Source organism: Escherichia albertii (assembly GCF_028622335.1).
GTDB classification, from domain to species: Bacteria; Pseudomonadota; Gammaproteobacteria; order Enterobacterales; family Enterobacteriaceae; genus Escherichia; species Escherichia albertii.
Map to the genome: position 1 here is coordinate 2,534,070 of NZ_CP117568.1, position 230,686 is coordinate 2,764,755.

A 230,686-nucleotide genomic window follows, 5' to 3' on the forward strand; every position below is an offset into this window, starting at 1 on the left:
AGCGGCGTGCGCAGGTCATGGCTGACCCCCGCCATCAGTAACGTACGGTCATCCGCCAGTTGCTTTACCCCAGCCGCCATATGGTTAAAGGCGCGGGTAACCGAACGCACCTCCGATGCACCATATTCACGTAGCGGCGGCGGAATAATCCCTTTACCTACCTGCAAAGCGGCATGTTCGAGATCGACCAGGGGGCGGTTTTGAATACGTATAAATAACCACGCTCCGCCTATCGCCATCAACATAATCGCCAATGTATAGCGAAATAGCGGGGAGAAATCTCCCTGATGAATTTCGGTCAGCGGCACACGCACCCAGATATTGGGCGACAGCCAAGTTTTCAACCAGACGACGGGCGAGCTCTTGTTGACCTCGACACGAACTTCCGTCGGGCCTCCCAGTTGCTGCGCCATCTGATGGCTTAAGAATTCATAATGTTGCGCCCAACGCAGGCCTGCCTCTTCGGCGGCCTCGTTGGAGTAAAGAGAGATCCCCAGCTCACGGTAGATCTCCCGACGGAAAGCGGGAGGCACAACCAACTGCGTGCCGTCCTCCAGTTGCAGTTTATCGGTCATCAACATACGCACTTCGTACGCGAGGACTTTATTAAACTGCTGAAGGCTCGGCAAAATCGCGAAGTTCAGCACCACCAGATAAGTCGTCACCAGGCTGACGAACAGCAAGGTGACGATGAGCAATAACGTGCGAGCAAATGAACTTCGTGGCGAGAAGCGCAATCGCCTCATGCTTTAGAACCGTCCGGTACGAAGACGTAGCCCAGACCCCAGACGGTCTGAATGTAACGCGGATGCGCCGGATCTTCTTCTACCATACGACGCAAACGCGAGATCTGCACATCAATGGAACGTTCCATTGCAGAATATTCACGACCGCGGGCAAGGTTCATTAACTTATCGCGGGAGAGCGGCTCACGCGGATGGCTGACCAGCGCCTTCAGTACCGCAAACTCACCGCTGGTAAGCGGCATCGGCTCATCGTCGCGGAACATCTCGCGCGTACCGAGGTTAAGTTTGAACTTACCGAAGGCAATCACCGCTTCTTCCTGTGACGGCGCGCCTGGCAGCTCGTTCGCCTGACGACGCAGTACCGCACGGATACGGGCCAACAGCTCACGGGGGTTAAACGGCTTGGGAATGTAATCGTCAGCACCAATTTCCAGGCCAACAATACGGTCAACCTCTTCCCCTTTCGCCGTCACCATGATGATCGGCATCGGGTTGCTCTGGCTACGAAGACGTCGGCAAATCGACAATCCATCTTCACCAGGTAACATTAAATCCAGTACCATAAGATGGAAAGATTCACGAGTCAGCAGGCGATCCATCTGTTCTGCATTAGCGACGCTTCGAACCTGGAAGCCTTGTTCGGTGAGATAACGTTCCAGCAGCGCACGCAGGCGCATGTCGTCATCGACCACCAGAATCTTGTAGTTCTCTTGCATTGTTTGTACTCCCAAAGGTTCGCAACAATTTGTAAGCGTGTATTCTTAAAAAAGCTTACGTTCGTCACCAGCTAAATCTGGTATGAATTTCAGCCTAAATTGTTACAAAGCATATTAAACAGCAGCTTAAGTATACAATTTATTCGGCGAAACATTATTGATTCTGTTGATATGATCACGTTATACCCAATGTGCGCATTATCAAACAGACAAAGGGAATCAACGAGATGAAAACGCCCCTGGTTACCCGGGAAGGGTATGAAAAACTCAAACAAGAGCTAAATTATCTCTGGCGTGAAGAACGCCCGGAGGTCACAAAGAAGGTGACCTGGGCCGCAAGTCTGGGCGACCGAAGCGAAAATGCTGACTATCAGTATAATAAAAAGCGCCTGCGTGAAATCGACCGCCGTGTGCGCTATCTCACTAAATGCATGGAAAATCTCAAAATCGTCGATTACTCCCCACAGCAGGAAGGCAAAGTCTTTTTTGGCGCGTGGGTAGAGATTGAAAATGACGATGGCGTAACTCACCGTTTCCGTATTGTTGGCTACGATGAAATCTTTGGCCGTAAGGACTACATCTCTATTGATTCCCCGATGGCCCGCGCGTTGCTGAAAAAAGAGGTGGGCGATCTGGCAATAGTGAATACCCCAGCCGGAGAGGCGAGTTGGTACGTTAATGCCATCGAATACGTGAAACCGTAAAGAAGAATCTTAACCTCCTGCCTTTGGCTGGCATTTTTGCCAGCCAATCCGTATAACTATCCCCTGATTTTTGATCCGAATAGATGAACTCAAACCATGATGAATGATTCGTTCTGCCGCATTATTGCGGGTGAAATTCAGGCTCGCCCGGAACAAGTTGACGCTGCCGTTCGCCTGCTTGACGAAGGAAATACCGTGCCGTTTATCGCACGCTATCGTAAGGAAATCACTGGCGGTCTGGATGACACGCAATTGCGTAATCTGGAAACACGTCTGAGCTACCTGCGCGAACTGGAAGAGAGACGTCAGGCGATCCTCAAATCCATTTCCGAACAAGGTAAACTCACCAACGAACTGGCGAATGCCATCAACGCCACCTTGAGCAAAACCGAACTCGAAGACCTCTATCTGCCCTACAAACCCAAACGCCGTACCCGTGGACAAATCGCCATTGAAGCAGGCCTTGAACCACTGGCTGACCTGTTGTGGAACGATCCATCACATACGCCGGAAGTCGCCGCCGCACAATTTATTGATGCCGATAAAGGCGTGGCAGATACCAAAGCCGCGCTGGACGGCGCGCGCTATATCCTGATGGAACGCTTCGCGGAAGATGCCGCTCTGCTGGCGAAAGTGCGTGATTATCTATGGAAAAACGCGCATCTCGTCTCGACTGTAGTGAGTGGTAAAGAAGAGGAAGGCGCGAAATTCCGCGATTATTTCGATCATCACGAACCGCTGTCAACGGTGCCTTCTCACCGCGCGCTGGCGATGTTCCGTGGTCGTAACGAAGGCGTACTCCAGCTTTCGCTAAATGCCGATCCGCAGTTCGACGAGCCGCCGAAAGAGAGCTATTGCGAACAAATCATCATCGATCACCTCGGCCTGCGCCTGAACAATGCTCCGGCAGATAGCTGGCGCAAAGGCGTGGTGAGCTGGACCTGGCGCATCAAGGTGCTGATGCATCTGGAAACCGAGTTGATGGGCACCGTGCGCGAACGTGCGGAAGATGAAGCGATTAACGTTTTTGCCCGTAACCTGCACGATCTGCTGATGGCCGCTCCTGCCGGGCTGCGTGCGACAATGGGCCTCGATCCGGGTCTGCGTACCGGCGTCAAAGTGGCGGTAGTCGATGCGACCGGCAAACTGGTGGCGACCGATACCATTTATCCACACACCGGGCAGGCCGCAAAAGCGGCGATGACCGTTGCCGCACTGTGTGAAAAGCATAATGTCGAACTGGTGGCGATCGGCAACGGTACGGCTTCCCGCGAGACAGAACGTTTCTATCTCGACGTACAGAAACAGTTCCCGAAAGTCACTGCGCAGAAAGTGATCGTCAGCGAAGCAGGCGCATCAGTTTACTCCGCTTCCGAACTGGCGGCGCAGGAATTCCCGGATCTCGATGTTTCTCTGCGTGGCGCAGTATCTATCGCCCGCCGTTTGCAGGATCCACTGGCAGAGCTGGTAAAAATCGATCCGAAATCTATCGGCGTGGGTCAGTACCAGCATGACGTCAGCCAGACGCAACTGGCCCGCAAGCTGGATGCGGTAGTGGAAGATTGTGTAAACGCCGTTGGCGTCGATCTCAACACGGCATCCGTTCCGCTGTTAACTCGCGTGGCTGGCCTGACGCGTATGATGGCGCAAAACATCGTGGCCTGGCGCGATGAGAACGGGCTATTCAAAAACCGTCAACAACTGTTAAAAGTGAGCCGTCTGGGGCCAAAAGCCTTCGAACAGTGTGCGGGCTTCCTGCGTATTAACCACGGCGATAACCCACTGGACGCCTCCACCGTTCACCCGGAAGCCTATCCGGTGGTGGAACGCATTCTGGCGGCAACGCAACAGGCGCTGAAAGATCTGATGGGCAACAGCAGCGAACTGCGTAACCTGAAAGCCTCGGATTTCACCGATGAGAAGTTCGGTGTACCGACGGTGACTGACATCATCAAAGAACTGGAAAAGCCAGGTCGCGATCCGCGTCCAGAATTTAAAACAGCCCAGTTTGCTGATGGCGTCGAGACGATGAACGACTTACAACCGGGCATGATTCTGGAAGGCGCAGTCACCAACGTCACTAACTTTGGCGCATTTGTCGATATCGGCGTGCATCAGGACGGCCTGGTTCACATCTCTTCCTTGTCGAATAAGTTTGTGGAAGATCCGCACACCGTGGTGAAAGCGGGCGATATTGTGAAGGTGAAAGTACTGGAGGTAGATCTTCAGCGTAAACGTATCGCGCTGACCATGCGTCTGGACGAGCAACCAGGTGAAACCAACGTCCGTCGCGGCGGTGGTAACGATCGCCCGCAAAACAACCGCCCGGCAACCAAACCGCGCGGTCGTGATGCACAACCTGCCGGTAATAGCGCAATGATGGATGCGCTGGCAGCGGCAATGGGGAAAAAACGTTAATCGCTCTGATGGGCAAACGTAAATTTGCCCGATGCGCAAGCTTATCGGGCCTACGGTTCAATCATTGTTATTTAAATTTGTGCGAAATCGTAGGCTCGATAAGGCGTTCATGCCGCATCTGGCAGGACAAAACGCACTTTGTCAGCAATCTGATATCTCCGGCATTTTTATTCCACAGCCAAACTCACACAACATTTCGTCAATATTTATCACAACATTAACAATTAAAACATTAACAAAACATTGAACAGCCATAATAATTCGCTATCCGAATTATATCTCTACCCAGATATAACCTTGAGCCACATCAACATTGAGTCAGATTATTATCTAAACCAACATTCGCACACATTTTAAGTATTGCTGATAGAAACCATTCTCATTATCATTGTGCTGTTGATTATTTAATCTCTCCCCTTCGTTGGCAAATCATCTGGTCTCATGTCGCTGTCAAACGCCCCATGAGGTAGTTATCCAGTTAATGAGAAACAAGTAGGCACCTATGCAATACACTCCAGATACTGCGTGGAAAATCACTGGCTTTTCCCGTGAAATCAGCCCGGCATATCGTCAGAAGCTGCTTTCTCTTGGCATGTTACCCGGCTCTTCTTTTAATGTGGTGCGTGTCGCGCCACTCGGCGACCCCATTCATATCGAAACTCGTCGTGTGAGCCTGGTATTACGGAAAAAAGATCTGGCCTTATTAGAAGTGGAAGCTGTTTCCTGTTAATACGGTGATAACAACAATGAAAAAATTAACCATTGGCTTAATTGGTAATCCAAACTCTGGCAAGACCACCTTATTTAACCAGCTCACTGGCGCACGTCAGCGCGTGGGAAACTGGGCTGGCGTGACCGTCGAACGTAAAGAGGGGCTGTTCTCCACCACCGATCATCAGGTCACACTGGTGGACCTACCAGGCACCTACTCTCTAACCACTATCTCATCGCAGACCTCACTGGATGAGCAAATCGCCTGTCACTACATTTTGAGCGGCGACGCCGATCTGCTGATTAACGTGGTAGACGCTTCAAACCTTGAGCGTAACCTTTACCTGACGCTGCAACTGCTGGAACTCGGCATTCCGTGCATTGTGGCGCTAAACATGCTCGATATTGCCGAAAAGCAAAATATTCGCATTGACATTGATGCGCTGGCAGCACGTCTTGGTTGCCCGGTGATCCCACTGGTCTCCACTCGTGGTCGAGGAATTGAAGCACTGAAACTGGCGGTCGATCGCTATAAAGCCAACGAGGATGTGGAGCTGGTGCATTATGCTCAGCCGCTCATCAATGAAGCTGACGCGCTGGCAAAAGTGATGCCGTCTGACATCCCGCTTAAACACCGTCACTGGCTGGGCCTACAAATGCTGGAAGGCGATATTTACAGCCGTGCCTATGCCGGTGAAGCGTCGCAGCATCTGGATGCCGCCCTCGCCCGTCTGCGTAATGAAATGGACGATCCGGCATTGCACATTGCTGATGCTCGCTACCAGTGCATTGCAGCTATCTGTGATGTGGTAAGCAACACTCTGACGGCAGAACCCAGCCGTTTTACTACCGCGGTGGATAAAATCGTGCTTAACCGTTTCCTCGGTCTGCCGATTTTCCTGTTCGTCATGTACCTGATGTTCCTGCTTGCCATCAACATCGGCGGCGCATTACAGCCACTGTTTGATGTCGGTTCTGTGGCGCTGTTTGTACATGGTATTCAGTGGATTGGCTACACACTCCACTTCCCGGACTGGCTGACTATCTTCCTCGCCCAGGGGCTTGGCGGCGGTATTAACACCGTGCTGCCGTTGGTGCCGCAGATTGGCATGATGTACCTGTTCCTCTCCTTCCTTGAGGACTCCGGGTATATGGCGCGTGCGGCGTTTGTAATGGACCGTCTGATGCAGGCGCTGGGCTTGCCGGGAAAATCCTTTGTACCGTTGATCGTCGGTTTTGGCTGTAACGTACCGTCGGTGATGGGGGCACGAACTCTTGATGCCCCGCGTGAACGCCTGATGACCATCATGATGGCGCCGTTTATGTCCTGCGGCGCGCGTCTGGCCATCTTCGCGGTATTTGCGGCCGCCTTCTTCGGGCAGAATGGCGCACTGGCGGTATTCTCACTGTACGTTATCGGTATTGTGATGGCAGTGCTGACGGGGCTGATGCTCAAATACACCATCATGCGCGGCGAAGCGACGCCGTTTGTGATGGAACTGCCTGTCTACCACGTACCGCACGTTAAAAGTCTGATTATCCAGACCTGGCAGCGCCTGAAAGGCTTTGTTCTGCGTGCAGGTAAAGTGATCATCGTCGTCAGCGTTTTCCTTAGCGCCTTCAACAGCTTCTCACTGAGCGGGAAAATCGTCGACAACATTAACGACTCGGCGCTGGCCTCTGTCAGCCGTGTGATTACCCCGGTCTTCAAGCCAATTGGCGTACATGAAGATAACTGGCAGGCAACGGTTGGCCTGTTTACGGGCGCCATGGCGAAAGAAGTGGTGGTGGGTACGCTCAATACCCTCTACACCGCGGAAAATATTCAGGATGAAGAATTCAATCCAGCAGAATTTAACCTCGGAGAAGAGCTGTCAGGCGCAGTAGATGAAACCTGGCAAAGCCTGAAAGATACCTTCAGCCTTAGCGTACTGGCGAACCCGATTGAAGCCAGCAAAGGCGACGGCGAAATGGGCACCGGGGCAATGGGCGTGATGGATGAGAAATTCGGCAGCGCGGCAGCAGCATACAGTTATCTGATTTTTGTCCTGCTGTATGTTCCGTGCATCTCGGTGATGGGGGCTATCGCTCGTGAATCCAGCCGTGGCTGGATGGGCTTCTCCATTCTGTGGGGGCTGAATATCGCTTACTCACTCGCCACCCTGTTCTATCAGGTCGCCAGCTACAGCCAGCACCCAACCTACAGTCTGGTGTGCATTCTGGCGGTTGTTCTGTTTAACATCGCGGTCATCGGCCTGCTGCGCCGCGCGCGTAGCCGGGTAGATATCGAACTGCTGGCAACGCGCAAATCAGTAAGCAGTTGCTGCGCTGCCAGCACCACTGGCGATTGCCACTAAGGACACAGCAATGGCTTCGCTCATTCAGGTGCGTGATTTGCTGGCGTTACGGGGCCGTATGGACGCGGCCCAGATTAGCCAGACGCTGAACACCCCGCAGCCGATGATTAACGCCATGCTGCAACAACTGGAAAGTATGGGCAAAGCCGTGCGAATTCAGGAAGAACCTGATGGCTGTCTCTCCGGCAGTTGCAAAAGCTGCCCGGAAGGCAAAGCCTGTCTGCGCGAGTGGTGGGCATTGCGTTAACCTTGTTCCATCGCCTGTTTTGAAAAGCCCGGTATGCGTTTGCTACCGGGCTTTTTTGCGTGTCGCTTTCCATAAAAATGCAACTCTTGCAGCAGAGCATAAGTTCCTCTGAAGGCGTCTCGCAGGGATGAAAACACTCAAACTGGAGTCGAGCAGTTTTATTGATGACGATCTGCGTGAAAGCTATTCCGACGTGTTGTGGTCGATGAAATACCTTATTGGTTACCTGATTAGTTATTTATTGGACCGACGCATGGAAACCCTGGATATCGCCAAAAGAATGCTGCAATCCAGAGTCCCTCTTGCGGGCATCATACACTTTACCGGGCGGTCAGAAGACGAGTTGGTTGCGACGAGTCAGTAGATTTTTGCCTCGCTATTTCAAATACTGCCTACACCCTCTGCTTCAACGCCACCAACTGTTGACAAAACTCGTCTGGATGCGAAATAAACGGTGCATGGGCCGCTTTGGCGAAGATGTATGACTCGCTGTGAGGCCAGAGTTCATCCAGCATCGGCACCACTTTGCGCGGTACCAGACCATCAAGATACCCATACAATCGCAAAAACGGCATTTGTACATTTTTCAGCGGTTGACGGAGATCGACCATTTTCAGAATTTCCAGTCCGCCATTGAGTACTTCAACCTCCGGCATCGGTAATGCCAGCACGGTTTTCTTCAGCGCTCGTGCATCCTGGCGTGCCGTTTCTGTACCCATGGTTTGTAGTGCAAGGAACCGTTCCACCGTCCGTTGAAAATCTTCACTGAGCTGCTGCTGGAAGCCCGCCAGCACATCCGGTTTTATCCCCGGCCACTCTTCGCGAGCGCTGAAGCACGGCGACGACGCCACGGTGACCAGTGCCTGGACACGCTCAGGATGGGTCAACGCAATTTGGCTTGCCACCAGCCCGCCCAGACTCCAGCCCAGCCAGATGGCGTTATCTGGTGCCTGCTGCAGCACGACTTCCGCCATGTCGGCAAGCGACATGGCGCCGAATCCCTGGCTGCGCCCGAAACCGGGGAGATCAACAAGATGCAACGTAAAATGCGAGCTAAGTTCCTCGTCTATGCAACGCCACACTTCGGCATTCAATCCCCATCCGTGCAACAGCACAAGATGAACATTCCCCTGACCTTTGGTCTGCCACCAGATGTTATTCATCCGCTATTGTTCTCTTTTGACTAACAAGGATGAACATATGCTAACAGTACCTGGATTATGCTGGCTATGCCGAATGCCGCTGGCGCTAGGCCATTGGGGAATTTGTTCGGTCTGCTCACATGCCGCACATAAACATGAAATGCTGTGCCCGCAGTGCGGGTTACCAACGGCACACATCGCTCTCCCCTGTGGCCGCTGCCTGAAAAAACCGCCGCCGTGGCAGCGTCTGATCACCGTATCCAGCTATACGCCGCCCTTAAGCCCACTCATCCATCAGCTTAAATTTTCGCAGCGCAGTGAAATCGCCAGCGCGCTTTCGCGTCTGTTACTACTGGCGGTCTTACACGCCCGCCGGACCAGCGGGCTGCAACTACCGGATCGCCTCGTCAGCGTACCGTTGTGGCGACATCGGCACTGGCGACGGGGGTTTAATCAGAGCGATTTGCTTTGCCAACCGTTATCGCACTGGCTGCACTGTCAATGGGATAGCGAAGCCGTCACGCGTACAAGAGCCACAGCAACTCAGCATTTTCTCAACGCCCGCCTGCGCAAGCGCAACCTGAAAAATGCCTTTCGCCTTGAATTGCCCGTGCAAGGTCTCCATATGGTGATTGTGGATGATGTCGTCACCACCGGAAGTACCGTCGCAGAGATTGCGCAGTTGCTTTTACGCAATGGTGCGGCAACTGTCCAGGTCTGGTGCCTTTGTCGAACCTTGTAGAGCCTCGATGATGGGCGTATTATAACCAACTAAAATAGTCAACTATTAGGCCATTACTATGATCCGTATTTCCGATGCTGCACAAGCGCACTTTGCCAAACTGCTGGCAAACCAGGAAGAAGGGACACAAATCCGCGTATTTGTGATCAATCCCGGCACGCCTAACGCTGAATGCGGTGTTTCTTATTGTCCGCCGGACGCCGTAGAAGCGACCGACACCGCCCTGAAATTTGACCTGCTGACCGCGTATGTTGATGAGTTAAGCGCACCATACCTGGAAGATGCAGAGATCGACTTCGTTACCGACCAGTTAGGTTCTCAATTAACACTGAAAGCCCCAAATGCCAAAATGCGTAAAGTAGCAGACGACGCACCGCTAATGGAGCGCGTGGAGTATATGCTGCAATCGCAGATTAACCCGCAGCTTGCAGGCCACGGCGGTCGCGTTTCGCTGATGGAAATCACCGAAGACGGTTATGCCATTCTACAATTTGGCGGCGGCTGTAACGGTTGTTCAATGGTAGACGTCACCCTGAAAGAAGGCATCGAAAAGCAATTGCTGAACGAATTCCCTGAGCTGAAAGGTGTACGCGATCTCACCGAGCACCAGCGCGGCGAGCACTCTTACTACTAAATTTTCTCCTCTTTTGTCGCCTGCCCGATACGACGCTAAAACGTCCTGTCGGGCCTGAATGAAACCTGTGTCATTGTTTTACTCCAACAATCCAATTCCTTCATTTCCCCACGATAATTTGACCTGCGTCTCATAATTTAAATTTACCCCACTCTGGCGATTCTCAAGCATGTAATGTTACCCGTATCATTCGCGTGGGCACCAAACACACTCATAACATCTGACGGCACTAATTCGTTTTAGGAGTCATCAGCCGTGGTGCCGTGATATCTCTGTTCTCAGTTGGGACAACCAGGATTTGTCGTCAGAAACCTGACGTTACCCATAACAAATTAAAGGCCAGGTAAATCATGCCATTAGTCATTGTTGCTATCGGTGTAATCTTGTTATTACTCCTGATGATCCGCTTCAAAATGAACGGTTTCATCGCCCTCGTCCTGGTGGCGCTTGCTGTCGGATTAATGCAAGGTATGCCGCTGGATAAAGTAATTGGCTCAATCAAAGCCGGTGTCGGTGGTACGCTCGGTAGTCTTGCCCTGATCATGGGTTTTGGCGCAATGCTGGGCAAAATGCTGGCAGACTGTGGTGGCGCACAACGTATCGCTACGACACTGATTGCCAAATTTGGTAAGAAGCATATTCAGTGGGCGGTAGTATTGACCGGTTTTACCGTCGGTTTTGCTCTGTTCTATGAAGTGGGCTTTGTGCTGATGCTGCCGCTGGTGTTTACCATCGCTGCCGCCGCCAATATCCCGCTGTTGTACGTTGGTGTGCCGATGGCGGCTGCGCTGTCTGTTACTCACGGTTTCCTGCCGCCACACCCAGGCCCGACCGCAATTGCCACCATTTTCAATGCCGATATGGGTAAAACCCTGTTGTACGGCACTATTCTGGCAATCCCAACCGTTATTCTTGCAGGTCCGGTTTATGCCCGCGTGCTGAAAGGTATTGATAAGCCGATCCCGGAAGGTCTGTACAGCGCGAAAACGTTTAGTGAAGAAGAGATGCCGAGCTTTGGCGTCAGCGTCTGGACTTCTCTGGTACCCGTTGTGCTGATGGCGATGCGCGCCATTGCTGAAATGATCCTGCCGAAAGGCCACGCTTTCCTGCCGGTAGCAGAGTTCTTAGGTGACCCGGTAATGGCAACGCTGATTGCGGTGCTGATTGCGATGTTCACCTTTGGTCTGAACCGCGGTCGTTCGATGGATCAGATTAACGATACGCTGGTTTCTTCCATCAAAATCATCGCGATGATGCTGTTGATCATCGGTGGCGGCGGTGCATTCAAGCAGGTGCTGGTAGACAGCGGTGTGGACAAATACATCGCCTCCATGATGCATGAAACCAACATTTCTCCGCTGCTGATGGCCTGGTCGATTGCCGCAGTACTGCGTATCGCGTTGGGTTCTGCAACCGTTGCGGCAATCACTGCGGGGGGTATCGCGGCACCGCTGATTGCAACGACGGGTGTTAGCCCAGAACTAATGGTTATCGCCGTCGGCTCCGGTAGTGTAATTTTCTCTCACGTGAACGATCCGGGCTTCTGGCTGTTCAAAGAGTACTTTAACCTGACTATCGGCGAGACTATCAAGTCCTGGTCGATGCTGGAAACCATTATCTCAGTGTGCGGTCTGGTAGGCTGTCTGCTGCTGAATATGGTGATTTGATAACACTGACTGCCGGATGCGCCGCATCCGGCATCAACCGCACTCTACTTCTTCTTCGCTGCCGCCCTGCGCCGTCTGTCCAAATCCTTCAGCAACTTGTTCACGCCATCATCGGCAAACATCTTTTCAAGCGTTACGGAAAGTTTGCGTCGCCAGTTTTTGTACTGGTAACTGGTGCCGGGAATATTGACCGGTTCGGCCATATCCAGCCAGTCTTCTGGCTGTAGCCCTAACAGGGCGCTGTTACTGTCGGCGATGTAACGCTGCAAGCCACGGCTAAGCATCGGCGTCATCGACATCAAGGATGCCTTATGCCCGGCACGTTTGGGCAGGCAGCCATATTTATGCAGCGCATCCAGCAACCCTTGCTTCGCCAGTTCACGATCCTGATACAAACCACGCAGCACCACGTCATCCGGGTACAGACCCAGCGTTTTGCCCAGCGTTAAATCTCCGCTTTCCCAATAACCGCGCAGTGTTGGCAAGTCATGCGTCGCCGCAACTGCCATCGACTGCTCTGGATACGCTTTCGGCGCGCGGAACGTCTTCTCGTGATCGTTTTCGAAATAGAGCACTTTGTAGGAGTAAACACCGCTACTTCGCAGCTTACCGACTATCTCTACTGGCACTGTGCCGAGATCTTCGCCAATCACCATGCAGCGATGACGCTTACTTTCAAGCGCCAGAATTGAGAGCAGATCATCCACCGGATAGTGAACATACGCCCCCTGATCCGCCGTCTCGCCATACGGTATCCACCACAAACGCAGCATCGACATCACATGGTCAATTCGCAACGCGCCGCAGTTTTGCATATTGGCGCGCAGCAGCTCGATAAACGGCGCATAGGCGCGCGCGGTGATGATATGTGGGTCCATCGGCGGCAATCCCCAGTTCTGCCCCAACGGGCCGAGGATATCCGGCGGCGCGCCAACCGATGCTTTCAGGCAATACAGTTCACGGTCACACCAGGTTTCCGCCCCGCCTTCCGCTACACCAACCGCCAGGTCGCGGTACAAACCAATCGGCATTTCATAGCCCTGGCTTATCTCCCAGCAGGCGGCAAACTGGCTGTAAGCCAGCCACTGCAACCAGAGATAAAAATCGACATCATCACGATGTTCTTCGCAGAACTGACGCACCTCTGGCGAGTCTACGTTCTGATATGCCTGCGGCCACGCCGGCCAGCCCCAGCGCATTTCGTCTTCTTTCACTTGCTGGGCGTGTAACGCATCAAATGCGGCCTGCCAGAACAGGCTGTCTCCCTGTTCTGCGACAAACTGACGAAATGCCGCCATTTGCTCATCATCTCGTAGCGAGAATCCTTTCCATGCCATTCGCAACGCCGTCATTTTCAAGGCGGTGACGGTAGAATAATCGACCCAGTCAGCATCCCGCGCTTGTTGCAGCGTCCGTTGAGTGGTTGGCATTTGCCACCAGGCTTGTGCCTCTTCGCTAAGTTGAAAATCCTCAACGCCGTTAACGTCGATATAAATCACGTTCAACCAGCGGCGAGAAGACGGGCTATAGGGACTGGCACTTTCTGGATTTGCCGGGTAAAGCGCATGAATCGGGTTCAGGCCGATAAACGATCCGCCGCGTTTCGCCACATCCACCAACATGGATTTGAGATCGCCAAAGTCACCTATTCCCCAATTTGTTTCAGATCGCAGTGTATAAAGCTGAACGCAAGCGCCCCACAGCTTTTGTTTATTCAGCAACGCCTGCGGTTCGTAGCAACGTTTAGGCGCGACAATCACCCGGCAGTGAGAACGCTGTTCGTCCTGAGTGAGCGTCAGGCTGTGATACCCTTCTGGCAGCCTCGCGGGGAGGTTGAATGTTTTACCTCCACTCACGTGGCCCTTGTACTGCGTTCCTTCTTCGGTGGTCAACAGCCAGCTATATTCACCGTTGCCCTCCACCGCCATCGGCATTTTTTTACCGACGGTATAAACCATGACATTGGGGACAGGCGTTACCGCCACTTTCGTGGCGGTACGTTGATGCATCGCGTCAAGCAAACGCCGTTTGGTTTCGGCGCTAATCGACTGCGGTTTACCGTGGGCATTGATGTAATTGGGGCTGATCCCCGCCGCCAGCGCGGCATTATCCAGACGTTTGCTTTCCATCGAGCTTCCTTAGCGTTTTGCCTGCCAGATACGAGCCTGGTAATCGCGAATAGAGCGATCCGAGCTAAACATACCGCAGCGGGCGGTATTGAGGATCGCCGCGCGAGTCCAGGCCTCCTGGTCGCGGTACAGTACATCCACTTGCTTTTGTGCCTCTACATAGGCTGCAAAATCCGCCATGACCAGATACGGATCGCCCCCCTGTTTGCCGATACTGTGCAGCATCGACTCGAAGGCATGCTTATCGCCGTCGCTGTATTTACCGCTTTCCAGCTCTTTCAACACGGCGTCCAGCACCTTATCTTTCTTCCGCCATTTCACCGGGTCGTAGCCTTTAGCCAGAATGGCCTTCACTTGTTCCACGGTATGACCAAAGATAAAGATATTTTCTTCACCGACTTTCTCGGCGATTTCAACGTTAGCGCCATCCAGCGTACCGACGGTAAGCGCGCCATTGAGCGCCAGCTTCATATTGCCAGTACCGGAAGCTTCTTTACCTGCGGTGGAGATTTGCTCGGAAATATCTGCCGCCGGGATCAGCTTTTCCGCCGCCGAGACACAATAATCTGGCAGGAATACCACCTTCAGTTTGTCACCCACGAGTGGATCGTTGTTGATCACATCAGCCACTTTATTGATCGCAAAGATAATGTTTTTCGCCAGGTAATAGCCTGGTGCTGCTTTCGCACCGAACAGAAACACACGCGGCACGCGGTCAGTCTGCGGGTTTTCGCGAATTTCTTTGTACAACGCCAGAATATGCAGCAGATTCAGGTGCTGACGTTTGTACTCGTGCAAACGTTTGATCTGGACGTCGAACAGAGCCTGAGTGTTAATCGCAATGCCAGTGCGATTTTTTACAAACTCTGCCAGGCGGGCTTTATTCGCCTGCTTGATCTCGCGATATTGCTGGCGGAATTTCGCATCATCAGCGAATTTTTCCAGATTGATCAGTTGATCAAGATCGTTAGCCCACTCTTTTTTCAGTGATTTATCCAACAATGCCGCCAGTGCCGGGTTGCACTGTTTGATCCAGCGACGCGGAGTAATACCGTTGGTGACGTTATGGAATTTATTCGGCCACAACTGGTGATATTCCGGGAACAGATCTTTCACCACCAGATCCGAATGCAACGCCGCTACACCGTTCACCGCAAAACCGCCAACTACGCACAGATTTGCCATATGCACTTGCTTATCGTGCACAACCGCCAGTTTGGCCCACACTTTTTCATCGCCCGGCCAGGTTTTCTCCACCAGCGTTTTAAAGCGAGTATTAATTTCGTTGATTATCTGCATATGACGCGGCAACAACGCTTTCACCAGTTTCACATCCCAGCGCTCCAGCGCTTCCGGCATCAGGGTATGGTTGGTGTAGGCGAAAGTTTTGCTGGTGATCGCCCAGGCTTCATCCCAGCTCATCTGGTGCTCATCAATCAATACACGCAACAGTTCAGGAATAGCAATGGTTGGATGTGTGTCGTTCAGTTGAATAACTTCATAATCTGCCAGTTCGTGCAGCTTACGGCCCGCCTGATGATGGCGACGCAAAATATCCGCCACCGAGCAGGCACACTGGAAGTACTGCTGCATCAGCCGCAGTTTTTTACCTGCGGTGTGGTTATCGTTCGGATAGAGCACTTTGGTCAGTTTTTCAGCGTTGATGCCCTGCTGTTCGGCACGCAGGAAATCACCATCGTTAAATTTAGTCAGATCGAACGGATGCGCATGCGTTGCCTGCCACAGACGCAACGGTTGCGCTATACCATTACGGTAGCCGAGAACGGGGAGATCCCACGCCTGACCAGTAATAGTAAATTCGGGTTCCCAGCGTCCATCTTTTGTCACTTTACCGCCAATACCGACTTGCACATCCAGTGCTTCGTTATGACGGAACCACGGATAATTGCCGCGATGCCAGTCATCCGGCGCTTCAACCTGTTTGCCATCGACAAAAGACTGGCGAAACAAACCATATTGATAGTTCAGGCCGTAGCCTGTAGCAGCCTGGCCAACGGTTGCCATTGAATCGAGGAAGCACGCAGCCAGTCGCCCCAGGCCGCCATTGCCCAGCGCCGGATCGATCTCCTCTTCCAGCAGATCGGTCAGATTGATGTCATAAGCCTTCAACGACGCCTGTACATCCTGATACCAGCCGAGGTTCAACAAATTATTGCCCGTCAGACGGCCAATTAAAAACTCCATTGAGATGTAGTTAACGTGGCGCTGATTCGCCGCCGGTTTGGCGAAAGGCTGAGCGCGTAACATTTCAGCCAGAGCTTCGCTCACTGCCAGCCACCACTGGCGAGGGGTCATTTCGGCCGCAGATGTTAAGCCATAACGCTGCCACTGGCGCGACAGAGCTTCCTGAAATTGCTTTTCGTTAAAAATAGGTTGTGACATAGGAGTTCCACTTTTCTTAGATTTTAAACACAACGTTATCGCTAGTTTGCCAGGCTCCATGTTGACCTTCCTCATCCTACGGGGGATTAGGCAGGGAGGAGTAACGGGGATGAGCAAGGAAATGTGATCTCGACCACTTAAAGGTAGTGCAATCCACTGCAAAGCATCTGTTCGGTGCCATACAGAGCAAAAACCTGCCTTTTAAGCGTAAGAAATGACCGTTGCGTATTATCAAAAAGCGGAAGGTAACGCTATAAATTAAGTAAAGAAGTGAAACCGTTTCGGCGATGAAATATCAATGGCGCTTCATCTTATTCTTAATGGATTTATTAATATCATCTTTTCAGATAGCAATTTCATCAGGAATAGAGAGAACATCATGGCTTAAATAGGGACAATGAACATAAGGAATATACCGTAAAACCCAGCATCTACGCTGCATCAGCGTTGTTTTAAGGTGAACCATTAATAAACGTTTGGAATTGTGACAGAGTGCAAATTCAGACACATAAAAAATCACCATCGCTTGCATTACAAAGGTTTCTGTCCGACCTTATGACCATTAATTACGAAGCGCAAAAAAAATAATATTTCCTCATTTTCCACAGTGAAGTGATTAACTATGCTGATTCCGTCAAAATTAAGTCGTCCGGTTCGACTCGACCATACTGTGGTTCGTGAGCGCCTGCTGGCTAAACTTTCCGGCGCGAACAACTTCAGGCTGGTGCTGATCACAAGTCCTGCGGGTTATGGAAAGACAACGCTCATCTCCCAATGGGCGGCTGGAAAAAACGATTTGGGCTGGTACTCGCTTGATGAAGGCGATAACCAGCAAGAGCGTTTCGCCAGCTATTTTATTGCCGCCGTGCAACAGGCGACCCGCGGACACTGCGCCATTAGTGAGACGATGACGCAAAAACGGCAATATGCCAGCCTGACGTCACTGTTTGCCCAGCTTTTCATCGAACTGGCGGAATGGCATAGCCCACTTTATCTGGTTATCGACGATTATCACCTGATCACCAATCCGGTGATCCACGAATCGATGCGCTTCTTCATCCGTCATCAGCCGGAAAATCTCACTCTGGTGGTGTTATCACGTAACCTTCCACAGTTGGGTATCGCCAATTTACGTGTACGCGATCAACTGCTGGAAATCGGCAGTCAGCAACTGGCGTTTACTCACCAGGAAGCTAAGCAATTTTTTGATTGCCGTCTGTCATCGCCGATTGAAGCAGCAGAAAGCAGCCGGATTTGCGATGATGTTTCCGGTTGGGCGACCGCGTTGCAACTCATCGCGCTCTCGGCAAGGCAAAATACCCATTCTGCTCATAAATCCGCACGCCGCCTGGCTGGAATCAATGCCAGCCATCTTTCCGATTATCTGGTCGATGAGGTTTTAGATAACGTTGATCTGGCAACGCGCCATTTTCTGTTGAAAAGCGCCATTTTGCGTTCCATGAATGACGCGCTGATTTCCCGTGTTACTGGCGAAGATAACGGTCAAATGCGCCTTGAAGAAATCGAGCGTCAGGGTCTGTTTCTGCAACGGATGGATGATACTGGCGAATGGTTCTGCTATCACCCGCTGTTTGGTAACTTCCTGCGCCAACGCTGCCAGTGGGAGCTGGCGGCTGAACTGCCGGAAATCCACCGTGCTGCGGCTGAAAGTTGGATGGCACAAGGTTTTCCCAGCGAGGCTATTCACCATGCTCTGGCAGCAGGCGATGCGCTGATGCTGCGCGATATCCTGCTTAATCACGCCTGGAGTCTGTTCAACCATAGCGAACTTTCTCTACTGGAAGAGTCGCTGAAAGCCCTGCCGTGGGACAGTCTGCTGGAAAATCCACAACTGGTGTTGTTACAGGCCTGGCTAATGCAAAGCCAGCATCGTTATGGCGAAGTGAACACCCTGCTGGCACGTGCCGAACATGAAATCAAGGACATCAGAGAAGGCACCATGCACGCAGAATTTAACGCTCTGCGCGCCCAGGTGGCGATTAACGACGGTAATCCGAATGAAGCCGAACGACTGGCAAAACTGGCACTGGAAGAACTGCCTCCGGGCTGGTTCTACAGCCGTATTGTCGCAACCTCTGTGCTGGGGGAAGTGTTGCACTGTAAAGGCAAACTGACCCGTTCACTGACATTAATGCAGCAAACTGAACAGATGGCACGCCAGCACGATGTCTGGCACTACGCCTTGTGGAGTTTAATCCAGCAAAGCGAAATTTTGTTTGCGCAAGGGTTTCTACAAACCGCGTGGGAAACTCAAGAAAAAGCGTTCCAGTTGATTAACGAGCAGCATCTGGAACAGCTGCCAATGCATGAGTTTCTGGTACGTATTCGTGCGCAACTGTTATGGGCATGGGCGCGGCTGGATGAAGCCGAAGCCTCGGCGCGTAGCGGGATTGAGGTCTTATCTTCTTATCAACCGCAACAGCAGCTTCAGTGCCTGGCAATGTTAATTCAATGCTCACTGGCCCGTGGCGATCTGGATAACGCCCGCAGTCAACTTAACCGTCTGGAAAACCTGCTGGGGAATGGTAAATATCACAGCGACTGGATCTCCAACGCCAATAAAGTCCGTGTTATTTACTGGCAGATGACCGGAGATAAAGCCGCTGCCGCCAACTGGCTGCGCCACACCGCGAAGCCAGAGTTTGCCAATAACCACTTCCTGCAAGGTCAATGGCGCAACATTGCCCGTGCGCAAATCTTGCTGGGTGAATTTGAACCTGCAGAAATTGTCCTCGAAGAACTCAACGAGAACGCCCGCAATTTACGATTAATGAGCGATCTCAACCGTAACTTGCTGCTGCTCAACCAACTGTACTGGCAATCCGGGCGGAAAAGCGACGCCCAACGCGCGTTGCTGGACGCATTAAAACTGGCGAATCGCACCGGCTTTATCAGCCATTTTGTCATCGAAGGCGAAGCGATGGCGCAGCAATTACGTCAGTTAATTCAACTTAACACACTGCCAGAACTGGAACAGCACCGCGCCCAGCGTATTCTGCGGGAAATCAATCAACATCATCGGCATAAATTCGCCCATTTCGATGAGAATTTCGTTGAACGTCTGCTAAATCATCCTGAAGTACCAGAACTGATCCGCACCAGCCCGTTGACCCAGCGCGAATGGCAAGTGCTAGGGTTAATTTATTCTGGTTACAGCAACGAACAAATTGCCGGTGAACTGGAAGTGGCGGCAACCACCATCAAAACGCATATCCGTAATTTGTACCAGAAGCTCGGCGTGGCCCATCGCCAGGATGCGGTACAACACGCCCAGCAATTGTTGAAGATGATGGGATACGGAGTGTAAGTTTAGCCGGATAACGCGCCAGATCCGGCTTACATCTCTGTATCATTCAATGCTCACCCGCGTTACGCCATCTGTTTCTATCAAACAAAACCGCACCGGCAAGAAACGCTCCAGCACCGCGATATTGGTCAGCAGATGGCATGAGGGATGGGCGACCGTAAATTCCCCCGCGCCCGCCAGCGCCATCGGTAGCACAATCTGGTCAGCGAGATACTCCCCCACCGCCGCCGGGCTTGCCAGGTAGCGTTTCACCTCTTTCACCAACTGCGCGGCGACCACTTCGGCGCTGACGCGCTTTTCACCGATGACAAAAAAACGTTCGGTGATATTTTCACTTTCGACTTCAAGCGAGACGGTATTGCCCGGCCCCTGGTCACGCGGCAGGTTATGAACAGCCTGTTCATGCAGTGAAAAACTTGCCGCCAGCGTAGCGATTTCACGCTCAGCGACATGGCGCGGCACACCAGCTAATAGCACCTCTCCACGCATCCGCACAATATTCCCGCGCTCACCAAGTTGCAAGGCGTTAAACGATGCCACAGGCGAGACTTCCGTCGCCACCACGCCGCCTCCGGCAGGGTAAAAACCGTGGCGTAATAATGTGGTTTGCTGATGAATTCCCATTTTCGCCAGCAGCGGCTCCAGCACCCGGCGGATAAAGTCCGCAGGCGGTGCCGACGGGTTATCGGTGCCGCCGCTCACTTCAACACGCGAAGGCCCATCGGCAAACCACAGCGCGGGCAACACCGTTTGCAGCACCAACGTACAACTTCCGGCGCTACCGATAGCAAAGCGGTAATCGCCGCCGCGCACGGTGCCGGGCCGAAAGACCAGACGCTGCGACCCCAGCTCCGCGCCTTCCACCGTTGCTCCGCAAATTTCTGTCGCCGCCTTTACAGCGGTCAGATGCTGGCGCAACAGCCCCGGTTTCGCCCGCCCGGCACGAATGCCGGTGATGGTAAATGGCTGGCCGGTTATCATCGACAGACTCAGCGCCGAGCGCAGGATCTGCCCGCCGCCTTCGCCCTGTGCGCCATCCAGCGTAATCATCCTTTTCATCATTTATCCTTTTACGCACACCACCTGACGCAGAGTGTAGAGAACTTCCACCAGATCGCTTTGTGCTGCCATCACCGCATCGATATCTTTATACGCCATCGGAATTTCGTCGATCACTTCGGCATCTTTACGGCATTCCACATGCGCGGTGGCACGAATTTGATCTTCCACGCTGAACAGTTTTTTCGCTTTAGTACGGCTCATTACCCGCCCGGCACCGTGGCTGCACGAACAGAACGACTCTTCATTTCCCAGCCCACGGACGATAAAGCTTTTCGCCCCCATCGAACCGGGAATAATTCCATATTGACCAGCACGCGCAGACACCGCGCCTTTACGCGTCACATAGATCTCTTCGCCAAAGTGCCGTTCTTTTTGCACATAGTTGTGGTGACAGTTGATCTCTTCCATCGCCAGCGTTTGTGACTGTCTCACCGTTTTCTGCGTAACGCTCTGCAACGCCGACACCACGTTTTCCATCATCGCATCGCGGTTCAGGCTGGCAAAAAGCTGCGCCCAGGCCACGGCTTTCAGATAATCATCAAAGTATTCCGAACCTTCCGTGAAATACGCCAGGTCACGTGACGGCAACGTTTCAAGCTGGTCCTGCATCTCTTTTTGCGCCAGATCGATAAAATAAGTTCCGATGGCGTTACCGATTCCGCGTGAACCGGAGTGCAACATAATCCACACCTGGTCCGACTCATCAAGGCAGATTTCAATAAAGTGGTTACCCGTTCCCAGCGTTCCCAGGTGTTTATAGTTATTGGTATTAAGGAAACGCGGATATTTTTGCGTTAGCCACTGATAACCCGCTTCCAGCTCAGCCCATTTCGCATTGACGTTAACAGGCGGATTTTCCCAGGCACCTTTATCACGTTTACAGCGCCCGGTAGTGCGCCCGTGCGGTACGGCAGTTTCTATCGCCTGACGCAGCTCCGCCAGGTTTTCGGGCAAGTCCGCCGCCGTTAACGCGGTGCGCAATGCGTTCATTCCACAGCCGATATCTACACCCACCGCCGCCGGAATAATCGCCCCTTTGGTCGGGATCACGCTACCAATGGTGGAACCTTTACCCAGGTGTACATCCGGCATTACCGCAATATGTTTGAAAATAAACGGCATCTTCGCGGTATTAATAAGTTGCTGACGCGCATCGGCTTCTACCGGCACGCCTTTGGTCCACATTTTTACCGGGGCATTTTCAGTGGTCAGTAATTCGTAATTCATTATGTTTTTCTCTTTTCGTTGGTATGTCCTTGATAATTGCAACCGTCGTGCCAGAAAATAAAATAAGCTGCTTATTTTTTTAATTCATTGTTTTTAAATATATAAAATCTTCCAGTCCGTAAACGGAGATTTCCCGCAAAGCCAATTTACCGATAATGAAATATCGTCTTTTATAAGGATATCTAAGATGCGTAAAACGGTGGCTTTTGGCTTTGTCGGAACGGTGCTGGATTATGCCGGGCGCGGCAGTCAGCGATGGTCGAAATGGCGTCCGTCACTCTGTCTATGCCAGCAAGAATCGTTAGTCATCGATCGACTGGAATTGTTGCACGACGCCCGCTCACGCTCGCTGTTTGAAACGCTTAAACGCGATATCGCCAATGTTTCGCCAGAAACAGAAGTGGTGGGCGTTGAGATTGAACTGCATAACCCATGGGATTTCGAGGAGGTTTACGCCTGCCTGCATGATTTTGCCCGTGGTTACGCATTCCAACCTGATAAAGAAGACTATTTAATTCACATCACCACCGGTACCCACGTCGCGCAAATTTGCTGGTTTCTACTGGCAGAAGCGCGTTACCTGCCCGCCAGGTTAATACAATCTTCGCCACCGCGTAAAAAAGAACAGCCCAATAGCCCTGGTGCGGTGACCATTATCGATCTCGATTTAAGCCGTTATAACGCCATCGCCAGCCGCTTTGCCGAAGAACGTCAGCAAACGCTCGATTTTCTTAAGTCCGGCATTGCCACGCGTAACCCCCACTTCAACCGCATGATTGAGCAGATCGAAAAAGTGGCGATTAAATCTCGCGCACCGATCCTGCTTAACGGCCCAACCGGTGCGGGCAAGTCGTTTCTGGCGCGACGCATCTTCGAGTTAAAACAGGCGCGACATCAGTTTAGCGGCGCGTTTGTTGAGGTGAACTGCGCTACTCTGCGCGGCGATACCGCTATGTCCACGCTGTTTGGTCATGTAAAAGGTGCGTTTACCGGGGCGCGAGAATCGCGGGAGGGGCTGCTACGTAGCGCCAACGGCGGAATGTTGTTTCTCGATGAGATTGGCGAACTGGGCACAGACGAACAGGCAATGCTGCTGAAAGCCATTGAAGAGAAAAACTTTTACCCGTTTGGCAGCGATCGCCAGGTGAGCAGTGATTTTCAGCTTATCGCCGGTACGGTGCGCGATTTACGCCAGTTGGTTGCCGAAGGCAAGTTCCGCGAAGACCTGTACGCGCGCATTAATCTCTGGACCTTCACTCTGCCTGGGCTACGCCAGCGCCAGGAAGATATTGAGCCTAACCTGGATTATGAAGTGGAGCGCCACGCCTCACTCACTGGCGATAGCGTGCGTTTTAACACCGAAGCACGTCGCGCCTGGCTGGCCTTTGCGACATCTCCCCAGGCGACATGGCGTGGTAACTTTCGCGAGCTTTCAGCCAGCGTCACGCGGATGGCGACATTTGCCGATAACGGACGCATTACTCTGAAAACGGTAGACGATGAGATTGATCGTCTGCGTTATAACTGGCAGGAGAGTCGCCCCGCGGTGCTGACTGCATTGCTGGGCGAGGAAGCGGAAAACATCGATCTCTTTGACCGTATGCAACTGGAAAACGTTATTGCCGTTTGTCGTCAGGCAAAATCGCTTTCTGCTGCCGGACGCCAGCTTTTTGACGTTTCGCGCCAGGGCAAAGCCAGCGTCAACGACGCAGATCGACTACGCAAATACCTGGCGCGTTTTGGTCTGACGTGGGAAGCCGTGCAGGATCAGCACAGCTCCAGTTGAATATGGTGGTCCGTTAGCACCTGCATCACGCCTGCTGGCGGCATCGTGTCGGTGTAAACCGCATCGACCATGCTGATGCTGCCCATATTCACCATCGCGTTACGGCCAAATTTTGAGTGGTCAACGACCAGCATGACGTGGCGCGAGTTATCGATAATGGCGCGTTTAGTGCGCACTTCGTGGTAATCAAACTCCAGCAGCGAGCCGTCGCTGTCGATGCCGCTTATCCCCAGAATGCCGAAATCGAGGCGGAACTGAGAGATAAAATCGAGCGTCGCTTCACCGATTATCCCGCCATCGCGGCTACGCAATTCGCCACCGGCGAGGATAATGCGAAAATCTTCTTTTACCATCAACGTGTTAGCAACATTGAGGTTGTTGGTAACAATGCGCAGATTACTGTGATTGAGCAACGCGTGCGCCACCGCTTCCGGCGTAGTGCCGATATCAATAAATAGCGTGGAGCCATTGGGGATTTGCTCCGCCACTTTGCGGGCAATACGCTCTTTTTCTGCGGTCTGGGTAGCCTTGCGATCGTGCCACGGCGTGTTAACGGAACTGGAAGGTAGCGCCGCGCCGCCATGATGACGCAGGATCAGGTTTTGCTCCGCCAGCTCATTGAGGTCGCGGCGAATAGTCTGCGGGCTAACGGAAAAATGCTCCACCAACTCCTCGGTGCTGACATAACCCTGCTGTTTAACCAGTTCGATAATACCGTTGTGACGTTGTGTTTGTTTCATTTATAAATCCCTGGAATTATTTTCGTTTTCGCGCATTAAGCGAATCAACAAAAGCCATTGCTAAACCCACGGCTAACCCGGCGATGTGTGCTCCGTTCGCCATCGACATCCCAAACAAATCAAACCATCCGGCGACAATCCAGATCAGCGCGAAGATGATTAACCCACGTTGCAGGTAAATGCCACTTTGTGGATCGCGCTCGCCGCGCAGCCAGACGTAACCCATCAGCGCATATACCACGCCAGAAAGCCCGCCAAACCACGGCCCGCTGAATTTTTGCTGCACATAGCCGCTTAACAAGGCGCTAATGAGGGTAATGACAATTAGCTTACCGCTGCCGAGTCGTTTTTCCACCGCGCCGCCGAGATACCACCACCACAGGAGGTTAAAGAGGATATGCATCAGCGAGAAGTGCATTAACGCATGAGTAAAGTAACGCCAGAACTCAAATTTCAGCGCTGGCTCAAAAGGCCAGGCCAGCCATAACATCACTTCCTGATCGCCGAGGATTTGCATGGCGATAAACACCAGCACACAAGCAATCATCACGGCCCAGGTTACCGGTCCGGCACGTTCACGCAAGGTGGCAAAGAAAGGAAAACGGCGATAATGCAGCCCGCTGCCAGTATGACCGGATTGCCAACTGGCCGCCAGGTAACGCGGGTCTACCGGGTTTTCGAGAAAACGCGCCAACTCCGCCCGCACGCGTTCGGTCTGGGATTCATCCGCCAGCCAGACATCGCTTTGGTTATGTTGTTGAATCGTGAGGATAACGCCCTGCGTCGCCATGTAATCAACAAATGCCTGCGCCACGCGGGGGTTAGCAAAAGAGGTAATCATCAACATCGTTGCTGTCGCTTATTCCACACAAAAGAGGACAGTATAAAGCGTTACGCGCCGTAAGCCACCTCTGCGGGAAACTGTCGCTGCCACGCGTCAAAACCGCCATCAATACTGTAAACCACGTCGTAGCCTTGTTGCAGCAGATACTGTGCCGCGCCTTTGCTGCTATTGCCGTGGTAACACATCACTATTACGGGAGTATCGAAGTCATTTTCACGCATAAATGCGCCCAGCGTGTCGTTGGTTAAATGGAAAGCCTGCGCCGCATGCCCCATAGCGAAACTTTGTGGATCGCGAATATCGACCAGCACCGCCTCTTTTTCCTGCAACTTCTGGTGCGCATCAGCAACATTAATACATTCGAACTGATCCATGCGTCTCTCTTTCTTTACATACAAGTGGGCAAATTTACCGCACAGTTTACGTCGAAGCGGCAGATAAACGCCATAATGTTATACATATCACTCTAAAATGTTTTTTCAATGTTACCTAAAGCGCGTTTTTTTGCTAATATGCTCGATAACGAACATTTATGAGCTTTAACGAAAGTGAATGAGGGCAGCATGGAAACCAAAGATCTGATTGTGATAGGTGGCGGCATCAATGGTGCTGGTATCGCGGCAGACGCCGCTGGACGCGGTTTATCCGTGCTGATGCTGGAGGCAGAGGATCTCGCTTGTGCGACCTCTTCTGCCAGTTCCAAACTTATTCACGGCGGCCTGCGCTACCTTGAACACTATGAATTCCGCCTTGTCAGCGAGGCGCTGGCAGAACGTGAAGTGCTGTTGAAAATGGCCCCACATATCGCCTTCCCAATGCGTTTTCGTCTGCCGCATCGCCCGCATCTACGCCCGGCATGGATGATTCGTATCGGTCTTTTTATGTACGATCATTTGGGTAAACGTACCAGTTTACCGGGTTCAACAGGTTTGCGTTTTGGCGCAAATTCGGTGTTAAAACCAGAAATCACACGCGGATTCGAATATTCTGACTGTTGGGTAGATGATGCCCGTCTGGTATTAGCCAATGCCCAGATGGTGGTGCGCAAAGGGGGTGAGGTGCTAACCCGTACCCGCGCGACTTCCGCTCGCCGCGAAAACGGTCTGTGGATTGTGGAAGCAGAAGATATCGATACTGGCAAAAAATACACATGGCAGGCACGCGGCCTGGTTAACGCCACGGGACCGTGGGTGAAACAGTTCTTCGACGACGGGATGCATTTGCCTTCGCCTTATGGCATCCGCCTGATCAAAGGCAGCCATATTGTGGTGCCGCGCGTGCATACCCAAAAGCAGGCCTACATTCTGCAAAATGAAGATAAACGTATTGTCTTTGTGATCCCGTGGATGGACGAGTTTTCCATCATCGGCACCACCGATGTGGAGTACAAAGGCGATCCGAAAGCGGTGAAGATTGAAGAGAGTGAAATCAATTACCTGCTGAATGTGTATAACGCGCACTTTAAAAAGCAGTTAAGCCGTGACGATATTGTCTGGACCTATTCCGGCGTGCGTCCACTGTGTGATGATGAATCCGATTCACCGCAGGCCATTACCCGTGATTACACGCTCGATATTCATGATGAAAACGGCAAAGCGCCGCTGCTGTCGGTATTCGGCGGCAAGCTGACCACCTACCGCAAACTGGCGGAACACGCGCTGGAAAAACTCACGCCGTATTATCAGGGCATTGGCCCGGCGTGGACGAAAGAGAGCGTGCTACCGGGTGGCGCTATCGAAGGCGACCGCGACGATTACGCCGCCCGCCTGCGCCGCCGTTACCCATTCCTGACCGAATCGCTGGCACGTCATTACGCACGGACCTATGGTAGCAACACTGAGCTATTACTCGGCAACGCAGGGGCGATAAGTGACCTCGGTGAAGATTTTGGTCATGAGTTCTACGAAGCGGAGCTGAAATATCTGGTCGACCACGAATGGGTCCGCCGCGCCGACGATGCCCTGTGGCGCCGTACAAAACAAGGTATGTGGCTGAATGCGGAACAACAATCTCGTGTGAGCCAGTGGTTGATGGAGTATACGCAGCAGAGGTTATCGCTGGCGTCGTAAGGATGATACCCGGTTGTGAGGTACGACCGGGTAGGTAAGGCTTTGCGGGCAGCGTGCTCAATGTTTATTGTCGGATGCGGCGTGAACGCCTTATCCGACCTACAAATATCGCAAATTCAATGAATTACATTCAACATGTAGGCCCGATAAGCTTGCGCATCGGGCATAAGTATCCAGTGTTTAAGTCACCGCTTATATTTTACTGTCTCCAACTTGATGGGCTGTAAATTCGCGGTTACCCAGATAACGCTTAATTCAACCAGACGGTGCGACTCGCCTTTCTTTTTCTTGAGTAGTGCAATAAGCAAGCGAGTTTCTTCCAACAACTGTTCCGGGAGCGCATTTCCCTGGCTGACATATTCCAGAAAGGCATCTGCCATTTTTTTATAATCGGCATCCCAGTTAATACCGCCATTACCGTCAAGTTCATAAATTATTTTTCCAGCAATACGAATAACTTCTCCCTGCAATGAATTGGCTGCGCCAATACCCGGCACGAGTTGCTGCCATAATGCGGCAAAAATATTCTCTTCTTGTGCATTAATCACAATAAGTGAAACACCGTCATGAACATATCGACGCGGTACAGGTTCAACATCAAAAATCTGGTACAGTCGATCCAGCGCCGCGCTTACCTCATTTACCCTTTCTGGATTGTAATCTGCACGTAGAAATTCAAATTTCTCACCAATGCGGGTAACAAACTCGCGCATACGTGGCGTTCTTTCCGCCCCAGCGTCCAGCAAAATTTCTGCCAGTTGCACCATTTCTTCAATATTAATAGTCCGACAGACACATAGCGCTGCCTCCAAAGGCGTATACTGTTCAGCATTCAAGACATCGATCTGTGCCCCCCACTGAATAAGTTTCCTGGCGTTTTCCGCTTTATGTGATTTTGCCGCGCTATGCAAGGAAGTTCCTCTATAACCAGAAACGGCGTTCACATCAGCACCTAACTTAAGCAAAACGTCGACATTCTGCGTCCAACAGCGCGCCCAATTATGCAGCGGTGTTACACCGTATTCATCTGTTGCAGTGAGATCTGCCCCCTGTTCTACCAGCCACTGCGCCCAACTCTCCGGGCATTGCCAGCATTTTGCCAGCGCGGTTTCTTTGCTGTAACCGCCATACGCATTAACGTCGCAACTCTCAAAGACCGCTTTAAATGCTTCGAAATCCCCTGACTGGAGAATTTCATCAAAATCTCTGGGTAATTTTTTCTTTTTTGTCTTCGCCATAGTGTGCTGATTCCTTAAAGTATTCCCTGTAACAATATGAATAACGGCCCCTGAGCTAAAATCGCCAAACTTAAGCACGTTCCCAATTCGCTCCACTTCAGCCTCTGGCTTCTATTTTTGCCACGCCACTGGCAGTAATATCCCGACGCAAACCCAAGCTGAGCGCTTATCGGACCGATAAAGTCAGTCCACAGCTGAGGCCAAAATGGCGAAAAATTCAGGGGTAACCAGACAATGGTCAGAAAGAAATTGCGCATATTTTCCAGCAAAGCAATTTGCGCTGGCGCGACATAGAAAATGATATTCCACAGGAGCAACCAGAAATAAACTGGTGCAAATATCAGCCAACAATGGAGTCTGCTTTTCAGTTCAGATTGAGTTCTGCAAGAAAATTGCCAACCAACGCAACACATGACACAGAAAAAAAGCGCGTATTCAGCCGATAACCAAAGCTGTAATTCCAGAAGGGAAATACGCCCGACTATGAGCGGGATTGAAAACAGTATTTCTCCCAGAAAACTCAGCGTGATAACACAAACAGCCAGCGCAACCACCGTCGGCCATACCAACAACGGCACAATAACAAAGCCGATAAATACTGGAGAAATATAAAATTCGACTTTATTCATCTTTATTGTCCTGGCGAGGTTAGCGTGGCGTCGTACATCGCACATAAACACTCATCAACCATCCAGTCGTCCTCCCAGACCTGATATTTCGTCATTGGTTCGGGCTGTTTTAGCGGGTTCTCAATCGCCTGCCGTGCTCGTTCTTTCAGGATGGATTGATTGTTGATGGTCCAGGCATTAATTTGGGCGGTAATGGCTTTATCGATATCGTCCTGGTTATCTCTAATATAATCTCCGCGATACCTGTTCAATAAACAGGCAAGAGAAGTCGTCGTCCAAAAACCGGGGACTGAAATAACAGCATCAAGTAATGGTGTAAGTGCAATATCGGTACGGAAAAACATTTCCAGCATGTACTGTAATTCAACAACCTCATCGCCGGATACCCAATCAACCATAAACTGGCAGGCAAATTGCTGTAATATTGCCCGTTCATCCGCACGCCAATTTTCTTTACTGGCAAGGTTGATACGGCGTAGAGTAAATACTTCGTGAATATTGTCAAAATACCCCTGCGCAACAAATTCCAGTAAACGCGGTAGAAAATAACGGACCTCATCGCTGTTTTGCGGATCAGGTCCTGGACTGCTATTCCAGGCATTGATTAAGGAATAAGGGATCACTCGTAACGATGTATTCCGTAATGCCTTTTGTTCCTGCTGACTCAGGCAATATTCACAACAAACCACAAATTGCTGCGGCACTGGATAACGACGAAAGGTGAGATAAATCTGCTCAATTAATGCCTGCATGGCGGGGCTGAGTTGCATTGTGAATCTCCTTATTCATTACGGTCCATCGTCCACAGCAATTGATAATCGACAAGCGCACAAAGACTTTCGTTAATCAGATAGCTCAGGTTAACACTGTACTCCGTGCGTTCACCTCCGGGAAGCGATGGCGAGCATTCAATCGCCGCCGCGGCACGTTCTGCCAGCGAGTGGCATGATTGCGCAATCCAGGCGTTAATTTGTTGCGTTATCACTTCACCATCCGGCTTGCGTGAGATAAAAGCGTTACGTAATTCGCCATTTGGACGCTTGATATATAAAAAATAGGCCAGCGAAGCGATAGCCCAATAGCCAGGCGTGTTCAGTGCCTCATCTAATAAGACCGTTATAGATAGTCCGGCAAAATGAAACATCACGAGAGCAGATTCAAAGTTGATCAATGTCGGCGTAAGGAGCAGATCGTGAATATACTGGCGGGAAAAATCGGTAAGCACACCACGCTCCTCCGGCCACCAGCTTCCCAGTGAAATAGCGCCAATACGTTTCAGGCATAACTCTTCATTTATGGCTGGACAATGACCGTGAGCCAGTAATTCCAGCAGTCTCGGAAGTAGGTAACGGATCTCATCATTTTGTTGTTCAAAAGGCCTCGCGCTACTGTTCCATTCATATATCATTTCAACGGTTAATTGACGTAACGGTGTTTGCCGTAACGCCTGCGCCGTCTCTTCGCTGACACAGCAAGGAACGCAAATATTGAACTGCTGCGGTGCAGGATAAAAATGAAATATCTCCCAGGCATGGGCAATAATATTCTGCATAGCAGAACTGGGTTGCATAATTACCCCCTCTTCCGCTGGTCACACGTAAACGGCTGATAGACAAAGCGGGCATTCGACGCGTTCAGGCGAATAATAGCGCTACGCGAAAGAGAAAAGCTGGGGCGAATACAATAATTGCAATCCCGACAGCTTTCCTCAGTGCAATTTTCCACGGTGTAATGCCGAGCGTAGAGTTTCAGTTCAGCCTGCTTATCCCGGAAACCGCGTAAGTTGTTATCGCTATGAAATTTCCAGGCTTCTTTAAAGAGCTGAAAAATATAGATATCCTCAATCCAGGAGTCACATTTTTTAAGCGGACGCTTTGCTATGACCACCCGCTCATCCGGGTTTAGCATCGCCGTAAAATGAACGGTGAAATCATCCGTCGTGTTCAGGTCGCATGTAACATCTGGAACATCACTAATATAAGGATCAAATCCAAAATCAGCACCACAGGCACAAAGACGGCTAATGGTGGCGGTATCAAGAGTAAACCCCGGCCATACATTACTGGAAATTAACCCAATATTTAATGTGAGATTATATCGCTGCAATCCCTCAAGGCCAGCAGCACCAGCAAATTTTTCACTTTCGTCAAGAGACTGGTTTATAAGTTGTGGAACAATACCAACATCCCAATATGTTGATTTACAGTTAGCTATAGTGATATCAACGCCAGTAAAAGGGTCAATGCCTGCCAGACTGGCAAAGAGCGAATCAACTAATTCCATTTTGTTATCCTTTATTATTAACTGGCAGTTAAAGCTGTCAGAATAAATTCATATTACAAGTGATACTTATTCAGAATCCGTGCGATAGGTAGCAAACCATATGAAACATTGCGCCAATCTGTCGGGAATATCAGGAGTTTGTTGATGAATCCATTGATTCATATCATCTTCAATACTCACTCCTCCGCTAAACAATGTTACATAATCAGCATTAATAATATTATCTTTATATATTAATGTTGCCTCATCCGAAACACCCGTGAATACATAAACAAGTGACCATTTATCCAATTCGAAATAATTCAGTATTTGTAACTTATTGATATCCACTACCGTACTCATTTCAGAGCTTAACTGTCTTGCAATATTTCTCTTAAATGGAATGACTTGCGCTGCAGGCAATACGCCTTTTAGTTCTGCACATGGATTTTTAGAAAATGAGGAAGTACTTATTAATAACATAAACAACAGAGCAACCTTTCTAACTATATTTAGATTACTATTCCGTGATTTTAATACTTCATCCTCTTTTATTGTGCATTTATTTATCAAGTCTGACTCTGGTTTATTGATGCCATTATCTTCCCCCTTATTTGTAATATCATCAGCCCGTAATTTAGCTTGCCAGGCTGCTATTAATATAAGTACAAGGATTACAGCAGTTATGATATTACGCCCTCGCTGGGCATTATCAGGGAAGATATTTCTATGTTGTGTTATATAATATCCCAGAGTGAATAATATTTGTGAACAGATAGGGATTATTAACATTCCCCATGCCCATCCTGAAATCAAAAAATACAGATTTACTCCCCACCAGGGAAAAGCCAGAAATAGAAAATCTGCATACGTATTATAAGAATAATTTTGATGGGCAGACGATATAATCATTATCCATATAATTAGCAACAATAATGCTGGTAGCAACATTAAACAATAACGCAAGGGGGTATTTAACGCAGAATTCGAACATCTTTTTCCCCATACAGCCCCCTCTACAAACATCATCAAGCCCCCCAATAATAAGACTCCCCATAACAAGAAGGATTTTTCTGGTGAATTAAATTCATCGTTCATTCCGTTACATATAGAGTTAATCAGATCAAACAGAGTTAACAATACTAATGCAACTATATGAGTCATAATCGGAATACCGATAAATGCCAACATCAATGTTTTTAATTGCGTGTTCATTTATCCTCCCTTTTATTTCAACACCGGGTATATCGGTACATATCCCACATCTTCTACCAAACTTTGCCCTTGTGGCGTTAAAAACCAATCCACCAATTTTTGCGTTTCCGATGTGGGATTTTCACGCGTTACCATAAATACATCGACTATGTACGGATAAACGCCATTACGAATATTATTCTCGGTTGGAGCGATGCCATTAATTGCTAATAATTTGATCTGCTTGCGCATCTTGAGCATATTACTATTCATACGCGTGATATAGTAATGGAAAGTATAACCGATTGAAGATGGTGTATTTTGGTAGTCGGCTACTTCGGTGATTAATCCGCCCATAAGATCAATAACAGTGGATTTTTTGGCTGACAGCATTGGAGTGTCTTGCATAACCAGCCCCTTCATAACCGTTTGGCTTCCAGAATCTTCAGGGCGTTGCCAGACTTTTATACGTTCGTCACTACCACCTACTTTATTCCAGCGGCTAGTTTTTCCGCTAAAAATATCTTTAACCTGGTACTCAGAGAGAGAATTTACCGGGTTATTAATATCAACGATAAAGACAAAGGCTTCGCGGGCGAAAGCGGTATATTTCAGTTTAACGCCCGCTTCTTCTGCACGTTTTTTCTGTCCTTCCGACGGTTGTGCAACAAAAATAACAGTCGCGGTACCTTTAATCAGACTATCGTAGGCTTCAGCTGTTCGGGTTTGTTGCAAACTATACGCCTGCCAGGCCAACGAGGTTCGATCCTTATCTTTTGGCTCGGGTACTAATGCATAATACGCGGATGCATACAGCAGATATAAGGCTGTAGCACCGTACACTCTCGGCCATCTTGACCAATCATCGCTGTAACGTAATTCAGGTTGCCCCCGCAGAGACGTCAGCCCATGGCTCTCTTCTTCCCTGACGCTGTTATAGTACCCTTCCCGGTCGACACATCCCGCCAGCAATGCCAAGATTAATAGCAAAATACCGATAAATTTATTCATCGCGCTGATTCCTTTCTCCAGAGGATTATTTCATTGTTGGATACAGCGGCACATAACCCACATCTTCCACCAAACTCTGCCCCTGCGGCGTTAAAAACCAATCCACCAATTTTTGCGTTTCCGGCGTAGGGTTTTCACGCGTCACCATAAATGCATCAACAATATAAGGATATTTGCCGTTACGAATATTTTCCGCAGTCGGCGCAATACCGTTAATCGCTAGCAATTTTATATTTTTATCAGCGTTCATCTGCGTGGCGTAATAACGGAATGTGTAACCTATTGAGTTGTTTGTATTACGATATTCGGCAACGACGTTAATCATTCCTCCCATCATGCTTGCCACTTCGGTTTCCTGCGGCGAGATCATACGGACATTTTTCATGACCTGCGATTGCATCACCGTCTGGCTGCCAGAGTCTTCCGGGCGTTGCCAGGTCTGGATTTCCTGATCGTTACCGCCAACAGTACGCCAATTGGTAATTGCGCCACTAAAAATGTCACGCACTTGTTGTTCAGTCAGGGAATTAACTGGATTATCAGCATTGACGATAAAAACAAATGCTTCACGGGCAAAGGGGGTGTACAGCAAAGTGACACCAGATTCCTTTGCACGTTTTTTCTGCCCACCGGAAGGTTGCGCCACGAAAATAATATCGGCGTCACCTTTAATAATCCTGTTATACGCCTCTGGTGTACGAGAGTTCGTCAGGTATTCCCAGGAATGAAAATCTTCCGGTATAACGCTTAGTGCATAAAATGCAGAGGCATAAAGCGGATACGCTGCCGTAGCACCATCGATTCGCGGCCAGTTTTGCCTAAACTGAATTTGCGGTTTGTCACGTAGCGGCGTCAGTTGATTATTAAATTTATCGGGTCGCATGGCCCAGGTATCAATATCTTCGCGCACACCGACGCCGGGATTAAGCTGTTTATATAAATAAGCCTGATAACCGGCGACAATACCCAGTAAGAGAAGCATAAAGAGGAGTAAGTTACGACAACGTAGCCCGGACGTGCCGGTTAAAGGATATCTGGCTGGCCAGGCATATCCCAGCGAAAAACTGATATGCGCCCCAACGGGAATAATGACTATCCACCAGTAGTCGCCACTGATTAATGAGAGTAACAAAACACCCTGCCAGGGGAGCATAAGGTTTGCCAACCAGCCCGATCCCATCTGGCGAAATTGATAGTCTGCCAGATGTAGTGTGATTATCCAGCCAGCCAGTATTAATAGTGCCGGTAATAAAAATAGACTCTGTCGCCAGATTGCAACTTCCCTCTTTTCTGGCGCACTATCGCCCGCCCACACGCGTCCAGAGAAAAATATTATTATTGCCCCCAGCGTTAGCATAAAGACGTTGAGTTGAAGATAGATTGTTGGCGTTAAGAGTAAATTGCAAATCTCAATAATTACTGAAAGCCCGGCTCCCAGGATAGTAATCACTACTGCTAAAAATTGCGTCAGTATGGGAATACCAAAAAAAGTCATTACCAGCGAGGTCAAAATCCATTTTCTGTTTTTCATCATTCTGTCCATTCTTCCTGAATGGTGAAATTATACTCCCCGAGAACTCTCGCTCCCTCTGGACACTTTTCCGAAATAAAGGCAAAAAAAACGGGACCAATTTGGCCCCGTTCTGTTTTTTTAGTGAACTTACAATCTCACCGGATCAATATGCCAGATATGTTCCGCGTACTCTTTGATCGTGCGGTCAGAAGAGAAGTAGCCCATATTAGCGATATTCAGCATCGCTTTAGCGGTCCACTCTTCAGGACGCTCATAGAGCTCGTCGACTTTATCCTGGCAATCGACATAGCTGCGATAATCCGCCAGTACCTGGTAGTGATCGCCAAAGTTGATCAATGAATCCACCAGATCACGGTAGCGGCCCGGATCTTCCGGGCTGAACACACCGCTGCCGATTTGCGTCAGTACCTGATGTAATTCTTCATCTTTTTCATAGTATTCACGCGGTTTGTAGCCCTGACGACGCAGCTCTTCCACTTCTTCCGCAGTGTTACCAAAGATAAAGATATTGTCAGCACCGACGTGATCCAACATTTCGACGTTTGCGCCGTCCAGCGTACCAATGGTCAGCGCGCCGTTAAGGGCAAATTTCATATTACTGGTGCCGGAGGCTTCCGTCCCCGCCAGCGAAATCTGTTCGGAAAGATCGGCTGCTGGAATGATCAACTGCGCCAGACTGACGCTGTAGTTCGGGATAAACACCACTTTCAGCTTATCGCCAATTTCTGGATCGTTGTTGATCACTTTAGCGACATCGTTGATCAAGTGGATGATATGCTTCGCCATGTAGTACGCCGAAGCCGCCTTACCGCCAAAAATATTCACACGCGGTACCCAATTCGCATCTGGATCGGCCTTGATGCGGTTATAACGGGTGATAACGTGCAATACATTCATCAATTGACGTTTGTATTCGTGAATACGTTTGATCTGCACATCGAATAGCGCTTTCGGATTCACCACCACATTCAATTGTTGAGCAATGTACTCCGCCAGACGCTTTTTGTTATCCAGTTTTGCCTGATGTACTGCGTTATTCACCATCGGGAAATCACAATGCTGTTGCAGATCATTTAGCAAGCTAAGGTCAGTGCGCCAGTTGCGGCCAAGGTGTTCATCCAGCACGGCTGAAAGTGACGGGTTTGCTACCGCCAGCCAGCGACGTGGCGTCACGCCGTTGGTGACATTGGTGAAACGTCCCGGGAAGATTTTCGCAAAGTCAGCGAACAGCGATTGCACCATCAGATTAGAGTGCAGCTCCGAGACACCGTTAACTTTGTGGCTCACCACAACCGCCAGCCAGGCCATCCGCACACGACGTCCGTTCGATTCATCAATGATCGATGCTCGCCCCAGCAGATCGGTATCGTTCGGATACTGCTCCTGCAACGTTTTCAGGAAATAGTCGTTGATTTCAAAAATTATCTGCAAGTGACGCGGCAAAATTTTGCCCAGCATATCGACCGGCCAGGTTTCCAGCGCCTCGCTCATCAGCGTGTGGTTGGTGTAAGAGAAAACCTTGCAGCACACTTCAAACGCATCGTCCCAGCTAAATTTGTGTTCATCGATCAGCAAACGCATCAGCTCGGGAATCGACAGCACCGGATGGGTATCGTTGAGATGAATCGCGATTTTATCCGCCAGATTATCGTATGTTCTATGCAACTGATAATGGCGACTTAAAATATCCTGAACGGTTGATGAAACCAGGAAGTACTCCTGACGCAGGCGCAGCTCACGACCGGAATAAGTGGAATCGTCCGGGTAAAGCACGCGAGAAACGTTCTCGGAGTGGTTTTTATCTTCCACTGCCGCGAAGTAATCGCCCTGATTGAATTTACCGAGGTTAATTTCACTACTGGCTTGCGCGCTCCACAGACGCAGAGTGTTAGTCGCATCAGTATCATAACCGGGGATGATTTGATCATAAGCAACAGCCAGAATCTCTTCGGTCTCAATCCAGCGTGTTTTCTTACCTTCTTGCTGAATACGCCCGCCAAAACGCACCTTGTAGCGCGTATTGTGGCGTTTGAATTCCCACGGGTTACCGTATTCCAGCCAGTAGTCAGGCGACTCTTTCTGACTGCCGTTAACGATATTCTGTTTGAACATGCCATAGTCGTAACGAATACCGTAACCACGGCCTGGCAGACCTAAAGTTGCCAGCGAATCGAGAAAACAGGCAGCCAGACGGCCCAGACCACCGTTACCAAGCCCAGGGTCGTTTTCTTCATCAATCAGCTCTTCGAGATCCAGCCCCATACCTTCCAGAGCTTTTTGTACATCCTCATAAATTCCTAACGACAACATGGCGTTAGAGAGAGTACGACCAATCAGAAATTCCATCGACAGGTAGTAAACCTGACGAGTTTCTTGCGACAACTGGGCACGGTTTGATCGCAGCCAGCGCTCCACGAGACGATCGCGCACGGCAAATAGCGTTGCGTTCAGCCATTCATGTTTATTGGCGACAACCGGGTCCTTTCCAATCGTAAACATCAGCTTATAAGCGATAGAATGCTTAAGAGCTTCTACGCTAAGCGTGGGCGATGAATATGTAAACGGAGCATTCATATAGGCGTTTCCTGAAAACTATTTCAAGCGATAGTAAAGCTCACGGTACGACTTCGCCGCGACCTGCCAGCTAAAATCCATTGCCATAGCCTGACGTTGCACAAACCGCCACAGCGAAGGACGGGACCACAGTACGAAAGCACGTCGAATAGCCCGTAACAGCGACCAGGCGTTACTATCTTCAAAGACAAACCCACTGGCGACGCCATCTGCCAGATTCTCAAGAGAACTGTCAGAAACCGTATCAGCAAGCCCACCAGTACGCCGCACCAACGGCAGCGTACCGTACTTCAATCCATAAAGTTGCGTTAAGCCGCACGGTTCAAAACGACTTGGCACCAGAATGACGTCCGCGCCACCCATAATGCGATGCGAAAATGCTTCGTGATAGCCAATCTGAACACCAACCTGGCCGGGATATTCCGCCGCCGCCGCAAGGAAACCTTCCTGCAATACGGGATCACCCGCGCCGAGCAGCGCCAGTTGCCCGCCCTGCTCCAGAAGCCCCGGCAGGGCTTCCAGTACCAGGTCGAGACCTTTCTGACTGGTCAGACGGCTCACCACCGCAAAAAGCGGCACTTTATCGTCAACCTTAAGTCCCATCGCAATCTGTAACTGACGCTTATTCTCCGCTTTCTCCTCCAACGAATCGCGGGAGTAACGAGAAGCTAACAGTAAGTCTGTTTCTGGATTCCAGATTTTCTCGTCGACGCCGTTGAGCACGCCGGAAAGGCGCCCTTCCCGGTGGCGCTGTTGCAGCAAACCTTCCATACCGTAGGCAAACTGCGGTTCGGTGATTTCGCGAGCGTAAGTCGGACTCACCGCCGTAATGTGGTCAGCGTAGTACAAACCGGCTTTCAGGAATGAGATTTGTCCGTTGAACTCCAGTCCGTGAATATTAAAGAATGACCATGGCAATTGAATGTCATTCATATGTTGTGCATAAAACATGCCTTGATAGGCCAGGTTGTGCACAGTAAACACGGACTTCGCCGGATGCCCGTGTGCAGCCAGATACGCAGGCGCAAGGCCCGCGTGCCAGTCATGCGCATGCACCACATCAGGGCGCCAGAATGGGTCAAGTCCGCTGGCCATTTCTGCCCCAACCCATCCCAACAACGCAAAACGCAATACGTTGTCGGTATAGGCGAATAAGTTGGTATCGTGATACGGACTTCCCGGACGATCGTAGAGATGCGGAGCGTCAATCAGGTAAATGCCAACCCCGTTGTAATGACCGAACAACAGCGTGAAATGCCCTGCAAAGGTATCACGACGGGATACGACCTGTGCATCTGTCACACCACGGCGAATATCGGGAAATGCAGGCAACAGTACGCGAGCGTCAACACCGTCTGCGATTTGTGCTGCGGGTAACGCCCCAATAACATCAGCCAGACCGCCGGTTTTAAGCAGCGGGAACATCTCTGAACATACATGTAAAACCTGCATTATCGCTCCTGTTTATGCCCTAACTTCCGTAGCATTTCGCGCGTAACCAGCACAATGCCTTCTTCTGAACGATAGAAACGACGCGCATCTTCTTCTGCGTTCTCACCAATCACCATGCCTTCTGGAATGACGCAAGCACGGTCAATGACGCAGCGGCGCAAGCGGCACGAGCGACCTACCCAAACTTCTGGTAACAATACGGCGGAATCAATATTACAGAATGAATTCACACGAACGCGCGAGAACAGAACGGACTGCACTACGACCGAACCGGAAATCACACAGCCGCCAGAGACCAGTGAGTTAAGGGTCATCCCGTGGCTACCGGAGCGATCCTGAACGAATTTTGCGGGTGGCAATGATTCATTGTAGGTACGAATTGGCCAGTTGCGATCGTACATATCCAGTTCCGGCACGACAGAAGCCAAATCAAGGTTTGCTTTCCAGTAAGCTTCCAGCGTACCCACATCACGCCAGTACGGTTCGGCGTCTGGATCGGATTGCACACAAGAGAGCGGGAACGGGTGCGCATAGGCCAGCCCTTCTTCGGTGATTTTGGGAATCAAATCTTTACCAAAGTCGTGGCTGGAGTTTTCATTACGATCATCGTCTTCCAGCAGTTCATACAGGTAATCTGCGTCAAAAACGTAGATTCCCATACTTGCCAGAGCTTTACTCGAATCGTTCGGCATTGATGGCGGATTCGCTGGCTTTTCAACAAATTCGATAATCTTATCGTTTTCATCAACCGCCATAACGCCAAATGCAGAGGCTTCTTCAATCGGTACTGGCATACAAGCAACAGTGCAACGCGCGCCTTTTTCGACGTGGTCGATAAGCATTCGCGAGTAATCTTGTTTGTAAATATGGTCGCCCGCCAGGATCACCACATATTCCGCTTTATAGCGGCGGATGATATCGAGGTTTTGGGTGACTGCGTCAGCCGTACCGCGATACCAGTTTTCCCCTTTCATTCTCTGTTGTGCGGGCAGCAAATCAACAAACTCGTTCATTTCTTCATTGAAGAACGACCAGCCGCGCTGAATGTGCTGCACCAGAGTATGTGACTGGTACTGGGTGATCACGCCCATACGGCGGATCCCGGAGTTGATGCAGTTGGACAACGCAAAGTCGATAATGCGGAACTTACCACCAAAGTGCACGGCGGGTTTTGCTCGCTTATTGGTTAAATCCTTCAGGCGAGTACCGCGTCCCCCCGCCAAAATAAGGGCAACAGATTTCAATGGCAGCTGGCGCGCCAACATTAAGCGATCGTTCTTCTCTAAACTAACCATGACTAACTCCTTTTTTATCATCTCTGGAACACACACACTCCGTGTGCAGGTCCCTGCCAGACAGCCGTAATCACTGGGTTATCCTCTCCAGCGAATGGGGGAATGGCGTGCCACTCCCCAGCAGGTAAAACAATCTCTGTTACCTCAAGCGTGGCGTTTATTGCGATCAAAAAACGATCCGAGAGCAGTATTTGCAGTTGCTTCGGGCCGTTTTGCCACTCATCCGTGCTTAAAGGTTGAGCATATCTATTCAGCCAACGGACATTACCGTCGCCTTCTTCCCACCAGCGATTCTCGACCAAAGCAGGAATACGCTTGCGCAAATGGATTAACGCGGCGGTAAACGCGGTTAAGCCACTGCTTGCCTGCGACCAGTCTAACCACGTTAGTTGGTTATCCTGGCAATAGGCATTGTTATTGCCATGCTGACTGTGACCGTGTTCGTCACCCGCCAGTAACATCGGCGTTCCCTGAGAAAGCAACAATGTCGTCAACAGGGCATGAATGCTGTCTCGCCGCCGTTCAATCAGGTTCAGAGTTCCACCTAATCCTTCTTTACCATGATTGTTACTGTAATTATTGTTAGTCCCGTCGCGATTTTCCTCTCCATTTGCTTCATTGTGTTTATGGTTGAAACAAACGCAGTCACGGAGCGTAAAACCATCATGCGCGGTGACCAGATTAATCGCAGCACTCGGCAAACGGTCATTACGTTTAAAAACATCGCTGGAAGCGGCAAAACGCCCGGCAAACTCACCCAGCGACAGGTTATAGTGCAGCCAAAAACGGCGAGAGGCGTCGCGAAAATGATCGTTCCACTCGGCAAACAGCGGTGGAAAATTTCCCACCTGATAACCGCCTGGGGCGATATCCCACGGTTCAGCAATTAACTTAACCTGCGATAACACCGGGCAGTTCTGGATAGCGGTAAACAACGGCGCATCCTGACGAAACTCCGGTGTACGGCCCATGACGGCAGCCAAATCAAAGCGGAAACCATCTATATGAAAGGTTTCTACCCAGTAGCGCAGGCAGGCGCAGGCATATTCCACCACCGCCGGATGGCTCAAATTGAGCGTATTGCCGCATCCGGTCCAGTTGTGATAATCGCCATCTTCTCTAATCCAATAATAGCTACGGTTGTCGATCCCGCGCAGTGAGAAAAGTGGACCGTCGAGGTCCAGTTCCGCACTATGGTTAAGAACGATGTCGAGAATGACTTCAATACCCGCTTTATGCAGAGCTTTGACTGCATCGCGGAACTCATCCAGCGCCGTTTCAGGCGAACTGGCATATGCCGGATGCAGCGCAAACAACGCCACCGGATTGTAGCCCCAGTAATTGCTTAGCCCCATGCGCTGCAATCGCGGTTCGCTGGCGAATTGCGCAACCGGCAGAAGTTCCAGCGCGGTAATGCCCAACTGTTTTAAATAGTTGACCATCACCGGATGTCCCAGTGCTTTATAAGTACCGCGGATCTCAACTGGAATTTCCGGGTGTAAATACGTTAATCCTTTGACATGGGCTTCATAAATGATAGTGCTGCCCCACGGCGTACGCGGCGGGGCATCATCTTCCCAGTCATAGTGATCAGCCACTACCACACATTTCGCCGCAATGGCGGCATTGTCGCGATAGTCAGGCTCATTGTGGCCTGCGTGCAGCAATGGGTTATCTTTAAAATCCCCTTCAATCTGCCGCGCACAGGGATCAATTAACAACTTCGCCGGGTTAAAGCGATGTCCCATGGTAGGTTGCCAGGGACCATGTACGCGATAACCATAACGTAAACCCGGGCGCGCATCCGGCAGATAGCCATGCCAGATATCGCCGCTGCGTCCTGGCAAGTCATACCGATGTTCTATGCCCTGAGCGTCAAACACACACAGTTCTACCCGCCCGGCATGAGCGGAGAAGAGCGTGAAGTTGACGCCCTGTCCGTCGTAATGCGCGCCGAGAGGAGAGGGTTTGCCAATGGCGAGTTGTGTCATTCTCCCTCCCGCACCAGCCAAATAGTGGCCAGTGGCGGTAGCGTAAGACTCAATGAGTGCTGACGACCATGGCTGGCAATCTCATCGCTGTGTACCGCGCCGCCGTTACCCACATTGCTGCCGTGATAGTGCATGGAGTCAGTGTTGAGGATTTCACGCCATTTACCCGGCTGATTAATGCCAAAGCGATAGTCATAGCGCGGTACTGGCGTAAAGTTGCTGGCGACGATAATTTCGTTTCCGTTTTTATCGCGACGAACAAAAATCAGCACCGAACGTTCATGATCGTCCACCACCAGCCATTCAAAGCCATACGCGTCAAAATCCAGTTCGTGCAATGCCTTGTGGTAACGATAAGTGTGGTTCAGATCGCGCACCAGACGCTGTACGCCGTGATGCCAGTTGTCTCCGCCTTCCAGCAGGTGCCAGTCAAGGCTGGCGTCGTGATTCCACTCGCGCCCCTGAGCGAATTCATTCCCCATGAACAGCATTTTCTTACCCGGGAATGCCCACATCCAGGCATAGTAGGCGCGCAGGTTAGCGAATTTCTGCCATGCGTCGCCCGGCATTCTGTCGAGAATCGATTTTTTGCCGTGCACGACTTCATCGTGCGACAACGGCAAGACGAAGTTTTCAGTGTAGTTGTAAAGCATGCCGAAGGTGAGTTTATCGTGATGATACTGACGATAAACCGGGTCCAGCTTCATGTAGTCCAGGGTATCGTGCATCCAGCCCAGGTTCCACTTGTACCAGAAACCCAGCCCGCCAATATCCTGCGGACGAGAAACATTAGGGAAGTCGGTGGATTCCTCTGCCATCGTCACAGCGCCAGGAACTTGCTCACCAATAATGCGGTTGGTATTACGTAAAAATTCTATTGCTTCCAGATTCTCGCGACCGCCAAACTCATTGGGGATCCACTCCCCCTCTTTGCGGCTGTAATCGCGATAAATCATCGAAGCCACAGCATCGACGCGCAACGCATCAATACCGAAACGTTCGATCCAGTACAGCGCATTACCCACAAGGAAGTTACTGACTTCACGACGACCATAGTTATAAATCAGTGTGTTCCAGTCCTGATGATAGCCTTCACGCGGATCGCTGTGCTCATACAGATTTGTGCCATCAAACTCGGCAAGCGCAAAATCATCGGTCGGGAAATGCCCTGGCACCCAGTCAAGAATGACATTCAGGCCGGCGGCATGGGCAGCATCAATGAAATAACGAAAATCATCACGAGTTCCAAAACGACGAGTCGGCGCATACAGGCCAGTTGGCTGATAACCCCAACTACCATCGAAAGGATGCTCATTAATTGGCAGCAGTTCGAGGTGGGTAAAGCCCATCCATTTGGCATAAGGCACCAGCTGATCTGCCAGTTCGCGATAGCTTAACCAGAAATTGTTGTCAGCGTGACGGCGCCAGGAACCCAGATGAACTTCATAGATAGAGATTGGCGCATCCAACTGATTCGCTTTTTTGCGCTCTTCAGTCTGCTCAACCTTTTCCGGCAGCCCGCAAATAAGGGAAGCGGTCTCCGGGCGCATCTGTGCTTCAAAGGCATAGGGATCGGACTTCAGACGCAGATTGCCATTGGCATCAATCATCTCGTATTTATAGAGCTGACCATTATGCGCCCCAGGGATGAACAGTTCCCAGATGCCGCTCTCTTTGCGCAAACGCATCGGGTGACGTCGACCATCCCAGTAGTTAAATTGTCCAACCACCGAGACTCGGCGGGCGTTTGGCGCCCAGACGGAAAAACGCGTACCGGTAATGCCATCCATGGTATCTGCGTGTGCGCCTAAGGTTTCATAGGGACGCAGGTGAGTACCTTCAGATAACAGCCAGGCATCCATATCCTGGATTAGAGGACCAAAACGGTAAGGATCATCTATCAGGTTCTGTTGGCCATGCCAGACAACAGCTAATTGATAACGGAAAAAGTTTTTACGTCGCGGAATGACGCCGCTAAAGAATCCGCGTGAGTCGATACACTCCAGTTTAGCGAGTTTGCGTCCGGTTTTCGGTTCAATCACCCAAACATCGGTGGCATCGGGTAAAAGGGCACGGACTTCCAGTCCCGCTGTGGTTTTATGCATTCCCAGTACGGAAAAAGGATCCGCAAAATGGCCTGCAATTAGCGCGTTAATCACGTCTCTATCGATACGATCGGACATGCTTGTCTTCCTGTTTTATTGTGTCACCCCATCCAACTGATTTTCTGACATCTGGTTGTGACATTTTTTTGACCTGAACGACGCAGCACTCTGTGCATCCTCTCTGCGTCGCCCTCACTTCAGGTAAGGCTGTGAATACGCATGTATTCCGCCACCCTTAAAGAATAGCCAATGCTCTATTTAACTCCCGGTAAATCATGAAACATCTGCGCTTACTCCTGTATTACGCACGAAACGGGGCGGCATCGCACCCCAGATTTAATGAATAAACATTACGCCAGCTGACGAAGCATCCGGCGCAGCGGCTCTGCAGCGCCCCACAGCAGTTGGTCGCCGACAGTAAAGGCTGACAGGAACTCTGGTCCCATATTCAGCTTACGCAGGCGACCTACCGGCGTGGTCAGCGTACCAGTAACGGCGGCTGGGGTTAGCTCACGCATCGTCATTTCGCGATCGTTTGGCACCACTTTTGCCCACGGATTATGGGCCGCCAGTAGTTCTTCCACGGTTGGAATCGACACATCTTTTTTCAATTTGATGGTGAATGCCTGACTGTGGCAGCGAAGCGCACCGACACGCACACATAAACCATCTACCGGAATCACAGAAGATGTGTTGAGGATCTTGTTAGTCTCCGCCTGCCCCTTCCACTCTTCGCGGCTCTGACCGTTATCGAGTTGTTTGTCGATCCACGGAATCAGGCTGCCTGCCAGCGGTACGCCAAAGTTATCAACCGGCAGTTCGCCGCTACGGGTTAAGGTCGTGACTTTGCGTTCGATCTCGAGAATAGCAGAGGACGGAGTCGCCAGTTCATCGGCCACATGACCATACAGATGGCCCATCTGGGTTAACAACTCACGCATATGTCGCGCACCGCCACCAGAAGCCGCCTGGTAAGTCGCAACGGAGACCCAATCAACAAGATCATTAGCGAATAAACCGCCCAACGACATCAACATCAGGCTTACGGTACAGTTACCGCCGACAAAAGTCCTGATGCCATTATTTAATCCGTTGGTAATAACGTCCTGATTGACGGGGTCAAGTATGATGATGGCGTCATCTTTCATGCGCAGAGACGATGCTGCGTCAATCCAGTAACCTTGCCATCCGCTTTCGCGAAGCTTTGGATAGATTTCGTTGGTATAATCGCCGCCCTGACAGGTTACGATGATGTCGAGGGCCTTCAGCGCCTCCAGATCAAAGGCATCCTGAAGCGTGCCGCTGCCAGTATCGCCAAATGACGGCGCGGCCTGACCAAACTGAGAAGTCGAAAAGAAGACAGGGCGAATGGCGTCGAAGTCGCGCTCTTCAACCATGCGTTGCATGAGAACAGAGCCGACCATACCGCGCCAGCCGATAAAACCAACATTTTTCATAAGCGTTTTTTCCTGCAAAGATGTGTGCTGTATAAATGTGCCGGTGTCCTCGTGGCACATCTTTCACCATACAAAAAGCAGCCAAAGTCGCAAGTGAAATTAATCAATGATAGCGAAGCCATCAATAATGCGACTTATCCTGCTTTGTCAGCACGCAGAAAGTCCGCGGCAATTATCAGGGAATTTGAGTTATGAATGAAATCATTTCTGCAGCAGTTTTATTGATCCTGATTATGGATCCGCTCGGAAACCTACCTATTTTCATGTCCGTACTGAAACATACAGAGCCAAAACGACGCAGGGCAATCATGGTGCGTGAGTTGCTTATTGCTCTCCTGGTGATGCTGGTGTTCCTGTTTGCGGGTGAGAAAATTCTGGCATTTCTTAGCTTGCGGGCAGAAACCGTCTCTATTTCTGGCGGCATCATTCTGTTTCTGATTTCCATTAAGATGATTTTCCCCAGCGCCTCAGGAAATAGTAGTGGGCTTCCGGCAGGCGAAGAACCGTTTATCGTGCCGTTAGCAATTCCGCTGGTCGCCGGGCCGACTATTCTCGCCACGCTGATGTTGCTGTCTCACCAGTACCCTAACCAGATGGGCCATCTGGTGATTGCTCTGCTGCTGGCCTGGGGCGGGACATTTATCATCCTGTTACAGTCCTCGCTGTTTTTACGTCTGCTGGGTGAGAAAGGGGTAAATGCATTGGAACGTCTGATGGGATTGATTCTGGTAATGATGGCAACCCAGATGTTCCTCGACGGCATTCGGATGTGGATGAAGGGGTGACGGGAAAAGTTTCCCGGAAGACGCCCGGTAGCGTCAGAACTACCGGGCAAACAGACTTAACTCAGCAACTGAAATGCAATCATCCCGACAATGGCGCCGACAGTGCCGAGGATGGTTTCCATCATGGTCCAGGTTTTCAGCGTTTCGGCTTCGGTCGCGCCGGTAAATTTACCGAACAACCAGAAACCAGCATCGTTAACGTGACTGACAACAATCGAACCCCCAGCGATACAAATCGACAGCGCAGCCATTTGCGCACCAGAGAAGTTCAGTTGTTCAATCACAGGCATCACCAGACCCACCGCCGTTAAGCAAGCAACGGTTGCCGACCCCTGAATGATACGTACCGCCGCAGCCAGCACGAAGCAGGTAATCGCAATCGGCAGGCCCATTCCGGTTAACGCTTCGCCCAGTGCCGGACCGACGCCAGAGTCAACCAGCACCTGTTTGAAGACGCCGCCCGCACCAATCACCAGCAGAATGATCCCCGCCGGTTGCAGCGCGTGACCGCAAATCTCCATCACTTTGTCTTTTGGCATGCCCTGACGCATTGCCAGACCGTAAATTGCCACCAGACAGGCAACCAGAATCGCAGTGAACGGGTGACCGATAAACTCGAACCATTCGTAAGCGGTGGAGCCCTCCGGCACAAAACGCGCGGCAATCGTCTTCAACCCTACCAGCACCAGCGGCAGCAGGATCAGCGACAGACTGAATCCAAAAGACGGCATTTTACCCTCGCCAAGATGCGGCTCTGTAATATCGTCAGGAATATGCAGCTCAACGTAACGGCTGATGAAGTTACCCCATAGCGGGCCCGCAATAATCATCCCCGGGATCGCCGCACACAGGCCAATCAGGATCATCCAGCCAAAGTCGGCGTTCATCTGCGATGCCAACAGCATTGGCGCGGGTCCCGGCAGTAAGAATGCCGCCGCGGCTGCAACGCCCGCAAACAGTGGGATCACCAGCTTCACCAGGTTCGTTCCGGTATGGCGAGCCATTGAGAACGCAACGCTAATCAACAGGACAATGGCCACTTCGAAGAACAGCGGCAGCGCGCAGACCAGGCCCGCAAGGCCAATGGCATAATGCGCGCGATTGTGACCAAAGGATTTGAGCATTTTGACGGCAATCTGATCGACTGCGCCGGTTTCATGTAAGATCTTGCCAAACATGGCCCCCAGCGCGACAACGACCGCCAGGAAGCCGAGGGTGCCTCCCATCCCCTTTTCCATTGTCGCTGCGATTTTATCGAGCGGCATACCGGAAAAAAGACCAGCCCCCATAGACACCACCATCAAAGCCAGGAAAGCGTGCATACGCGCTTTCATGACTAAAAACAGCAGCAGTAAAACAGACCCTACTGCTGTTAAAACAAGCGTTAATGTACTCACTACTTATTGCCTTTTTTAATAACCTCAATGGTGCTTGCCACAACACCTTCCAGCGGTTGATCGATATCTACCACCAGTACATCGGTTTCGTCCGCACCCGGTTCTTGCAGCGTTTCAAACTGCGTCACCAGCATTTGGGTTTTAAAGAAATGGCCTTTGCGCGCTTTCAGACGGTTTTCAATCACATCAAAATCGCCCTTCAGATAGATGAAAGAGAGATTTGGATTGCCTTCACGCAGCAGGTCGCGATAGTGCTTTTTCAGCGCGGAACAGACGATCAGTGACACTTTATTGGTTCGCTGCATGGCAAACGCGGCATCGTTCAGCGCCTGTAGCCACGGCTTACGATCGTCATCATTCAGCGGTTGGCCGGACGCCATTTTTTCGATATTGCAGCGCGGATGGAGGAAATCGCCATCCAGAAACGCGGCATGAAGTTGATGCGCCACTTCACTGGCGACTGCAGATTTGCCGCTGCCCGATACGCCCATCAGAACGTAAATGTGGTGATCATGGTTAGTCGTGCTCAAAGTGGTGCCCCTACAGTACAAGAAAGAAATGTTACGGGTAACTGTTATCGGTAACATTGTCCAGCCGGACAAAATCAGAAGCAATATCCATCCGTGCCTTAAGTGTATAAGTGTGAGCTACTTCAAATTTGTGGACTTAAATAGATCCGCCCGGTGACAAGGTGAAACCTAAATCTAACATTTTCGGCGTCACTGTTTCGCCACGAATACGCGCCAGCAGGCGTTCAGCGCCAATGCTGCCCATTCGCTCACGCGGCGTCAGTACGCTTGCAAGACGGGGCTCCATCACCTGACCAATATCGTGGCCGTGGAAACCAGCAATCGCGATATCATCCGGGATTTTTAAGCCCAGACGCTGGCATTCAAACGCCGCGCCGACGGCAAGGTCATCGTTGGTACAGAACACGCCATCCAGTTGCGGATATTCCCGCCGCGCCTGGCGAATCAGCTCGATACCGGATGAGTATGAAGAAGATTGCTCGACCATCACGCTATACGGCACCAGGCCGGCATCCAGCATCGCCTGTTCGTATCCCTTCTGTTTGATGATGGTACGTTCGTCGAGGCGCGCCCCCAGATAAGCCACATGTCGATGTCCGCGGGCAATGATGGCTGTGGTCATCTGGCGTGCCGCTTCAAAGTTATTAAAACCGACGGCAATATCGAGACACGGCGACTGGCTGTCCATCAACTCCACCACCGGGATCCCCGCCACCTCAATCATTTTTAAGGTACGCGGCGTATGGGTACGTTCAGTCAGGATCAGCCCGTCGATATTCCACGAGAGCATCGATTCGAGGCGTTCCTGCTCCATTTCCGGCTTATAACCGTAGTGGGCCAACATGGTTTGATAACCGTGGGCGTCGGTAACACTTTCGATGCCGCGTAATACTTCGGCGAAAACCTGGTTAGTCAGGGAAGGTAACAGGACGCCAATCGCCCGGCTGGTAGCGTTAGAGAGGATATCGGGCGCGCGATTGGGAATATAGCCCAGTTCATCAAGAGCGGCGGCAATCTTGCCACGTAGAGCGACGGAAACCTGCTCCGGGTTACGCAAAAAGCGGCTGACCGTCATTTTGGTCACGCCTACACGGTCAGCCACATCCTGAAGTACGGGTCTTTTCTTTTTCATCGTCCTGAAAGGTACAAAAGGGATAGATTCCTACAGTTTACCACGGACGCATAAGAACCTTCCCGATTCCTCGGGAAGGTTTGTGAGATTAATTTAGACTGGCGGTAAATCGAACAGCAGGATTTCACTGTCGCTATCAGCATGAACGGAGATCGCCTGCTCATCCCAGATTGCCAGACCATCGCTGGTCGAAGCTTTCACGCCGTTAATGGTGACATTGCCTTTCACCACCTGAATCCAGACGCGGCGTTCAGCGGCAATCTGATGCACCGACTGCTCATCTTTCACCAGCGCCCAGCGGTACAGTTCCATATCCTGATGCACTTTCAGCGAACCATCACGCGCATCCGGCGAGAGCACCAGTTGTTTGCCTTGCACGGCATCGAAGCGACGCTGTTCATAACGCGGCGTAATGCCGTTTTCTTCTGGCATGATCCAGATCTGATACAGATGCAGACGCTCGGTGCTGCTTGGGTTGTACTCTGAGTGACGAATCCCCGTACCCGCACTCATAATCTGGAACTCGCCCGCTGGAACCTGCTCTTTATTGCCCATGCTGTCCTGGTGCTCAACAGTACCTTCCAGCACGTAGGTCAAAATTTCCATATCTTTATGCGGGTGAGTACCGAAGCCCTGCCCTGCTTCAATCACGTCGTCGTTAATCACGCGCAGTGCGGAAAACCCCATAAAGTTCGGATCGTAATAATTGGCAAAAGAGAAAGTATGCCAGGAGTCCAGCCAGCCATGATTAGCATGACCGCGTTCATTTGCTTTGCGTAAGTAGATCATTTGTATTCGCCCCCTGAATGATTTCGATGGGCTTAGTGTGGACCCGATCTACCTGGGATGATAGAGGGTGAAAATTGACCCCTCTGTTCAAAAAAATTGAACTAAATAAGGGGCCATCAAACTTACTTAGCGAGAGTTACCGTGGATGGAGACGCTTGCTCAAAACCGCGTTCAAGGATTTCCAGATTAGTAAGAACTTCAGATTCCTTGACGTAATTTGGTGCACCGTTGGTGATGGTTTGATACAACGCATCGTAGACGCGCCCGTAATCGCCCATCTCCGGCGTCATCTCTTCTCTGACCGTCACGCCCTCGTCATTGACATACTCCAGCACACCGACCGAATCATCCGCTGCGAATCCCGGTTCGCCCGGCATAATATTAGCTTTCAGGCTGGTTTCCTGCTGGTCGATGCCGTATTTAATAAACGAACCTTTCTTACCGTGAACGATAAATTTCGGATAATCGATTTTCACCAGATGACTGGTTTTGACGATCGCTTTCAGGTCACCATAAAACAGCTGCGCTTCGAAGGTATCGTCCGGGTTGGCTTTATTACGCAGGCTGCGGATGTCATAAGCGACATGATCCGGGCGACCGAACAACGAAATAATCTGGTCCATCGTATGCACACCAAGGCCATAGAACGCGCCATCCGGCGGTAGCCCAGGTTTGGTTTCTGCCACCGGGCGGTAATAGTCAAAATGGCTTTCCACTTCGACAATTTCTCCCAGTTTGCCGCTTTCAATCGCTTTTTTCGCCGTCAGGAAACAGGAGTCAAAACGACGATTCTGATATGGCGTGACGGTCAGCCCTTTGCTTTTCGCCAGCGCAAAAAGTTCTTTCGCCTGGGCAAGCGTCGGAGTGAACGGTTTTTCGACCAGCACATTTTTCCCGGCCTCCAGTGCGCGCTTCGCGTACTCGAAGTGGCTGTCCGCATGAGTGCAGACGACAACCAGCTTAACGTCGGGATCATTTAATACTTCGTCGAGATCGCTGGTGAAATGGATATGGGAATAGATGGGGGCTTGTTCTTCCGGCTTTGCATGGCGGCGAAAAATATGCGCGACATGCCAGCTATCCTTGCGGTGAAGTACATACGGCAGATGGTAACGGGTGGTGCTTTTGCCGAAGCCAATAAAGGCGCAGTTGATGACCATGATTTCGTCCTTTTTAAGGGGGTTAGTTACACCTTAGCGCAAAGCGGACGTGGTTCCTATGCTCATGCTTCAGTACGTCAGATTGTTGGCATAGTGCGCGTTGTTCATGCCGGATGCGGCGTGAACGCCTTATCCGACCTACGGTTCAGGACGATGTGTAGGCCTGATAAGCGTAGCGCATCAGGCGATTTCGCATTTGTCTCAACACGAGGAGCACTCCCCGTGGACAAAATGACACGCAAAAAAAAGCCAGCACCCGGCTGGCTAAGTAATACTGGAAGCAATGTGAGCAATGTCGTGCTTTCAGGTTCTCCGCGAGGGTCTTCCTGATCGCGAGACAATAATAATCATTCTCATTCGCACTTGTCCAACACTTTTTGCAAAAAAATGCCGTTGACTCCTATTTGAAAGTCAATGATGTTGAAAGGGACATTAACCCCAAAGAGGACAGAGGAATGAGTGAGATTGTGATACGCCACGCTGAAACGCGCGATTACGAGGCCATTCGGCAAATCCACGCCCAGCCGGAGGTGTATTACAACACACTACAGGTGCCTCATCCTTCCGATCATATGTGGCAGGAGCGACTCGCCGATCGTCCCGGCATCAAGCAACTCGTCGCCTGCATTGATGGAGACGTCGTGGGTCATCTCACTATTGACGTGCAACAGCGCCCACGTCGTAGCCATGTTGCTGATTTTGGTATCTGCGTTGACTCGCGCTGGAAGAATCGCGGCGTCGCCAGCGCTCTGATGCGAGAAATGATTGAAATGTGCGACAACTGGTTGCGGGTAGAGCGCATTGAGCTAACGGTGTTTGTCGATAACGCGCCAGCAATTAAGGTCTATAAAAAATTCGGCTTTGAGATTGAAGGGACTGGCAAGAAGTACGCATTGCGTAATGGCGAATATGTTGATGCGTATTATATGGCGCGGATGAAATAGAGAATTTGCAATCTAAGGTTGTTATTTAAGCCCTCTCCCGGTAGGCGAGAGGGCTTAAGAGATTAATACCCCGCCGTTAAATCATCCACCGAGCGCGGGTCGGATGCGCCGTATAACTCACCGTCCGGCCCAACCATAATGCTTTGCGTACTGCCCATCGCCTCTTTCAGCGCCACTTTCTGACCTTTTGCTTCCAGCAGCTTGATCGTATCCGGGCTAAACCCCTTCTCGACACGCAGCTCGTCCGGCAGCCACTGATGGTGGAAACGCGGCGCATTGGTCGCTTCGGCGACATTCATACCATAATCGATGCTGTTCACTACCATTTGCAGCACAGTAGTGATGATCCGGCTACCGCCAGGGCTACCGGTCACCAGCCAGGTTTTACCGTCTTTCACTACAATGGTTGGTGACATCGATGACAGCGGACGTTTATTCGGCCCGACGGCGTTGGCATCACCGCCCACCAGCCCGTAAACGTTCGGTACGCCTGGTTTGGCGGAGAAATCATCCATCTGATTATTAAGCAAAATACCGCTCTCGCCCGCGACAATGCCCGTACCAAAGGTGGTGTTCAGCGTATAGGTCACCGCCACGGCGTTACCGTCTTTATCCACCACTGAGTAATGGGTAGTTTGGTTACTCTCATAAGGCGCAAGCTTGCCAGGACGAATTTCGCTGGATGGCTTCGCTTTATTGATATCGATTTGATCGGCAATAGATTTGGCATAGGCTTTATTGGTCAGCGCCTGCCACGGTACTTTGACAAAATCCGGGTCGCCAAGATATTCCGAGCGGTCGGCGTAGGCATGTTTCTCGGCTTCAGCCATGATTTGCATCGCATCGGCACTGCCAAAGCCGTATTTCTTCATATCGAAGTTTTCCAGAATATTGAGGATTTGTACGATATGAATCCCGCCGGAAGATGGCGGTGGCATGGAGTAAACCTGATACCCGCGATAATCGCCGCTTATTGGTGTGCGTTCGACCGCTTTATACGCGGCTAAATCTTCCTTAGTGATCAAGCCACCGTTTTTCTGCATCTCCTGGGCGATCTGCTCTGCTATCGTGCCTTTGTAGAATTCGTCCGGGCCATTTTCGGCAATCATCTCCAGGCTCTTTGCCAGATTTGCCTGCACCAGTTTGTCACCCTTTTTCAGCGGCTCGCCCTCTTTCCAGAAGATAGCCTTGCTGTTTTCGTGATTTGGCAGCACTTCGCTACCGTAGGTTTTGAGATCGTCAGCCAGCGCGTCATTAACAATAAAACCATCGCGTGCCAGTTTAAACGCCGGCTGCACGACTTTGTTCAGCGGCATGGTGCCATATTTATCCAGCGCCAGCGAGAAGCCCGCGACCGTGCCCGGCGTGCCGGAGGCCAGATGCGAAGTGAGTGATTTTTTGTTGTCCGGGTTGCCCTGATCATCAAGGAACATATCGCGGGTCGCTTTGGCGGGTGCCATCTCACGGAAATCGATAGCGGTGGTATTGCCATCTTTAGTGCGGATCAGCATAAAACCGCCACCGCCCAGATTCCCCGCCTGCGGATGCGTTACCGCCAGCGCGTAGCCCACCGCCACGGCGGCATCAACGGCATTCCCGCCCTGCTTAAGAATATCCACCCCCACCTGAGTGGCAGTGGCATCCACAGACGCCACCATCCCCTGTTTCGCACGTACAGGATGGAAAACATCTTCTTCCACACCATATGAAACGGGAGACGGCGCAGGCGGTGCAGCGATAACACTAAAACAACATCCTGAGAGCAGAGCAGCGATAGCCACCCGGCGTAAAAACGTCGGTCTTATCATCGTTATTCTCCAGAGATTAAGGGGCAACCCCAGCTAAGCCTGGTATATAACTCTGAATTGATCCTGATGATTACAGGAAAGGAGTAAACTTAAGAGATATCTTCAGAGGAGGATACGCGATGAAACGACTTCTGATTCTTACGGCACTGTTACCGTTTGTCTGCTTTGCACAGCCCATTAATACTCTGAATAACCCGAACCTGCCGGGATATCAGATCCCCAGCCAGCAGCGGATGCAAACCCAAATGCAAACGCAACAAATCCAGCAAAAAGGGATGCTAAACCAGCAATTGAAAACACAGACTCAGTTACAGCAACAGCATTTAGAAAACCAGATTAATAGCAACTCCCAGCGGGTATTGCAGTCACAGCCGGGGGAGCTAAATCCCGCCCGGCAGCATATGCTGCAAGAGAGGAGAAACGGCGACATGCTGAATCCGCCCAGCACGTCGCAACCTGACATACCGCTGAAAACTATTGGGCCGTAAAGTTCGGACCAATCGCGTCAATCGCATCAGTACAGATGCAATCCACGCCCCAGCGCAGCAACTCTGCCGCGCGCTGGGGTTTGTTGACGGTATACACCAGAATCCGTAATCCCGCGTCTTTCAACTGCATCACTCGCGCTTTACCGAGTAACTTATAATTGAGATGAATGGAGACGCAGCCCAGCCGCATAGTCAGTTCGCGCCAGTCGTCGCGCCACTCATCAAGCAACAAACCGCGCGGCAGTTCTGGTACTGCCTGTTGTGCAGCTTCTAAAGCATCAATCTCAAACGATGACAGCAGCGGCGGCGTCATACCAGCCCACAGATCGCGTGCCGCCAGTGCCACCCTTTTGCCCGTCAACGGCCCGGTGCCGGTGGTGGGTTTGATTTCAATATTCGCCATCATCCCGTATTCACGGCAGCGTTCCGCTACTTGCGAAAGCAACGGCAGCGGCTCGCCTTTAAACGCTTTGCTGTACCAACTGCCTGCATCCACGCGCAGTAAATCCTGCCAGTTCAGTTCGCCCGCCACGCCCCAGCCATTGCTGGTACGTTCGAGATTGTCGTCATGGAGCAAGAAGATCTCACCATCTTTCGATAACTTCGCGTCAAATTCGATCATCTTATGACCGTATTTTGCCCCCACGTCGATTGCCGCCAGGGTGTTTTCTGGGGCCAGTTTACCGCCGCCACGATGGGCGACGATGCGGGGATAAGGCCAGTTACTCATACTCGTTGTCCTGTTTCACCATCAAAAAGATGTAGCTGATTTTCCGGCAGATGCAGCCACAGCGTACTGCCTGCCGTCGGGCGTTCCTGATGCGCCAACCGCACCACCAGCTTCTGTTCGCCCCAGCGCCCGTGCGCCAGGTTATCTGCGCCGAGGATCTCCAGCGTGTCCATCACCAGTGGTATGCCGCCTTCTGCCTGCGAGCTTAACGCAATATGTTCCGGGCGAATGCCGAGGGTCATTTTACGTCCGGCATACTGACGGTAGCCACCGTTTAGCGGCAGCGCGATGCCGCCGTCCAGTTCGAAATGCGTGCCTGCGTTATTCACGCGGCCTGCCAGCAGGTTCATCGCCGGACTGCCGATAAAACTCGCCACAAACAGACTGGCGGGCTTTTCGTAAACTTCAACCGGCGTGCCAATCTGTTCGGCAACGCCGCCATTCATCACCATTACCCGTTGGGCAAGCGTCATCGCCTCAACCTGATCGTGGGTGACGTAGAGCGATGTCGTTTTCAGGCGGCGGTGTAATTGTTGTAATTCAAGGCGCATCTGCACGCGCAGCTTAGCGTCGAGGTTAGAGAGTGGCTCATCAAACAGGAACACTGCCGGCTCGCGCACAATCGCACGCCCCATCGCCACACGTTGGCGCTGACCGCCAGAAAGCTCGCGCGGGCGGCGCTTGAGCAGGCCGTCCAGCTCCAGAATTCGCGCCGCTTCTTTGACGCGCTCGGCTATTTGTTGCTTGCCCATGCCGCGAATTTTCAGCCCCCACGCCATGTTTTCTTCGACGCTCATATGCGGATAGAGCGCGTAGTTCTGGAACACCATCGCAATCCCGCGATCTTTCGGCTCCATTTCAGTGACACACTTGCGGTCAATCCAGATATCACCCGTCGTTACCCGCTCCAGCCCGGCGACCATGCGCAGCAGCGTGGATTTCCCGCAGCCAGACGGCCCGACCATCACGATAAATTCACCATCTGCCACATCGAGGGTCAGCGGTTTAATGACCTGGGTTTTGCCATCCCAGCTTTTGGTTACTGCCTGTAATTTCAGTCCTGCCATCTTATTTCTCACTATCGACCAGGCCGCGCACAAAGGCACGCTGCATCACTAAAACAATCACTACTGGTGGGATCAGGGTTAACAACATTGCCGCCATCACCGAATTCCATTCCGTGGTGCCTTCGCCTGTAGCGATCATCCCTTTGATCCCTGCCACGGTGGTACCGAGATCCACGTCGGTAATAATCAACAACGGCCACAAATACTGGTTCCAGCCGTAGATAAAGGTGATCACAAATAGCGCCGCCAGATTGGTTTTCGACAGCGGAAAAACGATGTCGCAAAAGAAACGCATTGGCGACGCGCCGTCGATCCGCGCGGCTTCCACCAGTTCATCCGGTAGGGTCATAAAGAACTGGCGAAACAGAAACGTGGCGGTCGCCGAGGCCATCAGCGGCAGCGTTAAACCTGCGTAGCTGTCGAGCATTTTCAGGTTGGCGATGACTTCCACCGTCGGGAAGATACGCACTTCAACCGGCAGCATCAGGGTGATAAAAATCATCCAGAAGAAGAGGTTACGTAGCGGAAAACGAAACCAGACAATGGCAAATGCTGAGAGCATCGAAACGGTAATTTTGCCGAGCGTAATGCTGAACGCCATCACGAAGCTGTTAAGCAACATCCGCCAGAACGGCGCGCTATTCGTGCCGACTCCGTTTACCCAAATGTTGTGGATGTTTTCCAGCAGATGCGTGCCGGGGATGAGCGTCATCGGCGCGGCGTAGACTTCTTGTTTATCCAGCGTCGCCGCGACAAACGCCACGTACAGCGGGAAGAGGATCACCGCGATCCCAAGGATCAGCATGGTATGGCTGAATATTGTCAGCCACGGACGGTTCTCAATCATTGGTAACGCACCTTGCTTTCAACATAGCGGAACTGCACCACCGTCAGCACGATGACGAGGAACATCAACACTACCGACTGCGCGGCAGACGAAGCCAGATCCAGTCCAGTAAAGCCTTCACGGTAGATCTTATAAATCAGCGTCGTGGTGGCCTGAACCGGCCCGCCGGACGTAGCGGCATCGATCACCGGGAAGGTATCGAAGAAGGCGTATACCAGGTTCACCACCAACAGGAAGAAACTCACCGGGGCGATAAGCGGCAGCGCAATCTTAAAGAAGCGGCGAATTGGGCCTGCACCATCGATGGCTGCGGCTTCGATCAACGAACGGGGAATGGATTGCAGCGCGGCATAGAAGAACAGAAAGTTGTAGCTGATTTGTTTCCACACCGAAGCAAACACCACCAGGAACATCGCCTGACCACTGTTTTGTGCGTGGTTCCAGTCATAGCCGAACTCAGCGAGAAAATGGGTAATCAGCCCGCGGCCGGGATTAAACAAAAATATCCACAATACGGCGGCAACGGCGGGGGCCACGGCATATGGCAGCAGCATTAAGGTTTGATAGAAACGGCTGCCGCGCACGATGTACTCCACCAGCGCCGCAAAGAACAGCGACACCAGCAAACCGCTGACGGTGACAAAGGTGCTAAATTTTATCGTCGTCCAGAAGGCGTCGAGATAGTAACTGTCATGGAACAGCGCGACGAAATTATCCAGGCCGACAAACTGGCTGGAGAAACCAAACGGATCGACGCTTTGCAGCGAGTACCACAACGCTTCGCCCGCAGGCCAGATAAAAAAGATAACGGTGATGATGAGCTGCGGCGCGACCAGCAAATAAGGCAGCCAGCGCGAGCGAAACACCGGGCGGGATGATGACATTACGGTTAATTCCTGAACTGTGCCGGATGCGCTTCGCTTATCCGGCCTACACGCGATGACAGGTCAGATAAGCAAAACACATCCGGCATTTCACTGGTTAAGACTTCGTCGATTTCTCAAAGCGGCGCAGCAACTGATCCCCACGCTCAACGGCGGTATCCAGCGCCTGCTGTGGCGTCTTCTTACCGGTCCACACGCTCTCCAGCTCTTCATCCACAATCACGCGGATTTGCGGCATGTTGCCCAGACGCAGCCCTTTGGTGAACGGCAACGGCGGCTTGTTCAGCATCTGACGCGTGGCGATATCCGCCCCTGGGTTTTTCTCGTAAAAGCCTTGTTCACGGGTCAGGTCATAAGCCGCTTTGGTGATTGGCAGATAACCGGTTTTCTGATGCCACTCGGCAGCGTTTTCCGGCTTCGCGAGGAAGTCGAGAAACTTCGCCACGCCGATGTAAGTTTCTTTATCTTTGCCCTGCATCACCCACAGACTGGCTCCGCCGATAATGGCGTTTTGCGGCGCATCTTTCGCGTCCGCGTCGTAAGGCATCATGCCGACACCGTAGTTAAATTTGGCGTACTCACGAATGTTGGCAAGAGAACCTGAAGAGGCGGTCGTCATCGCACAATCACCGTTATAGAACTTCTCGGTGGATTCATCCTTACGCCCGACGTAGCTGAAATCACCCTTCTTGTTCATCTCTTCGAGCATGGCGATGTGTTTCACCTGCTCCGGCTTGTTGAACTCCAGCACGGCATCTGTGCCATCAAAGCCGTTGTTTTTGCTGGCAAACGGCAAACCGTTCCAGGCGCTAAAGTTTTCCAGTTGGATCCAGCCCTGCCAGCCGCTGGCGTAGCCGCACTTCATACCAGAGGCTTTCAGTTTCGCGGCATAGTCCGCCAGATCCTGCCAGGTTTTCGGCGGCTGTTCCGGGTCTAACCCCGCTTTCTTGAAGGCGTCTTTGTTGTAATAGAGAACAGGAGTCGAGCTGTTGAACGGCTGGGAGAGTAAGTGTCCGGTTTTGCTGTCGGAGTAGTAACCGGAAATCGTTGGCACAAACTGCGACTCATCGAAGTTAATCCCCGCCTCTTTAAACACGTCATACACCGGTTTAATGGCTTTCGACGCCATCATGGTGGCGGTGCCAACTTCATAAACTTGCAAAATAGCCGGAGCGTTGCCGGTGCGGAATGCGGCAATCCCCGCACTTAAATTCTGTTCGTAGTTGCCTTTATAGGTCGGTACGATTTTGTAATCCGGGTTTTCGGCGTTAAAACGCTGGGCCAGAGAGTCCACCTCTTTACCCAGTTCCCCTTCCATAGAATGCCAGAACGGAATAGTCGTCACTGCCTGCGCATTTGCCATTAAAGCCACTCCGAGCGCCAGTGCTGAAGCTGTATAACGTAACGGTTTCATTGATTATCTCTCTTGTTGTACCGAATGCGTGAATTCACGCGTTTTATGCTCGCGGGGTAACATGACATGCTCGAATTACAGAAAAATAACTATTTTGTTACATTTTTAAGATAGTAAGGTGTCAGAGAGATGACAAGGCAGTGACGACGCGGGGAAAGGAAAATGGGAGATGGGGCACGGATAAGCAGGAAAAAGAGAAGATCTGTGTCAAACGCTACAGATTGTAGATAACGTGTTTATCGTTTCATGCCGGATGCGGCGTAAATGCCTTATCCGGCCTACAGGAGCGATATTTTCCAATTTTAACAAAAGGTTACCCACAGACAGGTCTAACAGCAAAGACAATTTTTATCGCACCACACTCTGCTTCAGCCGTTCATTGGCGGTCTTAATCCATTCCCGGTGGTGTTTTCTATAATGAGGTCTTGAACGTTTAGCCGTATCAACCACAGCAACATACTGCTCATTGGCTTCACGGAGTCGGTTCATTTTTGCCAGCATCTCCGCATAATAAATACGCGCCTGCGGGCCTGAGTAATAAGAAATTAATACCTCAAACTCACTTTCCGCATCAGTATATTTTTCCTGTGCCGCTAACGCTCTGGCGAATAACAGATGCCCTTCTGCCGACTGAAAATCAGGGTTATAGCGCATCACATCTTCCAGCGTCTGCTGACAGGCGGCGAACTCCTGAATGGCAAATTGCGCCTGCGCCAGACTTAACATCATTACCGCTTCATGGGCGAATATCCCGCCTAACGCCTGCTGATAATGGGGAACAGCTTCGTGGTAGCGTTCGAGGCGCGCCAGTTCGTTGGCAAGTTGATAGTGGTTTTGATTCGTCTCGGCAATCGCCAGCTCTTCGGTTAATTTGCGCAGGTGGCGTTCCGGGTTGATTTTGTCCTGCAAACGCATCAGCAAGGAACGCCCATGACGGTCAGCTCCGGTTTCTGGCAACATCACCAGGACAAAATATGCCACGCAGCCAATCACCGGAAAAAAGAAGATGATAAAAATCCAGTATCTCTCTTGTCCGGTACGATAAGCGTGAATACAGCACAGCAGTTCAAGCATAACGATAACAGCGTAATGCATGGGAGGGACCTTTCCGTGGCAAAAATATGAGGTCTGGTTTTAATCCTCCCGACCCGTTGAAACAAGTCTGTATACGGACGAAGTTCATTGATTGCCCACGACCGGATTTAACAGCTATCCCCCGGTGTATGACTGAATAAAGACAATGGCATAGCCCACGAGCAGTACGCTTGCACCAAGTAGTAAGTTTATTTTTTTATCCGCTAGCCATAAGGCAATGACTGGGAAAATAAGTACTCCCAGCCCTCGCAAAGGTTCAAATGTTATTCCAACCCAACCTGCGTACAGCCAGGCGCTAAAATAGACGATCAGCGTGCTGCACGATTTATCGTTTTCGTCTGAAGAACTCCATCGCAAAACAACCGCGCAGCAAAATAGCTTTAAAAAGACCGTTAAGAAATCCATTCTCTTACATCCAGCCAAATCTTCTGACATCGATACTGGGCGCATTTAACCCCTACAGCCAGCAGCAAATCAGTCCGAATCAAGATTCGCTTTTTGCAGTGCCGTCCAGAACACCATCAGGCAGTAAACAGTTATCCCCCCAAATACGCGCTTCTGACCGCCTCGTTCGCCAGCAGCGCATCGCCGGTGTCTTCGAGCACGACGTGGCCGTTTTCCAGCACGTAGCCGCGATCCGCCAGCTTCAGCGCCTGGTTGGCGTTCTGCTCGACGAGGAAAATGGTCATCCCCTGCTCGCGCAATTGCTCGATGGTGTCGAAAATTTGCTGGATGATAATCGGCGCCAGTCCGAGCGAGGGTTCATCAAGCAGTAGCAAACGCGGATTGCTCATCAACGCACGACCAATCGCCAGCATCTGCTGTTCACCACCGGACATAGTGCCCGCTCGCTGAATACGACGCTCATGCAAACGTGGAAATAGTTCATAGACCCACTTTATGCGCTCCTGGAACTGGTCACGTTCGGCAAAGAAGCCGCCCATCGCCAGGTTCTCTTCCACCGTCATGCGTGAGAAGACGCGACGTCCTTCCGGGACAATCGCCACCGCTTCGCGCATGATTTTCGCCGTCTGCCAGTCGGTAATGTCTTTATCATCAAACACAATTCGCCCACTGGTGGCGCGCGGGTCGCCGCATAACGTGCCCAGCAGTGTCGTTTTCCCCGCACCGTTTGCACCAATCAGGGTGACAATCTCGCCCTGATTGATATGCAGACTCACCTCATGCAGCGCCTGGATTTTGCCGTAGTGGGCGCTGACTTTGTCAAAGGACAACATGACTTTTTCCATCTTATGCCTCACCTAAATAGGCACGGATCACGTCCGGGTTATTACGGATCTGCTCCGGCGTACCGTTTGCCAGTGGCGTCCCCTGATTGACCACGTAAATTCTGTCTGAAATACCCATCACCAGCTTCATATCGTGTTCAATCAACAAGATAGTGGTGTTGTGATGATTGCGCAGTTCGGCAATCAGCTCATCCAGCTCTTTCGTCTCTTTCGGGTTAAGACCTGCTGCCGGTTCGTCGAGCATTAAAATCTCCGGCTGCGTCACCATACAGCGGGCAATCTCAAGACGGCGCTGGTCGCCATAGGCCAGGTTGCTCGCCTGGCGGTTGGCGTGTTCCAGCAAACCAATGCGCTCAAGCCAGGTGGCGGCGCGGTCGAGGGCTTCGCTCTGGGCGCGACGGAAAGAAGGCGTTTTCAACAGGCCAGAGAACAGCCCGGTTTTCAGTTGCTGATGCTGCGCCACCAGCAAGTTTTCAATCACCGTCATTTCACGGAACAGACGCACATGCTGGAAGGTGCGCACCACGCCCATGCGGGCGATTTGCTGGCCGGGCAAACCTTCCAGATGCTGATCGCGCAGTAAAATAGTGCCGCCGGTGGGTTTGTAGAATCCGGTCAGGCAGTTGAAGACCGTGGTTTTTCCGGCACCGTTAGGGCCGATTAACGAGACGATCTCCTGCGGGTACAGTTCAAGATTGACGTTGTTCACCGCCAGCAGGCCGCCGAAGCGCATCATCAGGCCGTTAACAGATAATAATGGCTGACTCATGCCTGCTCTCCTTTCGCTGCGCCGTTTTTCAGCTTGAGTTGCGGGCGCGTCATGGGCAGCAAGCCCTGCGGACGCCAGATCATCATCAGCACCATCAAACCACCGAGCATTAACATGCTGTATTCGTTGAAATCACGCATCAACTCGCGCGACACCACCAGCAAAATTGCCGCCAGAATCACCGCGAACTGCGATCCCATACCACCGAGCACCACTATCGCCAGCACAAACGCCGATTCGGCAAAGGTGAAGGATTCCGGGCTGACAAAACCCTGGCGCGCCGCGAACAACGTTCCGGCAAAACCCGCAAACGCGGCGCTGATGGTAAAGGCGGTCAGCTTGATACGACGCGGACTTAAGCCCAGCGAACGGCAGGCGATCTCGTCTTCTCGCAACGCTTCCCACGCACGGCCCAGCGGCATTCGCAGCAAACGGTTAATAACGAACAAAGAAAACACCACCAGCAGCAACGCCACCAGGTAGAGGAAGATGACGCGATCGGACGGATCGTATTTCAGGCCAAAGAAATTGCTGAAAGTATCCCAGCCGCCTTCACGGGCAGTACGACTAAATTCGAGGCCAAAAAAGGTCGGTTTCGGGATCTGACTAATGCCATTCGGGCCGCCGGTAATTTCAGTGTTATTAAGCAGCAATATGCGCACAATTTCACCGAAACCGAGGGTAACGATCGCCAGATAGTCACCGCGCAAACGCAGTACCGGAAAGCCGAGCAAAAAGCCTGCCGCCGCCGCCATTAACCCGGCAATCGGCAGACAGGTCCAGAAGCCCAGACCGTAATAGTGATTGAGCAGCGCAAAAGTGTAAGCGCCGATGGCGTAAAAGCCGCCGTACCCCAGCACCAGCAGACCAGAAAGCCCCACCACCACGTTCAGCCCGAGACCGAGAATAATGTAGATCATGGTCAGAGTGGCGATATCCACCGTCCCACGCGACACCATAAACGGCCACGCCACCGCAAGAACCAGCAGCGCTACAAGGAACAGTTTCTGTTTCACCGTGGAGCCATCAATCGCAGGCAGAATAAACTTCGGCCCGGAAACGCTTTTCAACCCTTTCTGGAAAGCAGGTCGCACAAGCTGGAAGAAAAAGACCACCGCCGTGCCAATAAACACCCATTCCCAACGAACATCCGAAGCGCTGCCGACCACCAGTTTGGTGCCGTCCAGCTCCAGTTGCACGCCCATAAAGACGCCCGCGAGGACAAAGAACATGGCAGCAGAGAGCAGCGCCATTGCAATATGCATCAGTTTCATACTTTCTCTACCTCCGGGCGACCCAGAATACCGGTCGGCATCACCAGCAGCACCAGAATCAGCAGGGCGAATGAGACCACATCTTTATATTCCGTACTCAGATAGGCAGAAGAGAGCGCCTCCGCAATCCCCAGAATCAGGCCGCCAATCATCGCCCCTGGAATACTGCCAATTCCGCCGAGCACCGCTGCGGTAAAGGCTTTCATTCCGGCCATAAAGCCGATGTAGGGGTTAATTACGCCGTAGAACTGACCGAGCAGAACGCCCGCCACCGCTGCCATCGCCGCGCCAATCACAAAAGTCAGCGCAATCACCCGGTCGGTGTTGATACCGAGCAGGCTCGCCATTTTCAGATCTTCTGCGCAGGCACGACAGGCGCGCCCCATGCGGGAGTAGCGAATGAAAATCGTCAGCGCCAGCATGGCAAGGAAGGTGACAATCCAGATCACCGCCTGCATGGTAGTAATAGAGGCGGAGAAGTTTTCGCTATGACCCACCACCCACTGACCGTTAAACAGGCTGGGCAGCGCCACGTCGCGCGAACCTTCGGTCAGACTGACGTAGTTTTGCAGGAAGATAGACATGCCGATTGCGGAAATCAGGGCAATCAAACGCTTAGAGTTTCGCACCGGGCGATAGGCCACCCGTTCAATACTCCAGCCGTAGGCGCTGGCAATGACGATTGCGCCGACAAATCCCGCCGCCACCAACAGCCACCCGGTATCAATACCCATCATCATCAGCGCGGCGATGATCATAAAAGAGACGTAGCTGCCAATCATATAAACCTCGCCGTGGGCGAAGTTGATCATGCCGATAATGCCGTAAACCATGGTGTAGCCGATGGCTATCAGCGCGTAGGTACTGCCCAGCGTGACGCCGTTAAACATCTGCTGCAAGAAATACAAAAACTGCTCAGACATAAGGTAACCTTTCTAAACCCGCCCGTTTTTCACGGGCGGCGGGATGATCACTTGGCTGCCGTGGATGAACCGTCGGCGTGCCACTGGAAGACACCAAAATCAAATCCCTTAAGATCGCCTTTTTCATCCCAGTTCAGCGGCCCAATCACGGTATTTGCACCGTTAGCTTTTAAATCTTTCACCAGCGCCAGCGGCTCATCGCTGCCGGTACGCTCAAGAGCAGTCGCCAGAGATTGCACCGCCGCGTAGGTGATCCAGACATATGGCCCGGACGGATCTTTCTTGTCAGCTTTCAGCGCATCAACAATGCCCTGGTTTGCCGGATCCATGTCATAGCGTTTTGGCATGGTGACCAACATGCCTTCGGCAGCATCGCCAGCAATATTCGACAGCGACGCATTACCCACGCCTTCTGGTCCCATAAACTGGGTTTTCAGGCCGACGGAACGGGCCTGGCGCAGCATCTGCCCCATTTCAGGGTAGTAACCGCCGTAATAAACAAAATCGATATTCTCTTTTTTCAGGCGAGCAATTAGTGCGGAGAAATCTTTTTCCCCGGCGGTAATGCCGTCGAAGAAGACGATGTTGGCGTTAGCTGCTTTCAGCTCGTCCTGCACCGAACGCGCCAGCCCTTCGCCATACTGTTGTTTATCGTGAATGATGGCGATGCGCTGAGGTTTCACTTTTTCAAGAATATACTTTGCGGCAGTCGGCCCCTGGTAAGAATCCAGCCCGGCAGTACGCATGATGTGTTGATAACCGCGCTGGGTCAGTTCCGGGTTGGTTGCCCCCGGCGAGATCATCAGAATACCTTCGTCTTCGTAGATATCTGATGCAGGTTGGGTAGAGGAGGAACACAGATGGCCAATAACGTATTTAATGCCGTCGTTAACGATTTTATTGGCGACCGCAACGGCTTGTTTCGGGTCGCAGGCGTCATCATATTCCACGCCAACCAGTTTATCGCCCTTAATTCCCCCTTTGGCATTAATGTCTTTAATGGCCTGGCGCGCGCCGTTAAATTCCATATCGCCCCACTGGGCAACCGGGCCAGACATTGCGCCGACAACGGCAACTTTAATATCGTCAGCCAACGCGGTGTGTGATATTGCCAGTGCAATCATCCCTGCGATGATCGTTTTCGCATTCCGTTTCATTATTCAAAATCCCCATTCGTGATGTAGTGCTGCTTTGTTTTTATGTGTCAAAAAATCAAACTGTTCTACTTTTATGTCGCGCAGCTTTTATCTGCCTGATTAAGAGCTTAGCGCAAGATTTCGTATTAAAAACGACTAAAATCCCTATTTTTCAGTAAATTAAGAACAGATAATATTCTGGGTTTATTGATAGATAAACAGAAAAAAGCACCGTTGTCAGCATAAAATAACGGCATAGAGGGTGGAATAATTCACTACCATTCAGGGGATTATGCTGGACAATTTTCATTCCCTGCTGTTTTTAATTTGTAATTATTGCTGAAAAAAAATTAATCACCTGCCAAAAGAAAGAAAAAAGAGAAAGCCTCCGATTAAATTATTTCGCTACACTGGTTCCACTTTTGTGATTTACACGGGTTACCCATGAAGCTGACCATCATTCGATTAGAAAACTTTAGCGACCAGGACCGAATTGACCTGCAAAAGATCTGGCCGGAGTATTCCCCTTCCTCTTTGCTGGTTGACGATAATCATCGCATCTATGCCGCGCGTTTTAACGATCGCCTGCTCGCGGCCGTGCGGGTGACCTTAAGCGGCACCGAGGGGGCACTGGATTCTCTGCGCGTGCGGGAAGTCACCCGACGTCGTGGTGTAGGGCAATATCTGCTGGAAGAGGTGCTGCGTAATAATCCTGGTATTTCATGCTGGTGGATGGCGGATGCAGGCGTGGAAGATCGCGGCGTAATGGCGGCGTTTATGCAGGCACTGGGGTTTACGGCGCAACAGGGCGGCTGGGAGAAGCGTTAATCGCTCTGTGTAAAAAGCAGTTCAATGGATTTGGTTGGGAAAAATAACGCATTTTCGTTTTCTCCAACCAACGGGATAAAGCCCAGCGACTGATAAAACGTATGGGCTTTTTCATTCAGAGCCTCGACAAAAAGACCGTGAATACCTACCGCTAATGAGGCTGACCAGACGACTTTCATGGCATGAGCAACCAGTGTTGCTCCCCATCCCTGCCCCTGTAATGAACGATCAATTGCCAGACGCCCAAGAGTGACGCTGGGAATATTTTTGTAGGGAATTTTTTTCTGTTTCGATTTCGAGGGCAGTGCGGCTCGTTCAAAACAACTGCCGGATAATGTGTAATATCCCAGGACCTGACGTTCTGGAGTGTTGCGGCAAAGGATATACGCTCGCAAAATTTTATTGCGATGTTGACGAACCAGATGTGTCGTCAGAAAGAGATTTAACGCTTCCTCGCCGCAGTCGAATCGCTGTAGATCATAATCTGCATCATCGGTCAGAATCTCTATCGTCAGATCATCCATAAATTATTACATTCCCTGAAGACGTTTTGCCGCACGTTTTAACTTTTCACCTGGTGACGGTGGATTACTCAGCGCATCCATCACCCGCGTCCAGGATTCCTCATTGAGAATCATCCGCCGATGCTGTTCAATCACTTCCGCAGCTCGCTGCGAAGCGCTGTTCAACATAAATTGGCTGACGGATTGATTAGATATCGCTGCCGCTTCCTCAATCATACTTTTGTCATCGTCAGTTAAACGCAGATCGATACGCTGCTTTTTAACAGCAGACATGTGAACTCTCCTGCTCCATATAATATGTACGGCATATCACCGTACAATAAGCATATCCTGGATTGTTTAATCTTTCTACAACCATTTCGACAAACACAAAAAAACCCGATGGCAGTTCAGCGCATCGGGCATTCTCATTTATCTATCCGTTACTTCGCATCGGTCGCCGTGCCATTGGCGTGCCAGTCAAATACGCCGAACTCAAAGCCTTTCAGGTCGCCTTTCTCATCCCAGGTCAGCGGTCCCATCACGGTATCAACTGAGTTCGCTTTCAGGTATTTGGCGATTTCAGCCGGATCGTCAGACTGATTCAACCCTGCCTGCAAAGATTGCAGCGCCGCGTAGGTGGTCCAGACAAACGCGCCGCTTGGGTCCTGCTTTTTCGCTTTGATCGCGTCAACAATCGGTTTGTTCGCCGGAACCTGATCGTAGTTCTTCGGCTTAGTTACCAGCAACCCTTCCGCTGACTCGCCCGCGATATTAGACAGCGAGACGTTCGCTACGCCTTCTGGCCCCATAAACTGAGTTTTAAGTCCTGCCGCGCGTGCCTGACGCAGGATCTGCCCCATTTCCGGGTGGTAACCGCCGTAGTAAACGAAATCGATATTTTCTTTCTTCAAACGCGCCACCAGCGTCGAGAAATCTTTTTCTCCGGCGGTGATACCATCAAAGAACACCACGTTAGCATTGCCTTTCTTCAGGCCGTCCTGCACCGCTCGTGCCAGACCTTCGCCGTACTGTTGTTTGTCGTGAACGATAGCAATGCGCTGCGGTTTCACTTTCTCAAGAATATATTTCGCCGCCGTCGGTCCCTGGTCTGAGTCCAGGCCGGTGGTGCGCAAAATCAACTTATAGCCACGAGCAGTCAGCTCTGGCGCAGTTGCCGCTGGGGTAATCATTAAAATGCCTTCGTCTTCATAGATATCAGACGCAGGTTGTGTTGATGAAGAGCAGAGGTGACCAATGACATATTTAATGCCGTCGTTAACGACTTTGTTCGCCACTGCGACGGCCTGTTTCGGGTCACAAGCATCGTCATATTTTACGATTTGCAGTTTGTTACCTTTAATACCACCTTTGGCGTTGATATCAGCAACTGCCTGCTCTGCGCCAGTAAACTCCTGATCACCGTACTGGGCCACCGGGCCAGACATCGCGCCCACAACCGCGACTTTAATATCTTCCGCCAGAGCCATATTGCTGAACGCCAGCGCGATACATCCTGCCAGTAACGCTTTACCCTTCATATTCATCCTGTGGTTCCCCATTCTTCTGGTTATTACGTGTGTTGTGATGTTGTTGTTCAGCACTTTATTTCGTTTTATGCATGACTACCCGTGCTTTGGCAGCATACTCTGCTAAAACATACCTCATTTTTCAGAATTTGAAACAAAAATTCAATAAAAACACAACAATAAAGACGCCACTGTAATTTTTAGAGTTTTGCTTATTTATATCTGTAATAAATAAATACCCCCATTTTATTTTCTGTATTTATGTTCCAACGTATAGAAATATATTTATCTAAAGAATATAAAAACCTACAAACCATTATCGGCGATAATGATTAACAGATTACTTTCCATATTTTTTATTGCAAAAAGTTTATTAGCAATTTTAGCTAATACCATCAACTGTGATCTTGCTAACATCTTCGTCAATTTGAATTAATATAAAATCACAGACCAAGGATTTATAAATGCAATGATACGGATTTAATCATTCACAACATGAATAGATATATTCTATCATGTCATATAAAAGGAACTTATCATTTGAACCAGTTTAATATTATTATTCTGACACATGGCGAAGCTGGAAATGCTCTATTATCCAGTAGTGAGATGATTGTTGGTAAAACACCAAATTCTACGGCAATTTCGTTGCAACCCGGAATGTCGCCAGAAACGCTTATGCAACAAGTGAAAGCCATACTCAGGACCGACACCGAAACAGTTATATTTACCGATATTTATGGCGGGACGCCCTCAAATATTGCCTTCCTTCTTTCCAAAGATTTTCCTATCCGCTGTATCAGTGGTGTCAATCTGGCAATGTTAATTGAAGCTAACATGTTACAGGATTCTGGTGAAGAACTTAGTCTGGAAGAATTCGTTCAGCATGTACATGATGCCGGTAAAGAGATGATTCAAAGTTATCGTTTTAATAAAGGATGATAAATCATGAGTATAGTTCATGCCCGCATTGATTACCGTTTGATTCACGGACAAGTCATCACAAAATGGTTAAAAAGGAGTGATGCTAATAAAATAATTGTCATTGATGATCCCCTGTCACGCGATTCTTTCCTGGCTGAAGTCTATAAGATGGCAGCACCAAGTGGTGTTGAAGTAATAATGACGTCCATTGAAGATACGTTACAACGCTGGAATAACAATAACTTTTATGAAGGTAAGTTATTAATTCTTTTTAAATCGATCGATTCTGCATTAAAAACTATACAAGGTGGTTTAATGTTAGATGAATTACAGGTCGGCGGCGTTGAAAATACGCCAGGGAGAAAAATAGTTTTCAACCAAATATCACTCAATCACGAAGATGCCGATAAGCTTCAAATCATTGAAGATAAGAACATAAAAGTTTATTTCCAAACTATTCCTGAAGAAGATCCTGCTAGCCTACAAAAAATCAAAAGTAAGTTATCTTAATTAAGGAAAGAAACTTATGACTATTTTTACAGCAGCAATCATTGCCCTGGTATATTGGATATCCCAGGCAAAAGTATGGTACGGTTTTTCTATTATGCGTATGCCATTATCGATAGCACCTATCATGGGACTGATCTTTAATGATATGCCAACCGCTTTATCTGTTGGGGCCACTCTGCAGATGATCTATATCGGGAGTATTGCCCCTGGCGGAAACCCTCCTGCCGATGAAGGTTTAGCCTCATGTATAGCAATCCCAATCGCACTTACTGCAGGTATTAAGCCAGAAATTGCTATCTCTTTAGCTATTCCTCTGGGATTGCTAGGCGTGGTTCTGGAAAACGTACGTAAAACACTGAATACTACATTTGTCCACATGGCTGACCGCTACGCAGAAAAAGGGGATATCAAAGGTATCCAACGCGCAGCTACAATATATCCTCTCTTGTTGGCTTTTCCGATGCGTTTTGTGCCGGTATTCATCGCCTGCCTGTATGGCCCGGATGCCATTGCCGCCTTTGTAAACCTGCTCCCCGCCTGGTCAACGAATGGCCTGGCAATTGCCGGTAATATTCTACCCGCTTTAGGCTTCGCAATAACCATCATTGTTATCGGCAAAAAACAGTATATCCCTCTGTTCATTATTGGCTTTTTCCTCGTGACCTATTCAGGTTTGAATACCATTGGCGTCTCTATTTTTGGACTTTGTGCCGTCCTCTTATATATGCAGTCACAAAATGCAAAAGGAACTAAAAATGGATAATACAATTGAGTCAGGATGCTCAGAATCCTCACCTATTACAAAAAGAGATGTTCAGATTGTCTGGCTAAAATGGCATGCGTTCTCTGAAACATCGTTGAACTTCGAACGTTTACAAGCGCTGGCATTTTGCAATGCCATGACTGGCGTATTAGCGAAGCTATATCCAGATGAAAACGATCTCGCCAAAGCCCTACAGCGCCATTTAACAATGTTCAACACTCAGGCTAACTGGGGATCGGTTATCGCTGGTATTAGTATTGCGCTGGAGGAAAAAGCAGCTCAGGAATCAGAAGAACAACGTGACTCAACAACACAACTTGTTACTGGATTAAAAACAGGTCTTATGGGGCCGGTATCGGGGATTGGTGACACGTTAGACTTTGGTACATTGCGTCCCATTGTTATTGGCGTCTGTATTCCTTTTGTTATTCAGGGGTACGTTATTGCCGCACTTCTGCCATTAATTTATCAGGTTGTTTATATGTTCTTCGCCAGCCGATTTTCACTTAATATTGGTTATAAAAAGGGAAAAGAATCGATCCTGGAAATTCTACATTCCGGTAGCATTCATCGAATCATTGAAGGCGCAGGCATGTTCGGTCTACTCATGATGGGAGCGCTCTCCGCAACATATGTAAAAATTAAAACACCATTGCACATTACGACGGGCGGCGGAAACACTATCATCTTGCAGGATATGCTGGATAAAATTGTTCCTAATTTGCTGCCGCTTGTCGCCGTACTGGGCATCTATTTTTATATACAAAAATGTGGACCACATTTCTTACGTATCCTGGTGACCATTTTGGTCTTAAGTCTGGCGTTCTCTTTCTTTGGTTTTTTATAAAATGAAAAAAATAATTATCACGCCACGACCTTTCGTGGGTAAAGGAAAGGTTTATATTGAAAACCTGCAATCTGCGGGTTATGACGTTGAATGTAATACTAGTGGAAACCGTTATAGTAAAGAAGAGCTTATCGAAAAAATTAAAGATGCCGATGCCATTATCACCGGCAACGATCCTTTAGACAGAGACGTTCTAGAACAAGCAACAAAACTGAAAGTTATTTCAAAATATGGTGTCGGTCTAGATAATATTGATGTCGATTACGCGAATAGAAAAGATATTGTTGTGCATAAAGCCCTCTGTGCTAATGCTATTTCCGTTGCAGAGATGACTATTCTGATGATGCTTTCCAGTGCCAGGAAGTATGTTGAAATAGAAAATCAGGCCAGAAATGGAAATGACGTCAGACTTGTCGGTCACGAGTTATATCAAAAAACGTTGGGGTTAATTGGCCTCGGTGCAATAGGGCAACACGTCGCCCGCATCGCTCATACACTAGGAATGTGCATTATTGCCTACGACCCCTATATTAATAAAAGCCAGATTCCTGACTATATAATACTTAAATCACTGGATGAAATATATCAGTGTAGCGATATCCTCTCTCTTCATTTACCTTTACTGGACAATACCCGTAACCTGATTGATGGCTCTGTATTTGAGAAGATGAAACCTTCGGCTATTTTGATTAACACCGCCAGAGGAGGATTAATTGATGAAGAAAGTTTATATATAGCTCTCACTAATCATAAAATCGCTTTTATCAGCGAAGATATTGAACTGAAAGAACGTTCAGAAAAAATTAAAAATTTAAAAAACTATTCCATTACCCCACATGCCGCTTCATTTACCGATGAGGCCGATCACAATACGATGAAAATTTCTATTAAAAACGTTCTACAAGAACTGGAGAAGGAATAATGAAAGAGCTTAAAGGGATTATTACCGCGATGGTGACGCCTTTCGATGAAACGGAAAAAATGGATATTCCGGCAGCGAAAAATATGGCGCGTTGGTTAGTTGATAAGGGAGTTCATGGCTTGTTTATTTGCGGAACTAATGGTGAATTCCATTTGCTATCCGATGATGAAAAAGTTGAGCTGACCAAAGCCGTTGTCGAAGAGGTTGGCGGCGAAGTGACCATTTGTGCAGGTGCAGGTTGTTGTAGCACAAAACAAACTATCGAATTAACAAAAAGACTTGTCAATGCCGGCGCCGATTACATTTCCGTTGTCACGCCATACTATCTGGTACCAAATCAGGAAGATTTATATCGGCACTATCGTGATATTGCAAACAGCACAACAGCCCCCATCATTCTTTATAACTTACCAGGCCAAACTGGATTAAGCATCGAATACGAAACGGCAAACCGCTTAGCTGATATCGAAAACATCGTGGCAATCAAAGATAGCAGTGGCAAATTCGAAGTCCAGAAACAGTATCTGGAAATCGCTAAACACAAAAACTTTAAGGTATTAAACGGTTCAGATTCGTTAATGCTGGATGCTTTTAAAGAAGGTTCTGTGGCGGCTGTTGCTGCAACGTCAAACGTCCTGCCGACTATTGAAGTCGACTTATATAACTACTTTATGGCTGGCGAACTGGATAAGGCACAGGAAGAGCGTAACAAGATGGATGCACTGCGCATGACCATTAAAAAAATGACCGCACCTGCGGTAATGAAAAAAGCGTTAAATCTGATGGGCGTACAGGCAGGTATTACCCGCAGACCAATTCATATGCCAAACGAGGCGATCATTGAAGACATCAAGGAAATGTTGAAAAGCTATAACTTCCTGTAACGGATAAATGCCGAATACATCTTAGTCGGTAAAACCGCAAAAAACAAAAACCCCCGGACTCACATCCAGGGGTTATCAGATACAACTCAACGCGTTGTGGGATTACGCTTCAATAGCAGCGCGAAGTTTTTTCATCGCGTTCTTTTCCAACTGGCGCACACGCTCAGCGGAAACACCGTAACGGTCAGCCAATTCCTGCAACGTAGATTTGTTGTCTTCGTCCAGCCAGCGCGCGCGGATGATGTCCTGGCTACGTTCGTCCAGACCTTGCATCGCATCAGTCAGACGGTTTGCCGCCTGCTCTTCCCAGTTATCATCTTCAATGCCATCGGCAAAGTTAGATGATTTATCCTGCAGATAGAGCACCGGAGCCATCGGCTGGCTGTCGGAATCGTCGTCGGAAGACAGGTCAAAGGTCATGTCCTGTGCCGCCATACGCGATTCCATCTCACGTACGTCTTTGCTGGTTACGCCCAGTTCACGGGCCACCATTTCAACCTCATCCTGATTAAACCAGCCCAAACGCTGCTTGGTTTTACGCAGGTTGAAGAACAGTTTGCGCTGCGCTTTGGTGGTCGCAACTTTAACGATACGCCAGTTACGCAGAACGTATTCGTGGATCTCTGCTTTGATCCAGTGGACGGCGAAGGAGACCAGGCGCACCCCCACTTCGGGGTTGAAACGGCGCACGGCTTTCATCAGGCCGATATTACCTTCCTGAATTAAATCCGCCTGTGGCAGGCCATAGCCCGCATAATTACGAGCAATATGAACAACAAACCGCAGGTGAGACAGGATCAGCGTTTTAGCTGCTTCCAGATCGCCATGGTAATGCAGCTTTTCAGCCAGCGCCCGCTCCTCGTCAGCCGATAACATCGGCCACGCATTAGCCGCCCGGATGTAAGAATCCAGGTTGCCAACAGGGGCTAAAGCTAAACTTTGCATTTTGTCAGTCATTCAAATCCTCTCAATCGATATCTTCTGGCGCTTCAGTGGTAGCAACAACTGTGCCAGAGCTTAAGAGCAACGAGATTATCATTCACAGTTTTATCAGACCGTGATTTTATCCACAAGTTCAATGCTGGTTTGTGAATAAATTACGCACAAAATGTGACATATAGAGATGAAATACCGGGAAGAGACAACGGGGTCTCTTTCCCTGCTACGGAACCCATTGCAGGGAAAGAGTATAGCACGCTTTTATTATTCCGGCGTAAAGTGGCGTAAATGTTGCACCGTGGCAAGCCACGCTGCCACCCAGCCAATCATTGAACACACCAGCAGCAACAGCAGACATTCATCGAACGATAAGCCATTGATATCAAACTTCGTTCCGAAAACCTGTGCCACTTCCGCAACCGCCGATGACAAACGCAGTACCAAAATTTCCGACAAAATTAATGACAGCAATGCGCCGGAAAATCCCAGCAATGCGCCACCATAAAGGAACGGGCGGAGGATGAAACCATCCGTCGCACCAATCAGTTTCTGCACGTTAATAGAATCGCGGCGGGCAAAAATGCTCAGACGCACACTGTTGCCGATGACCAGGAACACTGCCGCAACCATCAGCACGCCGATCATTGCCGAAACACGTCCGACCAACCCGGTTAGCGCCGTCAGGCGGGCAAACCAGCTATCGTCCATTCGTACTTCATCAATTCCGTTAATCTGCATGATGCGATCGCGCAGCGTATTCAGTGACTCCGTACCCTGAAAATCCAGTTTCGGGATCACCACAGCCACCGCCGGAAGTGGGTTTTCCTCCAGCATATCGAGAGCGCCGCCAAAGCCAGACCAGTTACGGAACTCGCCTAACGCATCCTCGCGCGACAGGTAATTGACCTTCTCAACGCCCTGCTCGGCCTGTAACTGCGCTACCACACCCGCTGCGGCGTCATCGTCCAGCGTTTTTTGCAGATAGACGGTAATTTGCGGTGATGGGTAGTACTGCGTCGCCGCCTGGTTAACGTTTTTGTACACCATATAACAAACGCTTGGCAGCGTCAGAGAGATGGCGATCACCATCACCGTCAAAAATGTGGCAAACGGCTTGCTTTTCAGATCCTGCAAGGCGCCGTGAAACGCATAACGTACTTGTTCGTTGAAAACGTTGGTTTTGCGATTTACCGGTTTTGGCGAGGATTTCGCTCGTTTCGGCGCGTTACGACCACCGTCGCCAGAGCCACCGACTGATTTACGGAAGCGATCCAGACGCCCGCCAAACTGCCGAATATGATTGATTGCATCGCGTTTATTCATGGGGCACGCCTCCATGCAAGTGACCATCGCTCAAGGTCAGCATGCGATAGGAACGCCGTGCAATCAGGTTGATGTCGTGCGTTGCCATCAATACCGTTACTCCAACGCGGTTAAACTCTTCAAATAGCCGTAAAATCCCTTCAGACAACGCGTCATCCAGGTTACCAGTCGGTTCGTCCGCCAGCAGTACCGCGGGCTTGTTCACCACCGCGCGGGCAATGCCAACACGCTGTTGTTCACCGCCGGAAAGCTGAATCGGAAAGTTCTTCGCTTTGTCCAGTAGACCGACTTTATCCAGCGCAGCCGACACGCGGCGACGGATGTCGTCACCGCTGGCACCGGCAATAATGAGCGGGATCGCCACGTTATCGTAGACGGTACGGTCCATCAGCAGATGGTGATCCTGAAAAATCATACCGATCTGACGACGCAGAAATGGCACCTCGCGATTTTTCAGTCGCGTGATGTCATGGCCGCTAAACCAGATTTTCCCAGCACTGGGCCGCTCAATCCCACAAATCAGCTTCAGGAGGGTACTTTTCCCTGCGCCGGAATGACCGGTCAGAAACGCCATCTCACCCGGCTGCATATGGAACGTCACGCCCTGCAGCGCTTGCCTCCCACCGAGATAAGCCTTGCTGACATGTTCAAAGCGAATCATTGTTAATCCTCTCGGGCAAAAAGTGCCTCAATAAAGTCGTCCGCTTTAAACGGACGCAAATCCTCAATACGTTCGCCGACACCAATGTAGCGGATAGGAATACCAAACTGGTCAGCCACCGAGAAAATTACCCCACCTTTCGCTGTACCGTCCAGTTTCGTCAACGTAATGCCGGTTAAACCAACCGCTTCGTGGAACAGTTTGGCCTGGCTTACCGCATTCTGCCCGGTGCTGGCGTCAATTGTCAGCATAACTTCATGCGGGGCTTCAACGTCGAGCTTCTTCATCACGCGGACGATTTTCTTCAGCTCTTCCATCAGGTGCGATTTGTTCTGCAAACGTCCGGCGGTATCGGCAATTAATACGTCGATGTTACGTGCCTTCGCAGCCTGAATGGCATCGAAGATAACAGAGGCAGAATCGGCACCAGTATGCTGAGCAATCACCGGAATATTGTTGCGCTGGCCCCAGACCTGAAGCTGTTCAACCGCTGCCGCACGGAAGGTATCGCCCGCCGCCAGCATCACCGATTTACCCTGCTGCTCAAACTGACGCGCCAGCTTACCGATAGTGGTGGTTTTACCCACGCCGTTAACGCCTACCATCAGGATCACAAACGGCGCTTTGCCTTCGACGTTAAGCGGTTCATCGACTTTTGCCAGAATCTCGCCCATCTCTTCTTTCAACAGGCCGTAGAGCGCCTCAGCATCGCGAAGTTGCTTGCGGGTCGCGCCTTCGGTCAGATTAGTGATGATTTTGCGCGTAGTTTCCACACCCACGTCGGCAATGAGCAGTTGTTCTTCCAGCTCTTCAAACAGATCATCGTCGATTTTTTTGCCACGGAACAGGCTGATAAATCCTGAACCGAGGTTTTCTTTAGTCTTCAGAAGGCTGCGTTTCAGGCGTGCGAAGAAACCTTCTTTGGTTGGTTTTTCCTGCTCCTGGGCAATTTCTTCAACCAGCGGCTCTTCTTCTACCGCAGGAACAAGCTCCACCGCCTCTTCTGCGGCTTCATCAGCCAACGCCTGCGCTTCCAGCTCTTCGTCGGCAATCTCTTCTTTTGCCGCTTCTTCTTCCGCCGCGTCGACAATCTCCACCGTTTCTGCTTCTGCCTGCCATTCTTCTGGCGAAATCTCTTCGGCTTTGACTTCTTCCGGCAGCGGTTGCTCTTCACGCTCACTAGCTACAGGCACAGGTGTGGCTTCAGATTCAACTACCGGTTCCGGCTCTGCAATAACTTCCGGTTCGCTAACCGCTTCCGGCTGCGCTTTTTCGTTTTCGGCAACCTGTTCAGTGACTTGAACGACGTCGGCAGCGAAAGTTTCCGCCTCTGCTTCAGTATGTGTCTGAGGCAGCTCTTCTGTAGGCTGTTCAGCGACCTTCGCAGGCTCTTGCGCCTGAACGGTCTCTTCTACAACCGGTTGATCGTTCTGGACTTCTGTCTCTTTTTCCGGGGTCTGCTCTTTTTGACCAAAGCCCAGCCAGGAAAAAAAGCCACGTTTTTTTTCTTTCGCCATCTGCGACTACACTCCTCGCTGTTGCTTCATGGCACAGCGTTAACGACGCTATGTACATAGCAGCTATAAAAATGATGAAATAGTCTATCACTTAACTTAATTCACATCACCGCCTGCAAGTATGTGTTAACAGGCGGATTGAGCAAATTGTCATGAAAAAACCGAATCATTCCGGCAGCGGCCAAATCCGCATTATTGGCGGTCAGTGGCGAGGCCGTAAACTCCCGGTTCCGAATAGCCCTGGTCTGCGCCCCACCACCGATCGCGTACGTGAAACGCTGTTTAACTGGCTGGCGCCAGTCATTGTTGATGCGCAATGTCTGGATTGTTTCGCCGGCAGCGGCGCACTGGGGCTGGAAGCCTTGTCGCGCTACGCTGCGGGGGCTACGCTGATTGAGATGGAGCGCACAGTTTCTCAGCAGTTAATCAAAAATCTGGCGACGCTGAAAGCAGGCAATGCACGCGTGGTGAACAGTAATGCGATGTCATTCCTGGCGCAAAAAGGTACGCCGCATAATATCGTATTTGTCGATCCGCCATTCCGTCGTGGCTTGTTAGAAGAGACGATTAATTTACTGGAAGATAACGGCTGGCTGGCTGACGAAGCCTGGATTTATGTCGAAAGCGAAGTCGAAAACGGTCTGCCCACCGTTCCGGCAAACTGGTCGTTATATCGCGAAAAAGTGGCGGGTCAGGTTGCTTATCGCCTGTATCAACGTGAAACACAAGGAGAAAGTGATGCTGATTAATATTGGACGCTTGTTAATGCTCTGCGTATGGGGATTTTTAATCCTTAATATTTTTCAGCCCTTCCCACGCCCGCTGAATATTTTCGTTAATGTGGCGCTGATTTTTACCGTGCTGATGCATGGTATGCAACTGGCGTTGTTGCAATCGACCTTACCGAAAGATGGCCCGCAGATGACGACCGCCGAAAAGGTGCGTATTTTCCTTTTCGGCGTGTTTGAACTGTTGATCTGGCAGAAGAAATTTAAAGTTAAAAAATAGCGTTATTGCTCACCAACAAAGCTGACAAAGCGCGTTCCTTTATAGCTCAGCGTACCTTTCTCCCCCACCGTCAGGGCGTGGTACTGCTGAGCATCAAGGCGGAAGGTCTGCTCCAGTCCGCCGCTTTGCGGTTTGAAACTTGCCTCATAGCGCATGCTGGTTCCAGCCGGAGTGACCTCCTGCTGACGCGAACGGCGATCGTTAATCGGTTTTTCCCGCTTGTTGCTCACCACCACCAGCTTTTGCTGGAGCGGAGCCATATCATTATCAGCTTTTTCCCGTCGCTGCTGCATAAAGCGAAACGATGCAGCGACAATAATTAAGCCAATGATAACAATAAAGAAAAGAGGTGATTTACTCATCGTTATCCCTCATCGGAAAATGAGGAAATAAGCATACCCTGCCAGTTATGGTGTTGTCATCCGTCCACCCTCGCCACTAAACTGGAAGCAAGACCGTAAGCATTCCGCTTACGAAAAAATAACGAATTCAAGGAACTAAGATGCTTTGGTCGTTTATCGCTGTCTGTCTTTCCGCATGGCTATCTGTGGATGCATCGTATCGTGGGCCGGCCTGGCAACGCTGGGTATTTAAGCCATTAACTCTTCTTCTCCTGTTGTTGCTGGCCTGGCAAGCGCCAATGTTTGACGCTATCGGCTATCTGGTGCTGGCGGGGCTGTGCGCGTCATTGTTGGGCGATGCCTTAACCCTGTTACCACGCCAGCGCCTGATGTACGCCATCGGCGCGTTTTTCCTCTCCCACCTGCTGTACACCATCTATTTCGCCAGCCAGATGACATTCTCTTTTTTCTGGCCGCTACCGTTGGTGCTGCTAATACTGGGAGCGCTGTTGCTGGCGATTATCTGGACGCGTCTGGAAGAGTTCCGTTGGCCTATCTGTACTTTTGTCGGCATGACGCTGGTGATGGTGTGGCTGGCAGGCGAGCTATGGTTCTTCCGCCCGACCGCTCCGGCACTCTCTGCCTTCATGGGTACGGCGCTACTGTTTATCAGTAACGTTGTCTGGCTGGGTAGCCATTATCGCCGCCGCTTCCGTGCGGATAATGCGATTACCGCAGCGTGCTACTTTGCTGGTCATTTCCTCATCGTCCGCTCACTGTATCTCTGATAAAACTTGACTCTGGAGTCGGCTCCAGAGTGTATTCTTCGGTTAATGAGAAAATACTTAACCGGAGGATGCCATGTCGACTCCCGACCATCACGGCAAAAAAGCCCCTCAATTTGCCACGTTCAAACCGCTAACCACGGCACAGAACGCCAATGAATGTTGCTGCGACGGCGCATGTTCCAGCACGCCAACGCTCGCTGAAAACATCTCCGGCACCCGCTATAGCTGGAAAGTCAGCGGTATGGACTGTGCCGCCTGTGCGCGCAAAGTAGAAAATGCCGTGCGCCAGCTTTCTGGCGTGAACCAGGTACAGGTGTTGTTCGCCACCGAAAAACTGGTGGTGGATGCCGACAATGACATTCGCGCCCAGGTTGAATCTGCAGTGCAAAAAGCGGGCTATTCCCTGCGCGATGAACAGACCGCCGAAGAACCGCAAGCATCACGCCTGAAAGAGAATCTGCCGCTGATTACGCTTATTGTGATGATGGTGCTTAGTTGGGGGCTGGAGCAATTTAACCATCCGTTCGGACAACTGGCATTTATCGCCACCACACTGGTTGGTTTGTATCCGATTGCTCGCCAGGCACTGCGGTTAATTAAATCCGGCAGCTACTTTGCCATCGAAACATTGATGAGCGTAGCCGCTATCGGCGCGCTGTTTATTGGAGCAACGGCGGAAGCCGCGATGGTGTTATTGCTGTTTTTGATTGGCGAACGACTGGAAGGTTGGGCCGCCAACCGAGCACGTCAGGGCGTCAGCGCGTTAATGGCGCTGAAACCGGAAACCGCCACACGCCTGCGTAACGGTGAGCGCGAAGAAGTCGCGATTAACAGCCTGCGCCCAGGCGATGTTATCGAAGTTGCGGCGGGCGGGCGTTTGCCTGCCGACGGTAAACTACTCTCGCCATTTGCCAGTTTTGATGAAAGCGCCCTGACCGGCGAGTCCATTCCGGTGGAGCGTGCAACTGGCGATAAGGTTCCTGCGGGCGCCACCAGCGTGGACCGTCTGGTTACCCTGGAAGTGCTGTCAGAACCAGGCGCCAGCGCCATTGACCGCATTCTGAAACTGATTGAAGAAGCCGAAGAACGCCGCGCACCTATTGAACGTTTTATCGACCGTTTCAGCCGCATTTACACGCCAGCGATTATGGCGATCGCCTTGCTGGTAACACTGGTGCCGCCGCTGCTGTTTGCCGCAAGCTGGCAGGAGTGGATTTATAAAGGGCTGACGTTACTGCTGATTGGCTGCCCATGCGCGCTGGTTATCTCCACGCCAGCAGCGATTACCTCCGGGCTGGCGGCTGCGGCGCGTCGTGGCGCGTTGATTAAAGGTGGTGCGGCGCTGGAGCAGTTAGGTCGTGTCACTCAGGTCGCATTTGATAAAACCGGGACGCTGACGGTCGGGAAACCGCGCGTAACCGCGATTCATCCGGCAACGGGCGTTAGCGAATCTGAACTGCTGGCGCTGGCTGCGGCCGTAGAGCAAGGCGCAACGCATCCTCTGGCGCAAGCCATCGTGCGCGAGGCGCAGGTTGCCGGGTTAACCATTCCCGCCGCCGAATCACAACGGGCGCTGGTTGGGTCTGGAATTGAAGCGCAAGTCAACGGCGAGCGCGTACTGATTTGCGCTGCCGGGAAACATCCTGCCGACGCATTCGCCGCATTGATTAACGAACTGGAAAGCGCCGGGCAAACGGTGGTGCTGGTCGTACGCAATTCTCAGGTACTCGGCGTGATTGCCTTGCAGGATACCCTGCGTGCCGATGCCGCGACGGCCATCAGTGAACTGAATGCGCTGGGCGTCAAAGGAGTAATCCTCACTGGCGATAATCCACGCGCAGCGGCAGCGATTGCCGGGGAACTGGGACTGGAATTTAAAGCCGGATTATTGCCGGAAGATAAAGTCAAAGCGGTAACGGCGTCGAATCAGCGCGCACCGTTGGCGATGGTGGGTGACGGCATTAACGACGCACCAGCCATGAAAGCCGCTGCCATTGGGATTGCAATGGGTAGTGGTACAGACGTGGCGCTGGAAACTGCTGACGCGGCATTGACGCATAACCACCTGCGCGGCCTGGTGCAAATGATTGAACTGGCGCGTGCCACTCACGCCAACATCCGCCAGAACATCACCATTGCGCTGGGGTTGAAAGGCATTTTCCTCGTCACGACGCTTTTAGGGATGACCGGCCTGTGGCTGGCAGTGCTGGCAGACACGGGGGCGACAGTGCTGGTAACGGCGAATGCGTTAAGATTGTTGCGTAAAAAGAGCTAATCTTTTCGGATTGCTGCCATCCTGACCATGATATACGGTGAGTCCTGCGAAGTTATCGAATACGGACTTCGCGGGATCTCACTAAATAACATATAAATGGAATCAATGGATGATGATTACGTTACATTCAAAGTACTGTGGAAGGCTCGATGTTGATGAGTCAGAAGGATTCGCGGAATACGTAACCGTTGCGCTTAACAATGAGAAACGCACTGTCTGGCTAAATATTTTTGGCGATGTTCTACCAAATACCCCGGTCGATAAAGTTATTGCCCTGCTGGATAGTCTCCCTGCATGTACTGAAGTTATCCGCAATGTACTTACCCAAAAGAAAGGAACAAATGTGTTTGTTGATGAGTTTATTGAATTTCATTTAGATGAACTCGATACTGAAACACTGCAATCGCTTAATATAACCCCACCTACACACGAGGCTTGTGCTAACCAACTTACTTTACGTGGCGTCCATATGTGGATAGCAGCCCCTGCCCCCGGTACGTTAAAAATGACGCTGGATTATGGAGTACCAGAGGATGTCTCGGATGAGTTATTAGTATTTAACTTCGACGAGCATGGTGAATTACTGGATATTACCTGGGAAAGTTAAGCCTTTTGCCGCCGGGATTCCCTCGGCGGCACTTCTGGAATCATTTCCGTATACCAGGCTTAGTGCTGGGCCGGGAAAGGCGGCATGGTAAGGAAAGCATAATATAGCGCTAACATCAGAATGACAGAGATAACACTGAATGCAGCAACCAGGCGGGATGCTAATAATGGTCTTTTGAACATCAACCATAGTGCATAAGCCAACCCGACGCCGTTAAGTAAAGGTAAAAAAATCATTAGCCAGGGTTCCCCCCAGGCAAGTAACCCCAACCATCCCGCCACGACGATAAAAACAGGGAGCAGCCAATTGGGGGTGAACATCGCGATTAATCCCAGCAATGCCAGACAAACTGGAATTAAATAATCCATTTCTGTATTCCATTACACTTATTTGCCGGATGCGGCGTAAACGCCTTATCCGTCCTACACAGAGCATCGAACTCGTAGGCCTGATAAGACGCGGCAGCGTCGCATCAGGCATTGCGCACCGTATCGCCGGATGCGGCGTGAACGCCTTATCCGTCCTACAAACCGATTGCAAGCCGCAATATTGAGCGCGATCGGTCCCCCTCGCCCCCTGAGAAGAGGAACTTGCGGTGATCCACCTTAACCCGATTTGCGAATCAAATAACGATAAGGCAGTCCGTCCGTCTCTTTAGCAACCAGTTCGTGTTCCATAAAGGTACAAAACCCAGGAATATCGCGGGTCGTCGCCGGATCGTCAGCAATAATCAGCAATGTTTCGCCAGGCTGCATATTGCGCACGGTTTTGCGCACCATCATCACCGGTTCCGGGCAACGCAGGCCAAGCGCATCAAGAGTATGGTCGGGACTGGAAAAGAGATCGGTCATTTTCTTCTCATCATATAAAAAAACGGCGCTAGTTTACGCCCTGTGAGTCTGTAAGCAAACCAGGTTAACGATTGCGTGAAAATTAACCATTGCATTGTCAACGTAAAGCAGTATCATGCGGCGGCTCGAAAAAGGGTAAGCACGTTATTCTATTAAGATAATAGACGTGTCGTACGTATTGGGTTCCCTCACCCCAATGGTTAATCAAAAAGGTACAATATGAACGCTTTCTCACAAACTCAGCGCTATAAGGCGTTGTTCTGGTTATCGTTATTTCACCTGCTGGTGATTACCTCCAGTAACTATCTGGTTCAGCTTCCCGTCTCCATTTTTGGTTTTCACACTACCTGGGGCGCATTTAGCTTTCCGTTTATTTTTCTTGCTACCGACCTGACCGTGCGTATTTTTGGCGCACCGCTGGCTCGTCGCATCATCTTTGCGGTAATGATCCCCGCACTGCTGATCTCCTACGTTATCTCATCGCTGTTTTATATGGGTTCATGGCAGGGATTCGGCGCGCTCGCCCACTTCAACCTGTTTGTTGCCCGTATCGCTACCGCCAGCTTCATGGCCTACGCGCTGGGACAGATCCTCGACGTGCACGTCTTTAACCGCCTGCGCCAGAGTCGCCACTGGTGGCTGGCGCCGACGGCTTCCACACTGTTTGGTAACGTCAGCGACACGCTGGCCTTCTTCTTCATTGCGTTCTGGCGCAGCCCGGATGCCTTTATGGCTGAACACTGGATGGAAATCGCGCTGGTCGATTACTGTTTCAAAGTGTTAATCAGCATTGTTTTCTTCCTGCCAATGTATGGCGTATTACTCAATATGCTATTGAAAAGACTGGCAGATAAATCCGAAATCAACGCTTTGCAGGCGAGTTAAAGGTTCGTTATCAGAGTTGTGATAAGATGGATGAATGAGCCGTTATGGCCGTTTATCGATAAGGAAGAAGTCAATGCGCAATCTGGTTAAATATGTCGGAATTGGCCTGCTGGTTATGGGGCTTGCGGCCTGTGATGATAAAGACACTAACGCTACTGCGGAGGGTACTGTCGCGGAAAGTAACGCTGTCGGGAATCCCGTCAACCTGCTTGATGGCAAGTTGAGTTTCTCGCTGCCAGCGGATATGACCGACCAGAGCGGTAAGCTGGGAACGCAGGCCAATAACATGCACGTCTGGTCAGACGCCACTGGGCAGAAAGCAGTGATTGTCATTATGGGCGATGATCCGAAAGAAGATCTGGCGGTGCTGGCGAAACGTCTGGAAGACCAGCAACGTAGCCGCGATCCACAACTGCAAGTAGTGACCAACAAAGCCATTGAGCTGAAAGGTCATAAAATGCAGCAATTAGACAGCATTATCTCTGCGAAAGGCCAGACGGCGTACTCTTCCGTCATTCTGGGTAACGTGGGCAATCAACTGCTGACCATGCAAATCACGCTGCCTGCTGACAATCAGCAAAAAGCGCAGACTACCGCAGAAAACATCATTAATACGCTGGTTATTCAGTAATTTTTAGGATGATGAGACGGCCTCAGGAACTTCCACCGGAGGCCGTTTTTTTAATCGCCACGCCAGCAATAGCGCGATTGCCACCAGCCCCGCCGCCGACAGATAAATCACCGACACGCCTGCCCAACTCATCACCAGCCCAGCCAACGGCCCAGTGACGCCCAACGATAAATCCATAAACACGGTATAGGTTGCCAGCGCCGCCCCCTGATTCTGTTGCGGAACGGCTTTTACCGCCACTACGCCCAATGCCGGGAATACCAGCGAAAAACCCGCCCCCGCCAGTAAGACACCGATTTTCGCCATCCACGGCAAGGTCGCCACACCGACCAGCAGCAGGCCGATAATCTCAACGCTAAAGCAGAGCATCGCCACGTTTAAGCCGCCGATGCGATTAATACCGTTAGGGAATAACAGCCGCGTACCGACAAACGCACAGCTAAACAGCGTCAGCGCGAAGGCCGCACCGTCCCAACCTTTCGCGTCATAAAACAGCGTGATAAAGGTGGCGATGACGCCAAACCCGGCGGAAGCCAGTGCCAGCGCCATGCCGTATAACCAGACGCGCCCAAGCACTGCACGAAACGGCAGTGGTTTGCCTTTGCTGGCTTTTACCGTTGGACGCGGGATCGCCAACAGAATGGCAACCAGCGCCACGCCCATAATGATTAACGCCAGCGCCTGCAAACCGCCCCAGTGATAAAACAGCACGCCCAACGGTGCGCCCATCGCCATCGCCCCATAAGTGACAATACCGTTCCACGAAATCACCCGCCCGATATGCAACGAACCAACCACGCCAACGCCCCACAGCGTTGATCCCGTTCCGGCAAAACTTTGACCAATCCCCAGAATCACGCGACCCAGACAAAGGAGTAACAGACTGATAATCGGTAGACTGGCGGTTAACCCAGCCAGAAGATATCCCAGGCCACTTAAAAAACAGCCGCACAAGCCAAAGACAACAATCTTTTTTGGCCCCAGCAAATCGGCATAACGCCCGGCATGAGGACGGCTCAGTAAGGTAGCGAAATATTGCAGACTGATAACCAGCCCCGCCCAGAAAGCGCTAAAGCCCATCACATCATGGACATAGCCCGGCAATACGGCGAGCGGCAACCCGATAGTCAGATAGCTGGCGAAGTTAAACATGACGATGGAGACAATGCGTAGGTTAAGGCGCAATCCGTTTAGCGCAGGTTCGGCAACGGGTTCAGGCATGAGGATCACCACATTTTTGCAACAGTGTTTCATTTTTACCACGGGTTAGCGTGAAAATCAGCAGTAAGAATCAGAATATCGCTGGCGTGACTCCCGCTACACTTAATAGCAAAAGCCACAAGGAAGCCCCGATGGATACTCCTCAACCCGATAAAACGGGTATGCATATTCTGCTGAAACTGGCCTCTCTGGTGGTGATCCTCGCGGGTATTCACGCTGCGGCAGATATCATTGTGCAATTGTTACTGGCGCTCTTTTTCGCCATCATTCTCAACCCTCTGGTCAACTGGTTTATTCGTCGAGGAGTCCGACGCCCCATCGCCATTACCATCGTGGTAGTGGTGATGCTAATCGCACTCACCGCGCTGGTTGGCGTGCTGGCGGCATCGTTTAACGAATTTATCTCTATGCTGCCGAAATTTAATCAGGAGCTGACACGTAAACTCTTTAAATTACAGGAGATATTGCCTTTCCTTAACCTACATATGTCACCGGAAAAGCTGCTTCAGCGAATGGACTCAGAAAAGCTGGTAACGTTCACCACGGCATTAATGACCGGGCTTTCTGGCGCCATGGCGAGTGTGCTCCTGCTGGTGATGACCGTAGTATTTATGCTGTTTGAAGTACGCCACGTTCCTTACAAAATGCGCTTTGCGTTGAATAATCCGCAGATCCACATCGCTGGACTGCATCGCGCATTAAAAGGCGTTTCGCATTATCTGGCTTTAAAGACGCTACTCAGTTTATGGACAGGCGTGATCGTCTGGCTGGGGCTGGCGCTGATGGGCGTACAGTTCGCGTTGATGTGGGCGGTGCTGGCATTTTTACTCAACTATGTTCCCAATATCGGCGCGGTACTCTCCGCCGTACCGCCAATGATTCAGGTACTGCTGTTTAATGGCGTTTATGAATGCATTCTGGTCGGTGCGCTATTTTTAGTTGTCCATATGGTTATCGGCAATATTTTAGAACCACGGATGATGGGCCATCGGCTGGGGATGTCCACTCTGGTGGTATTTCTTTCATTGTTGATTTGGGGATGGCTGCTCGGTCCGGTCGGAATGCTGCTCTCGGTGCCATTAACCAGCGTCTGTAAAATCTGGATGGAAACCACGAAAGGCGGCAGCAAACTGGCGATTTTACTGGGGCCAGGCAGACCGAAAAGTCGGTTACCGGGATGAGGCGACAAGTGTTACGATACGCACTTTCATTTTCCATTAAACGTTGGCCCTGATATGTATCGGATAGTTCTGGGGAAAGTTTCGACCCTAAGCGCAGCTCCACTGTCACCAGCTTTACGTGAGCAAGTACCGCAAGGTCCACGACGCGAACGCTGGCTGGCGGGACGCGCGTTACTTTCTCGCGCACTTTCGCCACTGCCGGACATTATCTACGGTGAACAAGGCAAACCTGCATTCACGCCGGACACCCCACTCTGGTTCAACTTAAGCCATAGCGGTGACGATATCGCCCTGCTGTTGAGTGATGAAGGGGAAGTCGGCTGCGATATCGAAGTGATTCGCCCACGCGCAAACTGGCGCTGGCTGGCAAACGCGGTATTCAGTCTCGGGGAACACGCTGAAATGGATGCCGCACATCCAGACCAACAACTGGAAGTATTCTGGCGCATCTGGACTCGCAAAGAAGCCATCGTTAAACAGCGCGGCGGCAGCGCCTGGCAAATCGTCAGCGTAGACAGCACCTATCAATCCTCGCTGTCGGTCAGCCATTGTCAGATTGAAAATTTAAGTCTGGCGATCTGCACACCTACTCCCTTTACGCTCACCGCCGATAGTGTGCAATGGATCGATTCAGTTAACTGATCCGCCCATCCGACTGCCCATCTATTGATCCAGAACAGGTTATCAGTATGACGAATAATTAAAATCGTCATACTCATTTCCGCCATCTATTTTAATCCATTGGGGTTACCATGTTCTCCACACTCCGCCGCACTTTATTTGCGCTGCTGGCTTGTGCGTCTTTTATCGTCCATGCCGCTGCACCAGATGAAATCACCACCGCCTGGCCGGTAAACGTCGGGCCATTAAACCCGCACCTTTACACGCCTAACCAGATGTTCGCTCAGAGCATGGTTTATGAACCACTGGTGAAATACCAGGCAGACGGTTCGGTGATCCCGTGGCTGGCAAAAAGCTGGACCCATTCGCAAGATGGTAAAACCTGGACCTTCACCCTGCGTGATGGCGTGAAATTCTCCAACGGCGAGCCGTTCGATGCCGAGGCCACAGCAGAAAACTTCCGCGCGGTGCTCGATAATCGTCAGCGTCACGCCTGGCTGGAACTGGCAAATCAGATTATTGATGCCAAAGCACTCAGTAAAAACGAGCTGCAAATCACGCTGAAAAGTGCTTACTACCCATTCTTGCAAGAACTTGCCCTACCGCGTCCTTTCCGCTTTATCGCCCCGTCACAATTTAAAAATCACGAAACCATGAACGGGATAAAAGCGCCGATTGGCACCGGACCGTGGGTTTTGCAGGAATCGAAACTGAATCAATACGATGTCTTTATCCGTAACGAAAACTACTGGGGTGAAAAACCTGCGATTAAAAAGATCACTTTCAAAGTGATCCCAGACCCGACTACCCGCGCGGTGGCGTTTGAAACTGGCGATATCGACCTGCTGTACGGAAACGAAGGGTTATTACCGCTCGATACCTTCGCCCGCTTTAGCCAGAACCCGGCTTACCACACTCAACTGTCACAGCCGATCGAAACCGTTATGCTGGCGCTCAATACCGCCAAAGCCCCCACCAACGAGCTGGCAGTACGTGAAGCTCTTAATTACGCGGTGAACAAAAAATCGCTTATTGATAACGCGTTGTATGGCACCCAGCAGGTCGCCGACACTCTGTTTGCCCCTTCAGTGCCTTACGCTAATCTCGGCCTGAAACCGCGCCAGTACGATCCGCAGAAAGCGAAAGCGTTGCTGGAAAAAGCAGGCTGGACATTGCCAGCAGGCAAAGATATCCGCGAGAAAAATGGTCAGCCGCTGCGCATTGAATTGTCGTTTATCGGCACCGATGCGTTAAGCAAATCAATGGCGGAAATCATTCAGGCTGATATGCGCCAGATTGGCGCGGATGTCACGCTAATCGGCGAAGAAGAGAGCAGTATCTACGCGCGTCAGCGCGACGGGCGTTTTGGCATGATTTTCCACCGTACCTGGGGCGCGCCGTACGATCCCCACGCCTTCCTGAGTTCGATGCGCGTACCGTCGCACGCCGACTTCCAGGCACAGCAAGGATTAGCCGACAAGCCGCTGATTGATAAAGAGATCGGCGAAGTGCTGGCGACCCATGACGAAACGCAACGTCAGGCGCTGTATCGCGACATTCTGACCCGTCTGCATGACGAGGCGGTTTATCTGCCTATCAGCTACATCTCAATGATGGTGGTATCAAAACCGGAACTGGGCAACATCCCCTATGCGCCGATCGCCACCGAAATCCCGTTCGAACAGATTAAACCGGTGAAACCTTAATGTTGCGTTACGTATTACGCCGCTTTCTGCTGCTGATCCCGATGGTGCTCGCCGCCTCGGTGATCATCTTTTTGATGCTGCGCCTCGGCACCGGTGACCCGGCGCTCGATTATCTGCGTCTGTCTAACCTGCCGCCGACGCCGGAAATGCTGGCTTCTACCCGCACCATGCTGGGGCTGGATCAGCCGCTATACGTACAGTACGGCACTTGGCTGTGGAAGGCGTTGCATCTTGATTTTGGTATCTCATTCGCCAGCCAACGCCCGGTGCTGGACGATATGCTGAACTTCCTGCCCGCAACGCTGGAGCTGGCGGGTGCGGCGCTGGTGTTAATTCTCCTCACCTCCGTGCCGCTCGGCATCTGGGCGGCGCGCCATCGCGATCGCCTGCCCGATTTCGCCGTCCGTTTCATCGCGTTTCTCGGCGTATCGATGCCTAACTTCTGGCTGGCGTTTTTGCTGGTGATGGCGTTTTCAGTGTATCTGCAATGGCTGCCCGCGATGGGTTACGGCGGCTGGCAGCACATCATTTTACCTGCGGTTTCCATCGCCTTTATGTCGCTGGCGATAAACGCTCGCCTGTTGCGCGCCAGTATGCTGGACGTCGCCGGTCAGCGTCATGTCACCTGGGCGCGGCTACGCGGTCTGAGCGACAAACAGACCGAACGCCGCCATATTCTGCGCAATGCCTCGCTGCCGATGATCACCGCCGTGGGGATGCACATTGGCGAACTGATCGGCGGGACAATGATTATCGAAAACATCTTTGCCTGGCCGGGCGTCGGGCGCTATGCGGTGTCGGCGATTTTTAACCGTGACTATCCGGTGATCCAGTGCTTTACGCTGATGATGGTGGTGGTTTTTGTGGTCTGTAATTTGATTGTTGATTTGCTCAACGCCGCGCTGGACCCGCGCATTCGTCGTCATGAAGGAGCGCACGCGTGAACTTTTTCCTCTCTTCCCGCTGGTCGGTACGCCTGGCGCTGATCATTATCGCTCTGCTGGCGCTGATTGCGCTCACCAGCCAGTGGTGGCTGCCGTATGACCCTCAGGCTATTGATTTGCCGTCGCGCCTGCTCTCGCCGGATGCGCAGCACTGGCTGGGCACCGATCATTTAGGGCGCGATATTTTCTCGCGGCTGATGGCAGCGACCCGCGTGTCGCTCGGCTCGGTAATGGCCTGCCTGCTGTTGGTGCTGACATTAGGGCTGATTATTGGCGGCAGCGCCGGGCTGATTGGCGGGCGCGTTGATCAGGCCACCATGCGCGTCGCGGATATGTTTATGACCTTCCCAACCTCGATTTTGTCGTTCTTTATGGTCGGCGTGCTCGGCACCGGGCTGACTAACGTGATTATCGCCATCGCCCTGTCGCACTGGGCGTGGTATGCGCGTATGGTGCGAAGCCTGGTGATTTCACTGCGTCAGCGCGAGTTTGTGCTGGCATCGCGGCTGTCCGGCGCGGGCCATGTGCGGGTATTTGTTGACCATCTGGCAGGCGCAGTGATCCCCTCGTTGCTGGTACTGGCAACGCTGGATATCGGTCATATGATGCTACACGTCGCGGGGATGTCCTTCCTCGGCCTCGGCGTGACCGCGCCGACCGCCGAATGGGGCGTGATGATTAACGACGCGCGTCAGTATATCTGGACCCAGCCGCTGCAAATGTTCTGGCCGGGGCTGGCGCTGTTTATCAGCGTAATGGCTTTTAACCTGGTGGGTGACGCCCTGCGCGATCATCTGGACCCTCATCTGGCGACGGAGCACGCACACTAATGCCGCAACAGATTGAACTCCGTAATATCGCGCTACAGGCCGCGCAACCGCTAGTGCACGGCGTATCATTAACGCTGAAACGTGGGCGCGTGTTGGCATTAGTCGGCGGCAGCGGCAGCGGGAAATCATTAACCTGCGCCGCGACGCTGGGCATTCTGCCCGCAGGCGTTCGCCAGACGGCAGGGGAAATTTTAGCCGATGGCAAACCGGTTTCCCCCTGCACCCTGCGCGGCATCAAAATTGCCACCATCATGCAGAACCCGCGCAGCGCCTTTAATCCGCTGCATACCATGCTCACCCACGCGCGGGAAACCTGCCTGGCGTTAGGGAAACCCGCCGATGACGCTACGCTTACCGCCGCCATAGAAGCCGTGGGGCTGGAAAACGCCGCGCGCGTGCTGAAGCTGTACCCGTTCGAGATGAGCGGCGGCATGTTGCAGCGGATGATGATTGCGATGGCGGTGCTGTGTGAATCACCGTTTATCATCGCCGACGAACCGACCACAGACCTTGACGTAGTAGCGCAGGCGCGCATCCTCGATCTGCTGGAAAGCATTATGCAAAAACAAGCGCCGGGGATGTTGCTGGTCACTCATGATATGGGCGTGGTAGCCCGTCTGGCGGACGACGTGGCGGTAATGTCGCACGGTAAGATTGTCGAACAGGGCGATGTCGAAACGCTGTTTAACGCACCGCAACATCCGGTGACGCGCAGCCTGGTTTCCGCTCACCTCGCCCTCTATGGTATGGAGCTGGCATCATGACTTTACTTAACGTCTCCGACCTTTCGCACCACTACGCACACGGCGGATTCAGTGGTAAACATCAGCACCAGGCGGTGCTGAAAAATGTCTCCCTGACTCTGAAAAGCGGTGAAACCGTCGCCCTGCTGGGGCGCAGCGGCTGCGGAAAAAGCACCCTCGCGCGGCTATTGGTCGGCTTAGAATCGCCCTCACAGGGCAATATTAGCTGGCGCGGCGAACCACTGGCGAAACTCAATCGCGCGCAACGTAAAGCGTTCCGCCGTGATATTCAGATGGTATTTCAGGACTCTATCAGCGCCGTTAACCCGCGTAAAACTGTGCGCGAGATCCTGCGTGAACCGATGCGCCACCTGTTATCGCTGAAAAAATCCGAACAACTGGCGCGCGCCAGCGAAATGCTGAAGGCGGTCGATCTCGACGATAGCGTGCTCGACAAACGCCCACCGCAGTTAAGCGGCGGTCAGCTCCAGCGCGTCTGCCTGGCGCGCGCGCTGGCGGTCGAACCGAAACTACTGATTCTGGATGAAGCCGTTTCTAACCTTGACCTCGTATTACAGGCGGGCGTCATTCGTCTGCTGAAAAAGCTGCAACAGCAATTTGGCACCGCCTGCCTGTTCATCACCCACGACTTACGTCTGGTGGAACGTTTTTGCCAGCGAGTGATGGTCATGGACAACGGGCAAATTGTCGAAACGCAAGCGGTGGGAGACAAATTAACCTTTTCCTCTGACGCCGGACGTGTGCTACAAAACGCGGTATTACCCGCATTCCCCGTGCGCCGTCGCGCCACAAAAAAGGTTTAACGCAAATGCAACGAGTCACCATCACGCTTGATGACGATTTACTGGAGACACTGGACAGCCTGAGCCAGCGTCGTGGTTATAACAACCGTTCCGAAGCGATCCGCGATATTCTGCGTAGCGCCCTGGCCCAGGAGGCCACCCAGCAACACGGCACGCAAGGCTTCGCGGTGCTTTCTTATGTGTATGAACACGAAAAACGCGACTTAGCCAGCCGTATCGTCTCCACACAGCACCATCACCACGATCTCTCGGTCGCCACGCTACATGTGCATATTAATCACGACGACTGTCTGGAAATCGCCGTGCTGAAGGGCGACATGGGCGACGTGCAGCATTTTGCCGATGACGTTATCGCCCAGCGCGGCGTGCGGCACGGGCATTTGCAGTGCTTACCGAAGGAAGATTAACTCCTCCCTACGCGCCGTAATTTTCTGGCGGCGCGGTAAAATCCTGCCGAATATCGACTTCCATCACATTTTTTTGATCACGATTAGGTCCCCCAAAATGTGAGACGCTTCGATCCTCTTTTTCGCCTGTTCACCTACTATACGCTTGAAGTTGTCCATGATTGTCCATGGACAACTGTAAATGTTCAGGTGCGCGCCATGAAATCATTAAGTAAATCGTCCCAAATACCGCTCTATCAACAAGTGGTGGAATGGATAAGAGAAAGTATTTATACCGGGGATCTGGTGGAAGACGATCGCATTCCCTCGGAATACCAGATTATGGATATGCTGGAAGTGAGCCGGGGAACGGTTAAAAAAGCGGTCGATCAACTGGTAAAAGAAGGCATATTAATACAAGTCCAGGGGAAAGGAACATTTGTTAAAAAAGAGAACGTGGCGTATCCGCTGGGCGAAGGATTATTGTCATTCGCAGAGTCACTGGAAAGCCAAAAAATAAATTTTACAACTGAGGTCATTACGTCACGTATTGAACCAGCAAACCGTTATGTGGCAGAGAAATTAAGAATAGCGCCAGGACAAGATATTCTTTATCTCGAACGTTTACGTTCTATTGGTGATGAAAAAGCAATGCTAATTGAAAACCGAATAAATATTGAGTTATGCCCCGGCATCGTAGAAGTCGATTTTAATCAACATAATTTATTTCCCACAATTGAAAATTTGTCACAAAGAAAAATTCGTTACTCAGAAAGCCGCTATGCCGCGCGATTAATTGGTAATGAACGCGGTCATTTTTTAGATATCAGTGAAGATGCGCCCGTTTTGCATCTGGAGCAATTGGTCTTTTTCTCCCGAGGGTTGCCTGTTGAATTTGGTAACGTGTGGCTAAAAGGTAATAAATATTACCTTGGCACCGTACTGCAACGCCGGGAAGTCAGCTAACCACCTTTTTAATGAGAAATGAAATGCAAGGAATACAGTTTCAGGAAAATTTTATTCAACGATTTCCGGCAGGGTTAAGCGTTGAACAGATCATTCGTCAGTTAGCGCAACCGTTGGTTGCCGCCGAACTGGTGGTCCCTGATTTTGCCGATCATGTACTGGAACGTGAGGCGACATATCCTACAGGGCTGCCCACTGAACCGCCCTGCGTCGCCATTCCACACACGGATCATAAACATGTCAGACACAATGCAATTGCCGTCGGTATCCTGCCGGAACCGATAGAGTTTGCCGATATGGGCGGCGATCCTGACCCCGTACCTGTCAGGGTGATTTTTTTGCTCGCCTTAAGCGAAAGTAATAAACAATTAAATGCCCTGGGCTGGATTATGGAGATGATTCAGGATACGCCCTTTATGTGCGCCCTGCTTACGATGGAAACAACAGAAATACACACAGTAATCTTAAACAAAATGAAAGAACGAGGTGAAATATGAGTCAAACCATTTTATTTGTCTGCGCCACGGGTATTGCCACATCGACGGCGGTAACAGAAAAAGTTATGGAATATTGCAAAGAGCACGGTCTTAACGTCAATTATTCCCAAACCAACGTTGCCTCTTTACCCGGAAATACCGACGGCGTAGCACTGGTTGTTTCAACGACTAAAGTGCCTTATGAACTCGACGTGCCGGTGGTTAATGGCTTGCCAATTATTACAGGGATTGGCGAAGAGAAAGTGCTGGCGCAAATTATTTCTATCCTTAAAAAGTAATTAATAATAATTAATTTCAACACACTCCATCAGGCGCTAACGCGAGGTGCGCTCTCGCCTGAAAAAGAGGTTTATTATGAACGATATCGCGCATACCCTCTATAATATTGTGCAATATATATTGGGATTTGGCCCGACGGTAATGTTACCGCTGGTATTATTTATTCTTGCTCTCTGTTTTAAAGTAAAACCCGCTAAAGCCTTACGCTCATCATTAACTGTTGGCATTGGCTTTGTCGGCATTTATGCCATTTTTGATATCCTTACCAGTAACGTCGGGCCGGCGGCTCAGGCGATGGTGGAACGTACCGGGATTAATTTACCGGTGGTAGATTTAGGCTGGCCGCCGCTTTCTGCTATTACCTGGGGGTCACCCATTGCCCCGTTTGTTATTCCTCTGACCATTCTGATTAACGTCGCAATGCTGGCGTTAAATAAAACTCGCACCGTCGATGTAGATATGTGGAACTACTGGCATTTTGCCCTTGCCGGTACGCTGGTTTATTACAGCACCGGCAGCCTGTTCTTTGGTTTGCTGGCAGCGGCAATTGCTGCGGTGGTGGTGCTGAAGCTCGCCGACTGGTCTGCGCCACTGGTACAAAAATACTTTGGCCTGGAAGGGATCTCATTGCCGACGCTCTCTTCGGTGGTGTTCTTCCCGGTCGGTCTGCTGGTCGACAAAATCATCGACCATATCCCTGGCCTCAACCGCATTCATATCGACCCGGAAACCGTGCAGAAAAAGTTTGGCATTTTCGGCGAACCGATGATGGTCGGTACCATTCTGGGCATTCTGCTCGGCGTAATTGCCGGATACGATTTCAAAAAAGTCTTGCTTCTTGGCATCAGTATTGGCGGTGTGATGTTCATCCTGCCACGCATGGTTCGCATCCTGATGGAAGGTTTATTACCGCTGTCTGAAGCCATTAAAAAGTATCTCAACGCCAAATACCCTGACCGTGACGATCTTTATATTGGTCTGGATATCGCCGTTGCCGTAGGTAACCCGGCAATTATCTCCACCGCCCTGCTGCTGACGCCAATCTCGGTCTTTATCGCTTTTGTTCTTCCGGGTAATAAAGTCCTGCCGCTTGGCGACCTTGCCAACCTGGCGGTAATGGCGTCGATGATCGCTTTAGCCAGCCGTGGCAATATTTTCCGCACCGTTCTTGCCGCGATCCCGGTGATTATTGCCGACCTGTGGATTGCCACCAAAATCGCGCCGTTTATTACCGGAATGGCGAAAGACGTTAATTTCAAATTTGCCGAAGGTTCCAGCGGCCAGGTTTCCAGTTTCCTTGATGGCGGTAACCCGTTCCGCTTCTGGCTGCTGGAAATCTTCAACGGCAATATCATCGCCATTGGTCTGGTACCGATTATCGCCCTGGTACTGTATGGCATTTTCCGAATGACGCGGAGCACGGTTTATGCCAGATAACAGCACAACTATCGTTATCGATATTGGCACCACCAATTGCAAAGTCACCTGTTTTTCCTGCCGGGACGCAACGACGTTAGGTGCGTTCAAATTCGCAACGGCAAAACAGATCTCCCCACAGGGGGATGTCGATTTCGATATCGACGCCCTCTGGCAAGAGGTCCGTCAGGCGATAACGCAACTGAACGCCGCTTCGCCGCTGCCGGTCAGGCGGATCAGCATTGCCAGTTTTGGCGAATCAGGCGTGTTCCTTGACGAACACGGCGAGATCCTGACGCCAATGCTGGCATGGTATGACCGTCGCGGTGAAGAGTATCTGGCAACACTTAGCGAGGCAGACAGTGCGGCACTTTATGACATCTGCGGGCTACCGCTACACAGCAATTACTCTGCCTTCAAAATGCGTTGGTTACTGGAGCATTACCCGCTGCGTAATCGCCGCGGCCTGCGCTGGCTACATGCCCCTGAAGTGCTGCTCTGGCGACTAACTGGCGAACAACGTACGGATATCACCTTAGCCAGCCGTACACTGTGTCTGGACGTGCGCAAAGGTGAATGGTCAGCGAAAGCAGCGGCATTGTTACATATCCCCTGTTCGGCATTTGCGCCATTAGTGCAACCAGGTGAACACGCCGGATGGGTCAGCAAGTCACTCTGCAAAACGCTGGGATTCACACAATCGGTCAGCGTGACGCTGGCCGGGCATGACCATATGGTGGGCGCGCGGGCGTTGCAGATGATGCCGGGCGATATCCTTAACTCGACGGGGACCACAGAAGGCATTCTGCAACTGGATACACAACCGACGCTGGATGAACAGGCCAAACGTGACAAGCTGGCAAACGGCTGTTATTCGCTTGCAAACCAGTTCACCCTGTTTGCGTCGCTGCCCGTGGGCGGTTTCGCTCTGGAGTGGCTGCGTAACACGTTCCGGCTAACCGATGAGGAGATCGCCGCATCACTTACTCGCGGACATGCGGATTACCTGGCGGGGAACTGGTCGCTCGATGACATTCCCCTCTTTATTCCACATCTTCGCGGTTCGGGTTCGCCCTATAAAAATCGCCATACCCGTGGATTATTTTATGGGCTTAGCGATACGTTAAATATTGACATGTTAATTGCCAGCGTCTCACTGGGATTAACCATGGAATTTGCCAACTGCTTCGCCTGTTTTAATGTGCCTGGCACCAGCGCGTTAAAAGTAATCGGCCCGGCAACCCATAATCCCCTTTGGCTGCAATTAAAGGCGGATATTTTACAGCGTCCGGTTGAGGCAATTGCATTTAACGAGGCGGTTTCTGTCGGAGCATTATTAACTGCCGCACCGGATATTCCACCGCCGCAAGTTACCATAGCCCAACGTTTGTTACCGAATCGGGCGAGATACCATCAATTACAGCGTTATCAGCACAAATGGAAAAGCTGGTATCAGTTGAAATTACAGCAAGAAGGCGTGATGCCATTACACCATCGGGAGGAGCACTATGTTGAGTAAAACCGTGGAGGTCAGAAACAGTACTGGCCTGCATGCACGTCCGGCAGCTTGTCTGGTGAAAGCCGCCAAAAAGTTTAGCTGTAAAGTGACGCTGCATTATGAGGGTAATGATATTAATGCCACCAGCATGATGAATATTATGCGCGCCGGAATAAAAGGCGGCAAAACGGTGGAAATACGCTGCGAAGGCGATGATGAAAATGAGGCAATACAAACTCTCACCGCCTTATTTCGTGACCGCTTCGGTGAAGCTGAATAATTAACTGATATTAAAAGATGAGGTTTTCAAATGCCATTAGTTAATGGACGGATACTGCTCGACCGCATTCAGGAAAAACGGGTATTAGCGGGCGCGTTTAATACCACCAATCTGGAGACGACGATTTCAATTTTAAACGCCATTGAGCGTTCAGGATTACCCAACTTCATTCAGATTGCGCCCACCAATGCACAACTCTCGGGATACGATTACATTTATGAAATCGTGAAACGTCACGCCGATAAAATGGATGTTCCGGTCAGTCTTCATCTGGATCACGGGAAAACTCAGGAGGATGTTAAACAGGCGGTGCGCGCGGGCTTTACCTCGGTCATGATTGACGGTGCCGCATTCTCTTTTGAAGAGAATATCGCTTTCACCCAGGAAGCTGTCGATTTCTGTAAATCCTATGGCGTACCGGTTGAAGCGGAGCTGGGGGCGATTCTCGGCAAAGAAGATGATCACGTCAGCGAAGCCGATTGCAAAACGGAACCGGAAAAGGTGAAGACCTTTGTCGAGCGCACCGGTTGCGACATGCTGGCAGTTTCTATTGGCAACGTTCATGGCCTGGACGATATACCGCGTATCGATATCCCCCTGCTGAAGCGCATTGCCGAAGTCTGCCCGGTGCCGCTGGTTATTCACGGCGGCTCCGGTATCGCCCCGGAGATATTGCGCAGCTTTGTTAATTATCGCGTCGCTAAAGTAAATATCGCCAGCGATCTGCGCAAAGCGTTTATCACCGCCGTCGGCAAAGCGTATGTGAATAATCACAACGAGGCGAATCTGGCACGAGTGATGGCATCAGCAAAAAACGCCGTCGAGGAAGATGTGTATAGCAAAATCCTGATGATGAATGAGGGTCATCGGTTGGTTAAGTAAATCCTCGCCGGATGCGGCGTAAAACAACTACAATTCAATAAATTGTACCGATGCGTAGACCCTATAAGCTTACGCATCGGGCAACTGTATTTACGCCATTGTCCCAATCGTCTTCCTGAATCGCAGCAGTGCGATGGTGAAAAACGCGCCGCCAATTGCCATCAACGTCAGGAACTGCGGCCAGACGATTTCGAATCCGGCACCCCGGTAGAGGATGGCCTGCGCAAGGCTAACAAAGTGTGTCGTCGGCATGGTCAGCATAATGTCCTGCACCATCTGCGGCATACTTTCGCGCGGCGTGGAGCCACCGGAAAGCATTTGCAGCGGCAGCAGCACCAGAATCACCAACAGCCCAAGCTGTGGCATCGAACGCGCTATCGTCCCCATAAAAATGCCGATTGACGTAGTGGCAAACAGACTGAGCGCCACGCCCAGCATAAACAGCGGGATAGAGCCTTCTATCGGTACGCCCAGCACGCCTTTTACCATCAGCACCAGCGATAATCCCGATACCACCAGCACCACCAGCCCCATAGACCAGACCTTTGCCATCATGATCTCAAACGGCGTTATCGGCATCACCAGTAAGTGTTCCACCGTGCCGTGTTCACGCTCGCGGATCAGCGCTGATCCGGTCAGCACAATCGCCAGCATGGTAATGTTGTTGATGATCGCCATCACCCCGCCAAACCACGCGGGATCGAGGTTCGGATTAAAGCGCATGCGGGTTTCCAGCGATACCAACGGTTCGCTGTTATCACGGTAGCGCGCGACAAAGCTGTTCACTTCACCGTTGATAATATTCTGGATATAACCGTTGCCAGTGAATGCCTGGCTCATGCGCGTGGCATCGACGTTCACCTGAATATCCGGCTGACGTCCTGCGAGGACATCACGCTGAAAATCAGGCGGAATATTTATCGCGAAGGTATAGCGCCCGGCGTCCAGCCCGGCATCCATCTCATCGGCGGTGATCATCTCCGGGGGCAAAAACCACGGGCGGTAGAAGCTGTTAACGATCCGGTTCGATAACTGCGATTGATCCATATCAGCAATGGCGATCGGCGCGAGGTTCAACGATCCTGGCGTAACGGTCGCTGACGAATACACCGACACCGTAAACGAGAAGACAATCAGCGTCAGCATCGCTTTATCACCGAGCAGACTGCGCAACTCTTTGATACCCAGATTAAAAATATTGCGTAAATGGCGCATCATCCCTCCTGTTTTTTCAGCAGCAGGATGCTTAAGCCCATCACCAGCGGTATGGCTATCAGCAACGGGATAAAAAGTTGCCACAAATCAGTCAGATCCAGCGCTTTCGAGAACGTTCCGCGGGCGATAGTCAGAAAATGACTGGTCGGGTAAACCTCGCCGATCCAACGTCCTGGACCTTCCAGCGAAGCTACCGGATCGATCATCCCGGAAAACTGCGTCGCCGGAATCAGCGTGATAATCGCCGTACCGAAAATGGCGGCAATCTGGCTTTTCATAAAGGTGGAGATCAGTAGCCCCATTCCGGTGGCGATGATGATATACAGCAGCGCCGCCAGAGTAAGCGTCAGGAAACTGCCTTTATGCGGCACGCCAAACACAAACACCGACAAAGCGCAGAGCAGGAAAAAGTTCAGCATCCCCAGCGCAATGTACGGTAGCTGTTTGCCGAGTAAAAATTCGCTGCGGGTAGTGGGGGTCACGTAAAGGTTGATAATCGACCCCAGCTCTTTTTCCCGTACCACGCTAAGGGCGCTTAACATCGACGGAATCATCATCAGCAGAAGCGGAATCACCGCCGGAACAATCGCTGGCAGGCTTTTGACATCCGGGTTGTAGCGATAGCGCGTCTCAATATTCATCAGCCCGCTTTGGCTGGCGGACGTCGATTGTCGGCTCGCCACATCCTGTAACCAGCTCTGGTGCATAGCCTGCACGTAGCCTTTTACCGTTTCGGCGCGGCTCGGCATCGCACCGTCGATCCAGACACCGAGTTCCACGGGCGTACCACGCGCGATATCGCGGCCGAAATTGGGTGGGATCTCAATCGCCACGGTGATATCGCCCGCACGCATCCGGCGATCAAGCTCGTCATAACTGGTGAGCGGCGATTGTTCGATAAAGTAACGGGAACCGGAGAGATTGAGCGTCCACGCCTGACTGCTGACGGTCTGGTCGCGGTCGAGCACCGCAAAGCGCAGGTTTTCCACATCCATACTGATGCCGTAACCCATTATCAGCATCAGGATCACCGTTCCCATCAGCGCCAGCGTCGAACGTACCGGATCGCGGCGCAGTTCCAGTGCTTCGCGGCGACTATAGCTAAACAGACGGCGCAGGCTAAATCCCTGCCGCGGCGCGTGGGTGGTGTCATGTACCACTGGCGGTGCTTCGGCTTCGTTGCTCTGCCCTGCCGCCTCCTGCAAACAGGCGATAAATGCCTCTTCCAGACTGGCAGCTCCGCGTTTCTCAACCAGCTCCTGCGGTGTACCGCTGGCGAGCACTTTTCCGGCGTGCATCAGTGAGATACGGTCGCAGCGTTCCGCTTCGTTCATAAAGTGGGTGGAGATGAAAATGGTCACTTTGTCCTGACGCGACAAATCCACCATCAACTGCCAGAACATATCCCTCGCCACCGGATCGACACCAGAAGTAGGTTCATCGAGGATTAACATTTCCGGGCGATGAATCACCGCCACCGCCAACGAAAGCCGCTGGCGAATGCCGAGCGGCAGCGATTCAGGCAATACATCTTCAACGTCATTGAGCTTAAAACGCTCGCTCATTTCAGCCACTCGCGCGGGAATTTCCGCTTCCGGGATGTGAAACAAACGGGCATGTAACTCCAGGTTTTGCCGCACGGTGAGCTCGTTATACAGCGAAAATGCCTGCGACATATAGCCCACCCGGCGACGCGTATCGATATCTTTTGGATCAACCGGTTGCCCAAACAGCCACGCCTCACCTTCGCTGGCAGGCAACAGTCCGGTGAGCATTTTCATGGTGGTGGATTTACCGCAGCCGTTCGAACCGAGGAAACCAAAAATCTCCCCGCGTGGAATGCGAAAATTGACGTGGTCAACGGCGACAAAGGAACCAAAACGCATGGTCAGATCACGCGCTTCGATGGCAATCTCTGCGTTTTCCGGTTGATACGGTGGGATCACTACCGCCTGATGCGCCTGACGTTGCGCTTGCGGCAACAGATTAATAAACGCTTCTTCCAGCGTGGCACTTTGCGTTTGCTGCCGCAGTTCTTCGGCGCTACCGGTCGCCAGCACTTCTCCGGCATTCATCGCTACCAGCCAGTCGAAGCGTTCCGCTTCTTCCATATAGGCGGTGGCGACCAGCACACTCATGTTGCTTTGTCGCTGGCGAATGCTGTCGATCAGCTCCCAGAACTGGGCGCGGGAGAGCGGGTCGACCCCCGTTGTTGGCTCATCAAGAATCAACAGTTCCGGGTCGTGGATTAACGCACAGCACAACCCAAGTTTTTGCTTCATCCCGCCGGAGAGTTTCCCGGCCGGGCGATCGCGAAACGGTGCTAACCCAGTGCTGGTCAGCAGCTCATTAATTCGAACTTCCCGCTCCGCTTTGTCGTGACCGAACAGGCGGGCGAAAAAATCGACGTTTTCATACACCGACAAGGTGTGGTAGAGATTTTTGCCTAGCCCTTGCGGCATCCAGGCAATACGCGGACAGACATCGCGGCGATGCTTTGGGTCACGCATATCGCCCCCCAGCACCATCACATTACCTTGCTCAATGACGCGGGCGCCAGAAATCAACGCCAACAAACTCGACTTCCCGACGCCGTCCGGGCCAATCAGCCCGACCATGCGGCGGGCCGGAATATCAAGGGTAATATTGTCCAGCGCAACGTTTTTTCCATAATGCAGGCTCACCCCCGCCAGTTGCGCGACTGGCGGAGCGGAAGCCCGTTCCAGATACGTCATTGCGGCAACCTCACTGCCAGGCCTTCAGGCCACGGAAGTTGTTCGTTCACCCGTACCCACGCCACGCCCGGCAAGCCCGTTTTGACATATTCCAGGTGTTGCTGAAGTAATTCCGGTGGAATACGCGCTTTAACGCGAAACATCAGTTTCAGCCGTTCATCGCTGGTTTCAACGGTTTTTGGCGTGAACTGGGCAACGCTGGCGACAAAACTGATGGTCGCAGGAATACGCAGATCTGGCGCGGCATCGAGGATCAGCCGGGCTTCGCCGCCCAGTTTCAGCGTGCCCGCCTGTTCGGTTGGCAGGAAGAAGGTCATATAGACGTCGCTGAGATCGACCATATTCAGCACCCGACCGCCTGCCGCCAGCACTTCGCCTGGCTCGGCAACCCGATACTGCACGCGTCCGTCACGCGGGGCTTTCAGTTCGCTGTCATCGATATCTGCGACAATGCGCCGTTCAGTGGCTTGCGCGGCTTCGACGCGCGTTTGCGCCTGAATGATATTGGTACGTGCCGCTTCTATCGCCGCTTTAGAGGCCGAAACCTGAGCTTTTGCCGATTCCAGCGCAGCACGAGCACTTTCGGCAGCGGCGCGATCGTCATCCAGTTGTTGCGCAGAAATCGCCCCTCGTTGGGCCAGCGAGCGAGAACGCGTATGACGTTTGGCTACGGAGTCCAGTTCGGCCTGGCGTTGATTCACCAGCGACTGTGCGGCGCGAGTTTCGCTTTGCCGCTGTTCCAGCAAAGCCTGCGCGGCAGCAACGGCGCTTTGGGCTTCTTTAATTTGCGCGATAGCTTCCAGTCGCTGCTCCTGCAACACGCGAGTATCCATCTTCGCCAGCACTTCACCTTCACGAACAAACTGACCTTCTTTCACCAGAATCGTGTCGATACGCCCGGCAATTTTGCTGGCGATATCCACTTCCGTTGCTTCAATGCGTCCATTACTGACAGCAAAGCCTTCCGGCACACCTGCCGGACGCAACAGCCACCACGCCACAACGGCAGCCACCGCCAGTAACCCGACAACCCACCACGCCAGATGGCGCTTACTCTTATCCATAATTGACCCGCCATAATCCCTGTAAGCAAACGACGCGTGTCACAGCAGCCGCCGAACAACGTTCAGCGAATTCTTCCATCCGGGATAAGTAGGAAACGGCAGATACGACCAGGGCGCAGAAAAATGAACGCCAATGAGGAAGGCTTAGTGAAAACGGGTAGTAATGTTGTCATCATCAGCATTCCTGGCCGTAAATGAAACACGCATACTCATAAATGAAACAAATTAAATACTAACAGTTATATTCATGCTGTCTATTTGATTACTATCAGTTTGTGATACATCGCGATATTCTTCTGTTCGATAGCGTTTTTTACCAAAAATCTTCTGCACAGGTTCTCAGGTGCCGCTGCGTAGGTTTCCGTAACAGAAAATCCGATGACTATCACATAGCGTTATTATCGCCCGAAGTGCAAATAGTTACCGAAAGTGAAATAATTTTTGTGAAAAGATGAACGATGATAAAGGCTTATGTATTAAATAAATACAATCCCGAACAACGTCGTTTAACACAACAATATAAAAATAAGATATTAATTCAGAATTCATCTTAGGATAAATATTTATTTGTCAGCATTAACTCACCTCTAAAATTTGACGCTCAGGACAATAAATCCGGCTATAGTAAAGTTACTTTTTATATCTAGTGGCATCTTATTGTTATATTTAACTGACTAAAAATACCACTTATATGTTTTTCAAGGCGTAGCAGAAAATACATATGGAGTTTGAAATGAATATATATATCGGATGGTTATTTAAATTAATCCCTTTGCTGATGGGTATAATATGCATCGCATTAGGTGGGTTTGTATTAGCAGGTTCTGGGCAAAGTGAATATTTCGTTGCAGGGCATGTTCTGATATCTCTTTCCGCAATATGTCTGGCATTGTTTACTACCGCATTTATTATTATTTCGCAGTTAACGCATGGTGTGAATAAGCCCTATAACACACTTTTCCCTGTTATTGGTTACGCTGGGTCTATTGCAACTATGATTTGGGGATGGTCACTGCTGGCAAGTGATAATGTCATGGCCGATGAATTTGTTGCCGGACATGTTATTTTTGGTGTTGGGATGATTGCCGCCTGCGTATCAACCGTGGCGGCGTCTTCCGGGCATTTTCTGCTAATTCCCAAAAACGCCTCGGGGAGTAAGAGTGATGGTACGCCGTTGCAGGCTTATTCTTCAACAATTGGTAATTGCTTAATTGCCGTTCCCCTTCTGCTTACTCTCTTTGGTTTCATTTGGTCAGTCGCGCTGTTACGTAGTGCAAATATCACACCACATTATGTTGCTGGTCACGTACTGCTGGGGTTAACGGCAATTTGCGCTTGTCTTATTGGCCTTGTCGCCACTATTGTCCATCAAACGAGAAATACGTTCTCAGTGAAAGAGCATTGGCTGTGGTGCTATTGGGTTATTTTGCTCGGCTCACTTACCGTTATTCAGGGCATCTACGTATTAGTCAGTTCAGATGCAAGCACCCGTCTGGCTCCCGGCATTATTCTCATTTGTCTGGGAATGATCTGCTACAGTATTTTCTCCAAAGTGTGGTTGCTGGCGCTGGTATGGCGACGCACCTGTTCGTTAGCCAACAGAATCCCCATGATTCCGGTATTTACCTGCCTGTTTTGCCTGTTCCTTGCCGCATTCCTTGCGGAAATTGCGCAAATCAATATGGCGTATTTTATTCCCTCACGAGTGCTGGTCGGTTTAGGAGCGGTGTGTTTTACCCTGTTCTCCATTGTTTCGATATTAGAAGCAGGTTCAGCAAAGAAATAATAAAAAAGACTTCAGATAAGGCGATGAGCGTCTTATCTGAGCTTTATTCAGGTTAACTTCCCTGACACCACTGCGAAAACGAAGGCGCATTTTACGTATTACTCTGCCGCCAAATCCTGCGCACAAGCCCAGGCACTCGACCACGCCCACTGGAAGTTATAGCCCCCCAGCCAGCCGGTGACATCCATGACTTCACCGATGAAGTACAGGCCAGGCACTTTGCGCGCTTCCATCGTTCGTGAAGAAAGCTCGTTGGTGTCCACGCCGCCGAGCGTCACTTCAGCAGTGCGATAACCTTCAGTGCCGTTGGGTTGTACGCGCCATTCGGTCAGCGTGGCAATGAGTGTCTGTTGGTCCCGCACGTTGAGCTGTTTCAGCGTCACATCCGGGATTTGCCCGAGTTGTTGCAGCCGTTCAACCAACCGTTTCGGCAGATGAATCGCCAGTGTGTTCTTCAGGCTTTGATTCGGATGTGCGTTACGCTGTTCATTAAGGAAGGTATCCAGATCGACATCCGGTAGCAGGTTAATGCTGACAAACTCACCGGGTTGCCAGTAACTGGAAATCTGCAACACCGCAGGACCAGACAAGCCACGATGAGTGAAGAGTAGGTTCTCACGAAATACAGTGCCGTTTTCGGCGGTTATTACTGAAGGCACCGCCACGCCCGCCAGCGCCTGTAACTCTTCCAGCAACGGTTTATGCAAGGTAAATGGCACCAGACCAGCGCGCGTCGGCAATACGTTGAGGCCAAATTGTTCGGCAATCTTATAGCCAAACGGAGACGCTCCGAGCCCTGGCATTGAGAGTCCACCGGTCGCAATAACCAGCTTTTCACAACCGACAGCCATGCCGTTCAGCTCAAGCGAGAAGCCCGTTTCATCTTTCGCCACACTCAGCACTTCGCTACGCAATCTGAAGGTCACATTGCCCTTCTCGCACTCCGTCACCAGCATGTCGACAATCTGCTGAGCAGAGTCATCACAGAAGAGTTGCCCTAACGTTTTCTCGTGCCAGGCGATGCCGTGCTTATTGACCAGATCAATGAAATCCCACTGGGTAAACCGGGCGAGGGCAGACTTACAAAAATGCGGGTTCTGGCTCAGATAAGCCCCCGGTTCAACATAAAGGTTGGTAAAGTTGCAACGTCCACCGCCAGACATGAGGATTTTGCGCCCTGGTTTTTTACCATTATCGATCAGCAGAATCCGGCGTCCCGCCTGACCTGCCAGCGCAGAACAGAACATGCCTGCCGCACCAGCGCCTATAATAATGGCATCAAACCTTTCCACGTTGCGCTCCTCTTAGAAAAAACGGGCGTGAATTGTAAAGATTCCTCAGTGGTCGCACCAGCGTCAATATTACTAAAAGGAAGTATTTGCCTGAATTATATAAGATAATTATTTTTTGAGTGAAATCCATACAGGAGGCAAATCAAAAAAAGTCTATATTTCACTTTGCCCGCGCCGCGAAAGTCACTGATAATGCGCCGCGTTCATGTCCTCAAAATGGCGTAACGTCCTATGCTACATTTGTTTGCTGGCCTGGATTTGCATACCGGGCTGTTATTATTGCTTGCACTGGCTTTTGTGCTGTTCTACGAAGCCATCAATGGTTTCCATGACACAGCCAACGCCGTGGCAACTGTCATCTATACCCGCGCGATGCGTTCCCAGCTCGCTGTGGTTATGGCGGCAGTGTTCAATTTTCTGGGTGTTTTGCTGGGTGGTCTGAGTGTTGCCTATGCCATTGTGCATATGCTGCCGACAGATCTGCTGCTTAATATGGGATCGTCCCATGGCCTTGCTATGGTGTTCTCTATGTTGCTGGCGGCGATTATCTGGAACCTGGGTACCTGGTACTTTGGTTTGCCTGCATCCAGCTCCCATACGCTGATTGGCGCAATCATCGGTATTGGTTTAACCAATGCATTGATGAACGGAACATCAGTGGTGGATGCACTCAATATCCCGAAAGTATTAAGTATTTTCGCCTCTCTGATCGTTTCCCCTATTGTCGGCCTGGTGTTTGCTGGCGGTCTGATTTTCTTGCTGCGTCGCTACTGGAGCGGCACCAAGAAACGCGCTCGTATCCACCTGACCCCAGCGGAACGTGAAAAGAAAGACGGCAAGAAAAAGCCGCCGTTCTGGACGCGTATCGCGCTGATCCTTTCCGCCATCGGCGTGGCGTTTTCCCACGGCGCGAACGATGGTCAGAAAGGCATTGGTCTGGTTATGTTGGTACTGATTGGTGTGGCGCCTGCGGGATTTGTGGTTAACATGAATGCCTCAGGCTACGAAATCACCCGTACCCGCGATGCAATCAACAACGTGGAAGCTTACTTTGAGCAACACCCTGCACTGTTGAAACAGGCAACCGGTGCTGATCAGTTAGCGCCAACGCCGAAGGTGGACGCAACGCAACCCGTTGAGTTCCACTGCCATCCAGCGAATACCATTAACGCACTTAATCGCCTGAAGGGCATGTTGACCGCCGATGTGGAAAGCTACGACAAGCTGTCGCTTGATCAGCGTAGCCAGATGCGCCGCATTATGCTGTGCGTTTCTGACACCATCGACAAAGTGGTGAAAATGCCTGGCGTTACTGCGGATGATCAGCGTCTGTTGAAGAAACTGAAGTCCGATATGCTCAGCACTATTGAGTACGCGCCGATTTGGATAATCATGGCGGTCGCACTGGCGTTGGGTATCGGTACAATGATCGGCTGGCGTCGCGTGGCAACGACTATCGGTGAGAAAATCGGTAAGAAAGGCATGACCTATGCTCAGGGTATGTCTGCCCAGATGACGGCGGCAGTTTCTATCGGCCTGGCGAGTTATACCGGGATGCCGGTTTCTACCACCCACGTGCTCTCCTCTTCTGTTGCGGGGACGATGGTCGTTGATGGCGGCGGCTTACAGCGCAAAACGGTGACCAGCATTCTGATGGCCTGGGTATTCACCCTGCCAGCTGCGGTACTGCTCTCCGGCGCGCTCTACTGGATCTCCTTGCAGTTCCTGTAATTACACGCACCAAAACGAGCGGGTCAGTAAACTGGCCCGCTTTTTTATGTGTTATCTCTATGGCGTTTAATGCCAAATCATCAACGCAATCAGACTAACCACCACCAGACCACACAATGCGCTGGTCAGGATAAACTGCCGACGTACGCGCTCACAGCGACGGATAAACTCATCATCGTGATGATCGCGATACCGTTGCGCATAGATATACCAAACGAGACGCACCTGTTTGTTAGGTTGACCATGTGAGGTAAAAAAGCCCCCTCCATCTACATATTGATAGAGCAATGGATCGCAATTACGCAGTACCACTAACAACGCGCGTAGTGATGAGAAATAGCGCGCCATGTTAACAATGCAAACGACACATAAAGCCCAAAATAATGCGACGGTGCTTATCATACCTCCTCCCCGGCGACCTGCCCGCGGAGTTCCACTCCGGGGCTACCGCTCCCGATACGCTGCCAATCAGTTAACACCAGGTCCTGGAGAAACCGCTTTTGTCGTGACGAACATCAGAGCGGCTCTATAGATAGTGTAGGAGATCAGGTTGTTTTTTTTCCATAAGGTTAACCACTATCAATACATTCATGTCGAAAATTTGTTTATCTACCTGGTAAGCGAGGCGGATTGACGGATCATCCGGGTCGCTATAAGGTAAGGATGGTCTTAAACTGAATCTTTACGGCTGGGTTAGCCCCGCGCATGGAGTTCGCAGGACGCGGGTGACGTAACGGCACAAGAAACGCTAGCTGGCCAGTCATCGACAACTTTATGGAAGGAGTAACACTATGGCTTATAAACACATTCTCATCGCGGTTGATCTCTCCCCGGAAAGCAAAGTACTGGTAGAGAAAGCGGTTTCTATGGCCCGCCCCTACAATGCGAAAGTTTCTCTGATCCACGTAGATGTGAACTACTCTGACCTATACACCGGGCTTATTGATGTGAATCTGGGCGACATGCAGAAACGCATCTCTGAAGAGACTCATCACGCTCTGAGCGAACTCTCCACCAACGCAGGTTATCCCATCACTGAAACTCTTAGCGGCAGCGGCGATCTGGGCCAGGTTCTGGTTGATGCAATCAAGAAATACGATATGGATCTGGTGGTTTGTGGTCACCACCAGGACTTCTGGAGCAAGCTGATGTCTTCCGCACGCCAGCTTATCAACACCGTTCACGTGGATATGCTGATTGTTCCACTGCGTGACGAAGAAGAATAATCCCCCCTCTTCGAATCGCTCCTGAACGCCCGCTTTTGCGGGCGTTTTGCTTTTTGGCGCGTCTTGTTGCCAGATGCGGCGTAAACGCCTTATCTGGCCTACGGTCAACGTACGCAATCAAAATCTCTGCCAAATTCAAAATTTAACACCATCATAATCTTCATCATTAGTGTGATCATCTGGTTATTTTCTGTTGTAATAGTGTATTAATCTATTCATTGCATCAATATTAAGGATCCCTGACAGAGGTAAACTTTTTCGCGCGTTACCCCTTACGCGTTCATACTTTTCAGGATGGTATTGGAAGGTTAATAAATATGAATACAACAACACCCACGGGGATGCTGCGGCAACCTCGCCCATTTTTCATGATCTTTTTTGTCGAGTTATGGGAGCGATTCGGCTACTACGGCGTGCAGGGCGTACTGGCGGTTTTCTTCGTTAAACAGCTCGGATTCTCACAAGAGCAGGCCTTTGTCACCTTCGGCGCTTTTGCTGCGCTGGTCTATGGGCTTATCTCGATCGGTGGCTATGTTGGCGATCATCTGTTGGGGACCAAACGCACTATTGTCCTCGGGGCAATTGTGCTGGCAATTGGTTACTTCATGACGGGAATGTCCCTACTCAAGCCGGATCTCATCTTTATCGCACTGGGAACAATTGCCGTCGGTAACGGCTTGTTTAAAGCAAACCCGGCAAGCCTGCTTTCGAAGTGCTATCCCCCGAAAGATCCGCGTCTCGATGGCGCTTTCACCCTGTTTTACATGTCGATCAATATCGGTTCGTTAGTGGCGTTGTCATTGGCGCCGGTTATTGCCGACAAATTCGGCTATTCCGTCACCTATAACTTGTGCGGCGCCGGATTAATTGTCGCACTCCTGGTCTACATCGCCTGTCGCGGAATGGTGGAATACATTGGTTCTGAACCCGATTTCCGGCCAATGAGCTTCAGCAAACTACTGTACGTGTTGTTCGGCAGCGTGGTGATGATCTTCGTTTGTGCATGGCTGATGCACAACGTAGAAATCGCCAACCTGGTACTGATTATTCTCTCCATTGTGGTGACGATTATCTTCTTCCGTCAGGCATTCAAGTTGGATAAAACCGGGCGCAATAAAATGTTTGTCGCCTTTATCCTGATGCTTGAAGCGGTGGTGTTTTATATCCTTTACGCTCAGATGCCGACGTCACTGAACTTCTTTGCTATCAACAACGTGCATCATGAAATTCTTGGTTTTTCCATCAACCCGGTCAGCTTCCAGGCGCTGAACCCGTTCTGGGTCGTACTCGCCAGCCCGGTTCTGGCCGGTATTTACACGCATCTTGGAAACAAAGGTAAAGATCTCTCCATGCCGATGAAATTTACCCTCGGCATGTTTATGTGCTCACTGGGCTTTCTGACGGCTGCCGCGGCAGGAATGTGGTTTGCTGATGCACAAGGGCTGACGTCGCCGTGGTTTATCGTGTTGGTTTACTTGTTCCAGAGTTTAGGTGAACTGCTGATTAGCGCCCTGGGCCTGGCGATGATTGCCGCGCTGGTGCCGCAACATTTAATGGGCTTTATTCTCGGGATGTGGTTCCTGACGCAGGCTGCCGCATTCTTGCTGGGTGGCTATGTGGCAACATTCACGGCGGTACCGGACAACATTACCGATCCGCTTGAGACGCTGCCTGTTTATACCAACGTGTTTGGTAAGATCGGTCTGGTCACGCTGGGCGTTGCAGTAGTGATGCTGTTGATGGTGCCATGGCTGAAACGGATGATTGAGACGCCGGAAAGCCATTAATCTTTGTCGCAGAAAACTGGATAGCAATTACACTACCCAGTTTGATAATGATGATAAATGTAAGATTGCCTGATGTGCTATGCTTATCAGGCCTACAAGAGAATATCAACACATTGAATTTTCGCGACTTTGTAGGCCGAATAAGGCGTTCGCGCCGCATCCGGTACGAACACAGTAAAAGCGGGTAGCAATAATGCTACCCGCTTTTACTTTTACACTGGCGTACCAGCATAAATATCAAAACGATGCCCTTTGGTGACAACCGCGTTTGGCGTGGCGACATTCGCCAGCGGCGGCGCGTAGTCCGGGCGCTTCACCACCACGCGTTTGGTCGCCAGCAACCGCGCAGGCTCCAGCAATCCATCGGCATCAAGATCCGGCCCCACCAACGATTGAAAGACACGCATTTCTTTTTTCACCAGCGCGCTTTTCTGCTTATGCGGGAACATCGGATCGAGATAGACCACCTGCGGGCGCGGGGTAATATCAGTCAGCGCCGTCAGGCTGGAGGCGTGAATTAACTGCAAACGCTCCTGCAGCCAGCCGCCGATTTCCGCATCCGCATAACCACGCGCCAGGCCGTCGTCGAGCAATGCGGCAACCACCGGATTACGTTCCAGCATCCGCACGCGGCAGCCGACCGAAGCCAGTACAAAAGCATCGCGCCCTAAACCTGCGGTCGCATCTACCACATCCGGCAGATAATCGCCTTTAATGCCCACCGCTTTTGCTACCGCCTCACCGCGTCCGCCGCCAAATTTGCGACGGTGCGCCATCGCCCCACCAACAAAATCAACGTAAATGCCGCCCAGCTTCGGTTCATCGCGCTTGCGCAGTTCCAGATGATCCGGCGTTAACACCAGCGCCATCAGGTTGTCTTCATCGTGTTCCAGCCCCCAACGGGTCGCCAGAACAGATAAGGCGCCGTCTCCGGCGCCTGTTTCATCAATTAAGCAGATTTTCACCGAATGATCAGCCCTTAATGCCGTAATGCTCCAGCATCGCATCCAGTTGCGGTTCACGACCACGGAAGCGTTTGAACAGATCCATCGGTTCTTCCGAACCGCCACGACTCAGAATGTTGTCGAGGAACGACTGCCCGGTTTCACGGTTAAAAATACCCTCTTCCTCAAAGCGCGAGAAGGCATCTGCCGCCAGCACATCGGCCCACAGGTAGCTGTAGTAACCTGCGGCATAACCACCGGCGAAAATATGGCTGAAAGCGTGCGGGAAGCGCCCCCAGGACGGGGACGGTACCACGGCGACCAGTTTCTTGATTTCTGCCAGGGTTTCGAGGATTTTCGCTCCCTGATCCGGGCGGAACTCGGCATGGAGGCGGAAATCGAACAGGCCGAACTCCAGCTGACGCAGGATAAACAGCGCCGCCTGATAGTTCTTCGCCGCCAGCATTTTATCCAGCAGCTCCTTCGGCAACGGTTCGCCAGTTTCATAGTGACCGGAGATAAACGCCAGCGCCTCCGGCTCCCAGCACCAGTTTTCCATAAACTGACTCGGCAGTTCGACCGCATCCCACGGCACACCATTAATACCAGAAACACCCGCTGTTTCGATGCGGGTCAGCATATGATGCAGTCCGTGACCGAACTCGTGGAACAACGTGATCACTTCGTCATGGGTAAACAGCGCCGGTTTACCATTCACCGGGCGGTTGAAGTTACAGGTCAGATACGCGACCGGTTTTTGCAGCGAACCGTCGGCTTTACGCATCTGGCCTACGCAGTCATCCATCCACGCCCCGCCGCGTTTGTTCTCACGGGCATACAGATCGAGGTAGAAGCTGCCACGCAGTTCGTTGTTCTCGTCATACAGTTCGAAGAAACGGACATCTGGATGCCAGACATCAACATCTTTACGCTCTTTAGCGGTGATGCCGTAAATACGTTTCACCACTTCAAACAGGCCGTTAACCGCTTTGTTTTCCGGGAAGTACGGACGCAGTTGCTCGTCACTGATGCTGTAGAGATGCTGTTTTTGTTTTTCGCTGTAGTACGCGATATCCCACGGCTGCAACTCATCCACGCCAAATTCGGCTTTGGCGAAGGCGCGCAGTTGCGCCAGCTCTTTTTCGCCCTGCGGACGCGCACGTTTTGCCAGATCGGTTAAGAAATCAAGCACCTGCTGCGGGCTCTCTGCCATTTTTGTTGCCAGCGATTTAAATGCGTAGTTTTCAAAGCCCAGCAGTTGCGCCAGTTCGTGACGCAGAACGAGGATCTCTTCCATCACCTTGCTGTTGTCCCACTTACCGGCGTTCGGGCCTTGATCAGAAGCGCGAGTGCTGTAAGCGCGATACATCTCTTCACGCAGGGCCTGGTTGTCGCAGTAGGTCATAACCGGCAGATAGCTTGGGATATCCAGCGTCAGCAAGTAGCCTTCCAGTTCTTTCGCTTCGGCCTGGGCTTTTGCCGCAGCCAGTGCGCTCTCTGGCATCCCCGCCAGTTCCTCTTCGTCGGTAACGAGTTTGGTCCAGCCCATCGTCGCATCAAGGACATTGTTGCTGTACTGGTTGCCCAGTTCAGAAAGACGGGTGGCAATCTCTCCGTAACGCTGCTGTTTCTCTTTCGGCAGGCCGATACCAGACAGTTCAAAATCACGCAGTGCGTTATCAACCGCTTTCTTCTGCGCCGTGTTCAGCGTGGCGTAGTTATCGCCATCGCGCAGGTCACGGTACGCTTTATACAGCCCTTCATGTTGCCCGACCCAGGTGCTGTATTCCGACAGCAGCGGCAGAGTTTGTTCGTAGGCTTCACGCAGTTCCGGGCTATTTTTCACCGAGTTCAGGTGGCTGACCGGGGAGAAAATACGCCCCAGCACATCGTCCACTTCCGCAAGCGGCTGGCAGAGATTTTCCCAGGTGTACGGCGCACCCTGCGCTACCACGCGCTCCACATTTTCGCGGCAATCGCTCAACGCTTTGGTTACAGCGGGAACAACATGCTCTGGCAGGATTTTAGAAAATGGTGGTAGTTCAAAGGGAGTCAGTAACGGATTCGTCATAGGTACAGTCCTGGTTAAATAGGGGGAACGAAACGCTCACAGGCGCTTTACATAATGTCTGTAGCATGGGGTTAAGTGTAGTGAATTTCAATGAGAAACGTTACGCTTTCGCGGCGGCGGCCTCTTTTCGGTATACTGTCCAGATACGCTTTTGTGCGCCCCGAATACGGGCCGATTTTTACTTACCGGAACACCTTTATCCATGCTCAGTTATCGCCACAGCTTCCACGCTGGCAACCACGCCGACGTCCTTAAACATACCGTTCAGAGCCTGATCATCGAGTCGCTGAAAGAGAAAGATAAACCGTTTCTCTATCTCGACACCCACGCAGGTGCCGGGCGATATCAGTTAGGCAGCGAACATGCCGAACGTACTGGCGAATATCTCGAAGGCATCGCCCGTATCTGGCAGCAGGACGACCTGCCAGCAGAACTGGAGCCGTACATCAGCGTGGTGGAACACTTCAACCGTAGCGGTCAGTTGCGTTACTACCCCGGTTCGCCATTGATTGCTCGTCAGTTACTGCGTGAACAGGACAGCCTGCAACTGACTGAACTGCACCCGAGCGATTACCCGTTGCTACGTTCTGAATTTCAGAAAGACAGCCGTGCGCGCGTCGAAAAAGCCGACGGTTTCCAGCAGCTTAAGGCCAAACTGCCGCCGGTTTCTCGCCGTGGTTTAATCCTTATCGATCCGCCATATGAAATGAAAACCGACTATCAGGCGGTGGTCAGCGGCATTAATGAGGGGTATAAACGTTTTGCTACGGGCGTCTATGCGCTGTGGTATCCGGTGGTATTGCGCCAACAAATCAAGCGCATGATCCACGAGCTGGAAGCGACCGGTATCCGTAAGATCATGCAGATTGAACTGGCGGTACTGCCAGACAGCGATCGCCGTGGCATGACCGCTTCCGGCATGATTGTGATTAACCCGCCATGGAAGCTGGAACAGCAGATGAATAACGTGCTGCCGTGGCTGCACAGCAAGCTGGTTCCGGCAGGCACCGGGCACGCCACTGTAAGCTGGATCGTGCCGGAGTAATTGCAGCCATTGCTGGCACCTTTTACGTCTCGCGCTACAATCGCGGTAATCAACGATAAGGACACTCTGTCATGACTAAACACTATGATTACATCGCCATCGGCGGCGGCAGCGGCGGTATCGCCTCCATCAACCGCGCAGCTATGTACGGCCAGAAATGCGCGCTGATTGAGGCCAAAGAGCTGGGCGGCACCTGTGTGAACGTTGGCTGCGTGCCGAAAAAAGTAATGTGGCACGCGGCGCAAATCCGCGAAGCGATCCACATGTACGGCCCGGATTACGGCTTTGATACCACCATCAACAAATTCAATTGGGAAACGTTGATCGCCAGCCGTACCGCTTATATCGACCGTATTCATACCTCCTATGAAAACGTGCTCGGTAAAAATAACGTTGATGTAATCAAGGGCTTTGCCCGCTTCGTTGATGCCAAAACGCTGGAGGTTAACGGCGAAACGATTACTGCCGATCATATTCTGATCGCCACCGGCGGTCGTCCGAGCCACCCGAATATTCCAGGCGTGGAATACGGTATTGATTCCGATGGTTTCTTTGCCCTTCCCGCATTGCCTGAGCGTGTGGCAGTGGTTGGCGCGGGTTACATCGCCGTTGAACTGGCTGGCGTGATTAACGGCCTCGGCGCGAAGACGCATCTGTTTGTGCGTAAACACGCACCACTGCGCAGCTTTGACCCGATGATCACTGAAACTCTGGTCGAAGTGATGAATACCGAAGGCCCCACATTGCATACTCACGCCATCCCGAAAGCGGTGGTGAAAAATGCCGATGGTAGCCTGACGCTGGAGCTGGAAGATGGGCGCAGTGAAACGGTGGATTGCCTGATTTGGGCAATTGGTCGTGAGCCTGCCAATGACAACATCAACCTCGAAGCCGCGGGCGTTAAAACCAACGAAAAAGGCTATATCGTCGTCGATAAATATCAAAATACCAACGTTGAAGGTATTTACGCGGTGGGCGATAACACGGGTGCAGTGGAGCTGACCCCAGTGGCTGTGGCGGCAGGCCGCCGTCTCTCTGAACGCCTGTTTAATAACAAGCCGGATGAACATCTGGATTACAGCAACATTCCGACCGTGGTCTTCAGCCATCCGCCGATTGGTACTGTTGGTCTAACGGAACCTCAGGCACGCGAGCAGTATGGCGACGATCAGGTGAAAGTGTATAAATCCTCTTTCACTGCGATGTATACCGCCGTCACCACTCACCGCCAGCCGTGCCGCATGAAACTGGTATGCGTTGGGCCAGAAGAGAAGATTGTCGGTATTCATGGCATTGGTTTTGGTATGGACGAAATGTTGCAGGGCTTCGCGGTGGCGTTGAAGATGGGCGCAACCAAGAAAGACTTTGACAACACGGTTGCCATTCACCCGACGGCGGCAGAAGAGTTCGTGACCATGCGTTAAATGTTAAAGGGCAAAGAGTGGTGTGCTCTTTGCCCTTAATTACGTTTCCGCTATCAGTTCAGAAGCTGAAGCAGAAAGCGGATCAGTTCCAGTAGCGCAATTAACGCCCCAAGAACGATGATTGCTTTATCAATCACCCGTTTTCTCCATGCGATGGAGTGAGAATGCATCCGCTTACTCATCCACTGCCTGTCACGGTGCGTGTCTCATTGTTAGATGACGACTATCTCACTCCGGCCAGAGCATCAGTTAACGGCACCACCCGTACCACTGATCAGGACTTTGAAAGCGTTTATGCGCATTGCCAGAGTGAAAATGCCTCAGAGCTAACTGGATAATCATACAGTATGTGCAGGTCATAAAACCAGCACGTCCTTGCAATAGTTTCAGTATGGTATTAGCATTGATGCGTTAGATGATGACTATCTCACTCCAGCCAGAGCCACCAACTCAGGGCTGAAAAGTAAAAAAACCGACGTAAAGTCGGTTTTTTTACGTCCTGATTCGGACAAAATTTAGTACGGCGGCAATCAGGTACAATGCTCAGGAGTTCGAGGCGAAAGAATTCATGACCATGCGTTAATGCTTTGTGCCCGTTATATCGGGTTTTAAGCTGCTGGTTTGGTTCTCTGTTAGCGAGCGATGCCGGTAGGGCTGCGATGTCAGGTTCAATCACTTCCGTAACAGAGTCACCAGTATTATCAGGCCAATTATCATGGCTATCAGCTTCGGTGGCGGCGTGTTCTTCCAGAATACTGAATGGCCCTGTACTGACCTTCCCATTTTCCGTTGTACTTCCTTCATTCGCTTCAACCGTCGTTGTCTCTTCTCTCTGCGTGCTGTCATGTTCTGTTCCCTTTCTCATCAGGCTTGCATCATCAGCAAACCATTCGTCAAAACGGCCCATAAGCGTCCTCAAAGGTCGATTTATCAGGTATCGAAAGGAAGATTTTCGGGAGACTGTGATTTTGGATGGAGGCGGGGAATTGTTGTGATATGCACTTGCGCACAGTGCAGTGGTGCACTATCATTGTGACATTCATTAATCATCATGGAGGATAAAATGACCAATGACCAAAAAAAATTAACATAAAGGATTTCAGGGATGCGTGGCTTGATGATTTTTTTGAATTTTCAACACCACACAAAAAGATACCTTCTGATATTCATATTACATTGTTGCGGAAGCTGGATATTATCAATGCCGCAACGACCTGGAAGGACTTGAGATCACCACCAGGTAATCGGTATGAGGAATTGTCAGGGAAGCTAAACTGCTATTCATCAATAAGGGTGAATAATCAATATAGGTTAATTTTTAAGTGGGTTAACGGAAAGGCCGAGGACTTGTATCTCGACCCTCACAAATACTAAAACAAATACCCGGCGGATGGACCGGGTACTGACCAGAGTCCACTTAATACGCACGCTAGTAAGGGCAAAAAATGAAACAGGCAACCAGAAAACCGACGACTGTAGGTGATATCCTGCTGTACGAATACCTGGAGCCGTTAGAGCTTAAGATCAACGAGTTAGCAGAAATACTTCATGTTCATCGCAACACCGTAAGTGCTCTTGTTAATAATAATCGTAAGCTAACGATGGATATGGCATATCGCCTGGCAAAAGCATTCGATACTTCTGTAGATTTTTGGATTAATCTTCAGACCGCAGTAGACCTGTGGGAAGTTGAAAATGATATGCGCGTTCAGGAAGAGTTAAGCCGTATCACTACTGCTGAAGAATTTATTTCTCAGCGGAATCTGAATAAAAAAGCAGCCTGATATTGTAAAACACAGACAAAAAGCCCACTCAAAAAGTGGGCTTTTTTTTGGAATTAATGAACATTAAACCTATCCGTACAGAACAGGATTATGAGGACGCACGCACTGCGTGCGGTCGAACCGATGTTCGATAACGAACCAGAAATGAACACCCCGGAAAATGCAGAAAATGTACCTACCCTGCGCATCAACGAGGTGAATGTCACCGAATTGCCTGTGCAGGCTAATGTTGAGTCGTGAAGATGGGAATAATTTGCTTCCACCGCGCCCACGACATGAACAAAATACAAATAACAATACAACTACATTACATTTTATAAATGGTGAAAAAATTAATCTACATAATATTTTTGCACAGATATTACCGTGAGTATAAAAATAACACTGTCTATTTTGAAATAGACGGTGTTATGAGACATAATATAATAACATTACCCCCGCCAATGACATCCATCAAGAAGCATAGCTGAAGCATATAAATATCAGACAGGTTTACGTTACTATCAGGTATATCTCCAGGCAAGCAGATGAAAATCATAAATAAATATCTATTATATTTTTAATATTTGTTGATAAGGATAGTAACATGAACAAGACAAAAGGTGCACTCATCCTCAGCCTTTCATTTTTGCTTGCCGCATGTAGTTCGATTCCGCAGAATATCAAAGGCAACAACCAACCAGATATTCAAAAAAGTTTTGTTGCTGTTCATAACCAACCAGGTTTATATATCGGTCAACAAGCACGCTTTGGCGGTAAGGTTATCAACGTCATTAACGGCAAAACAGATACGCTGTTAGAAATCGCCGTATTACCGCTGGATAGCTATGCCAAACCCGATATTGAAGCTAACTATCAGGGCCGCCTGCTCGCCAGACAAAATGGCTTCCTTGACCCGGTGAACTACCGCAATCACTTTGTCACCATCCTCGGCACAATTCAGGGCGAACAGCCGGGTTTTATCAATAAAGTCCCGTACAACTTCGTTGACGTAAATGTACAAGGGATCCAGGTATGGCATTTAAGAGAAGTGGTTAACACCACCTACAACTTGTGGGATTACGGTTACGGCGCTTTCTGGCCAGAACCGGGTTGGGGTGCGCCGTACTATACCAATGCAGTTAGCCAGGTAACACCTGAACTGGTGAAATGATTTAGCCTGAAGAAGCAGGTATTTTTAAGATACCTGCTTCTTCGACACTAATATACAGTAAGCAGATAAATATAATAATAATTCCAGCCCAGTTAATTACCTTTGGCTACCTGATATAAAGTTAATATTCGCAGCAGGAGTCGGCTATGTTTCTTGTTATTACCAGAGATACGATGTTCTTTATTGCCATGAAGAACATTCTAAATAAAGGTAATGTCGTTCATATACAGAATGAAGAAGATATCGACTTAACGTTGCATCAGAACGCCTTAGTCATTATTGATACATTAATGAATAATGTTTTTCATTCGGCGATGCTCACGAAAATTGAGCGTCTGAGGCCGTTCCATGTCATTATTTTCTCACCATTTAATATTAAACGCTGTCTGGGGAAAACTCCGGTCACATTTGTACAAAGAAATATTACCATCATTGATTTTGTCGCGCTAATCAATGGCAGTTACTGCTCTGCGCCAGAAGCTGATGTCTTACTGTCACGAAAACAGCATCAGGTACTGACTTGCATTGCTACAGAAATGACAACGGAAGATATTCTGGAGAAGTTAAAAATATCGCTCAAAACATTTTACTGCCACAAACACAATATCATGATGATCCTTCATCTCCGACGGATCAATGAGCTGGTTCGCCATCAACATATTCATTATCTGGTTTAAATCATCTACCCGACGCGGGTCATGAATACTACAGGGGCCCGGCTACCGCCGGACCTCCGGGTAAATGCGCCTTATGCCGCAACATCTTCCTGCGTCAGCGCTGCAATCTGTTTACGCCACTGCGCTTGTTCCTGTTCCCCTTCAGTACGCTGACCATAGAGTTGCGCAATCTGCGTACCATCATGAGCAAACAGTTCCAGGCTAGTCACATAGCCATCACTGGCAGGCTTGCGTGTTACCCAGGTTTCGGCAATGCTCTCCGCCAGCAAATGAAGAGTAAATGTTGGGTTGAAAATATTCAGCCAGCCTTTCATCGGCACCACTTTTTCAACCACACCAGTGAAAATCTGTACACAGCCACGGTTACCAACAAACACCATGATCTCATTACCATCTTGCCGGGCAGAATCCAGAATCTGCGCCAGTGCGCTGTTGGAGACTTTGCAGGCCAAATCATCTGCCACCAGATTAAAAGCCTGCTGACGCGTCAGATTATGTCGCTTGAGCAGCGTAAAAAACTGATGAACATCAGTCATCGCCCGCCACTCTTGTTCGACTACACTGGCGTCGACTTGTGTTTTCTCAACTGGCGCATCAACAGCCTGTAGCTCAAGGGGCGTATTTTCCTCGACGATAAAGCGCGCCAAAAGCTCACTCCATGCCGCCATATCGGTGCTGTCGGTGGCATAAACTTTTAGTAATGCATCGCCCTGATGATCAAAGAACTGAATACTCTGGCGCTCACCGCGAGCCGTGTTTTCTTTGACGTGGAAAACACTGGCCCACTGATTGAGAAACAGACGCAGATCCAGCGCACGCGGGTTGAGGATCAATCCGGCATGTCCGTTCAGATGTTGGTTCGTGAACGCTCCCACTTGCTCATGGACGGCATATTCGTTACGGCAAATGCATTTGGTTTCACCAACGCTTTCCAGCGCCGCCAGAATCTCGCGAATATCACCGCGCATCCGCCACGCATCATGAGTTACGCGGGCAAATGCCAGTTCAGCTTCACTGATATTCATTAAGCCTGCGATGTCACGCGCGTACTTTCCGGGATTTTGTTCTTTTAACTCAAGCCAGCGTGTGTAGTAATTCATTGTCTCTCTTCCTTCCAGATTAATGCCCCGAATTAACGGGGCCGCTTCTTACCATTGATAACTCACGAAGATTTTTCCGTTACGGCCATCCTGCGGGATACCCTGCGGCGACCAGTACTCTTTGTCGAAAGCGTTACCCAACACCAAAGTGGTGGTCATGCCTTTGAGCGCCTGCTGTCCTTGATAACTGACGTAGAAATCATTCACGCCGTAGCCCGGTTGTTTGCTGTAACTGCTGCTGATATGCGTTGAACGATCGGCAAACGTTCCGACCCAACCGACAGAGAAGCCACTGTGGGCGATTGGAATATTCAGGGTACTGGTGACGGTATCCGGGTTAATAGTAGAGATATATTCCCCGGTATCAGTGTCTTTGCCGCGAGTACGGTTATAAGCCACATCAAGGCTAAACAGATCTGCGGTATATTTCGTCATCACATCCCAACCCCAGATTTTGGCGTTCGGAACGTTATAAGACATGGTTGTCGCCGCCGCGAAATCGACGGTCGTGGAGATATAGTCTTTCGCTTTGGTATCGAAGTAGCTGGCTTTAAATTCCAGGGCATCATTAGGCAACATCAGGTCATCAAAACGCAGTCCAAAGCCGTACTCCTGCGTTTCGTTAGTTTCCGGGCGTAAGTTCGGGTTTGGCACCCAATAGTTGGTATAGAAACGACCAATCGAGAAGTGCTTAGAGTCGTTATACATTTCTCCCATCGTCGGGGCGCGGAATGCCTGCGCATATGAGCCAAACATCATCAGCCAGTCGGTCGGGCTGATAGTCAGCCCCGCACGAGACGACCATTTGTCGGCATCAACATCTTTGTAACCGTCGCTACTACCGCGATAGCTGTCATAACGAGTTCCGCCAAGCAGGGTAACAGGCAGATCGCGTAAAGTGATCTCATCCTGTAGCCAGCCAGAGCTAAAATCGATTTTTGCCTGAGGGAACCCCGTCGTCGCGCCGCCCGGATGCTGTTCCTGACGATAATACTCGCCGCCATACGTCAGTAAGTGAGAAGCGAAACTGTCAGCAAACAGAGTAGAGCGGTTTTCCAGCTTACCGCCTTTTGTCGTCTGTTCCCGATATTCGCTGGAACTCCCCGTGTTTTGCGCATTAATACGGACTTCTGACCAGTAAATTTTTGCATCAGCATTTAACCAGTCGTTATCCTGTGGGGCGAGTTTATAAGAAAGTTGCGCATCGCGTTGAATCGTTGAACGATTGACCAGCGGATTACTGCTGTCAGAAGCCTCAACGGTCTGCGGATTTTTCGGTTCACGCGCGTCGTTATTGTAATAACGCACGGAACCGCTCAGGGCCTGGGCTGAATCAATTTGCCAGGTCCCTTTCGCCAGCATGTTATTGATGGCCTCGTCATTCGGTGCCGTCTCTCCGTCGCTCTGGCGTAAATTCCCTCTATCGCGGCTAGACCAGGCCACAATACCATCCAGATTTTCAGTTCGCCCAAAAGCACTGGCGCCTAACCCCAGGCTGTGATCGCCGGTGCCGCCAGTACCAAAGACACGAAAACCGCTATTTTGCCCTTCCTGCAATAAATCTTTTGCATCGACTGTATCGTAGGAGATCACCCCCCCCAGCGCGCCACTGCCATAGAGTAATGCCGAAGGTCCACGAACAATCTCAACGCGTTTGATCAGCGCCGGGTCGAGGAAAGTTCCATTCAAGTGTCCGGTATCTGTTCCCTGACGAACGCCGTCAACAAGAATCAGCACGCCGCGATGGTCATAGCCACGCATGTTCACATCCTGGCCGTTCGTCCGCCCGGTGCCGTCAAGGGTAATCCCGGGGACAGAGCGCAATAAATCGGTGGCTGAAGTCGCAGTTTGGTTTTCGGGAGTAGAAGAGTCGATAACGCTGACCATCATTGGCGCTTCGAAGGAACTTCGGGCATTCCCTGTCGCAGTAACGGTCATTGTTTCAGTGGCAAAAGCACTCATCGGCAAGGTGGCGGAAATAGCCAGAGACAACAAACTCCAACGCAACGAGGTAAATTGCGGACGTGACATAGCGATTCTCCATGAGGAAAATAAAAAATGCTGGCTACCGGGGTAAAAACCGGGGCGGCTGGCGAAAATAAATTTATATACGATTCAACGCGATAGATTTAATTACGAGAATTAACTGGCGTTTATATTCCGTGATATCGCCTGTTATTTCTGACAATTAAGCAAAAGCTCGCCTTTTTTTGTCAGGCAAAGTGACATGCCACGTCTGGAGTGAAGAGTGCTGTGTATTATCCCTGGCAAAAGCTATTATTTTGTTATTCATATGGGCATGTTTTGTTAAAGCAAACGTGATAATGAGAATTATTATCGATCATTTTTTTATGATCAAGCTTTTTTTTAACCGCTATTAGCACAATAAACAGGGGGTTATAAAACCTGTTTATACCTCGTCAACCACTGCGTTCTTGCGATGACTCACCGCCACAACATTGTCACGAAACGCTGTCGTTAGCCGCCATAATTTTTCCATCTCTTTGCTCTGTAATCCGCGACAGCTCTGGGATTACACCTTTTTACCCCCCTGACATTTAGCCATTGCAAAATGCGTTAGCTAACGAAGCATTTTGATAAAAATCAAAAAATTCGTTCTTGCTCCCTCTTGCATATTGAACCCGTTGTCGTGTTTTATATATAACCTAAATGATAATCATGTTCATTCTCAATTTGATAAGAGCTCTCATATGATGCCAAGGATCACCAACCGGCAGTTTCTTTTTTCCCCGTTGACGTTATGTATTTCAGTGATAACCGCCGCCGCGAAGAGCGCGGTAAAACCTCAGCCCATGAAAAAGCTGTTTACGGCTGTACTGGCGCTTAGCTGGGCCTTTAGCGCAACGGCAGCCGAACGTATTGTGGTCGCAGGAGGATCACTGACGGAGTTGATCTACGCGATGGGCGCTGGCGAGCGCATAGTTGGCGTCGATGAAACGACATCTTACCCCCCGGAAACCGCCCAACTGCCTCATATTGGCTACTGGAAGCAACTGAGCAGCGAAGGCATTTTGTCACTTCGCCCGGATAGCGTAATTACCTGGCAGGATGCCGGTCCGCAAATTGTGCTGGATCAGCTACGGGCGCAAAAGGTCAACGTTGTTACCTTGCCACGTGTACCGGCAACCCTTGAGCAGATGTACGCCAACATTCGCCAACTGGCAAAAACGTTACAGGTCCCTGAACAAGGCGACGCACTGGTGACACAAATCAATCAACGTCTGGAGCGAGTTCAGCAAAGCGTGGCGGCAAAAAATACCCCGGTTAAAGCCATGTTTATACTCTCTGCAGGCGGAAGCGCGCCGCAGGTTGCGGGTAAAGGCAGCGTCGCGGATGCCATTTTGTCGCTTGCCGGAGCAGAAAACGTCGCAACTCACCAACAGTACAAAAGCTACAGCGCGGAATCGCTGATTGCAGCGAACCCAGAAGTGATTGTCGTGACCTCACAAATGATCGATGGCGATATTAATCGTCTGCGTTCTATTGCCGGAATTACCCACACTGCCGCATGGAAAAACCAGCGCATTATCACCGTTGATCAAAACCTGATTCTGGGAATGGGTCCACGTATTGCTGATGTCGTTGAGTCTTTACACCAGCAGCTTTGGCCGCAATAAATGGATTTAAATCAGACGAATGAACACAAATAACATCCTGGATCTCACGCCACATTTTGCGTTAGACGGTGACCAGCCATTTAAAGACAGACGCGCTATGATGCCGTTTCGCGGAGCCATTCCGGTCGCCAAAGAGCAACTGGCACAGACCTGGCAAGAGATGATCAATCAAACGATCTCACCGCGTAAGCGACTGGTTTATTTGCACATTCCTTTTTGCGCGACGCACTGCACGTTTTGCGGTTTTTATCAAAACCGTTTTAATGAAGATGCGTGCGCTCATTATACCGACGCCCTGATTCGTGAAATCGAGCTGGAAGCAGACAGCGTATTACATCAGTCCGCCCCTATCCACGCGGTCTATTTCGGCGGCGGCACGCCTTCCGCGCTCTCGGCACGCGATTTGGCAAGAATCATCACCACCTTACGAGAAAAGCTACCGCTGGCGCCGGATTGCGAAATCACCATTGAAGGCCGGGTACTGAATTTTGACGCTGAGCGAATAGACGCTTGCCTTGATGCGGGAGCAAACCGCTTCTCGATTGGTATTCAGTCCTTTAACAGCAAAATTCGCAAGAAAATGGCACGCACCTCGGATGGCCCAACAGCCATTGCGTTTATGGAAAGCCTGGTCAAACGTGACCGGGCTGCGGTGGTGTGCGATCTGCTGTTCGGTTTGCCTGGTCAGGATGCGCAAACCTGGGGAGAGGATCTGGCTATCGCTCGCGATATCGGTCTCGACGGTGTTGATCTCTACGCGCTCAATGTCCTTCCCAATACGCCACTGGGCAAAGCCGTGGAAAATGGGCGCACTATCGTGCCCTCTCCGGCAGAACGTCGCGATCTCTACCTGCAAGGGTGTGATTTTATGGACGATGCCGGCTGGCGTTGTATCAGTAACAGCCACTGGGGCCGTACCACACGCGAACGCAATCTCTATAACCTGCTGATTAAACAAGGAGCCGATTGTCTGGCCTTTGGTTCCGGCGCTGGCGGTTCGATTAATGGTTACTCCTGGATGAATGAGCGCAACCTGCAGAGCTGGCATGAATCCGTCGCGGCAGGCCAAAAACCGTTGATGATGATGATGCGCGCCGCCGAACGTAATGCGCAGTGGCGTCACACTTTGCAGTCGGGTATTGAAACCGCGCGTGTACCGCTGGATGAACTTACGCCACATGCCGAAAAACTCGCCCCGTTACTGACCCAATGGCACCAAAAAGGCTTAAGCCGCGATGCTTCAACTTGCCTGCGGTTGACCAATGAAGGTCGTTTCTGGGCAAGCAATATTTTGCAGTCTCTTAATGAACTGATTCAGGTACTTAATGCGCCAGCCATTGCGCATGAAAAACCATAACAGGAGTAATTTATGAGCCATGTCTCGTTACAGGAATTTTTGAAAACGGAACCGGACGGTACGCTGGAAGCGGTTGCCGAACAATACAACACCACATTGCTGGAGGTAGTGAAACATCTCCCCTCCTCTACCGTAGTGTCTGGCGATAAATTCGACACCATCTGGGATACCGTCTGCGAATGGGGCAAGGTCACCACGCTGGTGCATACTGCCGATGTGATCCTCGAATTTAGCGGCGAACTGCCTTCAGGTTTTCATCGCCACGGCTATTTCAACCTGCGTGGAAAACATGGCATGTCCGGGCATATCAAGGCAGAAAATTGCACGCATATTGCCCTGGTCGAACGTAAATTTATGGGTATGGACACCGCATCCATTCTCTTTTTCAACAAAGAAGGCAGCGCGATGCTAAAAATTTTCCTTGGCCGCGATGACCATCGCCAACTGCTGAATGATCAAGTTAACGCTTTCCATTCGCTGGCTGCGTCTCTGAAGGAAGAAGCCTGATGGCACCGTGGCTACTCTTTGGCGCAGGTGGAAAAGGCGTCGGCGCCAGAACCCTTGAGCTGGCGCTGACGGAACAACGCCCGCTCGCTGCTGTCGTTCGCCATGCCGATACCGCGACGAAACTGGCGCAACAAGGCGTGCAGGTTTTTACTGGCGACGCCTGTGATGCCAGCGTGGTCGCGGCGGCCTGCCGTGCGGCTGGCCCGCAAGCGCTTGTCATCTCAACAATGGGCGGCGCTCAGGATTATCTGGCCCACAGAACGGTGATCGATGAGGCCGAAAAAGCAGGCATCACACGCATGATTCTGGTGACGTCACTGGGCTGTGGCGATAGCTGGTCATTTTTATCGGATCGCGCTAAAGCCGCGTTTGGTCAGGCGGTACGGGAAAAAACTCTGGCGGAAAGCTGGTTGCAAACCAGCCAGCTTGACTATGCGATTCTCCGTCCCGGAGGCCTGCTTGATGGTGCGGCAACGGGCAAGGCGCTACGCATACAAAATCAGGAATGTCATGGTTTTGTCCGCCGTGCCGATGTCGCCATGCATATTCATGAACTGGCAAACGCGCCAGCACTCAACAAGCAGATCTACAGTCTGATTGAACCAGGCCTGAAACCGGCGTAATGCCATGCGGCGCGGAAGCTCCGTGCCGCAACGTCATAGTGGAGTTTTGCGTGCTCAAGGATTCACTCTCTTCCGCCAGGGTCTTGATGGGGCTATCACTATTATTGCTTGCCCTGGTGCTGTTCGGCGCCAGTCAGGGAGCATTAAAAATCAGTTTTAACGCCCTGTTTGATGAGGAATATCGCGATATCTGGCTCAATATTCGTCTGCCTCGGGTTTTACTGGCGGTGCTGGTAGGCGCGGCGTTGGCAACTGCCGGGGTGATTATGCAGGGGCTTTTTCGCAACCCAATGGCTGACCCGGGCTTACTCGGCGTCAGCAGCGGTTCTGCATTAATGGTTGGCGTGGCAATTGTGCTGCCTTTTTCTTTTCCGGTAGTGCTGGTGCTGTATGAACAGATGGTTTTTGCCATCGCCGGAAGTTTAGTTGTCTGTACCATCATTTTTCTCATTACGCAGCGCCATCGCGATGGCAGCATGATGCAATTGTTACTGACCGGTATTGCTATCAATGCTCTGTGCGGCGCGGCGATCGGCGTGCTGAGTTATATAGGCGATGAGCAGCAACTGCGGCAACTGACGTTGTGGATGATGGGTAATCTCGGCCAGGCGCAATGGCCAACATTACTGGTCGCCAGCTCATTCATTCTGCCAGCGATTATGGCGACAACCTGTCTCGCCGGAACGCTGAATTTACTCCAGCTTGGTGATGAAGAAGCCCACTACCTCGGCGTGAACGTTAAACGTAAACGCCAGCAATTACTGTTAGTGAGCTCACTGCTCGTTGGCGCTGCCGTATCGGTAAGCGGAATTATCGGCTTTATTGGCCTGGTGATCCCGCATCTGATTCGCATGACTACCGGGGCAAATCACCGCTGGCTAATCCCTTGCTCCGCCCTCGCCGGAGCCTGTTTATTGCTGATGGCAGACACACTCGCCCGCACGCTGGTACAGCCAGCAGAAATGCCCGTGGGACTCTTAACCAGCCTGCTTGGCGGCCCGTATTTTATGTGGTTGATTCTGCGCAACCGGAGGACGTCATGATCAGCGCCAGGAATCTGGTTTATAGCCTTCAGGGGCGGCGTCTGACTGATAATGTCTCGCTGACTTTTCCCGGCGGGGAAATTGTTGCCATTCTCGGCCCTAATGGCGCGGGAAAATCTACGCTGCTTCGCCAGTTAACCGGCTATCTTCAACCGGATAGCGGTGAATGTCGGTTGTTTAATAAGCCATTAAATGAATGGTCAATCACTGAACTGGCAAAACACCGGGCCGTGATGCGTCAGAATAGCCATATGGCATTTCCATTCAGCGTACAGGAAGTGATCCAGATGGGGCGGCATCCGCATCGTACGGATGTTCAGCGTGACGAAACTACGCAGATAATGGCGTTATGCGACTGTCAGGCGCTGGCACACCGCGACTACCGGCAATTATCTGGCGGTGAACAACAGCGTGTACAATTGGCGCGCCTGCTGGTGCAACTCTGGGAACCCACTCCCTCACCGAAATGGTTATTTCTTGATGAACCGACATCGGCACTGGATATTCACCATCAACAGCATCTGTTTCGTTTATTACGCCAGTTAGTTCACGAGCGACAGTTTAATGTTTGCTGCGTATTGCACGATCTTAATCTCGCCGCCCGTTATGCTGACCGTGTTGTATTGATGCAAAAAGGCAGGGTTGTCGCAGAGGGTAAACCACAGGATGTGTTGACCCAGCAAACACTAACAATGCTCTATGGCGCGGATATTACGGTATTAAGCGATTCCGCCAATGATTCGCCGCTGATCATTCTCGATCGTTAAATACAAAAGGAGCAACAAGATGTCTCAACTTGCTGCTCCCTTTGGTTTCATTTCTATTAATTTGGCAGGACATTGGCCAAATTATCTTTGAAGGAATACAAATTTTTCTGCGGGTTTTTCTTACAATATTCGATCACTTTGGGGATCTGAGTCAGGTCAGTTTCATTTAGGGTTACAGTATCGCCGCCTTTATAAACCGTTTCTTCATGCAGCATCCACCATGCAACAGGCGTCATCGCTTTTGGATTCAGGTCAATAAACTCCTGGCAGGTCATATCTTTAGCGGATTCATTAGCAGCCAGTACTGATTGCGCATTAGCCAGTGACAATGCTGCTACAGCGCCAATAAAAACAATGGCTTTACGTAGAGATGAAATATTCATTTTGCAACCTATTCGTCAACGCATATATGTACGAACAGGAGGATTACTTATATTTGGAAAAGCAATCCTCTGTTGTTTAACACATAAGGAAATACGGCTTTATGCATTCCCAGGATTACATATCTTTCTTAATCTTGTCCCATTCGCCTTTAACTTTATCTTTAAAGTTAGCTTTTTTATCCTGGTTACAAGCCTGGATAATAGCAGGCGTTGCCGTGGCAATACCCTGAACATCTAAAACCGCATCTTCTGGTTTATCTTTATTGTTTAATGCTTCAGCATAACCGACAGCGGTTGGCTGGAAGGATTCGTCCACAGCCAGGAAATCTTCACAGGTCCAGGAGTTGACAGGTTTTTTGTTATCAACAGCTGCTTTTTGCGCATCCGCTGCATTGCTCACAACTGGCAGAAGAAGCAGGCCACCAAGAATAACGCCTAATGCTTTTTTCATCGTAATATCCTCAACTATAAAGTGAAAGAGCCGTCACGAATCAATTTCGACACTGAGGTTATAACCTGGTTTTCTGGGTATGTCATGTTAAGACAAAATATCAAAATCAGATATTTTTATTTTAATACAAAGAGTTACATAGACGCCAGATACATTAATTAGGAAATTTTTATTAAATCGACTGCATTCTTAGATGCATTTTTGGCATAGATTGATAGCAGGGGTTTTCTTCTTAAATTCGTAGGGGTGGTTCTATGTTATATATAGACAAGGCAACTATTTTGAAATTTGATCTGGATATGCTTAAAAAACATCGGAGAGCAATCCAGTTTATTGCGGTGCTGCTGTTTATTGTCGGTTTACTGTGTATCAGTTTTCCGTTCATTTCTGGAGATATCCTTAGCACGGCCGTCGGCGCATTATTGATCTGCTCGGGAATTGCGCTGATTGTTGGTTTATTCAACAACCGTAGCCATAATTTTTGGCCGGTATTATCAGGTTTCCTCGTTGCTGTCGCCTATTTACTCATCGGCTATTTTTTCATCCGTGCGCCAGAACTGGGCATTTTTGCTATTGCAGCATTTATCGCAGGGTTGTTCTGTGTAGCGGGGATTATTCGTCTGATGAGCTGGTATCGCCAGCGTTCAGCTAAAGGTAGCTGGCTACAATTCGTCATTGGTGTGCTGGATATCATCATTGCCTGGATATTTCTTGGCGCGACCCCCATGGTTTCTGTAACGCTGGTTTCAACTCTGGTAGGGATCGAGCTGATATTTAGTGCTGCCAGTTTGTTTAGCTTCGCCAGTTTGTTCGTGAAAAAATAACGGACATCAGGCGCATCATCACCCTATTTTCCTTCCCGCCTCATAATCACTTGTAGTGACTATGAGGCGCATCATACTCCCGTCACAGTATGACCACTCTGATAAATCACATATTTTCGCTGAAATAACCGTCGCATGAAGATTAAATTAAGCCAATGATATTTCTAAAATTTACATATATTACATATCAAATTAGCCATTTCAAACATTATCATGGCTGATATTTTTCGTTGTCAGGTTTAATGTTTTTAAAGTGCTGTGGGAAAGTAACTAAAGGTTCGGTGGCGTTGATTAAATGAATAAAAACGTTGCCATTCATTTTTCTGCAACAGGTGAACGTTACGTTGCATAAAAATCCAAATATTAAAAGAAAGCTGGCAATCCAATTGCCAGCCTAAGTCGAAACAAGGAGACTCGATATTTACGGATTACATTTTTACTTTAGTTATATTCTTCAGAGATCACAAATGGGTAATTGATAACTTATTCCTGAACAGATATCTGCAAATGTTAGTGTTTTGTTTAATAAACACAAAGTGATAACAACCAGGAATGTTACCCAGGACTAATATATGGAATACGTGATGGATAAATCTGAAGTTTTGATTAGTGTTAATAGACGTATTAGTTCACGAAGGGCAAGGTTCTTATAGGCGTTTACTATATTGAACACCACGTCAGGGCATGGATGTAAATAATGAAAAGGATGACATGTTCGAAACGATAACGGCTAAGGAGCAAGTTATGATTTTTCTCATGACGAAAGATTCTTTTCTTTTACAGGGCTTTTTGCAGTTGAAAGATAATCACGAAATGATAAAAATCAATTCCCTGTCAGAGCTCAAAAGCGTAGACAACAAATCATTCAAGGTGATCATTGATACCTATCATAATCATATACTTGATGAAGAGGCGATTAAGTTTCTTGAAACATTAGATGCAGAGAGAATTATTGTCCTGGCCCCCTATCACATCAGTAAACTTAAAGCCAGATCACCTATTTATTTTGTCAGCCGAAAAGAAAGTATAAAAAAACTCCTTGATATTACTTATGGCAAACACTTGCCTCATAAGAACTCGCAATTATGTTTTTCGCATAATCAATTCAAAATTATGCAACTGATTCTGAAAAACAAAAATGAAAGCAATATCACGTCAACGCTGAATATTTCGCAACAAACGTTAAAGATCCAGAAATTCAACATTATGTACAAGCTCAAACTTAGGCGCATGAGCGATATCGTAACCCTGGGTATCTCTTCTTATTTTTAGTCAGGGTCTGATTGCCTGAAATTGATGGCTGGCATGACGAGGGATGCAAATGCTGATTCCATTACTCCCGGTAATGACCGCAGGAGAGGCAAAAACGAATTTATTCCCCTGGTTTATGTATCCACCAGTAGAGACCTTCGTTGCCCGGATGCTGGCAAAGGCTGCCTGCAGAACGGCAACATTTTTTTTACTGTTGGCATCCCCCTACGAGGTTCTCTGCCTGCATGTGCCCTTGCTGGCTGACAACCACGCCATGACTTGCACTATGCCGCTGGTCTGTAAATCCCTCATATATCTCCTCGTACACAATTCAACGCTCCGTTATTTCTCACAAATTTTCAGGGACTAAAATGAACAGAAAAAGAAAACTGTTAATACCGTTGTTATTCTGCAGCGCGATGCTCACTGCTTGCGATGACAAATCAACGGAAAACGCTGCCGCCATGACGCCGGAAGTGGGCGTAGTGACACTCTCGCCCGGTTCAGTCAATGTGATGAGCGAATTACCCGGCAGAACTGTACCTTATGAGGTTGCCGAGATTCGCCCCCAGGTGGGTGGCATTATCATTAAGCGCAACTTTATCGAAGGCGATAAAGTGAATCAGGGCGATTCACTGTATCAGATTGATCCCGCGCCCTTACAGGCAGAATTGAACTCCGCCAAAGGTTCGTTGGCGAAAGCGCTGTCCACCGCCAGTAATGCCCGCATCACCTTCAACCGCCAGGCCTCGTTGCTGAAAACGAACTATGTCAGCCGACAGGATTATGACACCGCACGTACCCAGCTAAATGAAGCGGAAGCCAATGTCACCGTTGCCAAAGCAGCGGTTGAGCAGGCAACCATCAACCTGCAATACGCCAATGTTACCTCGCCGATTACAGGCGTCAGCGGAAAATCGTCAGTCACCGTCGGCGCTCTGGTTACTGCTAACCAGGGAGATGCGCTGGTGACCGTGCAGCGCCTTGATCCGATTTATGTCGATCTCACCCAGTCAGTGCAGGATTTTCTGCGTATGAAAGAGGAAGTCGCCAGCGGACAAATCAAACAGGTTCAGGGCAGTACGCCAGTGCAACTTAATCTGGAAAATGGCAAACGTTACAGCCAGACCGGAACACTGAAATTTTCTGATCCGACGGTCGATGAAACCACAGGTTCAGTGACTTTGCGGGCGATTTTCCCTAACCCAAATGGCGACCTGCTACCGGGTATGTACGTCACGGCGTTAGTGGATGAAGGCAGCCGTCAGAACGTGTTGTTAGTGCCGCAAGAAGGAGTCACACATAACGCCCAGGGTAAAGCGACAGCGCTCATTTTAGATAAAGATGATGTCGTACAGTTACGCGAAATTAATGCGACCAAAGCCATTGGCAATCAATGGATCGTCACTGCCGGATTGCAGGCCGGTGACCGGGTGATCGTCTCGGGTTTGCAACGCATTCATCCGGGCATCAAGGCACGCGCTATTTCCTCCAGCCAGGAAAACGCCAGCACCGAATCGAAACAATAACGTTGCAGGCTTAAGGGGACTTTCATGGCTAACTATTTTATTGATCGCCCGGTTTTTGCCTGGGTTCTTGCCATTATTTTGATGCTCGCAGGTGGCCTGGCGATCATGAACTTACCGATAGCGCAATATCCGCAAATTGCACCGCCAACTATCACTATCAGCGCCACCTATCCGGGTGCCGATGCCCAAACGGTAGAAAATTCTGTCACTCAGGTGATTGAGCAAAATATGAATGGACTTGATGGCCTGATGTATATGTCATCGACCAGTGACGCAGCAGGTAATGCTTCTATCACCCTGACCTTCGAGACAGGAACATCACCCGATATCGCGCAGGTCCAGGTACAGAATAAACTGCAGCTTGCCATGCCATCGCTACCCGAAGAAGTTCAACAACAAGGGATCAGCGTCAATAAGTCGAGTAGCAGCATCCTGATGGTGGCGGCGTTTATCTCTGAAAACGGCAGCCTCAACCAGTACGATATTGCAGATTATGTGGCTTCTAATATTCAGGACCCATTAAGCCGTACCGCAGGTGTCGGTAGCGTGCAGCTTTTTGGTTCCGAGTACGCCATGCGTATCTGGCTGGATCCGCAAAAACTCAATAAATACAACCTTGTTCCTTCCGATGTCATTTCCCAAATCAAGGTACAGAATAACCAGATATCCGGTGGTCAACTGGGGGGAATGCCACAGGCGGCAGACCAGCAACTGAACGCCTCAATCATTGTGCAGACGCGTCTACAAACGCCGGAAGAATTTGGCAAAATCCTGCTAAAAGTTCAGCAGGATGGTTCGCAAGTATTATTGCGCGACGTTGCTCGCGTTGAGTTGGGTGCGGAAGACTATTCCACGGTGGCGCGTTATAACGGCAAACCTGCCGCCGGGATCGCCATCAAACTGGCTGCCGGAGCAAACGCGCTGGAGACCGCACGCGCAGTAAAAGATGAACTCAACCACTTATCGGCGTATTTCCCCGCCAGTCTGAAGACGGTTTATCCGTACGACACTACGCCGTTTATCAAAATCTCGATTCAGGAAGTCTTCAAAACGCTGGTTGAAGCTATCATCCTCGTCTTCCTGGTCATGTATCTGTTTTTACAGAATATCCGTGCCACTATTATCCCTACTATCGCCGTGCCGGTCGTTATTCTCGGAACGTTCGCTATCTTGTCCGCGGTTGGTTTCACCATCAACACGCTCACCATGTTTGGGATGGTGCTGGCGATAGGGCTTTTGGTGGATGACGCCATCGTAGTGGTAGAGAACGTCGAGCGTGTGATGGCGGAAGATAAACTGCCGCCGAGGGAAGCGACGCATAAATCGATGGGACAAATCCAGCGTGCACTGGTCGGGATTGCCGTTGTTCTGTCTGCAGTGTTTATGCCGATGGCCTTTATGAGTGGGGCAACCGGCGAGATTTACCGTCAGTTCTCTATTACGCTGATCTCATCCATGCTGCTTTCGGTATTTGTCGCGATGAGCCTGACTCCTGCCCTTTGCGCCACCATTTTGAAAGCCACGCCAGAAGGCGGCCACAAACCGAACGCGTTATTCGCTCGCTTCAACCATCTGTTTGAACAATCGACTCAGCACTATACCGACAGTACCCGTTCGCTGCTGCGCTGCACCGGGCGTTATATGGTGGTTTACCTGCTGATTGGCGCCGGAATGGCGGTGCTGTTCCTGCGCACACCAACCTCTTTCTTACCGGAAGAGGATCAGGGGGTGTTTATGACCACCGCGCAGTTACCGTCAGGTTCTACGATGGTTAACACCACGAAAGTGCTGCAACAGGTCACTGACTACTATCTGACAAAAGAGAAAAAAAATGTCGAGTCAGTATTTACCGTGGGCGGCTTCGGCTTTAGCGGTCAGGGGCAAAACAACGGTCTGGCATTTATCAGTCTTAAACCGTGGTCCGAACGTGTTGGCGAAGAAAATTCAGTTACCGCGATCATTCAGCGAGCAATGATCGCCCTGAGCCGCATTAACAAAGCGGTCGTCTTCCCGTTCAACTTACCTGCGGTGGCAGAACTGGGAACAGCATCAGGTTTTGATATGGAGCTGCTGGACAACGGTAATCTGGGGCACGAAAAACTGACCCAGGCGCGCAACGAACTGCTATCACTGGCAGCGCAATCGCCAAATCAGGTCATCGGCGTACGCCCAAACGGCCTGGAAGATACACCGATGTTCAAAGTGAACGTCAACGCCGCAAAAGCCGAGGCGATGGGCGTCGCGTTGTCTGACATCAATCAAACTATCTCTACAGCCTTTGGGAGTAGCTACGTTAACGACTTCCTCAATCAGGGCCGTGTGAAAAAAGTGTATGTCCAGGCGGGAACGCCGTTCCGTATGCTGCCAGATAACATCAACCAATGGTATGTGCGCAACGCATCCGGCACCATGGCGCCGCTTTCTGCCTATTCCTCTACTGAATGGACCTACGGTTCGCCACGACTGGAACGCTACAATGGTATCCCGGCGATGGAAATTTTAGGGGAAGCGGCGGCAGGAAAAAGTACCGGTGACGCGATGAAATTTATGGCGGAACTGGTGGCTAAACTTCCGGCTGGCGTCGGTTACTCCTGGACCGGGCTGTCATACCAGGAAGCGTTATCGTCCAACCAGGCGCCTGCGCTGTATGCCATTTCACTGGTCGTCGTGTTCCTCGCTCTCGCCGCGTTGTATGAAAGCTGGTCAATCCCCTTCTCGGTAATGTTAGTTGTCCCATTGGGCGTCATTGGCGCATTACTGGCAACAGACCTGCGCGGTTTAAGTAATGACGTCTACTTCCAGGTAGGGTTACTGACAACCATCGGGCTTTCCGCCAAAAACGCCATCCTGATCGTCGAATTTGCGGTTGAGATGATGCAGAAAGAAGGGAAAACACCTGTAGAGGCGATTATCGAAGCGGCCCGGATGCGTTTACGTCCAATCCTGATGACATCTCTGGCCTTTATTCTTGGCGTCCTGCCGCTGGTTATCAGTCATGGCGCAGGTTCTGGCGCACAAAATGCGGTAGGTACCGGGGTTATGGGGGGGATGTTTGCAGCAACGGTGCTGGCTATTTACTTCGTGCCTGTCTTTTTCGTCGTCGTGGAACATCTCTTTGCCCGCTTTAAAAAAGCGTAACGTGTGAATAAGAGTAAGGCTGAACGTGAATGTTCTGCCTTGCTCTTTTCTGTCAACCACTCGCCACTCAACAACCAACTCACCATCAGAAATACCAGGCTTAGCAAACAGCATTGAAAGTAAAAACCACTCCAGCCGTTAGTCATCAATTTAAACAAAACAATGCTAACCCACATGAACGTAATTGTATGAATTGTAAGCCTGATAATCCCAAACATACCGTTTATTTTCCTCCTGAAAATGCCTTTATCTATTTGCAAACTGCGAAAGATAACTTGCCAGTATCCCCGGCAGAGATGAATGGGAAAAGATTCTCACACGAAGCTGGAGGCAGATCCTGACCAACTTTCGAATGAGAAATACCGTCAGGAGAGCATCCCCGTTGACTGTTGCGCAAACTGATGCGGTGTTATGCCATAATACTGGCGGAAAGTATTAATAAAGTACGACGTGCTGCTATAGCCGCATTTTTCTGCGATCATCGGCAGCGGAATCTGTCGTAACTCGAGTAATCGTCTGGCCATAGACATTCTCGAGGTCAATAATATTTTGCTAAAACAGGTGTTTTCATCCTTTAACTTCTTTTTGATTAAACTTTCACTGGTGTACATCTTTTCTGCGATATCACGCAGGTACCAGCGCCTGGCAATATCAAAGCTAATAATGCGTTCAACCTTTCCTGAAACCGTACTAATGCTATTAAGAAGAAAAGGAATCAACTCCTTATTTCGAGAAAACATCGAAAGACAGGAGAAATAGAGCATGTTACTTAATGTTGTGGAGATAACATCTTCTTTAGCAAAACTATCGAATATCGCCGTTACGAGCGGCATCGGTGGCGCTGGATTAACCAACAACTTTTTTTTACCATGCAATCCTAAATACTGAGCCGGTAGGCGAATATTGTGCAAATAATGAGTGATGATGCGTTCATCTATATCCAGATTGCGGACATTTGATTCATTAAACTCTAAACTCTCCACCATATTTTTATCCATCAATAGAATACTATCTTTGTGCAAAGATAGTTTCTGCTGCTCATGGTATATGTCAAATGAGCGACAGGTGAGGATCACCGAACAAACATGTGCCATGACAAGCCCTTATATTCTATTACTACAAACACTACCATTCAGTATACAAATTAAATAATGCATGACTTACTCCAGAAACCCAAACTGCCAAAATTAGTAGGACCAAAAAGTTGACCATAGCACAATATGCTTAACCAGTTAATTGTTAATAAGCAAATGTTTCAACTATATATTTAAAAAAACATGTAGCTTATGTTTATGGAAAATTGGCTGATCTTATCCCCAGTGAAAGTTATATTTTCCTTACTGAGGGCACAAAGTTTCCGTACCAACAAGGAGTGTTATAACGGTTTATTAGTCTGGAGACGGCAGACTATTTTCTTCCCGGTTCCCCTATGCCGGGATTTTTTTTATGTTTAAAACAGCAATTATAACCTTATCGTTACTTCATGGTGACAAAAACTCTCTTGCGCAGTAATGTCCGTTATCAGATGGTTATTAAACACTCTTTTAGTAACTCGTTCCTGATACTCTGTCGGTGTCAGCCCATAGTAATTTCGAAAAACATAAATAAAATATGACACACTGTTATAACCACAAGATAACGCCGTTCTTTTTATAGAAAACTCCGGCATAACAATCAGTTGTAACGCTCGCTGCATTCTACATTCGGTAAGTAGCTGTGAATAAGACGTCCCTTCTTCATGCAGTTTTTTCTTCAACAAACTCGGACTCATCAATAACTCACTGGCAATCTGTGCTAATGACCATTCACGAGCGATATTATTGTTGATTACCGTACACACCCGCACTCGCATACTCGGCTGCAATATATTCATAAGCAGCGGTATAAACTGTTTATCTTCAAGAAAAAGAGATAATAACGCAAATATCAATGCTCTTTTACGCAGAATCTCACTATAACGGAGATGTTTATTCTGCGACAGTCGCGTTATCTCCTGAAAAATCGGAATATCTCTGGTACAGTGATGAACGATTAGCGAAGGTGCTTTTTTATGCGTATGAAGATTTAATGCCTCCTCCTTGAGCATCGGGAGAAATAATGAAAGTGTTTCCTTCGTGATAAATACTACGTTCTCAACATACTCAGGAACAGAGACCTGATTTGCATCTGCAAAGACTAAATCATTACCGTAAAGACGGTGATGCTCGCCATTAACCGTGGTGAGAATACATTTATGTTTTGCGTACGCAATTAAACAATTTCCACATGGTGATTGCATAATAGATACACTTTAACAAAACATGTAACTATATTTTAATGTAGCACGCTTTCCTCCTGTGTCAAATTATTAATCAAACAAATCGTAAACAACAAAAATAATAGCTTCCTAAGAAACTACATATTTCGCCCCAGTTCACATTATTGCTGCATCGTTAAGAATAGAACAACGCAATAAACTCTATCACGACACATTTAATATTTTCCGAATGTGAAAGAACCATCTAATAAGCTGAAGTTTTCTCATAAAAAATGACCAGAATATTTCTACCCTGGTCATTACGCCACAGCTCTTCTTTTGTGGGATATATTTTCTTTTATCCAGTAAAGCTTTAAATCGGTCTACCTGCATTCTGAGTATGCAGACACTCCCCGTTATCAGGTATGTTTAAAGCTGTTCTGTTGCGCAATACCCTGCAGTTTCGGGTGATCGCTGAGGTATTTCAGAGAAGCCTTGTAGTCTTCCAGCAACAGCTCAGCAAAGTCCATTTCGAAACCACGACGGCACATAATGCGCATCACCACGATGTCAGAGGCTTCACCGCTGAGGGCGAAGGCCGGAACCTGCCAGCCGCGCAGGCGCAGACGTTCAGAAAGGTCATACAGGGTATACCCCGGATCTTCTCCGTCTTTCAGCCTGAAGCAGACCGCCGGAATACCTTCATCCGGGCGACCGGTGCAGATGAACTCATACGGCCCCAGTTTGGCTATTTCATCCGCCAGGTAGGTGGCAACCTGATAAGAGGCATTCTGCACTTTGGTGTAACCTTCACGGCCGAGGCGCAGAAATTCATAGTACTGGGCAATCACCTGACCCGCCGGGCGGGAGAAGTTGATGGCGAAAGTCCCAATCTGACCGCCGAGATAGTCAACGTTGAACACCAGTTCTTTCGGCAGCGCCTCTTCATCACGCCAGATAACCCAGCCGCAGCCCAGTGGGGCAAGGCCGAATTTATGGCCCGAAGCGCTGATGGATTTCACACGCGGCAGACGGAAGTCCCAGACGATATCCGGGGCGACAAACGGCGCAAGGAAGCCTCCGCTGGCGGCGTCGATATGCATGTCGATATCAATACCGGTATCGGCCTGGAATTTATCCAGCGCATCATGCAGCGGTTGCGGGAATTCATAATTACCGGTGTAAGTCACGCCGAAGGTCGGCACCACGCCGATGGTGTTTTCGTCGCAGGCTTCAATCATGCGTTTCGGATCCATAAATAGTTGACCGGGACGCATAGGGATCTCGCGCAGTTCCACATCCCAGTAGCGGGCGAATTTATGCCAGCAGATTTGTACCGGGCCGCACACCAGGTTGGGTTTATCCGTTGGTTTACCCGCAGCTTCCATACGTTTGCGCCAACGCCATTTCATCGCCATGCCGCCGAGCATACAGGCTTCGGAAGAACCAATGGTGTTGGTGCCAACGGCCTGACCATTTTTCGGCGCAGGCGCATGCCACAGGTCGGCAACCATGTTTACACAACGCAGATCAATGGCGGCAGATTGTGGATATTCTTCTTTATCGATCCAGTTCTTATTAATCGACAGATCCATCAATTTATGCACATTTTCGTCGTCCCAGGTCTGACAAAATGTAGCGAGGTTCTGTCGGGCATTACCATCCAGATATAATTCATCATTGATAATTTGGAATGCGACATCTTCTCGCATTTCATGCAGCGGAAAACGTTTAGACTCCGCGATAGTGGAAATAGCCTTTGTGCCAAAGCGTGAATCGAGTAGTTCTGAGCGGAAATCCGTTAACAACTTCTGTTCCATTTCGAACTCCTTAAATTGATTTGAAGGCAATAAAAAAAGTAGGATTAATCAGAAGGGGACGCAAGGAGTTACGAATATAATTTAAATAACAAAATCCTAAGCAGAAAAAAGTCTTATTATTATATAAAGATTCGCGCCGACAATATAAAAACAGGTTTTATTGAAAATAAAAATCGCCCGAATATTTTACTTCGGGCGATTAAATTAATTATTGTTTATCTTGCATATAGGGTGTGTAAACCCCATTCAGACTGTGCAGGAAAGCAACAATATCATCCACATCTTCCTGCGGCAGCTCTTTACCAACCTGATAGCGCAGCATCAATTTTACCGCCCCATCCAGCGTCGGCACGTCGCCACGGTGGAAGTATGGCGCCGTCAGCGCAACGTTACGCAGACCCGGTACTTTTTGGCGCAATTTATCGCGTTCCTCTTTAGTGACATTCATACGACCAATATCCGCCGCAGTAATTTCACCAAAGTTAAAGTCTTTTTTCAGGCCCAACGGTTCAAAGGAACGTCCGCCGAGAATAATACCGCCATGACAAGTCGCACATTTATTATCTTTAAATAACTGATAACCTTTTTTCTGTTGTGCCGTCAGCGCATTTTCATCACCACGCAACCATTTATCAAACGGTGAATCTGGCGTAATTAATGTTTTCTCAAACTCAGCAATTGCATCAGTAATACTTTCACCGCTAAAACCTTGTGGATATACCGCGAGGAACTGCGCTTTCAGCGCCGGATCTTTTTCCAGCTTCGCGATGATTTCGTCCCAGGATTTTGACGCCATTTCAATCGGGTTCAACGGTGGCCCACCAGCCTGATCCTGCAACGTTGCGGCGCGCCCGTCCCAGAACTGCTCAACGTTAAACACCGAGTTAAACACTGTCGGTGCATTAATAGGGCCAACTGCGCCACCAACGCCAATCGAGGTTTTTCTGCCATCGACGCCACCCGCGTTTAACGCATGGCAATGCGCACAGGAAATCGTGTTATCACTTGATAAACGGGGATCGTGATACAGCGCAAAGCCCAGCGCCACTTTTTGCGCATCAGTAGGCAATTTTTGCGGGATAGGCTGTACCGGCTCATTACGATGCTCTGGCGCTGTGTCAGCGCTGGTGTAATATTCTGCACGTTGCTTCGCAACCCACGCGAGAATTTCCGCACGCTCTTCATCACTCACCTTACCCGCCCAGTGCAGCGCGGTATAACGTGTTGGCGGCATCGTTTCGTATTGCATTACCCATTCAATCTTATTCAGATCGCTTTGCGAAACAGGTTTATCGGCCAACAATGCCGCACGGACCGCTTCTAAGTTGAAAGATTTATATCCCAGCCTGATGTCGTAATCCATCAACTGTTTTGCACCAGGAATATAATAATAGACAGGTAATTCTGCTGAAGGCGTATGACAATAATCGCATCCCTTCTCGCTGAGAAAACCCAGAACTTTATTATTTTCGCCAACAGTTGATGCCTGAACATCGACCTGTTTACTGCGTTTATTATCGTGGTACCACACGTAACCAGATAATCCTAAATAACAAATCGCGACGCCAGCGATGCCGATCGCGGTAATACGTGAGACCATTCTCATTATTCTTCCCTCACGGTGGTGAGTTATGGTGAGCCAGAAAATTCTCCAGATAGCAGCAAAAATCTCTGCGAGACAAAGACATCATAAAAAAACAGGAATATATGTTTTTTTGATAGGAATCAATCTATCATATAAATATAAGCTATCAATAAGATAGTCTGTGCCTATTATCGGTGTTCGGTATGGCATATCACGACTTGTACGAATATAAAATTGAATATTCCGAAAACAAAAAACAATAAGAAAACATTATTTTTATAAAACTTATTGATATTATAACGTTATATTTTTTTGGTAAGCGAATAAACGAAATCTACCGCACGCTATGTTGTCCACCTACCGGAACGAATGACTATCCTTAAAGGAAAGCTCAATTATTAGAGATAAATTTCGGAGGCTGGATCCTTATGCTCAATCAGAAAATTCAAAATCCTAATCCAGACAAACTGACGATCGAGGTCAATCTCTGTTATGAACTGGATCCGTATGAATTAAAACTGGATGAGATGATTGAAGCGGAACCGGAACCCGAAATGATTGAGGGACTGCCCGCCTCAGACGCATTAACACCAGCCGATCGCTATCTTGAGTTGTTCGAGCATGTCCAGGGCGCGAAAATTTTCCCGGACAGCAAAACTTTCCCCGACTGTGCGCCCAAAATGGACCCGCTGGATATATTAATTCGCTATCGAAAAGTGCGCCGTCATCGGGATTTTGACTTACGCCAGTTCGTTGAAAATCATTTCTGGCTGCCGAAAGTCTACGCCAGCGAGTATGTATCGGACCCGCAAAATTCGCTAAAAGAGCATATCGACCAGCTATGGCCGGTATTAACCCGCGAGCCACAGGCCCATATCCCGTGGTCGTCTCTGCTGGCGCTGCCGCAATCGTACATTGTGCCTGGGGGACGTTTTAGCGAGACCTACTACTGGGATTCCTATTTCACTATGCTGGGGCTGGCGGAAAGCGGGCGCGAAGATTTGCTGAAATGCATGGCCGATAACTTCGCCTGGATGATCGAAAACTATGGTCACATTCCCAACGGCAACCGCACTTATTATTTGAGCCGCTCACAGCCGCCCGTTTTTGCGCTGATGGTGGAACTGTTTGAAGAAGATGGCGTACGCGGCGCGCGCCGTTATCTTTCCCATCTGAAAATGGAATATGCCTTCTGGATGGACGGCGCACAATCGCTGATTCCCAACCAGGCTTACCGCCACGTAGTGCGAATGCCGGACGGTTCTCTGCTCAACCGCTACTGGGACGACCGTGACACGCCGCGCGACGAATCCTGGCTGGAAGATGTGGAAACGGCGAAGCACTCTGGTCGCCCGCCGAACGAGGTATATCGCGATTTACGTGCGGGGGCGGCTTCTGGCTGGGATTATTCCTCCCGCTGGCTGCGTGATGCAGGCCGTCTGGCCAGTATTCGCACCACTCAATTTATCCCCGTGGACCTTAATGCTTTCCTGTTCAAACTGGAAAGCGTCATCGCCAATATCTCAGCATTGAAGGGCGATAAGGAGGCAGAAACCCTGTTTCGCCAGAATGCCAACGCTCGCCGTAATGCAGTAAACCGTTATCTCTGGGATGATGAAAACGGCATCTACCGTGATTACGACTGGCGACGTGAGCAGTTAGCCCTGTTTACCGCTGCCGCTATTGTGCCGTTATATGTCGGCATGGCAAGCCATGAACAGGCCGATCGTCTGGCAAATGCCGTGCGTAGCCGATTACTGACGCCTGGCGGCATTCTGGCGAGCGAGTATGAAACGGGCGAACAATGGGATAAACCGAACGGCTGGGCACCGTTACAATGGATGGCGATTCAGGGGTTCAAAATGTACGGTGATGACCATCTGGGCGATGAGATTGCGTGTAATTGGCTAAAAACGGTGAATCAGTTCTACCTTAAGCACCACAAACTGATCGAGAAATACCATATTGCCGACGATATCCCTCGGGAAGGCGGCGGCGGCGAATACCCATTACAGGATGGATTTGGCTGGACTAATGGCGTGGTACGGCGATTAATGAGTTTGTACGGCGAACCGTAATATTTTTACAGCCAGCCGCAAACACCCTGCTGGCTGTAAAATTATCCCCTTCAGGAGGAGATATTTAACATCATTGCCGCCTGAGTGCGATTTTTCACTTCCAGACGCCGATAGAGCGATTCCAGATGCGCTTTTACCGTTCCGGTACTGATATTTAACGCCCGGCCAATCTCTTTATTTGATTCGCCGGCTGCCAGCATAGTTAAAATTTCCCGCTGACGGGCGCTTAACGATTTCAGATCTTTCATGTCTTTTTCCGGCGTAGTTCGCCAGTCTCCTGGCAGAAACATCATCCCCATCGCCGTGCTATTTACCGCCAATGCGAATGTTTCGACGCCTGAATCACGCGGCACAATGGCCATCACATTAAAATGGATAACTTCCTGTAACCATTGTTTGTTACAGTCCGTCGCCGTTATCAACACCTTAACATCAGGAAATTGCACCACGGTTTTTTGCAGCAACCAGTAGCAAAACTCGCCATCCTGATCGCCATCAAGCATAACTAAGGCTTCGGGATAACTTTCCAGCTTTTGCCATAACTCGTCTGCCTGACTGACCCCCTGAATACTCACTCCTGGAATACGCTGCTGTAAACTGACTTTCATTCCATGAATAAATATTGACTGCCTGTCAAACATGACTATTTGCATTACTGAATCTCCACCTGGATACGTTAAAAGCCTTAAGTAGTGGAAGGGTATTACCCGAGAGACCAAATAAGAATTCGCCATTTGGCGGTAGCCATTCTACAGATACAAAGGGAGGAAAAGAGTTACTGATATAAATAGTTACAGCTAAACGTCTGAAATTACATGTCGAGGGCACTATTTAAAACATTTTTAAGGATATCCTTATATTTCTGTATCTTCTTCAAACAACATCAATGATGTCGTTTATTACGCTATATTTTTCCATCACGAAAAAAATGCTCAACTTGCGCACAATTAGCCTATGCAGCAACTTCGCATTTAAAGAAATGAATGAAAATAGCCACCGTTACCCTGCTATTTTCCTGACTCTATACGCTATTACGCCCTTTCCTTCTGAAAAATACGTGATTTCACCGTTACAACGTTGTGAAATCACGTGTTAGATGTTAGAAAAAACAATAAACAATGCGATATACGCATTACTGTTTCTCTATGAACAACAATCGGTCAAATAAATGGATAAAATTCATGCAATGCAGTTGTTCATTAAAGTTGCAGAGCTGGAAAGTTTTTCCCGCGCGGCAGATTTCTTTGCTTTGCCCAAAGGAAGTGTCTCGCGTCAGATACAGGCGCTGGAAAACCAGCTCGGCACTCAGTTGCTGCAACGTACCACGCGTCGGGTTCGGTTAACCCCGGATGGGATGACCTATTACCAACGGGCAAAAGACATATTGAGTAACCTCAACGAACTGGACGGTCTGTTTCAACACGACGTCACCAGTATCAGCGGCAAATTGCGCGTCGATATTCCGCCCGGAATCGCGAAAAATTTGTTCCTGCCACATTTACCCGATTTCCTGTATCAGTATCCTGGCATCGAACTGGAGTTGAGCAGCAGCGACCATCCGGTGGATATTCTTCGCGATGGCTTTGATTGTGTCGTACGCATTGGCACATTGCCCGACGACGGAATGATCACCCGTCCGCTCGGCAAGTTGACGATGGTCAACTGTGCCAGTCCACACTACCTGACACGTTTTGGCTACCCGGAAAACCTGGACGATCTCACCTCACACGCACTGGTGCATTACACCCCGAATTTAGCGGTGCATCCGTTAGGTTTCGAAGTCGCCAGCGACAATGGCGTCCAGTGGGTAAAATCCGGCGGTATGTTGACTGTAAACAGCAGCGAAACCTATCTCGCCGCCGGACTGGCCGGGCTTGGCATAATCCAGATACCACGCGTGATAGTACGCGAAGCCCTGCGCGCCGGGCGGCTTATCGAAGTACTACCCGGCTACCGCGCTGAACCACTGCTCATTTCTCTGCTTTACCCGCAACGCCGGGAGCTTTCCCGCCGTGTAAACCTGTTTATGCAGTGGCTGGCCGGCGTAATGAAAGAACACCTGAACTGACCGACTATACTTTTTAAAAAAGACAACAACAGAAGGACTAAAGAGCGGATGACTCAGGAAAACGAGATCAAACGTCCCCCTCAGGATCCAATTAACCACCTGAAAAATAGCGACAAGGGCAATAAAGTCAGTCTGGCGCTGGAAACCGTCACTACCACCGCCGAAAAAGTCCAACGTCAACCTGTCATCGCGCACCTGATTCGTGCGACAGAGCGCTTTAATGATCGGCTGGGCAACCAGTTTGGCGCGGCTATCACCTATTTTTCGTTTTTGTCGATGATCCCAATTTTGATGGTGTCATTTGCCGCCGCCGGTTTTATCCTGGCATCCCATCCCATGCTATTACAGAATATCTTCGACAAAATTCTGCAAAACATCAGCGATCCGACGCTGGCCGCCACATTAAAAAACACGATCAATACCGCTGTTCAACAACGCACCACCGTGGGACTCGTCGGTCTGGCTGTGGCGCTTTATTCTGGCATTAACTGGACGGGAAACTTGCGTGAGGCTATTCGTGCCCAATCACGGGATGTCTGGGAACGTTCGCCGCAAGATCAGGAAAAATTCTGGGTTAAATATCTGCGTGATTTTATTTCACTGATTGGCTTGCTGATTGCGCTGATAGTCACCCTTTCGATTACCTCTGTCGCCGGTTCTGCACAGCAGATGATTATTACCGCGCTGCATCTCAACAGTATTGAGTGGCTGAAACCGACATGGCGATTGATTGGTCTGGCGATTTCTATCTTTGCTAACTATTTGCTTTTCTTCTGGATTTTCTGGCGACTGCCTCGCCACCGACCACGTAAAAAGGCGCTGATCCGCGGGACACTCCTTGCCGCTATTGGTTTTGAAGTGATTAAAATCGTGATGACCTACACCTTGCCGTCGTTGATGAAATCCCCCTCTGGCGCGGCATTTGGCTCAGTGCTGGGACTGATGGCGTTTTTCTATTTCTTCGCCCGTCTGACGTTGTTTTGCGCGGCGTGGATTGCCACTGCCGAGTACAAAGACGATCCGCGAATGCCGGGAAAAACGCAGCGGTAAAATATGTCCGATGCCGGGTCGGATAAGCATATCCGACTTACCATTGTGCCGGATGCGGCGAAAACGCCTTATCCGGCCTACGAATTTATTCGGCCTGGCTCCCCGTAGGCCGGATAAGATGCGCCAGCATCGCATCCGGCTATAATGCGCACATAACCACTTGAAACGCTTTCCCAGATCCTCTTCAGCCATCTCTTAAAGAGCAAACAATTTCATTCCGACTCATAACCTCAGCATATAAATCCAGTTAGTAACTTTTATTTAACCTAAAACCAGTTTTATCGACCATTTATGAAATTGTGTGAAGCATTTCATAGAAGAAAAATTACCGGCATAAACATTATTCACTTTTTGCCTGTTTTTTGGACACTTTCATGATTTGTTACAGATTGAAATATCACTTTTGCTATGCGTAATATGGCTATTCGTTAGCCAAAAAATAAGAAAAGATTATGCAAGCAACCGCTACAACACTCGACCACGAGCAAGAATACACGCCGATAAACTCACGAAATAAAGTGCTGGTCGCCTCCCTCATTGGCACAGCCATTGAGTTCTTCGACTTCTACATTTACGCCACCGCAGCCGTAATTGTATTCCCGCATATCTTCTTCCCGCAGGGCGATCCGACAGCAGCAACGCTACAGTCGCTCGCCACTTTCGCTATCGCCTTTGTCGCACGCCCAATCGGTTCTGCCGTATTCGGTCATTTCGGCGATCGCATTGGACGTAAAACCACGCTGGTTGCCTCATTGCTCACGATGGGGATTTCGACAGTAGTGATTGGTCTGCTGCCAGGCTACGCCACAATTGGTATTTTTGCTCCGCTGCTGTTAGCGCTGGCTCGATTTGGTCAGGGTCTCGGCTTAGGCGGTGAATGGGGAGGCGCGGCGCTGTTGGCAACCGAGAACGCACCACCTCGCAAACGTGCGCTGTACGGCTCCTTCCCACAATTAGGCGCACCAATCGGCTTCTTCTTCGCCAACGGCACTTTCCTGCTGCTTTCCTGGTTGCTGACGGACGAGCAGTTTATGAGCTGGGGCTGGCGCGTACCGTTTATCTTCTCGGCGATATTGGTAATTATCGGTCTGTATGTCCGCGTATCGCTGCATGAGTCGCCGGTGTTTGAAAAAGTGGCGAAAGCGAAAAAGCAGGTAAAGATCCCGCTGGGTACGTTGCTGACCAAACACGTACGCGTCACGGTACTTGGCACCTTCATCATGCTGGCAACCTACACGCTGTTTTACATCATGACTGTCTATTCAATGACCTTCAGCACCGCCAGCGCGCCAGTCGGGCTTGGCTTGCCGCGTAACGAAGTGTTGTGGATGCTGATGCTGGCAGTCATTGGTTTTGGCGTGATGGTGCCGGTAGCCGGTTTGCTGGCAGATGCCTTTGGTCGTCGTAAAAGCATGGTGATCATCACCTCGCTTATCATCCTGTTCGCGCTGTTCGCCTTTAATCCGCTGCTTGGTTCAGGCAATCCGATTCTGGTTTTTGCCTTCCTGTTACTGGGGTTAAGCCTGATGGGGCTGACCTTCGGGCCGATGGGCGCGTTGTTGCCGGAGCTGTTCCCGACAGAAGTGCGTTACACCGGTGCATCGTTCTCTTATAACGTGTCGTCGATTCTCGGTGCTTCCGTTGCACCGTATATCGCGGCCTGGTTACAAGCTCATTATGGGTTAGGCGCGGTTGGGTTATATCTGGCGGCGATGGCTGGATTGACGCTAATCGCCCTGCTGTTGACGCATGAGACAAGGCACCAGTCGTTATAATGTATTTGCCGGGTGCCTGGCATCCGGCAACTTACAGCGCCAGCACCACCGTATCCAGTGTTTCTATCGGCGCCGGGCGTGAAAGAAACCAGCCTTGTGCGGCGAAGGCAGGTGAATTCTGAACATCGCTCCACTCCTCCTCTGTCTCCACGCCTTCGACGATCACCCCACGACAATAGCGATTCATCAAGTGCATGAGCTGAGAAAAGAGCGTGCGGCCTTCCGGCGATTGACGCAGCATCACAAATAATTCGCGGGCGATTTTGATGTAGTCATAACGCACTTCACTTAGCGCAGAGAAATTAGCCATCCCGGTGCCGAAATCATCCAGCCACAACGGACCAAATTCGCATATTGATGCAAAAGTGGAACCTTTCGGCAGGCGAATGTGTTCCACCAGTTCGAATCGCAGCCAGGGAAGGCATTCAATCAGGCGCAAAATTTCCGGCTGCTGGCGCAGGGCGATAAGTGTAGGCCCATCAATATTGACCGAAGCCAGAAGATCGTGCTGGGCAAAAAAATCGGCTTTTTTTGCCAACAATTCGACCTGTGCCCTCACAACGTCCATACGGTGGCTGATGGTAATTTCAGCAAAATAGCGATCGGGCGGCAGCCGTTGCGAAGGGTTATCGGGATGTGTAACCACGGTCAACAACTCCACGGCCATCAACCGCCCGGAAACCTGATAAATCGGCTGCCAGGTGTAAGCAAGCTCACACTGCAACCAAAAACGCCGTTCCTGCAAGCTTTCGATACTGGCTTCAGGGTTGCTTATTCGCTGGATAACCTGCCTTATCATCGAAGATGTCCTGTGTTTAAGAGTGATACAGCCCGGACTCGACAAAGATTATCGGCGCGTAGTACCAGAACTTTACCGCCTGATGCCGCTAAATTTACCCGCACAACGGCATAATCATCCAGGAACACGTTCTGGTTCAAAAAAATAATGGAACAGCGTTTTAATATAGTTGACCAGCAAACCACCACAGCGCAAACTAACGCTAATTTTTACAAATCGGGTTCACGACTATGTCCAAAAAGATTGCCGTGATTGGCGAATGCATGATTGAGCTTTCCGAGAAAGGCGCAGACGTTAAGCGCGGTTTCGGCGGCGATACCCTGAATACTTCCGTTTATATTGCCCGTCAGGTCGTCCCTGAGGAGTTAACGGTTCATTACGTAACTGCGCTGGGAACGGACAGTTTTAGCCAACAGATGCTGGATACCTGGCACGCTGAAAACATCGATACTTCCCTGACTCAACGGATGGAAAATCGTCTGCCGGGCCTTTACTACATTGAAACCGACAGCACTGGCGAGCGTACTTTCTACTACTGGCGTAACGAAGCGGCCGCAAAATTCTGGCTGGAGAGCGAGCAATCTGCGGCAATTTGTGCAGAGTTAGCGAATTTCGATTACCTCTATCTTAGTGGCATTAGCCTGGCGATCCTGAGTCCAACCAGTCGTGAGAAACTCCTTTCCCTACTGCGCGAATGCCGCGCCAACGGCGGGAAGGTTATTTTCGACAATAACTACCGTCCGCGCCTGTGGGCAAGTAAAGAAGAAACGCAACAGGTGTACCAGCAGATGCTGGAATGCACAGATATCGCCTTCCTGACGCTGGACGACGAAGACGCGCTGTGGGGCCAACAGCCAGTGGAAGACGTCATTGCGCGTACCCATAACGCGGGCGTGAAAGAAGTGGTAGTGAAACGCGGGGCAGATTCTTGCCTGGTGTCCATTGCTGGCGAAGAGTTAGTGGATGTTCCTGCAGTGAAATTGCCGAAAGAGAAAGTGATCGACACCACCGCAGCTGGCGACTCTTTCAGTGCCGGTTATCTGGCGGTACGCCTGACTGGCGGCAATGCAGAAGACGCCGCGAAACGCGGACATCTGACCGCAAGCACCGTTATTCAGTATCGCGGCGCGATTATCCCGCGTGAAGCAATGCCAGCGTAAAAACGACGTATGCAAAAAGCTGGATAACGTGTCAGGCCTCTATCCAGCTCTTCCAGAAACGCCTGATGGCAGCGCTAACTCATTACCATCAGGCTGACTCTCTATTACTGTACGGGTGGAATATCCGTAACTTCGGGATGCACATCATCCGTGGCGACAGACGTCGCTGCAGCGGCGGTAGATGGCGCCATGATCTGCTCCCAGGTAGCCTGCAAATCTTTCATGTTAAATTCCGGCTCGCCTTTCGGCTGCAGCAGAATTAACGCCATATCGTTCGACAGTTGCTGGCGCAGATCCTGATTCAACATTTCGACTGTCAGACTATTGAGGAAATCCTGACGCAGCTTCTGATATTGCTCCGGCGCGATATCGACTACCTGATTTTGCAACGAACGCATCCGTTGTCCCATCAGAATATCGGTATCAGCACGAGCATAAGCGGCAAACAGTTTCTGTAACTCCAGTTTCTTTTGTGCAACCAGAGCGTTGAACTCTTCTTCCGGCAGACCTTTATCACGAACTTTCGCCAGTTCACGCGCCACCAGATTAAGGTTGCTGTTCAGCTTGTCATTCGGCGATTCAATGTTAATAGCGCATTGCGCACGTAAATACAGCACGCGACAATCAAATCCAAGACCGATATCTTTGCTGTTATTGGCGCTTAACGTTTGCTGAACGTGCCAGAACAGCGCCTCACGGGCCAGATCAGCGCGCCAGTAGCGCAACAATGCGGCTGACTCACGAATCGGCTGCCACGGGTTATCCCACATAATGGATAACCGATCCTGGCGCACCGCGTCGGTCATAATGCTAACCGCTTCCGCACGCAGTGGAGAAAGGGTTGGCACCGGAGCCGGTGTTTCGCGTTTGCCTTTCAGCTCACCGAACGTTTTGTTGATTTGGTCGATAACCGAACGCGCATCGACGTTCCCCACCACCAACAGCGTCATTGCGTCCGGGGTGTACCATTTCTGGTAGAAGTCTTTAATCTTTTCCGCTTCCACAGGCCGTTTCAGCGGATCGGCAGGATCATGACCTAACAAGGTCGATCCTTTCAGGCGATAACGCCACCAGCCTTCTTTGGTATCGACAGGCCAGGTTGCCACCATGTCCTGACTTTGCAGCGCATGGTTAACCGTTTCTGGCGTGATGGTCAGCTTGCCAGAGCTATTCGCCAGATAAGAGAGCGCTTCTTTCAGCAAGTCATTACGATTATTTGGCAGACTAAGATTAAATAGCGTGGTGTCATAAGAGACGATCACCGGCGGCATCGGACGCTTAGGGTCAATTCCCTGTTGCCATAATGAGCGCGCCTGCGCCGCTTCCAGACCACCGCTTTGCGTTAGCGCAATACGGGGAATCGCGTGGCTGTAACCGCTCTGTTGTGTACTCTCGGCGAGCGAACCGGTATTAACCAGCAGGCGAATTTCAACACGATCGCTGGGACGCTGAGGCGTGGTCAGAACTTGCCACTGTAATCCGTTGGAGAGCGTCCCCTGTTGCCATGCTGGATCAGGCTGGAGCGCATCTGCCTGCACATAGCCAGCAGTGGCCATCACCAGCAAACCGCCCGCTAAAAGTCGAATTTTTGTGCCCTGCATGTGAACCCCTGATCAACTATCCTGGTAATAAAAGACTGCCCGTTATCGGACAATCTAAATGACGTTAAAAACACTTCGTTTTAGACCGCAAGAACATGGAAATGTCACGGAAGAAGTGAAATAAACCCGATCTCACCCAGGAGGTAAGTTCGGGCACAGGGGTCAATTATGCGCAAACACCCGCACTCGGGGAAGGGAGTGCGGGCATAAGTAGTGAGATTAAGAGGATAATTCGTGCGTTTTGCCATCTGGCGCACGATTATTCAGCACATCATCCAGTTTTTTGTGGTCCAGTTCTTTAACCCATTTCGCGACCACAATAGTCGCCACGCCGTTACCGACCAGGTTAGTCAGCGCACGAGCTTCTGACATAAAGCGGTCAATGCCGAGGATTAGCGCCAGACCCGCCACTGGCAAATGGCCTACAGCAGAAAGCGTTGCCGCCAGCACGATAAAGCCACTGCCCGTTACCCCGGCAGCCCCTTTGGAAGACAGCAGCAACACGATTAACAACGTGATTTGGTGGACGATATCCATCTGACTGTTAGTCGCCTGAGCGATAAACACTGCCGCCATCGTCAGGTATATCGATGTCCCATCGAGGTTAAACGAATAGCCAGTTGGGATAACTAACCCCACCACCGATTTCCGGCAGCCGAGTTTCTCCATTTTGTCGAGCATACGCGGCAGCGCCGATTCGGAAGAAGAGGTCCCCAGTACAATCAGCAACTCTTCACGAATGTAACGGATAAATTTGAAAATGCTGAAGCCGGTCGCTTTGGCAATAGAACCCAGTACCAGCACCACGAACAGAATACAGGTGATGTAGAAGCAGATAATGAGCTGCCCCAGTTGCACCAGTGTTCCGACGCCGTATTTACCGATGGTAAACGCCATCGCCCCGAACGCGCCAATGGGCGCCAGACGCATGATCATATTGATGATGCCGAAGATGACCTGCGAGAAACTTTCGATAACGTTAAAAATCAGTTGGCCTTTGCTGCCCAGACGGTGGAGCGCAAAGCCAAACAATACGGCAAACAGCAGCACCTGCAGGATATTACCGCTGGCAAACGCGCCAATGACGCTCGCCGGAATGACATCCATAATGAAGGCGACAATGCCCTGGTCTTTCGCCTGCGCGGCGTAAACGGCTACCGCTTTCGCATCAAGACTCGCCGGATCGACGTTCATCCCAGCGCCGGGCTGGACGACGTTAACGATGATAAGGCCAATAATCAGCGCGATAGTACTGACTATCTCAAAGTAAAGCAGAGCAACGGCACCGGTACGACCGACCGCCTTCATGCTTTCCATGCCCGCAATGCCAGTTACAACAGTACAAAAGATGACAGGAGCGATGATCATCTTAATGAGCTTAACGAACCCGTCGCCAAGCGGTTTCATTTGCTCGCCTATTTCAGGATAGAAATGGCCAAGGAGAATACCAATGGCTATCGCTGTCAGGACCTGAAAGTAAAGGCTTTTAAACAGAGAGGTTTTCATAGGGTGTCCTTTAGTAAAACCACAGGTCTTGTAAGGTTATGGGGTACCTGCGGCCTTAAAATAACACCCAGACAACATCGCAGAAATGTACCTGGATCATAATTGAAACAATAATGTTAAAAAGTTTGAGCTGGCTCGCACAAACCAGCACTTTTTAAAGTTTTGTAATCAGTTTGAGGTAACTACTTTTCTTCCAGGTAACTCTCTTCGAAGATTTCGATAGGGAGTGGACGCGCAAACAGGAAGCCCTGAGCAATGCCGACGCCCGCTTTTGCCAGCCAGTCACGTTGCGCTTCTGTTTCCACGCCTTCAGCAATAATTTGCAGATTCAGGCTTTTGGCCAGCATGATGATTGCGGCAATCATGCTGCTATCTTCCGGTAAACCATCGACAAACATTTTGTCGATTTTCAGCACGTCGATCGGCAACGATTTCATATGCTGCAACTGACGCAGCCCTGCATAACCCATGCCGAAATCATCCAGCGCCACCTGAACGCCTGCGTTACGTAGTGGGCGAAGGATCGCCACTGCCGCATGCGGGTCATCAATACGTCGACTTTCTGTGACTTCCAGAATCAGTGTCCCAGGCTGAATGCGATAACGGGTCAGCAGCTCCAGCATATCCGGCACCATATTCGGATGCATAAGCTGTAAGGCCGAGAGATTCACCGACAGCGGCAGCATAAAGCCGCGTTCCTGCCAGGCAGCAAGCAGTCGACAAGACTCCTCCAGCACCCAATGACCGACGGTCACCATCAGCCCACAGGATTCAATACGATCGATTAGTCCATCCGGTAATTCCCAACGACCATCCGGTTGCTGGATACGCAGTAGCACTTCCGCACTGACTATCTTGCCGCTGGTCATCTCCACCTGCGGCTGCAACCAGACAGCAAACTTATGATTTTCCAGCGCATTAAGGATGTCGCTCTCTTCAGTCAGCCGTTGCTGAGCGGCCTCCATCTGTTGCGGATCGTAGAACTGAATCTGGTTCTTGCCTTTATGTCGCGCAGTAAACGCCGCAGAAATAGCGCGGCTATAAAGTTGTTCGGCGGTGAGATCGCCATAGTACATCGCCACGCCGATACTACAGTGCGGACGCAGTTGAATACGTTCAATCGGCAAGCGCTCACACATAATAGTGAGCACTTGCTGACCTAAAGTAATAGCGTGCCACGGTTCCTGCACGCCATTGGCGATAACAGCAAAGTCGTAACCACTGACCTGTGCGAGGATCATACGTGGCGACAGTACCGATTTGAGTTTCTCCACCAGCGTCAGCAGCAGGATTTCCCGCTGCGCCTCTTCCAGCACGCCCGCAGTATCGCGCAGAGTCTCGCAGGTGATGATCATCAACGCAGTGGTTTGTTTACGTGCCACCACCTGTTCCAGCATCTCCATCAGCAATGCTTTATTCGGTAGATCTGAAACCGGGTAGCGCATCGCATTCTCATTCTGTTCTTCATAATGGCGCTGTAACAATTGCTGATTGAGGTTATAACTGCGCACCAGCATACCGATTTCATCATCCTGGTGCAGACGCGGCAGAGCCAGTTGATGACCGATAATCTCCTGTGGAGGGATCGCGTTAAGTTCACGGGCGATATTGCGTAATGGATGCAAAATCAGTCGGTTAATGCACCAGCTAATCGCTACTGTCAGAATTAATGACAATAGTAAGTAAATGGTCACTAACGTAGAAAGGGTACTCATCACGAACTTGTACATGCGAAAAGAGTCCGACTGAAGCACCAGATAGGCAATCGGCTGTGGATTTGCCGGTCGTTCCAGTGAATAGACGCCCAGCGAGATTTGTACCGGTAGCTCAAACAGTCGGGTGACCATCACCGGCACCGGACGCTCTGGTATGAAACTTTTACGCAACGCCTGAAACTGGTTAGGTAACACAACATCGGCGCGGCTGACCACGCCCGCCGGTTTAATGCTGGCAAGAATCGCTTCCGCCTGGGGAATATCCCCTTTCAAAATGGCGGAAGATAAGGGTTCGCGGACAGAGCGAGCAATGCTTTCCAGTTGCGTAGCCGTGTTATAGCGATTCTGCTGCACCAGATGGAACAGCAAAACGGTGCAAAAGATAAAAACGAACACCAGGACAACGGCTGCCACCATTGCCATCTGCTTGATTGTTAACGAGCGACTTACGCGCAAATTGTCTCCCCCCGGAAATCCCAGATTGCCGCCCGAGTATACCCGATCGCGGCGGCATTAAGAGAGGCGCTATCTGAAAACTTACCAGTCGGCGTAAGGTATTAGCGGCTGCGGCGGTAAATCCATATCACCTTGCCATCCAGCAGCGGAATACCGTACATAAAGCTGGAAATGGCTTGGTGCATAATCCTTCGCTTTCTGGATATCAATCGCCGTACCAACAAACCAGTTAGACGTGACGCGCCGTTCAAGTAACGCTCGCGCCGTGTAACCAAAGCCCTGGCTGCTGCTACCACTGTTGGATTGCTGCGCTGCTTCTTCCTGCCAGTCGGTCGGGATCAGGTTCATCAGCGGATAACGCAGCATGGTTTTGGTCCGTGAGTGCGACCATGAGCCTGAAGCGCCCAGCTCCCACGACCAGTTTTCCGTCCGTTCCCGCCACATCACCGGCACCGCAAACGACAGGTATTCCTGCGGGCTGTAGTAGCCGCCCTGACCCAGTGAGTACCCACTCAGGTCTTTGTCGTAATGCCAGATCATATTGTTAAGACCAATGGTCACACGGCGATTATTCTCGTTGATGATTTTATAGTAATAGCCCGTCATCCAGCGCACGCGCCAGTTATCTTCGACGTTTTTACCGGTTAACCGATCGCCGCTAAGTGATGCCCAGACACCGTTCGCCTCGCCTCTGTCATAGCTCAGGCTTATCCCTGCGCCATCGGCACGCACGCCGCCCCATTTTTTCCCGGTATTACTCGGAGAGTCTTTTTGCCCGCCGAAGGCCAGCATTGAACTGGAGACAGGTCGACGATGCGCGTCAACGGTATAGCCAAGCGGACCGATATCATCGCTGTAGCTAATACCGCCAACCACATCTACCACGTTGAACCCCATCGGCGTGGTGCCAATATCCCAGCTCCAGGTATCGTTACGCCAGCCAACCGCAACGCTGGCGCCAGAATCTGACTGACTGCGATTGCCGCTACAGTCCTGCAACGTACAGGTTCCCCAGTTATCATCCCATTTACCATCGGCATTAGTGGAGAAACTGCCGACGTTCATATTGACGAAATCACTGCGAAAGAACATTCGCCCGTCAGAATACGGCGCATCCACCTGCAACATGGTGGTATGGGCTTTCAGATCGGAGTAACCGCCAGTACCGCTTGAGCCCCAGTAATCATGCTCAAGAGTGACGTTAAGATCCTGCTGACGATAAAGATCTGCCGCATCGCTGCGTACGCCGCGTTTCAGCCAATCGTCTTTCTCGTCATTACGGGTAAGGCGGGTAAAGGTGTCGTTATCCTGCGGACGCGTCGTCGTCACACCGGAAGCGATCATCGCGTCTTTGTAGGTTTCCAGCGCCTGTTGTGGTTCACCTGCCTGCGCCTCAAATTTTGCGCCATCGCGCAGTATCATCGCGCTTTCCATCGACGGCGGCTGAGATTTTGCCTGCGGGATCAACGTATTAAATGTCCGCTGCGCTGCTGCGGTATCGCCAAGCTGCGCCTGCACCAGCGCCACGCGCCGCTGAGTGTTCAGCGAGGCGTTATCGGTGGCGGGAAGTTTCGCCAGTTGGCTGCGCGCCGCCGCTTTGTCGCCTGCGGCAATATCGACTTCCGTCAGGCCAAGAATGGCATCGGCGTTATTCGGCTCCCGCGCCAGCACATTCTGATATGCCGCGCGGGCGGCGGTGTCATCGCGTCGCTGTTGCGCCCAGTCAGCCAGCGTAAGATCAATGCGCGTGGAAGGCGGTTGCTGGCGTAGCATCGCCTCCGCATCCTGTTCTTTGCCGCTGTCACGTAGACGATTAGCCGTTTCCAGTACCTGATCGCTTTGCAGGCGATTCACCAGTTCCTGAATGTTGCCGTTCCACTGGGCGCGCGGCAGATTGTTGATATGCGCCAGCGCTGCCCGTTCCTGATCGTGACCGGAGAGATACAGTCCGTAAGCGTAAACCTGGTCCGGGTCATTCGGCTTCTGTTGCGCCAGGTTACGCATTAACGTATCAGCCTGGGTGCGTTGTCCGGCCTGCCAGAGATCCTGCGAGAGCCGGTAAGTTACCCACACACTGCCGGGGTCCAGCGCCAGTCGTTGCCGCTGAAGTGCTGCCGCCTGCGCCCATTTCCCCTGATTTTCCAGTGCCTCCGCCTGTTGTGATAAGCGATCGTTTTGCAGACTGCGTTCAATATCATCAATGCTGCGCCGTTGGCTGGCAGAGAGCAATGCAATAAACGCTTCGGCTTTTTCTGGCGATTGCTGCCGATAAATGTTCGCCAGTCCACGCACGGCGTTGGTGTTGCTGCTGTCCATGCGCAGGGTCTGCTGATAATAACGTTCGGCGGCGGGGTAATCTTTTCGCGCCATTGCCACATCGCCCAGCCCCAGCACCGCATAGCTGTCGGTGTTATCGACATTGCGTGCCTGCTGGAACAGGCGTTCCGCCTGATCAGGATTGTTCGCTTTCAGTGCGGCATCACCCTGTTGGATCGCCAGCCAATAACGGTTCACTTTCAGCAAACTGTTCCATTTGTCGTTGTTGCTGCTGTGCGGGTCCAGCGCGAGGGCTTTTTCCAGATTCGCTACCGCATTCGCGCGATCGCCTTTCTGGGAATACGCCTGGCCCAGCGCCCCTAGCGCTTCACTGTCTTTCGGATTCGCCCGAACGGCCTGTTGCAATTCAGGAATGGCTTTACCTGCCATGCCAGAATCCACCGCCGCTAAACCTTGCGCACGAGCACGAAAAGTGGGATCGGCCAGTTGTTTTTGTTGTTCCGCCAGTTGCGACTGCGCGGCAGCCACGCTATCGCCATCGCTGAAAACAGAGAGATATTTTTTCAGCGCCTGCACGCTGGCATCACTGACAGGCATGTCTTTAATCTGTGAATACCAGATCTGAGAGGCGCCATCGCGCCCGGCGTCGGATTTTGCCATCTGCTCCAGCACGGCAAAACCTTCATCGCGACGGTCGCTGCTGAACAGCAATAAGGCCAAATTATTTTGCAACCCGGTGTTGCCTGGTGTATCCGCATTAATACGTTTTAGCTGATTAATCGCTTCACCGCGGCGGGCCGGAATTTTCGCCACGGTACTCCAGTATTCCACCGCCATATCTCCTTCCGGCAGCGTACCGTTAAACAGTTTGTCGTATCCCGCCACCGCCTCTTCAGCATGTCCGGTGGTCGCCAGGAGACGCGCTTGTTGCAGCGCCTGACGACCCTCTGGCGTGGAAAGCAGCATGATGGTACGCGACGACTTATAGGCGTTTGAACTCGGTGCTAATTGCGCTAATCGGTTGAGTTGTTTTTGTGCGCCATCCACATCGCCCTGACGTAACAGAGAGCGGAAACGGGCGGCGACAACCTCCGGGTTATTGGGATCAATCAGTTCCAGACGATAAAGCGACTGTTGTACCAGATCCTCACGATGCGTCGCTTCACCCAGCCGGACTTGCTCCAGTAGCTGTTGCTGAGCAGTTGGCGCCGCCTCGACCATCGGCATCACTGCCAGCCCGAGAGAAAGTGTGAGTATATTTAGTGTGAATTTGCGCATTCCTGGCCCCAGTCAGGTAATAACTCACCTTTTGTCGAAAAACGGAAACGGTGTTGATCCCAGCCTTGTCCAAACAAGGTCAGCACAGAGTTGTAATAGGCATCGCTGCCGGGGAGGTTATCGGCAACACGCTGGCGCTGTACGGCCTGCGCATCACGGTTTTGCAGAAATGGCAGCATGGCGGCAGAAAATCCCTCCGGCCCTGTTCCTTGTGCTTTCCCCGTGGCAACATCCACTTTTTCCGGTGGATAGCCGTTTTTCTCGGTGAATGTCGCCATCGGTTTAAAACGGCTAAGCAGCCGCGCTTTTTGCGGATCGCTATCAGGCATCATGCCGACCCACATATAAACCCGAATAGCATCGTAGCTGCTGATCAGCGTTTTTTCGGCTTTTAGCTGCCAGCCTTTGTCTTTCTCATAGCGTACCCAGTCTGGCGAAAACCCTTTCGGCGCAGTTTCCAGCAATAAACGCTGATTGGTTTCTCTCAGCGTGGTCCACGGCGCGCCGAAGCGGGTGAAGTAGTGTGCCAGCGTCGGTGGCAGATAACTCGGGTTAAAGCGCCAGGAGTTATCCTCGACAAAGCCGACTTTGCCTGGTAACAGCATAGAGCCCAGCCCAGGAACCGTCACAACCTCTTCTTGCGCGATGCGTTTTAGCAACGCACTGCCAATGTCGGTATAGCGTTGCTCTTTCCACAATCGTCCCGCTTCCAGCAATGACCAGGCCATCCAGATATCGCCATCAGAGGCCGAGTTACTGTCCAGCACTTCCCATTTTGTATTCTCTTTCTTTCCCCACAGCCAGGCGGGCAAATGTTCTTTTAATGATCCCTGGGCGAGATTGTTCTGCGTCCAGTCGAGAAGGTTATCGAAAGCAGCACGGTCGTTAGCCGCCAGGGCAAAGAACATACCGTAGCTTTGCCCTTCGGAGGTGGTGATTTTACGCGCGTCGCTGGGATCAATAACGCGTCCTTCCTGACTGATATAATCCTCTTTAAACTGCTCCCAGGCAGGCCAGTTGCAGGCTGCCTGCACGCTAAAGGCAGCCAGCAGCAACATCGTCACGATTCCATTACGCAGAACATTCATCATCAATTACTCGTTATCCGGGTTAAGACGACGACGGCTGATAATTCGCAGCAGACGCCACAGTACCCAGGCCAGCAATACCACGCTGATTGCCGCCAGTACCGCCAGCAGAATCGGATGGTTCGCCAGTGCGTACCACAGGCGCTCAAACCACGGCAAATGACCGACGTAATAGATATCACCCACCCGCAGGCTGTTAATGCCCGATTCGCGGATCACCGCGACGGAACCAAACATAGTGGCGCGTTTTCCGCTGTCATTCACCGCATCGTTAAGCATCTCATAACCACGCGGGCTGTCTGCCAGCAGCGCAACCACACTGCGCTGGTCGTTATATGGCGACTGGAAGCCAATTACCGCCGCCATCGCGCCGGAAGAGGTCAGCGTTGACTGTGTTTCTGCCGCGCGGTCGTTTTCATCAGGCACAATGCCGGGGAACGGCGTCTGACGCATCGGTGTTTTCACCCAACTTTCCGTGGCCTGCACCAGCATATCGATCTGCTTGTCGTCTTTCAGTTTTTCCGGGATACCGCCGATAATCATGATATCGGCATCTTTCCCCTGAATAGCGCTGCCATCGTCGGTTACGGTCAGATTAATCGCCGGGAAACCCGTTTGCGCGCCGATAAAACCAACGGTATTCAGCAGCGTTTCCATCTGCGCTTCATTTGGCGTTTTCGGCATCACTGTGATGGTTTGTGACAAATCCGCCATCCGACTGAACGGAAAACCCGCGTTAGCAAAGGCCCGCAGATCCGGCATCGGAATGAAGTGGTAATACTTCGAGAAGTCGATGGTGGAATCGTCGCCAATAACTACGTGATTCTGCACTGGCTGGAAGGTAATACAGTTATCCACCGAACCGCTCGGCATCGGATTCATATATTCAAAGTCGAAGCGCAACTGGTTGGTCGCTCCCAACTTCAACGCCGGAATAGAGACATCCATTTTACCATCCAGCAAACCTTGTAACACCGGAATACGCAACAGCAAGCGGTTCGCCTCCTGTTTGCTGCTCAGGTTGAAAGATTGCAGGAACTGATTATTCAGGCTGATATCCATCCGTGAACTGTCTTTCACCGACGGCATGGTGTAGCGATAGTTGATATCCATATCGATGCCCGTGCTACGCATCAGATAGAGATCCGGCGGCAGGTTCAGCGAAATGTTAATTGCCGCGGGCTCCAGCCCGCTGGACTGTAATTGCTCTTCATAGGTTTTCAGTTCACCAAAAGTAACCGGACGATCTGTACGCACCCAGTTCGGCGCATCGTACGGCTTACGCGGTAGCAGTGGTTTCACTTCATTCACTACCACACTTTCACCACGGAACAGAATATTGCCCTGAGCGATGCCTTTTGCCGCCTGCAACAGGTCTTTGTCATCACGACCAAATACCACCAGCAGTTTGACGTAGGGATTTTGCGGATGGTTGATCATCTCAATCACCGGGGCTTTTACCGCCGGATGATCGCGCAGGAAGTCCGGGCGTTTGTCGTTAGTAGCAAAAACAATCGCATTACGATCCGGCAGTTGATTATAGAGCACCGGGAAGTGCTGACCACGCCAGCCAGAGCGCGAACCAAACCAGGAAGCCACAATTGCCGAAGCCTGTTGCAAATCCGTATCCGGCGAACCAGCAAAAACCATTGGCAGCGTATTCGTGCGGTTATCTCGTGGATCGAAGAACGGAATCGGGAAGTGCGACAGATCATTCTGCAGATTTAACGTCTGGTAAGTCAGCGCTAATCCGCTATTGCGCCCGACGTCAAGCCAGAGCGTAGAACTGGCGGGGTTTTCACAAACATTCTGATAATGACCAACGAACTCCAGCCGCACGCGGTTGAAATCGGTGATAAACAGTGGGTTAATCGGCATCTGTGCCAACGTTTTTTTACCCAACTGTTCTTTGGTCACGGGCAGCACGCCCATCAGTTCATCATTGAGATAAACCTTTAACTGCGACTGGACAGGCAGTAACGATGGCGATGGCGTGTATTCGAGGTTGAGCATCGCTTTCGTCACCACTTCATCACTGCGCATGCCGAACTCAATACTGCCGTTCGGGTTGATACCACGTAGCACCATGCTGCCCGGCGGCGGCGCGATTTGCGCAAAAGTCAGCTTCACATCCCGCGAAGGACCGTTCTGCGCCACAATTGGCGCATTCGCTCCCTGTACGCCAGGCATCACCTGGCCCACCTGCGGGCTTTGCTCCGCCTGGGCAGGCACGGCTGGCTCAGCATTGATCAGTGGTTGCGTTGCTGGCGTCGCCTGCGTCATAAAAGAGGGGAACGCACTCATCCCCATTGCCACTGCACAAATCCAGAATAGTTTTCTTTTCATCGCGTTATCATCATTGTTGAGCCAAAGCCTGATCCGATGGTTGTTCCGTTTCACTCCGTTCCGGGCGGTGTGGAATGAACGATACAACCCAGGAAACCAGAGAAGTCAGCACGCGGAAAATGCCTTTCACCGAAGACGGAGCAAACTCCGCCAGGTGGCGATAACCACGGAAGCCGAGCTTCAGAATATCCAGCAGACTTTCCAGCGGCTTATCTTCCGGGTAGCTGTCCTGCCAGAGCGCCCATGTATCCGCACGGGCAAACGTACACTGCACAAAATCAATATGTTGTTGGGTAGTCAGCGGCATCAATTGCAACCCAACTTCATGCCCCATTACACGCGCCACCTGCGTCGGGAAGACATATTCTTGCTGTCCGCGTTTGAGCAGCAAATTCACCTTCTGTCCTTCCAGAATCTGCGCCTGACCGTTGATCTTGACCCCCAGTCCACCGTCAGAAAAGTCCTGAACGGTGCAAGAGAAGAGGTGTCCATCTTCCCGGGCAATCGCCGCTGGCATCGTCATTTCTACACGGTGTGAACGACGGACCTGCTTGCTTTCTACCGATACCGCCACCGCACCGCCGAGAATAATCAGGTTGTAAAAAACCCACACCATACTAACGATAACAGTGAGCATTTCCGTCGGCGGACCATAGAAGTAACGCCAGATGCCGACAGCGACACCCACCAGGTTGAGCAGTACGAGGAAGATGTATGGGCGTGAAATCACCCAGTCGACATACTCTTCCTCCACCAGCCCGCCTTTGGCGGTGACGTTAAATTTGCCTTTATGCGGATTTATCAGCGCCACCAGCGTTGGCGGCGCGATATACCACGCCAGCACCGTTTCGTAGATTTCACTCCAGAAGGAGTGACGATATTTACCCTGAATCTTCGAGTTGGTCAGGCTGGCGTGAATCATATGCGGCAGTACAAACAGAGCGATCATCAACGCAGGCGCATAGATGATGTAGGCATGAAGCAGCAGAAACGCCAACGGTGCGGTCAGAAAGATCAGCCGTGGAATACCCGACAAAAAGTGGAACATGGCGTTGACGTAGCACAGCCGTTGCGCGAACTTCAGCCCTTTACCGGTAAGTGGGTTATCAAGACGGAAGATTTGCACCATCCCGCGCGCCCAGCGAATACGTTGACCGATATGTGCCGAAAGGCTTTCGGTCGCCAGCCCTGCCGCCTGCGGAATACGCATATATGCGGAGGTATAGCCACGACGGTGTAAACGCAACGACGTGTGCGCATCCTCGGTTACGGTTTCAACAGCAATGCCGCCTATCTCATCCAGCGGCTTACGACGAATCACCGCACAGGAACCGCAGAAGAAAGTGGCATCCCACATATCGTTACCGTCTTGCACCAGACCGTAGAACAGCGTGCCTTCGTTCGGCGTCTTACGAAAACGCCCAAGATTGCGTTCAAACGGGTCCGGTGAGAAGAAATGGTGCGGCGTCTGCATCATCGCCAATTGCTTCTCTTTCAGGAACCAGCCCATGGTCATTTGCAAAAACGAACGTGTGGGTACGTGGTCGCAGTCGAAAATCGACACGAACTCACCTTTGGCATATTTCAACGCGTTATTGATGTTGCCTGCTTTCGCATGTTCATGGGTGGTACGGGCGATATATTTCACCCCCACGTTTTGTGCAAACTGGCGAAACTCTTCCCTACCGCCATCATCGAGGATCCAGATAGTTAACTTATCTTTCGGCCAGTCGAGGCCCAGCGAGGCGTAAATGGTGTTTTTCACCACATTAAGATCTTCGTTGTAGGTCGGCACAAAAATATCCACCGATGGCCACAGCGACATATCTTTCGGCAGCGGTACTGGCTGACGATTCAACGGCCATACGACCTGGAAGTAACCGAGTACCAGCACAATCCACGCATAGGTTTCAGCAAACAGCAGGATTAACCCGCACACCAGGCTAACCGGATCGTCCCAGTTCAGCGTGGAGGTGTAGCGCCACCAGATATAGCGGCAAGAGACGGTGAGTGACAGCACAATCAACATCAGCGCGGAGAAACGCCCCGGCATCCGCCGTACAATTAGCGCTACGCCCCACAGCAACATCAGGAAGATAAATTGTGATAGCGGATTAAACGGCTGGGTGACGCAAATCAGCGCCAGAATCAGCGAGAAGGTGACGATAATGCCAAGAATAAAACGCCGGGCTCCAGCACTCAGATGGCCGAGTTCTTTTTTCTCATCAAGATGTTGCGTGTTATGGCTGAAGCGTCCCGGAAGCTCATCCATCCATTGATGGTAACGCTCACGGATATTCTGTAGACCTGAGAATGCCCGCCAGCGCGGTTTCGGCGTTTCTCTGTGTGACGCGCTGATCAGCAACCAGCCGGTCTGAATAGCATAACGGATCGGGTCCAATGGACGCGGACGTGAGGCGTTGATATGGGGGAACAGGATTTTATGTTGTGCGCGAATACGCTGCCAACGCGGATGCTCCAACGGGATAAATATCCAGGCGAGGATCAACCAAAAACACCCGAGCGTCGCGCTGAAAGCCGACGCGCCGTGGCGACGATAATCCCGATAATGTCCGATAAGCCGCGCATTAACCGGCGGAATAAGCAACCACCGGGTCAGGATACTCATGATGCGCCCCCGACCGGCGTTTTCAGCCCGGAATAGTTCAACAGACACCAGTTTGCCAGCGTCAATATTTCTTCTGCCGCCAGCGCATCACTGCGGTATTCGCCCAATGGCTGTTTCGCCGCCAGACATTCAGCCATCGCTTCATCGCGATGGATGAGCATCGGCAACAGACGCCGTTGGCTTTGTAACCAAAGCTGGTAAATATCATCCTGAATCTGGCTGCCAACGCGGAAATCATTAATCAAAATATGTGCATTGGCGGGCAGTGCTTGCTGATGCAGCCGAATATGGCAATTAGCGTCCACTTTGACAATCGCCAGGATGTGATCGCACAGACTCAGCAACTGATGAGTGATTTGCGAGGCGTCGTGCGGTAAATCGAGCAAAATCCATTGATAGCGTCCGCTAGCCTTCAGTTGCTGAAGGCCGGAGCAGATCTCGCCCAATCGGCATTGCCAGTGCTGGGGATTTCCTTGTTCTTCAATGGATAACTGGCCAAAAGGCAGTAGATCGAGCTGCGAGGTATAACGTAGCCCGGCGTCACGCCAGTCCTGACCGTCCAGCATAGCTCTGGCCCACCCCAGACGATGAGCAAAATCAACGTTGAATGACAAGCGCAGTAAATTATCCGAGCTGGCGTCGACCACCAGCACGTTTTCTCCCAACATTTGCAATGACCAGGCTAACGCAGCAGTAATGGTTGTAGTACCCACGCCTCCCCGCACCCCTTGCAATCCCAGTACGGCCATTTACCGCTCCCCTACTTTTGTTGCGCAAACTCATTCAGTAACGGCCAACGCTTTAATGCTGCGGCTAACTGTTCGCGTTGGGAAATATCGGCATAATCAATATCAGGCAGTGAAAATGCCTGTTTTAACGCCAGAATATCGTTCTGAAAAATATAGCCTAATGCGGGATCAGGCAGAGCATCTGGTTCGTTGTTATTCATTATGGTCGATCTCTATGAAATAGGATTTATGCAAATAAGACAGTTCTAACAAACTGAATTTCACACGATCATTGTTAAACAACAATACGGAATTTGTTCATTTTTTGACTTTCCGTTACGCAACGGCAAAAAGTAAAAAACGAAAAGGCTGGTATCACAAGGCTTCCGGCTTGCTAAATTGATTCACATGCTAAATCTGATAAGTTTTAATTTCAATGGTAGGTTTATTTCTTTGCTTTCGCTAGTAAACTGGTAATCAGACAAAATGGTGACATGAGGGACATTGTGGACCCTGTATTCTCTATCGGTATCTCATCGTTATGGGATGAACTACGACATATGCCAGCAGGCGGCACCTGGTGGTTTAACGTTGATCGCCATGAAGATGCTATCAGTCTGGTGAATCAAACTATTGCATCTCAGGCTGAAACCGCGAAAGTTGCGGTCATTAGCATGGGCAACGATCCTGAAAAAGACTTCAAATTAGATGATTCTCAAGGCCCAGAAAAAATAAAATTATTTTCGATGCTAAATTATGAGAAGGGTCTATACTATTTGCCTCGTGATTTACAGTGCTCCATTGATCCTCAAAATTACCTTTTCATTCTTGTTTGCACAAATAACGCATGGCAAAACATTCCTGCCGAACGACTTCGCTCGTGGCTGGAAAAAATGAATAAGTGGAGCAGATTAAACCATTGCTCACTGCTGGTAATTAACCCGGGAAATAATAACGATAAACAATTTTCATTGTTGCTGGAGGAGTACCGTTCGCTTTTTGGACTCGCCAGCTTGCGTTTTCAGGGGGACCAACATCTGTTGGATATTGCCTTCTGGTGCAACGAAAAAGGCGTCAGCGCTCGCCAGCAACTTACCGTCCAGCGACAAAATAACATCTGGACATTAGTGCAGCGCGAAGAGGCGGAGATCCAGCCGCGCAGCGACGAAAAACGTATTCTTAGTAATATTGCCGTACTGGAAGGCGCGCCGCCGCTATCGGAACACTGGAAGTTATTTGATAATAACGAAGCGCTGTTTAATGAAGCTCGTACCGCTCAGGCGGCGACGGTGGTGTTCTCTTTGCAGCAAAACAGACAAATCGAATCTCTGGCTCGCAGCATTCATACCCTGCGTCGTCAGCGCGGCAGCGCGATGAAAATCCTCGTACGGGAAAACATTGCCAGCCTGCGCGCTACCGATGAACGCCTGTTGCTGGCCTGCGGCGCTAACATGGTGATCCCGTGGAACGCCCCACTCTCTCGTTGCCTGACAATGATTGAAAGCGTGCAAGGGCAGAAATTCAGCCGTTATGTGCCTGAAGATATCACCACCCTGCTGTCAATGACCCAGCCGCTGAAACTACGCGGTTTTCTGAAGTGGGATGTGTTCTGTGATGCGGTCAATAACATGATGAATAACACGTTATTGCCTGCTCATGGTAAAGGGGTGCTGGTCGCTCTACGACCGGTTCCAGGCATTCGTGTTGAGCAAGCCCTGACGCTGTGCCGTCCAAATCGCACAGGCGATATCATGACGATTGGCGGCAATCGGCTGGTGCTATTCCTCTCGTTCTGCCGGATTAACGATCTGGATACCGCGTTGAATCATATTTTCCCACTACCTACCGGTGACATTTTCTCTAACCGTATGGTCTGGTTTGAAGATGATCAAATCAGCGCTGAACTGGTACAAATGCGTTTACTGGCCCCGGAACAATGGGGCATACCGCTGCCTTTAACACAGAGTTCCACCCCAGTAATCAATGCCGAGCACGACGGTCGCAACTGGCGACGCAAACCGGAACCTCTGCGGCTATTAGGTGATGCAGTGGAGCATTCATCATGATGACTATCAGCGATATCATTGAAATTATTATCGTTTGTGCGCTGATATTTTTCCCTCTGGGCTATCTGGCGCGACACTCAATGCGACGTATTCGTGACACTCTACGTCTGTTATTTGCTAAACCTCGTTATGTTAAACCGGTCGGTACGTTACGCCGCGCGAAAAAAGCCAGGGCAACCCAAAAATGACTCAATTTACCCCAAATACCGCCATGCCTTCTTCCCTGTGGCAATACTGGCGCGGACTTTCTGGCTGGAACTTCTATTTTCTGGTCAAGTTCGGCCTGTTGTGGGCGGGATATCTGAACTTCCATCCGCTGCTTAATCTGGTGTTTGCTGCATTTCTGCTGATGCCGATTCCACGCTACAACCTGCATCGCTTGCGCCACTGGATAGCCCTACCGATCGGCTTTGCCTTGTTCTGGCATGACACGTGGCTGCCCGGCCCGGAAAGCATAATGAGTCAGGGATCGCAGGTAGCGGGTTTCAGCGCCGATTATTTAATCGACCTTATCACTCGCTTTATTAACTGGCAGATGATCGGCGCCGTTTTTGTACTGTTTGTGGCCTGGTTATTTCTGTCGCAGTGGATTCGCGTCACCATTTTTGTGGTCGCTATTCTGGTGTGGCTAAACGTACTTACCCTGGCGGGACCAAGTTTCTCTCTGTGGCCTGCAGGTCAACCCACCACCACAGTGACGACGACAGGGGGTAACGCAGCAGCAACTATCGCAGCCGCAGGCGGCACGCCGGTGGTCGGTGATATTCCTGCACAAACCGCCCCACCGACAACCGCGAACCTCAATGCCTGGCTGAATAATTTCTATAACGCCGAAGCGAAACGCAAGACGCCTTTCCCGTCTACGCTTCCGGCTGACGCCCAGCCATTTGAGCTTCTGGTCATTAACATTTGCTCTCTCTCCTGGTCAGATATTGAAACTGCCGGGCTGATGTCGCATCCGTTATGGTCGCATTTCGATATTGAGTTTAAAAACTTCAACTCTGCAACCTCGTACAGTGGTCCGGCAGCAATTCGTTTGCTGCGCGCCAGTTGTGGTCAGACATCGCATACCAATCTGTATCAACCGGCAAACAATGACTGTTACCTATTTGATAACCTTTCAAAACTTGGCTTCACCCAGCATTTGATGCTGGGGCATAACGGCCAGTTCGGCGGCTTTCTGAAAGAAGTCCGCGAAAACGGTGGTATGCAGGCGGAATTGATGGATCAAACCCATCTTCCGGTTATTCTGCTGGGCTTTGATGGTTCGCCAGTCTATGACGATGCCGCCGTACTCAACCGCTGGCTGGACGTCACCGAAAAAGATAAAAACACTCGCAGCGCCACGTTCTACAACACGCTTCCACTGCATGACGGCAACCATTATCCGGGCGTCAGCAAAACCGCAGATTACAAAGCGCGGGCGCAGAAGTTCTTTGATGAACTGGATGCGTTCTTTACCGAGCTGGAAAAATCTGGCCGTAAAGTGATGGTCGTCGTAGTGCCAGAGCACGGCGGCGCGCTGAAAGGCGACAGAATGCAGGTGTCTGGTCTGCGCGATATTCCGAGCCCATCAATTACTGACGTTCCCGTTGGTGTGAAATTCTTCGGTATGAAGTCACCGCATCAAGGCGCGCCGATTGTCATCGATCAACCCAGTAGTTTCCTGGCAATCTCCGAACTGGTAGTTCGCGTTCTCGATGGCAAGATTTTTACTGAAGATAATGTCGACTGGAAAAAACTCACCAGTGGATTACCGCAGACAGCACCAGTATCCGAAAACTCAAATGCGGTAGTCATCCAATACCAGAACAAGTCCTATGTTCGTTTAAATGGCGGCGACTGGGTGCCTTATCCGCAGTAAGAGCGAAAAAGGCCGCAGAATTTACCTCTGCGGCCTGGTCCGGGCGCATATTGCCATTACGGCAGCCTGACGCCCGCGTGACACATTACTTCCGCTGATTCAACCAGTTCACGATCAGGCTGGCGAGAATGCCAGCAATGACCGGAGCCGCTAAATCGTGCCAGAAGGCCATGCCTAACTGCGCGAGCGTCATATAGCCGCCTGTGTTGTAATGACAACGTTTCGCGGCTATCCTTGAATTGTTGTGGTTCAAGAATGGCCCCCGTAATGTTGTCAGGTTTACGCCTTACAACGTGCGGGGGTTTTCTCTTTCCAGCAACCAACGCCGCCGGGGATCAAGCCCCCGCAACATTGCGCCTCGCCGGAAGACTCCGGCTTGGTGCTGATTCTACGTCTTCGGTCTTACTTACTTCATTCTCAGAATGCGCGCGATGCGAGATGCTTTCTGATGTTTCATTCTCTTTTGCATCCCTTTCGCCAAATCTTCCATACCTGCTCGCACTTCTGAGGGGTATTCTCCGAATACCAGTCATTACTTTTTTCTCACGCCATATCGTTTTGGACTAAGGCTTTTTTTGTGCATGAAGGTTTTGCAGGCGACGATACACTTTGTACTTTCAGGGAGGGAAAATGATAAATGGACGCGGATTTCTGGCGGTCGGTATTTTGCTAATGCCTCTGTTTGTACAGGCTGAAATATCGGGTCATCAACAGCAAATGCTGGAATTTGCTGAACATGCGATTGTGCAGGGAAAAGGTGCGGAGCCGGAATTAGGGTTGGATGTGATTGGTGAGGGTAATGATCCTCAATCATTACAATTTCTGACTGAGCTTGTTCGCTGGCAGCGAGGAATGGATGCCGGGCAGGGGGAGTCGTATACCTGTTACCTGTTGAGTAAAGGAAACGCGATTCTACCCTATCTTGAGCAGATGGACCCAGCAGCGTTACGGCAGAAATGTGTCGCTGAGTTCAATGGCAGAAAGTATGGTTTAAAGTCCAGTGATAACGTGGATTATATCTGCCGAAGTGAAAAGAACATCCGTTTAAAAAAAGCAGACATTATCGCGGGTATACGCGATGGCATTGTTTGTAATGATGAAGACTGGTGAGATCGATGAAATCAGTCAACGCGATCTGTTTATATCTGATACTTCCCGAGGCTGCAACGGCTGCATGGCCCACTATCCAGGAAGTGTATCAACGCTTTCCGCAAACCGCTGACAGCCTTCTTCTTGAGCAACCGATTTTGTTAGCAACGGGAGAAAAACGCTATGTGTTGGGATGCATGCATCAAAAACAGGCCGATATCTATCAGGGAGACTGGGGCAATTTTTCGGGAATGTTTCAATGTAAACTTCGCGATTTAACCGATGATACCGATATCCTTCAGCCAACTGAGCATTGGGGCAGCACTGTCACTCGTGCCCGTTTTTATGAATCCGATGTCATTGGCGGCTGTCGCGATCATCGCTGGTACGGGCATCGCCGTGAATTTCATGTTCGTGGAATGAAAGTGGTGCTGGATATTGTCGATTTTGTTCCTGGCAGTACGATTCAAACATTTTACGACAACTATCACTTCACGCTAAATGTGCAGGTGACGAACGACAAATCGGCGACTTCCGCATGGGGAGGGTATGCTACGGAAATATGTCGTGTGGACAACGAATACATTGATAAGCACGGAAAGCTTCAGGGTAAGGAGTCCATTATTCGTGATGCTAATGTTTTTTAATAAAGGGCAGAAAAATGAGCAGAGGGTTAATTCTGTTTTGGCTGATAGCGCCATTGAATCCGCTCTGGGCACAAACGCCATGCAGCGGTATCGATCGCAATTTAGGACTGTCCTCGGAGCAGATTGTGAGAATGAAGGAAAACATTAGCCCACAGGTTTTCGCCACTGACCTTGAAATTTTGAACAGGAGTGGTCAATCCTGTCAATTAATCCCAACAAGGCTGAACCTGCCTCTCTCTTTTTCTCAAGTGATTTACTGACATCGCACTACGTTGGGCTTTGGTCTGGGGCATATGGTGAGATGACACGGTCAGAGCTTGTGGCGGCATTTCAAAAAGAAGCAAGAGGGATCCCTGAGCATTTAGTTCAGTGTGTTGCATGGTTTCTCACTGACATAATTTCTCAGGTTGAAAGAGATAAATACCGGGTAGTTTTTCAGCATACTGAAGGGGCTACAATAAAGCCATGTGTAGCCTCCGTAAAGGTCGACAGCACTACGGGCATTTTAGAGCGTCATATAGCCGCCTGTGTTGTAATGACACCATTTCGCGGCTATCCTTGAGTTGTTTGGGTTCAAGATTAGCCCCGTGATGTTGTCAGGTGAATACCTACAACGTGCGGGGGTTTTCTCTTTCCAGCAACCAATGCCGCCGGGGATCAAGCCCCCGCAACATTGCGCCTCACCGGAAGACTCCGGCTTGATGCTGATTCTACGGACGCTTTCTTGCCCTGACATCTACCTGTTCCCGACTTTGCGCGATGCATTCCAGCCTATTTACATATTTGCAGTGTTTGCACCGCATTGACGTTATTCAATCAACACTCTGACGTCAGACTGGCAGTGAAATGTGCAATTTTGTAGAATTGCGCCTCCTCGCGATTCTCCCCAGTGAATCTGTTGCCTCATTTTTAGCACGCGGCGTATTCAACTTCTCCACCTGTTGCGCAAGAGAAACTGGGCTAATTTATCACTACGAGGCTGACATCTATCTGGACAGGACTTTATGCAGGACAACACATTACCATTACGCGATCAGAAACCGCAGCCCCGCTCATTAACTCAGAAATTGCCGTTTACCCGTTATGACTTTGGCTGGGTCTTATTATGTATTGGCATGGCTATTGGTGCCGGAACCGTACTGATGCCAGTACAAATTGGCCTGAAGGGGATTTGGGTATTTATTACCGCCGCCATTATTGCTTACCCGGCAACCTGGGTCGTACAGGATATTTATTTAAAGACTCTTTCAGAAAGCGACTCCTGTAATGACTACACCGATATTATCAGTCATTATCTGGGGAAGAATTGGGGAATATTCCTCGGCGTCATCTACTTTTTGATGATTATTCACGGTATTTTTATCTATTCCCTCTCCGTAGTTTTTGACAGTGCCTCGTATCTGAAAACCTTCGGTTTAACCGATACCGATCTTTCGCAATCACTACTCTATAAAGTGGCTATTTTCGCCATACTGGTGGCAATTGCGTCTGGTGGTGAACGGTTGCTGTTTAAGATCTCCGGGCCAATGGTGGTGGTCAAAGTAGGGATCATTGTGGTGTTCGGCTTTGCGATGATCCCGCACTGGAACTTCGCCAATATAACCGCTTTCCCACAAGCATCGATCTTTTTCCGCGACGTCTTGCTTACCATTCCATTTTGTTTCTTTTCTGCGGTATTTATTCAGGTGCTAAACCCGATGAATATTGCCTATCGTAAACGAGAAACGGATAAAGTACTGGCAACACGACTCGCGCTGCGTACCCACCGGATTAGTTATATTACGCTTATTGCGGTGATCTTGTTTTTTGCCTTTTCATTTACCTTTTCGATTAGCCATGAAGAGGCAGTTTCTGCCTTTGAGCAAAATATCTCAGCGCTGGCGCTTGCCGCACAAGTGATCCCTGGACATATCATCCATATCACCTCTACAGTGCTGAATATCTTTGCCGTACTGACGGCTTTCTTTGGTATTTATCTCGGCTTCCATGAAGCCATTAAAGGCATAATTCTCAATCTGTTAAGCCGAATTATTGATACTCAGAAAATTAATTCACGTCTGCTCACGCTGGCGATTTGCGCCTTTATCGTGATTACGTTGACAATTTGGGTTTCGTTTCGCGTATCCGTATTAGTGTTCTTTCAATTGGGAAGTCCGCTGTACGGCATTGTGTCGTGCATCATTCCGTTTTTCCTGATCTATAAAGTTTCACAACTGGAAAAATTGCGTGGGCTGAAAACCTGGCTGATTCTGTTGTATGGCGTATTGTTGTGCTTTTCACCACTGTTAAAGCTGATTGAGTAAACCGGAGCGCATGGCCCCGGTTTTGTAAGTTAACGCTGTGGATTTTCATCCTGCTCAACAGCGAAGCAGGCGACCAGTTGACCGCCGTAGTCTTTTAGCTGCGGCTGCAACTGGGTGCAGGTGCCAAAACGTCGACGACAGCGAGCGTTAAAGGCGCAGCCTGGCGGTGGATTCAGCGGGCTTGGCAGTTCGCCAGTGAGTTTGATGCGCTCGCGGCGATCGTCTGGGTTCAGGCGTGGCGTCGCGGAGAGTAGCGCCTGGGTGTACGGATGACGCGGGTTATTGAAGATTTGGTCCTTCGTTCCCTTCTCCACGCAGCGGCCCAGATACATCACCATCACTTCATCGGCAATGTGCTCCACCACCGACAGGTCGTGGGAGATAAAGACATAAGACAGCCCCAGTTCCTGCTGCAAATCCATCATCAGGTTGAGCACCTGCGCACGCACCGAGACGTCCAGCGCGGAAACCGGCTCATCGGCAATCACCACGTCCGGGTCAAGCATCAGACCACGGGCGATGGCGATACGCTGACGCTGACCACCGGAAAACATATGCGGATAGCGGTCGTAATGCTCGGTTTTCAGCCCGACTTTCGCCATCATCGACAACGCTTTTTCCCGACGCTGTTCTTTGCTTAAACGGGTATTAATCAGCAACGGCTCTTCAAGAATTTGCCCGACTTTTTTACGCGGATTTAGCGAACCGTAGGGGTTCTGGAAGACGATCTGGATTTTCTGTCGACGCAGCTTCTGCGCCTGCGGATCGTGCTTGAGCAGATCCTGCCCCTGATAATACAGCTCGCCACCGGTGGGCGTTTCAATCATCGTCAGCAGCCGACCCAGGGTCGATTTACCGCAGCCGGATTCACCGACCACCGCCAGCGTTTTGCCCCGTTCAAGGGTAAACGAAACGCCGTCCAGCGCCTTCACCAGACGTTCTGGCGCGAACATGCCCTTCTTAACCGGGTAATGTTTTTTCAGATCTATCGCCTGCAACAACGGCTGTTGCGAGGTGGCCTCTTGCGTACTCATAGTGTGGGCCTCCCGGCATCATCGAGTGGATAGTGGCATTTGGACTGACGCCCGTCTGCAAGCATATTCAGCGTCGGTTCTTCAGCGCGACATTTGTCAGTGGCATAGGGGCAGCGTGGGTTAAGCAGGCAGCCGTTCGGGCGATCGTATTTTCCGGGCACCACGCCGGGCAACGAAGCCAGACGTGCTTTGTCCTGTGCAAATTCCGGCAGCGCGCGTAGCAACGCCTGAGTGTATGGGTGGCGCGGCGCGCGAAAAATGTCGTGGGCCGCCCCGGTTTCCACCACCTGACCGGCATACATCACGATGATTTTATGCGCCGCTTCCGCCACCAGCGCCAGATCATGGGTAATCAACACCAGCGCCATGTTCTCTTTTTGCTGCAACTCCAGCAGCAGTTCGATGATTTGCGCCTGGATGGTCACGTCGAGCGCCGTGGTCGGTTCATCGGCAATCAGCAGTTTTGGCCGACAGGCAATCGCCATGGCGATCATCACGCGCTGGCTCATGCCGCCGGAAAGCTGATGCGGGTAAACATCCAGACGCGAAGCCGGATCGGGAATACCGACCTGATTCAACAGGTCAATCGCCCGCTGACGGCGAGTGCTCTTATTACCGCCCTGATGCACCTTAATCGCTTCCATAATCTGGAAACCGACGGTGTAGCACGGGTTAAGGCTGGTCATCGGGTCCTGGAAGATCATCGCCACTTCGGCGCCCACCAGGTTGCGGCGCTCTTTTTCCGAAATACGCTGCAAATCCTGGCCGTTAAATTCCAGCTTTTCCGCCATCACGCGGCCCGGATAATCAATCAACCCCATAATCGCCAGCGAACTGACCGATTTACCAGAGCCGGACTCACCCACAATCCCGACCACTTCGCCCTGTTTTACGCTGTAGCTGATGCGGTCTACGGCGCGGAACGGTGCGCTTTCGTCGCCGAAATGCACCGATAATTTATCTACATTTAATAACGCCATCTCGAACCTCTTACTGCTTCAGTTTGGGATCGAGCGCGTCACGCAGACCGTCACCCATCAGGTTAAATGCCAGCACCGTCAGCAGGATCGCCAGACCCGGGAAGGTCACGACCCACCAGGCGCTTTGCGCGAACTGCAACACGTCGGAGAGCATGGTGCCCCACTCCGGCGTTGGCGGTTGCGCGCCCATACCGAGGAAGCCAAGAGCGGCCATATCGAGAATGGCGTTAGAGAAACCGAGCGATGCCTGAACAATCAGCGGCGCAAGGCAGTTCGGGAAGATGTTAATAAACATCTGGCGCATCGCCCCGGCACCCGCCACGCGAGAAGCGGTGACGTAATCGCGATTCACCTCCACCAGCACGGCGGCGCGGGTTAAGCGGACATAGTGCGGTAGCGCAACGAAGGTCAATGCCAGCGCGGCGTTACCAATCGACGGGCCAAAAATCGCCACCAGCACCAGCGCCAGCAGCAGACTTGGCAGCGCCAGCATGATATCGACCACGCGCATGATGATGTTATCGACCAGGCCGCCAAAGTAACCGGCGATCAGGCCGAGAATAACGCCCATAATCAGTGATAACACCACCACCAGACAGCCAACCAGCAGCGACAAGCGCGCACCGTACATCAGACGCGACAGCACATCGCGCCCTACGTCGTCAGTACCGAGCAAGTGCGCCATGCTGCCGCCTTCCTGCCAGGCTGGCGGCGCGAGCAGCGCATCGCGGAACTGTTCCGCCGGGTTATAGGGTGCAATCCAGTTGGCAAAGATCGCGATAAACAGCACGATGACAACATAAACCAGTCCGACAACCGCGCCTTTATTGCGTTTAAAATAGTGCCAGAACTCCTGTAACGGGGTCATCGGCACCGGTGCGTTAATCACTTTATTTTCAGTAATCTGTGACATGGTGCCCCCTTATTTCTTATGACGAATACGCGGGTTCACCACGCCGTACAGCAGATCGACCAGCAGGTTGACGAGGATAATCATCGTCGCCACCAGCAATACGCCGCCCTGTACCACCGGATAATCGCGGCGTTGCAGTGCGTCAATCAACCAGCGCCCCAGACCGGGCCACGAGAAGATGGTTTCAGTCAGAATCGCCCCCGCCAGCAATGTTCCCACCTGCAGGCCGATAACGGTCACCACCGGCAGCATCGCGTTACGCAGCGCATGGACGATAATCACCCGCATCCGGGTAAGACCTTTGGCGCGGGCGGTGCGGATGTAATCTTCGCCCAGCACTTCCAGCATCGAGGAGCGCGTCATACGCACAATGACTGCCAGCGGTATCGTACCCAGTACAATGGCGGGCAAGATCATATGGACGACAGCATCAATAAAGTTGCCGTCTTCACCCCAGATAGCGGTGTCGATCAGCATAAAACCGGTTAACGGATTGGAATCATCGAGGAACACCATGTCGCTCACGCGACCGGAGACAGGCGTCAGGTTCCAGTGCACCGAAACCAGCATGATCAACATCATGCCCCACCAGAAGATAGGCATTGAATAACCTGTCAGCGCCAGGCCAACCGCGGTGTGATCGAAAATAGAACCGCGTTTAACCGCAGCCAGCACGCCAACCGGAATGCCGACCGCGGTCGCAAAAATCATCGCGCAGACACCAAGCTCCAGCGTGGCCTGGAAACGCGGCACGAACTCTTCCCAAACCGGGATGCGGCTTTTCATCGAAATGCCTAAATCACCGTGCATAACGCCCCAAATGTAATGGAGGTACTGCTGCCACATCGGTTTATCCAAACCGAGTTCAGCCAGCAATTGTGCGTGACGTTCTGGGGAGATCCCACGCTCGCCCGCCATGATCATCACCGGATCGCCCGGGATCATGTGGACAAAGGCAAATGTGAGAAGGGTAATACCGATAAACGTGGGGATGACGAGTCCCAAACGTCGGAGAATAAACTGCAACATAACCCGGATTCTCTGTAGTGACCCACAGCCTGGAACTGCGTGTCTGTATTGCTCACAAATCAATTCCTGCCCGTGCCGGACAGGGAATGAAGTATTGCTGCCGGATGGCGCTGCACGCAGAGGCACAGCGCTACCGGGTATGCAGATTGCTGGCAAAGTGCGCTTCTTTCATGCCGGATACGGCGTTAACGCCTTATCTGGCCTACAAAATCGTGCAAATTCAATACATTGCAGAATTTTCGTAGGCCTGATAAGCGGAGCGCATCAGGCAGTTTTGCCTTTGCCATCAGTCTTGTATGGCTTTTAATTATTCAATAGAGACGTTTTCGAAGTGATGTTTGCCTAATGGATCAACCACATAGCCTTTAACTTCTTTGCGTACCGGTTCAAATACGGTGGAGTGCGCGATGATCAGTGCCGGAGCCTGATCGTGCATTACCACCTGCGCCTGTTTGTACAGTTCAACGCGCTTGTTGTGGTCGTCGGTAGCACGTGCCGGTTGAATCAGATCTTCAAACGGTTTGTAGCACCATTTTGAGTAGTTAGAGCCCTGTTCAGAGGCGGCGCAACTGAACAGGGTGGCGAAGAAGTTATCCGGGTCCCCGTTGTCGCCAGTCCAGCCCATCATTACCGTCTGGTGCTCGCCATCTTTCGCTCGCTTGAGGTACTCACCCCATTCGTAAGTGACGATTTTGGCCTGTACGCCCACTTTCGCCCAGTCAGCCTGAATCATCTCCGCCATGCGGCGAGCGTTCGGGTTATATGGACGCTGTACTGGCATGGCCCACAGGTCGATGGAGAAACCTTTTTCCAGACCTGCTTCTTTCAGCAAGGCTTTCGCTTTTTCTGGATCGTAGGTGTAATCCTGAACGTCGTCGTTATAGCCCCACATGGTTGGCGGGATCAGGTTTTTCGCTGCCACGCCCGCGCCCTGATAAACCGCTTTGATGATCGCATCTTTGTTCACTGCGTAGGTTAGCGCCTGGCGAACTTTCACGTCATCCAGTGGTTTTTTCTGCACGTTATACGAGAGATAGCCGACGTTCAGCCCCGGCATTTCCATCAGGTTGATGGATTTATCCTGCTTCATGCGGGCGATGTCTGCCGGGTTCGGGTACGGCATCACCTGGCATTCATTTTTCTGCAATTTCGCGTAACGCACGGAAGCATCAGGGGTAATAGAGAAGACCAGCGTATCAATCTTCGGTTTGGTGCCCCAGTAGCCATCAAACGCTTTGTAGCGAATACGGGAGTCTTTTTGATACTGCTGTAACTGGAACGGGCCAGTGCCGATTGGGTTGAGGTCCAGTTTTTCCGGCGTACCGGCTTTCATCATCGCGTCAGCATATTCTTTTGACAGAATAGAAGCGAAGTCCATTGCCAGGTCAGCGAGGAACGGCGCTTCCGGGCGAGTCAGCACAAACTGAACGGTGTTGTCATCCACCTTTTTCACTTCGCTGATCAGCTCCGGCAAGCCCATGCCTTCGAAGTATTCGTAGCTGCCGCCAGAAACTTTATGATACGGGTTCTGGGCGTTTTTCTGACGATCGAACGAGAACACCACGTCATCGGCATTCAGTTCACGCGTCGGTTTAAATTCTTTGTTGTCGTGCCACTTCACACCTTTACGCAGATGGAAGGTATAGGTTTTACCGTCTTCGCTGACTTCCCACTTTTCAGCGAGACCAGGAATTACTTCGGTAGTACCGATTTTAAATTCAACCAGGCGGTTATAGAGAGGTACGGAAGAAGCATCATAGGTGGTACCGGAGGTAAACAGTTGTGGGTTAAACCCCTCCGGGGAACCTTCTGAACAATAAACCAGAGTTTTAGCCTGAACACTTGCTGCGACGGTCATAGCCACCAGGCTGAGACCAAGCTTAAGCATCCCTGACTTTTTCAAGGAAATACGCATTATTCTGCTCCAATTGTGATGTTTGTTGTTTTAACCCTTTGCAGTGGGTTGTCGCTGCCTGACCTTTTTTGTTTTTTGCCCGGTCGGGTCAACGTTATGAGGTGGGGATACCGTATTAATTAACATCAGTGTAACAGTGCGGATCCTCCATAAAATGCCCCTCGTGACCTACAATCTGTCAACAGATTGTGAAAACGTCAATACAGCCAACCGGGATTTACGCCAACGGTGAGATTCCACAAACAAAGATTAAAAAAACTTCAAACGGCTATTTGCAGCAGAGAAATTTGTGCTACGCCAACATAACCAGAACAATAATCTTAATATTTAGCAACAATCAGTGGTTAAGTTTTATGCATTTATTGAAAAATATCTGATGAAGTGACGTATATCTGAGCGATTAATATCATGAACATTTATACGCACAGCGGAAAATGCCAGCGTCAGCAATAAGTAACGCAAAAAAAGACTTAGGCAAATATAAAAAAAGACAATGGAATGTGTCACAGAATCGTTAATGGATAGTGAGATGTGGGGCGCAAATCTGGCAGGGAAATGTGTGGTATGTAGGTCGGATAAGGCGTTCACGCCGCATCCGACAATAAGTGCGGTGCCGTTGCCTGATGCGACGCTGCCGCGTCTTATCAGGCCTACGTCGAGTCGAACCTCCCTGCCCCCGGAGGTTCTCATCCTCGTGGGCTACAGATGCAAAAAAGCCTGCTCATTGAGCAGGCTTTTTGAATTTGGTCGGTGATAGAGGATTACTCGCCACTCCGTGGCTCGCCCTGCGGGCCGTTGCTGCCGCAACGTTCTCTCGCTTTGCTCGAGTCGAACCTCCCTGCCCCCGGAGGTTCTCACCCTCGTGGGCTACAGATGCAAAAAAGCCTGCTCGTTGAGCAGGCTTTTTGAATTTGGTCGGTGATAGAGGATTCGAACCTCCGACCCCTTCGTCCCGAACGAAGTGCGCTACCAGGCTGCGCCAATCACCGAATGCGGGGCGCATCTTACTGCGCAGATACGCCCTCGTCAATCCCTTAATCGTAAAATGCCTTTTGATCGGCGAGAAAGTCAGCAGGCCATTTAATTAGCCACAGCGTCCTTCTCCCGCGGGATGTGACACCAGTTGTTGTTTTCGTTAATGCCGCCGTCCGGCGAAGTGTAACCCAGGCAACCCATGATGGTGTCATACAGCTCCACATGGCGGCGCGGCACTTTCATATCCGCCTCTTTTTTCAACTGCGCAAATGCCTGCGCGTTGACCGGATTTTCCAGATATTTATCTGACATCCAGATCATCATCGGCACGCGAAACTGCTCCGGCGGCGCATATTTACGCGGCGTACCGTGCAAGTGCTCGCGCTCGTTAATTGACTCACCGTGGTCCGCCGCATAGAAAATAATGGCTTTCTTATCGCGGAACTTGTCGATTACCGTGTCAATAAAATGATCAACATAGGTGATGGAGTTATCGTATGAGTTAATCATTGGCTCTCGCGGGCATTTACGATCAACCGCATAACACTCTGGCTGCCACTGAGCAAATTCACGCGGATAACGCTGCGTATAGTTGTAGTGCGACCCTTTGGTATGCAACACAATCAGATGTTTACCTTCTGGTTTTTTCTCCAGAGAGCGCTCGATTTCATTGACCAGTAACATATCGTCCACTGCTTTCCCACGGTTACGCGGCTCGGCAGCGATCTGTTCGCGATAGGCAATGTTGTCAGCCATGGTGTTGCTGTAGAACCACATCTCACTCTGCATGGCGTATAAATCGGAGCTAAAGCCCAACTGCTTGAGAACCGCAAATACGTTCTGCTCTTTTAGTGTTCGTTGTGGGTTATTTTCCGTTCCACCTTCACGCACAAACATACAGCGTAGCGATAGTTTGGTTGCTGTGTCGCAAGAATAGCCACGGTACATCACCAGGTTTTTCTCTTTTGCCAGCTTCGGCGTAGTATCACGCTCGTAGCCCAGCATCCCCATATGATCCCAACGCGTAGTTTCGCCAATAATAAACACCACGTAGGTGTCGTCGAGATTTTGCGTCGGGGTATAGGTAAATTTTTTCGCCGGATTCATCAGCGACCGATTGTCTGAAGATTCATCCACTTGCGCCCAGACGTATAGTCCCAGGGCAGAAAGCCAGTTCGAAGGTAAATAAGTGTTCGCCAGCACCCCGCCATAACTTGGCATATCCACGCCGGCTATACGATCGGCACGCTTATGAGCTACATCAATCAGACGGATCGGCCCCCAAACCAGCAAGCCAGCCAGCAACACGGTAAGCGCACTACGCCAGCGTGTTTTCGGAGTACAAAGTTGGCGCCAGAAGGTGTCTTGCGAACGGTTCATCCAGATAAATATCAACGGGATAATACTTACCAGCACAACCCATGCAATGAGCGTCCAGCCAACCACTTCTTTCGACAGGTCGATGTCGGTGGTCATTACCGAAGCGACAATTCCGTAACCGATCATGACATTCATAAACGTCATGTAGTAGCTGGCCCCGGCAGAAATCAGCACCAGCAACGAGGCCAGCACTTTCCAGATCGTTCTACCAAAGAGTGAAATTAAGCGTAAAAAGAAGAAGGTTGCCAGAACTGTTCCTGCCAGTTCGATAACCATCGAGATGCCATTAAGAAAAGTGAAGTTCTGCGCGTAGCCGTCAAACCGACGGAAATAAACTGCGCAATTCATAAACAGACCGATATAGACAGCGAGCAAAAAACTTAACTTTTGCTGCGTTATCGTTTTGATGTGTCTCATGCAAACAAGCCCTGAAAATCGAGGGAAAAAAAGCCTGCGCAATCGTCATCATGACCAGGCAGGTAAAAATACGGAAGTCGTCAGATTAAGGAAAATCTGTACGTGTGTCTAAGTAGACCACAGTGAGGAAAAAAAGTATCAGGAAAGAGAACTATCGCAATAGGAATTTACAAATATATCGTGGCTAAATGATAATCGAGGCAAATATATACCTGCGCCATGGTCAGAGGGTTACCTGCTGACCTTAAACTTTACTCATATTCAACAGAAAAATTGATCATTGCATTAGCAGCACCGCTTGTGGGACTGTCATTCACTACAACATAACTGGCACGATAATTTAGCTTTGCGGTTGTACCACTGATCGGCCAGTCCATTGCCGTTCCGCCAGCGGTTTTCGGGATTTGCTGCGTGCCTTTGTCATCCTCAATTTTCAACGCCACGCCGGTTGCGCCGCCGGTATCCAGCGCAAAGAGACTGTCATCGTCGCCATCGGGTACGCTGTCCATCGTTACGCTGGCCTTAGAGATACTGCCGCAATCTTTCAGGGCGATGGTAAAATCACGCTTGCTCAGAACTCTGCCCACTGCTATCGGTTTTTGCAGCGTCATTGTCCCCATATCCACTTCCAGGTCAGCCTTTTCAAACTCACAGCTTTTATTGACGATGGTGATTGAAAAATGTAACTGCCCAACCGGTCCCAAAGACACTTTCTCTGCTAACGCATCTGAGCAATTGATAAGAGCAAGGAATAAGAGCCCGCCCTGAAACATACGGTTTCTGTTCATCCTGTTACTCCATATCCAGCAGCACAGTCGTCACCCCTTCAAACGTCCCCGCTTCCGGGAGACTGTTTGTGGTGCTGACAGGCGACGCAAATAGCTGAATAGCGGCATTACGGTGCGTAGTAGAGTCCAGAGCGCTCAACGTCAGCAATGTTGTGCTGTTTGTATCGTTGGGTTTCAGGACATTACCCGCAGTATCCGTCACCAGGACGCCGATATTAGGATCTCCCATATCCACCGCTCGAGAGTCGGCTGCGTTAGTCGCTCCTTCAAGCCTTAACGAAACCTTGATGCCGTCAGAGATATTGTTGCAGTCAAACCCAAGGTTAATTTCTTTCTTTGTTCCGCCCTCAGGCATTTGCCCTTTCCCGTTCTTGAACGCGGAAGCAGGAAACTCGCCAAAAGGAACATCCAGAACGGTTCCGGGCTTCACTTCACAACCTTGTGTAATAGTCACTGTCCCCTCAATAGAGACTGACGAAATCGCTACGTCACCGTAATTCTGATTAGTCTTGGAAGCATACAGCAGTGCAATCGATGTCCACGGGATATCTGCATCGCCAATAAAGGGCTTGGTTACCACAAAAGACAATAAGCCCGCTCCCCCCATATAAGGCGTGGTGATTTTTTTGTTACAGCCGGTCACTTCAAGGGCTTGTTGGTTTTTAAAGGGAACAAACCCATACACACCTGCACTAACACGGATTTTGCTTGCAACTTCAAGTTGGTCAGTTAAGTAGTAATATTGAAAGCCGCTCACTTGTCGGTTTTTTTTCGAAATAGCACTGACCCCCTGTATTACGGTATCCTTTTCCTTGGTGTAGGAATCTGGTGTCGGGCATTCACATTCAAGAGAAACCTTCGTGCCATTCGACCAGTTCATAACATCGGGCAAAACCGTATTCGCTACGTTCTTTTTAGCATCAGGGATCCCAACATCGACTACCACGTTATAGTTGTAAGTTGTGCCATTATCCGCGGGTTTACATGGTCCCCAAACCCCAGCAGCAAGCGCATTTCCAGAAAATCCCCCCAATATCCCGCACAGTAGAAATAACGTTATTTTGTTGCTCATCTTTCGCTCTCCTTGCTCACTGGCACTTCGCTGAAACGGGAATAATGCCCGCCTGTTTCATCTCAACAGACAAAACATATTGTGCGATGCATTGCTGCGATTCCTCTTTACCCCATTTCACCTGAACGCGGCCTTCTTCCGGCATTCCGCTGATATAAAGCTGACCTTCTTCGCCCACAATGCTGCTCACGTCGGTTTTGTTATCGGTAATTAACGTCGCGGTTGCGCCGAATGGCACAGGTTGAGCGCCTGAACGCTGCAACGTCATCAATACGCGATACCCCACTCGGGTATCGAAACGCGCCCGCACCACGGCGCCGCGGGTAGGCACCACTCTCTGGAAAGCATCCACAACATCCACATCGTCGCCTAACGTGTCGCTACGCAGGGACACTTCATTTTCACGATATGGCATGGCATAAGGCACCACCGCATTGCCGAACCAGTCAACCTGGACGCCGCCATTATTCTCCACATGCGCATTGCTGGCTCCCGGTACAGAAATCAGCGTCATGGTTTCTCCCAACGGTTGCGAAAGGGTAATCCCCTCGCTGTGAGCAATAATTCCCCCCCGCAGGTTATAACTCAGTTGTTGATAATCTTTGCCGTAGCTGTATCCGACATCAATATCGCCGGAACCGCCCTGATAACCCATGCTCGCATTGCCGCTGTTCCCCGTGCCGTTACTGGAATACCCCTCCTGCACGTTGTAGCTCAGATTTCTCTCCTCAAGTAGCGTCCCACTGACGCCCAGTTGCTGTGTCGTGCGTCCATCCTGGTCAGTCGTCAGACGGTAATTGCTCCAGGCGCGCCCTAGTGGAATGGAGAAGTTGAGCGACCACAAACGATCGCTGCCATCCCAACCGGGGTTTTTATTCCAGCTATAAGCCAGGCTGTAGTTCACACGGCCAATACGCCCGTTATAACCGGTTGAAAGCGAGAGCTGTTTCCCATCATTATTCCAGTAGTCCTGTTGGGTCATATTGAAATACACCGACCCATAAGCCCCCAGTTGTTGCGTCAGGTTGCCCTGAATTTCGCTGCGCTTGTGATAACGGCTGTAGTCACTATCAGCACCGCTGCGGACATCCGTCGCTTCCTGGAAAGTATAGAAACCGCTGGTTGAGTATTTGTATCCCACCAGACGAAAATCCATGCCGCTTTCAAAGCTTTTGGAATAGAGGAATCGGTAAGACTGCCCCTGACTGGAATCACCATGCGCCAGGTCGCTTTTTGCCTGCGTAATGTCAACTGACACGGCACCGATGGAACCAAAGTTTTTGCCTAACCCCAGAGCAAATGCACTGTAGTTTTCAGACAGCAATGTGCCGCCATAGGCAGTCATGCCTAAAGGGAGGCCGTAAATAGCGTCCGCCTGACCAAACTTCGGATTACCGCTGTTGTAGTTCCCGGCGCGATATTCTCCTGCCGCCAGGCTGTATTTCAGGTGGCCTTCGCGCTGGAAAATCGCTACCGCCGAGAAAGGTTGCACAAATTTCTGCTCACTACCATCAGCCTCTTTAATAATGACCGTCAGATCACCGCTGTTTGCTGTAGGGTAGAGGTCATTAATTTCAAATGCGCCGGGCTGTACAAAAGTGCGATAGATAACGTAACCATTCTGCTCAATGCTCACCTCAGCATTGCTTTTCGCAATGCCGCGAACAACCGGCGCAAACCCTCTCTGGCTGTCAGGTAACATGTCGTCATCAGATGAGAGCAATGCTCCGCGCATCTGTACACTGTCAAAAATGTCCGATGGCGTCGCGGTATCGCCTAATGTGATCTGGGCTTTTAAAGGAATAATCGCGCGGGTCAAATGAGTGCCAATATTCGTCCATTGAGCCTGACCATCGGAGTGACTCCACGTACCATAGTTACGCAAACGCCAGGGGCCAATATTTAATCCACTACGCAAGTTAAGATAATAGCTGTCGCTTTTTTGTTGTTTGTCACTGCTGTCGTGTTGTTCGATACCGTTTTGATCGACATAGCGGGTATCCGTACTGGCGGAATCATATTTGCTATTACTTCCACTGAAACTGTAATCAAGAAGCAATGCGGGGATCCCTTCATCCCACTCAGATTCGGGCACCGTGCCGCGCGCTACCTGATGCATTGCCGCTTGTGGAAAGCTCATCACCAGCTTTTGTTCGCTAAAATCAAAGTGGCTGGAGGATTGGGGAATAATGTCATCAAAGGCCACACATGCTTCTGCCGGAACAAGATTCAATGCCGGAAAACTCTCTACCCGCACCCCCATATCCGCCAGTTGCGTTCGACTCAAACAGGGCACTAATGCTTCGCCCATCACCTTGCGTTGGGATTCCGTCGCCGCTTTAAATTCCAGCGTACGTGTTTCCATTTTTTGATCATTCACGAACAAGGAAACGCGATATGTCCCGGGCAGTTGTTCCTCGCGCCCCGACTCATACATAGCAAGATCGATGTGCTGGCTCACCCCTTCCACATCTTCCAGAAAACGCGGGTTAAACTTTCCAGCGGTTGCAGGAAATGAACTGGCAACCATGAGAGTTAGCATGGAGAAGGAAAAAGGAACAGATGAGAATGAGCGAGAGACAGCCTTCCGTGACATTACGCAATTTCCCCGAGCAAGGTATCGATCAATTGACGTCCCGGCTCAACATTTCTGCTGACGCCCCGAAGTCGTTAATAGTGTTATATTTCACCTGAGATACGGCATTGACTCCTGCCGGCAACGAAATATTAAGTGACCCTTTCGCCGGTACCATGCCTGATTTTTCTATTTCCCGGCCATTTACAAAAAATTGATTAAACGTAATGTTGAAGACAGAGGGATTATCAACACGAATTTGATTACCCGTACGCGTAAAACGTAACTCGCCTGGTGCCGCCTTTACGTCGCCTTTTAATCCGGCTGGACGATAAAACAGTTTTATCCGTGTACGGACAGCTATCTGTAAAACATTTTTTTCTTCACTGCCTTCACTTTTAGACGGAATGGCTTTCACGTTTACCCAATAAACAGATTCACGATCCTGCGGCAATGAAGGTGTGATATTCACAATACGTAAAATATTATTTTTATCAGGATCGAGTTTGAACAGTGGCGGCGTAATAATAAACGGCGTTTTTTTGTTCCCACTTGCATCATCAACCCAGGACTGGATCAGAAACTCTTCTGTCTTATTATTGTTATTAACTGTCAGCGATGTTTCCTTTTTATTACCATCATAAATGACTCTGGTAGAGCTTAATGCTATTCCACCCGCCAGACATGACGATGAAAAACAAACAGAGAACACCAGAGCTAAACAGGTATTTTTCATCACTCGTTCCATAACTTGTTGAAAATACATGGCAGTGATGTCTCACTGCCATGATGAAACAATATGCGATTATTCGTAAGACAGGTTGAAGTCTACTTCCGCATTACCGTAACCAGTGGTAACGGTGTCTTTGGTAGAAACATAATTAGCAGTAAAATACAGAACGGTTTGACCGTCTTTTAGCGTAGTTTCCGCTTCACCAGAATTCAATTTAATCAGTGTATTGGTATTATCATAAATACCAATGCCCACACCTGTTGCAGCGCCTGCTTCGGTGCTAACGGAAACTAATTCACCGTTGCTATCGCTATCACCCACACCGTTAAAGCCGACTTTCACTTTTGTTTTACCAGAACCGGTATCACAATCTTCTAATTTGATTTCGAAAGGTTTAGACGGAGATTTTGCTCCTGCTGCGGTGAATACAGATTTTTGTACCTGACCCAGTACAACTTCTTGTTTCTGAGAATCAACAGACAGCACACAAGGTGTATCAACGATCTCACCAGTAAATTTAACAGTACCGTCGCCAGAATCTGCTGCAAATACGGAACCAGAAGTTAATGCGAGTGCGGATAAGGCAAAAACGACCTTTTTCATTAAAAACTCCATTTATTATAAAAATCACATTAAATAATAGATATTAATGCATTAAACATGCATCAATTTCGAAGGCCGGATTATACGGAGAGACAGGAGATAGGCAAGAAAATAAATTAAATCAAATAAAATATTAAATTAATGAAAGAATGTAAAACATAATATAAATCATAAGGTTAGTTTTTGTCATAAAAAGCTATTGGATTTTTTTAGGAATAAATTAATACAAAATATCTATATTTTAAGTGCAAAATAATTCACAACATGAATATTTGATGAAAAAATCATCTCTTTTTCTACAACATACAAAAAAGAGGAGTTTCCTCCCCTTTTTTTAGCTTAATAACCGCAATTTTCTTTATATATGTGCTTCATGATACATCTTCTGTTCAGGCTGGCGAATCGTCGTTGAGAGTGCCAGAGACAGAATCAACAGAGCAAAAATCACGTAGAAAGTGACGTAGAAGCCGCCAAACAGAGAGGCAATAATCGAACCGCAAATACTGCCGATACCGAAGCCGAGGTAAATCACACCGTAGTTTTTCGCCAGGTTATTAAGACCAAAGAACTCACTAACCAGTGACGGGAAGACGGTAATCGTGCCGCCGAAGTTAAATGCCACACAGGCAATCGCAGCAAAGAATGTCACTGCATTTAATGGTGCAAACAACAGGGCCGCCATCCCCACCAACGAAATAACCTGTCCAATAGTGATAACGCGGATACGAGCGATCTTGTCCGACAGAATACCCAGCACCAGACGACCAGACAGGTTAGCAATAGAAATAACCGTCACTGCGTTAGCGGCGGAAACTGCATCAAGATGTGCCAGAGTCTGGGCGATATCTTTCGCTACACCAATCACATACAGGCCACTCATACATGCTGTCAGGAACATCACTGCCAACATCCAGTATTGCGGTTTACGCATCGACTCCGCCAGGGTGTAGTCTTTTTCCACCACACCGTTGCTGGTTTTCACTTCCTGTTTCGGCGCGTCTTTCATTAATGTGGCGCCAAAGACAATCATCACCAGTACAATTGCGCCCCAAATCACAAAGGTCTTTTCCAGGCCTACCGTTTCCAGTAGCTGGGTATCGATAAATTTAAAGCCCAGACTGCCAAGACCATAAGAACCGATGGCAAAGGCAGAGATCAAACCTTTACGCTCCGGGAACCATTTTACGCAGTTAGAAAGCGTCAGCAGATAACCTGCGCCATCCGCCAGCCCAACCAGCACGCCAGCGCTCAACCACAGCATCATCAGATTGTTGGAGTGCGCAGTAAGGAAGAACCCCAGTCCCAGCAAAATACCGGAGGCCATGGTGACGCGTTTTACACCAAAGCGTTCCTGCAGCTTGCCAGCCACAGAAGAAGAAATTGCCAGTCCCAGACTCAGCAGGCCGAAGGAAAAAGCGACCTGACTCACTGGCGCATCCAGCTTGGCAGAAAGCGCGCCGTTAAACAGGCTCCAGGTATAAACCGATCCCAGCGCAAACTGGGTAATGATGGTGCCGATGAGTGTCAGCCAGCGGGTACGCTGATAATTGGAAGGTGTCATGGCAGTATTCCTGCATTAATAAAAAGGAAAAATCTCTGCCAACAACCATAACGAAGTGCACTTTATGCCTGGGGAAAAACGGCATGAAATGCCATCAAAACGGAATGAAATGCCTCAGTTCAGGAATGAATGACGTGACAAATATTCATCAACATTATTACTTGGTGAGTTAGTACCCACTATCATCACAGCCATTGTTAATATTGCGTTTAAATTATAATCAAATCATTAAAATCTGGCGCTAACGCCCATGGTGTACAGATAGTCGCTGTTAGTGGCGCTGTTCTCGGCCTGGGATAACGCAGCATAGGCTGCAATATTTTGGTTAAGTAGCATATCCGCCCCCACCGTCACATCCAGCCAGTTGCCGTTCTGATTTGTTGCCGTTATCCGGCTTAATCCCGATTGCGACTTCCAGATATTCTCGCCAAATTGCTGGTGATAGCTGATTTGCGCCCAGGGACGGAGATCGCCAAACCGGGAATCAACCCGCCAGCCTAACGTACTGACGCTGGCATGTAGTAACGGATCGGTCAGCGTTGCATTGCTGTCGCCAAACTCGTTATACATCGAGGTCGTTGTGCCATCGTAATGTAATGCGGCCACAGGCCCCGTTGTAACCTGCTCATATAAAGGAAAATTCCAGCCCATACTCATACTGCTGGTTGCATCAGTGGGCGACTCTTCTGCCAAATTTACCGCCAACCCCAGCGCATTTTGGCTACTTTGAATACGTTGCGACAAAATATCGTTGTAATCAGGTTGGTGATCGCTATCCCAGGTATAACGCTCAGTGGTATGTCCTGGCTGCGTATCAGCGATATATTCTTGTTGCCAGGCGTATGCTGTGTTTAGAAAAAGGAAACTGGTTACCACGCTCGTCAGAAGACTTAGCGCCTGGCAGCCAACGCATTTTTTTATGATCATTAACACGACTCCAGGGAAGAGCCGAATTCGGCAATATTATTGTCATTGTACGAAGGATGTCGGGCAAATCAGCCCTGTATTAAATATTGACTCTTTCACCGTTGCGTCAAGAAAAGCAGGTAGAATTTTTACGATAGAGCACATAGCGAGGAAAAATATGGAACGTTGCGGTTGGGTAAGTCAGGACCCACTTTACATCGCCTATCACGATGAAGAATGGGGCGTGCCGGAAACCGACGGTAAAAAACTGTTCGAAATGATCTGCCTTGAAGGACAACAGGCAGGATTATCCTGGATTACCGTCCTCAAAAAACGTGAAAATTATCGCGCCTGTTTTCATCAGTTTGATCCGGTCAAGGTCGCGGCAATGCAGGAGGAAGATGTCGAAAAGCTGCTGCAAAATGCCGGGATTATTCGCCATCGAGGGAAAATCCAGGCGATTATTGGTAATGCGCGGGCATATCTGCAAATGGAACAGAACGGCGAACCGTTTGCTGACTTTGTCTGGTCGTTTGTAAACCATCAACCACAAGTGACGAATGCTACAACGTTGAGCGAAATCCCTACGTCAACTCCCGCCTCCGATGCGCTCTCTAAGGCCTTAAAAAAGCGCGGCTTTAAGTTTGTTGGCACGACAATTTGTTACTCCTTTATGCAAGCATGCGGTTTGGTGAATGATCATATTGTTAGCTGTTGTTGCCATCCCGGGAGCAAAGCATGATACGAGAAGCGCAACGTTCGGAACTGCCTGCAATCCTCGAGTTGTGGCTGGAAAGTACAACCTGGGGACATCCCTTTATAAAAGCAAACTACTGGCATGACTGCATTCCGCTGGTGCGTGATGCCTATCTCGCCAATGCGCAAAACTGGGTGTGGGAAGAAGACGGTGAATTTCTCGGTTTTGTCAGCATTATGGAAGGACGATTTCTGGCTGCGATGTTTGTCGCACCGAAAGCCGTCAGACGTGGTATCGGTAAAGCGCTGATGCTACATGTACAACAGCGCTATCCCCACTTATTACTGGAGGTTTACCAGAAAAACCAGCCAGCGATAGATTTTTACCATGCTCAGGGTTTTCACATTGTCGACTGTGCATGGCAGGATGAAACCCAGCTCCCCACCTGGATTATGAGTTGGCCGGCGGATCAAACGCCGTAAGCGGCAATACCGGGCCGGTGTATTTCTCCAGCCACGCCAACGCTGTATTCCCCGCACAGCCATTCCCCAGCCGCGAGCTGGGGAGGTCTTTAGTCAACACGTTCACCGCGCCGTTTTTACAAATACCGCCAGCGGTTATATCCAGATCCGGCCATGCTCCTTCATGAATACAAATAACGCCGGGTTTGATACCTTCGCTAATCACCGCTCCGGCAAGGATCTGTCCGCGCGAATTCCATACCCGTACCGTGTCACCATCTTGTATGCCGCGCGCCTGTGCATCTTCGGGATGAATGGTGACAGGCTCGCGGTTTGCCACCGCGTACAATTCGCGAAGTGAACTGTAATTCAGTTGACTGTGCAGACGATGCGCCGGATGGGCAGAAACGACTTGCAGTTGTTCCGGTTCGGCATTGCCCTGCCACTCATCCGGCTCCAGCCACATCGGATGCCCTGGGCAATCCGGGTAAGCGTAATCGGCAATACGTTGTGAGAAGATTTCAATCTTACCGCTGGCCGTTTTTAACGGATGCGCCTGCGGGTCACGACGGAAATCGGCAAAACGGATAAACTGTTTGCTGGCTGGATTTTCCGGCATCTCAATTAACTGGTTGGCTTCCCAGAACGCATCAAACGGCGGCAATTCAACCTGCTGATGTGCCCCACGTTGTCGGGCGACGTTATAAAACGTTTCCAGCCATTGCAGCTCACTTTTTCCTTCTGTAAAGCGCGCATAACCGCCCTTTTCCCAGCGCTCACTTAATTGAGCAAAGATATCGAAATCATTACGCGCTTCACCACGCGGCGGCACCACTTGTTTCATCGGTACCAGATGCTGGTTGCTGTAATCACCGGTCATGGTGAGATCGTTACGTTCAAACGACGTGGTCGCTGGCAGGACGATATCGGCGTGTTTCGCCGCCGCCGTCCAGAAACATTCGGATATCACCACCAGCTCCGGTTTTTGCCAGGCGCGAATCAGGCGATGAGTATCCTGATGATGGGTAAAGTTAGCACCGCCCGCCCACCAGATAAGGCGAATATCCGGGAAATGGCGATTCATGCCGTTGTGTTGGTATGCGCCGCCCGGGTTTTCTAACGCTTCAACGATGCGGGCGACAGGAATTTTATCCACCGCATCCGTACCGCCCGGTAAACAGCTCTGCATGGATGAAAGCACCGCAGAGCGGCGGGTCGGGTTGCCGCCATTGGCAAAATGGTAAGAAAGACCAAAACCGCCACCAGGCGTGCCAATTTGCCCGAGCATGGCCGCCAGCGTGACAATCATCCAGTGTTTTTGCTCGCCAAACTGCTGGCGCTGCATTCCCCATCCCGCCATCAGCATCGTGGTGTTTTGATGGAAAATAGCTGCCAGTTCGCGGATTTTCTCTGCTGAAACGCCACAAATAGTCGCCGCCCATTCAGCGCTCTTCGCTACGCCATCGTTTTCACCCAGCAGGTAAGAAGCAAAGATGTCGTAACCCGTGGTATAACGCGCCAAAAATGCCTCGTCATGCCAGCCGTTTTCCACCAGCGTATGAGCAATGCCTAACATCAGCGCAACGTCAGTGCCCATATGCGGTGCGATCCATTCCATTTTACCGCCAAAGAAATCGACGGTTTCCGATCGCATTGGATCAATGCAGATCAGCTTTTTCCCGCTATCGCGCAGTGCGGAAAAGTAAGCAAGCCCTTGCTCATCAGACGCATTCCACGCAATTTTCAGCGTATTTAGCGGATTGGCGCTCCACAACACCACCACATCACTATGTTCCAGAACCAGTGGCCAACTAGTCTGTTGTTGATAAACTTCATTCCCGCCAACCACATACGGCATGATGGCCTGCGCCGCACCTGTCGAATAATCTCCCAGATGCCCGGTGTAACCACCTGCCAGCGCCATATAGCGTTGTAACAAGGTTGACGCTTTATGCAGCACGCCGTTTGAACGCCAGCCGTAGGAGCCGGCAAAAATCGACGCTGGACCATAAGCCTCACGAATACGTTTATGTTGTTGGTGAATAAGATCCAGTGCTTCATTCCAACTGACGCGCACAAATTCATCCTGTCCCCTTACACCTTGTGGTTTTTCCGGCGATGTAAGAAAACCTTTACGTACCATCGGAAACCGCACCCGCGTGTTGCTATGAACCTGGTCACGAACCGCGCTCTGCAAGGAATTTTCTATTTTTGTCGTTAACACGCCACGTGAGCTGAAGACCGTTTCGCCGTCAGTTTCAACCACCATTGGCCCCCAATGGGCAGCAGTAAGAACAGAATAACGTGAGGATGAGTTGGCCAAACCGGAGGCTCCTGAAAGGTTAGATATATTGAGCAGTTAAATATTACTTACAAATTTCCGAGTATTCCCAGGAATAATCTTCATGTTCACACGGCATAATCTCCCGCCACGGAACCCGTGACAAAGAATAAAAAGGTCATTAAGGATTAACAATGAAGAAACGTGTTTATCTGATTGCCGCCGTTGTGAGCGGCGCTCTGGCGGTATCTGGCTGTACCACTAACCCTTACACCGGCGAACGCGAAGCGGGTAAATCCGCTATCGGCGCAGGTCTGGGCTCTCTCGTTGGCGCAGGCATTGGCGCGCTCTCTTCTTCTAAGAAAGATCGCGGTAAAGGTGCGCTGATTGGCGCAGCGGCTGGTGCAGCGCTGGGCGGCGGCGTAGGTTATTACATGGATGTGCAAGAAGCGAAATTGCGCGACAAAATGCGCGGTACCGGCGTTAGCGTAACCCGCAGTGGGGATAACATTATCCTCAACATGCCGAATAACGTCACCTTCGACAGCAGCAGCGCTACCCTGAAACCTGCGGGCGCTAACACGCTGACCGGTGTTGCGATGGTGCTGAAAGAGTACCCGAAAACTGCGGTTAACGTGATTGGCTACACTGACAGCACTGGCGGTCACGACCTGAACATGCGTCTGTCCCAGCAGCGTGCAGATTCCGTCGCCAGCGCGCTGATCACCCAGGGCGTGGACGCCAGCCGTATCCGTACTCAGGGTCTTGGCCCGGCGAACCCAATTGCCAGCAACAGCACTGCAGAAGGTAAAGCGCAAAACCGTCGCGTAGAAATTACCTTGAGCCCGCTGTAATCCCTTTCATGCCGGGTGGTGGTTTAATCACCCGGTATTCTTCAGTTTTCCTGCTTCATTTTCCAGGCTAAGGTGAAGGCCTTCTCAGCGAATGGAGAGAAACATGAAGCCGTCCGTTATCCTCTACAAAGCCTTACCTGATGATTTACTGCATCGCCTGCAAGAGCATTTCACCGTTCACCAGGTGGCAAACCTCAATCCGCAGACTATCAAACAAAATGCAGAGATTTTTGCCGAAGCCGAAGGTTTACTGGGTTCAAACGAAAATGTTGATGCTGCATTGCTGGAAAAGATGCCGAAACTGCGTGCCGCCTCAACGATCTCCGTAGGCTATGACAATTTCGATGTCGATGCGCTTAACGCCCGTAAAATCCTGCTAATGCATACGCCAACCGTATTAACAGAAACGGTAGCCGATACACTCATGGCGCTAGTACTGTGCACAGCACGTCGGGTTGTGGAAGTCGCAGAACGCGTAAAAGCTGGCGAATGGACCGCAAATATTGGCCCGGACTGGTACGGCACCGACGTTCACCATAAAACACTGGGCATTGTCGGAATGGGACGGATTGGCATGGCGCTGGCGCAGCGAGCGCATTTTGGCTTCAATATGCCGATTCTCTATAACGCGCGTCGCCACCATAAAGAAGCGGAAGAACGCTTTAACGCCCGCTATTGCGGTCTGGATACTCTGTTACAAGAATCAGATTTCGTCTGCCTGATTCTGCCGCTAACGGAAGAAACCCATCACCTGTTTGGCGCTGAACAATTCGCCAAAATGAAACCCTCTGCCATCTTCATTAACGCAGGCCGCGGTCCGGTCGTTGACGAAAATGCGCTAATCGCGGCGTTACAGAATGGAGAAATTCATGCCGCCGGACTGGATGTTTTTGAACAGGAGCCGCTACCAATTGATTCTCCATTGCTCTCTATGGCAAATGTTGTCGCAGTTCCACACATTGGATCTGCCACTCATGAGACGCGCTATGGCATGGCGGCATGTGCCGTGGATAATTTGATTAATGCGTTACAAGGAAAGGTTGAAAAGAACTGTGTGAATCCGCACGTCGCGGGGTAAACCGCGACCGTATGAGTAAAAGCCCGATAATTTTCTCGGGCTTTTACTATTTTTATTGCGTTGCAGTGACGGCTGCGGTCCAGGCCTGATTAAACGCCTGATGCTGTGCCGGTAATGGCGCAATCAGTTTGTTATATTCACTTGCCTGCTGAGACGTCGGGAACTGGATGCCATTTGATACAAAACTCACCTGAGTGCCTTGCTGGGAAATATAATCCCCAACCATCACCAGTTGTTGTGTGAAGGTTTGTGCCGCCGGAATCAACGGCTGCAAAGCATCTGCCGGGGTTGTCACCACTTTGGTGAATGCCTGATCAAACACGGGTTTCAGATCATCAGCCTGTTTCAACGCGGAATGCGCGGCGTCTGCCTGTAACTTCGCATTTTGCAGCTGCTGCGCCAGCACGCCTAACGAACCGTTCATTTCACGCAGTGGGCCACTTTGTGTAACGTAATCCTGCGGTACGCGAATTGCGTTAACGCTGTCTACAACCGGACGCAGACCGGAATCCATCGCCTGATTCACCTGCTGAGAATAGCCATACAGAATCGCGTAATCAGAGACAAAAGGACCAAATTGTTTTTTCTGATCGGCAGTCAGGGTTGGTAGACGTTCGCCGCTACGCATCACTGTATTCTGCAGGAAGTCGATAAACGCTTTGCGCTGATCGCCTTCTTTATCAAAACACCCACTCAGGCTAACTACCATTAATAACGCCGCAAGAGGCGCAAACCAGCGAGAGCAGGACTTTCCTGTCGCCATTTTCTTACTCCTTTCACCCAAAAAAAGCGCACAACGACACACGCGTGTCTGACGTGACAAGGATAGTCCAGGACAGGCTTGCAGGATACCCTTTCTGCATAATCTTCCAGGGAAAATTACATGACATGTCGCAGAAACATTATTTGTTTATTTATTGTTAAAAACATCAGGTTATTCTGCTTCCGGGCACTCTCTAGCCGTCGAATATAATATTTCGAAATCTTTACAATCGGATTTGCTCAGGTAGAGATAGCCGCACTTTTCAGATCGTTAGGACACGACTCATCACTGTTGCTATCGGGCTGAATCGAATCGTGGCGCTCCCACGCTTAATTTTCCACCACCTCGCCTGTTTTTCCCGGCTATTCTTAATGAGCTTCGATGAAATTCACGATCCCGCAGTGTGATTTGAGGAGTTTTCAATGGAATACAAAGATCCAATGCATGAGCTGTTAAGCAGCCTTGAACATATTGTTTTTAAAGATGAAACACAGAAGATTACCCTGACACACAGACCAACGCCGTGTACCGAGATTGAGCAACTACGTAAAGGAACAGGGCTAAAGATTGATGATTTCGCCCGGGTTTTGGGTGTATCAGTCGCCATGGTGAAGGAATGGGAATCCAGACGCGTGAAGCCTTCCAGTGCCGAACTAAAACTTATGCGCCTGATTCAAGCCAATCCAGCATTAAGTAAGCAATTGATGGAATAGACTTTTATTTCATTTTTTGATGATAACGGTCCTGATGACAGGGCCGCTTTCCGACCAATTAATCATAGATTTGAAAAATAAATGTTGCATAACCCTCCGATGCGTGGCTTAATGCACATCAACGGTTTGACGTACAGACCATTAAAGCAGTGTAGTAAGGCAAGTCCCTTCAAGAGTTATCGTTGATACCCCTCGTAGTGCACATTTCCTTTAACGCTTCAAAAATCTGTAAAGCACGCCATATCGCCGAAAGGCACACTTAATTATTAAAGGTAATACACTATGTCCGGTAAAATGACTGGTATCGTAAAATGGTTCAACGCTGACAAAGGCTTCGGCTTCATCACTCCTGACGATGGCTCTAAAGACGTGTTCGTACACTTCTCTGCTATCCAGAACGATGGTTACAAATCTCTGGACGAAGGTCAGAAAGTGTCCTTCACCATCGAAAGCGGCGCTAAAGGCCCGGCAGCTGGTAACGTAACTTCTCTGTAAGTTTAAGCCGCTAAGAATTCGAATCCCTGCCCTCGGGCGGGGATTTTTTTGCCTGCGATTTGCCTTCTTAATAAGAGAGATGGATTTCTTTCGGTACCGTATAACGGTGCGTCGTAGAGTCAAAATTTACAACCCAGCGTTTATCTATCTTTTTACCCGCCAAAATGCCTGTGGTGTGGATATTCATCTCAGGGTAACTGGCTGAGCTCCTGCCATTAAAGGTGACATCAGTCCGGAGATTGTCTATCAGGCATTCACTCTGCGAATCTTCACAAAGAGCCTCATTGTTCGAAAAAACAGGTAGCGATGCGACTTCAACCAACTCATTCTTAATTGGCAAATAATAGCGGTAAAGTAGTTGTTGGACTCCCTGCCAGTTATAGCGCTCTTCGAGTCTGACCGCGGAATGTTTTCCTATGTAGAGGGGGCTGGCCTCGCCGGATGCACCATACCGCCCACCACTTTTAACACTGGCTGACACAATCACGTTATCACCTTTCAAATACCATATATCAAAATACCCAGAATTGCCGCCAGCTCGATGCTTATCATCACCAACTCCGCACATCACCACAACATCCGGCCTGGGCCTGGAAGGGTCTCTCAGACAGACATAATAAATAAAGCCGGGATTATCCACTCTCGACCAGGCAGTGGCTGGCAGCTTATGTTGTCGGGATGGAACTAACTGATAATGCGGTGCCAGTGCAGGCGGTAAGTGAGCTGTTACCGTCGAGGAGAACAGTGCAAGCATTATTCCTGATAGGCGTGATAACAATGAGGCTCTGGAAAACATGATGGTATAACTTCCCTGATTGGATTAACTATCATTCTTAATGATAAAGGGTGCATTGAAAATGCATCACACCGCAAGAAAGGCGGGAATAACTTCCCGCCGAAGACTCTTACTCTTTCAAATTGCAGGCTAAAAACGCCGCCAGCTCATAACTCCCCTGTTTAATATGCAATTCACACAGTGAATCTCTTATCATCCAGGTGAAAAATAAAAGCGTGAAACAAATCACTATTAAAGAAAGCAATCTATATTTCTGCGGCATTCCCAGCCCCCTGTGTTGATTTCCAACGAGTAAGAGGCTAACCTTATGGTGTTCAGGCATAGGGTAGCCTCACTTTGATTTATAGTCAGGTGGGGCTTTTCTCTGTCTGCCTTTCGGTGATACCTGAGACAAACAGTCTCAAGCACCCGTGGCTATTCTAGCTTAATAAGCTCGTTTCTTCTCCTTGATATAATCCTAAAAAAATCGCATAAAATTAATATATGAGATAATCTTTATTCAGCAGAAGATTATTAAAGGTTGCTGTATTATTTAGCGATAAAAAAGCCTGCCAGATGGCAGGCTATTTAATAACGGCGTTATTACTGCAACAGCGAAATATCCGCAACGCGCAGGAATAATTCGCGCAGTTTTTCCAGCATGGTCAGACGGTTGATACGCAGTTCCTTGTCATCAACCATAACCATCACTTTATCGAAGAAAGCATCAACCGGCTCACGCAGTTCAGCCAGCTCGACCAGTGCATCCTGGTAACGACCTTCCGCGAAGTACGGCTCCAGCTTGTCGCGCAGTACAACCACCTGCATCGCCAGTTTAATTTCTTCCGGCTCTTTCAGGGTAGAGGCGTTCACACGATCGCTCAGCACTTCGTCTGATTTCGCCAGAATGTTGGAGACACGCTTATTCGCCGCCGCCAGTGCTGCCGCCGCGTCCAGAGTACGGAAGTGCGATACCGCCTTCATACGGGCATCGAAATCTGCCGGACGAGTCGGACGACGCGCCAGAACGGCCTGAATGGTATCAACAGTGTAACCTTCATCCTGATACCAGGCACGGAAACGACCGAGCATAAAGTCGATAACATCATCAACCACGTTGGCGTTGGTCAGCTTATCACCGTACAAGCGCACCGCTTCTTCGGTCAGCGTTTGCAGGTCAAGATTGAGGTTCTTCTCGACGATAATACGCAACACGCCAAGTGCCGCACGACGCAGCGCAAACGGGTCTTTGTCGCCTTTCGGATGCTGGCCGATGCCGAATATGCCCGCCAGGGTGTCCATCTTGTCAGCAATCGCCAAAGCGCAAGCTACCGGGTTAGAGGGCAGAGCATCACCAGCAAAACGTGGTTGATACTGCTCATTTAACGCCACTGCCACATCTTCCGCTTCGCCATCGTGACGTGCGTAGTGCATCCCCATTACGCCCTGAGTGTCGGTGAACTCGAAGACCATGTTGGTCATCAGGTCGCACTTGGAGAGCAGGCCCGCGCGGGTAGCGTGATTAACATCGGCACCAATCTGTTCGGCAATCCAGCCCGCCAGCGCCTGGATGCGATCGGTCTTGTCGCGTAGTGTCCCCAACTGTTGCTGGAACAGTACGGTTTGCAGACGCGGCAGATTATCTTCCAGACGTTTTTTACGGTCGGTATTAAAGAAGAACTCGGCATCTGCCAGACGTGGGCGAACAACCTTCTCGTTACCAGAGATAATTTGCTGCGGATCTTTCGATTCGATGTTGGCAACGAAGATAAAATTCGGCAGCAGTTTGCCGTCGTTCGCATACACCGGGAAGTATTTCTGGTCGCCTTTCATGGTGTAAACCAGTGCTTCAGACGGCACTGCGAGGAATTTCTCTTCGAATTTCGCCGTCAATACAACCGGCCATTCCACCAGCGAAGCCACCTCTTCCAGCAGGCTTTCGCTTAAGTCAGCGTTACCGCCAATATTACGCGCCGCTTCTTCGGCATCGGCTTTGATCTTCGCCTTACGTTCTTCGTAATCAGCGATGACTTTACCGCGCTCACGCAGAATTTCTGGATACTGATCGGCGTTGTCGATAGTGAATTCCGGCTCGCCCATAAAGCGATGACCACGAATCACGCGATCGGCCTGAATCCCCAGAATGGTTGCCGGAATAACTTTATCGCCCAGCAGCAAAGTTACGGTATGCACCGGACGCACAAAATGCACGTCAGATGCGCCCCAACGCATCAGTTTCGGGATCGGCAGTTTTGCCAGCGAGGTAGCGACCATGTTCGGCACCAGCGCTTCAGTGCTTTCACCCTTCACATGGGCGCGATACAACAGCCATTCGCCTTTGTCAGTGGTCAGGCGCTCGGCCTGATCTACGGTGATCCCACAGCCACGCGCCCAACCTTCTGCTGCTTTGGTCGGATTACCTTCAGCGTCGAATGCCTGGGCAATCGCCGGGCCGCGTTTTTCGATTTCGCGATCGGGCTGTGCTTGCGCCAGATTAGCCACTTTCAGCGCCAGACGACGCGGAGCAGCAAACCATTGAACGGTGCCGTGTGCGAGGCCAGCGTTATCCAGCTCCGCAGTAAAGTTCGCAGCAAAGGACTCAGCCAGGCTGCGTAGTGCTTTTGGTGGCAGCTCTTCAGTGCCGATTTCCACCAGAAAAGTTTTCTCAGACATGGCCGCCTCTTACTTATCTTTGTTGCACATCGGGAAGCCGAGGGCTTCACGGGAAGCGTAGTATGCTTCTGCCACTGCTTTGGTCAGGGTGCGAATGCGCAGAATGTAGCGCTGACGCTCGGTGACGGAGATGGCTTTACGCGCATCCAGCAGGTTGAAGCTGTGGGCGGCTTTCAGAATACGCTCGTAGGCTGGCAACGGCAGCGGATTTTCCAGCGCCAGCAGTTGCTGCGCCTCTTTCTCGTACTGCTCGAAGCAGGTGAACAGGAAGTCCACATCCGCATATTCGAAGTTATAGGTGGATTGCTCCACTTCGTTCTGATGGAACACGTCGCCGTAGGTGGTTTTACCCAGCGGGCCGTCGCTCCAGACCAGGTCGTAAACGCTGTCTACGCCCTGAATGTACATCGCCAGACGTTCCAGACCGTAGGTGATTTCACCGGTAACGGGTTTACACTCCAGACCGCCAACTTGCTGGAAGTACGTGAATTGGGTCACTTCCATGCCGTTCAGCCACACTTCCCAGCCCAGACCCCAGGCGCCCAATGTCGGGTTTTCCCAGTTATCTTCTACGAAACGAATGTCGTGAATAGTCGGGTCCATGCCCAGCTCTTTCAAAGAACCCAAATACAGTTCCTGAATGTTATCCGGCGATGGCTTAATCACCACCTGGAACTGATAGTAGTGCTGTAAACGGTTGGGGTTTTCGCCATAGCGACCGTCGGTCGGACGACGAGAAGGCTGAACATAAGCAGCCGCCATCGGTTCTGGCCCCAGCGCGCGCAGACAGGTCATTGGGTGAGAGGTTCCCGCGCCGACTTCCATGTCCAATGGTTGAACAATGGTACAGCCCTGGCGAGCCCAGTAATCCTGTAAGGTCAGGATCAAGCCCTGGAAGGTCCTGGTATCAAACTTTTGCATATTATTTCGTGCTGGATACGTGTGGATTTAAAGGAAGGGATCAGTATACCCGCTGGATGGAAGATATACAGTACGAAACGGGAAAAAGGCAGGTCTTAACGCATGGAAAGATGCAAAAAATGGCCATCCGCGTCAAAAGAACAGACAAACTGCTCTTTCCGAAAGGTATAGCCGCGCATTTCGTAGCTCCCCTGGAACTGTTCAAACACGGTGACGTCGATTTTTTGCTCACCGGTGTTATACCGTTTTGTCGCCTGACCTTTGCACAACGCTTCCATGTTCAACGAACGCAGTGGATCAACTTTTACCCGTTGTGCTTTCTGTTCGGGTGGCGGTGTCGAACATCCCACTAGCACAATGAGCGCCATTGCTGGAAAGAAATCCTTCATCATCATTAAATTACCGTCTGGTTTGCAGGTGAGTCTTATTATTAAGATCGGTATAGTGGCGGAATCTTACGAATTTCCTCAAGCCTCTATAAGCTGTAGTGACAAAACTCGGATTATTCCAGTGCGCCAGCCGAATGATTTATCGGCCAGACTTTTTTAACCAGATACAGAGATACTGATGCAACCCAAAATCTACTGGATTGATAACCTGCGAGGGATAGCCTGTTTAATGGTGGTGATGATTCACACGACCAGTTGGTATGTGACGAATGCCCATAGCGTTAGTTCTCTGAGCTGGGATATCGCGAATGTTTTAAACTCTGCATCTCGTGTCAGCGTACCGCTATTTTTCATGATTTCCGGCTATCTCTTTTTCGGCGAACGGAGTGCCCAGCCGCGTCATTTCTTACGTATAGGCATGTGCCTGCTGTTTTATAGCATCGTTGCGCTGATCTACATTGCGCTGTTTACCTCTATCAATGTGGAGTTATCGCTGAAAAACCTGCTGCAAAAGCCGGTGTTTTATCACTTATGGTTTTTCTTTGCGATTGCAGTAATTTATCTGATTTCACCACTGATTCAGGTAAAGAACGTCAACGGTAAAATATTGCTGGTGTTAATGGTAGTGATTGGCATCATCGCCAATCCCAACACGGTGCCACAGAAAATTGGCGGTGTTGAATGGTTACCGATTAACTTATATATCAATGGCGATACTTTTTACTACATCCTGTATGGCATACTGGGCCGCGCGATTGGGATAATGGACACACAACGAAAATCACTATCGTGGGTAAGCGTCTCACTGTTTGTGACGGGAGTATTTATTATCTCTCGCGGAACATTATATGAATTACACTGGCGCGGAAATTTTGCCGATACCTGGTATCTTTACTGTGGACCAGTAGTTTTTATTTGCGCAATCGCGTTACTGACTCTGGTAAAAAATACCCTTAACGTCCGTATGATTCCGGGCCTGGAGTTGATATCACGCCATTCGTTAGGAATATATGGTTTTCATGCATTAATTATTCACGCTTTACGCACCAATGGTGTGGAATTAAAACAATGGCCTCTCCTGGATATTCTTTGGATATTTAATGTAACGCTGATAATCAGTTTATTGTTTTCAGTTCTTTTGCAGAAGATTGATCGCCGAAGACTCGTCAGTTAGTCACCATAAGCCTGATCAGATTTTTCCTTTCAGGCTTACTGATTATGCCGAGCGCATTAACTGAACCTGACCAAACAAGCAAACAAAGAAAGCAATAGGATATATCACCATTTCGAATGCATTGATTGGCGCATTTAACACACCAATGAATAACAATCCAATAGTAAGCAATGCAATCAAATGACAAATACGCGTAAATAATTCATCTAATTGCCCTAATTTTTCCGAACGAAGATAAGCATAAGTCGCAAATGTCCCGGTCATCAGCACACCGAGAAAATAGCCCTTACCACTTAACAGCGGGCATGAGCTCCATAACCCAACCATGTAAACGAATGCCCCAACAACAAATAATAGCTTTGCCACACTCTTTGACGTTTTCATAACGATCTCCCTATCCATCAGAGATACATTACGAGTAACCAACGAAAGACAAAACTGAAAAACACCATTAACAAATGATTTTCAGAATAAATTCATATTAAAAATTAATGAATCATCAATTTATATAGATGGTAATTATTCTCTACTCAACCAGGGAAAGGGATATTAAGACACATCTGGCAACGCAACACGGCTGCCTGATGAGAGCAAAAGCCTTATCCGACCAACAAGTCGAATAAGGCTCAAGGGAATGCAATTACATATGTGCAGCGATCAAGCGCTGGTTATCCTGGTACATCGCGAACAGGTAGTTGTTATAACTCTGTCCCTTCGTTGAATAACCTTTCAGCTTATGAATCATCGCTGTAGCGGTAATTTCCTGATCCGCTTTACGCAGTTGCGCGCGTGATTTGCGGAAAGACGCGTAAGCCGGATGCGTATTCAGGTTAGTGACGTAAGCACTCACCGATTCTTGTACAGAACTAAACTGAGAGTAACCCTTCACCTTACCCGGCGTATTGGGGCAGCGCCCTTTCATGCACTTCATGCCGAACAGATTGTTGTTGTTACGTGCCAGCTTAGACGTACCCCAACCACTTTCTGCCGCAGCCATCGTCGCCACCATACTGGTAGGAATAATGTCTACGCGTTCAAGCAGCGTATTCCATGGGATTTTTCGCGTATTACCAGACCACTTCACCTTGTAACGCCTGGCGATGTCTTGCAGACGCGCACGTTCCGCAGGCGACCATTGGCCCTGGTACTGTTTTGAAATCAGCCAGTTACGCTCCTCCGTGATAGCAGCATTTTGGCTGGTAATATAGGGCATTACAGTCCGGAGAAACGCCTTTTTCCTTGGTGTTCCGGAAGGGTATTTTCGCAAATCAGGAAGTGAACTGCTCTTTGCACTATTGCGAGAATACTCTTCTTTACTGCTTACCTGTTTACTACTGGTCTTCGTTATGTGGGACTTATGATTCGTTGTTGATGTGTGCGTCTTCGCTAACACCTCACTCGAAAACACCAGAGTGAGTAACATAAGAATCATCGCCCCATATCGTCGTATGGGAGTCAAAATCATCAGGTCTCCTGGTCGGATTTAATCATTCCAACACCTTATATTTTTCTCAAATTTGAGAGTTGAATCTCAAATCATATCAAAAATACCTATCAAGAGCACCCTCAAGGAATAGTCCAAATCTGAAACTATGTCACGCATTAACGATTCATAATGGCGCTAAATCGCAGAAAATGCGCGGTTTATCGCAAAAATCAGCCGTTTTTTGTATATGTGTACTCATCCTTACTTCTCACCCTGCTGGCTCATCGCTTAGGGATAAGTTTTGTCCGACCGATCACTGGCAAACTAACTGAAATCGCAGCATAAGGACTCATTCGCAATGAAGCTTGCCGCCTGTTTTCTGGCACTTCTGCCCAGTTTTACCATTGCTGCCAGTTGGAGTTCCCTGAGGTTTCCCGCCTTTGACGAAGGGGGAGCGGGAACCTTTGTCAGCCATGCACAACGAAAAAACCAGGCCAGCGCCGCACTTGTTGAAGCAGGGCAACAATAGCTTTTCCGGCTTCCTGCATATCAGTACGTCAGGAAGCCGCTGTCAGAATAAAATACCAGGCACGGAAAAATCCTTAGCATAACGCGTCAATGCCTCTGCAATAGCCGAATTTGCACCCCGGCAAATGTAGCGTTATTGTTACCTTCCTTGCTTCAGAGTTCGAATGATATCCCGCTATGACATTCTCCCTTTTTGGTGACAAATTTACCCGCCGCTCCGGCATTACGCTGTTGATGGAAGATCTGAACGACGGTTTACGCACTCCCGGCGCGATTATGCTTGGCGGCGGAAACCCGGCGCAGATCCTGGAAATGCAGGATTACTTCCAGACGCTACTGACCGACATGCTGGAAAGCGGCAAAGCAACGGATGCGCTGTGTAATTATGACGGCCCGCAGGGGAAGACTGAGCTACTGTCGCTGCTTGCAGGAATGCTACGTGAGAAGCTGGGCTGGGATATCGAACCACAAAATATTGCACTAACAAACGGCAGCCAGAGTGCGTTTTTCTACTTATTTAATCTGTTTGCCGGACGCCGCGCCGACGGTAGCATCAAGAAGGTGTTGTTCCCGTTGGCGCCGGAATACATCGGCTACGCAGATGCCGGACTGGAAGAGGATCTGTTCGTCTCTGCGCGCCCGAATATTGAACTGCTGCCAGAAGGCCAGTTTAAGTATCACGTCGATTTTGAGCATCTGCACATTGGCGAAGAAACGGGGATGATTTGCGTTTCCAGACCAACTAACCCAACGGGAAATGTGATTACTGACGAAGAGTTGCTGAAGCTGGATGCGCTGGCGAATCAACACGGTATTCCGCTGGTGATTGATAATGCCTATGGCGTACCGTTTCCCGGCATCATTTTCAGCAAAGCACGTCCGCTGTGGAATCCCAACATAGTGCTGTGCATGAGTCTTTCCAAGCTGGGCCTGCCAGGTTCGCGCTGCGGCATTATTATCGCCAATGAAAAAATCATCACCGCCATCACCAATATGAACGGTATTATCAGCCTGGCACCCGGCGGTATTGGTCCGGCGATGATGTGTGAAATGATTAAGCGAAACGATCTACTGCGCCTGTCTGAAACGGTCATCAAGCCGTTCTATTACCAACGTGTTCAGGAAACTATCGCCATCATTCGCCGCTATTTACCGGAAGATCGCTGCCTGATTCATAAACCCGAAGGGGCAATTTTCCTCTGGCTATGGTTTAAAGATTTGCCCATTACCACCGAGCAACTCTATCAGCGCCTGAAAGCGCGCGGCGTGCTAATGGTACCGGGGCACAATTTCTTCCCAGGTCTGGATAAACCGTGGCCGCACACGCATCAATGTATGCGCATGAACTACGTCCCAGAGACGGAGAAAATTGAAGCAGGCGTGAAGATTCTGGCGGAAGAGATTGAACGCGCCTGGGCTGAAAGCCATTAAAAATGGCCTGATGCGCTACGCTTATCAGGCCTACATAATTTCTGCAATATATTGAATCTGGAAGACTTTGTAGGCCGGATAAGGCATTTACGCCGCATCCGGCATAAACAAAGCACACAATTCCTGCGTTAAAAAAACGCCGGAAAAACGTTTCAGACAGGCTGCTGTCGTAGCCGATTCCGCTGCACTTTCTCAACATCCACACACTGCAATGCATGCGTCGGGCAGGCTTCAACACAAGCAGGTCCCGCCGCCCGATGCCAGCAGAGATCACACTTAATCGCCCTCGCTTTTGTGCGCAATGAAACGACCTCCATTGCGCCAAACGGGCAAGCCAACATACAGCTTTTACAGCCAATACAGCGCGATTGTTCAACGAAGATATGTTCATGTTCGCGGCGAATAGCGCCCACAGGACAGACATTCGCGCATGGGGCATCTTCACACTGATGGCAGGCAACTGCCGTGGTCCAGGTATGATCTTTAATCACCCGAATACGCGACATAAACTCGTCAGGCGATAGCGCCGCGCAATCCTGATTTTCCTGATGCGACACGGCGCAGGCCACTTCACAGGTACGGCAACCAATACATTTCGTCGCATCTGCAATAATAAACCGGTTCATGATCGCTCCTTTGAACTAAAACAGCAGCGTGCCAGAGAGTGCGTCATTATTGCTTTGATCCAACAAAGGAAATGTTACGGTTTTGCCTCCTGTCCCATGCTTTGTGTGATCGCCCCCTATTCCCGAACGGTAAAACCCAACTCATTAGAGATAGCCTGCGCAGTTTCACGCAGTGGTTTCAGGAGATTTTTTTCTCCAACCTGCTTTAAACGCGACGTAGAAAGAGAAATAGACACGGCATACGGCACTCGCCCATGAATATCAAACACCGGAACAGCAATACAAGACACACCGAGTTCATTCTCTTCTCTGTCCATTGCCATACCGCTTTCACGAATTTGCGCCAGTTCATCGTACATCGCAGGCAGACCAGTAATTGTATTGCGAGTTAGCGGCTGGATCTCATTCTGATGATTTTCCCAATACGATTTCACATAGTCCGGGTGACCGAACGCCATATAAACCTTACCCATCGCCGAACAGTAAAGCGGCATATGCTGACCAATATACGCGCGAGTCCGCAGCATACCGGTGGTAGGTTCGAGTTTATAAATCAAAATAGCGTGGTCATCTTCACGGCTGGAGAAATTAATGGTTTCTCCAGTCGCAATATTGAGCGCCTCAAGATGTGGCGCGGCGATATGAATAATATTCAGCGACGACAATGCTTTTTGCCCGACAGCAATAAATTTAGTGGTCAGGCGATAACTACCCGCTGCAGGCGCGGTCGTCACATAGCCGCAGGATTGTAATCCCTGCAATAAACGATGGACTGTGCTTTTATTCAAACCAGCAAGTTCCGAGAGATACGCCAGTGGGCAACCGTTGGGATAATTACTCAAAATCTCAATCAACATCAAACCCCGAAATAAGCTCTGACTTCCGGCCGGGCGTTCTTTTTCCTGCGTCATCTCGTTCTCTTTTTTTCCCATCGTTTCCTTCCCCTTTTTGTCGCGCTCTGATGGTAACGCAAAGTGTGTCGTAGTTCACGATCTCGACAGATAATTCGTAACAAATTGATTTAAATGAAATTTTAAAAACATCGATCAGATTGCTTTGTTAAAAAGCGATCGATATATTTGAAATCAAGTTTCGCATATTGAAATTTAAAGACAAAAAAGCGATCAAAAAAAAACAAGGAGTCCAGGGATGAAAGTCACATTTGAACAATTAAAAGCAGCCTTCAATCGGGTATTACTTTCTCGCGGCGTTGATAGTGAAACCGCTGATGCCTGTGCAGAAATGTTTGCTCGCACCACCGAGTCCGGTGTTTATTCTCACGGCGTAAACCGCTTCCCACGCTTCATTCAACAACTGGATAACGGCGATATCATTCCTGACGCCCAACCTAAACGTATAACCAGCCTCGGCGCCATAGAACAGTGGGATGCCCAGCGTTCAATCGGTAACCTGACGGCGAAAAAAATGATGGATCGCGCCATTGAACTGGCGGCGAATCACGGGATTGGTCTGGTCGCATTACGCAATGCTAACCACTGGATGCGCGGCGGCAGCTACGGTTGGCAAGCGGCGGAAAAAGGCTATATCGGCATCTGCTGGACTAACTCCATCGCCGTTATGCCGCCGTGGGGCGCCAAAGAGTGCCGCATCGGCACTAACCCGCTGATCGTCGCCATTCCTTCAACTCCAATCACCATGGTCGATATGTCGATGTCGATGTTCTCTTACGGCATGTTAGAAGTTAACCGCCTGGCAGGTCGTCAGTTACCGGTCGATGGCGGCTTTGACAATGAAGGCAACCTCACCAAAGAACCTGCTGTAATCGAAAAAAATCGTCGCATTTTACCGATGGGTTACTGGAAAGGTTCTGGCATGTCGATTGTGCTGGATATGATCGCCACCCTGCTTTCCGACGGAGCATCCGTTGCCGAAGTTACCGAAGATAACAGCGACGAGTACGGTATTTCGCAAATCTTTATCGCCATTGAAGTAGACAAGCTTATCGACGGCGCGACCCGCGACGCCAAACTGCAACGCATCATGGATTACGTTACTACCGCTGAACGCGCTGATGAAAACCAGGCCATTCGTTTACCTGGCCACGAATTTACAACCTTACTGGCTGAGAACCGCCGTAACGGCATCACCGTAGATGATAGCGTGTGGGCAAAAATTCAGGCGTTATAAGGAAAAAGCCATGATCTTCGGACATATCGCGCAGCCCAATCCGTGTCGTTTACCCGTAGCCATTGAAAAGGCGCTCGATTTTCTGCGCGCTACCGACTTTAGCTCCCTGGAACCGGGCGTTGTCGAAATCGACGGCAAGAATATTTTTGCGCAAATTATCGATTTAACCACACGCGAGGTGCCGGAAAACCGCCCGGAAGTGCATCGTCGCTATATCGATATTCAGTTTCTGGCATGGGGCGAAGAGAAAATCGGCATCGCTATTGATACAGGAAATAACAAAATCAGCGAGTCACTATTAGAGCAGCGCGATATTATTTTTTATCACGATAGTGAACATGAATCATTTATAGAAATGATACCGGGCAGCTACGCTATTTTCTTCCCACAGGATGTACATCGACCGGCATGTAATAAAAATGCCACTACGGCAATACGCAAAATCGTGGTTAAAGTGGCCCTCGCTGCTTTATAAAAAATTATTACTGGAGCACATAATGAAAGCGAATAATGCCGGTTATATTATCGGTGCATATCCCTGTGCACCTTCTTTTCACCAAAGAAGTGAAGAGGAAGAGAAAGATTTCTGGCGACAATTATCTGATACCCCAGAGATTCGAGGACTGGAACAACCCTGTCTGGAAAACTTCCACCCGCTAGGTGACGAATGGCTGTTACGCCATACGCCGGAAAGCTGGAAATTTGTCGTAACGGCAGTGATGGAAACTATGCGTCGTCGTGGCGAAAACAACGGATTTGGTCTCGCCTCCAGTGATGAAGAACAACGCCAGGCTTGTGTGGCGTACTATCGTCATCTTTTACAAAAAATAAATAAAATCAATGCGCTTCAGGCAGATAAAGTTATTGCGCTTGAACTTCACGCCGCACCACTGGCAAGTAATCCCAATGTCATGCAGGCGACCGACGCTTTCTCCCGTTCACTGAAAGAAATCACCCGTTGGGACTGGCCGTGCAAACTGGTGCTGGAACACTGCGACGCCATGACGTCTGCCGCCCCCCGAAAAGGTTTTCTGCCTTTAGAAAATGTGCTGGAAGTCATTGCCGATTATGACATCAGTGTCTGCATCAACTGGGCGCGTTCCGCTATTGAAGGCCGCAATACCACATTACCGCTCATCCATGCTCAAATGGCAAAACAGGTCGGAAAGCTTGATGCCTTGATGTTCTCTGGTACTGCACTAAACGGCGAATATGGCGAATGGCAGGACCTACACGCGCCGTTTGCTCCTTTCTGTGCAGAAAGTCTGATGACGATAGATCATGTACGTGAATTATTTACTGTGGCAGAACCATCAAGATTGCAATTTTCTGGTATCAAATTATTAGAAATTCATGCTACAGCAAGTGTTCAGCATCGCATCAAAATATTACGCAATGGCATTCATTCAATGGATGAATCCTGGCAACGTCCTTAATTCATAAGCGAACTCTAATTATCTATTTTTCAATAACGACGACAAATACTCACCACATTTATCTATGACAATAGATTGCATAACAAGAAGGATGTGTTATGAAGCGAATACTCGAGGGCATACTTGCGATCATTATCGCAATACTGTCTTGCATTATATTTATAAATATAATTCTCAGATATGGATTCCACACAAGTATATTATCTATTGATGAATTATCTCGCCTTTTATTTATTTGGTTAACCTTTATCGGCACTATCGTTGCTTTTATGGACCACAGCCATGTGCAGGTGACATTTTTAGTCGAAAAACTTTCACCCGCCAATCAACAACGACTGTCGCTGCTAACCCACACGCTCATTTTATTGTTGTGCCTGGGTCTTGCGTGGGGCGCCATAGTCAAAACCTCCCAGGACTGGAGCAACCTATCTCCCATTCTCGAAGTACCTGTTGGCTTAATGTATGCCGCTGCGATTCCCACCAGCTTGATCATCGCATTTTTGGAAATGCGTCATCTGTACCGGCAATTAACAAACCATCCCAGCCATAAACAACAAGGAGTCTGACGATGACGGTCCTTATCTTTCTTGTCAGCCTGTTAGGTGCAATCGCTATTGGTATTCCCATCGCCTGGTCATTATTGCTTTGCGGCGTAGCCTTGATGTTCTGGATGGATATTTTTGATGTGCAGATTCTGGCGCAAACGCTGGTCAATGGCGCGGACAGTTTTTCACTACTCGCCATCCCCTTCTTTGTGCTGGCTGGTGAAATCATGAATGCCGGTGGCTTGTCGCAACGTATTGTCGACTTGCCAATGAAACTGGTAGGCCACAGAGCAGGGGGACTGGGTTACGTCGGCGTCCTTGCTGCAATGATCATGGCAAGCCTTTCCGGTTCTGCCGTTGCCGATACTGCTGCCGTCGCAGCGTTACTTGTACCAATGATGCGCCAGGCTAACTATCCGGTAAACCGCGCCGCCGGACTTATCGGTTCTGGCGGAATCATTGCGGCCATTATCCCTCCTTCCATTCCGCTCATCATCTTCGGCGTCTCCAGCGGACTCTCCATCAGCAAACTGTTTATGGCCGGGATTGCGCCAGGCATCATGATGGGCGTTACGCTGATGGTAACCTGGTGGTGGCAGGCAAAACGTCTTAATCTGCCTCGCCAACCAAAAGCGTCTGTGCAGGAAGTCTGGCAATCTCTCGTTTCCGGTATCTGGGCGCTGTTTTTACCCGTGATTATTATTGGCGGTTTCCGCTCAGGTTTATTCACGCCAACGGAAGCGGGTGCTGTCGCTGCGTTCTACGCCTTGTTCGTCTCGGTGGTGGTCTATCGCGAAATGACATTCGCCACGCTTTACCATGTATTGGTAAACGCAGCGAAAACGACCTCCGTGGTGATGTTCCTGGTAGCCTCCGCAGCGGTATCTGCATGGCTAATTACCATTGCTGAACTGCCGATGATGGTCTCGGATCTCTTACAGCCTTTAGTGGATTCACCGCGTTTATTATTCATCGTAATTATGCTCGCCATTATGATGATAAGTACGGTAATGGACTTAACACCTACCGTATTAATTCTTACACCTGTATTAATGCCATTAGTGAAAGAAGCGGGAATAGACCCTATCTATTTTGGCATCATGTTTATTATCAACTGTTCGATATCACTCATTACTCCCCCGGTTGGTAACGTCCTTAACGTCGTATGCGGAGTTGCGAAACTCAAATTTGACGATGCGGTAAAAGGCGTTGCGCCCTACGTCATGGTTTTATTCATGTTGTTAGCATTATTTATTTTTATCCCGGAGCTAATTACTGCTCCTCTTAAATGGATGAGTTAAAAGGAAAGCATAATGAAAATACGTTCTGTAACCTACGCATTATTTATTACCGGGCTGGCGGCGTTCAGCACCTCGTCTCTGGCGGCGCAATCTTTACGTTTCGGTTATGAAACCTCACAAACCGACTCACAACATATTGCAGCGAAAAAATTCAATGAATTATTGCAGGAAAAGACCAAAGGTGAACTGAAATTAAAGCTATTTCCTGACAGCACCCTCGGCAACGCGCAGGCAATGATCAGCGGTGTACGTGGCGGCACTATTGATATGGAGATGTCCGGTTCCAATAACTTTACGGGACTTTCGCCGATAATAAATCTACTGGACGTACCTTTCCTGTTCCGCGATACCGCCCACGCGCATAAAACGCTGGATGGTAAAGTCGGCGATGAACTGAAAGCATCCCTGGACGGAAAAGGCCTGAAAGTACTGGCGTACTGGGAAAACGGCTGGCGTGATGTTACCAACTCACGCGCACCGGTCAAAACACCTGCCGATCTGAAAGGTCTGAAAATCCGCACCAATAACAGTCCGATGAACATTGCGGCGTTTAAAATTTTTGGCGCTAATCCCATCCCGATGCCGTTTGCCGAAGTGTATACCGGGCTGGAAACCCGCACTATCGACGCTCAGGAACACCCGATCAACGTCGTCTGGTCAGCAAAATTTTATGAAGTACAAAAGTACCTTTCTCTGACGCACCACGCCTATTCGCCGCTTCTGGTGGTGATCAACAAAGCGAAGTTTGATGGCTTAACGCCTGAATTCCAGCAAGCGCTAATTTCATCTGCACAAGAGGCAGGCAACTACCAGCGCAAACTGGTTGCCGAAGATCAGCAAAAAATTATCAATGGCATGAAAGAAGCGGGCGTGGAAGTAATTACCGATCTCGACCGCAAAGCCTTTAGCGACGCGCTGGGTACTCAGGTCCGCGACATGTTCGTTAAAGATGTTCCGCAGGGCGCCGAGCTGCTGAAAGCCGTGGATGAGGTGCAATAAACCATGACGCAATACTGGCTGGGGTTAGATTGTGGCGGTAGCTGGCTGAAAGCCGGACTGTATGACCGCGAAGGCCGGGAGGCAGGTGTACAACGCCTGCCGCTGTGTGCTTTAAGCCCGCAGCCAGGCTGGGCAGAGCGCGATATGGCAGAACTGTGGCAATGCTGCATGGCTGTCATTCGCAACCTGCTTACCTATTCCGGCGTCAGCGGAGAACAAATTGTCGGTATTGGCATCTCGGCGCAGGGAAAAGGCTTGTTTTTACTGGATAAAAACGACAAGCCGCTCGGTAACGCCATTTTGTCCTCGGATCGCCGGGCGATGGAAATCGTTCGTCGCTGGCAGAAAGATGGCATCCCGGAAAAACTCTACCCGCTGACCCGACAAACACTATGGACCGGACATCCGGTATCGCTTTTACGCTGGCTAAAGGAGCACGAGCCTGAGCGTTATGCACAGATTGGTTGTGTGATGATGACGCACGACTACCTGCGCTGGTGTTTAACCAGCGTCAAAGGTTGTGAAGAGAGCAATATTTCCGAGTCCAATCTCTACAATATGAATAGCGGGCAGTATGACTCGTGTCTTACTGACGAGCTGGGGATTAGTGAAATCAATCACACCCTGCCGCCTGTCGTTGGTTCTGCCGAAATCTGCGGGGAAATTACCGCGCAAACAGCCGCGCTGACCGGTCTGAAAGCGGGTACGCCCGTTGTCGGCGGTTTGTTTGATGTTGTTTCCACGGCACTCTGCGCCGGAATCGAAGACGAACATACCCTCAACGCAGTGATGGGCACCTGGGCGGTGACCAGCGGCATAACCCGCGGTCTGCGCGACGATGAAGCACATCCGTATGTCTATGGTCGCTATGTTAACGACAGTGAATTTATCGTTCACGAAGCCAGCCCGACATCTTCCGGCAATCTCGAATGGTTTACCGCACAGTGGGGAGAAATCTCGTTTGCCGAGATCAACCAGGCCATTGCCAGTTTGCCGAAAGCCGGTGGCGATCTCTTTTTCCTGCCGTTCCTGTACGGTAGCAACGCCGGACTCGAGATGACCAGCGGTTTCTACGGGATGCAGGCCATTCACACCCGCGCGCACCTGTTACAGGCCATCTATGAAGGCGTGGTGTTCAGCCATATGACCCACCTCAACCGGATGCGCGAACGTTTTACTGATGTACACACCCTGCGCGTCACTGGCGGCCCGGCGCACTCCGATGTCTGGATGCAGATGCTGGCGGACGTCAGCGGCCTGCGTATCGAGTTGCCGCAGGTGGAAGAAACCGGCTGTTTTGGCGCAGCGCTTGCCGCCCGCGTCGGTACAGGCGTTTATCGCAACTTCAGCGAAGCCCAGCGCAACTTGCAACATCCGGTGCGTACCCTGCTACCGGATATGACCGCGCATCAACTTTACCAACAAAAATACCAACGTTATCAGCATCTCATTGCCGCACTTCAGGGCTATCACGCTCACATCAAGGATCACACATTATGAGCAGACCACTTCTGCAACTGGCCCTCGACCACTCATCACTTGAAGCCGCACAGCGCGACGTTACGCTGTTAAAAGACAGCGTCGATATCGTCGAAGCGGGCACCATTCTCTGTTTAAACGAAGGGCTTGGCGCGGTGAAAGCCTTGCGCGAACAGTGCCCAGACAAAATCATCGTTGCCGACTGGAAGGTCGCCGACGCCGGAGAAACGCTCGCGCAACAGGCGTTTGGCGCTGGTGCTAACTGGATGACTATCATCTGCGCCGCACCGCTCGCGACGGTAGAAAAAGGCCACGCGATGGCACAGAACTGTGGCGGTGAAATCCAGATAGAGCTTTTTGGTAACTGGACGCTGGACGACGCCCGCGACTGGCATCGTATTGGCGTACGACAGGCGATTTATCATCGTGGTCGTGACGCGCAGGCCAGCGGGCAACAGTGGGGCGAGGCCGATCTGGCACGCATGAAAGCGCTTTCCGATATCGGTCTTGAGCTTTCGATTACCGGCGGAATTACGCCTGCCGACCTGCCACTGTTTAAAGACATTCGCGTGAAGGCATTTATTGCCGGGCGAGCGCTGGCAGGCGCGGTAAATCCGGCGCAGGTCGCCGCTGATTTCCATGCGCAAATTGATGCCATCTGGGGAGGTTCTCGTGCGTAACCATCCGTTAGGTATTTATGAAAAAGCGCTGGCGAAAGATCTCTCCTGGCCGGAGCGGCTGGTGCTGGCAAAAAGCTGTGGCTTTGATTTTGTCGAAATGTCGGTGGATGAAACTGACGAGCGTCTGTCGCGCCTTGACTGGAGCGCCGCACAAAGGGCTTCACTGGTTGCCGCGATGATCGAAACGGGTGTTGGGATCCCGTCGATGTGCCTGTCCGCCCATCGTCGCTTTCCTTTTGGTAGCCGTGACGACGCGGTACGCCAGCGAGCACGGGAAATCATGAGCAAAGCGATTCGCCTAGCGCGCGATCTCGGCATTCGCACCATTCAACTGGCGGGTTACGACGTCTATTACGAAGAGCATGACGAAGGCACCCAGCAACGTTTTGCTGAAGGGCTGGCGTGGGCGGTCGAACAGGCGGCGGCATCACAAGTCATGCTGGCGGTGGAGATTATGGATACCGCGTTTATGAACTCCATCAGCAAATGGAAAAAGTGGGACGAAATGCTCGCCTCGCCGTGGTTCACTGTCTACCCGGACGTCGGCAACCTCAGCGCCTGGGGCAATGATGTTCCCGCCGAACTGAAACTGGGCATCGACCGTATCGCCGCCATCCACCTGAAAGACACCCAGCCAGTCACCGAGCATAGCCCTGGACAGTTCCGCGACGTGCCGTTTGGCGAAGGCTGTGTCGATTTTGTCGGCATCTTCAAAACGCTGCATCAACTGAACTATCGCGGTTCATTCCTGATTGAGATGTGGACCGAAAAAGCCAAAGAACCGGTGCTGGAAATAATTCAGGCGCGGCGCTGGATTGAAGCACGTATGCAGGAGGCGGGATTTATATGTTAGAGCAACTGAAAGCCGACGTGCTGGCGGCGAATCTGGCGCTTCCCGCTCATCATCTGGTGACGTTCACCTGGGGCAATGTCAGCGCGGTAGACAAGACGCGGCAATGGATGGTGATTAAGCCTTCCGGCGTCGAGTATGAGGTAATGACCGCTGAGGATATGGTGGTGGTTGAGATAGCCAGCGGCAAGGTGGTGGAAGGCAGCAAAAAGCCCTCGTCCGACACGCCAACGCATCTGGCGCTTTACCGTCGCTTTGCGGAGATTGGCGGCATAGTGCATACCCACTCGCGCCACGCCACCATCTGGTCGCAGGCCGGACTTGATCTCCCCGCCTGGGGCACTACTCACGCCGATTATTTTTACGGAGCCATCCCCTGCACGCGCCTGATGACCGCAGAAGAGATCAACGGCGAGTATGAATACCAGACCGGCGAAGTGATCATTAAAACCTTCGAAGAGCGTGGGTTGAACCCGGCACAAATCCCGGCGGTACTGGTGCATTCTCACGGCCCGTTCGCATGGGGTAAAAACGCCGCCGATGCCGTGCATAATGCCGTAGTGCTGGAAGAGTGCGCATACATGGGCCTGTTCTCACGTCAGCTCGCACCGCAACTCCCTGCGATGCAAAATGAACTGTTAGATAAGCACTACCTGCGTAAGCATGGGGCTAATGCCTATTACGGGCAGTAGCCATGCCTGAATGTGCCCGGCAATACACGCCGGGCAGCTTCTTACATCAGAACAGCCCCAATGGTTTATCCGAGTAACTCACCAGCAGGCACTTGGTTTGCTGGTAATGCTCCAGCATCATCTTGTGGGTTTCACGGCCAATGCCTGATTGTTTGTAACCACCAAACGCCGCATGTGCCGGGTAGGCGTGATAACAGTTGGTCCACACGCGCCCAGCCTGAATGCCGCGGCCCATTTTATAGGCCAGATTACCGTTACGACTCCAGACGCCTGCGCCCAGGCCATATTGTGTATCGTTGGCAATCTCCAGCGCTTCATCCATCGTTTTAAACGTCGTCACCGCCAGCACCGGGCCAAAAATCTCCTCCTGGAAAACGCGCATATTGTTCTGACCAAACAGAATCGTCGGTTCGAGGTAATAACCGTCTTTCAGTTCGCCTTCCAGCAGCTTGCGCCGCCCGCCGGTAAGCACGTCTGCACCCTCTTTTTTACCGATATCGATGTAATTGAGGATGGTTTCCAGTTGCCCGTGCGAAACCTGTGCCCCCATTTGCGTCACGCTATCGAGCGGGTTACCGCTGCGAATGCTTTCGACTCGGCGAATAGCGCGCTCCATAAAGCGTTCGTAGATAGACTCCTGCACTAAAGCACGACTTGGGCAGGTGCAAACTTCGCCCTGGTTAAAGGCAAACAGTGCAAAGCCTTCCAGCGCTTTATCGAAAAAGGCATCTTCTTCATCCATCACATCAGCAAAGAAGATATTTGGCGACTTGCCGCCCAGCTCCAGGGTTACCGGAATAATGTTTTGCGTGGCGTACTGCATAATTTGTTGGCCCACTTCCGTTGAGCCGGTAAACGCCACTTTAGCAATACGTTTTGAAGTCGCCAGATATTCGCCAATTTCCCCGCCTGCGCCATTCACCACGTTTACGACGCCTGGCGGCAGTAAATCCCCGACGATTTCCATCAGCAAAAGCACCGAAAGCGGGGTAAGTCGGGCGGGTTTTAGCACCACACAGTTACCCGCTGCCAGCGCAGGCGCCATTTTCCAGCTCGCCATCAGCAGCGGAAAGTTCCACGGGATAATCTGCCCCACCACGCCTAACGGTTCGTGGAAATGATAAGCCACAGTTTCGCTATCAACTTCGCTGATACCGCCTTCCTGTGCCCGAATACACGAGGCGAAATAGCGGAAATGGTCAATCGCCAATGGCACGTCGGCGGCGCTGGTTTCGCGGATGGGTTTGCCGTTATCCCAGGTTTCTGCCGTCGCTAACAGCTCAAGGTTTTGCTCCATCCGATCGGCAATTTTAAACAGAATCGCCGCGCGATCCTGCACCGAGGTATGCGCCCATTTATCTTTTACTTTATGCGCAGCATCCAGCGCCAGATCGATATCGCGTTTACCCGAAGACGCCACTTCGCACAGCAGCTGCCCGGTCACCGGCGTCAGGTTCTGGTAATACTCGCCGTCGGCAGGCGCGACCCATTCGCCGCCAATAAAGTTGTCGTAGCGTGCTTTTAACTTAAGAGGAAAACCATACTCGCCGGGCTGAACACGTGCTGAAGGGGGATTATTGGTCATGATCGTCTCCTTGCTGTGTGAGGTATAACAAGGGTAGACGTGACTGGCGAAATCTTCGCCAGTCGGTAACAGCTTTACGACGGCTATCACGAATTTACGGGCAAAAGCTACAGCGGGTAGTGTGCAACGTACACTGCTTGCTGGTTATTAATTCTTTTCTCTTGCGCGAATCCTTCTTTAACAATCGTCCGTAAATCGGTCCGCGCCGTATTATCCGAGACGCCCAGACTCACACTAATTTCAGCAACTGTGTACTCTTTTCCCGGATTGGCGAGCATCACATTCAGGAGCGTTACCTGGCGCGGATTCAGGCGTTTAAGCACGCCAGAGCTAAACAGCACCCTATCGAGTTTTGCGCTTCGTTGCATAATTTCATCAATATGCTGCTGCCAGTTTTGCAAAGCACGTTTAATGACACCGGCCTGATATTCAAGGAAATAAGTCAGATCCATACCGTCTGATTCAGTGTACTGGTAGCTGGCGGCATATTTTACTGGCGCGGCATAAAGCAAACGGCTGATGGAAATATATTTAAAAACATCGTAGCCCGATTTCAGCATATACCAGTAAAACAGCGCCCGACTGGTGCGCCCGTTGCCATCGCGAAAGGGATGTTCATGGGCCAGCATAAAATGCAGAATGCAGGAGCGGACTAACGGATGAATATATCCCTCACGGCTATTTAACCACTGGCAAACTTTTTCCAGCCGTTCCGGCAACAACGCCGCTGCGGGCGGTTGATGCACTATATTGCTGTCATAGTCGGCGATCACAACATCATCTGTTTCACGAAATTCGCCCGGTCGATATTTCGCGTCGTTTATTCCCCCCATGCCAATAGCATGTAACTGACGAATAAGCGCAGGTGTTAGCGGTTCTGCGAGTAAGTGCGGAATTTCTGCCATCAACCGGGCGTTGCCCGCAATCATATGCTCGTCTTCAGTGCGTGGCGCCCGCCCTGTTTCCAGCATGTTTCTCGCCACCAGCGTCGTGGTATTCGCACCCTCCAGTTGGGAGCTGGTGATCGGCTCTTCCAGGCGTAACTGGCTTAACTCAGCGCCCGCCCCGCGCAACCGTTCAGTCTGATCTTTCAGCGCCAACGCAGTGGCATGTTTATCGACAAGCTCACAAACTTCTGCAATCACAGGCGTAATGTTGAATCCGGCCTGTTCGCCTGCTTCATTGCAGTAATTGATTCGCTGGATCGCCGCGTTGCGCGCCAGCCGGGTAAGCGTCCACGCCACTTCGACGTTTTCTCCTTTTTTTATGCGATACTGCAACTCATCAAAAGGTAGATAACGTCCTTTTTCATCGATGACCCGGTTAAAGCGCAGATGAGCCTGAAGTTCCTCACCCGTTAAGTGTGATAAAGAAATCAGCCTGGGAGGTGGTTTGATAGCCATTTGCTTATCTCAAAAAAGCGCAATATTGAGATAGTGTATAGCAGACCAAAGAAACTATCTCAAAAATCGAAAATTTTGAGATAGTTGATAAAAAACGGCTGGCAATACGCCAGCCGCAGGAAGAAGGGAATTACATTGCCGCGCGATAAATCGCCACAATTTCTTCGTGAGTTGCCTGGATCGGGTTAGTAAAGCCGCAGGCATCTTTCAGGGCGTTGGTAGCCAGCACCGCGAAATCTTCTTCTTTCACGTTCAGGTCGCGCAGACCTGCCGGAATATTCACTTTCTTCGCCAGCTCACGGATGGCATTAATGCAGGCTTCTGCACCTTCCGCATCATTTTTTCCTGTCACGTTCACGCCCATTGCAGCCGCGCAGTCGCGCAGACGGGCTGCGGCAACTTTGCTGTTGAATGCCTGAACATGAGGCAGCAGAACAGCATTACATACCCCGTGCGGCAGGTTGTAGAAACCGCCTAACTGGTGCGCCATCGCATGAACATAACCCAGAGATGCGTTGTTGAATGCCATACCCGCGAGGAATTGAGCGTAAGCCATTGCTTCACGCGCTTTGGCGTTGCTGCCATCTTCAACGGCCAGCGGCAGGTTTTCGGCAATCATGGCAACGGCTTTTAGCGCGCAAGCATCGGTGATCGGCGTGGCAGCGGTAGACACATACGCTTCAATAGCATGAGTCAAAGCATCCATACCAGTGGCAGCGGTCAGTGACTTCGGCATACCAATCATCAGAGAGGAGTCATTGACAGAAAGCAGCGGGGTAACGTGCTTATCAACAATCGCCATTTTGATATGACGCGCTTCATCGGTGATGATGCAGAAACGAGTCATTTCTGATGCAGTACCCGCAGTGGTATTGATGGCAATCATCGGCAGCTGCGGTTTTGCAGAGCGGTCAACGCCTTCATAATCACGGATATCACCACCGTTGGCGGCCACCAGCGCAATACCTTTTGCGCAGTCGTGTGGAGAACCACCACCTAAGGAAATCACGCTATCGCAATCATTTTCTTTCAGCAGTTTGAGACCTGCGGCGACGTTTTCCGTGGTTGGATTAGGTTGGGTGCCATCATAAATAACGCTGAAAATATTGCGTTCTTCCAGTGCTTTTTGCACATCACCCGCCATGCCTAATTGCGTCAACATACTGTCAGTTACGATCAATGTACGGCGAAAACCATATTCCGCCATCATATTCATCGCACTGTCTAATGAATCAGCACCAATGACATTAACGGAAGGAATAAAAAAGGTTGAAGCTGCCATAACATACTCCTGAACAACTAAAAAAGGATGGGCAGCTTACAGACGATTTTCATTCGAAAACATGATCGAAATTATTTTTTAGCAAAATATATTTCAAAGAAAGCACATTATATTCATAAAACAATGTACTTTCTTTATATGTATAATAATTTTATATTAATTCATGATTAACATTAATTAATAATTCTATTACTTTTCTGGAAATAATAATGCATCACGTAATAAATGATCATTCCCCCGACGACGCGTAAAACCAATCCGGTCAAAATATTCCAGAATTTGAATTGCCAGTTTTCGACCAACGCCTAAACGATCGCGAAAATCCGCCGCGCACGTCGATCCGCACTCCTGATCGAGGCCGCGGATCATATTGGCAAATTCAACAATCCGATCATTACGGTAGTAACGATCTTTAACGATCGCCGTAATAATCCCCTGCTGCGCAGCCTGCCGTAGCGTCAGACGCATTGCCTGTTCGTCGGTCCCCGTCTCTTTTGCCAGATCTCGTACCCACCACGGCTCGTCACCAAACAGCGGTTCCACTTTTTGCCAGATTGCCTGTTGTTCTTCGCTGAATCCGGCTTTGTGATCCGGCAGATGCAACCAACCGTGGTGACTGAGGATGTCGCCGCTTTCGCGCATCTTTTCAATCAGCAACAACACCAGCGCTTCATCTTCCATTGGCAACGCCATACGTCGCAGACGTTCGCGCCCCGGTCCAGGTTCGTCACGATGCTGCTCATGGTAAGTCGCCAACGTGTCGAGGATTTTTCTCTGCCAGCGTGCGGCAACCGGGGCATTCAGTAAGCTATAACCAGCCTGAATATAACCCGGCTGTTGCAGCAATTCGCGAATTCCTTCGCCGTTAAGTTGGCGCGCCCAGGCGAAATCCACGAGATTAACCGCACCGCGCTCAAGATGAACGGTTAATGCCTCTGCATCGCTCTGCGCCTGCGCAAGCGAAGCCAGCCATTGCAGATACTCCGGCTTACGTTTACCACGACGCGGTGGGTTCAACATCACCACACGCGCTCCCGCCAGCGTATTGCGAGCGGAGATATCGCGCAACACTAAGCGATCGTTATCCGCCAGCCATAACGGCGTGTCGAATACCAGCTCTGCCAGATTATCCTCCAGCAGTGAAACACGTCCGGTAACATGACTGGCGGCATGGTGAATATGCAACGGCTGCCACTGAGTCAGCGGCACGTGAGTTTGCAATGCGACAATGACCCGCGTGAACGGCTCTGGCGGTATATCCGCCAACAGCCAGTCACCGCGGTTAATCTGTTCTTTCTCGGCGTCACCAGCAATATTAAGCGCGATACGCTGCCCGGCATGGGCGGTTTCTGTTGGCTGATTCTGCGCATGTAGCGCACGCACGCGCATAGGTTTGTTGACGCCCGTCAGCCATAGCGTGTCGCCAACCTTCACTTCCCCACTTAACGCCGTGCCGGTCACCACCAGCCCCGCGCCCTTTACGGTAAAGGCTCGGTCGATAGCAAGGCGAAAACTGTGCTGACTGGCATGTTCGCGCTCCGGCAACTGAAGCAGATGTTCACGCAGAGCATCAATACCTCGTCCTTCAGTCGCTGCGGTAACAAACAGTTTTGCCTCAGCAAAACCGTATTCCCGCAGTACCGCCTTTACCTGATGTTCGACCTCCTGCACACGCGCATCATCCACGCGATCGGCCTTGGTCAACGCCACGGTAAGCATCGGATTACCCGTAAGCTGTAAAATCGCCAGATGCTCACGAGTCTGCGCCATTACGCCGTCATCGCAGGCGACTACCAGCAACGCATGATCGATACCGCCAACCCCTGCCAGCATGTTGGAGAGAAATTTTTCATGACCGGGAACATCAATGAATCCGGGTACGCGACCATCCGGCTGTGGCCAGTAGGCATAACCAAGATCGATGGTCATCCCGCGCTTCTTTTCTTCCGGCAGACGATCGGCATTCACTCCCGTAATCGCCTGCAATAATGTCGTTTTGCCGTGGTCAACGTGTCCGGCAGTCGCAATAATCATTTCAACAACATCTCCAAAAACCGTTGCTCATCTTCAAGGCAGCGTAAATCCAGCCACAGACGTCCGTCGTAAATGCGACCGATAACCGGCACTGGCAATTCACGCCAACGAGCGGCTAATGCTTCAAGGTGGCTGCCGCGTCCATCATGGGGGGTGAAGGTTAACGCTGCGCTCGGCAGACGATCAACCGGCAGAGAACCACTACCAATCTGTGAAAGGCATGGCATAACTTGTACGGCAAACTCCGCGCCATAATGTTCGGCAAGCGGGGCTTGCAGGCGCTGGGCCTGGATTTGAATGACCTCTGCACTGCGGGTAAGCAGACGCAGCGTCGGCAATTTTTCGGTCAACGCTTCGGGGTGTAAATAGAGGCGCAACGTCGCTTCCAGCGCGGCGAGAGTCATTTTATCGGCGCGTAACGCGCGTTTCAGCGGATGGTTCTGTAAGCAGGCGATCATCTCTTTTTTACCGACGATAATTCCTGCCTGCGGTCCGCCAAGCAGCTTGTCGCCAGAGAAGCTGACCAGGCTGACGCCAGCGGCAATCAACTCCTGCGGCATCGGCTCTTTCGGCAAACCATACTGGCTAAGATCCACCAGCGAGCCACTGCCTAAGTCAGTGATTACCGGAACATCCAGCTCTTTGCCGAGCGCCACCAGCTCCGCTTCATCGACCGCTTTGGTGAAACCCTGAATGCTGTAATTGCTGGTATGTACCTTCATCAACAGCGCAGTATTTTCGTTTACCGCCTGACGATAATCATTGGCGTGAGTGCGGTTGGTGGTTCCCACTTCATGCAGCGTACATCCGGCCTGACGCATCACGTCAGGAATTCGAAACGCGCCGCCGATTTCTACCAGTTCGCCACGCGACACCACCACTTCTTTACCACTGGCTGTAGCAGCCAGCATCAGCAGTACCGCCGCCGCATTGTTATTAACGATGCAGGCATCTTCCGCGCCGGTAATGCGACACAGGAGCTGGGCTAACGCACGATCGCGATGCCCACGTCCGGCATCATCCAGATCGTACTCCAGCGTCACCGGTGATCGCATGACTTGCGCAACGGCCTCAACCGCGGCTTCCGCCTGCAACGCTCGTCCGAGGTTGGTATGCAGTACGGTTCCCGTCAGATTGATAACCGGACGCAGAGCGCTTTGCGCCTCTTTCGCCAGCCGGGCGTCGACCTCCTGCGCCCAGTTTGCACACCACGCAGGCAGCGACTGACTGTCACGAATCACTTCCCGCGCTTCGTCGAGCATTTGACGCAGTAACTCCACCACGCGGGTGTGACCATAAGTATCACGTAAAGAAAGGAAAGAACTATCGCGCAATAAGCGATCAATAGCAGGAAGCTGGCTATAGAGGGAACGCGTTTCGGTTGTCATAGGAAACCTGGCTGATCAAGGCCCTCTCGCACGGAGAAGGGCGTTTAACATAACCACGAATTGTAACGTGAGAAGCGTCAGGAGGACATATCGCGCATCAAGCCTTTGGCGGTTCGGTGCGGGCGAAACTTTCGCGGCTAAAGAGGTTTTCGACCAGTTTGACCAGGTTAGGGCGCTCCACGCACCAACCCGGCGCGACACGGCGGAAATTGAGATATCCCGCCGCACAGGCAATAGCGATAGTCGCCAGATTAATCGTATCGGTGTTGAGCGTGCCATCGACCAGATACCCTTCCAGCGCATCCAGGCCACGGTTAATTTTCTCCCGTTGACGCAACAGTTCCGTTTCCGACTGCTGCGCTGCCGGACGCGCCTGTTCGCGTACCGACGCCAGCGCCGCGTCCATAATGCCATCGGCGAGCGCCTCAATTTTGCGTACTCGCAACGACTCCAGCGGATCGCCCGGCAACATCGGCGGAGCGACATTCATTAACTCGATATATTCGGCGATAATCGGCGAATCAAACCAGCATTCGCCCTCTTCGCTCACCAGCACGGGAACTTTCCCTAACGGGTTAAATTGCGCCACGCCGTTATCTGCGTTATAGGGCAATTCGTTAATAAATTCGAATGTAATGCCCTTTTCTAATAACAAAATAGAAAGTTTGCGAACAAACGGGCTGGTGTAGCTACCGATGAGTTTCATGCCGGGTCCTTTGTACGAGGAAAATATCAGTATGGCCTGGCGGTGAAAAAAAGCAGCTTATACCGTTGTTGTCTGCAAACGTGATTTCGCCTGATCCCGCCAGACTTGAGCAAGGAATGGCATATCCGCAACGGCGGCCAACTCTTCAGCAGTACCTTCATCAGAGAAAATAATGCGTTGCAGGCGGGTAAGCGGCCACGACTTAACAGGACGATCTAACAAGATAAATTTATCGCCGCTGGCAGTTTCTCCGGGTGTCAGTACCCGATAAAACCAGCCGTTACGTGATTGTTGATGCATAATCTCTGGCGCACGTTCATCCTGTAGTCGACCCGCCATCGTTGCACAGGCGACTCGCCCCCACGAAACCTGAATTTCAGCACTCCCCAGGCGAAACACGTCGCCAGGACAAACATTTTCTTCCGTCATACCGAGAGTAGAAAAATTCTCGCCAAACAAACCAGGATGGCGAAGTTGTTCTGCCAGGGCGGGGTAATGCGTGCGCCAGAAAACGTAGTGTTCCAGCGCATAGTGCATTAATGCGCAATCAGGATCCTTAAAATTTTCACTAATCCCGTTTTCCGCCTGTAATCCATGAGGAGTGAGATAAACACGCCCCGTTAATACGACCTTGCGT

The 230,686-nt window shown here is 50.5% G+C and carries 210 protein-coding genes, 1 tRNA gene, 1 other RNA gene and 3 pseudogenes (2 of these 215 only partly in view); 99 read left to right on the forward strand and 116 right to left on the reverse strand.

The window, feature by feature from the left end:
• Together envZ and ompR are read right to left on the reverse strand one after the other, a co-directional pair.
• Window positions 1-746: the 5' portion of a two-component system sensor histidine kinase EnvZ gene (gene envZ / locus PS053_RS12400; RefSeq protein ID WP_001253712.1), read on the reverse strand. The gene continues 607 nt to the left of window position 1, outside the view; 746 of the gene's 1,353 nt are visible here — the first part of the coding sequence; it begins with the start codon at window positions 744-746; the stop codon falls past the left edge of the window.
• Window positions 743-1,462, reverse strand: coding sequence for an osmolarity response regulator transcription factor OmpR (ompR, locus tag PS053_RS12405; RefSeq protein WP_001157747.1), 720 nt, complete (start codon window positions 1,460-1,462; stop codon window positions 743-745). The genes envZ and ompR overlap by 4 nt, the downstream gene beginning before the upstream one ends.
• A 227-nt stretch (window positions 1,463-1,689) precedes the next feature.
• On the opposite strand from ompR, the gene greB reads away from it, so the two are divergent.
• The 6 genes and pseudogenes from greB to PS053_RS23170 form a co-directional block, all read left to right on the forward strand.
• Window positions 1,690-2,166, forward strand: a complete 477-nt coding sequence (gene greB, locus PS053_RS12410; protein WP_000856740.1) for a transcription elongation factor GreB — start codon at window positions 1,690-1,692, stop codon at window positions 2,164-2,166.
• Between the two features lie 96 nt (window positions 2,167-2,262).
• On the forward strand, window positions 2,263-4,584 hold the full coding sequence (locus tag PS053_RS12415; RefSeq protein WP_273774088.1) for a Tex family protein: 2,322 nt from the start codon (window positions 2,263-2,265) through the stop codon (window positions 4,582-4,584).
• Between the two features lie 502 nt (window positions 4,585-5,086).
• Entirely contained in the window at window positions 5,087-5,314 is a 228-nt protein-coding gene (gene feoA / locus PS053_RS12420) for a ferrous iron transporter A (RefSeq protein ID WP_001200455.1), read from the forward strand.
• 16 nt (window positions 5,315-5,330) lie between these two features.
• On the forward strand, window positions 5,331-7,652 hold the full coding sequence (gene feoB, locus PS053_RS12425; RefSeq protein ID WP_025238193.1) for a Fe(2+) transporter permease subunit FeoB: 2,322 nt from the start codon (window positions 5,331-5,333) through the stop codon (window positions 7,650-7,652).
• Window positions 7,653-7,662: 10 nt separating this feature from the next.
• Window positions 7,663-7,899: a [Fe-S]-dependent transcriptional repressor FeoC gene (gene feoC, locus PS053_RS12430; protein ID WP_000157582.1), complete on the forward strand. Its 237-nt coding sequence runs from the start codon at window positions 7,663-7,665 to the stop codon at window positions 7,897-7,899.
• A gap of 118 nt (window positions 7,900-8,017) precedes the next feature.
• Window positions 8,018-8,188: pseudogene (locus tag PS053_RS23170) on the forward strand (Rpn family recombination-promoting nuclease/putative transposase); the annotation flags it as partial.
• Between the two features lie 103 nt (window positions 8,189-8,291).
• Here the strand turns inward: PS053_RS23170 and bioH are convergent.
• On the reverse strand, window positions 8,292-9,062 hold the full coding sequence (gene bioH / locus PS053_RS12440) for a pimeloyl-ACP methyl ester esterase BioH (protein ID WP_001060061.1): 771 nt from the start codon (window positions 9,060-9,062) through the stop codon (window positions 8,292-8,294).
• Window positions 9,063-9,099: 37 nt separating this feature from the next.
• On the opposite strand from bioH, the gene gntX reads away from it, so the two are divergent.
• The 3 genes from gntX (at window position 9,100) to gntT (ending at window position 12,084) form a co-directional block, all read left to right on the forward strand.
• Window positions 9,100-9,783 (forward strand): DNA utilization protein GntX, encoded by a 684-nt coding sequence (gntX, locus tag PS053_RS12445; RefSeq protein WP_000958726.1) that lies wholly within the window; start codon window positions 9,100-9,102, stop codon window positions 9,781-9,783.
• A 58-nt stretch (window positions 9,784-9,841) separates the two neighbouring features.
• Window positions 9,842-10,417: a Fe-S biogenesis protein NfuA gene (nfuA, locus tag PS053_RS12450; protein WP_000619389.1), complete on the forward strand. Its 576-nt coding sequence runs from the start codon at window positions 9,842-9,844 to the stop codon at window positions 10,415-10,417.
• Window positions 10,418-10,767: 350 nt separating this feature from the next.
• A complete protein-coding gene (gene gntT, locus PS053_RS12455) occupies window positions 10,768-12,084 on the forward strand; it encodes a gluconate transporter (RefSeq protein ID WP_001131743.1) in 1,317 nt (438 codons plus the stop codon).
• Between the two features lie 44 nt (window positions 12,085-12,128).
• On the opposite strand, the gene malQ is transcribed toward gntT, so the two are convergent.
• Entirely contained in the window at window positions 12,129-14,213 is a 2,085-nt protein-coding gene (gene malQ, locus PS053_RS12460; RefSeq protein WP_044713760.1) for a 4-alpha-glucanotransferase, read from the reverse strand.
• 9 nt (window positions 14,214-14,222) lie between these two features.
• Complete coding sequence (gene malP, locus PS053_RS12465; protein WP_025238190.1) at window positions 14,223-16,616, reverse strand: maltodextrin phosphorylase; 2,394 nt, start codon at window positions 16,614-16,616, stop codon at window positions 14,223-14,225.
• Between the two features lie 622 nt (window positions 16,617-17,238).
• Between malP and malT the strand changes: the two genes are divergently transcribed.
• Window positions 17,239-19,944 (forward strand): HTH-type transcriptional regulator MalT, encoded by a 2,706-nt coding sequence (gene malT / locus PS053_RS12470; RefSeq protein ID WP_256879182.1) that lies wholly within the window; start codon window positions 17,239-17,241, stop codon window positions 19,942-19,944.
• 42 nt (window positions 19,945-19,986) lie between these two features.
• Here the strand turns inward: malT and rtcA are convergent, their stop codons facing one another.
• Both rtcA and rtcB read right to left on the reverse strand, forming a co-directional pair.
• The gene (gene rtcA, locus PS053_RS12475; protein ID WP_256879183.1) at window positions 19,987-21,003 is read right to left on the reverse strand and encodes an RNA 3'-terminal phosphate cyclase; all 1,017 of its coding nucleotides are present in this window, start codon (window positions 21,001-21,003) and stop codon (window positions 19,987-19,989) included.
• Between the two features lie 3 nt (window positions 21,004-21,006).
• The gene (gene rtcB / locus PS053_RS12480) at window positions 21,007-22,233 is read right to left on the reverse strand and encodes an RNA-splicing ligase RtcB (protein WP_113623080.1); all 1,227 of its coding nucleotides are present in this window, start codon (window positions 22,231-22,233) and stop codon (window positions 21,007-21,009) included.
• A gap of 187 nt (window positions 22,234-22,420) precedes the next feature.
• Here rtcB and rtcR point away from each other — a divergent pair, with 187 nt between their 5' ends.
• Window positions 22,421-24,019, forward strand: coding sequence for a DNA-binding transcriptional regulator RtcR (gene rtcR, locus PS053_RS12485; protein WP_256879184.1), 1,599 nt, complete (start codon window positions 22,421-22,423; stop codon window positions 24,017-24,019).
• Here the strand turns inward: rtcR and PS053_RS12490 are convergent.
• Genes PS053_RS12490 through glpE form a run of 3 tightly spaced genes read right to left on the reverse strand, consistent with a single transcriptional unit; the run spans window position 24,001 to window position 25,977 of the window.
• Window positions 24,001-24,759: a DeoR/GlpR family transcriptional regulator gene (locus PS053_RS12490; RefSeq protein WP_000815092.1), complete on the reverse strand. Its 759-nt coding sequence runs from the start codon at window positions 24,757-24,759 to the stop codon at window positions 24,001-24,003. The two genes, rtcR and PS053_RS12490, sit on opposite strands and share 19 nt — an antisense overlap.
• Window positions 24,760-24,775: 16 nt before the next feature.
• Window positions 24,776-25,606, reverse strand: coding sequence for a rhomboid family intramembrane serine protease GlpG (glpG, locus tag PS053_RS12495; RefSeq protein WP_256879185.1), 831 nt, complete (start codon window positions 25,604-25,606; stop codon window positions 24,776-24,778).
• A 44-nt stretch (window positions 25,607-25,650) separates the two neighbouring features.
• The gene (gene glpE / locus PS053_RS12500; RefSeq protein WP_256879186.1) at window positions 25,651-25,977 is read right to left on the reverse strand and encodes a thiosulfate sulfurtransferase GlpE; all 327 of its coding nucleotides are present in this window, start codon (window positions 25,975-25,977) and stop codon (window positions 25,651-25,653) included.
• Window positions 25,978-26,166: 189 nt separating this feature from the next.
• Here glpE and glpD point away from each other — a divergent pair, with 189 nt between their 5' ends.
• Window positions 26,167-27,672: a glycerol-3-phosphate dehydrogenase gene (gene glpD, locus PS053_RS12505; protein ID WP_000448105.1), complete on the forward strand. Its 1,506-nt coding sequence runs from the start codon at window positions 26,167-26,169 to the stop codon at window positions 27,670-27,672.
• Between the two features lie 185 nt (window positions 27,673-27,857).
• On the opposite strand, the gene PS053_RS12510 is transcribed toward glpD, so the two are convergent.
• The 14 genes from PS053_RS12510 to asd form a co-directional block, all read right to left on the reverse strand.
• Window positions 27,858-28,910 carry an ankyrin repeat domain-containing protein gene (locus PS053_RS12510; RefSeq protein WP_103054005.1) on the reverse strand — a complete coding sequence of 351 codons (1,053 nt, stop codon included), beginning with the start codon at window positions 28,908-28,910 and terminating at the stop codon, window positions 27,858-27,860.
• Between the two features lie 14 nt (window positions 28,911-28,924).
• Window positions 28,925-29,539, reverse strand: coding sequence for a hypothetical protein (locus tag PS053_RS12515; RefSeq protein ID WP_256879187.1), 615 nt, complete (start codon window positions 29,537-29,539; stop codon window positions 28,925-28,927).
• A 2-nt stretch (window positions 29,540-29,541) separates the two neighbouring features.
• A complete protein-coding gene (locus tag PS053_RS12520; RefSeq protein ID WP_256879188.1) occupies window positions 29,542-30,309 on the reverse strand; it encodes a hypothetical protein in 768 nt (255 codons plus the stop codon).
• Between the two features lie 11 nt (window positions 30,310-30,320).
• A complete protein-coding gene (locus PS053_RS12525; protein WP_059235654.1) occupies window positions 30,321-31,109 on the reverse strand; it encodes a hypothetical protein in 789 nt (262 codons plus the stop codon).
• A 2-nt stretch (window positions 31,110-31,111) separates the two neighbouring features.
• Window positions 31,112-31,822, reverse strand: a complete 711-nt coding sequence (locus tag PS053_RS12530; RefSeq protein WP_256879189.1) for a YbbD family protein — start codon at window positions 31,820-31,822, stop codon at window positions 31,112-31,114.
• A 66-nt stretch (window positions 31,823-31,888) separates the two neighbouring features.
• Window positions 31,889-33,016 carry a hypothetical protein gene (locus PS053_RS12535; protein ID WP_125317694.1) on the reverse strand — a complete coding sequence of 376 codons (1,128 nt, stop codon included), beginning with the start codon at window positions 33,014-33,016 and terminating at the stop codon, window positions 31,889-31,891.
• Window positions 33,017-33,028: 12 nt separating this feature from the next.
• Entirely contained in the window at window positions 33,029-34,006 is a 978-nt protein-coding gene (locus PS053_RS12540; RefSeq protein WP_256879190.1) for a PstS family phosphate ABC transporter substrate-binding protein, read from the reverse strand.
• A gap of 25 nt (window positions 34,007-34,031) precedes the next feature.
• Window positions 34,032-35,540 (reverse strand): PstS family phosphate ABC transporter substrate-binding protein, encoded by a 1,509-nt coding sequence (locus tag PS053_RS12545; RefSeq protein ID WP_137654197.1) that lies wholly within the window; start codon window positions 35,538-35,540, stop codon window positions 34,032-34,034.
• 126 nt (window positions 35,541-35,666) lie between these two features.
• On the reverse strand, window positions 35,667-38,114 hold the full coding sequence (gene glgP, locus PS053_RS12550; RefSeq protein ID WP_044708076.1) for a glycogen phosphorylase: 2,448 nt from the start codon (window positions 38,112-38,114) through the stop codon (window positions 35,667-35,669).
• An 18-nt stretch (window positions 38,115-38,132) separates the two neighbouring features.
• Complete coding sequence (glgA, locus tag PS053_RS12555; RefSeq protein ID WP_001197634.1) at window positions 38,133-39,566, reverse strand: glycogen synthase GlgA; 1,434 nt, start codon at window positions 39,564-39,566, stop codon at window positions 38,133-38,135.
• Window positions 39,566-40,861 carry a glucose-1-phosphate adenylyltransferase gene (gene glgC / locus PS053_RS12560; protein ID WP_000253986.1) on the reverse strand — a complete coding sequence of 432 codons (1,296 nt, stop codon included), beginning with the start codon at window positions 40,859-40,861 and terminating at the stop codon, window positions 39,566-39,568. Before glgC ends, glgA begins: the two co-directional genes overlap by 1 nt.
• Window positions 40,862-40,878: 17 nt before the next feature.
• Window positions 40,879-42,852, reverse strand: coding sequence for a glycogen debranching protein GlgX (glgX, locus tag PS053_RS12565; RefSeq protein ID WP_054410125.1), 1,974 nt, complete (start codon window positions 42,850-42,852; stop codon window positions 40,879-40,881).
• Window positions 42,849-45,035, reverse strand: a complete 2,187-nt coding sequence (gene glgB, locus PS053_RS12570) for a 1,4-alpha-glucan branching enzyme (protein ID WP_256879191.1) — start codon at window positions 45,033-45,035, stop codon at window positions 42,849-42,851. Before glgB ends, glgX begins: the two co-directional genes overlap by 4 nt.
• Window positions 45,036-45,307: 272 nt before the next feature.
• Window positions 45,308-46,414 carry an aspartate-semialdehyde dehydrogenase gene (asd, locus tag PS053_RS12580; RefSeq protein ID WP_059215228.1) on the reverse strand — a complete coding sequence of 369 codons (1,107 nt, stop codon included), beginning with the start codon at window positions 46,412-46,414 and terminating at the stop codon, window positions 45,308-45,310.
• A gap of 191 nt (window positions 46,415-46,605) precedes the next feature.
• On the opposite strand from asd, the gene yhgN reads away from it, so the two are divergent.
• Window positions 46,606-47,199, forward strand: coding sequence for an NAAT family transporter YhgN (gene yhgN, locus PS053_RS12585; RefSeq protein WP_001002548.1), 594 nt, complete (start codon window positions 46,606-46,608; stop codon window positions 47,197-47,199).
• Between the two features lie 56 nt (window positions 47,200-47,255).
• On the opposite strand, the gene gntU is transcribed toward yhgN, so the two are convergent.
• From gntU to PS053_RS12610, 5 genes are all read right to left on the reverse strand, one after another.
• Window positions 47,256-48,596 carry a gluconate transporter gene (gntU, locus tag PS053_RS12590; protein WP_000105941.1) on the reverse strand — a complete coding sequence of 447 codons (1,341 nt, stop codon included), beginning with the start codon at window positions 48,594-48,596 and terminating at the stop codon, window positions 47,256-47,258.
• A complete protein-coding gene (gene gntK / locus PS053_RS12595) occupies window positions 48,596-49,126 on the reverse strand; it encodes a gluconokinase (RefSeq protein ID WP_000108322.1) in 531 nt (176 codons plus the stop codon). Before gntK ends, gntU begins: the two co-directional genes overlap by 1 nt.
• Before the next feature lie 136 nt (window positions 49,127-49,262).
• On the reverse strand, window positions 49,263-50,258 hold the full coding sequence (gene gntR, locus PS053_RS12600) for a gluconate operon transcriptional repressor GntR (RefSeq protein ID WP_000730266.1): 996 nt from the start codon (window positions 50,256-50,258) through the stop codon (window positions 49,263-49,265).
• 93 nt (window positions 50,259-50,351) lie between these two features.
• Window positions 50,352-51,047 carry a quercetin 2,3-dioxygenase gene (gene yhhW, locus PS053_RS12605; RefSeq protein ID WP_000639818.1) on the reverse strand — a complete coding sequence of 232 codons (696 nt, stop codon included), beginning with the start codon at window positions 51,045-51,047 and terminating at the stop codon, window positions 50,352-50,354.
• A 122-nt stretch (window positions 51,048-51,169) separates the two neighbouring features.
• Entirely contained in the window at window positions 51,170-52,207 is a 1,038-nt protein-coding gene (locus tag PS053_RS12610) for an oxidoreductase (RefSeq protein WP_137646950.1), read from the reverse strand.
• 455 nt (window positions 52,208-52,662) lie between these two features.
• Here PS053_RS12610 and yhhY point away from each other — a divergent pair, with 455 nt between their 5' ends.
• The gene (gene yhhY / locus PS053_RS12615) at window positions 52,663-53,151 is read left to right on the forward strand and encodes an N-acetyltransferase (protein ID WP_002460223.1); all 489 of its coding nucleotides are present in this window, start codon (window positions 52,663-52,665) and stop codon (window positions 53,149-53,151) included.
• 62 nt (window positions 53,152-53,213) lie between these two features.
• Here yhhY and ggt read toward each other — a convergent pair whose 3' ends face one another.
• The gene (gene ggt, locus PS053_RS12620) at window positions 53,214-54,959 is read right to left on the reverse strand and encodes a gamma-glutamyltransferase (protein ID WP_059235664.1); all 1,746 of its coding nucleotides are present in this window, start codon (window positions 54,957-54,959) and stop codon (window positions 53,214-53,216) included.
• 119 nt (window positions 54,960-55,078) lie between these two features.
• Here ggt and PS053_RS12625 point away from each other — a divergent pair, with 119 nt between their 5' ends.
• Window positions 55,079-55,447 (forward strand): DUF2756 family protein, encoded by a 369-nt coding sequence (locus PS053_RS12625; RefSeq protein WP_000825988.1) that lies wholly within the window; start codon window positions 55,079-55,081, stop codon window positions 55,445-55,447.
• On the opposite strand, the gene ugpQ is transcribed toward PS053_RS12625, so the two are convergent.
• The 12 genes from ugpQ to livK form a co-directional block, all read right to left on the reverse strand.
• Window positions 55,434-56,177 carry a glycerophosphodiester phosphodiesterase gene (gene ugpQ, locus PS053_RS12630; protein ID WP_256879192.1) on the reverse strand — a complete coding sequence of 248 codons (744 nt, stop codon included), beginning with the start codon at window positions 56,175-56,177 and terminating at the stop codon, window positions 55,434-55,436. The two genes, PS053_RS12625 and ugpQ, sit on opposite strands and share 14 nt — an antisense overlap.
• Window positions 56,174-57,244, reverse strand: a complete 1,071-nt coding sequence (gene ugpC / locus PS053_RS12635; protein ID WP_256879193.1) for a sn-glycerol 3-phosphate ABC transporter ATP binding protein UgpC — start codon at window positions 57,242-57,244, stop codon at window positions 56,174-56,176. The genes ugpQ and ugpC overlap by 4 nt, the downstream gene beginning before the upstream one ends.
• A gap of 1 nt (window position 57,245) precedes the next feature.
• Window positions 57,246-58,091 (reverse strand): sn-glycerol-3-phosphate ABC transporter permease UgpE, encoded by an 846-nt coding sequence (gene ugpE / locus PS053_RS12640; protein ID WP_000572183.1) that lies wholly within the window; start codon window positions 58,089-58,091, stop codon window positions 57,246-57,248.
• Window positions 58,088-58,975: a sn-glycerol-3-phosphate ABC transporter permease UgpA gene (ugpA, locus tag PS053_RS12645; protein WP_000099274.1), complete on the reverse strand. Its 888-nt coding sequence runs from the start codon at window positions 58,973-58,975 to the stop codon at window positions 58,088-58,090. Before ugpA ends, ugpE begins: the two co-directional genes overlap by 4 nt.
• Window positions 58,976-59,072: 97 nt before the next feature.
• Window positions 59,073-60,389, reverse strand: coding sequence for a sn-glycerol-3-phosphate ABC transporter substrate-binding protein UgpB (gene ugpB / locus PS053_RS12650; RefSeq protein ID WP_000803590.1), 1,317 nt, complete (start codon window positions 60,387-60,389; stop codon window positions 59,073-59,075).
• A gap of 348 nt (window positions 60,390-60,737) precedes the next feature.
• Window positions 60,738-61,484, reverse strand: coding sequence for a PLDc N-terminal domain-containing protein (locus PS053_RS12655; RefSeq protein WP_000558826.1), 747 nt, complete (start codon window positions 61,482-61,484; stop codon window positions 60,738-60,740).
• Between the two features lie 114 nt (window positions 61,485-61,598).
• Window positions 61,599-61,889 carry a hypothetical protein gene (locus PS053_RS12660; RefSeq protein ID WP_000346991.1) on the reverse strand — a complete coding sequence of 97 codons (291 nt, stop codon included), beginning with the start codon at window positions 61,887-61,889 and terminating at the stop codon, window positions 61,599-61,601.
• Between the two features lie 131 nt (window positions 61,890-62,020).
• Window positions 62,021-62,734, reverse strand: coding sequence for a high-affinity branched-chain amino acid ABC transporter ATP-binding protein LivF (livF, locus tag PS053_RS12665; protein WP_000416890.1), 714 nt, complete (start codon window positions 62,732-62,734; stop codon window positions 62,021-62,023).
• A gap of 1 nt (window position 62,735) precedes the next feature.
• Window positions 62,736-63,503 (reverse strand): high-affinity branched-chain amino acid ABC transporter ATP-binding protein LivG, encoded by a 768-nt coding sequence (gene livG / locus PS053_RS12670; protein WP_000082101.1) that lies wholly within the window; start codon window positions 63,501-63,503, stop codon window positions 62,736-62,738.
• Window positions 63,500-64,777 (reverse strand): branched chain amino acid ABC transporter permease LivM, encoded by a 1,278-nt coding sequence (gene livM / locus PS053_RS12675; RefSeq protein ID WP_256879194.1) that lies wholly within the window; start codon window positions 64,775-64,777, stop codon window positions 63,500-63,502. Before livM ends, livG begins: the two co-directional genes overlap by 4 nt.
• A complete protein-coding gene (gene livH, locus PS053_RS12680; RefSeq protein ID WP_001295111.1) occupies window positions 64,774-65,700 on the reverse strand; it encodes a high-affinity branched-chain amino acid ABC transporter permease LivH in 927 nt (308 codons plus the stop codon). Before livH ends, livM begins: the two co-directional genes overlap by 4 nt.
• A 47-nt stretch (window positions 65,701-65,747) precedes the next feature.
• The gene (gene livK, locus PS053_RS12685) at window positions 65,748-66,857 is read right to left on the reverse strand and encodes a high-affinity branched-chain amino acid ABC transporter substrate-binding protein LivK (protein ID WP_256879195.1); all 1,110 of its coding nucleotides are present in this window, start codon (window positions 66,855-66,857) and stop codon (window positions 65,748-65,750) included.
• Between the two features lie 423 nt (window positions 66,858-67,280).
• Here livK and panM point away from each other — a divergent pair, with 423 nt between their 5' ends.
• The gene (panM, locus tag PS053_RS12690) at window positions 67,281-67,664 is read left to right on the forward strand and encodes an aspartate 1-decarboxylase autocleavage activator PanM (RefSeq protein ID WP_000778774.1); all 384 of its coding nucleotides are present in this window, start codon (window positions 67,281-67,283) and stop codon (window positions 67,662-67,664) included.
• Here the strand turns inward: panM and ataT are convergent.
• The 3 genes from ataT to livJ all read right to left on the reverse strand — a co-directional run bounded on the left by ataT (window position 67,661) and on the right by livJ (window position 69,714).
• Window positions 67,661-68,188 carry a type II toxin-antitoxin system toxin acetyltransferase AtaT gene (ataT, locus tag PS053_RS12695; protein ID WP_000342453.1) on the reverse strand — a complete coding sequence of 176 codons (528 nt, stop codon included), beginning with the start codon at window positions 68,186-68,188 and terminating at the stop codon, window positions 67,661-67,663. The two genes, panM and ataT, sit on opposite strands and share 4 nt — an antisense overlap.
• Before the next feature lie 6 nt (window positions 68,189-68,194).
• Window positions 68,195-68,461, reverse strand: coding sequence for a type II toxin-antitoxin system antitoxin AtaR (gene ataR / locus PS053_RS12700; protein WP_001277106.1), 267 nt, complete (start codon window positions 68,459-68,461; stop codon window positions 68,195-68,197).
• A 149-nt stretch (window positions 68,462-68,610) separates the two neighbouring features.
• Window positions 68,611-69,714 (reverse strand): branched chain amino acid ABC transporter substrate-binding protein LivJ, encoded by a 1,104-nt coding sequence (gene livJ, locus PS053_RS12705; protein ID WP_010319184.1) that lies wholly within the window; start codon window positions 69,712-69,714, stop codon window positions 68,611-68,613.
• A gap of 522 nt (window positions 69,715-70,236) precedes the next feature.
• On the opposite strand from livJ, the gene PS053_RS12710 reads away from it, so the two are divergent.
• From PS053_RS12710 to dapA, 6 genes are read left to right on the forward strand one after another with little or no spacing between them, the layout of a single operon-like run.
• Complete coding sequence (locus tag PS053_RS12710) at window positions 70,237-70,638, forward strand: PTS sugar transporter subunit IIA (protein WP_001071334.1); 402 nt, start codon at window positions 70,237-70,239, stop codon at window positions 70,636-70,638.
• Between the two features lie 6 nt (window positions 70,639-70,644).
• Complete coding sequence (locus tag PS053_RS12715; protein ID WP_000029259.1) at window positions 70,645-71,130, forward strand: PTS sugar transporter subunit IIB; 486 nt, start codon at window positions 70,645-70,647, stop codon at window positions 71,128-71,130.
• Window positions 71,131-71,146: 16 nt separating this feature from the next.
• Window positions 71,147-71,893: a PTS mannose/fructose/sorbose/N-acetylgalactosamine transporter subunit IIC gene (locus PS053_RS12720; RefSeq protein WP_000151888.1), complete on the forward strand. Its 747-nt coding sequence runs from the start codon at window positions 71,147-71,149 to the stop codon at window positions 71,891-71,893.
• Complete coding sequence (locus PS053_RS12725; RefSeq protein ID WP_000370584.1) at window positions 71,886-72,740, forward strand: PTS system mannose/fructose/sorbose family transporter subunit IID; 855 nt, start codon at window positions 71,886-71,888, stop codon at window positions 72,738-72,740. The genes PS053_RS12720 and PS053_RS12725 overlap by 8 nt, the downstream gene beginning before the upstream one ends.
• Window position 72,741: 1 nt before the next feature.
• A complete protein-coding gene (locus tag PS053_RS12730; RefSeq protein ID WP_256879196.1) occupies window positions 72,742-73,662 on the forward strand; it encodes a phosphoglycerate dehydrogenase in 921 nt (306 codons plus the stop codon).
• Window positions 73,662-74,546: a 4-hydroxy-tetrahydrodipicolinate synthase gene (dapA, locus tag PS053_RS12735; RefSeq protein ID WP_000661261.1), complete on the forward strand. Its 885-nt coding sequence runs from the start codon at window positions 73,662-73,664 to the stop codon at window positions 74,544-74,546. Before PS053_RS12730 ends, dapA begins: the two co-directional genes overlap by 1 nt.
• 102 nt (window positions 74,547-74,648) lie before the next feature.
• Here dapA and rpoH read toward each other — a convergent pair whose 3' ends face one another.
• From rpoH to ftsY, 4 genes are all read right to left on the reverse strand, one after another.
• Entirely contained in the window at window positions 74,649-75,503 is an 855-nt protein-coding gene (gene rpoH / locus PS053_RS12740; RefSeq protein ID WP_000130217.1) for an RNA polymerase sigma factor RpoH, read from the reverse strand.
• A 246-nt stretch (window positions 75,504-75,749) separates the two neighbouring features.
• Window positions 75,750-76,808 (reverse strand): permease-like cell division protein FtsX, encoded by a 1,059-nt coding sequence (gene ftsX, locus PS053_RS12745; protein WP_001042000.1) that lies wholly within the window; start codon window positions 76,806-76,808, stop codon window positions 75,750-75,752.
• Window positions 76,801-77,469, reverse strand: a complete 669-nt coding sequence (gene ftsE, locus PS053_RS12750) for a cell division ATP-binding protein FtsE (protein WP_000617720.1) — start codon at window positions 77,467-77,469, stop codon at window positions 76,801-76,803. Before ftsE ends, ftsX begins: the two co-directional genes overlap by 8 nt.
• Window positions 77,470-77,471: 2 nt before the next feature.
• A complete protein-coding gene (ftsY, locus tag PS053_RS12755) occupies window positions 77,472-78,986 on the reverse strand; it encodes a signal recognition particle-docking protein FtsY (protein WP_059216835.1) in 1,515 nt (504 codons plus the stop codon).
• Between the two features lie 152 nt (window positions 78,987-79,138).
• Here ftsY and rsmD point away from each other — a divergent pair, with 152 nt between their 5' ends.
• On the forward strand, window positions 79,139-79,735 hold the full coding sequence (gene rsmD, locus PS053_RS12760) for a 16S rRNA (guanine(966)-N(2))-methyltransferase (RefSeq protein ID WP_059215211.1): 597 nt from the start codon (window positions 79,139-79,141) through the stop codon (window positions 79,733-79,735).
• Complete coding sequence (locus PS053_RS12765; RefSeq protein ID WP_001329804.1) at window positions 79,725-79,994, forward strand: DUF1145 family protein; 270 nt, start codon at window positions 79,725-79,727, stop codon at window positions 79,992-79,994. The genes rsmD and PS053_RS12765 overlap by 11 nt, the downstream gene beginning before the upstream one ends.
• Before the next feature lie 2 nt (window positions 79,995-79,996).
• On the opposite strand, the gene PS053_RS12770 is transcribed toward PS053_RS12765, so the two are convergent.
• The gene (locus PS053_RS12770; RefSeq protein WP_256879197.1) at window positions 79,997-80,356 is read right to left on the reverse strand and encodes a DUF2500 domain-containing protein; all 360 of its coding nucleotides are present in this window, start codon (window positions 80,354-80,356) and stop codon (window positions 79,997-79,999) included.
• 140 nt (window positions 80,357-80,496) lie between these two features.
• On the opposite strand from PS053_RS12770, the gene PS053_RS12775 reads away from it, so the two are divergent.
• The 3 genes from PS053_RS12775 to PS053_RS12785 all read left to right on the forward strand — a co-directional run bounded on the left by PS053_RS12775 (window position 80,497) and on the right by PS053_RS12785 (window position 84,005).
• Window positions 80,497-81,123: a lysoplasmalogenase gene (locus tag PS053_RS12775; protein WP_000964705.1), complete on the forward strand. Its 627-nt coding sequence runs from the start codon at window positions 80,497-80,499 to the stop codon at window positions 81,121-81,123.
• Between the two features lie 73 nt (window positions 81,124-81,196).
• Window positions 81,197-83,398, forward strand: a complete 2,202-nt coding sequence (gene zntA, locus PS053_RS12780) for a Zn(II)/Cd(II)/Pb(II) translocating P-type ATPase ZntA (RefSeq protein ID WP_256879198.1) — start codon at window positions 81,197-81,199, stop codon at window positions 83,396-83,398.
• Window positions 83,399-83,507: 109 nt separating this feature from the next.
• Window positions 83,508-84,005, forward strand: coding sequence for a DUF2004 domain-containing protein (locus tag PS053_RS12785; RefSeq protein WP_000973633.1), 498 nt, complete (start codon window positions 83,508-83,510; stop codon window positions 84,003-84,005).
• 59 nt (window positions 84,006-84,064) lie between these two features.
• On the opposite strand, the gene PS053_RS12790 is transcribed toward PS053_RS12785, so the two are convergent.
• Together PS053_RS12790 and tusA are read right to left on the reverse strand one after the other, a co-directional pair.
• A complete protein-coding gene (locus tag PS053_RS12790; RefSeq protein ID WP_000385053.1) occupies window positions 84,065-84,373 on the reverse strand; it encodes a hypothetical protein in 309 nt (102 codons plus the stop codon).
• Between the two features lie 237 nt (window positions 84,374-84,610).
• The gene (gene tusA / locus PS053_RS12795; protein ID WP_000130623.1) at window positions 84,611-84,856 is read right to left on the reverse strand and encodes a sulfurtransferase TusA; all 246 of its coding nucleotides are present in this window, start codon (window positions 84,854-84,856) and stop codon (window positions 84,611-84,613) included.
• A 219-nt stretch (window positions 84,857-85,075) separates the two neighbouring features.
• Between tusA and PS053_RS12800 the strand changes: the two genes are divergently transcribed.
• Window positions 85,076-85,741: a 7-cyano-7-deazaguanine/7-aminomethyl-7-deazaguanine transporter gene (locus tag PS053_RS12800; protein WP_000991080.1), complete on the forward strand. Its 666-nt coding sequence runs from the start codon at window positions 85,076-85,078 to the stop codon at window positions 85,739-85,741.
• Window positions 85,742-85,814: 73 nt separating this feature from the next.
• Entirely contained in the window at window positions 85,815-86,372 is a 558-nt protein-coding gene (gene dcrB / locus PS053_RS12805; protein WP_001245288.1) for a phage sensitivity protein DcrB, read from the forward strand.
• A gap of 3 nt (window positions 86,373-86,375) precedes the next feature.
• Here the strand turns inward: dcrB and PS053_RS12810 are convergent, their stop codons facing one another.
• On the reverse strand, window positions 86,376-87,626 hold the full coding sequence (locus PS053_RS12810) for an MFS transporter (protein ID WP_002460255.1): 1,251 nt from the start codon (window positions 87,624-87,626) through the stop codon (window positions 86,376-86,378).
• Window positions 87,627-87,724: 98 nt separating this feature from the next.
• Between PS053_RS12810 and PS053_RS12815 the strand changes: the two genes are divergently transcribed.
• The 15 genes from PS053_RS12815 (at window position 87,725) to PS053_RS12885 (ending at window position 100,646) form a co-directional block, all read left to right on the forward strand.
• A complete protein-coding gene (locus tag PS053_RS12815) occupies window positions 87,725-88,774 on the forward strand; it encodes an AI-2E family transporter (protein ID WP_002460257.1) in 1,050 nt (349 codons plus the stop codon).
• A 54-nt stretch (window positions 88,775-88,828) separates the two neighbouring features.
• Entirely contained in the window at window positions 88,829-89,416 is a 588-nt protein-coding gene (gene acpT, locus PS053_RS12820) for a 4'-phosphopantetheinyl transferase AcpT (protein ID WP_256879199.1), read from the forward strand.
• A gap of 110 nt (window positions 89,417-89,526) precedes the next feature.
• Window positions 89,527-91,101 carry a nickel ABC transporter substrate-binding protein gene (nikA, locus tag PS053_RS12825; protein WP_256879200.1) on the forward strand — a complete coding sequence of 525 codons (1,575 nt, stop codon included), beginning with the start codon at window positions 89,527-89,529 and terminating at the stop codon, window positions 91,099-91,101.
• Window positions 91,101-92,045 (forward strand): nickel ABC transporter permease subunit NikB, encoded by a 945-nt coding sequence (gene nikB, locus PS053_RS12830; RefSeq protein WP_000947070.1) that lies wholly within the window; start codon window positions 91,101-91,103, stop codon window positions 92,043-92,045. Before nikA ends, nikB begins: the two co-directional genes overlap by 1 nt.
• Window positions 92,042-92,875, forward strand: a complete 834-nt coding sequence (gene nikC, locus PS053_RS12835; protein WP_098401838.1) for a nickel ABC transporter permease subunit NikC — start codon at window positions 92,042-92,044, stop codon at window positions 92,873-92,875. The genes nikB and nikC overlap by 4 nt, the downstream gene beginning before the upstream one ends.
• Window positions 92,875-93,639: a nickel import ATP-binding protein NikD gene (gene nikD / locus PS053_RS12840; RefSeq protein WP_059215203.1), complete on the forward strand. Its 765-nt coding sequence runs from the start codon at window positions 92,875-92,877 to the stop codon at window positions 93,637-93,639. The genes nikC and nikD overlap by 1 nt, the downstream gene beginning before the upstream one ends.
• Window positions 93,636-94,442: a nickel import ATP-binding protein NikE gene (nikE, locus tag PS053_RS12845; RefSeq protein WP_025238150.1), complete on the forward strand. Its 807-nt coding sequence runs from the start codon at window positions 93,636-93,638 to the stop codon at window positions 94,440-94,442. Before nikD ends, nikE begins: the two co-directional genes overlap by 4 nt.
• A gap of 5 nt (window positions 94,443-94,447) precedes the next feature.
• Window positions 94,448-94,849, forward strand: coding sequence for a nickel-responsive transcriptional regulator NikR (nikR, locus tag PS053_RS12850; protein ID WP_001190062.1), 402 nt, complete (start codon window positions 94,448-94,450; stop codon window positions 94,847-94,849).
• 198 nt (window positions 94,850-95,047) lie between these two features.
• Entirely contained in the window at window positions 95,048-95,794 is a 747-nt protein-coding gene (locus PS053_RS12855) for a GntR family transcriptional regulator (protein ID WP_256879201.1), read from the forward strand.
• Window positions 95,795-95,817: 23 nt separating this feature from the next.
• Window positions 95,818-96,291, forward strand: a complete 474-nt coding sequence (locus PS053_RS12860) for a PTS sugar transporter subunit IIA (protein ID WP_059228496.1) — start codon at window positions 95,818-95,820, stop codon at window positions 96,289-96,291.
• On the forward strand, window positions 96,288-96,569 hold the full coding sequence (locus tag PS053_RS12865) for a PTS sugar transporter subunit IIB (RefSeq protein ID WP_000084020.1): 282 nt from the start codon (window positions 96,288-96,290) through the stop codon (window positions 96,567-96,569). Before PS053_RS12860 ends, PS053_RS12865 begins: the two co-directional genes overlap by 4 nt.
• A 76-nt stretch (window positions 96,570-96,645) precedes the next feature.
• The gene (locus PS053_RS12870; protein WP_000997817.1) at window positions 96,646-98,007 is read left to right on the forward strand and encodes a PTS galactitol transporter subunit IIC; all 1,362 of its coding nucleotides are present in this window, start codon (window positions 96,646-96,648) and stop codon (window positions 98,005-98,007) included.
• Complete coding sequence (locus tag PS053_RS12875) at window positions 97,997-99,505, forward strand: FGGY-family carbohydrate kinase (protein ID WP_256879202.1); 1,509 nt, start codon at window positions 97,997-97,999, stop codon at window positions 99,503-99,505. Before PS053_RS12870 ends, PS053_RS12875 begins: the two co-directional genes overlap by 11 nt.
• Window positions 99,495-99,764, forward strand: coding sequence for an HPr family phosphocarrier protein (locus tag PS053_RS12880; protein WP_000949583.1), 270 nt, complete (start codon window positions 99,495-99,497; stop codon window positions 99,762-99,764). The genes PS053_RS12875 and PS053_RS12880 overlap by 11 nt, the downstream gene beginning before the upstream one ends.
• 30 nt (window positions 99,765-99,794) lie before the next feature.
• A complete protein-coding gene (locus PS053_RS12885) occupies window positions 99,795-100,646 on the forward strand; it encodes a class II aldolase (protein ID WP_001131787.1) in 852 nt (283 codons plus the stop codon).
• Window positions 100,647-100,736: 90 nt separating this feature from the next.
• Here PS053_RS12885 and PS053_RS12890 read toward each other — a convergent pair whose 3' ends face one another.
• The 4 genes from PS053_RS12890 to PS053_RS12905 all read right to left on the reverse strand — a co-directional run bounded on the left by PS053_RS12890 (window position 100,737) and on the right by PS053_RS12905 (window position 105,836).
• On the reverse strand, window positions 100,737-101,861 hold the full coding sequence (locus PS053_RS12890; protein ID WP_059239458.1) for an ABC transporter permease: 1,125 nt from the start codon (window positions 101,859-101,861) through the stop codon (window positions 100,737-100,739).
• Window positions 101,861-104,596 carry a ribosome-associated ATPase/putative transporter RbbA gene (gene rbbA, locus PS053_RS12895; RefSeq protein WP_256879203.1) on the reverse strand — a complete coding sequence of 912 codons (2,736 nt, stop codon included), beginning with the start codon at window positions 104,594-104,596 and terminating at the stop codon, window positions 101,861-101,863. Before rbbA ends, PS053_RS12890 begins: the two co-directional genes overlap by 1 nt.
• Entirely contained in the window at window positions 104,593-105,660 is a 1,068-nt protein-coding gene (locus PS053_RS12900) for an HlyD family secretion protein (protein WP_137646962.1), read from the reverse strand. The genes rbbA and PS053_RS12900 overlap by 4 nt, the downstream gene beginning before the upstream one ends.
• A 62-nt stretch (window positions 105,661-105,722) precedes the next feature.
• Entirely contained in the window at window positions 105,723-105,836 is a 114-nt protein-coding gene (locus tag PS053_RS12905; protein ID WP_212741661.1) for a hypothetical protein, read from the reverse strand.
• 557 nt (window positions 105,837-106,393) lie between these two features.
• Here PS053_RS12905 and PS053_RS12910 point away from each other — a divergent pair.
• A complete protein-coding gene (locus PS053_RS12910) occupies window positions 106,394-107,446 on the forward strand; it encodes a DUF2776 family protein (RefSeq protein WP_054410199.1) in 1,053 nt (350 codons plus the stop codon).
• 98 nt (window positions 107,447-107,544) lie between these two features.
• Here PS053_RS12910 and PS053_RS12915 read toward each other — a convergent pair whose 3' ends face one another.
• On the reverse strand, window positions 107,545-108,738 hold the full coding sequence (locus PS053_RS12915) for a BaiN/RdsA family NAD(P)/FAD-dependent oxidoreductase (RefSeq protein WP_059228483.1): 1,194 nt from the start codon (window positions 108,736-108,738) through the stop codon (window positions 107,545-107,547).
• 231 nt (window positions 108,739-108,969) lie between these two features.
• Between PS053_RS12915 and pitA the strand changes: the two genes are divergently transcribed.
• Entirely contained in the window at window positions 108,970-110,469 is a 1,500-nt protein-coding gene (pitA, locus tag PS053_RS12920) for an inorganic phosphate transporter PitA (RefSeq protein ID WP_000902768.1), read from the forward strand.
• Between the two features lie 66 nt (window positions 110,470-110,535).
• Here pitA and uspB read toward each other — a convergent pair whose 3' ends face one another.
• A complete protein-coding gene (gene uspB / locus PS053_RS12925) occupies window positions 110,536-110,871 on the reverse strand; it encodes a universal stress protein UspB (protein WP_000626187.1) in 336 nt (111 codons plus the stop codon).
• Between the two features lie 389 nt (window positions 110,872-111,260).
• Between uspB and uspA the strand changes: the two genes are divergently transcribed.
• Complete coding sequence (uspA, locus tag PS053_RS12930; RefSeq protein ID WP_000323570.1) at window positions 111,261-111,695, forward strand: universal stress protein UspA; 435 nt, start codon at window positions 111,261-111,263, stop codon at window positions 111,693-111,695.
• Window positions 111,696-112,012: 317 nt separating this feature from the next.
• Entirely contained in the window at window positions 112,013-113,482 is a 1,470-nt protein-coding gene (gene dtpB / locus PS053_RS12935; protein WP_001098674.1) for a dipeptide/tripeptide permease DtpB, read from the forward strand.
• Window positions 113,483-113,694: 212 nt separating this feature from the next.
• Here dtpB and rsmJ read toward each other — a convergent pair whose 3' ends face one another.
• Both rsmJ and prlC read right to left on the reverse strand, forming a co-directional pair.
• Window positions 113,695-114,447 carry a 16S rRNA (guanine(1516)-N(2))-methyltransferase RsmJ gene (rsmJ, locus tag PS053_RS12940; RefSeq protein WP_000686615.1) on the reverse strand — a complete coding sequence of 251 codons (753 nt, stop codon included), beginning with the start codon at window positions 114,445-114,447 and terminating at the stop codon, window positions 113,695-113,697.
• Between the two features lie 7 nt (window positions 114,448-114,454).
• Window positions 114,455-116,497, reverse strand: coding sequence for an oligopeptidase A (gene prlC / locus PS053_RS12945; RefSeq protein ID WP_059216824.1), 2,043 nt, complete (start codon window positions 116,495-116,497; stop codon window positions 114,455-114,457).
• Window positions 116,498-116,699: 202 nt separating this feature from the next.
• Here prlC and rlmJ point away from each other — a divergent pair, with 202 nt between their 5' ends.
• Both rlmJ and gorA read left to right on the forward strand, forming a co-directional pair.
• Entirely contained in the window at window positions 116,700-117,542 is an 843-nt protein-coding gene (gene rlmJ / locus PS053_RS12950) for a 23S rRNA (adenine(2030)-N(6))-methyltransferase (RefSeq protein WP_010326142.1), read from the forward strand.
• Between the two features lie 71 nt (window positions 117,543-117,613).
• Window positions 117,614-118,966, forward strand: a complete 1,353-nt coding sequence (gene gorA / locus PS053_RS12955) for a glutathione-disulfide reductase (RefSeq protein ID WP_054410173.1) — start codon at window positions 117,614-117,616, stop codon at window positions 118,964-118,966.
• A gap of 53 nt (window positions 118,967-119,019) precedes the next feature.
• On the opposite strand, the gene dinQ is transcribed toward gorA, so the two are convergent.
• Complete coding sequence (dinQ, locus tag PS053_RS12960; protein ID WP_001295215.1) at window positions 119,020-119,103, reverse strand: damage-inducible type I toxin DinQ; 84 nt, start codon at window positions 119,101-119,103, stop codon at window positions 119,020-119,022.
• A gap of 27 nt (window positions 119,104-119,130) precedes the next feature.
• Here dinQ and PS053_RS12965 point away from each other — a divergent pair, with 27 nt between their 5' ends.
• The gene (locus PS053_RS12965; RefSeq protein ID WP_000553433.1) at window positions 119,131-119,304 is read left to right on the forward strand and encodes a hypothetical protein; all 174 of its coding nucleotides are present in this window, start codon (window positions 119,131-119,133) and stop codon (window positions 119,302-119,304) included.
• An 89-nt stretch (window positions 119,305-119,393) separates the two neighbouring features.
• On the opposite strand, the gene PS053_RS12970 is transcribed toward PS053_RS12965, so the two are convergent.
• On the reverse strand, window positions 119,394-119,873 hold the full coding sequence (locus PS053_RS12970) for a hypothetical protein (protein WP_059215194.1): 480 nt from the start codon (window positions 119,871-119,873) through the stop codon (window positions 119,394-119,396).
• 176 nt (window positions 119,874-120,049) lie between these two features.
• Here PS053_RS12970 and PS053_RS12975 point away from each other — a divergent pair, with 176 nt between their 5' ends.
• The 5 genes and pseudogenes from PS053_RS12975 to PS053_RS12995 all read left to right on the forward strand — a co-directional run bounded on the left by PS053_RS12975 (window position 120,050) and on the right by PS053_RS12995 (window position 122,580).
• On the forward strand, window positions 120,050-120,340 hold the full coding sequence (locus PS053_RS12975) for a type II toxin-antitoxin system RelE/ParE family toxin (protein WP_256879206.1): 291 nt from the start codon (window positions 120,050-120,052) through the stop codon (window positions 120,338-120,340).
• A 71-nt stretch (window positions 120,341-120,411) separates the two neighbouring features.
• Window positions 120,412-120,750, forward strand: a complete 339-nt coding sequence (locus tag PS053_RS12980; RefSeq protein WP_000806446.1) for a HigA family addiction module antitoxin — start codon at window positions 120,412-120,414, stop codon at window positions 120,748-120,750.
• Window positions 120,751-120,806: 56 nt separating this feature from the next.
• A pseudogene (locus PS053_RS23175) lies at window positions 120,807-120,910 on the forward strand (transcriptional regulator); the annotation flags it as partial.
• A 426-nt stretch (window positions 120,911-121,336) separates the two neighbouring features.
• On the forward strand, window positions 121,337-121,903 hold the full coding sequence (gene slp, locus PS053_RS12990) for an outer membrane lipoprotein Slp (RefSeq protein WP_059216822.1): 567 nt from the start codon (window positions 121,337-121,339) through the stop codon (window positions 121,901-121,903).
• 146 nt (window positions 121,904-122,049) lie between these two features.
• The gene (locus PS053_RS12995; protein WP_256879204.1) at window positions 122,050-122,580 is read left to right on the forward strand and encodes a helix-turn-helix transcriptional regulator; all 531 of its coding nucleotides are present in this window, start codon (window positions 122,050-122,052) and stop codon (window positions 122,578-122,580) included.
• A gap of 71 nt (window positions 122,581-122,651) precedes the next feature.
• Here the strand turns inward: PS053_RS12995 and chuS are convergent, their stop codons facing one another.
• Both chuS and chuA read right to left on the reverse strand, forming a co-directional pair.
• A complete protein-coding gene (gene chuS, locus PS053_RS13000) occupies window positions 122,652-123,680 on the reverse strand; it encodes a hematinate-forming heme oxygenase ChuS (protein ID WP_001110408.1) in 1,029 nt (342 codons plus the stop codon).
• Window positions 123,681-123,728: 48 nt separating this feature from the next.
• Window positions 123,729-125,711 (reverse strand): TonB-dependent heme/hemoglobin receptor ChuA/ShuA, encoded by a 1,983-nt coding sequence (gene chuA, locus PS053_RS13005; RefSeq protein ID WP_059251954.1) that lies wholly within the window; start codon window positions 125,709-125,711, stop codon window positions 123,729-123,731.
• Between the two features lie 683 nt (window positions 125,712-126,394).
• Between chuA and PS053_RS13010 the strand changes: the two genes are divergently transcribed.
• Genes PS053_RS13010 through PS053_RS13035 form a run of 6 tightly spaced genes read left to right on the forward strand, consistent with a single transcriptional unit; the run spans window position 126,395 to window position 131,615 of the window.
• A complete protein-coding gene (locus PS053_RS13010) occupies window positions 126,395-127,318 on the forward strand; it encodes a heme/hemin ABC transporter substrate-binding protein (RefSeq protein ID WP_044709455.1) in 924 nt (307 codons plus the stop codon).
• Window positions 127,319-127,337: 19 nt separating this feature from the next.
• Window positions 127,338-128,675, forward strand: a complete 1,338-nt coding sequence (gene hutW, locus PS053_RS13015) for a heme anaerobic degradation radical SAM methyltransferase ChuW/HutW (protein ID WP_001095593.1) — start codon at window positions 127,338-127,340, stop codon at window positions 128,673-128,675.
• 12 nt (window positions 128,676-128,687) lie between these two features.
• Entirely contained in the window at window positions 128,688-129,182 is a 495-nt protein-coding gene (hutX, locus tag PS053_RS13020; RefSeq protein WP_044709444.1) for a heme utilization cystosolic carrier protein HutX, read from the forward strand.
• Window positions 129,182-129,805: an anaerobilin reductase gene (gene chuY / locus PS053_RS13025; RefSeq protein WP_256878134.1), complete on the forward strand. Its 624-nt coding sequence runs from the start codon at window positions 129,182-129,184 to the stop codon at window positions 129,803-129,805. The genes hutX and chuY overlap by 1 nt, the downstream gene beginning before the upstream one ends.
• A gap of 50 nt (window positions 129,806-129,855) precedes the next feature.
• The gene (gene shuU / locus PS053_RS13030) at window positions 129,856-130,848 is read left to right on the forward strand and encodes a heme ABC transporter permease ShuU/ChuU (RefSeq protein WP_042326698.1); all 993 of its coding nucleotides are present in this window, start codon (window positions 129,856-129,858) and stop codon (window positions 130,846-130,848) included.
• Entirely contained in the window at window positions 130,845-131,615 is a 771-nt protein-coding gene (locus PS053_RS13035) for a heme ABC transporter ATP-binding protein (RefSeq protein WP_000622319.1), read from the forward strand. The genes shuU and PS053_RS13035 overlap by 4 nt, the downstream gene beginning before the upstream one ends.
• A gap of 56 nt (window positions 131,616-131,671) precedes the next feature.
• Here the strand turns inward: PS053_RS13035 and hdeB are convergent, their stop codons facing one another.
• Together hdeB and hdeA are read right to left on the reverse strand one after the other, a co-directional pair.
• Window positions 131,672-131,998, reverse strand: a complete 327-nt coding sequence (gene hdeB / locus PS053_RS13040) for an acid-activated periplasmic chaperone HdeB (RefSeq protein WP_001027472.1) — start codon at window positions 131,996-131,998, stop codon at window positions 131,672-131,674.
• A gap of 115 nt (window positions 131,999-132,113) precedes the next feature.
• Window positions 132,114-132,449 carry an acid-activated periplasmic chaperone HdeA gene (gene hdeA, locus PS053_RS13045; RefSeq protein ID WP_000709434.1) on the reverse strand — a complete coding sequence of 112 codons (336 nt, stop codon included), beginning with the start codon at window positions 132,447-132,449 and terminating at the stop codon, window positions 132,114-132,116.
• A 254-nt stretch (window positions 132,450-132,703) separates the two neighbouring features.
• Between hdeA and hdeD the strand changes: the two genes are divergently transcribed.
• The 5 genes from hdeD to mdtF all read left to right on the forward strand — a co-directional run bounded on the left by hdeD (window position 132,704) and on the right by mdtF (window position 139,191).
• On the forward strand, window positions 132,704-133,273 hold the full coding sequence (hdeD, locus tag PS053_RS13050; protein ID WP_256879205.1) for an acid-resistance protein HdeD: 570 nt from the start codon (window positions 132,704-132,706) through the stop codon (window positions 133,271-133,273).
• A gap of 744 nt (window positions 133,274-134,017) precedes the next feature.
• Window positions 134,018-134,545, forward strand: a complete 528-nt coding sequence (gene gadE, locus PS053_RS13055) for an acid resistance transcriptional activator GadE (RefSeq protein WP_000576684.1) — start codon at window positions 134,018-134,020, stop codon at window positions 134,543-134,545.
• A 49-nt stretch (window positions 134,546-134,594) separates the two neighbouring features.
• The gene (locus PS053_RS23180) at window positions 134,595-134,894 is read left to right on the forward strand and encodes a hypothetical protein (protein ID WP_000906907.1); all 300 of its coding nucleotides are present in this window, start codon (window positions 134,595-134,597) and stop codon (window positions 134,892-134,894) included.
• A 49-nt stretch (window positions 134,895-134,943) separates the two neighbouring features.
• Window positions 134,944-136,053: a multidrug transporter subunit MdtE gene (gene mdtE, locus PS053_RS13065; protein ID WP_306294499.1), complete on the forward strand. Its 1,110-nt coding sequence runs from the start codon at window positions 134,944-134,946 to the stop codon at window positions 136,051-136,053.
• 24 nt (window positions 136,054-136,077) lie between these two features.
• Window positions 136,078-139,191, forward strand: a complete 3,114-nt coding sequence (gene mdtF / locus PS053_RS13070) for a multidrug efflux pump RND permease MdtF (RefSeq protein WP_054410191.1) — start codon at window positions 136,078-136,080, stop codon at window positions 139,189-139,191.
• A gap of 365 nt (window positions 139,192-139,556) precedes the next feature.
• Here mdtF and gadW read toward each other — a convergent pair whose 3' ends face one another.
• The 4 genes from gadW to ccp all read right to left on the reverse strand — a co-directional run bounded on the left by gadW (window position 139,557) and on the right by ccp (window position 144,853).
• On the reverse strand, window positions 139,557-140,285 hold the full coding sequence (gene gadW / locus PS053_RS13075; protein WP_000951548.1) for an acid resistance transcriptional activator GadW: 729 nt from the start codon (window positions 140,283-140,285) through the stop codon (window positions 139,557-139,559).
• 368 nt (window positions 140,286-140,653) lie between these two features.
• Window positions 140,654-141,469 (reverse strand): DNA-binding transcriptional regulator GadX, encoded by an 816-nt coding sequence (gene gadX / locus PS053_RS13080; protein WP_001191648.1) that lies wholly within the window; start codon window positions 141,467-141,469, stop codon window positions 140,654-140,656.
• A 377-nt stretch (window positions 141,470-141,846) separates the two neighbouring features.
• The gene (gene gad, locus PS053_RS13085; RefSeq protein WP_025238133.1) at window positions 141,847-143,247 is read right to left on the reverse strand and encodes a glutamate decarboxylase; all 1,401 of its coding nucleotides are present in this window, start codon (window positions 143,245-143,247) and stop codon (window positions 141,847-141,849) included.
• 208 nt (window positions 143,248-143,455) lie between these two features.
• Complete coding sequence (gene ccp / locus PS053_RS13090) at window positions 143,456-144,853, reverse strand: cytochrome c peroxidase (protein WP_025238132.1); 1,398 nt, start codon at window positions 144,851-144,853, stop codon at window positions 143,456-143,458.
• Window positions 144,854-145,260: 407 nt separating this feature from the next.
• Between ccp and PS053_RS13095 the strand changes: the two genes are divergently transcribed.
• Window positions 145,261-146,910, forward strand: coding sequence for an alpha,alpha-trehalase (locus PS053_RS13095; protein WP_256879275.1), 1,650 nt, complete (start codon window positions 145,261-145,263; stop codon window positions 146,908-146,910).
• Window positions 146,911-146,960: 50 nt separating this feature from the next.
• On the opposite strand, the gene PS053_RS13100 is transcribed toward PS053_RS13095, so the two are convergent.
• Window positions 146,961-147,563 carry a helix-turn-helix transcriptional regulator gene (locus PS053_RS13100; RefSeq protein ID WP_001167684.1) on the reverse strand — a complete coding sequence of 201 codons (603 nt, stop codon included), beginning with the start codon at window positions 147,561-147,563 and terminating at the stop codon, window positions 146,961-146,963.
• 515 nt (window positions 147,564-148,078) lie between these two features.
• Between PS053_RS13100 and PS053_RS13105 the strand changes: the two genes are divergently transcribed.
• The 3 genes from PS053_RS13105 (at window position 148,079) to PS053_RS13115 (ending at window position 151,803) form a co-directional block, all read left to right on the forward strand.
• Window positions 148,079-148,978 (forward strand): LysR family transcriptional regulator, encoded by a 900-nt coding sequence (locus tag PS053_RS13105; RefSeq protein WP_059221327.1) that lies wholly within the window; start codon window positions 148,079-148,081, stop codon window positions 148,976-148,978.
• A gap of 48 nt (window positions 148,979-149,026) precedes the next feature.
• Window positions 149,027-150,028, forward strand: coding sequence for an inner membrane protein YhjD (gene yhjD / locus PS053_RS13110; protein WP_000191240.1), 1,002 nt, complete (start codon window positions 149,027-149,029; stop codon window positions 150,026-150,028).
• 452 nt (window positions 150,029-150,480) lie between these two features.
• On the forward strand, window positions 150,481-151,803 hold the full coding sequence (locus tag PS053_RS13115; protein ID WP_131109899.1) for an MFS transporter: 1,323 nt from the start codon (window positions 150,481-150,483) through the stop codon (window positions 151,801-151,803).
• 31 nt (window positions 151,804-151,834) lie between these two features.
• On the opposite strand, the gene pdeH is transcribed toward PS053_RS13115, so the two are convergent.
• Window positions 151,835-152,602, reverse strand: coding sequence for a cyclic-guanylate-specific phosphodiesterase (gene pdeH, locus PS053_RS13120; protein WP_000621115.1), 768 nt, complete (start codon window positions 152,600-152,602; stop codon window positions 151,835-151,837).
• A 230-nt stretch (window positions 152,603-152,832) separates the two neighbouring features.
• Between pdeH and kdgK the strand changes: the two genes are divergently transcribed.
• The gene (kdgK, locus tag PS053_RS13125; RefSeq protein ID WP_000037568.1) at window positions 152,833-153,762 is read left to right on the forward strand and encodes a 2-dehydro-3-deoxygluconokinase; all 930 of its coding nucleotides are present in this window, start codon (window positions 152,833-152,835) and stop codon (window positions 153,760-153,762) included.
• Window positions 153,763-153,866: 104 nt separating this feature from the next.
• Here the strand turns inward: kdgK and PS053_RS13130 are convergent, their stop codons facing one another.
• The 9 genes from PS053_RS13130 to bcsR all read right to left on the reverse strand — a co-directional run bounded on the left by PS053_RS13130 (window position 153,867) and on the right by bcsR (window position 169,607).
• Complete coding sequence (locus tag PS053_RS13130; protein ID WP_256879274.1) at window positions 153,867-155,363, reverse strand: M16 family metallopeptidase; 1,497 nt, start codon at window positions 155,361-155,363, stop codon at window positions 153,867-153,869.
• Window positions 155,364-155,582: 219 nt separating this feature from the next.
• On the reverse strand, window positions 155,583-156,869 hold the full coding sequence (dctA, locus tag PS053_RS13135; protein WP_256879273.1) for a C4-dicarboxylate transporter DctC: 1,287 nt from the start codon (window positions 156,867-156,869) through the stop codon (window positions 155,583-155,585).
• 182 nt (window positions 156,870-157,051) lie between these two features.
• On the reverse strand, window positions 157,052-159,040 hold the full coding sequence (gene hmsP, locus PS053_RS13140) for a biofilm formation regulator HmsP (RefSeq protein WP_001266335.1): 1,989 nt from the start codon (window positions 159,038-159,040) through the stop codon (window positions 157,052-157,054).
• Between the two features lie 81 nt (window positions 159,041-159,121).
• Window positions 159,122-162,595: a cellulose synthase complex outer membrane protein BcsC gene (bcsC, locus tag PS053_RS13145; protein ID WP_256921722.1), complete on the reverse strand. Its 3,474-nt coding sequence runs from the start codon at window positions 162,593-162,595 to the stop codon at window positions 159,122-159,124.
• Complete coding sequence (gene bcsZ, locus PS053_RS13150) at window positions 162,577-163,683, reverse strand: cellulose synthase complex periplasmic endoglucanase BcsZ (protein ID WP_098402231.1); 1,107 nt, start codon at window positions 163,681-163,683, stop codon at window positions 162,577-162,579. Before bcsZ ends, bcsC begins: the two co-directional genes overlap by 19 nt.
• Before the next feature lie 6 nt (window positions 163,684-163,689).
• Entirely contained in the window at window positions 163,690-166,029 is a 2,340-nt protein-coding gene (bcsB, locus tag PS053_RS13155; RefSeq protein ID WP_256879271.1) for a cellulose biosynthesis cyclic di-GMP-binding regulatory protein BcsB, read from the reverse strand.
• Between the two features lie 10 nt (window positions 166,030-166,039).
• On the reverse strand, window positions 166,040-168,658 hold the full coding sequence (bcsA, locus tag PS053_RS13160; RefSeq protein ID WP_059245101.1) for a UDP-forming cellulose synthase catalytic subunit: 2,619 nt from the start codon (window positions 168,656-168,658) through the stop codon (window positions 166,040-166,042).
• A complete protein-coding gene (gene bcsQ, locus PS053_RS13165; RefSeq protein WP_256879270.1) occupies window positions 168,655-169,407 on the reverse strand; it encodes a cellulose biosynthesis protein BcsQ in 753 nt (250 codons plus the stop codon). Before bcsQ ends, bcsA begins: the two co-directional genes overlap by 4 nt.
• Window positions 169,408-169,418: 11 nt before the next feature.
• A complete protein-coding gene (gene bcsR / locus PS053_RS13170) occupies window positions 169,419-169,607 on the reverse strand; it encodes a cellulose biosynthesis protein BcsR (RefSeq protein ID WP_001063308.1) in 189 nt (62 codons plus the stop codon).
• A 273-nt stretch (window positions 169,608-169,880) separates the two neighbouring features.
• On the opposite strand from bcsR, the gene bcsE reads away from it, so the two are divergent.
• The 3 genes from bcsE to bcsG are packed head-to-tail and all read left to right on the forward strand — an operon-like array spanning window position 169,881 to window position 173,316.
• Window positions 169,881-171,452 carry a cellulose biosynthesis c-di-GMP-binding protein BcsE gene (bcsE, locus tag PS053_RS13175; protein ID WP_256879269.1) on the forward strand — a complete coding sequence of 524 codons (1,572 nt, stop codon included), beginning with the start codon at window positions 169,881-169,883 and terminating at the stop codon, window positions 171,450-171,452.
• The gene (gene bcsF / locus PS053_RS13180) at window positions 171,449-171,640 is read left to right on the forward strand and encodes a cellulose biosynthesis protein BcsF (protein ID WP_000988304.1); all 192 of its coding nucleotides are present in this window, start codon (window positions 171,449-171,451) and stop codon (window positions 171,638-171,640) included. Before bcsE ends, bcsF begins: the two co-directional genes overlap by 4 nt.
• Window positions 171,637-173,316, forward strand: a complete 1,680-nt coding sequence (gene bcsG, locus PS053_RS13185) for a cellulose biosynthesis protein BcsG (RefSeq protein WP_256879268.1) — start codon at window positions 171,637-171,639, stop codon at window positions 173,314-173,316. Before bcsF ends, bcsG begins: the two co-directional genes overlap by 4 nt.
• Before the next feature lie 85 nt (window positions 173,317-173,401).
• Here the strand turns inward: bcsG and PS053_RS13190 are convergent, their stop codons facing one another.
• A complete protein-coding gene (locus PS053_RS13190) occupies window positions 173,402-173,509 on the reverse strand; it encodes a type I toxin-antitoxin system toxin Ldr family protein (RefSeq protein WP_010330952.1) in 108 nt (35 codons plus the stop codon).
• 437 nt (window positions 173,510-173,946) lie between these two features.
• Between PS053_RS13190 and PS053_RS13195 the strand changes: the two genes are divergently transcribed.
• From PS053_RS13195 to PS053_RS13210, 4 genes are all read left to right on the forward strand, one after another.
• A complete protein-coding gene (locus tag PS053_RS13195; RefSeq protein WP_256879267.1) occupies window positions 173,947-174,426 on the forward strand; it encodes an Imm57 family immunity protein in 480 nt (159 codons plus the stop codon).
• 5 nt (window positions 174,427-174,431) lie between these two features.
• Entirely contained in the window at window positions 174,432-175,052 is a 621-nt protein-coding gene (locus PS053_RS13200; RefSeq protein ID WP_256879266.1) for a hypothetical protein, read from the forward strand.
• Window positions 175,053-175,639: 587 nt separating this feature from the next.
• The gene (locus PS053_RS13205) at window positions 175,640-175,858 is read left to right on the forward strand and encodes a hypothetical protein (RefSeq protein WP_273774100.1); all 219 of its coding nucleotides are present in this window, start codon (window positions 175,640-175,642) and stop codon (window positions 175,856-175,858) included.
• Between the two features lie 198 nt (window positions 175,859-176,056).
• The gene (locus tag PS053_RS13210; RefSeq protein ID WP_001153782.1) at window positions 176,057-177,355 is read left to right on the forward strand and encodes an aromatic amino acid transport family protein; all 1,299 of its coding nucleotides are present in this window, start codon (window positions 176,057-176,059) and stop codon (window positions 177,353-177,355) included.
• A 29-nt stretch (window positions 177,356-177,384) separates the two neighbouring features.
• Here the strand turns inward: PS053_RS13210 and dppF are convergent, their stop codons facing one another.
• Genes dppF through dppB form a run of 4 tightly spaced genes read right to left on the reverse strand, consistent with a single transcriptional unit; the run spans window position 177,385 to window position 181,311 of the window.
• Window positions 177,385-178,389 carry a dipeptide ABC transporter ATP-binding subunit DppF gene (gene dppF, locus PS053_RS13215; RefSeq protein WP_256879265.1) on the reverse strand — a complete coding sequence of 335 codons (1,005 nt, stop codon included), beginning with the start codon at window positions 178,387-178,389 and terminating at the stop codon, window positions 177,385-177,387.
• A complete protein-coding gene (gene dppD / locus PS053_RS13220; protein WP_001196483.1) occupies window positions 178,386-179,369 on the reverse strand; it encodes a dipeptide ABC transporter ATP-binding protein in 984 nt (327 codons plus the stop codon). Before dppD ends, dppF begins: the two co-directional genes overlap by 4 nt.
• Before the next feature lie 10 nt (window positions 179,370-179,379).
• Window positions 179,380-180,282 (reverse strand): dipeptide ABC transporter permease DppC, encoded by a 903-nt coding sequence (gene dppC, locus PS053_RS13225; RefSeq protein ID WP_054412379.1) that lies wholly within the window; start codon window positions 180,280-180,282, stop codon window positions 179,380-179,382.
• A gap of 9 nt (window positions 180,283-180,291) precedes the next feature.
• Entirely contained in the window at window positions 180,292-181,311 is a 1,020-nt protein-coding gene (gene dppB, locus PS053_RS13230) for a dipeptide ABC transporter permease DppB (RefSeq protein WP_256879264.1), read from the reverse strand.
• Window positions 181,312-181,328: 17 nt separating this feature from the next.
• On the opposite strand from dppB, the gene PS053_RS13235 reads away from it, so the two are divergent.
• Window positions 181,329-181,556, forward strand: coding sequence for a hypothetical protein (locus PS053_RS13235; RefSeq protein ID WP_054412381.1), 228 nt, complete (start codon window positions 181,329-181,331; stop codon window positions 181,554-181,556).
• Between the two features lie 62 nt (window positions 181,557-181,618).
• Here PS053_RS13235 and dppA read toward each other — a convergent pair whose 3' ends face one another.
• The 11 genes from dppA to PS053_RS13290 all read right to left on the reverse strand — a co-directional run bounded on the left by dppA (window position 181,619) and on the right by PS053_RS13290 (window position 194,257).
• Window positions 181,619-183,226, reverse strand: coding sequence for a dipeptide ABC transporter substrate-binding protein DppA (dppA, locus tag PS053_RS13240; RefSeq protein ID WP_001222870.1), 1,608 nt, complete (start codon window positions 183,224-183,226; stop codon window positions 181,619-181,621).
• Between the two features lie 744 nt (window positions 183,227-183,970).
• Window positions 183,971-184,104, reverse strand: a non-coding RNA gene (locus PS053_RS13245) — RtT sRNA.
• Between the two features lie 34 nt (window positions 184,105-184,138).
• Window positions 184,139-184,215: transfer RNA gene (locus tag PS053_RS13250), tRNA-Pro, on the reverse strand.
• A 91-nt stretch (window positions 184,216-184,306) separates the two neighbouring features.
• A complete protein-coding gene (gene eptB / locus PS053_RS13255) occupies window positions 184,307-185,998 on the reverse strand; it encodes a kdo(2)-lipid A phosphoethanolamine 7''-transferase (RefSeq protein WP_059215857.1) in 1,692 nt (563 codons plus the stop codon).
• A 251-nt stretch (window positions 185,999-186,249) separates the two neighbouring features.
• The gene (gene lpfE, locus PS053_RS13260; protein ID WP_001081421.1) at window positions 186,250-186,786 is read right to left on the reverse strand and encodes a long polar fimbrial protein LpfE; all 537 of its coding nucleotides are present in this window, start codon (window positions 186,784-186,786) and stop codon (window positions 186,250-186,252) included.
• Window positions 186,787-186,790: 4 nt separating this feature from the next.
• A complete protein-coding gene (locus PS053_RS13265) occupies window positions 186,791-187,858 on the reverse strand; it encodes a fimbrial protein (protein WP_256879262.1) in 1,068 nt (355 codons plus the stop codon).
• Window positions 187,859-187,874: 16 nt separating this feature from the next.
• A complete protein-coding gene (gene lpfC, locus PS053_RS13270; RefSeq protein WP_059277704.1) occupies window positions 187,875-190,454 on the reverse strand; it encodes an outer membrane usher protein LpfC in 2,580 nt (859 codons plus the stop codon).
• Window positions 190,455-190,482: 28 nt separating this feature from the next.
• The gene (gene lpfB, locus PS053_RS13275; protein WP_072244639.1) at window positions 190,483-191,169 is read right to left on the reverse strand and encodes a long polar fimbrial biogenesis chaperone LpfB; all 687 of its coding nucleotides are present in this window, start codon (window positions 191,167-191,169) and stop codon (window positions 190,483-190,485) included.
• A gap of 69 nt (window positions 191,170-191,238) precedes the next feature.
• Entirely contained in the window at window positions 191,239-191,769 is a 531-nt protein-coding gene (lpfA, locus tag PS053_RS13280) for a long polar fimbrial major subunit LpfA (RefSeq protein WP_000758162.1), read from the reverse strand.
• Window positions 191,770-192,127: 358 nt separating this feature from the next.
• A complete protein-coding gene (locus tag PS053_RS13285) occupies window positions 192,128-193,330 on the reverse strand; it encodes an L-lactate MFS transporter (RefSeq protein WP_000189041.1) in 1,203 nt (400 codons plus the stop codon).
• Between the two features lie 228 nt (window positions 193,331-193,558).
• The gene (locus tag PS053_RS13290) at window positions 193,559-194,257 is read right to left on the reverse strand and encodes an autotransporter outer membrane beta-barrel domain-containing protein (protein ID WP_059277703.1); all 699 of its coding nucleotides are present in this window, start codon (window positions 194,255-194,257) and stop codon (window positions 193,559-193,561) included.
• 157 nt (window positions 194,258-194,414) lie between these two features.
• On the opposite strand from PS053_RS13290, the gene tag reads away from it, so the two are divergent.
• Together tag and PS053_RS13300 are read left to right on the forward strand one after the other, a co-directional pair.
• On the forward strand, window positions 194,415-194,978 hold the full coding sequence (tag, locus tag PS053_RS13295; protein WP_059277702.1) for a DNA-3-methyladenine glycosylase I: 564 nt from the start codon (window positions 194,415-194,417) through the stop codon (window positions 194,976-194,978).
• Complete coding sequence (locus PS053_RS13300) at window positions 194,975-195,415, forward strand: N-acetyltransferase (RefSeq protein ID WP_000617465.1); 441 nt, start codon at window positions 194,975-194,977, stop codon at window positions 195,413-195,415. Before tag ends, PS053_RS13300 begins: the two co-directional genes overlap by 4 nt.
• On the opposite strand, the gene PS053_RS13305 is transcribed toward PS053_RS13300, so the two are convergent.
• Complete coding sequence (locus PS053_RS13305; RefSeq protein ID WP_256879260.1) at window positions 195,384-197,717, reverse strand: molybdopterin guanine dinucleotide-containing S/N-oxide reductase; 2,334 nt, start codon at window positions 197,715-197,717, stop codon at window positions 195,384-195,386. The two genes, PS053_RS13300 and PS053_RS13305, sit on opposite strands and share 32 nt — an antisense overlap.
• 152 nt (window positions 197,718-197,869) lie before the next feature.
• Between PS053_RS13305 and PS053_RS13310 the strand changes: the two genes are divergently transcribed.
• Window positions 197,870-198,529, forward strand: coding sequence for an OmpA family lipoprotein (locus tag PS053_RS13310; RefSeq protein WP_000747625.1), 660 nt, complete (start codon window positions 197,870-197,872; stop codon window positions 198,527-198,529).
• Between the two features lie 103 nt (window positions 198,530-198,632).
• The gene (ghrB, locus tag PS053_RS13315; protein WP_000804993.1) at window positions 198,633-199,607 is read left to right on the forward strand and encodes a glyoxylate/hydroxypyruvate reductase GhrB; all 975 of its coding nucleotides are present in this window, start codon (window positions 198,633-198,635) and stop codon (window positions 199,605-199,607) included.
• 52 nt (window positions 199,608-199,659) lie between these two features.
• Here the strand turns inward: ghrB and PS053_RS13320 are convergent, their stop codons facing one another.
• Window positions 199,660-200,370, reverse strand: coding sequence for a DUF3053 domain-containing protein (locus PS053_RS13320; RefSeq protein ID WP_002460072.1), 711 nt, complete (start codon window positions 200,368-200,370; stop codon window positions 199,660-199,662).
• 422 nt (window positions 200,371-200,792) lie between these two features.
• Between PS053_RS13320 and PS053_RS13325 the strand changes: the two genes are divergently transcribed.
• Together PS053_RS13325 and cspE are read left to right on the forward strand one after the other, a co-directional pair.
• On the forward strand, window positions 200,793-201,083 hold the full coding sequence (locus PS053_RS13325; RefSeq protein ID WP_000455794.1) for an HTH-type transcriptional regulator: 291 nt from the start codon (window positions 200,793-200,795) through the stop codon (window positions 201,081-201,083).
• 282 nt (window positions 201,084-201,365) lie between these two features.
• Window positions 201,366-201,578 (forward strand): transcription antiterminator/RNA stability regulator CspE, encoded by a 213-nt coding sequence (gene cspE, locus PS053_RS13330; protein WP_000014594.1) that lies wholly within the window; start codon window positions 201,366-201,368, stop codon window positions 201,576-201,578.
• Between the two features lie 67 nt (window positions 201,579-201,645).
• Here cspE and PS053_RS13335 read toward each other — a convergent pair whose 3' ends face one another.
• The 5 genes from PS053_RS13335 to PS053_RS13355 form a co-directional block, all read right to left on the reverse strand.
• On the reverse strand, window positions 201,646-202,332 hold the full coding sequence (locus PS053_RS13335; protein WP_059271833.1) for a hypothetical protein: 687 nt from the start codon (window positions 202,330-202,332) through the stop codon (window positions 201,646-201,648).
• A gap of 151 nt (window positions 202,333-202,483) precedes the next feature.
• Entirely contained in the window at window positions 202,484-202,636 is a 153-nt protein-coding gene (gene hokA / locus PS053_RS13340) for a type I toxin-antitoxin system toxin HokA (protein ID WP_001135738.1), read from the reverse strand.
• 320 nt (window positions 202,637-202,956) lie between these two features.
• The gene (glyS, locus tag PS053_RS13345) at window positions 202,957-205,026 is read right to left on the reverse strand and encodes a glycine--tRNA ligase subunit beta (protein WP_059221279.1); all 2,070 of its coding nucleotides are present in this window, start codon (window positions 205,024-205,026) and stop codon (window positions 202,957-202,959) included.
• 9 nt (window positions 205,027-205,035) lie between these two features.
• Complete coding sequence (glyQ, locus tag PS053_RS13350) at window positions 205,036-205,947, reverse strand: glycine--tRNA ligase subunit alpha (protein WP_001168544.1); 912 nt, start codon at window positions 205,945-205,947, stop codon at window positions 205,036-205,038.
• Between the two features lie 95 nt (window positions 205,948-206,042).
• On the reverse strand, window positions 206,043-206,342 hold the full coding sequence (locus PS053_RS13355) for a YsaB family lipoprotein (RefSeq protein WP_059229187.1): 300 nt from the start codon (window positions 206,340-206,342) through the stop codon (window positions 206,043-206,045).
• Between the two features lie 172 nt (window positions 206,343-206,514).
• Here PS053_RS13355 and PS053_RS13360 point away from each other — a divergent pair, with 172 nt between their 5' ends.
• Entirely contained in the window at window positions 206,515-207,510 is a 996-nt protein-coding gene (locus tag PS053_RS13360) for an acyltransferase (RefSeq protein WP_256879259.1), read from the forward strand.
• 42 nt (window positions 207,511-207,552) lie between these two features.
• On the opposite strand, the gene yiaB is transcribed toward PS053_RS13360, so the two are convergent.
• Both yiaB and PS053_RS13370 read right to left on the reverse strand, forming a co-directional pair.
• Window positions 207,553-207,894, reverse strand: coding sequence for an inner membrane protein YiaB (gene yiaB / locus PS053_RS13365; RefSeq protein ID WP_000858124.1), 342 nt, complete (start codon window positions 207,892-207,894; stop codon window positions 207,553-207,555).
• 256 nt (window positions 207,895-208,150) lie between these two features.
• Window positions 208,151-208,975, reverse strand: coding sequence for a protein bax (locus PS053_RS13370; RefSeq protein ID WP_032278861.1), 825 nt, complete (start codon window positions 208,973-208,975; stop codon window positions 208,151-208,153).
• A gap of 319 nt (window positions 208,976-209,294) precedes the next feature.
• Here PS053_RS13370 and PS053_RS13375 point away from each other — a divergent pair.
• Window positions 209,295-209,417 (forward strand): annotated as a pseudogene (locus PS053_RS13375) (alpha-amylase); the annotation flags it as partial.
• 224 nt (window positions 209,418-209,641) lie between these two features.
• On the forward strand, window positions 209,642-210,895 hold the full coding sequence (gene avtA / locus PS053_RS13380) for a valine--pyruvate transaminase (RefSeq protein ID WP_256879258.1): 1,254 nt from the start codon (window positions 209,642-209,644) through the stop codon (window positions 210,893-210,895).
• A 152-nt stretch (window positions 210,896-211,047) separates the two neighbouring features.
• Here the strand turns inward: avtA and PS053_RS13390 are convergent, their stop codons facing one another.
• Both PS053_RS13390 and yiaJ read right to left on the reverse strand, forming a co-directional pair.
• Window positions 211,048-211,521: a 4Fe-4S binding protein gene (locus PS053_RS13390; protein ID WP_001078801.1), complete on the reverse strand. Its 474-nt coding sequence runs from the start codon at window positions 211,519-211,521 to the stop codon at window positions 211,048-211,050.
• Between the two features lie 116 nt (window positions 211,522-211,637).
• Window positions 211,638-212,453, reverse strand: coding sequence for an IclR family transcriptional regulator YiaJ (gene yiaJ, locus PS053_RS13395; protein ID WP_000516607.1), 816 nt, complete (start codon window positions 212,451-212,453; stop codon window positions 211,638-211,640).
• Window positions 212,454-212,670: 217 nt separating this feature from the next.
• Between yiaJ and yiaK the strand changes: the two genes are divergently transcribed.
• From yiaK to araD, 10 genes are all read left to right on the forward strand, one after another.
• Window positions 212,671-213,669 carry a 3-dehydro-L-gulonate 2-dehydrogenase gene (gene yiaK, locus PS053_RS13400; protein WP_059215852.1) on the forward strand — a complete coding sequence of 333 codons (999 nt, stop codon included), beginning with the start codon at window positions 212,671-212,673 and terminating at the stop codon, window positions 213,667-213,669.
• A 10-nt stretch (window positions 213,670-213,679) separates the two neighbouring features.
• The gene (locus tag PS053_RS13405; protein WP_000576110.1) at window positions 213,680-214,144 is read left to right on the forward strand and encodes a YhcH/YjgK/YiaL family protein; all 465 of its coding nucleotides are present in this window, start codon (window positions 213,680-213,682) and stop codon (window positions 214,142-214,144) included.
• A gap of 22 nt (window positions 214,145-214,166) precedes the next feature.
• On the forward strand, window positions 214,167-215,105 hold the full coding sequence (locus tag PS053_RS13410) for a DUF4862 family protein (RefSeq protein ID WP_256879256.1): 939 nt from the start codon (window positions 214,167-214,169) through the stop codon (window positions 215,103-215,105).
• Window positions 215,106-215,203: 98 nt separating this feature from the next.
• Window positions 215,204-215,671: a 2,3-diketo-L-gulonate TRAP transporter small permease YiaM gene (gene yiaM, locus PS053_RS13415; RefSeq protein ID WP_025238106.1), complete on the forward strand. Its 468-nt coding sequence runs from the start codon at window positions 215,204-215,206 to the stop codon at window positions 215,669-215,671.
• A gap of 2 nt (window positions 215,672-215,673) precedes the next feature.
• Complete coding sequence (gene yiaN / locus PS053_RS13420; RefSeq protein ID WP_000217170.1) at window positions 215,674-216,951, forward strand: 2,3-diketo-L-gulonate TRAP transporter large permease YiaN; 1,278 nt, start codon at window positions 215,674-215,676, stop codon at window positions 216,949-216,951.
• Between the two features lie 12 nt (window positions 216,952-216,963).
• Complete coding sequence (gene yiaO / locus PS053_RS13425) at window positions 216,964-217,950, forward strand: 2,3-diketo-L-gulonate TRAP transporter substrate-binding protein YiaO (RefSeq protein ID WP_000702695.1); 987 nt, start codon at window positions 216,964-216,966, stop codon at window positions 217,948-217,950.
• Window positions 217,951-217,953: 3 nt separating this feature from the next.
• Complete coding sequence (gene lyxK, locus PS053_RS13430) at window positions 217,954-219,450, forward strand: L-xylulokinase (protein WP_256879255.1); 1,497 nt, start codon at window positions 217,954-217,956, stop codon at window positions 219,448-219,450.
• Window positions 219,447-220,109, forward strand: coding sequence for a 3-keto-L-gulonate-6-phosphate decarboxylase UlaD (gene ulaD, locus PS053_RS13435; protein WP_025238103.1), 663 nt, complete (start codon window positions 219,447-219,449; stop codon window positions 220,107-220,109). Before lyxK ends, ulaD begins: the two co-directional genes overlap by 4 nt.
• Window positions 220,102-220,962 carry an L-ribulose-5-phosphate 3-epimerase gene (locus PS053_RS13440; RefSeq protein ID WP_002460286.1) on the forward strand — a complete coding sequence of 287 codons (861 nt, stop codon included), beginning with the start codon at window positions 220,102-220,104 and terminating at the stop codon, window positions 220,960-220,962. The genes ulaD and PS053_RS13440 overlap by 8 nt, the downstream gene beginning before the upstream one ends.
• Window positions 220,956-221,651 carry an L-ribulose-5-phosphate 4-epimerase gene (gene araD / locus PS053_RS13445; RefSeq protein ID WP_131109528.1) on the forward strand — a complete coding sequence of 232 codons (696 nt, stop codon included), beginning with the start codon at window positions 220,956-220,958 and terminating at the stop codon, window positions 221,649-221,651. The genes PS053_RS13440 and araD overlap by 7 nt, the downstream gene beginning before the upstream one ends.
• A gap of 46 nt (window positions 221,652-221,697) precedes the next feature.
• Here the strand turns inward: araD and aldB are convergent, their stop codons facing one another.
• The 7 genes from aldB to PS053_RS13480 form a co-directional block, all read right to left on the reverse strand.
• On the reverse strand, window positions 221,698-223,236 hold the full coding sequence (gene aldB / locus PS053_RS13450; RefSeq protein WP_002460288.1) for an aldehyde dehydrogenase AldB: 1,539 nt from the start codon (window positions 223,234-223,236) through the stop codon (window positions 221,698-221,700).
• A gap of 107 nt (window positions 223,237-223,343) precedes the next feature.
• Window positions 223,344-224,639: a Fic family protein gene (locus PS053_RS13455; RefSeq protein ID WP_059225479.1), complete on the reverse strand. Its 1,296-nt coding sequence runs from the start codon at window positions 224,637-224,639 to the stop codon at window positions 223,344-223,346.
• 130 nt (window positions 224,640-224,769) lie between these two features.
• Window positions 224,770-225,921: an L-threonine dehydrogenase gene (gene yiaY, locus PS053_RS13460; protein WP_000741487.1), complete on the reverse strand. Its 1,152-nt coding sequence runs from the start codon at window positions 225,919-225,921 to the stop codon at window positions 224,770-224,772.
• Window positions 225,922-226,110: 189 nt separating this feature from the next.
• Window positions 226,111-227,955 carry a selenocysteine-specific translation elongation factor gene (selB, locus tag PS053_RS13465; protein WP_059259213.1) on the reverse strand — a complete coding sequence of 615 codons (1,845 nt, stop codon included), beginning with the start codon at window positions 227,953-227,955 and terminating at the stop codon, window positions 226,111-226,113.
• Entirely contained in the window at window positions 227,952-229,343 is a 1,392-nt protein-coding gene (selA, locus tag PS053_RS13470; RefSeq protein ID WP_000206236.1) for an L-seryl-tRNA(Sec) selenium transferase, read from the reverse strand. The genes selB and selA overlap by 4 nt, the downstream gene beginning before the upstream one ends.
• Window positions 229,344-229,440: 97 nt before the next feature.
• Entirely contained in the window at window positions 229,441-230,049 is a 609-nt protein-coding gene (locus tag PS053_RS13475) for a glutathione S-transferase (RefSeq protein WP_000766694.1), read from the reverse strand.
• Between the two features lie 57 nt (window positions 230,050-230,106).
• Window positions 230,107-230,686, reverse strand: partial view of an MOSC domain-containing protein gene (locus tag PS053_RS13480; RefSeq protein ID WP_000936287.1) — the 3' portion only. The gene runs 68 nt beyond the window's last position; the window shows 580 of its 648 coding nt (coding positions 69-648); its start codon lies beyond the right edge, outside the window; it ends in the stop codon at window positions 230,107-230,109.

What these genes read in the sequence shown, in the direction of transcription:
- ompR (WP_001157747.1), bottom strand. Translation starts at nt 1,462, where the DNA reads ATGCAAGAGAACTACAAGATTCTGGTGGTCGATGACGACATGCGCCTG.
- greB (WP_000856740.1), top strand. Translation starts at nt 1,690, where the DNA reads ATGAAAACGCCCCTGGTTACCCGGGAAGGGTATGAAAAACTCAAACAA.
- PS053_RS12415 (WP_273774088.1), top strand. Translation starts at nt 2,263, where the DNA reads ATGATGAATGATTCGTTCTGCCGCATTATTGCGGGTGAAATTCAGGCT.
- feoA (WP_001200455.1), top strand. Translation starts at nt 5,087, where the DNA reads ATGCAATACACTCCAGATACTGCGTGGAAAATCACTGGCTTTTCCCGT.
- feoB (WP_025238193.1), top strand. Translation starts at nt 5,331, where the DNA reads ATGAAAAAATTAACCATTGGCTTAATTGGTAATCCAAACTCTGGCAAG.
- feoC (WP_000157582.1), top strand. Translation starts at nt 7,663, where the DNA reads ATGGCTTCGCTCATTCAGGTGCGTGATTTGCTGGCGTTACGGGGCCGT.
- bioH (WP_001060061.1), bottom strand. Translation starts at nt 9,062, where the DNA reads ATGAATAACATCTGGTGGCAGACCAAAGGTCAGGGGAATGTTCATCTT.
- gntX (WP_000958726.1), top strand. Translation starts at nt 9,100, where the DNA reads ATGCTAACAGTACCTGGATTATGCTGGCTATGCCGAATGCCGCTGGCG.
- nfuA (WP_000619389.1), top strand. Translation starts at nt 9,842, where the DNA reads ATGATCCGTATTTCCGATGCTGCACAAGCGCACTTTGCCAAACTGCTG.
- gntT (WP_001131743.1), top strand. Translation starts at nt 10,768, where the DNA reads ATGCCATTAGTCATTGTTGCTATCGGTGTAATCTTGTTATTACTCCTG.
- malQ (WP_044713760.1), bottom strand. Translation starts at nt 14,213, where the DNA reads ATGGAAAGCAAACGTCTGGATAATGCCGCGCTGGCGGCGGGGATCAGC.
- malP (WP_025238190.1), bottom strand. Translation starts at nt 16,616, where the DNA reads ATGTCACAACCTATTTTTAACGAAAAGCAATTTCAGGAAGCTCTGTCG.
- malT (WP_256879182.1), top strand. Translation starts at nt 17,239, where the DNA reads ATGCTGATTCCGTCAAAATTAAGTCGTCCGGTTCGACTCGACCATACT.
- rtcA (WP_256879183.1), bottom strand. Translation starts at nt 21,003, where the DNA reads ATGAAAAGGATGATTACGCTGGATGGCGCACAGGGCGAAGGCGGCGGG.
- rtcB (WP_113623080.1), bottom strand. Translation starts at nt 22,233, where the DNA reads ATGAATTACGAATTACTGACCACTGAAAATGCCCCGGTAAAAATGTGG.
- rtcR (WP_256879184.1), top strand. Translation starts at nt 22,421, where the DNA reads ATGCGTAAAACGGTGGCTTTTGGCTTTGTCGGAACGGTGCTGGATTAT.
- PS053_RS12490 (WP_000815092.1), bottom strand. Translation starts at nt 24,759, where the DNA reads ATGAAACAAACACAACGTCACAACGGTATTATCGAACTGGTTAAACAG.
- glpG (WP_256879185.1), bottom strand. Translation starts at nt 25,606, where the DNA reads ATGTTGATGATTACCTCTTTTGCTAACCCCCGCGTGGCGCAGGCATTT.
- glpE (WP_256879186.1), bottom strand. Translation starts at nt 25,977, where the DNA reads ATGGATCAGTTCGAATGTATTAATGTTGCTGATGCGCACCAGAAGTTG.
- glpD (WP_000448105.1), top strand. Translation starts at nt 26,167, where the DNA reads ATGGAAACCAAAGATCTGATTGTGATAGGTGGCGGCATCAATGGTGCT.
- PS053_RS12510 (WP_103054005.1), bottom strand. Translation starts at nt 28,910, where the DNA reads ATGGCGAAGACAAAAAAGAAAAAATTACCCAGAGATTTTGATGAAATT.
- PS053_RS12515 (WP_256879187.1), bottom strand. Translation starts at nt 29,539, where the DNA reads ATGAATAAAGTCGAATTTTATATTTCTCCAGTATTTATCGGCTTTGTT.
- PS053_RS12520 (WP_256879188.1), bottom strand. Translation starts at nt 30,309, where the DNA reads ATGCAACTCAGCCCCGCCATGCAGGCATTAATTGAGCAGATTTATCTC.
- PS053_RS12525 (WP_059235654.1), bottom strand. Translation starts at nt 31,109, where the DNA reads ATGCAACCCAGTTCTGCTATGCAGAATATTATTGCCCATGCCTGGGAG.
- PS053_RS12530 (WP_256879189.1), bottom strand. Translation starts at nt 31,822, where the DNA reads ATGGAATTAGTTGATTCGCTCTTTGCCAGTCTGGCAGGCATTGACCCT.
- PS053_RS12535 (WP_125317694.1), bottom strand. Translation starts at nt 33,016, where the DNA reads ATGAACACGCAATTAAAAACATTGATGTTGGCATTTATCGGTATTCCG.
- PS053_RS12540 (WP_256879190.1), bottom strand. Translation starts at nt 34,006, where the DNA reads ATGAATAAATTTATCGGTATTTTGCTATTAATCTTGGCATTGCTGGCG.
- PS053_RS12545 (WP_137654197.1), bottom strand. Translation starts at nt 35,540, where the DNA reads ATGATGAAAAACAGAAAATGGATTTTGACCTCGCTGGTAATGACTTTT.
- glgP (WP_044708076.1), bottom strand. Translation starts at nt 38,114, where the DNA reads ATGAATGCTCCGTTTACATATTCATCGCCCACGCTTAGCGTAGAAGCT.
- glgA (WP_001197634.1), bottom strand. Translation starts at nt 39,566, where the DNA reads ATGCAGGTTTTACATGTATGTTCAGAGATGTTCCCGCTGCTTAAAACC.
- glgC (WP_000253986.1), bottom strand. Translation starts at nt 40,861, where the DNA reads ATGGTTAGTTTAGAGAAGAACGATCGCTTAATGTTGGCGCGCCAGCTG.
- glgX (WP_054410125.1), bottom strand. Translation starts at nt 42,852, where the DNA reads ATGACACAACTCGCCATTGGCAAACCCTCTCCTCTCGGCGCGCATTAC.
- glgB (WP_256879191.1), bottom strand. Translation starts at nt 45,035, where the DNA reads ATGTCCGATCGTATCGATAGAGACGTGATTAACGCGCTAATTGCAGGC.
- asd (WP_059215228.1), bottom strand. Translation starts at nt 46,414, where the DNA reads ATGAAAAATGTTGGTTTTATCGGCTGGCGCGGTATGGTCGGCTCTGTT.
- yhgN (WP_001002548.1), top strand. Translation starts at nt 46,606, where the DNA reads ATGAATGAAATCATTTCTGCAGCAGTTTTATTGATCCTGATTATGGAT.
- gntR (WP_000730266.1), bottom strand. Translation starts at nt 50,258, where the DNA reads ATGAAAAAGAAAAGACCCGTACTTCAGGATGTGGCTGACCGTGTAGGC.
- yhhW (WP_000639818.1), bottom strand. Translation starts at nt 51,047, where the DNA reads ATGATCTACTTACGCAAAGCAAATGAACGCGGTCATGCTAATCATGGC.
- PS053_RS12610 (WP_137646950.1), bottom strand. Translation starts at nt 52,207, where the DNA reads ATGGTCATCAACTGCGCCTTTATTGGCTTCGGCAAAAGCACCACCCGT.
- yhhY (WP_002460223.1), top strand. Translation starts at nt 52,663, where the DNA reads ATGAGTGAGATTGTGATACGCCACGCTGAAACGCGCGATTACGAGGCC.
- ggt (WP_059235664.1), bottom strand. Translation starts at nt 54,959, where the DNA reads ATGATAAGACCGACGTTTTTACGCCGGGTGGCTATCGCTGCTCTGCTC.
- PS053_RS12625 (WP_000825988.1), top strand. Translation starts at nt 55,079, where the DNA reads ATGAAACGACTTCTGATTCTTACGGCACTGTTACCGTTTGTCTGCTTT.
- ugpQ (WP_256879192.1), bottom strand. Translation starts at nt 56,177, where the DNA reads ATGAGTAACTGGCCTTATCCCCGCATCGTCGCCCATCGTGGCGGCGGT.
- ugpC (WP_256879193.1), bottom strand. Translation starts at nt 57,244, where the DNA reads ATGGCAGGACTGAAATTACAGGCAGTAACCAAAAGCTGGGATGGCAAA.
- ugpE (WP_000572183.1), bottom strand. Translation starts at nt 58,091, where the DNA reads ATGATTGAGAACCGTCCGTGGCTGACAATATTCAGCCATACCATGCTG.
- ugpA (WP_000099274.1), bottom strand. Translation starts at nt 58,975, where the DNA reads ATGTCATCATCCCGCCCGGTGTTTCGCTCGCGCTGGCTGCCTTATTTG.
- ugpB (WP_000803590.1), bottom strand. Translation starts at nt 60,389, where the DNA reads ATGAAACCGTTACGTTATACAGCTTCAGCACTGGCGCTCGGAGTGGCT.
- PS053_RS12655 (WP_000558826.1), bottom strand. Translation starts at nt 61,484, where the DNA reads ATGCATTACGCTGTTATCGTTATGCTTGAACTGCTGTGCTGTATTCAC.
- PS053_RS12660 (WP_000346991.1), bottom strand. Translation starts at nt 61,889, where the DNA reads ATGGATTTCTTAACGGTCTTTTTAAAGCTATTTTGCTGCGCGGTTGTT.
- livF (WP_000416890.1), bottom strand. Translation starts at nt 62,734, where the DNA reads ATGGAAAAAGTCATGTTGTCCTTTGACAAAGTCAGCGCCCACTACGGC.
- livG (WP_000082101.1), bottom strand. Translation starts at nt 63,503, where the DNA reads ATGAGTCAGCCATTATTATCTGTTAACGGCCTGATGATGCGCTTCGGC.
- livM (WP_256879194.1), bottom strand. Translation starts at nt 64,777, where the DNA reads ATGAAACTGATGCATATTGCAATGGCGCTGCTCTCTGCTGCCATGTTC.
- livH (WP_001295111.1), bottom strand. Translation starts at nt 65,700, where the DNA reads ATGTCTGAGCAGTTTTTGTATTTCTTGCAGCAGATGTTTAACGGCGTC.
- livK (WP_256879195.1), bottom strand. Translation starts at nt 66,857, where the DNA reads ATGAAACGGAATGCGAAAACGATCATCGCAGGGATGATTGCACTGGCA.
- panM (WP_000778774.1), top strand. Translation starts at nt 67,281, where the DNA reads ATGAAGCTGACCATCATTCGATTAGAAAACTTTAGCGACCAGGACCGA.
- ataT (WP_000342453.1), bottom strand. Translation starts at nt 68,188, where the DNA reads ATGGATGATCTGACGATAGAGATTCTGACCGATGATGCAGATTATGAT.
- ataR (WP_001277106.1), bottom strand. Translation starts at nt 68,461, where the DNA reads ATGTCTGCTGTTAAAAAGCAGCGTATCGATCTGCGTTTAACTGACGAT.
- livJ (WP_010319184.1), bottom strand. Translation starts at nt 69,714, where the DNA reads ATGAATATGAAGGGTAAAGCGTTACTGGCAGGATGTATCGCGCTGGCG.
- PS053_RS12715 (WP_000029259.1), top strand. Translation starts at nt 70,645, where the DNA reads ATGAGTATAGTTCATGCCCGCATTGATTACCGTTTGATTCACGGACAA.
- PS053_RS12720 (WP_000151888.1), top strand. Translation starts at nt 71,147, where the DNA reads ATGACTATTTTTACAGCAGCAATCATTGCCCTGGTATATTGGATATCC.
- PS053_RS12725 (WP_000370584.1), top strand. Translation starts at nt 71,886, where the DNA reads ATGGATAATACAATTGAGTCAGGATGCTCAGAATCCTCACCTATTACA.
- PS053_RS12730 (WP_256879196.1), top strand. Translation starts at nt 72,742, where the DNA reads ATGAAAAAAATAATTATCACGCCACGACCTTTCGTGGGTAAAGGAAAG.
- dapA (WP_000661261.1), top strand. Translation starts at nt 73,662, where the DNA reads ATGAAAGAGCTTAAAGGGATTATTACCGCGATGGTGACGCCTTTCGAT.
- rpoH (WP_000130217.1), bottom strand. Translation starts at nt 75,503, where the DNA reads ATGACTGACAAAATGCAAAGTTTAGCTTTAGCCCCTGTTGGCAACCTG.
- ftsX (WP_001042000.1), bottom strand. Translation starts at nt 76,808, where the DNA reads ATGAATAAACGCGATGCAATCAATCATATTCGGCAGTTTGGCGGGCGT.
- ftsE (WP_000617720.1), bottom strand. Translation starts at nt 77,469, where the DNA reads ATGATTCGCTTTGAACATGTCAGCAAGGCTTATCTCGGTGGGAGGCAA.
- ftsY (WP_059216835.1), bottom strand. Translation starts at nt 78,986, where the DNA reads ATGGCGAAAGAAAAAAAACGTGGCTTTTTTTCCTGGCTGGGCTTTGGT.
- rsmD (WP_059215211.1), top strand. Translation starts at nt 79,139, where the DNA reads ATGAAAAAACCGAATCATTCCGGCAGCGGCCAAATCCGCATTATTGGC.
- PS053_RS12765 (WP_001329804.1), top strand. Translation starts at nt 79,725, where the DNA reads ATGCTGATTAATATTGGACGCTTGTTAATGCTCTGCGTATGGGGATTT.
- PS053_RS12770 (WP_256879197.1), bottom strand. Translation starts at nt 80,356, where the DNA reads ATGAGTAAATCACCTCTTTTCTTTATTGTTATCATTGGCTTAATTATT.
- PS053_RS12775 (WP_000964705.1), top strand. Translation starts at nt 80,497, where the DNA reads ATGCTTTGGTCGTTTATCGCTGTCTGTCTTTCCGCATGGCTATCTGTG.
- zntA (WP_256879198.1), top strand. Translation starts at nt 81,197, where the DNA reads ATGTCGACTCCCGACCATCACGGCAAAAAAGCCCCTCAATTTGCCACG.
- PS053_RS12785 (WP_000973633.1), top strand. Translation starts at nt 83,508, where the DNA reads ATGATGATTACGTTACATTCAAAGTACTGTGGAAGGCTCGATGTTGAT.
- PS053_RS12790 (WP_000385053.1), bottom strand. Translation starts at nt 84,373, where the DNA reads ATGGATTATTTAATTCCAGTTTGTCTGGCATTGCTGGGATTAATCGCG.
- tusA (WP_000130623.1), bottom strand. Translation starts at nt 84,856, where the DNA reads ATGACCGATCTCTTTTCCAGTCCCGACCATACTCTTGATGCGCTTGGC.
- PS053_RS12800 (WP_000991080.1), top strand. Translation starts at nt 85,076, where the DNA reads ATGAACGCTTTCTCACAAACTCAGCGCTATAAGGCGTTGTTCTGGTTA.
- dcrB (WP_001245288.1), top strand. Translation starts at nt 85,815, where the DNA reads ATGCGCAATCTGGTTAAATATGTCGGAATTGGCCTGCTGGTTATGGGG.
- PS053_RS12810 (WP_002460255.1), bottom strand. Translation starts at nt 87,626, where the DNA reads ATGAAACACTGTTGCAAAAATGTGGTGATCCTCATGCCTGAACCCGTT.
- PS053_RS12815 (WP_002460257.1), top strand. Translation starts at nt 87,725, where the DNA reads ATGGATACTCCTCAACCCGATAAAACGGGTATGCATATTCTGCTGAAA.
- acpT (WP_256879199.1), top strand. Translation starts at nt 88,829, where the DNA reads ATGTATCGGATAGTTCTGGGGAAAGTTTCGACCCTAAGCGCAGCTCCA.
- nikA (WP_256879200.1), top strand. Translation starts at nt 89,527, where the DNA reads ATGTTCTCCACACTCCGCCGCACTTTATTTGCGCTGCTGGCTTGTGCG.
- nikB (WP_000947070.1), top strand. Translation starts at nt 91,101, where the DNA reads ATGTTGCGTTACGTATTACGCCGCTTTCTGCTGCTGATCCCGATGGTG.
- nikD (WP_059215203.1), top strand. Translation starts at nt 92,875, where the DNA reads ATGCCGCAACAGATTGAACTCCGTAATATCGCGCTACAGGCCGCGCAA.
- nikE (WP_025238150.1), top strand. Translation starts at nt 93,636, where the DNA reads ATGACTTTACTTAACGTCTCCGACCTTTCGCACCACTACGCACACGGC.
- nikR (WP_001190062.1), top strand. Translation starts at nt 94,448, where the DNA reads ATGCAACGAGTCACCATCACGCTTGATGACGATTTACTGGAGACACTG.
- PS053_RS12855 (WP_256879201.1), top strand. Translation starts at nt 95,048, where the DNA reads ATGAAATCATTAAGTAAATCGTCCCAAATACCGCTCTATCAACAAGTG.
- PS053_RS12860 (WP_059228496.1), top strand. Translation starts at nt 95,818, where the DNA reads ATGCAAGGAATACAGTTTCAGGAAAATTTTATTCAACGATTTCCGGCA.
- PS053_RS12865 (WP_000084020.1), top strand. Translation starts at nt 96,288, where the DNA reads ATGAGTCAAACCATTTTATTTGTCTGCGCCACGGGTATTGCCACATCG.
- PS053_RS12870 (WP_000997817.1), top strand. Translation starts at nt 96,646, where the DNA reads ATGAACGATATCGCGCATACCCTCTATAATATTGTGCAATATATATTG.
- PS053_RS12875 (WP_256879202.1), top strand. Translation starts at nt 97,997, where the DNA reads ATGCCAGATAACAGCACAACTATCGTTATCGATATTGGCACCACCAAT.
- PS053_RS12880 (WP_000949583.1), top strand. Translation starts at nt 99,495, where the DNA reads ATGTTGAGTAAAACCGTGGAGGTCAGAAACAGTACTGGCCTGCATGCA.
- PS053_RS12885 (WP_001131787.1), top strand. Translation starts at nt 99,795, where the DNA reads ATGCCATTAGTTAATGGACGGATACTGCTCGACCGCATTCAGGAAAAA.
- PS053_RS12890 (WP_059239458.1), bottom strand. Translation starts at nt 101,861, where the DNA reads ATGCGCCATTTACGCAATATTTTTAATCTGGGTATCAAAGAGTTGCGC.
- rbbA (WP_256879203.1), bottom strand. Translation starts at nt 104,596, where the DNA reads ATGACGTATCTGGAACGGGCTTCCGCTCCGCCAGTCGCGCAACTGGCG.
- PS053_RS12900 (WP_137646962.1), bottom strand. Translation starts at nt 105,660, where the DNA reads ATGGATAAGAGTAAGCGCCATCTGGCGTGGTGGGTTGTCGGGTTACTG.
- PS053_RS12905 (WP_212741661.1), bottom strand. Translation starts at nt 105,836, where the DNA reads ATGATGACAACATTACTACCCGTTTTCACTAAGCCTTCCTCATTGGCG.
- PS053_RS12910 (WP_054410199.1), top strand. Translation starts at nt 106,394, where the DNA reads ATGAATATATATATCGGATGGTTATTTAAATTAATCCCTTTGCTGATG.
- pitA (WP_000902768.1), top strand. Translation starts at nt 108,970, where the DNA reads ATGCTACATTTGTTTGCTGGCCTGGATTTGCATACCGGGCTGTTATTA.
- uspB (WP_000626187.1), bottom strand. Translation starts at nt 110,871, where the DNA reads ATGATAAGCACCGTCGCATTATTTTGGGCTTTATGTGTCGTTTGCATT.
- uspA (WP_000323570.1), top strand. Translation starts at nt 111,261, where the DNA reads ATGGCTTATAAACACATTCTCATCGCGGTTGATCTCTCCCCGGAAAGC.
- dtpB (WP_001098674.1), top strand. Translation starts at nt 112,013, where the DNA reads ATGAATACAACAACACCCACGGGGATGCTGCGGCAACCTCGCCCATTT.
- prlC (WP_059216824.1), bottom strand. Translation starts at nt 116,497, where the DNA reads ATGACGAATCCGTTACTGACTCCCTTTGAACTACCACCATTTTCTAAA.
- rlmJ (WP_010326142.1), top strand. Translation starts at nt 116,700, where the DNA reads ATGCTCAGTTATCGCCACAGCTTCCACGCTGGCAACCACGCCGACGTC.
- gorA (WP_054410173.1), top strand. Translation starts at nt 117,614, where the DNA reads ATGACTAAACACTATGATTACATCGCCATCGGCGGCGGCAGCGGCGGT.
- PS053_RS12965 (WP_000553433.1), top strand. Translation starts at nt 119,131, where the DNA reads ATGCATCCGCTTACTCATCCACTGCCTGTCACGGTGCGTGTCTCATTG.
- PS053_RS12970 (WP_059215194.1), bottom strand. Translation starts at nt 119,873, where the DNA reads ATGGGCCGTTTTGACGAATGGTTTGCTGATGATGCAAGCCTGATGAGA.
- PS053_RS12980 (WP_000806446.1), top strand. Translation starts at nt 120,412, where the DNA reads ATGAAACAGGCAACCAGAAAACCGACGACTGTAGGTGATATCCTGCTG.
- slp (WP_059216822.1), top strand. Translation starts at nt 121,337, where the DNA reads ATGAACAAGACAAAAGGTGCACTCATCCTCAGCCTTTCATTTTTGCTT.
- PS053_RS12995 (WP_256879204.1), top strand. Translation starts at nt 122,050, where the DNA reads ATGTTTCTTGTTATTACCAGAGATACGATGTTCTTTATTGCCATGAAG.
- chuS (WP_001110408.1), bottom strand. Translation starts at nt 123,680, where the DNA reads ATGAATTACTACACACGCTGGCTTGAGTTAAAAGAACAAAATCCCGGA.
- chuA (WP_059251954.1), bottom strand. Translation starts at nt 125,711, where the DNA reads ATGTCACGTCCGCAATTTACCTCGTTGCGTTGGAGTTTGTTGTCTCTG.
- PS053_RS13010 (WP_044709455.1), top strand. Translation starts at nt 126,395, where the DNA reads ATGCCAAGGATCACCAACCGGCAGTTTCTTTTTTCCCCGTTGACGTTA.
- hutW (WP_001095593.1), top strand. Translation starts at nt 127,338, where the DNA reads ATGAACACAAATAACATCCTGGATCTCACGCCACATTTTGCGTTAGAC.
- hutX (WP_044709444.1), top strand. Translation starts at nt 128,688, where the DNA reads ATGAGCCATGTCTCGTTACAGGAATTTTTGAAAACGGAACCGGACGGT.
- chuY (WP_256878134.1), top strand. Translation starts at nt 129,182, where the DNA reads ATGGCACCGTGGCTACTCTTTGGCGCAGGTGGAAAAGGCGTCGGCGCC.
- PS053_RS13035 (WP_000622319.1), top strand. Translation starts at nt 130,845, where the DNA reads ATGATCAGCGCCAGGAATCTGGTTTATAGCCTTCAGGGGCGGCGTCTG.
- hdeB (WP_001027472.1), bottom strand. Translation starts at nt 131,998, where the DNA reads ATGAATATTTCATCTCTACGTAAAGCCATTGTTTTTATTGGCGCTGTA.
- hdeA (WP_000709434.1), bottom strand. Translation starts at nt 132,449, where the DNA reads ATGAAAAAAGCATTAGGCGTTATTCTTGGTGGCCTGCTTCTTCTGCCA.
- hdeD (WP_256879205.1), top strand. Translation starts at nt 132,704, where the DNA reads ATGTTATATATAGACAAGGCAACTATTTTGAAATTTGATCTGGATATG.
- gadE (WP_000576684.1), top strand. Translation starts at nt 134,018, where the DNA reads ATGATTTTTCTCATGACGAAAGATTCTTTTCTTTTACAGGGCTTTTTG.
- PS053_RS23180 (WP_000906907.1), top strand. Translation starts at nt 134,595, where the DNA reads ATGCTGATTCCATTACTCCCGGTAATGACCGCAGGAGAGGCAAAAACG.
- mdtE (WP_306294499.1), top strand. Translation starts at nt 134,944, where the DNA reads ATGCTCACTGCTTGCGATGACAAATCAACGGAAAACGCTGCCGCCATG.
- mdtF (WP_054410191.1), top strand. Translation starts at nt 136,078, where the DNA reads ATGGCTAACTATTTTATTGATCGCCCGGTTTTTGCCTGGGTTCTTGCC.
- gadW (WP_000951548.1), bottom strand. Translation starts at nt 140,285, where the DNA reads ATGGCACATGTTTGTTCGGTGATCCTCACCTGTCGCTCATTTGACATA.
- gadX (WP_001191648.1), bottom strand. Translation starts at nt 141,469, where the DNA reads ATGCAATCACCATGTGGAAATTGTTTAATTGCGTACGCAAAACATAAA.
- gad (WP_025238133.1), bottom strand. Translation starts at nt 143,247, where the DNA reads ATGGAACAGAAGTTGTTAACGGATTTCCGCTCAGAACTACTCGATTCA.
- ccp (WP_025238132.1), bottom strand. Translation starts at nt 144,853, where the DNA reads ATGAGAATGGTCTCACGTATTACCGCGATCGGCATCGCTGGCGTCGCG.
- PS053_RS13095 (WP_256879275.1), top strand. Translation starts at nt 145,261, where the DNA reads ATGCTCAATCAGAAAATTCAAAATCCTAATCCAGACAAACTGACGATC.
- PS053_RS13100 (WP_001167684.1), bottom strand. Translation starts at nt 147,563, where the DNA reads ATGCAAATAGTCATGTTTGACAGGCAGTCAATATTTATTCATGGAATG.
- PS053_RS13105 (WP_059221327.1), top strand. Translation starts at nt 148,079, where the DNA reads ATGGATAAAATTCATGCAATGCAGTTGTTCATTAAAGTTGCAGAGCTG.
- yhjD (WP_000191240.1), top strand. Translation starts at nt 149,027, where the DNA reads ATGACTCAGGAAAACGAGATCAAACGTCCCCCTCAGGATCCAATTAAC.
- PS053_RS13115 (WP_131109899.1), top strand. Translation starts at nt 150,481, where the DNA reads ATGCAAGCAACCGCTACAACACTCGACCACGAGCAAGAATACACGCCG.
- pdeH (WP_000621115.1), bottom strand. Translation starts at nt 152,602, where the DNA reads ATGATAAGGCAGGTTATCCAGCGAATAAGCAACCCTGAAGCCAGTATC.
- kdgK (WP_000037568.1), top strand. Translation starts at nt 152,833, where the DNA reads ATGTCCAAAAAGATTGCCGTGATTGGCGAATGCATGATTGAGCTTTCC.
- PS053_RS13130 (WP_256879274.1), bottom strand. Translation starts at nt 155,363, where the DNA reads ATGCAGGGCACAAAAATTCGACTTTTAGCGGGCGGTTTGCTGGTGATG.
- dctA (WP_256879273.1), bottom strand. Translation starts at nt 156,869, where the DNA reads ATGAAAACCTCTCTGTTTAAAAGCCTTTACTTTCAGGTCCTGACAGCG.
- bcsC (WP_256921722.1), bottom strand. Translation starts at nt 162,595, where the DNA reads ATGCGCAAATTCACACTAAATATACTCACACTTTCTCTCGGGCTGGCA.
- bcsZ (WP_098402231.1), bottom strand. Translation starts at nt 163,683, where the DNA reads ATGAATGTTCTGCGTAATGGAATCGTGACGATGTTGCTGCTGGCTGCC.
- bcsB (WP_256879271.1), bottom strand. Translation starts at nt 166,029, where the DNA reads ATGAAAAGAAAACTATTCTGGATTTGTGCAGTGGCAATGGGGATGAGT.
- bcsA (WP_059245101.1), bottom strand. Translation starts at nt 168,658, where the DNA reads ATGAGTATCCTGACCCGGTGGTTGCTTATTCCGCCGGTTAATGCGCGG.
- bcsQ (WP_256879270.1), bottom strand. Translation starts at nt 169,407, where the DNA reads ATGGCCGTACTGGGATTGCAAGGGGTGCGGGGAGGCGTGGGTACTACA.
- bcsR (WP_001063308.1), bottom strand. Translation starts at nt 169,607, where the DNA reads ATGAATAACAACGAACCAGATGCTCTGCCTGATCCCGCATTAGGCTAT.
- bcsE (WP_256879269.1), top strand. Translation starts at nt 169,881, where the DNA reads ATGAGGGACATTGTGGACCCTGTATTCTCTATCGGTATCTCATCGTTA.
- bcsF (WP_000988304.1), top strand. Translation starts at nt 171,449, where the DNA reads ATGATGACTATCAGCGATATCATTGAAATTATTATCGTTTGTGCGCTG.
- bcsG (WP_256879268.1), top strand. Translation starts at nt 171,637, where the DNA reads ATGACTCAATTTACCCCAAATACCGCCATGCCTTCTTCCCTGTGGCAA.
- PS053_RS13190 (WP_010330952.1), bottom strand. Translation starts at nt 173,509, where the DNA reads ATGACGCTCGCGCAGTTAGGCATGGCCTTCTGGCACGATTTAGCGGCT.
- PS053_RS13195 (WP_256879267.1), top strand. Translation starts at nt 173,947, where the DNA reads ATGATAAATGGACGCGGATTTCTGGCGGTCGGTATTTTGCTAATGCCT.
- PS053_RS13200 (WP_256879266.1), top strand. Translation starts at nt 174,432, where the DNA reads ATGAAATCAGTCAACGCGATCTGTTTATATCTGATACTTCCCGAGGCT.
- PS053_RS13210 (WP_001153782.1), top strand. Translation starts at nt 176,057, where the DNA reads ATGCAGGACAACACATTACCATTACGCGATCAGAAACCGCAGCCCCGC.
- dppF (WP_256879265.1), bottom strand. Translation starts at nt 178,389, where the DNA reads ATGAGTACGCAAGAGGCCACCTCGCAACAGCCGTTGTTGCAGGCGATA.
- dppD (WP_001196483.1), bottom strand. Translation starts at nt 179,369, where the DNA reads ATGGCGTTATTAAATGTAGATAAATTATCGGTGCATTTCGGCGACGAA.
- dppC (WP_054412379.1), bottom strand. Translation starts at nt 180,282, where the DNA reads ATGTCACAGATTACTGAAAATAAAGTGATTAACGCACCGGTGCCGATG.
- dppB (WP_256879264.1), bottom strand. Translation starts at nt 181,311, where the DNA reads ATGTTGCAGTTTATTCTCCGACGTTTGGGACTCGTCATCCCCACGTTT.
- dppA (WP_001222870.1), bottom strand. Translation starts at nt 183,226, where the DNA reads ATGCGTATTTCCTTGAAAAAGTCAGGGATGCTTAAGCTTGGTCTCAGC.
- eptB (WP_059215857.1), bottom strand. Translation starts at nt 185,998, where the DNA reads ATGAGACACATCAAAACGATAACGCAGCAAAAGTTAAGTTTTTTGCTC.
- lpfE (WP_001081421.1), bottom strand. Translation starts at nt 186,786, where the DNA reads ATGAACAGAAACCGTATGTTTCAGGGCGGGCTCTTATTCCTTGCTCTT.
- PS053_RS13265 (WP_256879262.1), bottom strand. Translation starts at nt 187,858, where the DNA reads ATGAGCAACAAAATAACGTTATTTCTACTGTGCGGGATATTGGGGGGA.
- lpfC (WP_059277704.1), bottom strand. Translation starts at nt 190,454, where the DNA reads ATGTCACGGAAGGCTGTCTCTCGCTCATTCTCATCTGTTCCTTTTTCC.
- lpfB (WP_072244639.1), bottom strand. Translation starts at nt 191,169, where the DNA reads ATGAAAAATACCTGTTTAGCTCTGGTGTTCTCTGTTTGTTTTTCATCG.
- lpfA (WP_000758162.1), bottom strand. Translation starts at nt 191,769, where the DNA reads ATGAAAAAGGTCGTTTTTGCCTTATCCGCACTCGCATTAACTTCTGGT.
- PS053_RS13285 (WP_000189041.1), bottom strand. Translation starts at nt 193,330, where the DNA reads ATGACACCTTCCAATTATCAGCGTACCCGCTGGCTGACACTCATCGGC.
- PS053_RS13290 (WP_059277703.1), bottom strand. Translation starts at nt 194,257, where the DNA reads ATGATCATAAAAAAATGCGTTGGCTGCCAGGCGCTAAGTCTTCTGACG.
- tag (WP_059277702.1), top strand. Translation starts at nt 194,415, where the DNA reads ATGGAACGTTGCGGTTGGGTAAGTCAGGACCCACTTTACATCGCCTAT.
- PS053_RS13300 (WP_000617465.1), top strand. Translation starts at nt 194,975, where the DNA reads ATGATACGAGAAGCGCAACGTTCGGAACTGCCTGCAATCCTCGAGTTG.
- PS053_RS13310 (WP_000747625.1), top strand. Translation starts at nt 197,870, where the DNA reads ATGAAGAAACGTGTTTATCTGATTGCCGCCGTTGTGAGCGGCGCTCTG.
- ghrB (WP_000804993.1), top strand. Translation starts at nt 198,633, where the DNA reads ATGAAGCCGTCCGTTATCCTCTACAAAGCCTTACCTGATGATTTACTG.
- PS053_RS13320 (WP_002460072.1), bottom strand. Translation starts at nt 200,370, where the DNA reads ATGGCGACAGGAAAGTCCTGCTCTCGCTGGTTTGCGCCTCTTGCGGCG.
- PS053_RS13325 (WP_000455794.1), top strand. Translation starts at nt 200,793, where the DNA reads ATGGAATACAAAGATCCAATGCATGAGCTGTTAAGCAGCCTTGAACAT.
- cspE (WP_000014594.1), top strand. Translation starts at nt 201,366, where the DNA reads ATGTCCGGTAAAATGACTGGTATCGTAAAATGGTTCAACGCTGACAAA.
- PS053_RS13335 (WP_059271833.1), bottom strand. Translation starts at nt 202,332, where the DNA reads ATGCTTGCACTGTTCTCCTCGACGGTAACAGCTCACTTACCGCCTGCA.
- hokA (WP_001135738.1), bottom strand. Translation starts at nt 202,636, where the DNA reads ATGCCGCAGAAATATAGATTGCTTTCTTTAATAGTGATTTGTTTCACG.
- glyS (WP_059221279.1), bottom strand. Translation starts at nt 205,026, where the DNA reads ATGTCTGAGAAAACTTTTCTGGTGGAAATCGGCACTGAAGAGCTGCCA.
- glyQ (WP_001168544.1), bottom strand. Translation starts at nt 205,947, where the DNA reads ATGCAAAAGTTTGATACCAGGACCTTCCAGGGCTTGATCCTGACCTTA.
- PS053_RS13355 (WP_059229187.1), bottom strand. Translation starts at nt 206,342, where the DNA reads ATGATGATGAAGGATTTCTTTCCAGCAATGGCGCTCATTGTGCTAGTG.
- PS053_RS13360 (WP_256879259.1), top strand. Translation starts at nt 206,515, where the DNA reads ATGCAACCCAAAATCTACTGGATTGATAACCTGCGAGGGATAGCCTGT.
- yiaB (WP_000858124.1), bottom strand. Translation starts at nt 207,894, where the DNA reads ATGAAAACGTCAAAGAGTGTGGCAAAGCTATTATTTGTTGTTGGGGCA.
- PS053_RS13370 (WP_032278861.1), bottom strand. Translation starts at nt 208,975, where the DNA reads ATGATTTTGACTCCCATACGACGATATGGGGCGATGATTCTTATGTTA.
- avtA (WP_256879258.1), top strand. Translation starts at nt 209,642, where the DNA reads ATGACATTCTCCCTTTTTGGTGACAAATTTACCCGCCGCTCCGGCATT.
- PS053_RS13390 (WP_001078801.1), bottom strand. Translation starts at nt 211,521, where the DNA reads ATGAACCGGTTTATTATTGCAGATGCGACGAAATGTATTGGTTGCCGT.
- yiaJ (WP_000516607.1), bottom strand. Translation starts at nt 212,453, where the DNA reads ATGGGAAAAAAAGAGAACGAGATGACGCAGGAAAAAGAACGCCCGGCC.
- yiaK (WP_059215852.1), top strand. Translation starts at nt 212,671, where the DNA reads ATGAAAGTCACATTTGAACAATTAAAAGCAGCCTTCAATCGGGTATTA.
- PS053_RS13405 (WP_000576110.1), top strand. Translation starts at nt 213,680, where the DNA reads ATGATCTTCGGACATATCGCGCAGCCCAATCCGTGTCGTTTACCCGTA.
- PS053_RS13410 (WP_256879256.1), top strand. Translation starts at nt 214,167, where the DNA reads ATGAAAGCGAATAATGCCGGTTATATTATCGGTGCATATCCCTGTGCA.
- yiaM (WP_025238106.1), top strand. Translation starts at nt 215,204, where the DNA reads ATGAAGCGAATACTCGAGGGCATACTTGCGATCATTATCGCAATACTG.
- yiaN (WP_000217170.1), top strand. Translation starts at nt 215,674, where the DNA reads ATGACGGTCCTTATCTTTCTTGTCAGCCTGTTAGGTGCAATCGCTATT.
- yiaO (WP_000702695.1), top strand. Translation starts at nt 216,964, where the DNA reads ATGAAAATACGTTCTGTAACCTACGCATTATTTATTACCGGGCTGGCG.
- lyxK (WP_256879255.1), top strand. Translation starts at nt 217,954, where the DNA reads ATGACGCAATACTGGCTGGGGTTAGATTGTGGCGGTAGCTGGCTGAAA.
- ulaD (WP_025238103.1), top strand. Translation starts at nt 219,447, where the DNA reads ATGAGCAGACCACTTCTGCAACTGGCCCTCGACCACTCATCACTTGAA.
- araD (WP_131109528.1), top strand. Translation starts at nt 220,956, where the DNA reads ATGTTAGAGCAACTGAAAGCCGACGTGCTGGCGGCGAATCTGGCGCTT.
- aldB (WP_002460288.1), bottom strand. Translation starts at nt 223,236, where the DNA reads ATGACCAATAATCCCCCTTCAGCACGTGTTCAGCCCGGCGAGTATGGT.
- PS053_RS13455 (WP_059225479.1), bottom strand. Translation starts at nt 224,639, where the DNA reads ATGGCTATCAAACCACCTCCCAGGCTGATTTCTTTATCACACTTAACG.
- yiaY (WP_000741487.1), bottom strand. Translation starts at nt 225,921, where the DNA reads ATGGCAGCTTCAACCTTTTTTATTCCTTCCGTTAATGTCATTGGTGCT.
- selB (WP_059259213.1), bottom strand. Translation starts at nt 227,955, where the DNA reads ATGATTATTGCGACTGCCGGACACGTTGACCACGGCAAAACGACATTA.
- selA (WP_000206236.1), bottom strand. Translation starts at nt 229,343, where the DNA reads ATGACAACCGAAACGCGTTCCCTCTATAGCCAGCTTCCTGCTATTGAT.
- PS053_RS13475 (WP_000766694.1), bottom strand. Translation starts at nt 230,049, where the DNA reads ATGAAACTCATCGGTAGCTACACCAGCCCGTTTGTTCGCAAACTTTCT.